161 protein-coding genes, 4 tRNA genes and 5 pseudogenes (1 of these 170 cut by a window edge) are annotated in these 230,686 nt (G+C 37.9%); 73 read left to right on the top strand and 97 right to left on the bottom strand.

Annotation, left to right across the window (positions count from 1 at the left end; all coding sequences use genetic code 11):
* Positions 1-138, top strand: partial view of a translational GTPase TypA gene (gene typA, locus AYT27_RS00885; RefSeq protein ID WP_011180122.1) — the 3' end only. The gene continues 1,689 nt to the left of window position 1, outside the view; the window shows 138 of its 1,827 coding nt (coding positions 1,690-1,827); its start codon lies off the left edge, out of view; its stop codon occupies positions 136-138.
* A gap of 66 nt (positions 139-204) precedes the next feature.
* Positions 205-735, top strand: a complete 531-nt coding sequence (gene ppa / locus AYT27_RS00880; protein ID WP_011180121.1) for an inorganic diphosphatase — start codon at positions 205-207, stop codon at positions 733-735.
* A 463-nt stretch (positions 736-1,198) separates the two neighbouring features.
* On the opposite strand, the gene AYT27_RS00875 is transcribed toward ppa, so the two are convergent.
* From AYT27_RS00875 to AYT27_RS00760, 23 genes and pseudogenes are all read right to left on the bottom strand, one after another.
* The gene (locus AYT27_RS00875; RefSeq protein ID WP_011180120.1) at positions 1,199-1,534 is read right to left on the bottom strand and encodes a DUF167 family protein; all 336 of its coding nucleotides are present in this window, start codon (positions 1,532-1,534) and stop codon (positions 1,199-1,201) included.
* A 30-nt stretch (positions 1,535-1,564) separates the two neighbouring features.
* A complete protein-coding gene (locus AYT27_RS00870; RefSeq protein ID WP_011180119.1) occupies positions 1,565-1,852 on the bottom strand; it encodes a YggT family protein in 288 nt (95 codons plus the stop codon).
* 329 nt (positions 1,853-2,181) lie between these two features.
* The gene (locus AYT27_RS00865; protein ID WP_011180118.1) at positions 2,182-2,742 is read right to left on the bottom strand and encodes an invasion associated locus B family protein; all 561 of its coding nucleotides are present in this window, start codon (positions 2,740-2,742) and stop codon (positions 2,182-2,184) included.
* A gap of 139 nt (positions 2,743-2,881) precedes the next feature.
* Positions 2,882-3,403 carry an RNA pyrophosphohydrolase gene (locus tag AYT27_RS00860; protein ID WP_011180117.1) on the bottom strand — a complete coding sequence of 174 codons (522 nt, stop codon included), beginning with the start codon at positions 3,401-3,403 and terminating at the stop codon, positions 2,882-2,884.
* Positions 3,404-3,443: 40 nt separating this feature from the next.
* A complete protein-coding gene (locus tag AYT27_RS00855) occupies positions 3,444-4,754 on the bottom strand; it encodes a S41 family peptidase (RefSeq protein WP_011180116.1) in 1,311 nt (436 codons plus the stop codon).
* A complete protein-coding gene (locus AYT27_RS00850; RefSeq protein WP_011180115.1) occupies positions 4,744-6,024 on the bottom strand; it encodes a murein hydrolase activator EnvC family protein in 1,281 nt (426 codons plus the stop codon). The genes AYT27_RS00855 and AYT27_RS00850 overlap by 11 nt, the downstream gene beginning before the upstream one ends.
* Before the next feature lie 96 nt (positions 6,025-6,120).
* On the bottom strand, positions 6,121-6,603 hold the full coding sequence (rlmH, locus tag AYT27_RS00845; protein ID WP_011180114.1) for a 23S rRNA (pseudouridine(1915)-N(3))-methyltransferase RlmH: 483 nt from the start codon (positions 6,601-6,603) through the stop codon (positions 6,121-6,123).
* Between the two features lies 1 nt (position 6,604).
* The gene (gene rsfS, locus AYT27_RS00840) at positions 6,605-7,048 is read right to left on the bottom strand and encodes a ribosome silencing factor (protein WP_034447546.1); all 444 of its coding nucleotides are present in this window, start codon (positions 7,046-7,048) and stop codon (positions 6,605-6,607) included.
* A gap of 333 nt (positions 7,049-7,381) precedes the next feature.
* On the bottom strand, positions 7,382-7,975 hold the full coding sequence (locus AYT27_RS00835) for a nicotinate-nucleotide adenylyltransferase (protein ID WP_011180112.1): 594 nt from the start codon (positions 7,973-7,975) through the stop codon (positions 7,382-7,384).
* A gap of 29 nt (positions 7,976-8,004) precedes the next feature.
* Entirely contained in the window at positions 8,005-9,261 is a 1,257-nt protein-coding gene (locus AYT27_RS00830) for a glutamate-5-semialdehyde dehydrogenase (protein WP_034447547.1), read from the bottom strand.
* Positions 9,262-9,310: 49 nt separating this feature from the next.
* On the bottom strand, positions 9,311-10,450 hold the full coding sequence (proB, locus tag AYT27_RS00825) for a glutamate 5-kinase (protein ID WP_011180110.1): 1,140 nt from the start codon (positions 10,448-10,450) through the stop codon (positions 9,311-9,313).
* A gap of 5 nt (positions 10,451-10,455) precedes the next feature.
* Entirely contained in the window at positions 10,456-11,478 is a 1,023-nt protein-coding gene (gene obgE, locus AYT27_RS00820; protein ID WP_011180109.1) for a GTPase ObgE, read from the bottom strand.
* A 972-nt stretch (positions 11,479-12,450) separates the two neighbouring features.
* Entirely contained in the window at positions 12,451-13,194 is a 744-nt protein-coding gene (locus tag AYT27_RS00810; RefSeq protein WP_011180108.1) for an RlmE family RNA methyltransferase, read from the bottom strand.
* A 33-nt stretch (positions 13,195-13,227) separates the two neighbouring features.
* The gene (locus AYT27_RS00805; RefSeq protein WP_011180107.1) at positions 13,228-14,538 is read right to left on the bottom strand and encodes a Ppx/GppA phosphatase family protein; all 1,311 of its coding nucleotides are present in this window, start codon (positions 14,536-14,538) and stop codon (positions 13,228-13,230) included.
* A gap of 912 nt (positions 14,539-15,450) precedes the next feature.
* Positions 15,451-16,044 (bottom strand): invasion associated locus B family protein, encoded by a 594-nt coding sequence (locus AYT27_RS00800; RefSeq protein ID WP_173361571.1) that lies wholly within the window; start codon positions 16,042-16,044, stop codon positions 15,451-15,453.
* Complete coding sequence (locus AYT27_RS00795; RefSeq protein ID WP_011180105.1) at positions 16,041-16,244, bottom strand: YadA-like family protein; 204 nt, start codon at positions 16,242-16,244, stop codon at positions 16,041-16,043. Before AYT27_RS00795 ends, AYT27_RS00800 begins: the two co-directional genes overlap by 4 nt.
* Complete coding sequence (bapA, locus tag AYT27_RS08740) at positions 16,199-25,309, bottom strand: trimeric autotransporter adhesin BapA (protein WP_011180104.1); 9,111 nt, start codon at positions 25,307-25,309, stop codon at positions 16,199-16,201. The genes AYT27_RS00795 and bapA overlap by 46 nt, the downstream gene beginning before the upstream one ends.
* Positions 25,310-26,065: 756 nt before the next feature.
* Positions 26,066-26,593 (bottom strand): annotated as a pseudogene (locus AYT27_RS00780) (YadA-like family protein); the annotation flags it as partial.
* Between the two features lie 5 nt (positions 26,594-26,598).
* Entirely contained in the window at positions 26,599-26,730 is a 132-nt protein-coding gene (locus AYT27_RS09540; protein WP_263283918.1) for a hypothetical protein, read from the bottom strand.
* 100 nt (positions 26,731-26,830) lie between these two features.
* Positions 26,831-27,157, bottom strand: a complete 327-nt coding sequence (locus tag AYT27_RS00775) for a hypothetical protein (RefSeq protein ID WP_143244294.1) — start codon at positions 27,155-27,157, stop codon at positions 26,831-26,833.
* A 1,373-nt stretch (positions 27,158-28,530) separates the two neighbouring features.
* Complete coding sequence (locus AYT27_RS00770; RefSeq protein ID WP_011180102.1) at positions 28,531-33,711, bottom strand: Vomp family autotransporter; 5,181 nt, start codon at positions 33,709-33,711, stop codon at positions 28,531-28,533.
* A 700-nt stretch (positions 33,712-34,411) separates the two neighbouring features.
* The gene (locus AYT27_RS00765) at positions 34,412-34,606 is read right to left on the bottom strand and encodes a hypothetical protein (protein ID WP_034447559.1); all 195 of its coding nucleotides are present in this window, start codon (positions 34,604-34,606) and stop codon (positions 34,412-34,414) included.
* A gap of 241 nt (positions 34,607-34,847) precedes the next feature.
* Complete coding sequence (locus tag AYT27_RS00760) at positions 34,848-35,390, bottom strand: helix-turn-helix domain-containing protein (protein ID WP_011180101.1); 543 nt, start codon at positions 35,388-35,390, stop codon at positions 34,848-34,850.
* Between the two features lie 146 nt (positions 35,391-35,536).
* On the opposite strand from AYT27_RS00760, the gene AYT27_RS00755 reads away from it, so the two are divergent.
* Positions 35,537-35,836: a helix-turn-helix domain-containing protein gene (locus AYT27_RS00755; RefSeq protein WP_011180100.1), complete on the top strand. Its 300-nt coding sequence runs from the start codon at positions 35,537-35,539 to the stop codon at positions 35,834-35,836.
* Between the two features lie 255 nt (positions 35,837-36,091).
* Here the strand turns inward: AYT27_RS00755 and AYT27_RS00750 are convergent, their stop codons facing one another.
* Complete coding sequence (locus AYT27_RS00750; protein ID WP_011180099.1) at positions 36,092-36,595, bottom strand: helix-turn-helix domain-containing protein; 504 nt, start codon at positions 36,593-36,595, stop codon at positions 36,092-36,094.
* A gap of 145 nt (positions 36,596-36,740) precedes the next feature.
* Between AYT27_RS00750 and AYT27_RS00745 the strand changes: the two genes are divergently transcribed.
* The 3 genes from AYT27_RS00745 to AYT27_RS00735 all read left to right on the top strand — a co-directional run bounded on the left by AYT27_RS00745 (position 36,741) and on the right by AYT27_RS00735 (position 37,844).
* Positions 36,741-37,034: a helix-turn-helix domain-containing protein gene (locus AYT27_RS00745; protein ID WP_011180098.1), complete on the top strand. Its 294-nt coding sequence runs from the start codon at positions 36,741-36,743 to the stop codon at positions 37,032-37,034.
* An 89-nt stretch (positions 37,035-37,123) separates the two neighbouring features.
* Positions 37,124-37,582: a hypothetical protein gene (locus AYT27_RS00740; RefSeq protein WP_244393743.1), complete on the top strand. Its 459-nt coding sequence runs from the start codon at positions 37,124-37,126 to the stop codon at positions 37,580-37,582.
* Positions 37,563-37,844, top strand: coding sequence for a hypothetical protein (locus AYT27_RS00735; protein WP_011180096.1), 282 nt, complete (start codon positions 37,563-37,565; stop codon positions 37,842-37,844). Before AYT27_RS00740 ends, AYT27_RS00735 begins: the two co-directional genes overlap by 20 nt.
* An 881-nt stretch (positions 37,845-38,725) precedes the next feature.
* On the opposite strand, the gene AYT27_RS09095 is transcribed toward AYT27_RS00735, so the two are convergent.
* The 6 genes from AYT27_RS09095 to rplU all read right to left on the bottom strand — a co-directional run bounded on the left by AYT27_RS09095 (position 38,726) and on the right by rplU (position 46,146).
* The gene (locus tag AYT27_RS09095; RefSeq protein ID WP_223396417.1) at positions 38,726-39,205 is read right to left on the bottom strand and encodes an MFS transporter; all 480 of its coding nucleotides are present in this window, start codon (positions 39,203-39,205) and stop codon (positions 38,726-38,728) included.
* Positions 39,206-40,928: 1,723 nt separating this feature from the next.
* Positions 40,929-41,018 (bottom strand) — tRNA-Ser (locus AYT27_RS00715).
* A 443-nt stretch (positions 41,019-41,461) separates the two neighbouring features.
* Complete coding sequence (gene ptsP / locus AYT27_RS00710; protein WP_011180095.1) at positions 41,462-43,966, bottom strand: phosphoenolpyruvate--protein phosphotransferase; 2,505 nt, start codon at positions 43,964-43,966, stop codon at positions 41,462-41,464.
* Positions 43,967-44,894: 928 nt separating this feature from the next.
* A complete protein-coding gene (locus AYT27_RS08735; RefSeq protein WP_155245602.1) occupies positions 44,895-45,065 on the bottom strand; it encodes a hypothetical protein in 171 nt (56 codons plus the stop codon).
* A 320-nt stretch (positions 45,066-45,385) separates the two neighbouring features.
* A complete protein-coding gene (gene rpmA / locus AYT27_RS00705) occupies positions 45,386-45,655 on the bottom strand; it encodes a 50S ribosomal protein L27 (protein ID WP_011180094.1) in 270 nt (89 codons plus the stop codon).
* Between the two features lie 14 nt (positions 45,656-45,669).
* Positions 45,670-46,146: a 50S ribosomal protein L21 gene (gene rplU, locus AYT27_RS00700; RefSeq protein WP_011180093.1), complete on the bottom strand. Its 477-nt coding sequence runs from the start codon at positions 46,144-46,146 to the stop codon at positions 45,670-45,672.
* Between the two features lie 287 nt (positions 46,147-46,433).
* On the opposite strand from rplU, the gene AYT27_RS00695 reads away from it, so the two are divergent.
* Positions 46,434-46,523, top strand: a tRNA-Ser gene (locus AYT27_RS00695).
* 35 nt (positions 46,524-46,558) lie between these two features.
* Here the strand turns inward: AYT27_RS00695 and pgi are convergent.
* From pgi to AYT27_RS00675, 3 genes are all read right to left on the bottom strand, one after another.
* A complete protein-coding gene (gene pgi, locus AYT27_RS00690) occupies positions 46,559-48,223 on the bottom strand; it encodes a glucose-6-phosphate isomerase (protein ID WP_034447566.1) in 1,665 nt (554 codons plus the stop codon).
* Between the two features lie 197 nt (positions 48,224-48,420).
* Positions 48,421-51,555 carry an efflux RND transporter permease subunit gene (locus tag AYT27_RS00680; protein WP_011180091.1) on the bottom strand — a complete coding sequence of 1,045 codons (3,135 nt, stop codon included), beginning with the start codon at positions 51,553-51,555 and terminating at the stop codon, positions 48,421-48,423.
* Positions 51,552-52,694, bottom strand: a complete 1,143-nt coding sequence (locus AYT27_RS00675; RefSeq protein ID WP_011180090.1) for an efflux RND transporter periplasmic adaptor subunit — start codon at positions 52,692-52,694, stop codon at positions 51,552-51,554. The genes AYT27_RS00680 and AYT27_RS00675 overlap by 4 nt, the downstream gene beginning before the upstream one ends.
* A gap of 382 nt (positions 52,695-53,076) precedes the next feature.
* On the opposite strand from AYT27_RS00675, the gene AYT27_RS00670 reads away from it, so the two are divergent.
* A tRNA-Arg gene (locus AYT27_RS00670) sits at positions 53,077-53,153 on the top strand.
* Between the two features lie 626 nt (positions 53,154-53,779).
* Positions 53,780-54,918, top strand: a pseudogene (locus tag AYT27_RS00665) (formate--tetrahydrofolate ligase); the annotation flags it as partial.
* On the opposite strand, the pseudogene AYT27_RS00660 reads toward AYT27_RS00665, so the two are convergent.
* Positions 54,805-55,217, bottom strand: a pseudogene (locus tag AYT27_RS00660) (formate--tetrahydrofolate ligase); the annotation flags it as partial. The pseudogenes AYT27_RS00665 and AYT27_RS00660 overlap by 114 nt on opposite strands.
* Positions 55,218-55,220: 3 nt before the next feature.
* Here AYT27_RS00660 and AYT27_RS09050 point away from each other — a divergent pair.
* From AYT27_RS09050 to AYT27_RS00650, 3 genes and pseudogenes are all read left to right on the top strand, one after another.
* A pseudogene (locus tag AYT27_RS09050) lies at positions 55,221-55,469 on the top strand (formate--tetrahydrofolate ligase); the annotation flags it as partial.
* A 211-nt stretch (positions 55,470-55,680) separates the two neighbouring features.
* Positions 55,681-55,914 carry a 30S ribosomal protein S21 gene (gene rpsU, locus AYT27_RS00655; protein WP_011180089.1) on the top strand — a complete coding sequence of 78 codons (234 nt, stop codon included), beginning with the start codon at positions 55,681-55,683 and terminating at the stop codon, positions 55,912-55,914.
* Positions 55,915-57,092: 1,178 nt separating this feature from the next.
* Entirely contained in the window at positions 57,093-57,653 is a 561-nt protein-coding gene (locus tag AYT27_RS00650; RefSeq protein WP_011180088.1) for an SH3 domain-containing protein, read from the top strand.
* Between the two features lie 55 nt (positions 57,654-57,708).
* Here AYT27_RS00650 and irrA read toward each other — a convergent pair whose 3' ends face one another.
* Positions 57,709-58,212 carry an iron response transcriptional regulator IrrA gene (irrA, locus tag AYT27_RS00645; RefSeq protein ID WP_011180087.1) on the bottom strand — a complete coding sequence of 168 codons (504 nt, stop codon included), beginning with the start codon at positions 58,210-58,212 and terminating at the stop codon, positions 57,709-57,711.
* A 232-nt stretch (positions 58,213-58,444) separates the two neighbouring features.
* Here irrA and fabA point away from each other — a divergent pair, with 232 nt between their 5' ends.
* The 3 genes from fabA to fabI are packed head-to-tail and all read left to right on the top strand — an operon-like array spanning position 58,445 to position 61,099.
* The gene (gene fabA / locus AYT27_RS00640) at positions 58,445-58,954 is read left to right on the top strand and encodes a 3-hydroxyacyl-[acyl-carrier-protein] dehydratase FabA (protein ID WP_011180086.1); all 510 of its coding nucleotides are present in this window, start codon (positions 58,445-58,447) and stop codon (positions 58,952-58,954) included.
* A 57-nt stretch (positions 58,955-59,011) separates the two neighbouring features.
* Entirely contained in the window at positions 59,012-60,232 is a 1,221-nt protein-coding gene (gene fabB / locus AYT27_RS00635; RefSeq protein WP_011180085.1) for a beta-ketoacyl-ACP synthase I, read from the top strand.
* A gap of 48 nt (positions 60,233-60,280) precedes the next feature.
* A complete protein-coding gene (gene fabI / locus AYT27_RS00630; RefSeq protein ID WP_011180084.1) occupies positions 60,281-61,099 on the top strand; it encodes an enoyl-ACP reductase FabI in 819 nt (272 codons plus the stop codon).
* Between the two features lie 282 nt (positions 61,100-61,381).
* Here the strand turns inward: fabI and gpsA are convergent, their stop codons facing one another.
* The 11 genes from gpsA to acnA all read right to left on the bottom strand — a co-directional run bounded on the left by gpsA (position 61,382) and on the right by acnA (position 75,798).
* Positions 61,382-62,404: an NAD(P)H-dependent glycerol-3-phosphate dehydrogenase gene (gpsA, locus tag AYT27_RS00625; RefSeq protein ID WP_011180083.1), complete on the bottom strand. Its 1,023-nt coding sequence runs from the start codon at positions 62,402-62,404 to the stop codon at positions 61,382-61,384.
* Positions 62,405-62,842: 438 nt separating this feature from the next.
* On the bottom strand, positions 62,843-63,529 hold the full coding sequence (gene cyoD, locus AYT27_RS00620; RefSeq protein ID WP_011180082.1) for a cytochrome o ubiquinol oxidase subunit IV: 687 nt from the start codon (positions 63,527-63,529) through the stop codon (positions 62,843-62,845).
* The gene (locus AYT27_RS00615; protein ID WP_011180081.1) at positions 63,529-64,194 is read right to left on the bottom strand and encodes a cytochrome (ubi)quinol oxidase subunit III; all 666 of its coding nucleotides are present in this window, start codon (positions 64,192-64,194) and stop codon (positions 63,529-63,531) included. The genes cyoD and AYT27_RS00615 overlap by 1 nt, the downstream gene beginning before the upstream one ends.
* Positions 64,191-66,209: a cytochrome o ubiquinol oxidase subunit I gene (cyoB, locus tag AYT27_RS00610; RefSeq protein WP_011180080.1), complete on the bottom strand. Its 2,019-nt coding sequence runs from the start codon at positions 66,207-66,209 to the stop codon at positions 64,191-64,193. The genes AYT27_RS00615 and cyoB overlap by 4 nt, the downstream gene beginning before the upstream one ends.
* Before the next feature lie 74 nt (positions 66,210-66,283).
* Entirely contained in the window at positions 66,284-67,255 is a 972-nt protein-coding gene (cyoA, locus tag AYT27_RS00605; protein ID WP_011180079.1) for a ubiquinol oxidase subunit II, read from the bottom strand.
* Between the two features lie 123 nt (positions 67,256-67,378).
* Positions 67,379-67,825 (bottom strand): type II 3-dehydroquinate dehydratase, encoded by a 447-nt coding sequence (gene aroQ / locus AYT27_RS00600; RefSeq protein WP_011180078.1) that lies wholly within the window; start codon positions 67,823-67,825, stop codon positions 67,379-67,381.
* A 47-nt stretch (positions 67,826-67,872) separates the two neighbouring features.
* Entirely contained in the window at positions 67,873-69,006 is a 1,134-nt protein-coding gene (gene recF / locus AYT27_RS00595; protein WP_011180077.1) for a DNA replication/repair protein RecF, read from the bottom strand.
* A 20-nt stretch (positions 69,007-69,026) separates the two neighbouring features.
* A complete protein-coding gene (gene dnaN, locus AYT27_RS00590) occupies positions 69,027-70,148 on the bottom strand; it encodes a DNA polymerase III subunit beta (RefSeq protein WP_011180076.1) in 1,122 nt (373 codons plus the stop codon).
* A 196-nt stretch (positions 70,149-70,344) separates the two neighbouring features.
* Complete coding sequence (gene dnaA / locus AYT27_RS00585; protein ID WP_011180075.1) at positions 70,345-71,916, bottom strand: chromosomal replication initiator protein DnaA; 1,572 nt, start codon at positions 71,914-71,916, stop codon at positions 70,345-70,347.
* A 704-nt stretch (positions 71,917-72,620) separates the two neighbouring features.
* Positions 72,621-72,887: a 30S ribosomal protein S20 gene (gene rpsT / locus AYT27_RS00580; protein WP_011180074.1), complete on the bottom strand. Its 267-nt coding sequence runs from the start codon at positions 72,885-72,887 to the stop codon at positions 72,621-72,623.
* 223 nt (positions 72,888-73,110) lie between these two features.
* Positions 73,111-75,798, bottom strand: coding sequence for an aconitate hydratase AcnA (gene acnA, locus AYT27_RS00575; protein WP_011180073.1), 2,688 nt, complete (start codon positions 75,796-75,798; stop codon positions 73,111-73,113).
* 301 nt (positions 75,799-76,099) lie between these two features.
* Between acnA and ccmA the strand changes: the two genes are divergently transcribed.
* The 5 genes from ccmA to AYT27_RS00550 are packed head-to-tail and all read left to right on the top strand — an operon-like array spanning position 76,100 to position 79,076.
* Positions 76,100-76,726 (top strand): heme ABC exporter ATP-binding protein CcmA, encoded by a 627-nt coding sequence (gene ccmA / locus AYT27_RS00570; RefSeq protein WP_011180072.1) that lies wholly within the window; start codon positions 76,100-76,102, stop codon positions 76,724-76,726.
* Positions 76,723-77,388: a heme exporter protein CcmB gene (gene ccmB / locus AYT27_RS00565; RefSeq protein WP_011180071.1), complete on the top strand. Its 666-nt coding sequence runs from the start codon at positions 76,723-76,725 to the stop codon at positions 77,386-77,388. Before ccmA ends, ccmB begins: the two co-directional genes overlap by 4 nt.
* Positions 77,389-77,434: 46 nt before the next feature.
* Positions 77,435-78,190 carry a heme ABC transporter permease gene (locus AYT27_RS00560; RefSeq protein WP_011180070.1) on the top strand — a complete coding sequence of 252 codons (756 nt, stop codon included), beginning with the start codon at positions 77,435-77,437 and terminating at the stop codon, positions 78,188-78,190.
* Positions 78,191-78,202: 12 nt separating this feature from the next.
* Positions 78,203-78,454 (top strand): hypothetical protein, encoded by a 252-nt coding sequence (locus AYT27_RS09090; protein ID WP_011180069.1) that lies wholly within the window; start codon positions 78,203-78,205, stop codon positions 78,452-78,454.
* Positions 78,429-79,076, top strand: coding sequence for a DsbE family thiol:disulfide interchange protein (locus AYT27_RS00550; protein WP_011180068.1), 648 nt, complete (start codon positions 78,429-78,431; stop codon positions 79,074-79,076). Before AYT27_RS09090 ends, AYT27_RS00550 begins: the two co-directional genes overlap by 26 nt.
* A gap of 860 nt (positions 79,077-79,936) precedes the next feature.
* Here the strand turns inward: AYT27_RS00550 and AYT27_RS00545 are convergent.
* On the bottom strand, positions 79,937-80,470 hold the full coding sequence (locus AYT27_RS00545; RefSeq protein WP_011180067.1) for a GcrA family cell cycle regulator: 534 nt from the start codon (positions 80,468-80,470) through the stop codon (positions 79,937-79,939).
* Between the two features lie 479 nt (positions 80,471-80,949).
* Between AYT27_RS00545 and AYT27_RS00540 the strand changes: the two genes are divergently transcribed.
* Positions 80,950-82,155 (top strand): aspartate aminotransferase family protein, encoded by a 1,206-nt coding sequence (locus AYT27_RS00540; protein ID WP_011180066.1) that lies wholly within the window; start codon positions 80,950-80,952, stop codon positions 82,153-82,155.
* A 981-nt stretch (positions 82,156-83,136) separates the two neighbouring features.
* Positions 83,137-84,147: an Hsp33 family molecular chaperone gene (locus tag AYT27_RS00535; RefSeq protein WP_011180065.1), complete on the top strand. Its 1,011-nt coding sequence runs from the start codon at positions 83,137-83,139 to the stop codon at positions 84,145-84,147.
* Positions 84,148-86,070: 1,923 nt separating this feature from the next.
* Here AYT27_RS00535 and AYT27_RS00530 read toward each other — a convergent pair.
* Together AYT27_RS00530 and AYT27_RS00525 are read right to left on the bottom strand one after the other, a co-directional pair.
* Complete coding sequence (locus AYT27_RS00530; RefSeq protein ID WP_011180064.1) at positions 86,071-86,691, bottom strand: Smr/MutS family protein; 621 nt, start codon at positions 86,689-86,691, stop codon at positions 86,071-86,073.
* A gap of 62 nt (positions 86,692-86,753) precedes the next feature.
* Positions 86,754-87,446 carry a Tim44/TimA family putative adaptor protein gene (locus tag AYT27_RS00525; protein WP_011180063.1) on the bottom strand — a complete coding sequence of 231 codons (693 nt, stop codon included), beginning with the start codon at positions 87,444-87,446 and terminating at the stop codon, positions 86,754-86,756.
* Between the two features lie 183 nt (positions 87,447-87,629).
* Here AYT27_RS00525 and AYT27_RS00520 point away from each other — a divergent pair, with 183 nt between their 5' ends.
* Together AYT27_RS00520 and secB are read left to right on the top strand one after the other, a co-directional pair.
* Positions 87,630-88,136, top strand: a complete 507-nt coding sequence (locus AYT27_RS00520) for an FxsA family protein (RefSeq protein WP_011180062.1) — start codon at positions 87,630-87,632, stop codon at positions 88,134-88,136.
* Between the two features lie 145 nt (positions 88,137-88,281).
* Positions 88,282-88,758: a protein-export chaperone SecB gene (secB, locus tag AYT27_RS00515; protein ID WP_011180061.1), complete on the top strand. Its 477-nt coding sequence runs from the start codon at positions 88,282-88,284 to the stop codon at positions 88,756-88,758.
* A gap of 50 nt (positions 88,759-88,808) precedes the next feature.
* On the opposite strand, the gene AYT27_RS00510 is transcribed toward secB, so the two are convergent.
* Entirely contained in the window at positions 88,809-91,106 is a 2,298-nt protein-coding gene (locus tag AYT27_RS00510; RefSeq protein WP_011180060.1) for an NADP-dependent malic enzyme, read from the bottom strand.
* A gap of 209 nt (positions 91,107-91,315) precedes the next feature.
* Here AYT27_RS00510 and mutS point away from each other — a divergent pair, with 209 nt between their 5' ends.
* Positions 91,316-94,060: a DNA mismatch repair protein MutS gene (gene mutS / locus AYT27_RS00505; RefSeq protein ID WP_011180059.1), complete on the top strand. Its 2,745-nt coding sequence runs from the start codon at positions 91,316-91,318 to the stop codon at positions 94,058-94,060.
* A 2,278-nt stretch (positions 94,061-96,338) separates the two neighbouring features.
* On the opposite strand, the gene ilvD is transcribed toward mutS, so the two are convergent.
* The 3 genes from ilvD to AYT27_RS00480 all read right to left on the bottom strand — a co-directional run bounded on the left by ilvD (position 96,339) and on the right by AYT27_RS00480 (position 99,612).
* Positions 96,339-98,177, bottom strand: a complete 1,839-nt coding sequence (ilvD, locus tag AYT27_RS00495) for a dihydroxy-acid dehydratase (protein WP_011180058.1) — start codon at positions 98,175-98,177, stop codon at positions 96,339-96,341.
* Positions 98,178-99,039: 862 nt separating this feature from the next.
* Positions 99,040-99,115 (bottom strand) — tRNA-Ala (locus AYT27_RS00485).
* Positions 99,116-99,231: 116 nt separating this feature from the next.
* Complete coding sequence (locus tag AYT27_RS00480; protein WP_011180057.1) at positions 99,232-99,612, bottom strand: TIGR02300 family protein; 381 nt, start codon at positions 99,610-99,612, stop codon at positions 99,232-99,234.
* Positions 99,613-99,798: 186 nt separating this feature from the next.
* Here AYT27_RS00480 and aroA point away from each other — a divergent pair, with 186 nt between their 5' ends.
* The 5 genes from aroA (at position 99,799) to pncB (ending at position 113,798) form a co-directional block, all read left to right on the top strand.
* The gene (gene aroA, locus AYT27_RS00475; RefSeq protein ID WP_011180056.1) at positions 99,799-101,127 is read left to right on the top strand and encodes a 3-phosphoshikimate 1-carboxyvinyltransferase; all 1,329 of its coding nucleotides are present in this window, start codon (positions 99,799-99,801) and stop codon (positions 101,125-101,127) included.
* A complete protein-coding gene (gene cmk, locus AYT27_RS00470; protein ID WP_011180055.1) occupies positions 101,124-101,771 on the top strand; it encodes a (d)CMP kinase in 648 nt (215 codons plus the stop codon). The genes aroA and cmk overlap by 4 nt, the downstream gene beginning before the upstream one ends.
* 132 nt (positions 101,772-101,903) lie before the next feature.
* Positions 101,904-103,604: a 30S ribosomal protein S1 gene (gene rpsA / locus AYT27_RS00465; protein WP_011180054.1), complete on the top strand. Its 1,701-nt coding sequence runs from the start codon at positions 101,904-101,906 to the stop codon at positions 103,602-103,604.
* 194 nt (positions 103,605-103,798) lie between these two features.
* Positions 103,799-112,363, top strand: coding sequence for a GH36-type glycosyl hydrolase domain-containing protein (locus AYT27_RS00460; protein ID WP_011180053.1), 8,565 nt, complete (start codon positions 103,799-103,801; stop codon positions 112,361-112,363).
* 130 nt (positions 112,364-112,493) lie between these two features.
* Positions 112,494-113,798: a nicotinate phosphoribosyltransferase gene (gene pncB, locus AYT27_RS00455; protein WP_011180052.1), complete on the top strand. Its 1,305-nt coding sequence runs from the start codon at positions 112,494-112,496 to the stop codon at positions 113,796-113,798.
* Positions 113,799-113,933: 135 nt separating this feature from the next.
* Here the strand turns inward: pncB and AYT27_RS09535 are convergent, their stop codons facing one another.
* The 11 genes from AYT27_RS09535 to nth all read right to left on the bottom strand — a co-directional run bounded on the left by AYT27_RS09535 (position 113,934) and on the right by nth (position 124,592).
* Positions 113,934-114,056 (bottom strand): hypothetical protein, encoded by a 123-nt coding sequence (locus AYT27_RS09535; RefSeq protein ID WP_263283917.1) that lies wholly within the window; start codon positions 114,054-114,056, stop codon positions 113,934-113,936.
* A gap of 813 nt (positions 114,057-114,869) precedes the next feature.
* Positions 114,870-115,253 (bottom strand): YbaN family protein, encoded by a 384-nt coding sequence (locus tag AYT27_RS00445; protein WP_011180051.1) that lies wholly within the window; start codon positions 115,251-115,253, stop codon positions 114,870-114,872.
* Between the two features lie 397 nt (positions 115,254-115,650).
* On the bottom strand, positions 115,651-116,556 hold the full coding sequence (locus AYT27_RS00440; RefSeq protein ID WP_011180050.1) for a metal ABC transporter permease: 906 nt from the start codon (positions 116,554-116,556) through the stop codon (positions 115,651-115,653).
* A gap of 7 nt (positions 116,557-116,563) precedes the next feature.
* Positions 116,564-117,418, bottom strand: a complete 855-nt coding sequence (locus AYT27_RS00435) for a metal ABC transporter permease (RefSeq protein ID WP_034447584.1) — start codon at positions 117,416-117,418, stop codon at positions 116,564-116,566.
* A complete protein-coding gene (locus AYT27_RS00430) occupies positions 117,415-118,245 on the bottom strand; it encodes a manganese/iron ABC transporter ATP-binding protein (RefSeq protein WP_011180048.1) in 831 nt (276 codons plus the stop codon). The genes AYT27_RS00435 and AYT27_RS00430 overlap by 4 nt, the downstream gene beginning before the upstream one ends.
* The gene (locus AYT27_RS00425) at positions 118,242-119,150 is read right to left on the bottom strand and encodes a metal ABC transporter substrate-binding protein (protein WP_011180047.1); all 909 of its coding nucleotides are present in this window, start codon (positions 119,148-119,150) and stop codon (positions 118,242-118,244) included. The genes AYT27_RS00430 and AYT27_RS00425 overlap by 4 nt, the downstream gene beginning before the upstream one ends.
* Positions 119,151-119,439: 289 nt before the next feature.
* Positions 119,440-121,854, bottom strand: a complete 2,415-nt coding sequence (pheT, locus tag AYT27_RS00420; protein ID WP_011180046.1) for a phenylalanine--tRNA ligase subunit beta — start codon at positions 121,852-121,854, stop codon at positions 119,440-119,442.
* Positions 121,855-121,885: 31 nt separating this feature from the next.
* Entirely contained in the window at positions 121,886-122,971 is a 1,086-nt protein-coding gene (pheS, locus tag AYT27_RS00415) for a phenylalanine--tRNA ligase subunit alpha (protein ID WP_011180045.1), read from the bottom strand.
* Between the two features lie 93 nt (positions 122,972-123,064).
* Positions 123,065-123,466, bottom strand: coding sequence for a 50S ribosomal protein L20 (gene rplT, locus AYT27_RS00410; RefSeq protein WP_011180044.1), 402 nt, complete (start codon positions 123,464-123,466; stop codon positions 123,065-123,067).
* A 33-nt stretch (positions 123,467-123,499) separates the two neighbouring features.
* Positions 123,500-123,703, bottom strand: coding sequence for a 50S ribosomal protein L35 (gene rpmI / locus AYT27_RS00405; protein ID WP_011180043.1), 204 nt, complete (start codon positions 123,701-123,703; stop codon positions 123,500-123,502).
* A 148-nt stretch (positions 123,704-123,851) separates the two neighbouring features.
* Positions 123,852-124,592, bottom strand: coding sequence for an endonuclease III (gene nth / locus AYT27_RS00400; protein WP_011180042.1), 741 nt, complete (start codon positions 124,590-124,592; stop codon positions 123,852-123,854).
* A gap of 108 nt (positions 124,593-124,700) precedes the next feature.
* Here nth and AYT27_RS00395 point away from each other — a divergent pair, with 108 nt between their 5' ends.
* Positions 124,701-125,129: an Hsp20 family protein gene (locus tag AYT27_RS00395; RefSeq protein WP_011180041.1), complete on the top strand. Its 429-nt coding sequence runs from the start codon at positions 124,701-124,703 to the stop codon at positions 125,127-125,129.
* Between the two features lie 19 nt (positions 125,130-125,148).
* On the top strand, positions 125,149-125,400 hold the full coding sequence (locus AYT27_RS00390; protein WP_011180040.1) for a BQ00720 family protein: 252 nt from the start codon (positions 125,149-125,151) through the stop codon (positions 125,398-125,400).
* A 775-nt stretch (positions 125,401-126,175) separates the two neighbouring features.
* Here the strand turns inward: AYT27_RS00390 and AYT27_RS00385 are convergent.
* Both AYT27_RS00385 and AYT27_RS00380 read right to left on the bottom strand, forming a co-directional pair.
* On the bottom strand, positions 126,176-126,763 hold the full coding sequence (locus AYT27_RS00385) for a transglycosylase SLT domain-containing protein (RefSeq protein ID WP_011180039.1): 588 nt from the start codon (positions 126,761-126,763) through the stop codon (positions 126,176-126,178).
* A gap of 108 nt (positions 126,764-126,871) precedes the next feature.
* Positions 126,872-128,056, bottom strand: a complete 1,185-nt coding sequence (locus AYT27_RS00380; RefSeq protein ID WP_011180038.1) for a DNA recombination protein RmuC — start codon at positions 128,054-128,056, stop codon at positions 126,872-126,874.
* A 91-nt stretch (positions 128,057-128,147) separates the two neighbouring features.
* Between AYT27_RS00380 and def the strand changes: the two genes are divergently transcribed.
* From def to truA, 3 genes are read left to right on the top strand one after another with little or no spacing between them, the layout of a single operon-like run.
* Positions 128,148-128,678 carry a peptide deformylase gene (gene def / locus AYT27_RS00375; protein WP_011180037.1) on the top strand — a complete coding sequence of 177 codons (531 nt, stop codon included), beginning with the start codon at positions 128,148-128,150 and terminating at the stop codon, positions 128,676-128,678.
* Positions 128,678-129,613: a methionyl-tRNA formyltransferase gene (fmt, locus tag AYT27_RS00370; RefSeq protein ID WP_011180036.1), complete on the top strand. Its 936-nt coding sequence runs from the start codon at positions 128,678-128,680 to the stop codon at positions 129,611-129,613. Before def ends, fmt begins: the two co-directional genes overlap by 1 nt.
* A gap of 1 nt (position 129,614) precedes the next feature.
* Positions 129,615-130,358, top strand: coding sequence for a tRNA pseudouridine(38-40) synthase TruA (gene truA, locus AYT27_RS00365; protein WP_011180035.1), 744 nt, complete (start codon positions 129,615-129,617; stop codon positions 130,356-130,358).
* Between the two features lie 32 nt (positions 130,359-130,390).
* Here truA and AYT27_RS00360 read toward each other — a convergent pair whose 3' ends face one another.
* Positions 130,391-131,254 (bottom strand): LOG family protein, encoded by an 864-nt coding sequence (locus AYT27_RS00360; RefSeq protein ID WP_011180034.1) that lies wholly within the window; start codon positions 131,252-131,254, stop codon positions 130,391-130,393.
* Positions 131,255-131,361: 107 nt separating this feature from the next.
* On the opposite strand from AYT27_RS00360, the gene dapD reads away from it, so the two are divergent.
* The gene (dapD, locus tag AYT27_RS00355) at positions 131,362-132,210 is read left to right on the top strand and encodes a 2,3,4,5-tetrahydropyridine-2,6-dicarboxylate N-succinyltransferase (protein ID WP_011180033.1); all 849 of its coding nucleotides are present in this window, start codon (positions 131,362-131,364) and stop codon (positions 132,208-132,210) included.
* Between the two features lie 75 nt (positions 132,211-132,285).
* Here dapD and lepA read toward each other — a convergent pair whose 3' ends face one another.
* From lepA to dnaK, 6 genes are all read right to left on the bottom strand, one after another.
* Positions 132,286-134,091: a translation elongation factor 4 gene (gene lepA, locus AYT27_RS00350; RefSeq protein WP_011180032.1), complete on the bottom strand. Its 1,806-nt coding sequence runs from the start codon at positions 134,089-134,091 to the stop codon at positions 132,286-132,288.
* Positions 134,092-134,668: 577 nt separating this feature from the next.
* On the bottom strand, positions 134,669-135,577 hold the full coding sequence (locus tag AYT27_RS00345) for a DMT family transporter (RefSeq protein WP_034447589.1): 909 nt from the start codon (positions 135,575-135,577) through the stop codon (positions 134,669-134,671).
* A 34-nt stretch (positions 135,578-135,611) separates the two neighbouring features.
* Positions 135,612-136,517, bottom strand: a complete 906-nt coding sequence (argB, locus tag AYT27_RS00340) for an acetylglutamate kinase (protein ID WP_011180030.1) — start codon at positions 136,515-136,517, stop codon at positions 135,612-135,614.
* A gap of 1,618 nt (positions 136,518-138,135) precedes the next feature.
* Positions 138,136-138,336: a hypothetical protein gene (locus tag AYT27_RS09080; protein ID WP_223396414.1), complete on the bottom strand. Its 201-nt coding sequence runs from the start codon at positions 138,334-138,336 to the stop codon at positions 138,136-138,138.
* A gap of 1,322 nt (positions 138,337-139,658) precedes the next feature.
* Positions 139,659-140,804, bottom strand: a complete 1,146-nt coding sequence (gene dnaJ / locus AYT27_RS00330; protein ID WP_011180029.1) for a molecular chaperone DnaJ — start codon at positions 140,802-140,804, stop codon at positions 139,659-139,661.
* Between the two features lie 158 nt (positions 140,805-140,962).
* A complete protein-coding gene (dnaK, locus tag AYT27_RS00325) occupies positions 140,963-142,855 on the bottom strand; it encodes a molecular chaperone DnaK (protein WP_011180028.1) in 1,893 nt (630 codons plus the stop codon).
* An 859-nt stretch (positions 142,856-143,714) separates the two neighbouring features.
* Between dnaK and AYT27_RS00320 the strand changes: the two genes are divergently transcribed.
* Positions 143,715-144,275, top strand: a complete 561-nt coding sequence (locus AYT27_RS00320) for a copper chaperone PCu(A)C (RefSeq protein ID WP_011180027.1) — start codon at positions 143,715-143,717, stop codon at positions 144,273-144,275.
* 128 nt (positions 144,276-144,403) lie between these two features.
* Here AYT27_RS00320 and lysM read toward each other — a convergent pair whose 3' ends face one another.
* Positions 144,404-144,859 (bottom strand): peptidoglycan-binding protein LysM, encoded by a 456-nt coding sequence (lysM, locus tag AYT27_RS00315; RefSeq protein WP_011180026.1) that lies wholly within the window; start codon positions 144,857-144,859, stop codon positions 144,404-144,406.
* Between the two features lie 440 nt (positions 144,860-145,299).
* On the opposite strand from lysM, the gene AYT27_RS00310 reads away from it, so the two are divergent.
* From AYT27_RS00310 to thpR, 6 genes are all read left to right on the top strand, one after another.
* Entirely contained in the window at positions 145,300-146,022 is a 723-nt protein-coding gene (locus AYT27_RS00310) for a response regulator transcription factor (protein WP_011180025.1), read from the top strand.
* Positions 146,023-146,061: 39 nt separating this feature from the next.
* Entirely contained in the window at positions 146,062-147,846 is a 1,785-nt protein-coding gene (locus tag AYT27_RS00305; protein ID WP_011180024.1) for a sensor histidine kinase, read from the top strand.
* A 23-nt stretch (positions 147,847-147,869) separates the two neighbouring features.
* A complete protein-coding gene (locus AYT27_RS00300; protein WP_011180023.1) occupies positions 147,870-148,334 on the top strand; it encodes an HPr kinase/phosphatase C-terminal domain-containing protein in 465 nt (154 codons plus the stop codon).
* Between the two features lie 127 nt (positions 148,335-148,461).
* Positions 148,462-148,860: a PTS sugar transporter subunit IIA gene (locus AYT27_RS00295; RefSeq protein WP_011180022.1), complete on the top strand. Its 399-nt coding sequence runs from the start codon at positions 148,462-148,464 to the stop codon at positions 148,858-148,860.
* A 15-nt stretch (positions 148,861-148,875) separates the two neighbouring features.
* Positions 148,876-149,175, top strand: coding sequence for an HPr family phosphocarrier protein (locus AYT27_RS00290; RefSeq protein WP_034447596.1), 300 nt, complete (start codon positions 148,876-148,878; stop codon positions 149,173-149,175).
* A gap of 593 nt (positions 149,176-149,768) precedes the next feature.
* Entirely contained in the window at positions 149,769-150,308 is a 540-nt protein-coding gene (thpR, locus tag AYT27_RS00285) for an RNA 2',3'-cyclic phosphodiesterase (RefSeq protein WP_011180020.1), read from the top strand.
* A gap of 127 nt (positions 150,309-150,435) precedes the next feature.
* Here the strand turns inward: thpR and grpE are convergent, their stop codons facing one another.
* Both grpE and hrcA read right to left on the bottom strand, forming a co-directional pair.
* Positions 150,436-151,098 carry a nucleotide exchange factor GrpE gene (gene grpE, locus AYT27_RS00280; RefSeq protein WP_011180019.1) on the bottom strand — a complete coding sequence of 221 codons (663 nt, stop codon included), beginning with the start codon at positions 151,096-151,098 and terminating at the stop codon, positions 150,436-150,438.
* A 135-nt stretch (positions 151,099-151,233) separates the two neighbouring features.
* Entirely contained in the window at positions 151,234-152,304 is a 1,071-nt protein-coding gene (gene hrcA, locus AYT27_RS00275) for a heat-inducible transcriptional repressor HrcA (protein WP_011180018.1), read from the bottom strand.
* A gap of 310 nt (positions 152,305-152,614) precedes the next feature.
* Between hrcA and rdgB the strand changes: the two genes are divergently transcribed.
* Both rdgB and hemW read left to right on the top strand, forming a co-directional pair.
* On the top strand, positions 152,615-153,262 hold the full coding sequence (gene rdgB, locus AYT27_RS00270; RefSeq protein WP_011180017.1) for an RdgB/HAM1 family non-canonical purine NTP pyrophosphatase: 648 nt from the start codon (positions 152,615-152,617) through the stop codon (positions 153,260-153,262).
* Entirely contained in the window at positions 153,259-154,458 is a 1,200-nt protein-coding gene (hemW, locus tag AYT27_RS00265) for a radical SAM family heme chaperone HemW (RefSeq protein ID WP_011180016.1), read from the top strand. Before rdgB ends, hemW begins: the two co-directional genes overlap by 4 nt.
* Positions 154,459-154,655: 197 nt before the next feature.
* Here the strand turns inward: hemW and dapE are convergent, their stop codons facing one another.
* From dapE to AYT27_RS00250, 3 genes are all read right to left on the bottom strand, one after another.
* The gene (dapE, locus tag AYT27_RS00260; protein ID WP_011180015.1) at positions 154,656-155,828 is read right to left on the bottom strand and encodes a succinyl-diaminopimelate desuccinylase; all 1,173 of its coding nucleotides are present in this window, start codon (positions 155,826-155,828) and stop codon (positions 154,656-154,658) included.
* Positions 155,829-156,050: 222 nt separating this feature from the next.
* Positions 156,051-156,797: a M48 family metallopeptidase gene (locus AYT27_RS00255; protein ID WP_011180014.1), complete on the bottom strand. Its 747-nt coding sequence runs from the start codon at positions 156,795-156,797 to the stop codon at positions 156,051-156,053.
* Positions 156,798-156,833: 36 nt separating this feature from the next.
* Complete coding sequence (locus AYT27_RS00250; protein WP_011180013.1) at positions 156,834-157,613, bottom strand: alpha/beta hydrolase; 780 nt, start codon at positions 157,611-157,613, stop codon at positions 156,834-156,836.
* A 193-nt stretch (positions 157,614-157,806) separates the two neighbouring features.
* On the opposite strand from AYT27_RS00250, the gene infC reads away from it, so the two are divergent.
* The 3 genes from infC (at position 157,807) to AYT27_RS09075 (ending at position 161,820) form a co-directional block, all read left to right on the top strand.
* Complete coding sequence (gene infC, locus AYT27_RS00245; protein ID WP_011180012.1) at positions 157,807-158,325, top strand: translation initiation factor IF-3; 519 nt, start codon at positions 157,807-157,809, stop codon at positions 158,323-158,325.
* A 222-nt stretch (positions 158,326-158,547) separates the two neighbouring features.
* Positions 158,548-160,314: an ABC transporter ATP-binding protein gene (locus AYT27_RS00240; RefSeq protein WP_011180011.1), complete on the top strand. Its 1,767-nt coding sequence runs from the start codon at positions 158,548-158,550 to the stop codon at positions 160,312-160,314.
* A 1,353-nt stretch (positions 160,315-161,667) separates the two neighbouring features.
* Positions 161,668-161,820 carry a hypothetical protein gene (locus tag AYT27_RS09075; protein ID WP_223396410.1) on the top strand — a complete coding sequence of 51 codons (153 nt, stop codon included), beginning with the start codon at positions 161,668-161,670 and terminating at the stop codon, positions 161,818-161,820.
* A 741-nt stretch (positions 161,821-162,561) separates the two neighbouring features.
* Here the strand turns inward: AYT27_RS09075 and AYT27_RS00230 are convergent.
* A complete protein-coding gene (locus AYT27_RS00230; RefSeq protein WP_011180010.1) occupies positions 162,562-167,208 on the bottom strand; it encodes a translocation/assembly module TamB domain-containing protein in 4,647 nt (1,548 codons plus the stop codon).
* Complete coding sequence (locus AYT27_RS00225) at positions 167,208-169,169, bottom strand: autotransporter assembly complex protein TamA (RefSeq protein ID WP_011180009.1); 1,962 nt, start codon at positions 169,167-169,169, stop codon at positions 167,208-167,210. Before AYT27_RS00225 ends, AYT27_RS00230 begins: the two co-directional genes overlap by 1 nt.
* 433 nt (positions 169,170-169,602) lie before the next feature.
* Between AYT27_RS00225 and AYT27_RS00220 the strand changes: the two genes are divergently transcribed.
* Positions 169,603-171,135: a YifB family Mg chelatase-like AAA ATPase gene (locus tag AYT27_RS00220; protein ID WP_011180008.1), complete on the top strand. Its 1,533-nt coding sequence runs from the start codon at positions 169,603-169,605 to the stop codon at positions 171,133-171,135.
* Positions 171,136-171,146: 11 nt separating this feature from the next.
* Here AYT27_RS00220 and AYT27_RS00215 read toward each other — a convergent pair whose 3' ends face one another.
* Entirely contained in the window at positions 171,147-172,016 is an 870-nt protein-coding gene (locus AYT27_RS00215; RefSeq protein ID WP_011180007.1) for a transporter substrate-binding domain-containing protein, read from the bottom strand.
* Between the two features lie 1,846 nt (positions 172,017-173,862).
* On the opposite strand from AYT27_RS00215, the gene AYT27_RS08725 reads away from it, so the two are divergent.
* The 15 genes and pseudogenes from AYT27_RS08725 (at position 173,863) to trxA (ending at position 203,170) form a co-directional block, all read left to right on the top strand.
* The gene (locus AYT27_RS08725) at positions 173,863-174,015 is read left to right on the top strand and encodes a hypothetical protein (RefSeq protein WP_155245613.1); all 153 of its coding nucleotides are present in this window, start codon (positions 173,863-173,865) and stop codon (positions 174,013-174,015) included.
* 786 nt (positions 174,016-174,801) lie between these two features.
* Positions 174,802-177,234 (top strand): DNA topoisomerase (ATP-hydrolyzing) subunit B, encoded by a 2,433-nt coding sequence (gene gyrB, locus AYT27_RS00205; protein ID WP_011180006.1) that lies wholly within the window; start codon positions 174,802-174,804, stop codon positions 177,232-177,234.
* A 116-nt stretch (positions 177,235-177,350) separates the two neighbouring features.
* A complete protein-coding gene (gene ubiE, locus AYT27_RS00200) occupies positions 177,351-178,133 on the top strand; it encodes a bifunctional demethylmenaquinone methyltransferase/2-methoxy-6-polyprenyl-1,4-benzoquinol methylase UbiE (protein WP_011180005.1) in 783 nt (260 codons plus the stop codon).
* Positions 178,134-178,136: 3 nt separating this feature from the next.
* Positions 178,137-179,723 carry a 2-polyprenylphenol 6-hydroxylase gene (gene ubiB, locus AYT27_RS00195; protein ID WP_011180004.1) on the top strand — a complete coding sequence of 529 codons (1,587 nt, stop codon included), beginning with the start codon at positions 178,137-178,139 and terminating at the stop codon, positions 179,721-179,723.
* 70 nt (positions 179,724-179,793) lie between these two features.
* Entirely contained in the window at positions 179,794-181,206 is a 1,413-nt protein-coding gene (coaBC, locus tag AYT27_RS00190) for a bifunctional phosphopantothenoylcysteine decarboxylase/phosphopantothenate--cysteine ligase CoaBC (protein WP_011180003.1), read from the top strand.
* 1,133 nt (positions 181,207-182,339) lie between these two features.
* Positions 182,340-183,059, top strand: coding sequence for a sulfate transporter family protein (locus AYT27_RS00185; RefSeq protein ID WP_011180002.1), 720 nt, complete (start codon positions 182,340-182,342; stop codon positions 183,057-183,059).
* A gap of 1,010 nt (positions 183,060-184,069) precedes the next feature.
* Positions 184,070-184,990 (top strand): acetyl-CoA carboxylase, carboxyltransferase subunit beta, encoded by a 921-nt coding sequence (gene accD, locus AYT27_RS00175; protein ID WP_011180001.1) that lies wholly within the window; start codon positions 184,070-184,072, stop codon positions 184,988-184,990.
* A 3-nt stretch (positions 184,991-184,993) separates the two neighbouring features.
* Positions 184,994-186,313, top strand: coding sequence for a bifunctional folylpolyglutamate synthase/dihydrofolate synthase (locus AYT27_RS00170; protein WP_011180000.1), 1,320 nt, complete (start codon positions 184,994-184,996; stop codon positions 186,311-186,313).
* A gap of 43 nt (positions 186,314-186,356) precedes the next feature.
* A complete protein-coding gene (locus AYT27_RS00165) occupies positions 186,357-187,355 on the top strand; it encodes a complex I NDUFA9 subunit family protein (protein ID WP_034447615.1) in 999 nt (332 codons plus the stop codon).
* A gap of 1,502 nt (positions 187,356-188,857) precedes the next feature.
* On the top strand, positions 188,858-190,255 hold the full coding sequence (gene ahcY, locus AYT27_RS00160) for an adenosylhomocysteinase (protein WP_011179998.1): 1,398 nt from the start codon (positions 188,858-188,860) through the stop codon (positions 190,253-190,255).
* Between the two features lie 37 nt (positions 190,256-190,292).
* On the top strand, positions 190,293-192,758 hold the full coding sequence (locus tag AYT27_RS00155; RefSeq protein ID WP_011179997.1) for a sensor histidine kinase: 2,466 nt from the start codon (positions 190,293-190,295) through the stop codon (positions 192,756-192,758).
* 54 nt (positions 192,759-192,812) lie between these two features.
* Positions 192,813-194,290: pseudogene (tsaE, locus tag AYT27_RS09070) on the top strand (tRNA (adenosine(37)-N6)-threonylcarbamoyltransferase complex ATPase subunit type 1 TsaE).
* 1,859 nt (positions 194,291-196,149) lie between these two features.
* A complete protein-coding gene (gene addB / locus AYT27_RS00135) occupies positions 196,150-199,272 on the top strand; it encodes a double-strand break repair protein AddB (protein WP_011179996.1) in 3,123 nt (1,040 codons plus the stop codon).
* On the top strand, positions 199,269-202,751 hold the full coding sequence (addA, locus tag AYT27_RS00130) for a double-strand break repair helicase AddA (RefSeq protein ID WP_011179995.1): 3,483 nt from the start codon (positions 199,269-199,271) through the stop codon (positions 202,749-202,751). Before addB ends, addA begins: the two co-directional genes overlap by 4 nt.
* Positions 202,752-202,846: 95 nt before the next feature.
* On the top strand, positions 202,847-203,170 hold the full coding sequence (gene trxA / locus AYT27_RS00125) for a thioredoxin (RefSeq protein WP_011179994.1): 324 nt from the start codon (positions 202,847-202,849) through the stop codon (positions 203,168-203,170).
* Positions 203,171-203,269: 99 nt separating this feature from the next.
* Here trxA and AYT27_RS00120 read toward each other — a convergent pair whose 3' ends face one another.
* Together AYT27_RS00120 and AYT27_RS00115 are read right to left on the bottom strand one after the other, a co-directional pair.
* Complete coding sequence (locus AYT27_RS00120) at positions 203,270-204,847, bottom strand: peptide chain release factor 3 (RefSeq protein ID WP_011179993.1); 1,578 nt, start codon at positions 204,845-204,847, stop codon at positions 203,270-203,272.
* On the bottom strand, positions 204,847-206,508 hold the full coding sequence (locus AYT27_RS00115) for a lysine--tRNA ligase (RefSeq protein ID WP_011179992.1): 1,662 nt from the start codon (positions 206,506-206,508) through the stop codon (positions 204,847-204,849). The genes AYT27_RS00120 and AYT27_RS00115 overlap by 1 nt, the downstream gene beginning before the upstream one ends.
* Before the next feature lie 2,097 nt (positions 206,509-208,605).
* Here AYT27_RS00115 and AYT27_RS00110 point away from each other — a divergent pair.
* Positions 208,606-209,244, top strand: coding sequence for a LysE family translocator (locus tag AYT27_RS00110; RefSeq protein WP_011179991.1), 639 nt, complete (start codon positions 208,606-208,608; stop codon positions 209,242-209,244).
* Between the two features lie 4 nt (positions 209,245-209,248).
* Here the strand turns inward: AYT27_RS00110 and rlmN are convergent, their stop codons facing one another.
* The 7 genes from rlmN to lptC form a co-directional block, all read right to left on the bottom strand.
* Complete coding sequence (gene rlmN / locus AYT27_RS00105) at positions 209,249-210,475, bottom strand: 23S rRNA (adenine(2503)-C(2))-methyltransferase RlmN (protein ID WP_011179990.1); 1,227 nt, start codon at positions 210,473-210,475, stop codon at positions 209,249-209,251.
* 40 nt (positions 210,476-210,515) lie between these two features.
* On the bottom strand, positions 210,516-211,025 hold the full coding sequence (locus AYT27_RS00100) for an invasion associated locus B family protein (RefSeq protein WP_011179989.1): 510 nt from the start codon (positions 211,023-211,025) through the stop codon (positions 210,516-210,518).
* 1,009 nt (positions 211,026-212,034) lie between these two features.
* The gene (gene ptsN / locus AYT27_RS00095; RefSeq protein ID WP_011179988.1) at positions 212,035-212,499 is read right to left on the bottom strand and encodes a PTS IIA-like nitrogen regulatory protein PtsN; all 465 of its coding nucleotides are present in this window, start codon (positions 212,497-212,499) and stop codon (positions 212,035-212,037) included.
* Positions 212,500-213,331: 832 nt separating this feature from the next.
* The gene (locus AYT27_RS00090; RefSeq protein ID WP_034447628.1) at positions 213,332-213,523 is read right to left on the bottom strand and encodes a hypothetical protein; all 192 of its coding nucleotides are present in this window, start codon (positions 213,521-213,523) and stop codon (positions 213,332-213,334) included.
* Between the two features lie 217 nt (positions 213,524-213,740).
* On the bottom strand, positions 213,741-214,535 hold the full coding sequence (gene lptB, locus AYT27_RS00085) for an LPS export ABC transporter ATP-binding protein (RefSeq protein ID WP_011179987.1): 795 nt from the start codon (positions 214,533-214,535) through the stop codon (positions 213,741-213,743).
* Positions 214,536-214,541: 6 nt separating this feature from the next.
* Positions 214,542-215,150: an LptA/OstA family protein gene (locus AYT27_RS00080; protein ID WP_034447630.1), complete on the bottom strand. Its 609-nt coding sequence runs from the start codon at positions 215,148-215,150 to the stop codon at positions 214,542-214,544.
* Positions 215,151-215,231: 81 nt separating this feature from the next.
* Positions 215,232-215,882 carry an LPS export ABC transporter periplasmic protein LptC gene (lptC, locus tag AYT27_RS00075; RefSeq protein ID WP_011179985.1) on the bottom strand — a complete coding sequence of 217 codons (651 nt, stop codon included), beginning with the start codon at positions 215,880-215,882 and terminating at the stop codon, positions 215,232-215,234.
* Positions 215,883-216,073: 191 nt separating this feature from the next.
* On the opposite strand from lptC, the gene ihfB reads away from it, so the two are divergent.
* From ihfB to AYT27_RS00035, 8 genes are all read left to right on the top strand, one after another.
* Positions 216,074-216,352, top strand: a complete 279-nt coding sequence (ihfB, locus tag AYT27_RS00070) for an integration host factor subunit beta (RefSeq protein WP_011179984.1) — start codon at positions 216,074-216,076, stop codon at positions 216,350-216,352.
* A gap of 8 nt (positions 216,353-216,360) precedes the next feature.
* Positions 216,361-216,657 (top strand): LapA family protein, encoded by a 297-nt coding sequence (locus AYT27_RS00065; RefSeq protein ID WP_011179983.1) that lies wholly within the window; start codon positions 216,361-216,363, stop codon positions 216,655-216,657.
* 167 nt (positions 216,658-216,824) lie between these two features.
* A complete protein-coding gene (locus AYT27_RS00060; protein ID WP_011179982.1) occupies positions 216,825-217,757 on the top strand; it encodes a class I SAM-dependent methyltransferase in 933 nt (310 codons plus the stop codon).
* Positions 217,758-217,759: 2 nt separating this feature from the next.
* A complete protein-coding gene (locus tag AYT27_RS00055; protein WP_034447634.1) occupies positions 217,760-218,608 on the top strand; it encodes a TrmH family RNA methyltransferase in 849 nt (282 codons plus the stop codon).
* On the top strand, positions 218,605-219,096 hold the full coding sequence (lspA, locus tag AYT27_RS00050) for a signal peptidase II (protein ID WP_011179980.1): 492 nt from the start codon (positions 218,605-218,607) through the stop codon (positions 219,094-219,096). Before AYT27_RS00055 ends, lspA begins: the two co-directional genes overlap by 4 nt.
* Positions 219,097-219,630: 534 nt before the next feature.
* Positions 219,631-221,472 carry an MFS transporter gene (locus AYT27_RS00045; RefSeq protein ID WP_011179979.1) on the top strand — a complete coding sequence of 614 codons (1,842 nt, stop codon included), beginning with the start codon at positions 219,631-219,633 and terminating at the stop codon, positions 221,470-221,472.
* 614 nt (positions 221,473-222,086) lie between these two features.
* A complete protein-coding gene (locus AYT27_RS00040; RefSeq protein ID WP_011179978.1) occupies positions 222,087-222,860 on the top strand; it encodes a Bax inhibitor-1/YccA family protein in 774 nt (257 codons plus the stop codon).
* 112 nt (positions 222,861-222,972) lie between these two features.
* A complete protein-coding gene (locus AYT27_RS00035) occupies positions 222,973-223,833 on the top strand; it encodes an endonuclease/exonuclease/phosphatase family protein (protein ID WP_034447638.1) in 861 nt (286 codons plus the stop codon).
* A 15-nt stretch (positions 223,834-223,848) separates the two neighbouring features.
* Here the strand turns inward: AYT27_RS00035 and polA are convergent, their stop codons facing one another.
* From polA to AYT27_RS00005, 6 genes are all read right to left on the bottom strand, one after another.
* Positions 223,849-226,755 carry a DNA polymerase I gene (gene polA / locus AYT27_RS00030; RefSeq protein WP_011179976.1) on the bottom strand — a complete coding sequence of 969 codons (2,907 nt, stop codon included), beginning with the start codon at positions 226,753-226,755 and terminating at the stop codon, positions 223,849-223,851.
* Positions 226,756-227,083: 328 nt separating this feature from the next.
* Positions 227,084-227,791 (bottom strand): DNA polymerase III subunit epsilon, encoded by a 708-nt coding sequence (gene dnaQ / locus AYT27_RS00025; RefSeq protein ID WP_011179975.1) that lies wholly within the window; start codon positions 227,789-227,791, stop codon positions 227,084-227,086.
* A 4-nt stretch (positions 227,792-227,795) separates the two neighbouring features.
* On the bottom strand, positions 227,796-228,383 hold the full coding sequence (gene coaE / locus AYT27_RS00020) for a dephospho-CoA kinase (RefSeq protein ID WP_011179974.1): 588 nt from the start codon (positions 228,381-228,383) through the stop codon (positions 227,796-227,798).
* Entirely contained in the window at positions 228,380-229,261 is an 882-nt protein-coding gene (locus tag AYT27_RS00015) for a shikimate dehydrogenase (protein WP_011179973.1), read from the bottom strand. The genes coaE and AYT27_RS00015 overlap by 4 nt, the downstream gene beginning before the upstream one ends.
* A complete protein-coding gene (locus tag AYT27_RS00010; protein ID WP_011179972.1) occupies positions 229,254-229,850 on the bottom strand; it encodes a Maf family nucleotide pyrophosphatase in 597 nt (198 codons plus the stop codon). Before AYT27_RS00010 ends, AYT27_RS00015 begins: the two co-directional genes overlap by 8 nt.
* 11 nt (positions 229,851-229,861) lie before the next feature.
* Positions 229,862-230,686 carry a pyruvate, water dikinase regulatory protein gene (locus AYT27_RS00005; protein ID WP_011179971.1) on the bottom strand — a complete coding sequence of 275 codons (825 nt, stop codon included), beginning with the start codon at positions 230,684-230,686 and terminating at the stop codon, positions 229,862-229,864.

The raw sequence follows: 230,686 nt of genomic DNA, 5'->3' as shown, positions 1-230,686 counted from the left end.
TTAGAACGTGCTCTATCGTGGATACAAGATGATGAACTTGTAGAAGTAACTCCTAAAAATATTCGTCTACGCAAACTCTATCTAGATCCCAATGAACGAAAACGTTTTGAAAAAACACGCTCATCACTTTCAAACTAATTTCAGAACTTCATTGATCAAATGTTTTATTGTATCTAGTTTAATTATTCCGGAAAGGATATTTACATGAATATTAAAGAGATAGCCGTTGGTAAAAATCCACCAGAAGATGTCAATGTCATCGTTGAAGTCTCTCTTGGTGGACAACCAATAAAATATGAAATGGACAAAAAATCGGGCGCATTATTCGTTGATCGTTTTCTTTATACCTCGATGGTTTATCCAGGAAATTACGGTTTTGTTCCACATACTCTTTCAGAAGATGGTGATCCCATTGATGTTCTGATCTGTAATACACGTCCACTTCTTCCTGGCTGTGTTATTAATGTTTACCCGATCGGTGCTCTGATTATGGAAGATGACGGTGGTAAAGATGAAAAAATTATTGCCATCCCTACTCCCAAATTAACACAACGATATAATAATATTCATGACTATACAGATCTTCCTGAAATTACACTTAAGCAAATTGAGCATTTCTTTGAACATTATAAAGATCTGGAACCTGGAAAATGGGCAAAAATTGAAGGTTGGCGTGATAAAAGTTTTGCACATGAATTGATTAAGCAAGCGATTGAGCGTAATAAAGAATTATAGCTTTTTCAGAAAAATCTAAGCCTGTTTTTGAGCAGGCTTTCATCTTTTCTTTAATATGATCAACCCATCACGCAAAATAGAATGTCATTGTCTTGCACATTCACGTGCCTATTTTAAAGAGACCCTCTCTTAATGCTCTTCCAAACCCATTTCACGACAACGTTCGTGAAGGGTATAGTGATAAAGCCATTGAGCACATCTTTACGCTTATGAAGCGTGCAAACAGATAGCATCATTCTTTTTGCCAACTCAAAATTTTGCAATAGCCTTCACATTGAAGCGATTCATAAGGGGTATCTTTATTCCTTTGTTAAGTGGTTTTTATCCACACGCTAATACCATACTTATGAAATACAAGCGAATGATTTTGATTGATTTACTATAAGAGAGTTAGGGATGAGAAAATCTTACGATATTCTGAGCTCTTATTCAATTATGAATAATAATGAATTATCTTTATAAATCAACAAGATAACTTATTTTTTGTAACGGCATGGTCTTCTAAAGCTCGTAATATTTCTTTCAATTTTTCTAAATATCCCGAAAAATAAAGCTGTTTGTAGCGCGATGTTCCACCACTTTTAAGAGAAATATAAGAAGATGGAATTTTCCATTGTTTTGCCAAAAATTTAATGAGTGCTTTATTTGCTTTTCCATTTTCAGGAATAGCACGAAGACGTATGACCAAATGCCGCTTTCCATCATTTTTGCATTCAATCCCCATTATTTTGTCACCTGAAGCCTTGGGAATTATATATACAAATAGAATGATATTATTTGTATCAACTTGATGAAACATTTTAGTTCACCTAATGTAGTATTTCTAGAATTACATACCCGCATAAACGTACCACATAAAGTTACGAATAAAATAAATAATTAGGAACACTACAATAGGTGAAATATCAACTGCTCCAAAATTTGGTAAAAACTGCCGTATAGGCGCCAAAACCGGCTCCGTAACGCGATACAAAAATCTCCCTACCAAAAAAACAAATCGATTGCGCGTATTCACAATGTTAAATGCATAAAGCCAAGAAAAAATTACATTTGCTATTAAAATATCAATATAAATATTGAAAATCAGGTCAATTACCTGAAGCAAAGCATAAACCATTCTTTATCTCTCTTTCAATCAAAGAAACAGAAGATTGTATATAGAGCATTTATTACAATAAACCTATTTATCAGTGATTTTATACTCCAATGCTTCTTTTTCCATGGACAGAAAATTAAAACATTCCAAATCTTTATCTCTCTATTATAATAATGATGAAACCTTAAAAACAACTGATCAAAACAGAAGTAAAAACGAACAATTTAAGAATCAGCAAAAAACTTTAAACATCTCTTTTATACAACCTTGCCGCTTTAGTTTAAGCCTATTGTAAAAAAAGCTTAAACTAAAAACGGCCTTAAAAGGCCGCCTTTGTTTTATTTTTGAGATTATTTCTGCAAAGCAATCAAACGATTAAGTGCATTGCTAAACCCATTTAGCTGAACAAATAAATCATTTAAAGGAGGTTCTCCTGGGGCAGCAATTGTCATAGCTAACTTCAAATGTTTCCCAGCACGTAAAGCTGCTACATAATTTTTATCAAAAACTATTGGAACAATACAACCTGCTGGCACACAAGTCCGAATACCGGTCTCAATAACAGCCTTTCCTTCATCGACTTGTAAACGAACAGGCTTAGAAACCAAAATGCCAAAAGGAACCGTTAAATTACCCGATACAACACCATCAGCATTAAGCACGACGCTCATAGCCACAACAACACGATTCTGGTCATTTACCTCTTGACGGTGCATAAAACAAACTTTTTTTCCCTCTTGTATACCGCAATTAATGCTCCACAAACCATAGGTTTCAGTCAAAGAAGAAGCACCATTTGGCAATGTAGCTACTGTATCTTTCGTAGTAGTGGACTTTGAATTTGATGCAAATGCTACAGAAGAAATACTCAAGAGAGTAAAAAATATAAATAAATTAAATAACTTTTTCATTTTATATTCCAGTTCTTTAAATAAAAGAAAATTACGTTTATTATTTCTTGAACGTTATGCATAATATTAATAATAGAATGTATCTTTACGCATAATATAAAGCATCTTACTAAAAAAGCTTTCCATAAGTGTATAGCCTTTATAATCCTTTAAAGCTACCTCGAAATTCGTTAACAATTTTCATATAAACATGCTTTTTAAAAGAAATAACGATCGAAGGGAGAGTTTCCAGATCGACCCATTTCCACTGATCAAATTCTGCTTTATGACCATCTGGAGGCGGATTAATTTTAATTTCAGAGAGCTCTCCCGTAAATTGAAAAGCAAACCATTTTTGTATTTGTCCACGATATTTACTTCCTAATACGCTTCCAACAATTTCTTGTGGAAAATCATAATGAAACCAATACTTTGCTTCCTTGATCAACTCTATAGATCGGATCCCTGTTTCCTCGTAGAGTTCACGACGTGCTGCATCTAGTGGCTCTTCATTTTCATCAATCCCTCCTTGAGGAAGCTGCCAACGATGATATATCTTAGTATCTTCGTGAATACACACCATTAAACGGCGCCCAACCCAAACTTTACCTTCATGATTAAAGACAAGGATTCCGACAGATCTCCTATAAGGAAGAGTCGTTAAATTAACAACTGCATCCATTAATTATCCCTCAAAAAGTATAAGCTGTACATATCCCTTTTCACTTTAAAATATCTTTATTGGGATCTGGTGGAAATGCTGCATTTGCCATTTCACCCCGCAACAGCTTATAAGCCTCATTCAACTGAGCATCCTCCTTAGGGTCTCTTGGAACAAAAGCAGCTGAACCAGATCCTTTATTGTTCTCTCGTTCCCCTTTAATATGTCCTTTTAACTCAGATTCACCAAGCTTTACATCATAGCCTTTATATTTTTCAGGGAGTGGTTGCTCTACAATAATATCAGGTGTGATTCCCGTTCCTTGAATTGAAGTACCAGCTGGTGTGTAATAAAGTGCTGTTGTCAAACGTAAAGCACCATTTTCACCCAAAGGAATAATTGTTTGAACAGATCCCTTACCAAAAGATTGCGTGCCTAAAATTGTAGCACGACGATGATCTTGTAAGGCACCTGCGACAATTTCAGAAGCACTTGCCGAACCACCATTAATAAGTACAATCAAGGGCTTTCCCTTGATGATATCCCCTGGCTTAGCATCAAATCTCGTCACATCATTCTTTCTGCGCCCACGAGTCGATACAATTTCACCTTTATTGAGAAAAGCACCAGAAACACTAACCGCCTGATCTAACAGTCCACCAGGATTAAGTCGCAAATCAAGAACATACCCTTTCAGCTTATCTTGAGGAATTTTAGATTGAATATCTTTAATTGCTGCCTGAAGATTGCCAAAAGTCTGCTCAGAAAATTGGATGAGTCTTAAATACCCAATGTCACCCTCAACACGATATTTCACCGCCTTCACTTTGATGATATCACGAACAACCTTAATTTCAAGCGGTTTATCAATACCGGAACGAATAATTGTCAACGTAATTGGTGTTCCAGGAGCGCCCCGCATTTTATTCACAGCTTCGTTCAATGTTTGACCATTTGTCTGTACACCATCAATTTTCGAAATGAGATCCCCTGCCAAAATACCTGCTTTTGAAGCAGGTGTATCATCCATCGGAGAAACAACTTTAATTAAGTTTTTCTCCATGGTCACCTCAATACCAAGTCCTCCGAATTCCCCTTTTGTAGAATCCCGCATTTCCTTGGCTTCTTGAGCGTTCATATAAGATGAATGTGGGTCAAGCGATGTGAGCATACCATTGATAGCATTTTCAATAAGCTTTTTATCATCGGGAACCGTCACGTATTGCATACGGACTCGTTCAAAAACATCGCCAAATATGGCAAGCTGTTTATAAACGTCACCCTCATTATTGGCAGCAACAGACTGCACCATAATCATTGAACAGGCGCCGAGAAATACCCCAGCGACCAAAAGAATAACTTTACGAATCATTTCGGTTCCTTTTTGTTTTTTCAGTCCGCCACCAAGGAGTTGGATTCACAGGTTTCCCATGTTTTCTAAACTCAATGTAAAGCATTGGAGCAGTTTTTCCTATATCCAATGCGACACTGTTTGCAATAAATTGCATCCCCATCGTACCAAGAGGCTCACCTGAAAGAACAAATTGCCCCTGCGTTACATTAATTTTTGACATCCCAGTAAGAACGATATGGTAACCATTGCCAACATTAAGAATAATTAACTGTCCGTAAGAACGAAATGGTCCAGCAAAAGCAACAAGAGCATCAGCAGGTGCTACAATAATAGCTTCTGCTTCTGTTTCAATCATTTCCCCAAAGCGCGTAATCTGCGAACTATTCTTTACGTGCTGAATATTTTTTCCTAAAACAGGAAAAAGTAAAGAACCTTTTCGGTTTTCAAAATTAGACTGCTCTAGCAATTGTAATGTTTTTTGCATCTGTACTGATACATCAGAATTAAGTTGTGACTGGCGGTCAAGCTCTAAAATCAATTCTTCTAAAGACTGCGCTTTTTTAACAAGAGCACTATTTTTTTGTTGCTGCTCTGTAAGTTCTTCTTCCGATCTTTTTTGTAATTTGGCTTTTTTATCTAATAAAAGCTCTAAATGCTTTCGCTGCTCTGCTTGATTTTGCATTTTAGTCTTTAGAGCCGCATATTCCACAGTAATTGCATTGCTCAAATTCGTCAACTCCTTAAGGCTCTCTGTTAAAGCCTGTGTTTTCTCTTGCATCTGAGGCACAACAGCCCCTAATAAAACAGAACTTCGCACAGAAGCTAATACATCTTCAGGCCGCACTACAAGAGCAGGAGGTGGCTTCAACCCCATACGTTCTAGGATGGAAAGAACTTCTGCAAATTCAGTGCGACGACTTTTTAAACTTTGATGAACTTGTTTCCGCTTCTTTAGCATTTCTTTAAGCTTTTCTTCCCTTTCAGAAATATCATTTGCTACTGCACGTTCTTCTTTAGCAGCTTTTATGAGTGCATCGCTCAAAGCGCGCTGATCTTTTTTTAAACGCTCAACTTGCCGAGAAAGAAAAGCAACACGCTCACGCGAAAGTGAAATACTTTGGCGAATTTCTCCCAGCGTTTTACGTGCTTCTGCACTCCTTACTGTATCTTCGGCATGCGATACAGACAAGAAAAAAAACATACTCAAGAACAGCACAACAAATATTGCGCATTCCTCATATAAACATTGCATCTTTCTATGAAGAAGCTTTTTCATTTGCCTAACCATTCAGCCTCATCGCATAAACTAGAGATGCTTTAAATGGTGTCAGCTAAAACAATATTAATAAATATACAAATAAGTGCTAAAAATTGCACAAAAATTTTAAAAACGATGATACGGATGATTGCTAGCAATCGTTACAGCACGATAAAGCTGTTCTGTAAGAAGTATACGCGCAATTTGATGTGGCCACGTCATAAAACCAAAAGACAAAAGAAAATCAGCGCGATTCCTTATCTGCTCATTATGCCCATCAGGCCCCCCCAAAGCAATGATAACATCACGAACACCTTCATCACGATAAAACCCTAACTGTTCAGCAAAAGCAAATGATGAAACTGTCTTCCCTCGTTCATCCAACACGATTAATCGACATTTTTCAGGTAAAAATTCAATAAGTCTTCTTCCCTCTTCTTCCATGCGCTGACAAGCTGTCGGAGCACGACTTTCTGATATCTCCTGGAGTATTTTAAAATGAAAGCCCACAGCGCTACAACTCTTAGAAAAACGATCCAAATAATGATGAACTAATGCTTGTTCCGCTCCCTTTTTCATGCGACCAACAGCAAAAATAGAAACGTGCATATCAATGATCTCCGAAGAGAGCTAACTTTGTATTGTTTAAATCCGGAGTAAGCCACATCTTTTCTAAATTATAAAAGAGCCGAATTTCTGGACGAAAAAGATGAATGATAATATCACCTGTATCAATCAACACCCAATTCCCTTCAGTAAGTCCTTCTACACTTGCTCGACCATAGCCACTGTCCTTCCACGTCCGTAACAAGTGGTCAGCAACAGAAGATACATGACGTTGTGAATGTGCTGAAGCTATAACCATGTAATCAGCTAAAGATGACTTGCCCTGAATATCGATAGAGACAATATCTTCTGCTTTTGTATCCTCTAAGCTCTTGAGAATAACATTGAGACCATCATTGACAGAAAAGATTTTTTTTTCTGCAAGAGGGACAATACTGCAAGAGTATTTTTGTGAAATATTTTCCAGACTCATATCCTTTCTTATCATTTAGAGTATAAAAAAGAAGAACCATTCTCAAAAGAGAAGCACAATTTTTTGACCTCCTCCTCGTTCTTTAGGAATAACACTCTTATCCTCCAATCTGTCATCAGATTAGCTTCTCTTAAGTTCGCCCTACCTCCTTAAAATCTTGCGTGTTTCACGTCACAGATTCATCCAAAGAGTCCTACCCTAAATATTTCGTTTTACTTTATTCTTCTACACTTAATTGATGCAAAAGAAAATTGAAATCAGAAATGAACGCCATTGTATTTTTGTATGCATCAATATGCCTTTATCACCTTGAAAGATAATATTTTTATGACACTATAGATAAAGTATTCAAAAAAAAGCATTCTCCTTTAAACGAAGATTTGTTGAAGATTGAAAAGACAAAGCTCCATGCAAATAAATCCAAGCCGGCGGTTTCATAAAAGGTAATCGTATACTTTCTCTTTCATCTAAACGAAAAGAACGGTAAATGTGCGCCATAGAAGAAGACAGGGCTGACATGTGCACCAAAGGACGATCAATAATCGCAATCGGAAGCATAGATATGATATCATGCCACCGATACCAATGATGAATCGTTGCCAAACTATCTGCACCCATAATCCATACAAAATGTACTCTTCGGTAATGCGCAAGAATATGAGAAATCGTTTCTACTGATACTTTGCTGCCTATAGCCTGTTCAAAACCTGTTACACGAATCTTTGGATCGTCAATAAGTTCAAGACTTAAGCGCATTCTCTTTTCTAAAGGTGGTAAATGTGTACAATCTTTTAAAGGGTTCCCCGGAGTTACCATCCACCATAATTGATTAAGACGCAAACGTCGAATTGCAGTTTTTGCAACGAGAAGATGCCCTTCATGCGGTGGATTAAAGGACCCGCCAAAAAGACCAACAATATTGGATCTTTCAACATATGGCATACGATTTTTCCATAGAAGAAATGGCTGTTTCAAGGTCTAACCTGTCCATTTCCTTTAATATGGTACTGAAATGACGTCAGTTGTTCAACACCTATGGGACCACGCGCATGCATTTTTCCTGTTGCAATACCAATTTCTGCCCCAAAACCAAATTCACCTCCATCAGCAAATTGTGTGGATGCATTATGCAATAAAATGGCTGAATCCAAATGATTAAAAAATTTCTCCACAATTTCCATATCCTCAGCAATAATCGATTCAGTATGTCCTGATGAATAACGTTTGATATGAGCAATGGCTCCCTCAACACTTTCAACCGTCTTAACAGACACAATCGCATCAAGATATTCGTGCGACCAATCTTCTTCAAAGGCTAATTTGGCGTCTGGCATAAGAAAAACAATATCTTCTGTTGCGCGGATTTCACACCCTTTTTTCTGTAAAGCAGTCAAAATAGGAAGAAACTTTTCTAATGCCTGGCGATCAATAAGAACTGTCTCAACAGCACTACATATACCTGTGCGTCGCAACTTTGCATTCAAAACAATATTACGTGCCATATCTAAATCTGCTGACTGATCAATATAAATATGACAGAGCCCCTCTAAATGCGCAAAAATCGGAACACGGGCATCAACCTGAATACGCGCAACAAGATTTTTACCACCACGAGGCACAATTACATCAATGGCTCCATCTAATCCCTTAAGCATTTCTCCAACGGCACCACGATCTTTCGTTGCAACCATTTGAATAGCATCTTTAGGAAAACCTGCTTTCTTCAATCCTTTTACCAACGCACAATGAAGTGCATGCGCAGAGTGAAAACTATCCGAACCACCACGTAAAATTGCAGCATTTCCAGCTTTTAAGCACAAAGTACTCGCATCAATAGTAACATTTGGCCGACTCTCATAAATAATACCAATTACACCAAGAGGTGTACGAACACGGCTGATATGAAGCCCATTTGGACGTGTCCATTCATCCATCACTTGTCCAACAGGATCAGGCAAACAAGCAACTTGGCGAACACTGTCTATGATTGTACACAAACGCACTTCATTTAACTTAAGCCGATCAACCATCGCTACTGTCAAATTATTCTGAGTAGCGTTCAATAAATCTTGATGATTAGCGCGTAAAATTTCATCTGAATGAGCCTCTAGACTCAAAGCTATCATTTCTAACGCTTTATTCTTTTGTTCAGAAGACATAACTGCCAACACTGTGGCAGCACGACGCGCTTTTCGCCCCATGTCCTTCATCTGTTCTTCTAAAGTCATAGTATTATCCACTCTGCAAAAAAATAAACCAAGGTAAGAGATAACTTTTTTAAGCAGAATCGGTCAAGCAGCGTAAAACCATATCATTACGATGCACCATAGCAGAACGCGCTTCATACCCTAGGATAGATTCAATTTCTTCGCTTTTACGCCCCATAATGCGTACAGATTCATCTTTGCCATAACTCACAAGTCCACGAGCAATTTCAACGCCATTTGTATCAACAATCGCAACCGTATCTCCACGATTGAATCTTCCCTCAATCGCTACGACTCCCGCAGCTAATAAGGATTTTCCAGATTCAAGAGCCTTAACCGCTCCTTGATCAATCATTAAAATACCAGAGGGATCTAAATGACCAGAAATCCAAGTTTTCCAAGCATTAACAGGCTTTTCACCGGCAGCAAAAAAACTTCCGCGTTCCCCTCTGTCAATCGCCGCAAGAGGATTCATACGCTTCCCTGAAGTAATAATCATAGCCGTTCCAGCAGAATTTGCTATTTTTCCAGCATCAAGCTTAGTCTTCATTCCTCCACGAGACAGCTCTGAATGAGCAACATCTGCCATTTTTTCGATATCACTCGTAATTGATGCAATAAAAGGAATAAACTCTGCCGTTGGATCACGATGGGGAGATTTGGTATAAAGACCATCAATATCTGATAAAAGTATCAAAAGATCTGCCCCCATCATCGTTGCTACACGTGCTGCTAAACGATCATTATCACCATAGCGAATTTCACTTGTGGCAACAGTATCATTTTCATTAATAACGGGTACCGCTCCAAAACGTAAAAGCACATTAATCGTAGCGCGCGCATTGAGATAACGCCGTCGTTCTTCCGTATCGAAGAGAGTGAGCAAAATCTGACCCGTTTTTAATCCATATTGCGCAAGCGTATCACTATAGGTTTTAGCCAACTCAATTTGCCCCAAAGCAGCACAAGCCTGACTCTCTTCCAATTTCAAAGCCCCCTTAGGAAGACGAAGCAATGTTCTTCCTAAAGCAATAGCCCCTGAAGAAACCAATAAAATCTCAACGCCTTTTTGATGCAAGTTGGCAACATCACTTATTAAACTTTTAAGCCATTCAGCGCGTAAACCTGTCTGAGGATCAACCAAAAGCGCAGATCCAATTTTGATCACAATGCGTTTATAATGTACAAGCTTTTGCAATCCAACTGCCATCTCAATCAATCCTGCTCTTCTCGAACTACATCCTTTTTGCGCGCCATTTCAATAATATGTGCACCAGCACGTAATAAATTTTCTAAACCTTCCCGACTAACCGCAGAAAACATCATCACAGACTTGCCCGTTACTTTTTGCAAAAATTCTTGTTTAGCTTTACGCTCCTCGATAGTGAGAGTATCTATTTGACTTAAAGCTATAATTTCAGTCTTATCATTCAGATTGTTTCCATATGCCTTCAATTCATTACGCACAATCTGGTATGCTTTTACCACGTCTTCTTCTTGAGCAGAAATCAAATGAAATAAAACACGACAACGTTCTACATGCCCTAAAAAACGGTCTCCAATCCCCACGCCTTCATGTGCTCCTTCAATGAGTCCAGGAATATCAGCTAACACAAATTCACGAGCATCAATACGCGCAACACCAAGGTGAGGATAGAGAGTCGTAAAAGGATAATCCGCAACTTTTGGCTTTGCTGCCGTCACGGAAGCTAAAAAAGTTGACTTTCCAGCATTCGGCAAACCAATAATCCCCGCATCAGCGATTAACTTCAAACGAAGCCAAAGTGTGCGCTCTTCTCCAGACAAACCCGGATTAGCACGGCGAGGTGCCCGATTTGTAGATGTCGTAAAATGAAGATTCCCAAAACCGCCATTTCCTCCTTTTGCAAGACGATAACGTTGTCCAACTTCCGTTAAATCACAGATTAATGTCGTATTATCTTCTTCAAAAATTTGCGTCCCTACCGGTACTTTAAGGATAATATCATCACCCTTTTGACCGGTCATATTACGTCCCTTGCCATGCCCCCCTGTTTTTGCTCTAAAATGCTGCTGGTAGCGATAATCAATCAGCGTATTCAACCCATCAACAACAAGTGCCCAAACATCACCCCCGCGCCCTCCATCGCCTCCATCTGGCCCACCAAATTCTATAAATTTTTCACGACGAAATGATATCGCACCTGCTCCCCCATTACCAGAACGAATATAAACTTTAGCTTGATCAAGAAATTTCATTGGAAATGCTCACCGAGGAATCAATCCCTCTACCTGTATAGGTAATATATTCATTTTACCAGTTTTTCATCATTTAAGAAAGAAAAACTATAAAAAATATCACTGACAACTGTTTGAAAAAATCCTCGCCTTTAGAGAAAAGAGGATAAAAAAAACTAAAGTCATAATATTATAACTAATACTCTTACAAAATAATAGGAATATTGGTGATCGACTAGAGTTAATTTTATGGATAAAAAACTATTCCAAGGAAGATAAGCCAAGTCATGGATGGATTTGTTTCCTCTACCGCACTTTAAGAAGCATAATAATTTTGGAAAGAAATAGATTACAATGACACAAAATGCGATACTATCAGCGGCAAGGAATCTAAATGGAATGAACAAAAAATATGACTCACAGTTTTGGTAAAAGCAGTATTGCAATAGGTTCTGAATATAATGAAAAGCGTAAGAAGGACTATACAACTGCCAAGGGTGTCACTAAGCCCCACTTCAATCGAAATATGAAAAAACTAATCATTATAAATGCTTTGCGAGAAGTTCCCTCATATCTGTATATAGATCTTATCGTCTTAATACTAATTTTCCTTAGAAAGGCAATGCAAAAATCATAAATGAGCCTTTGCTGATAGTCTCTCAATAAATCAAAACAAGTCTGCTTTAGTAAGCATTTTTAGGAAATATAGTGACTTTAAAATACTCAGAAAAACGTTTTATAGTAGCAGCCCTTAGAAGGAAAAGGCAAAATATTAAATTGTTGATTTTTTGAAAAAGTAAAATTTATAATAAGACAAAGCTTGTATTCAGTTAATAAGGCATGCAAGGGTACCTGATTATGCCCTACTACCATAGGGGACACAAATGTTTTTACAGTGGATTTATGTGCCCTTTTAGAGTCTACTTCACTTAAAATTATTTAAATTGTCGAACAATATTCGGTCACTTCAATATGTCATTAAACTTAAACTTTCTAAAAAAGAAAAAGTTGCTCTTTTCTTTCTGTTTTTGCTTTAAATTCGAGCGCTAGAAGATAAAGCTCTACTGATTCCGACCGGCTTGCAGGTGGTTTAACATGATGGACTGTCTTAAAGTTCTGTTTTAATGTCGTGAGAAGGGTATTTTCTGCCCCTCCTTGAAAAGCCTTTGCTAAAAAATGCCCCCCAGGCTTGAGAACTGAAAGAGCAAAATCAGCAGCAACTTCACATAAATAAATCGTCCTTAAATGATCCGTCTGACGATGGCCTGTTGTTGGTGCGGCCATATCAGAAAGTACTACATCCGGCTTTGTCCCTAAAGCATCAATTAATTTCTGCGGTGCATCTGAATGTAAAAAATCCATTTCCAGCATCACAACCCCAGGTAATGGGTCAACATGTAAATAATCAATACCAACCACACTAGGCTTTTCATCACTCGACCCTACAATACACCCTGATACCTGACACCATCCCCCCGGTGCAGCTCCCAGATCAATAATCTTTTGACCTTTTTTGAGAAACTTATAGCGTTGATTAATTTCGATAAGTTTATAAGCCGCACGCGAACGATAACCATCCACTTTCGACTGATGCACATAAGGATCATTCAAATGCCTCTCTAACCATCTCCGCGACGAGGCTGTGATAGTCCCTGCTTTTTTCTTTACACGCTGATATAATTTATGTGATCCTGACCCTCCATATCCACCAGCCGTTTTTTTTGTCGTTTTTTTCATAGCTTTTCGTTGTCTCCATATTCAGATAACTTGCTAACGCTTGAAGCTTCTCCTTTTCTTATAGTGGCGCCATACACCATCGTTTAACATCAGGTCTATTAAAATCCCTTCTCTCAAACCACGATCAGCAACTCTCAAACGTTGACTAGGCCAAACTTCTCGAATAACGTCTAAAATTGCACAACCGGCTAAAATTAAATCCGCTCTCTCTCGCCCAATACAAGGATTGGTTCCACGTTTTTTTACGTCCCATGATAATAAGCGCTGCATCATAAGAGTAATGTCCGCATCATTCATCCAAATGCCATCAATTTTCTTCCGGTCGTAACGCTCTAAATTAAGGTGCATTCCTGCTAAAGCAGTAATCGTTCCTGAAGTTCCTAAAAGATGAAACTTAGAGCCCTGCGCTAAAATTCCCAATTTATAACGATCTGAAAAATTATTTAAAAAACCCCGCACATAGCTTTTCATCTTTTCAAAATCATTTAAACTAATATCACTCCCTCCAAAACGTTCAGCAAGTGTAACAACACCAACAGGAAGAGAAGTCCAAGCCGTAATCTGTTCAGCTAAACGCAAAGAACGCTTTTGGGAAACATCAAGAAGCACAATTTCCGATGAGCCTCCTCCAATATCAAAAAGTACAATTGCATCAGTATTCGGCTCAATAAGCGTACCACACCCTGAAACAGCAAAACGTGCCTCTGTTTCCCGATCAACAATTTCCAATTTAAGACCAGTCTCATCCAAAACGCGTTGAATAAAATGTCTACCATTTTTTGCCGAACGACAAGCTTCTGTTGCAACCAATCGATAACGCTTAATATGCCTTTGTTTTAACTTTAAATGACAAATTTTTAATGCTTCAATCGCACGGTCCATAGCTTGTGTATTAAGAAAACCGTTATTTACCAATCCCTCTCCTAATCGTACGATACGTGAAAAAGCATCAACAACTTGAAAATACCCCGGTTCACTAGGAGATGCGATAAGAAGACGACAATTATTTGTTCCCAAATCAAGAGCCGCATAAAGAGGTAAGGATTTTGATTGAGAGAAACGTGGAAAAAAAGAAGTTTTTTGATTTTTTGTTTTTTTGACACCTCCAATCGCTCGGCCTCGGAAATTACAAGCTGTATTTGATTGAATAAGTGATTGTTTCTGTTTCCAACGTCTTTTTCTCTGTTTTTTCTTTATATCAACAGAAATAGAACATGCCTCTATTTGTAAAAACGTAGAATGATTATTTTGCTTGCTACCATGGTGACCAGACAATTGCTCTGTTTTGGTATCGCGCACTCTTCCTTGCTTTGACTCTTTTAAACCATAATCTAATGGGGTCATTTCTTCTTATCCCTTAAGCGTGTTCCCCCATAAACAAATGCGAGAACTCTCCCTCTGCTCATTACTAGAGCTAAAGTAACAATGCAGCATCAAATTACCACTCTCTAAAAAAATATTATTATTTTCTATTATCAAGTTTTTCCATGGTAGCATCACTCAAGTTTCTGAAAAACACATTGATTATTGAAAAAACAAAAATTTTCCGCAACAGCATATTTCTCTTTATAAATTTGAAATTATCAATTAATCGTTTATGCTGATATTTATTTTATAGCCTTCTATCTCTCTTGTATAATTCTTATTAAGTGTGTTTCTAAGAAACTCCCTTGTAAAAAACGATTGGTAATATATTTAAATTAGATAATAAGAAAAAAGATTTTAAAGCATTTTCTTTGAAATCGCTCTCATTTAGAAAAAATGAACTTATAATTCTAAGGATTTTACCATAGTTAAATTTTGTATTCGTATCATAAAAGCATTATAAGATTATTGCTATGAATTATGATAGCATCATCAAAATTACTGCAGTACTTCAAATAATATCTCTTACTATTGAATAATATTTTCCTAAAACTACGTACGAGATTTTACAAAAAGCTGATCTCTTTTTCGTCCAAAAAAGCCAATATTATTTTTTATTGTATTTAGTTTTAAACTGGTTTTTCTCAGTAAATTTTTAATGGTAACGACTAACAGCACTCACTCTATAAGCTCTGTGAAAAAACTCGCTGTGATTTTCTATTGCAGAAAAACAACTTACGGTAAACTCTACATTTGTAAAATGTGCTCTCGTTTGAATAAACTATCTCTCTACCATATTGATCTAATTACTTATGGTATTTTTCATTTAGATCTGAAAATGCAATGCAACAATTATGCCAAAATAATCCTACTAAAAGCAGTCTAAATAGTCTATCGTTGCAAAGAATAAACTGCTGCACTTAACCCTTTAAATGGCACAGTAAAAGAAAATATCTTTCCCTCTTTAACCTTATAGGAAATACGTACTTCTTTGTTCTGCTCTATTTGTTTACTCAGAACTGGTCCTACAGGCGACTGTGCCAAGCAGATTTCTTCATTACATTGCTTATAATGAATGAGAACAGGTTTTTTTACGCTTTCCACAAACATGCGAATAGGAACATTTGTATCAGCATTTGGCAATGTTCGAAAGAGCATTACTGCTTGACCATTTTTCGTAGAAACAAGAGACCAACTGAAAATAGTATTGCCTTCCTTATCATGGACAGTTTGCGTCACATTACATATGCCTTGCTTAAGCTTTTGTTTTTCATCACAAATTAAAGTCCAATAATAAAACTGCATAATGATTCGACGTGTTTCACCAGCTGCTCCATTAGGAATAGATAAGTGCGGTGGATGCACCGTATAAACACTATTATTTTCGTCAGCAAAACTTTCTCCCTTGCCTAATAAGGCAAGGAAGAACAGAATATTTATCAAAATACTTCGTTTTTCTATCATGATATCAGTTTTTTTTATCATTTCAGCCTCAAAGTAATCCCTGCGCCTACTCCCCAGTGACCTCCAGCATTCGTGATAGATAAATTAGAACGAATATTTCCATCTTCAGATGTATAACCAGCACCAACAGCAAATGCAGACTGACTACGCCATATGCCCGTACCAAATGAAAGACTTAAAGATCCCGGTATATCATAGTAACGTAAGTTAGATACCGCCAAACCAATAGCTGCGCCTGTCTTGCTTCTTTACGGACATCCTCAACAGCGTAACTTAAAGCCTCAAACTTCATATCTGTATAAGCTTTAGCCTCATTAACACCATTATTGACGACATCATTGAAGCGTTCATCCGTATATTTCTTCGCATCTTCAAGCACTATCTTCATCTGTTTCTCAGTATAATCACGCAACTGACCTCCATTGACTGCCTGCTTAGAGCCTTCTTTAATGTCACCATCCGCTACATTGTCTATCAATACTGGATCACTTTCACTCCCACCAACTAATTTGATTACATTCGTTTTCTTGCCAGTACTATCTTTCTCATACTTAACAGCACTATCTGCTACTGTAGCAATATCTTGTACCTTCTTCTCAATATTCTTTACATCCTTCTCAACCGCTTCAACTTTCTCATTCGTATTCCATAGTTGACTTCCATTAACGGCTTCTTTCGATTTTTCGGATACGTCACCATTCTCTACATGCGTGAGCTTACTGTCCACACCATTATGACGAGCGTCATAACCTCCCTCTGTCTCATTCCAATTTAAACTGTTCGACGAAACATTCTGGCCAGCAGTAACAACATTATTAATACGCTCGTTCATACCTGCAAGACTTTTGTTAACTCCTTCAAACGCAGCCGCTACATTATCATAGCTCTCCTTCTCACCAGAACTACCATCACTCTTGAACTGCGAAACTTGGAATTTGGGAGCTATCCATTGCCCATCTTTATAGCCAGCATTACCGCCAAAATAGGTCAATAACTGCTCGTTCAAAGAATAAAGCTGAGAACCATTGATTGCATCACGTGAATCCTTAGCAATATTACCTGCAGCGACATTATGAAGGGCAACAGCTGCAGAATCTTCACCTTTACCCAAAGTTACACTCGCATAATTAATGGTGCCAGTTTCATCTTTATTCTTATCATAATGAATAACCGCTGAATCATCAGACTGGAGATGATTAATCTGTTTGGCAATCTCACTTTTTATATTGGTGAAAGACGTACCAACTCCAGTCAAAGCTTCCGCTACATTCTGATAAGTTTGCTCTTCTTCCTTGCCTTCACCGTTAACTGTTTTAACCTTAAAGGTAGGTGCGGTCCATTCACCATTCTCATATTTAGCGTTACCACCTAAATAGGTCGCAAGCATGTTGCTCATTGAATAAAGCTGACCACCAGTAACGGCATCCGTGGAACCTTTCGAAACATTACCATCTAACAGATACGTAATCTTGCTATTTTCTTGTATCGCTTTAGATGCACCTTTTTCTAACTTGCTCTTTTCATGACGCGCCACAAAGGCATTGGCTTCATCGCTCCATAATAAGGAATCGCCTTTTACCTGTTGCGTAACATTCGTTATGCTTTGAGTAAGTTCATTAAACTTATTCGTTACATTATTATTGACATTCTTGATGTTCGTATCAAGACCCGCAAAGGCTGAACCTATATCTTTAAACTCACTCTGTTGTACATCACCCTTTGCATCAATATTCGACAACTTATAAGTTGGGCCGGTAAAAGCACCATCTTTAAAAGCTGCATCTCCACCCAAGAATTTTGCAACATCCTCACCGATTGTATGAATCTGTCCACCATTGATGGCATCACGTGAATCCTTGGAAATACTACCATCGGCGACATTATGAAGGGTAACAGCTGCAGAATCTTTACCTTTACCCAAGGTTACACTCGCATAATTAATGGTACCAGTTTCATCTTTATTCTTATCATAATGAACAACCGCTGAATCATCAGACTGGAGATGATTAATCTGTTTAGTAATTTCATTTTTCACATTCGTGAAAGACGTACCAACTCCAGTCAAAGCTTCCGCTACATTCTGATACGTCTGCTCTTCTTCCTTGCCATCTTCCTTAACTGTTTTAACCTTAAAGCTAGGTGCAGTCCATTGGCCATTCTCGTACTTAGCACCGCCGCCAAAATAGGTCGCAAGTTGCTCGTTAAGAGAATAGAGTTGACCACCGGTAACGGCATCGGTTGAGCCAGACGCAATATTTCCATCTAATAAATGTGTAATCTTACTCTTTGTCTTTGCGCTATCCTTACCATGATCAGCAACAAACGCGTTATCTTCATTGCTCCACAATAAAGCATCACCTTTTACCTGTTGCGTAACTTTACCGACTGCTTCTGTTAATTTATCTTCTACTTTCTTGATATTGGTATCAAGTTGCCCTTTGTTAACAGCTTCATTATTGTTTACTGCTTCCTTTACACCAGAAATGGTCCGAGCTTCACCACTCTTATTAGCAATATTGATTGCACTGCCTTCTATTTCTTTACCAATGGTGATGAGATTCGTAGCGAGATCTCTCTTAACAAGACTATCACCTTTTACATTGATAATCTCATTATCAATCTGTTTAGTAATCTCACTTTTTATATTGGTGAAAGACGTACCAACTCCTTCAAAAGCTGCTGCTACATTATGATACGTCTGCTCTTCTTCCTTGCCTTCACCGTTAACTGTTTTAACCTTAAAGGTAGGTGCGGTCCATTCACCATTCTCGTACTTAGCACCGCCGCCAAAATAGGTCGCAAGTTGCTCGTTCAGAGAATAAAGCTGACCACCGGTAACGGCATCCGTGGAACCTTTCGAAATATCACCATCTAACAGATACGTAATCTTGCTATTTTCTTGTGTCGCTTTAGATACGCCTTTTTCTAACTTACTCTTTTCATGACGCGCCACAAAGGCATTAGCTTCATCGCTCCATAATAAAGTATCACCTTGAACTTGTTGTGTAACATTCGTTATGTTTTGAGTAAGTTCATTAAACTTATTCGTTACATTATTATTAACTTTACTGATATTGGCATCAAGCTGGCCTTTATTAACTGCTTCATTATCGTTTACCGCTTCCTTTACACCAGAAAGAGTCCGATCTAAACCATCACGATTTGCAAAATCAACTTTCAAACCACCTCTTTCTTTACCAAGCGTAATAATACCAAGATTATCTTGCTTCACAAGACTATCGCCTTCTACTTTCGTAATTGCGTTATTAACTTGATTGGTAATTTCATTAGTAATTTTATTCTGAACATTCGTGAAAGACGTACCAACTCCAGTCAAAGCTTCCGCTACATTCTGATAAGTCTGCTCTTCTTCCTTGCCATCTCCGTTAACTGTTTTAACCTTAAAGGTAGGTGCAGTCCATTGGCCATTCTCGTACTTAGCACCGCCGCCAAAATAGGTCGCAAGTTGCTCGTTCAGAGAATAAAGCTGACCACCGGTAACGGCATCGGTTGAGCCAGACGCAATATTTCCATCTAATAAATGTGTAATCTTGCTCTTTGTCTTTGCGCTATCCTTACCATGATCAGCAACAAACGCGTTATCTTCATTGCTCCACAATAAAGCATCACCTTTTACCTGTTGCGTAACTTTACCGACTGCTTCTGTTAATTTATCTTCTACTTTCTTGATATTGGTATCAAGCTGCCCTTTGTTAACAGCTTCATTATCTTTTACTGCTTCCTTTACACCAGAAAGAGTCCGGTCAGCTTTAGAAACGCTTGCTATATTGATTTCAGTACCCGCTACTTCTTTACCAATGGTGATAAGATTCGTGGCGAGATCTTTCTTAACAAGACTATCACCTTTTACATTGCTAATCTCATTATTAATCTGTTTAGTAATCTCACTTTTTATATTGGTGAAAGACGTACCAACTCCTTCAAAAGCTGCTGCTACATTATGATACGTCTGCTCTTCTTCCTTGCCTTCACCGTTAACTGTTTTAACCTTAAAGGTAGGTGCAGTCCATTGGCCATTCTCGTACTTAGCATCGCCACCAAAATAGGTCGCAAGTTGCTCGTTCAGAGAATAAAGCTGACCACCGGTAACGGCATCCGTGGAACCTTTCGAAATATCACCATCTAACAGATACGTAATCTTGCTATTTTCTTGTGTCGCTTTAGATACGCCTTTTTCTAACTTACTCTTTTCATGACGCGCCACAAAGGCATTAGCTTCATCGCTCCATAATAAGGCATCGCCTTTTACCTGTTGCGTAACATTCGTTATGTTTTGAGTAAGTTCATTAAACTTATTCGTTACATTATTATTAACTTTACTGATATCGGCATCAAGCTGGCCTTTATTAACTGCTTCATTATCGTTTACCGCTTCCTTTACACCAGAAAGAGTCCGATCTAAACCATCACGATTTGCAAAATCAACTTTCAAACCACCTCTTTCTTTACCAAGCGTAATAATACCAAGATTATCTTGCTTCACAAGACTATCGCCTTCTACTTTCGTAATTGCGTTATTAACTTGATTGGTAATTTCATTAGTAATTTTATTCTGAACATTCATGAAAGACGCACCAACTCCAGTCAAAGCTTCCGCTACATTCTGATAAGTCTGCTCTTCTTCCTTGCCTTCACCGTTAACTGTTTTAACCTTAAAGGTAGGTGCAGTCCATTGGCCATTCTCGTACTTAGCACCGCCGCCAAAATAGGTCGCAAGTTGCTCGTTCAGAGAATAGAGTTGACCACCGGTAACGGCATCGGTTGAGCCAGACGCAATATTTCCATCTAATAAATGTGTAATCTTGCTCTTTGTCTTTGCACTATCCTTACCATGATCAGCAACAAACGCGTTATCTTCATTGCTCCACAATAAAGCATCACCTTTCACCTGTTGCGTAACTTTACCGACTGCTTCTGTTAATTTATCTTCTACTTTCTTGATATTGGTATCAAGCTGCCCTTTGTTAACAGCTTCATTATCTTTTACTGCTTCCTTAACACCAGAAAGAGTCCGGTCAGCTTTAGAAACGCTTGCTATATTGATTTCAGTACCTGCTACTTCTTTACCAATGGTGATAAGATTCGTGGCGAGATCTTTCTTAACAAGACTATCACCTGTTACACTGCTAATCTCATTAGCAATCTGTTTAGTAATCTCACTCTTTATATTTGTGAAAGACGTACCAACTCCAGTCAAAGCTTCCGCTACATTCTGATACGTCTTCTCTTCTTCCTCACCATCTTCCTTAACTGTCTTGACTTTAAAAATAGGAGCGGTCCATTGGCCATTCTCGTACTTAGCACCGCCGCCAAAATAGGTCGCAAGTTGCTCGTTCAGAGAATAAATTTGGCTACCATTGATGGCATCACGTGAATCCTTGGAAATACTACCATCAGCAACATTATGAAGGGTAACAGCTGCAGAATCTTTACCTTTACCCAAGGTTACACTCGCATAATTAATGCCACCAGTTTCATCTTTATTCTTATCATAATGAACAACCGCTGAATCATCAGACTGGAGATGATTAATCTGTTTAGTAATTTCATTTTTCACATTCGTGAAAGACGTACCAACTCCAGTCAAAGCTTCCGCTACATTCTGATAAGTCTTCTCTTCTTCCTTACCATCTTCCTTAACTGTTTTAACCTTAAAGGTAGGTGCAGTCCATTCACCATCCTCATATTTAGCGTTACCACCTAAATAAGATGCAATCTTATCACCTAATGAATAAAGCTGTTTACCTGTAATAGCATCCGTGGAATCTTTCGAAACATCACCATCTAACAGATACGTAATCTTGCTGTTTTCTTGTGTCGCTTTAGATGCACCTTTTCCTAACTTGCTCTTTTCATGACGCGCCACAAAGGCATTGGCTTCATCGCTCCATAATAAGGCATCGCCTTTTACCTGTTGCGTAACATTCGTTATGTTTTGAGTAAGTTCATTAAACTTATTCGTTACATTATTATTGACATTCTTGATGTTCGTATCAAGACCCGCAAAGGCTGAACCTATATCTTTAAACTCACTCTGTTGTACATCACCCTTTGCATCAATATTCGACAACTTATAAGTTGGGCCGGTAAAAGCACCGTTGTTAAAGCTTGCTGCTCCACCCAAGAATTTTGCAACATCCTCACCGATTGTATGAATCTGTCCGCCATTGATGGCATCATGTGAATCCTTGGAAATACTACCATCAGCGACATTATGAAGGGCAACAGGGGTCTTATCTTTACCTCCCAACGTCACGCTCGTATAATTAATGCCACCAGTTTCATCTGTCTTTTTATCATAATGAACAACTGCTGAATCTTCGGACTGGAGACTGTCAGAAAGATGCTTCAAACCTTTATCAAGCTGCCCTTTGTTAACAGCTTCATTATCTTTTACTGCTTCCTTAACACCAGAAAGAGTCCGGTCAGCTTTAGAAACGCTTGCTATATTGATTTCAGTACCTGCTACTTCTTTACCAATGGTGATAAGATTCGTATCGAGATCTTTCTTAACAAGACTATCACCTGTTACATTGCTAATCTCATTAGCAATCTGTTTAGTAATCTCACTTTTTATATTGGTGAAAGACGTACCAACTCCAGTCAAAGCTTCCGCTACATTCTGATACGTCTTCTCTTCTTCCTCACCATCTTCCTTAACTGTCTTGACTGTAAAAGTTGGAGCAGTCCATTTGCCTTCCTTATTATAACCAGCACCGCCACCAAAATAGGTCGCAAGTTGCTCGTTCAGAGAATAAATTTGGCTACCATTGATTGCATCATGTGAATCCTTAGCAATATTACCTGCAGCGACATTATGAAGGGTAACAGCTGCAGAATCTTTACCTTTACCCAAGGTTACACTCGCATAATTAATACTGCCGTTTTTATCATCTTTATCATAATGAACAACCGCTGAATCATCAGACTGGAGATGATTAATCTGTTTAGTAATTTCATTTTTCACATTCGTGAAAGACGTACCAACTCCTTCAAAAGCCGCTGCTACATTATGATACGTCTGCTCTTCTTCCTTACCATCTTCCTTAACTGTTTTAACCTTAAAGGTAGGTGCAGTCCATTCACCATTCTCATATTTAGCGTTACCACCTAAATAAGATGCAATCTTATCACCTAATGAATAAAGCTGTTTACCTGTAATAGCATCCGTGGAATCTTTCGAAACATCACCATCTAACAGATACGTAATCTTGCTGTTTTCTTGTGTCGCTTTAGATGCGCCTTTTTCTAACTTACTCTTTTCATGACGCGCCACAAAGGCATTAGCTTCATCGCTCCATAATAAGGCATCGCCTTCCACTTTAGTAATCGCATTATTAACTTGTTCAGTCACTTTATTCTGAACATTGGTGATGGAACTTCCAACTCCAGCCAAGGCATCCGCTACATTCTGATACGTCTTCTCTTCTTCCTTGCCTTCACCGGTAACAGTTTTAACTTTAAATGTCGGAGCAGTCCATTCACCATCTTCATATTTGGCATCACCTCCAAAAGTCTTAGCTATATTCGTGGCTGCTGTTTGGAGATTATCTGATACAGTTTTCACATTTTGATTTGTAGTAAATAGCTGTGAACCGGTGATAGCTTCACTCGAGTCTTTTGAGATGTCACCCTCCTTTATGCCCATGAGAGTACGCTTATCACTTTTGTTATTAGCAATATTGATTGTATCGCCATCTGTATCCTTACCAATGGTAAGGTATTTTGTATCGCTATCCTGTTTCACAAAGCCACTGGCTGCTACTTGTTCTTTGACTTCTGTTTCAATTTTCTTCAGTTGTCCAAAGTTTACTGCATCGTTCGCATCAGTACCCTCTGCTACGCCTGTAATTTTTTGACTACCAGCATTAATACCTGAAGCGGTGATTTGTGGTCCGTTTGCAATAAATAAACCTGTTTCATTTAAAGTAACACCGTCTAATTTTATGCTCTTTAACGTGAGATCCCTAGCGACATCAAAGGTTACATTATTCTTTTTTCCATCTTTTGCAATTTTGAGATTTTTACTTCCAGATGACAAATCTAATGCACCACCTGAACTAACAACTGTATTATTGTCATTATTAACAGTAAGATTCCAACCTCCTTTTTCTGATATCATTCCCCTTAATGCTTTTAGCTGTGCAACATTTACTGCATCAGTGTCTTCAGTACCAGCTGCAACTCCTATAATTTGTCGCGTTAAGCCTTCTTTACGATTACCAACACTAACAGCACCTACAGAGCTTTTCCATACAAAACTAACGTTTTTCGATGGCTCATCCTCCACAGGATCATAACCTCTAACGCCAGCATCAACATCAGCAACAGAATAAGAACCCAAGGCAACACTTTTCAAGAGAAGAGCACGGGATTTAGCACCAATAGCAACTGCATAGTGCTGAAAACCAACAGAATCAGAACCTATAGAAATCGCTTTCAGACCCTGCGCTACAGCTGAACCGATCTTATTATCACTGCCCTGTTTTAAGCCACCACCTATCGCAATAGATTCTTCACCGTAAGCGTTGGCCCGCGTCCCTATAGCAACACTACGAGCACCAGCTGCCTTTGAGAGTCCACCCAAAGAAACTCCAGCCTCTCCCGTCGCTTCTGACCCTACACCAATAGCAACACTTACCCTTCCACTTGCAAGTGCAGCAACACCAAAAGCTTGCGACCCCCCAGTAAGTGCAGTTGCATTTGCACCAAATGCAACTGAATAATTCCCCTGCGCAGAAGAACCACAACCAGTTGCAAAAGAATATATACCATAAGCCTCAGGCAAGATATTTTTATCACCGTCAGTCGACTTCCCTCCCATATAACCCGAACCTTTGCTTGTTAGCCCATCACCAGTCCAAACTTGTTGCTCTGAACTCTGACTATAAGGAGAAGTAGCATTATTCATTAATTTTTGTTTGACAAATCTCTCATATTCTTCTTCTACACTTATTGGAATCCCATTACGTACAGTAGAATTGCCTCCACGACCAAGAACATAATCCGCACCGCAAAAATCATCATCACCAGAGAGAACAATACTACCATGGCTACCTTTAGAGTAATTTACACCTGGAGAGTTTTGACTCAGATTCTTTGCTCCTGTAAGCGCAAGATTCGAAGCCAATACAGGAGATGCACCCAATAAGAACATAACTGTTACAGTTTCCAATGAGAGCTTCATTAACAAAGATAAACGTCGAGAAATAGGCGAAGCATATAAATTATATTGTCTCTTTGATGTGACAGATAATTTTTTCATAATAAATTCTCCAATGAAAAAAATTACAAAGCACATCCAAAACATAAAAAAGACACATTTTAGTATTACCTACTCCCTTGTAATGAGGATTGAAATAAGGAGGGTGATCAAATTGGGAGCGTGTTGAGTCTTTATTTTTATTTTGTGTGTACTTTCTGTAATGAAATCTAGATGCGAAAGCTTGGTAGGAAGCGTGTAAATGGCGCATTTGGATTGTAAGAGGGGTTGATTGGCTGTTTTTGTTGTGTACTTAAAAAAGAATTTTTCTGTTTTAAATATTAAGACGTTTTACGTTAGGGTGGTGTTGTTTAAATAATATTTTAATCATTCTTTTATTGCTATGTGTTTTATTAAAAAGTTTTTTCATTAAGGAGCATCTTTTCTTAATAATAAGAGAATCTGAAGAATATTTAAAAGAAATCTGTCTGTTTAGTTGATTTCTGTTACGAGTGTTTCTTTATATTGAGTGTGATGCGGTATGTAAATTTGCTTTTAGAGTGGCGTTTCGTCTTTTACGCATTACTTCATCCCCTTTTGAAGTCTAATTAAAATGAGTATTACTAATATACCTTTTGTATCACTATCCGCTATTGAGTAAAATAGCAAGCTAAAATTTTTAGTTCATAATAAAAACAGTACTTTTTGTGAACAATACGATTCCTTTTCAAAAAAAACAACACACTTCTATAAAAGCTTACACTCTGTAAATTCAGTAAAAAATAGATTAACTGCTTATAAAAAAGCTATTTAATCTTATCAATTCAGCTTTATTCTTAAGCCAGCTCCTATGTCCCAATGACTATCAGCACTCGTGATAGATAAATTAGAACGAATATTGCCATCTTCAGATGTATAACCAACACCAATAGCAAATGCAGACTGATTACGCCATATACCCGTACCAAATGAAAGACTTAAAGATCCCGGTATATCATAGTAACGTAAGTTGGACACTGCCAAACCCATAGCTACCGCCTGTCTTGCTGCTTTCCGAACATCCTCAACCACGTAGCTTAACGTTTCAAACTTCATATCCGTATAAGATTTCGCTTCATTAACTCCATTGCTTACTCTATCCTTGACCTGCTCATCCGTATATTTCTTCGCATCATCAAGCACTATCTTCATCTGTTGCTCAGTATAATCACGCAACTGACCTCCATTGACTGCCTGCTTAGAGTCTGCTTCAATTTTACCATCTGCTACATTGTCTATCAATACTGGCTCACTTTCACTCCCACCTACTAACGTGACCTTATTCGTTTTCTTACCATCAGCATCTCTTCGTTTTAAAACACCTCTGCCTTAGAGCCAATAACAACACTGCCAACGACTTTTGCATTAACATTATTACCAAAAATGACACTGTTTCTCGATACATTACGTTGCATTTTTGAGAATGAATCACTGGTATTAGACACATTAATAATCCCTTGTATCTTCATCATTTTGTTTAAGCTGTTGAGGAGACAAATTATTTCGAATAAACAACTGCAGACTGATGATAGATTGTTTCTTTTTTTACTTTATACATACCGCTCTTTTCGATCGGTTACTGCCATCTGCTATAAGAGTATTTACAACAAAATTATCACCGCTCACATCAAAAAGGGTTCTGATTAAAAAATTTGCATAGTCGTTCAAAGTATTAACTTCTGGTGCCAGTGCCATATTCAGCATTGCTACATACTTATCTTTTTGTACATCAAGAGTCCCCAAACAACCGATAGAAGCATCATAAACAGAGATAACATTTTGGGAATAAACTACAGCAACGCTCTTTATATTTGTAGAAACTCCTTCTCTTGAATCAAGATTTTTTGAAAAAATAGGAGAAATACTCGACAAAAGTGCAGCTATTGAAGACAATGACAGAATTCTAATAAAAGTAAAATGAAAGAATTTTAAATCATTCCCTACTAATTTTATATATATTTTTTTTCATAACAAATTTCCCAATGAAAAAAATTTTAATATAAACACAAAAGACATATTTAAGTGCTTGGTGAATTCTTAAATGTAGTTTTTTCTAACATATCAAAAATTTAGAACGTAATTAAAAAGGTAAAAATTTTATATTTTTAAATGTTAAAGTAAGTGTGTTTTGCTTTTCTTAAGGAAAGGGGATTTGTACTTTTGTGTATTTGTTAAAATTTGCTTAATTCTTAACTTATTGGTTATTTTTTTGCAAATGGAATACTATTTTCTTAGTTTTTAATTCATCACTTTTTATTTAGAGAGTCAGTACTAGAATTTTAAAAGGGTATTCTCTTTTTTTAGCAAAGTGCTAAAGAAAGATGTTTTTATGAGTGAAATAAGTCAATATTATAAGACTGGTGGTTTTTCCTGAAAATACACAATGGGGCATTATTGTTAATCCCTAAATCCTATGCTTATGCCTTATTTCTTTCCTGAACTATTAAAATTAGAATGCGTATTGCTGTTTTAACGAGTATCACCAATAACACGTGCATGTTTGAGTGAACTACATGTAACTATTAAATGCAGCCTTAACTTTTCCAGTAAGTAAAAAAAACTTTATTACCTTTATTGCCCTCCTTCAAGCGCCAAAATACCAGAGAATCGTGTTTCGTCATCAACACTATAATTTTGCATTGCCTTCAGCATATAATGAACACTCAATTGTTATTATTTGATGTTGGCTCTTATTTGTTTGTAAACATAGATGTACTTACACTCTTTCCTCCCATAATCCCAACAAAACTTCCAAGAGCAATACTCAACAAGATTATAGCAACTGCTAAACCTATGAAAATACCATCATAAAAGACAAACAATAACACGAAAATTTAAATTATTGTTAGCGAATGTAGCATATCATTTTTATCATCTCTTTAGTAAAGAAATAAAAATATATTTAAAAACATATTTTTCTCCACCAGAGGGTTGGTAGTAAATTTACAATTTTATGGAGAGTAAAGGAGAACTGATTTTTTCTATCTACAAAATACTCAAAGCTGCTTAGCATTAAAATTTTAAAGCAGAAAATAATGAACGTGTAATTTATTAAAAAATTGTATTTCTTATAAATTTCGTTTTCTTTAATGAGAATATAGGTTTTTTCTGTTTTTTAGACCCTTATTTATAATTATATATTTTTAAAATTACATATGCGTATTTTTTACAGACATAAAAATAATCCACCCCTGCCTCATAAAACAAGGGTGAATGAAATTTTTACTCAAGTGTTTTGTTTATTATCAGTTCAGTGTCATATTGAATCCCGCACCTATACCCCAATGCCCACCAGAAGTAGTGATAGATAGATTCGATCGAATAGATCCACTCTCAGATGTATAACCAGCACCAAAGGCAAATGCAGATTGACTACGCCATAAGCCGCTACCAAATCCAACACTTAATTTTCCAGGTGTATCATTGTAGCGTAAGTTGGATACTGCTAAACCAATAGCTGCTGCCTGTCTTGCTTCTTTTCGCACATTTTCTATGCTATAATTTAAAGCCTCAAACTTCATATTGGTATAGTTATTAGCACGTTCAACGGCATCGTCAATCGCATCGATAACGATATTGTTCACCCGTTGATCTGTGTAGTGCTTTGATTCATCAAGAACGATTTTCATTTGTTCTTTGGTGTAATCATGGAGCTGCCCACCATTTACAGCTTCTTTCGAACCTTTTTCAATTTTACCATCAGCTACATTATCAATCATAACAGGCTCACTCGGATCGCCACCTTTCAAAGTGATTTTATTGGTTTTTTGACCTTTTTCATCTCTGTCATATCGAACAGCATCCTCAGCAATGTTGTTAACCTTATTATCAATAGTATCAACTTTGTTTTCAATGTTGATAACCGTGTCACCAATATCGGCAATCGTATTGGAAATGTTATCAACTTTTTTGTCGATAATCTTAACATGATTTTCAACATCCGTAACACGATTTTCAACCTTTGTAACACGCTCATTGGTTTTCCAAAGTTGTCCACCATTCACTGCGTCTTTAGAACCTTCTGCAATTTTACCATCGACTACATTGATAATCTTACTTGGTTGACCATTGCGACCAGCATCATAAGCATTTTTATCCTTATTCCACTTTAAAGCATCTGAATCGACCTTATTGATGACATCATCAATACGGTTATTAATATTTGACATGCCGCTATTAATACCATCAAAAGCCTCAGCAACTGTATTATAGCTATTCTTAACAATTCGACCATTCGCGTCAACTTGAACAATCTCAAAACTAGGCGCCGTCCATTTGCCATTCTCATACTTAGCACCACCGCCAAAATAAGCAGCAAGCTTGTTGCTCATGACATAAAGCTGATTACCCGTAATAGCATCCGTGGAACCTTTAGAAATGTTACCATCCAAAAGAGACTTAAGTTTGCTCTTCGTTTTCTTTCCATCTTTTTCATGAAGTGCAACAAACGCCTGCTCATCTTCGCTCCAAAGTAAGGCATCTTTAGAAATACCTTTTATACTTTTATCAAGTTGGTCTTTGTTAACAGCTTCATCACCATTCTCCGCCGCTTTCACACCAGAAATAGTACGTCCTAAACCGCCAACGCCTGCAACACTAATTTTAGTTCCAGCTGTTTTGGCACCAATGGTGATAACACCTGAAATTCCTTCTTGTTGTACAAGGTTATTTTCCTTCATTTCAATAATCTTATCATCAAGATTTTTAATGGAAATATTTACACCAGTGAAAGCAGAACCAACATCACGGTATGTTTCACCACTAATAACATAGGTCGGTGCTAAACCATCAAGTACATTTGCACCACCACCAAAATAATTCGATATATTCTCATGTACATCATTTAAAGTATTAATGAGATTAGAAACAGTTTGATTAGTAGTGAAGAGCTGTGAACCATTTACAGCTTCAGTTGAATTTTCTTTAAGCTCTGCTGCCTTCACACCGGAAATTGTTCGATCACTGCCGTTACTATTGGCAATACTGATTTTTGTACCACCTTTTTGCGCACCAATAGTGATCAGATTCTGCCCATCAACCCATTTAACAAGACTATTGCTTGTCACACTGTTAATCTGATTATGAATATCTGTGATAGAAGCATCAATCTCATTAAAAGCAGATCCAACATCATTATATTTATTATTCTGAATAATATAAGTTGGAGCCTTACCAGCAATCACGTCTGCACCACCGCCAAAATATTTTGATATATCTTTATGTACACCATTTAAAGTCTCAATGAGATTAGCAACTGTTTGATTGGTCTTAAAGAGTTGCGAACCATTTATGGCATCTGTTGAGTTAACATCAATATCGCCATCCTTCAAAAACGTAATCTTGCTGTTTGTTTTACGCCCTTCTCCATGAAGTGCAACAAAAGCTTTTTCCTCATCACTCCACAGTAAAGCATCTTTAGAAAAATCAGCAAATTTCTGATCAAATTTATTATCTACATATGTTAGACGACTATTTACATTTTTGACATTCGCATCAAGCCCTGTCAAAGCATCACCAACATTTTCAAAGACTTTCTGTTCTATACTACCATCCGCAGAAACAAAGGATAAATTATATCTTGGACCTACAAAAGTGCCATTTTCAAATGCTGCATCTCCACCAAAATATTTCGCAACATCTCCAGATATTTTGTTAATTTGGCTACCATTGATTGCATCTTTTGAATCCTCACCGAGGCCACCATCAGCAACACCAGAAATAACTCGATTTTGATTGTTAATATTTGCAATATTAATTTTGGTGCCTTCTTTTTCCTTACCAACAGTGATAAGCTGCTCCTCTTCATCCCATTTAACGAGGCTATTTCCGGCTATCTGATTTTTTACTTCGTTCAACTGTGCAACATTTACTGCATCATTCTCATTAGTACCCTTTTGTACTCCTGTAATTTTTGTATTGGCAGCATTAATGCCACCCTTGGTCATATTTGGACCATCCTTGATCATGAAACCGGCATTACTCATGCTGCTCAGCCCCGTTTCTACACGACCAACTTTAATATATTCACTTAAATCAAAGGATACTTTATTGTCCCTGCTTTTGACAATTTTTATATTTGTGTTCTCACTTTCATTATTATCATCCTCTTTCTGCTTAACTGCAAAAAGATCCACTGTACTTCCAGCCTTAACATTTATAGTATCTGTACCATTGACAGAAAGCTTCCAACCTCCTGCTTCCGATATCAATTCTCTCACCTCATTCAGCTGGGCAACATTCACTGCATCTGTATTGTCAGTCCCCTTTTCAACCTCTGTAATCTTTTTCTTACCAGCAGAAATACCATCAATAGTTATCCTTGGTCCCTTATCACCATCAAACAAAAAGCCATCATCACTCATCTTGCTTCTGCCTGCGGTAACACTCGTCACTGTAATATTATCAGCTAAATCAAATGTTACATTGCGGTCATTATCTCCTACAATCTTGATATTCTGGCTACCTTCTTTGCCAGCTGACTGTAAGTTCACTGTATCGTTTTGTCCAATAGATATACCATTTCCACCATTAACAGAAAGCTGCCAATGCGTTGTAGCAGCATCTCTTATCTCTTTCAGCTGTTTATAATTCACTGCATCAGCATCTTTAGTCCCCTCTGCTACTCCTGTAATCTGCTTGCCCCCAGCATGAATACCTCCTTTTGTTACCCTTGGACCATCTTTAATCATTAAACCTGCGTTACTTAAAGAGGTTATTCCTGTTTCTACACGATTCACTTTAATATAGTCATTTAAGTCAAAAGATACTTTATTGTTTTCGTCTTTCACAATTCTAATGTTTGCATTATCAGTGTCGCTGCCATCATCATCTTTATGCTTAACGGCAAAAAGATCCACTGTGCTGTTTGCCTTAACATCTGTAGTATCCGCACCATTCACAGAAAGCTTCCAACCGCCTCCTTTAATTCCTGATGTAAATTCCTTCAGCTGCTTGAAATTCACTGCATCAGTATCATCTTCTCCGGCTTTCACTCCTGTGATTACTTTATCGCCAGCATCAATACCATCCACAGTTATTTTGGCCCCATTAGCAAATATAAAGCCATCCTCACTCATAGAGTTTTGACCTGTTGTGACGCTCGTTAACTTAAGATTATCATTCAAAGTGAATTCAATTTTATGCTTATTATCTACAGTATTTTTTGCAATCGTTAAGTTATCTTTTCCTGCGTCACTATTTTTCACTGAAAAATCTACTGTATCGCTTGGATTAACATTTGTAGGATCTGTATCGTTAGCAGAAATTTTCCAAGCCCCTGCTACCACATCTTTCATAGCTCTTAATTGTGCTACATTCACAGCATCAGTATCGTTAGTACCAGCAGCAACCCCTGTAATTTGCCGAGTTATCTGCCCATTAACATCACCAACACTAAAAGCCCCTGCAGTACTTTTCCATGCTATACTACTATCTGTTATCGGAGCATTTGCTGCAGGATCGTAACCAAAAACACCCTTTTCAACACGAGAGACAGATGCCCCACCTACCGCAACACCATCCTTGACAAGTGCCTGTGCATTTGCACCAATAGCAACAGTATCATCCATTTTAGCGTAAGTATGTGTACCTATAGCAATTGCATTTTCAGCCTCTGCTATTACTCTTCTGTTAGGATCTTCTTCGGTTCTGTCAGAATTCCTACTACCTATCGCAATAGATCCCGAAGCTTTAGCTTCAGCTTCTAAACCTATAGCAATTGCATAATTTTTTTCTGCTTTTGTCTTTGTTCCTAAAGCAATACTACTTTTACCAGAAGCGGTTGCAAGTCCACCAATAGCAACCGCAGAATCCCCTGATGCTTCTGAACTAACACCCATGGCAACACTTGCTTTTCCGCTTGCAAGTGCAGAAACACCAAAAGCTTGTGCTCCACCAGCCTTTGTAGTTGCACCAGCACCAAATGCTGTTGAATAATTCCCTGTTGCCGCAGCTCCACAACCGGTTACAAAAGAATAAACACCATAAGCTTCAGGCATAATATTTGGAGATCCTCCAGTGTTTGTTCCCATATAAGCACCTTCTGGGGTTAAAATACCCTCACTTTGCCAGGTAACCTTTTTAGTGGTCGTGCCATAAGGATGACGACCGTTGTTATCTGCTTGGTTATTGATGAAATTTTCATACTGTTGTTCTGCAGTTATTTTATTATTAAGACTCTCCTGTTGCTTACCCCCACGACCAACAACATTATCCACACCACAAAAGTCATCATCACCAGCAAAAACAATACTGCCATGACTACCAAATTGATACGATACACTGGCAGCACCTGTACTCTCAATAACCCCGCCTCTTATCGCAAGATTAGCAGCGAAAACAGGAGAGACACTCGATAAAAGCGCTGCCATTGCTGTTCCCAATGAGACAGCTTTAGCCCAATTTTGTGTTGAATATAATTTTTTCATAAGAACCTCCTCCAACAGAGTCCAATAGCATCACAAGGCGCAAAAACTCTCATGGCAAAACCCCTGTTCGCGCACCCCAAAAACCAACAAATAAAGATAAAATCTATCCCCCCGTGATACCGATATTCACTACGGCATCATCCTAAAGTCTCTGCAAAAACATTGAATCTAGAAAAGTCCCCAACCCTTTTAGCTAGAGGGATTCAAGCTAAAAAATAAAGCAAAACACAAGCTTTAAGAATATTACATAATCTCCATCCAAAAAATCGTGATTCATTTCATAACAAAAATAGCTTCATGAAAGAGCAATTCTATCTTTCAGATAAAGCGCACAATAAAAATGGCAAGAGTATGAAAAATAATTTTTCATAAATTTGCAAAAATACTTTCCAATAAATCTAAAGAGAGGTATTTTATGATAACTGTTCTTATAAACATAAACTTATAAATTTTTTAAAATTCTTACACAATGTAAAAAAGAATGCTTATCATGATAAAAACATTATTCACTATAAAATAACATGCTTATAATACAATATGTTCTTTTTGTAGGAAGCTTTACCAACATAATTCAGCGATTTCTAAAGAAAAATTTCGCTCTTTTAATTCCATGCTCTTCATGAAAAAGATAAAAGTTCTATAAAATTTCTTTTGTCCTGCTCTACCTTTATGTCTTTTGAACTTCATTCATCTATGGCAATCAAATTGCTGCCATAATCATTTTCATTGCTGTATGGATTTTATAGAACACCACTAAACGAAAAAGAGCTATTTTTAATTCTTTCCCCCAATAACCAGTTATATTTTCAGTGTTATCAGTATCATTTTCTTCATCCAAAGAATGTTTCAGGATTCGTGCTATAAATATCATCTTTTTTTGAAAAAAATTTTCCATTTATTAGCTTGTACACAAGCCGCAACTCTTTTTATAAACGGCTTTATCTTCATCAAGGATGAAATTTCTCTCGTAAATTAATATTAAAGGAAATTATATGAAAAATGCTTTAGAAACATTTTCTATAGACAGACTACACTCTTTCTGGATTTTCTATACGAATAAAATAAGATACTCCCCCTAAATGATATGTTATAGACTCTTGACTTAGCACGCAGACATTATAAAAAATATGTACTTCTCAATCTGAGCTGTTAGCAGTATTCCCTGGGATTGCTCGGTGTGCTTTTTCAACTTCGATTTGACGTTTTAAATGAAGTTTTAAAAGAGGCAAAGTTGCCTCAACTTCTTCCATATCGTTAATGTTGTGAATAAGCTCTTGCAACTTTCCATAAAGCCCTGCCGCTAATTCTGCTACATCTTCAGGAGGAAGTGTTATTTTTGCATCATGATAAGTCGTATAAGCCAAATGACCAAGCCGTTTCATAAGACCAGCAGGAATCGCCTGCGGTTTAAAACCCGCTGCTTTCGCCTTCGCCATGTCTGTAAACATCTCCCCATTGCCAGTTACAAGCCAATCTAAGGAAACACCACAAATTTCTTGGTATTTAGAGAGAGCAGAAGCGGTAGGTTCACTTACACCAGTTTCATAAGTTCCTATGGAACCAGCAGTTACACCAAGATGTTCAGCAAACTGTTTACGCTCCGTAAAACCAAGTATGCGCCGCACTTCACGAAAACGTTTTGCTAGTTCAGTTTTAGGTTCTGTTTCCGGACGTGCCAAAAAAACCACTCCAAAATCAATATAATTGTTGACTAAATAATTATATTGATTTATTCCTATATTAACGCCCGTTAAAATGGGCGGTCATTCACACATAACCCCACAAAATGGATGTTACAGCATCCGTTTAAGCAGGAGCGAAATTTATGACAATCACACAAAAAGAGGATCGCCATAGTGTCTTAGCCAAGCTATGCCACCGTAATATAACTTTGACAAAGCGCATTGAAACTTACCAAATAGTCTCATCCACTGTCAAAAACATTTGGACACACCCCAACGAAAAAACTAAACATGCCCTTGCCAATTTGAGTGGTTTGCATGCTAAGCCAATTTTTGTCGATTGCTATTTTGAAAGTTGCAATCGCATTTCCAAACTAGCAAAACACCTACTCCCGTTTCTCTCACCCTATTGCGCAATAACGTCGCTTGAATCTCGTTTCTAAGATATGCATACTAAACGCATTTCCTATAATTTTTTAATTACATAAGCTAAAAGGTTTATCAATATCTAAAAATCAATACAAAACCAGTATAGTTTAAGCTTTTGTAGTAAGTAGAAAAGGATTGGATAAAATATGCGATAATTTATTATTTTTATAGTCTTTTTATTACTCAATGCATTGTTCTTAAAATTGGAATTTTATAGCAGAAAAGATTTTTATTTTAGAAGGGCATTAATCCATGTCCTCTGTGGTCGCTCAGTGTGCTTTTTCAGCTTCAACTTGACGTTTTAAATGAAGTTTTAAAAGAGGCAAAGTTGCCTCAACTTCTTCCATATCGTTGATGTTGTAAATAAGCTCTTGCAACTTTCCATAAAGCCCTGCTGCTAATTCTGCTACATCCTCAGGAGGAAGTGTTATTTTTGCATCACGATAAGTGGTATAAGCCAAATGGCCAAGCCGTTTCATAAGACCAGCAGGAATCGCCTGCGGTTTAAAACCTGCTGCTTTCGCCTTCGCCATATCTGTAAACATCTCACCATTGCCAGTTATAAACCAGTTCAAGTTGACTTTTAATTGCTGTGATAGAGCAGTCAAAAACTCCACGTTTGGAAAAGTGGTACCTCTCTCAGCGTGGTCGTAAATTGCCTTATTAATACCTAAACGAGTAGCTATTTGATCTCGATGAAGCTGTAAGCTTTTTCGTATCAAACGTAACCGCTTTGCTTGTTCTGTTTTTGGTTCAATTTCTTTTTTTGCCAAATTGCATAATAATGCAAATATTGTGTTGAAACGCTACAATTTTTGCACTAAACCTCTTGTTACTGCCCGTTAAGATGGACTGTTATTTAAAAATAACCCCACAAAAATGGATGTTACAGCATCCGTTTAATCAGGAGCGAAATTTATGACAATCACACAAAAAGGGGATCACCATAGTATCTTAGCCAAGCTACGCCACCGTAATATAATCTTGGCAAAACTCGAAAAAGCTTACAAAATACCGTCATCCAATATTAAAAATATTTGGACACAGCTTAACGAAAAAATTGAACACACCATTGCCGACTTTATCCGGTTGCTCGCTAAGCAGATGTTTATCAATCGCTACCTCAAAAGCTGCATTCGCATTTCTAAAGCAGAAAAAAAGCGTGATACGGTTTCCCTTGTTCACCACCTATTCTACAATAATGCCGCTTAAACCTCATTGCAAGAATATGCAAAGCATTTCCCATAGTTTTTTAATTACATAAAATAAAAAATTTATCAATGTCTAAAAGTCAATACAAAATGAGTAAGATAACTTATGCTTCGGGAAAAATGAGACCACCATCTCTTATTCAAAAGCTGAACGTTTACAAGCCATTTCTGCTTATTGTTGATATCAATAGTACAAATTTTGCTTTGGTTGGCAATGGTGAGATCTTAGGACATTTGTTTTATCGTCAAAATAGTCCATCTTATACACAAATTAAAAGCCGTTTGGTAATATATCCTAAATGCTGTAAACTCTATAGTGAAGATATTGCCATACCTCTTCATGATTGGAAAATTGAAAATCTTGGTGCAATAAAGCTTCTGACAAAACATAATAGTTTAAAAACTGGTACCTTGCACCAAATTGACAAAACTATGATGTTAGTATACATGGCAGCTTTTGGTGAGGACAGTGGGGTAAGATCTAAAATATCAAAGCCGCATGGAAAAACTGCAACGTGGAGGAATCAGCATGACCTCTTTATGCAATAAAGAATTATCCGATACACTTGTTGGTCTTTATGACGATTATAAACGTGGTTTTGACATTGGAGAAGAGCTTAAATTGTGCGTGGATTTGGCTTTAACTCTTGAACTAGAATTGAGTATTCACCGCTTAAGCGAAACAGATACCGTTTTAAAAAAAGAAATTATACAAACCTTGCAAAATCGCAGAAACTCTCATTCCAATGAAGATGAGACAATTGATGAAACTGGCACAATTATTCAGATGGATTTTAAAGAACGCAATTAATAGAATATAGAGGCTATCTAAGGCAAGATTGCCTCATTGCTTTACGTTCTGTTTTGCTTAAACATGAAACTCAAGAATTTTTAAAAATTTTAAAGCGCTGTATTATTGGCTCCTCATAATAATAAGATTAATCGAAGAAGCATATCAACGTTTTTGAATCATTTATTAAAAAACGACGAACATTTTATAGCTTACATAAAATTTAGCTTTATTCGTTAAAAGCTCCAACCTTAGTATTCACCCATCTCCCCCCCTTTAAAAGCAAAATATGAAAGACATCATAAATGTTTGTAAAATGACGTAATACTTAAATACAATTTACTGTTTTTCATTTTTGTAAAATAAAACGATGAGCACTCCAACATCGCAATAATACTTTGAAAAAAGTATAGAGACTGAGATAAGATACCATTGCTATCTCTTGCCATAAAGAAATAGACTTCAACGATAAAGCATCCAGAGATACCATTAAAACTCGCCTGCAATCTTCCTTGATATTCAGGATCTCAAGAGAGTTTTAATAAAGAAATTGAAAGAGCCCAGCTCAACAATCCAAATCCAATCATAAAATAAACAGGAAAAACAATGAGGGTATATGTATTGATAGATAGAATGACAAGACCCATAGCCATAATAGCTAATAAAAGTGCCAATGTTTTCTTGAGCAAACTGTACAAAAAAGTGACGAAAGAAGCGCACCAATAAATACACCCGTTGAATAAAGCGCTTTGAACATTGCAAAGGTCCTGCTATCTGCGTTCAAGAGCCCTTGTGTATAACAGGGATTGTCATCATAAGATTCATAATAATCATCTGTCTTATATAAGGCATCAAAAGAACCGGATTCTGTTCAATATAACGAAATGATGATATATAATTTTCTACCAGTTTTGCTGGTTTTGACTTTCAGATCCTCGGATTTTAAGTACCTTCATCGCAAAGTTAAAAAAACCAGAAATAATAAAGAATATGCCGTCTATCAGAAGGGTTCCTTTTGTTCCTGCATAGACAAGTGTAAATCCACTTAACCCAATACCTATAATAATGCTAAGTTCATAAACCATATCGATTGTCGCATTTGCATTGACCATATGTTCTCTCGATATAATAGTTTGAATTAAAAAAATAGCTAATGGCATATAAAAAGAGATAAAAACACCTAAAAGAGCAGATAAGAACATCAATTCAATTTTTATGCCAAACTGCCAAAATATTACCCACTCCACGATCATTAAATCTCTGACAAGATTTGAAATAACAATTTGCATTTTACGATTTTCTTTACCCGCCAATACGCTAAAAACAGAGAAAAGTGCTATTCTCGAAGAGAGCAACCCATTATTCAAATTGGAAGCGAACATAAATTACTCCCTCGAATAAATATTCTTTGGTATAGAGTTTAACCTGTTTTAAAAATTTTCTATCTTAAATTATTAAATTTAAGAAAATGAAATCCCCTATTTTGTCATAGCATGACTCATTTTTTATGAAAATAAGGGTATTTTAGGCATAATGTAGAAGAGTTTTAAGATACTGAAAGTTCATAAATGTTGCTATTCTCATGGGGAGTTGATGCTTCAATCGTGGATGCAATATGGCACCGTTGAAATCAATTTTTTGGTCATAAAAAAAGGTAACAGGCGTAAATCAAATATCAAATAAAGCTTATAGATCTAACGCAGTATTTGTGTCGTTGTTATATATGTCAAAAAGAGATTCTGACTGCTGTGTCAGAAGGAAAGAGACTTTTCTCCTTCATCCCTCAGAGGCAAGAGAGTATTAAATCCCCAAAAAGGAGCCGTTATTTCCTCTACCCTTAAGCTTAGTTTCCGCACTAAAATATGCTTGAGCATATCTCATATATTCTCGTTTTTATATCGCCATGCTTAGCGTAAAAAATGAAGATATTTTTATCATGACAGATATTGATAACTTTTCCAGTATTTTAAATCCTCCAGTCCCAAGTCTTTCAAAAAAAGCAAGTTGCAATTTAATGAGAGCCAGTTTTCCAATGAGAATATTAAGATATTCAATGAACTATTTTTTCAGAGCATCTAAATTATTATGATCACATATCTAGCACTTCCAATTTGGAGTCTAAACTAACACATAAAGGAGAACACACCGCGCATAGGCTTTTTATATTAATCAACGGTACATTTTATTCATAGCTAAAACAAAACTTATCTACATGGTATCGTATCTGATTATGGATTAAAGAAACAGAGGACGTGCCATCCATGATGATAAATCATTCATCTATATCTGATAAAAGTTGATATATTTCATAAACTTTTTCAATAAAAGAGAGTTTTTCTGCGTATCTTAAGCTTAAAATATCCCTTTTTTCAACCTTCCATAATAACGACAGACGGTAAATGAAGGTAAAATGTGTTATTTAAGTCTTGGAATAAATTGACTTAATTTTACCACACTTTCAATAGCAAGACCCCAAGCATAGAAATAAACAAGACTAGATAAACATATCTATCGCTGATTAATCAACTTTGCGATGACGTTAAAGAGGATTTGATAATTTCAAATGTATGTTTTCGTCTATCTGTCGCGGCTAAAAGCGCTAAAAGCAATGAATTAATGTGTTTTCCATTATCTCAATAATTTTTAACCTCTGGATTATTCTATACCAATAGCTGAGTTGAAAACTTTGTATTATATGTTTTTTTCTGCGTACTGGCGGAAAATCTCTTTTATTTGCGTTGTTTTGCCCTCCCATCAAACCCACATAAGGCAATAAAAGAACCAGAAAAATTTCTTTAGAGACCACATGGAATTATAAACATTTTTATTAGGATACATTTTATCTATTATACTATCCATCATTTAAATAATTTTATGTCCATAATCTCTTTTTCTTTTAGACATAAGGTATTTTCAAAGATTCGTCTCCAAACACCAAAAGCACGGCATCAAAAACACCAAACTCTTTGAAAAATAAATTTGATACAAAACTTTCTGACAAACCATAGCTGTTGATTCATATTCAGGATAGGCAAAAATAAATTAAGTGAATCACAGGATAAAAAATCCCCAAGCTTATTTATAAGACATTTATTTTATTGAAAATGGCGGAGAGAGAGGGATTCGAACCCTCGATATGGTTTCCCATATACACGCGTTCCAGGCGTGCGCCTTCAACCACTCGGCCACCTCTCCAGATTTTTGCACTATACTCAGAAAGAAATAACGTGCAAGTCCAAACTATACACTCAAAATCCAAAAAACAACTTCATTTACCAAAATAAAATGTGATACTCGTTGAATAACAAGCATATCCTCTTTTTTAAAAAGAAACTTTTCCGTGGATAGACCCCTAAAATACAATAACTGGATTATCATAAATCAACATTTTCATGTTCATTCGCATACCGTCTCACTCAACTTTTCTTCAAAAACAAAGGATTAAAATCACTAAAAACCTGTTACCGCTGATTATATTCAATAATCAATTGAATAAGCAGCTACATTAACCTCTTGTTGCACAACATTAAACACGTTTTACAGGAATAATAAACTTCATTCCAACAAAAGTGATTTATAATGTGACTGCTTAAAAAATTGCAAGATTGACTCGCTCTTCTCCCCTTAAAGCTCTTGTATCACCTTACATCATTGCTAAGAGCACGTACAGCTCGCGCAGTTTCGCACTGTAATGCTTTTTTTGCTAAAACTTTCATATCTTCAAAACTATGCGCCTGCAAACACGCTTTTACTGAAGAAATATCACAGGATATCATAGAAAGTTCATGAATCCCTAATCCAGTTAAAATCATCGCTGCAAAAGGATCTCCAGCCATACCGCCACATACACTAACCCAACATCTATGTTTTGCTGCACCTTGGATAGTATGGTAAATCATACGCAAAACCGCTGGATCAAGACTATCAGCTTCAGACACAAGGTAAGGATTTTGTCGATCAACAGCCATAGTATACTGTGTTAAATCGTTGGTTCCAATCGAGAAAAAATCAACATGGGCACTCAAAACATCTGCCATAATGGCAGCAGCTGGAACTTCAATCATAATACCAAATTTCAATTTTGGTGCACCAATATCGTTGCGAATTTCTTCTGCAATCTTCTTCATAGCAACAATCTCTGAAACAGACATAACCATTGGAAACAGAATCCATAGATCACCTCCCTCTTTTGCTGCACGATAGAGAGCACGCAACTGAGGAACCAAAAGATCACGTCGACGTAACAAAAGCCGTGTTCCTCGAACACCTAAAAAGGGATTGTCCTCTTTAGATAAATGTAAATGTTGAACCTGTTTATCCCCTCCAATATCGAGCGCACGAATAATTAATGGCTTATCTCCCACAGCTGCAGTCATCGCTCGATATACATTAAATTGTGCATCCTCATCCGGAATGTGTGGACTCTCTAAAAACAAAAACTCTGTACGCATAAGTCCAATACCTTCGGCCCCCAAATTAAGTGCAACAGGAACTTGATTTGCATAATTGACATTAGCCATGATACGAATCCTTTGACCATCTGTCGTTTGCACTGGTAATCTACATACGCATATCCCATTGTCGCGCTTTTTCACGACAATGCTTATTCGTTTTTCAGCTTCTTTAACATCTTCAGAAGTAGGATCAGGATAAATGAACCCATTATCACCATCAATGATGGCCTGAATATCAGGCTCAATTGCCAAAACATCCACACCCGCAGCAACAACCATTGGAATACTAAGAGTGCGTGCCAGAATAGCTGTATGAGACAGTGGACCTCCCCATGCTGTTGCCAAACCTTGCACTTTTGTACAATCAAGCTGCGCTACATCAGAAGGAGACAAATCATCTGTAACAAGTATAACACCACGCGGAATATCATTTAAAAAGAATGATCTATACGATGGATTGATTTCGCCTAAAACACGACGACCAACATCAACTAAATTAACAGCGCGTGCCGCTAACAAGGGATTATCTACCTTAGAAAACATACCTGCAAACTGTCGAACCGCTTTATCCCAAGACCAAGCTACACCATGACCTTCTGCCATAAAACGACAAACTTGAGCTATCAGATTTTCATCTTCCAACAAAACCATTTGTGCGGAAAAAATCGCAGCAGAATCCGCTCCCACACGTACAGTGATATCATTAATAATTGATGCCATTTTTTGTTTTGTTTTTGTAAGAGCATTTTCAAGACATGCCTTACCACTTGCAAAACTAATTGGCTGATCCGTTATAGAAATATCATCATGCCTTAAAATAAAAATCTTTCCAAGAGCGAGCCCTGGACTTGCTCCAACACCAGAAATACCTTTCTGCATAGAGCGCGGATACCAACCATGAAAAGCCTTGGTTTGAGCTTCCGTTTCTCTCATCACACATTTTTCACTTATGCTCACTTTCTTTACAACAGAAATTGCTTCTTTCAGAAGTTGTACACCTTCTGAAGCATCCGTCGAAAAAATCAGAACATCACCATTTTTTGCTCCTAATTGCAATAAACCAACCAAATTTTTCATTTCAACGGTATACTGACCATGGCGAACTCTGATAGAGCCCTGCGCTTTTTTTGCAAAGTCAACCCAAAGAGAAGCTGGTCGCGCATGAAGACCACTTGGATAATCTAAAGTCCATTCCTGACGCACCGAAAGATCACCAATAAATGCCCTTTCCCTCTTTGTATCCTGACTAAACAGCATTGTAACAATCTGCTGTTTATCTGCAGTTGTTGAAAGTTCTTCAAGCCGTTCCTTATCAAATAAAAGAAGCGTCAATTTTTTGCAAATCTCTCTATAGCAATCCTGACACGCCGCAATAGCAATCACCAAACGTGCTTTATTTCCATCACACCAATCAACACCCGCAGGAATCTGTATAACAGCAACTGCATCCCTGATAATTAAATCACGATTTTCAACCATTCCATGAGGGATTGCTATACCATTCCCAAGCCAAGTATTCGTTACTGCTTCACGTTTGAGCATGCTTGCTAGATAAGATTTGTCAACTGCACCAACCTGCACAAGCAGTTCAGCCGCAGCATGAATTGCATCATTTTTATGATCAAAAGCAGCTGCAAGTTTTACAGATTTTGTAGACAAGATCTCACTCTCGTTAAAACCTCTATTCATTACTTCTGCTTCCTCACATCTCATCCTGAATTTAGACTGCCTCACATTTAAGCATAAACGTTTCTGATAAATTTCATTCCAAAGCCGCATTTCCCACAATATAAAAACAATTACGCGAATTTCTTTTGTTTTAAAGAACATAACTGTTTCAAAATATATAACTAAGTGAAGCGTTTAAACATCCTAAACGTGATCCATCAAATGATGAGATAGAGTCATCCACCAAGTGGCTTAAAACCATTACAGGCAAATCTGCTCCCTACTCTTTACTTCAAAAAGACAAACGCCCCATCCAACTCACTAAAAAGCCACTTTGAAAAAATACCTTTACTCTCCCAAATTATCCAACATAACTTGTCATTATTCCTCCTATCAAAAAGCAAAATAAGCCAATTACTTAAAACTTTAGCTTGCATTTTAACTTCCTCTCCCCAAACTCAGTAACCCGCTCTTACTTTTCTGTGACTCACTACATAATCACAAATTGCTATAAGCAACCCACCATCTTTAGATTCTGCATAGCTAAATATCGCATGACACAAAACTCTCAAGATACAATTTTGACAACATTGTAGGCTTTCTTTTCTCAAATAAATTATTGCAACCGCAAGATTCACTCTGCACATCCGCAAAAGTACATAAACCAACAAAAAATATTCTCTCCCACTTATAATCAAGCAGAGCTCCACACATAATCTGAATTTCTAGGGACTTTGACAAACAAGATAAATAAAACACTTAAATAAAAAGCATTTTGCCTTAAATCAATTTTTGCTCTTATGTCGGTAGATTCTGTTTTCATAACGCTTTAAAATATATAGATCAAAAAATACTCTTACTTTAGCTGATCGTACATAGGTCATTTCGGTATATTCAAACTAAATCCCCTTAATAAGACAACTTCTCTCTCAATTTATTAAAAAATCTTTCAATGCACATCACCGCTCAAAACAGCTTTGCCTCCTCCTCTTCTAAACTCTAAACGGATAGCCTTAATACCCATGACAGTCCAAAGAAATTTATGACCACCCCAGAAGCCAAAAAGCTCGTTTATTTTCACCAAAATAGCAGTGAAAATCCCCCCCTCCTTGAATGTCACGATAACTCTCCGAAAATAAGTTTCCAGAAACTTTTTTCACACCTAAAGAGTAGAGAAAAATTTCCACATCACGTCATACATCAACTCTCAGCCCCCTCCTTCATCACATTATTACTTTCAATACAAAGGAAACACGACAGCCATTTTTTCGTTATTTAAAAAAATATTTTTCCAGATTCTATTTTGTTATTTCCTTCAAATATTACCCATTTTGGATTATATCATAGAATGCAAAAAAGGAAAGGCAGCATCCTGCCTTTCCTTCTCATGTTGAAGATTTCAAAACCGAAATCTCAGCTTATTGCAAAGAATATTACCGCTTACTCTACAGTCTCCACCACAGGAATAACGGAAACATACGAACGGTTATTCGCCTTCCTTTGAAAAGAAACCATTCCTTTTGACAACGCAAAAAGAGTATGATCTTTCCCAATACCAACGTTGTCACCAGGATGCCAGCGCGTACCACGCTGGCGAACGATAATATTTCCAGCGATAACAGCTTCACCACCAAATTTTTTAACGCCAAGACGTTTGGATTCTGAATCGCGACCATTACGCGAAGAACCACCAGCTTTTTTATGTGCCATGGACGTTCTCTCCTTTAATCTTCTTTACTATTTGATGCTACAGCAGCTTGCTTCTGTGGTGCTGATTTTTTTGCAGCTTTTTTAACAGAAGCAGCTGATTTTGTCTCCTGTGTTGTTGCTTTTAATACAGCTGCTTCTTCTTTAATTGATTTAGCAACTGCTTTTTTAGGCTTTAAACCACCCGTTAAAATTTCTAAAATACGAAGTGTCGTCACTTCTTGGCGATGACCACGTGTGCGTTTTGAATTTTGACGACGGCGCTTCTTAAATGCGATAACCTTACGTGCACGCGCCTGCTCTATAATCTCAGCCGTAACCAAAGCATCTCTAACAACAGGTGCACCAATAATCGCATTATCCTCTTGCCCAGCCATTAATATGTCATTGAATTCAACAACATCACCGGCATTTCCAATAATTTTTTCAACTCTCACCACCTGGTTAGCAACAACGCGGTATTGTTTACCACCAGTTTTAATGACTGCGAACATTTTTTATCCTTCCGTTCATTCCAGCTCTTATTTTGATTTCTACCTTATTAATAAGAAAAATAGGCTGCTTTTTATCAGTCGTTATAGATTACAAAGAGAGATACATTCTCCCAAACACAAACACGCGCAGATACCTCCACGCTTGCATTTTGAGCATATATGATAGAATTTCTGTCCTCTGTCAATAAAATCCCACAAAAAAACAAAAAAGGGTTGTACTTAAAGCAATTGAAGTTTATCTACCCGTCATATACTCAAATAGTGCGAACCTTGTTGTACTTTTATACGGAGAGATGGCTGAGTGGTTGAAAGCACCGCACTCGAAATGCGGCATAGGGGTAACTCTATCGGGGGTTCAAATCCCTCTCTCTCCGCCAAAGTATCAGTTAAAACAGTATTTATCAAAATATCTTTATTCCCCACGTCTCGCCTGGATATGGGCCAACAAACCTAATGTTGAACTATCGCGGTTATTCGTTTTGTTTTCTCCGCGAAGAATTGGTAACAATTCATTTGCCAATTCTTTACCAAGCTCAACGCCCCATTGATCAAATGAATTAATATTCATCAAAATACCTTCGACAAAAATACGATGCTCATAAAGTGCAATGAGACGACCAAGTGCAAAAGGTGTCAACAAATCCTGAACCAGCATCATATTGGGACGGTTTCCCGCAAAGCTTTTATGAAGTGCTAAATTCTCACTCTCACGCTCATCAATTCCACTTTTTAAGAGCATACGCCTTGCATCTTCGACACTCCGTCCCTTCATAAGAGCTTTTGATTGCGCTAAACAATTTGCTACCAACATATCATACATAGGATGTAAATTTTGCTCATGCCCTTTTATAAATAAAATAAATTCTACAGGAATAACATCTGTCCCTTGATGCAAAAGCTGAAAAAAAGCATGTTGCCCATTTGTCCCTGAATCACCCCAAACAACCGGACCACTTGAAAAAGTTAATGTTTTTCCATCCAAAGAAACCTGCTTACCATTTGATTCCATATCAAGCTGTTGCAAATAAGCTGGAAAGCGCGCTAAACGCTGTGCATAAGGAATGACAGCACGTGATGCATAACCACAAACAACACGATGCCAAAACCCTAAAAGAGCAAATCGAATAGGAATATTTTTACGCAAAGGTGCAGTTTTAAAATGTCGATCCATATGCTGAGCACCTTCGAGAAATTGGCGAAAGTTCTGCCCTCCTATTGCTAACATAACCACAAGGCCAATGGCTGACCAAATCGAATAACGCCCCCCAACCCAATCCCAAAACCTAAAAGTTCTCGAAGAATCTATGCCAAATTCTGCCACCTTATCAAGCGCACTTGAAACAGCAATAAAATGCTTGCAAACAGCTTCTTTCCCTAAATGTGACATAATCCATTGACGTGCAACTTGAGCATTTGCAATTGTTTCAGCCGTTGTAAAAGTTTTAGAAGCAATAACAAACAGCGTCGTTGCCGGATTCAAAACAGAAAGAGTATCAGAAATATGGGCGCTGTCAGCATTAGAAACAAAATGACAATTTGGACCATCATGATAAGGTTTTAAAGCATATGTGACCATTGCAGGCCCAAGATCAGAACCACCAATACCAATGTTCACAATATCAATTATTTTCTCACCGCTGTTTCCCTTATAGCTACCATCGCGGACCATATCAGAAAATCTTTCCATATCAGCAAGAACACCCTGAATATCATGAACAAGATCAGTTCCATCTAACATGAAAACTTCGTCAGCAGGCAAACGTAGTGCAATATGAAGAACCGAGCGCTTTTCAGTTGTATTAATGGCTTTCCCTGAAAACATTGCATCACGCCTGCCTAACACATCTGCTGCAACAGCCAAATCATCTAGGAGTTGCAATGTTTTAAATGTTACGCCACATTTCGAAAAATCGAAAAGGAAATCATCAAGGTTTAAGGAAAAATTAGAAAAGCGTTGTTCATCCTCTATAAAATGCCGACGAATATCATAGACCCCGTCTTTTATGGCGTGCCTTCTTAAAGCTTGCAAAGCTGCTTCAAAAGCTTTTTCATTTCTAATTGACAAGCTATCTCCCATGGACTTATACCGCATGGTTATTGAAAACGCAATCTACGCACAAATAATAATAAAACAGAGAATTTTTCCTTTATTGCAACCAATTTTTATACCTCACGAAAACAATGAAGTGGTGTAAAAAGTGAAAATATAAAACCCGAAAACGACATTTTAAAAACGAAAATAAAAAAATTATCAAATATTCCCTACAAGATAAATCATTCAGCTTGGTTGAGTTCTCTTCTTAAGCGTAGTGCTTCTTCTGATTTTGATCTCACAAAACGGCCAAGAAAGAGATAAACAACCGGTGTGACATAAAGCGTAAAAATAGTTGCTAAACCCAAACCGCCAACAATAACCCAACCTAAAGCTATACGTGCTTCTGCACCAGCTCCTTTGGCTAAAACCAAAGGAATTCCTCCTAAGATGGCACAAATCATCGTCATACAAACTGGACGAAAACGAATATTCGCTGCTTCTTCTATAGCTTCACACACGCTTTTACCTTTATCACGTAACTGATCTGCAAATTCAACAATAAGAATACCATTTTTAGCCATAACTCCAATCAACAAAATTAAACCAATTTGACTGTAAATATTAAGACTCACTCCACTTAAAAGCATAGAAATTACAGCACAACCAATCCCTAATGGTACAGTAGCCATAATAATAAACCCTGAAACAAAACTTTCAAACTGTGCTGCCAAGACCAATAGAATAATCACAAAGGCAATTCCAAAAACAATCATAAAATTGGAAGATGTTTCACCAAGTGTAGCGGCTTCTCCCAAAGGAACAATGTAATTTCCCTCTAACAACAACGGAGCAGCGATTTTCTGTACAGTCTGATAAGCGCTCCCTAAAACGACACCTGGAGCAAGATTTGTGCTTAAAACAACAGCACTCATGCGTTTCTCTCGTTTTAATTGAGGCGCAATAGCTTTTTCATGTAAGCTCGCAATAACCGATAAAGGAACATATTGATTGTCTTTAGTTTTTAAAAAAATATTTTCTAAATCATGAGGATTATTAATAGGATTCTTACGTGATGTCAGTTTAACATCATAAGAATGGTCATCCACATAAACGGAACCAATTTTTTTCCCATCTAACATTGTTTGTAATGTATTGCCCAAATTGATGATATCAACTCCTAAATCAGAGGCTTTTTCTCGATTAATTTCAATAAAAAATTGTGGTTGTGTTGTATCAACAGTAAGCCGTGGGCGAATAAAATGCGGATCAGCTTGCAAAGCATTCACAAGCTTCTCAGCAATTGGCTGTAATTTTGTATAATCATTTCCAAGAATTGCAAATTGTAATCCTTGACCAGTTCCTCTAACGCCTAAAGAATTTCCTTGCACAGCAAACACAAAAACTGCTGGAAACTGTCCAACCTTTGCGTTAACATCTTCCACGATCTCTTGTTGACTACGCAAACGCTTGTCCCAAGATGAAAGCAACAAAACCAAAAAAGCGGTATTGGTCGAACCACCAATGCCAGCGATAGAGTAACTGTTAATAATTTCTCCAGAATCACGTAACGGTTGTAAACTCGTTTCAATTTGCTCCACCTGTTCATTCAGATATTGTGTCGAAATACCCTGTGGTCCATTAATGACCAAAAAGATAAGAGCTCTGTCTTCTGCTGGCGTCAATTCCTGTTGTAATTTCGTATAGCCTCCAAAACAAAGACCAGCAAAAATAAGTGAAGCAAAAATAACCGTCCAAGGTCTTCCCAAACATTTATGTAGACTATAATGATATCCTTTTCTAAAAAAAGAGCCTAATTTATACAAAAAAGTAAAATGATACGCTCCTTTTCCATTGCTCTCAGCATGTCCTTTGAGAAAACGTGAAGCCAACATAGGACAAAGTGTTAAAGCAACAAACGAAGAAAGCAGAATAGAAATTGCTAACACAAAACCAAATTCTCTAAAAAGTGCTCCAACTTGCCCGGGAAGAAAAGAAATAGGTACAAAAACGGCAACTAAAGTCAATGTTGTTGCTAAAACAGCAAAAAACACTTCTCGTGTTCCCAACACCGCCGCTGCCCGAGAACCAAATCCCATATTGCGCCACCGAACAATATTCTCAAGAACAACAATCGCGTCATCCACCACAAGCCCTGTTGCCAAAACAAGTCCTAAAAATGTGAGAATATTCAATGAAAACCCTACAAGGTAAATGGCAGCAATTGTTCCAATTAAAGCAACAGGAATAGATAAGGCAGGAATAAGCGTTACACGAATATCTCTCAGAAAAAGAAAAATAACCAAAATAACACTGAGAACCGCAATGACCAATGCAACCTCGACCTCATGAAGTGCGCCCTTAATAAAAATAGCATCATCGCTAATAATACTCATATGCACAGAAGAAGGAATAACAGTTTTGAGACGATCGACAACCGCTCGAACACCTTGAGAAATATTAAGGGTATTGGATTGCGCTTTACGCACAATCCCCAACCCAATTCCTGTCTTTCCATTGATACGAAGAATAACTGTTTCTAAATCAGGAGATAAAGTAACATGCGCAACATCACCAAGACGCACATGAGGTTTTAAAACAACTTGTTCAAAAGCTTCCGATGTTGTTAAACGCGCAGTCGCACGGACAACTAAAGTTTGTTTAGAATTGCGCAATGACCCCACCGGTACATCCGTTGTCATATCAGCAAGAACACGTGAAATATCCGCCACGGTCAACCCATAGCTAGCAAGTTTTGCTTGATCAACATCAATCTGAAAAATCTTCGTGCGCGCACTATCAACCTGTACATCACCAACACCATCAACGGCAGAAAGCGCATCAACAATTTGATCGTCTACGATCATTGTTAAATCATCAATACTCATCGTTGGTGACGTCACAACCAAATACATCATCGCAGCAGCATTTGAATCTGCTTTAATAATCAAAGGTGAATCCGCGTTTTTGGGTAAAGAATAAGTAATGCGAGAGAGTGCATCACGAATATCAGATGCTGCAACATTCAAATCAATACCGACATTAAAATGAATCTCCACACGTGAACGGCCAAAAGAAGAAGTTGAAGAAATCGTTTTAACACCTGAAACGCGAGAAACGGCATCTTCTATAATTCTTGTAACTTCACGATCTATTGTTTCCGCTGATGCTCCAGCAAAAGCTGTCATAATTGTTATCACTGGAGTATCAACATCCGGAAGTTCTCGTACATCAACATTCAGCCATGCAGCAAACCCTGCGATTATAATCATAGCATTTAAAACAAAGGTAAAAACCGGTCTGCGAATAAATAAGCCAATTATACCATCTTGTTCTTCCTGCACCCTAAGCTGCTTTGTATTCAATTCTTGACTCATTGTACATCCTGCTCAGGAAGTGATAATAATTGCTGTTGACGGGCTTTTGAATCATCAATTGTTACCTGACTTCCTGGATAAAGCATCTGTACTCCCTTAATGACAATTTGATCACCACTTTTCAGGGCTGCTTTCACAAACACTTGATCTGCTTTATGCTGAATAATTGATACTGGAATGGGTTCTACCTTCCCATCTCTCACACGCCAAACAAATGATCCTTTGCTGTTCCATTGAACCGCAAGAGGATTAACAACAGGAAGCAAATCACCATAAAATTGCAACGCAACAGAAAAAGACATACCAGACATAAGTGTATCTTTTTCATTCTTGATTTCAATCTGAACGTGAAGTGTGCGGCTTTCTGGATTAATGACATTATCAATCGCATAAATATGACCAACAAAAGTTTTATCCGGCTGTGCCATTAATGTCGCAGTCACTTCATCTCCTTTATGAATATGCGATGCGTACCGTTCAGGAACCCATATATCGACTAAAATACGTTCTCTATTTTCAACACGACCTATTACAGTATTAAGAGCTACAGCATTGCCCTCATCAATGGGTAAAATGCCAACAGTCCCGCTAATCGGCGTACGAATTGTTCGCCGATCAAGATCTAATTCAGCATTACGCAAAGCTAAATTCGCATTATCCAACTCTAAACGTGCGTTAATTTCTTGAACTTCTGTTGCTGTCTTGCTAGCACGTAATTTAAGAATACGTGAAAGTGTTGATGCACTATTATCACGTTGTACTTTTGCTTTTGCAGCAGCTATTTCTTCCTTTTTAGAATCAAGCTTTGCAATGACATCACCCACTTGTACTTTTGTGCCAGCCGATACAAAAAACTTATTAATAACACCTGATGACCAAGGAGTTAACTCCACCGAAGCAAAGGCTTGCCCACTCCCAAGAACATTCAACCGTTTATGAAAATCTTGAATTTTTACAAGATCAACAACAACATTTGTTGGCGGCCTTCCCATGGAAACTTTTGAAAGTTTATGCGATGCATTTGTTGTTTTATCCACTAATGGAATGAATTGTTCCGAACTCTGTTTCCTTGCCCAATAAGTAACCATCAAAATGACAACGAAAAACATTAGTAGAAAGATTTTTTTTGAAAACTCCATACATTTATCCTTACTGTTTCATGAATATGCAAATTCGTCTGAAACAGTCTTCAACAGTAATATCCGAGTTTTATACAAAAACCGAATTGCAGGTAGCGCACCTTATCTCTCACCGTAAACACATATCTCATCTTTGTTTGAACTATCTTTCGTAGATTAAAACGTCAAGTTAACTATCGTTCATATTGATTTATCCCGTTAACACAATAAAAAATAACCATGCAAAAATACAACTAGAACTGCAAATAACACTTTAGCCTTTTTAAAAAGGTATCATCTACAAAGAGATAAAATTTTTATTTTCACCAAGTTTCACTTGCAATTCCTCAATGAAACGATTAGGAACCCTTTGTCCTTACATTAAGATAAAAAATTAAAATGTGCACCCGTAGCTCAGCTGGATAGAGCACCAGACTACGAATCTGGGGGTCAGGAGTTCGAATCTCTTCGGGTGCGCCATTCTTAAATTTCTTTTTTTCTTCAGTATGTTATTGAGATTAGTGAACAATAATCCCCTTATTGAACCACCTTTTACCCATGCGCTTAATGGTGTTATCACATAGCAGAACATCTGCTCTTTGATTGCGAATCAGGATTTCTTTGTGGATATTTTTTAAACGCTCTGGATGCCTGACGTGTTTTCACTCACCAAAAATGGAGATTTTTGAAAATCTTTTTATCTTTTAAAATTCAAAATCAAATATTCTGTCCTTTTTTGAAGACTCTGCAACATTTTAACCAAGTTCTTTTCCACAAAACTCTAAGATATAGAAAATCTGGATAGAATATACTCTTGGAAGAATGAAAAAGCGTTGCACAGCACTCTCATGAAAAGTTTAACACATCTGAAAAGAGATTTTTCTGAATCTCTTATTTCTTTTTAAAGCTTTTCAGAACGAAAAACGTAGCGATTCCTTTTTCTAAAAAACTATAAAATTTCTTCTTGTTCCATTTTAGCATTCCTTCTTATACAATATGTCATTGATCTTTATGATGTTTTTTGCCTCTATATGCTATGGTTTCTCTTGTCTGATTATAGTACACATTCTTAATGCCAACAAAAGCCACACTTAAAGAATTTTTTCATGCCTAAAACAGATATTGAAATTGCTCGCACTGCTCAAAAACAACACATAACTAAAATTGCGCAAAAAATTGATATTGCACATGAAAATCTCATTCCTTATGGACGTGATAAAGCTAAGATTTCTTCTGCACCTATAAAATCGCTTATATAAAATCGCTTAGTAAAAATCCCGATGGTAATATCCTCATTACGGCTATCAATCCAACACCTATCGGAGAAGAAAAAACAACAACCATTGGTCTTAATGATGCTCTCAATCTCATTGGAAAAAAAACCATAGCCTTCTTGAGAGAACCATCTTTAGATCCCTGTTTTTGTATAAAAGGTGGTACTGCTGAAGGTGGTTATACCTAATTCGTATTAATGGATGACCTTAATTTGCATTTTACCGGCGATTTTCACGCCATTACAGCTGCTCATAATCTTCTCGCGGCAATGATCAATAATCATATTTACTGGGGCAACACTCTATATTGATTCACGCCGCATTGTTTGGAAATGAGTCTTTGATATGAATGACCGTGCATTACGCAATATCGTTATTTCATTGGGCGGGAGTAACCAACGGATTTCGACGTCAAACAGGTTTTGATATTATTGTTGTATCAAAAATTATAGCCATCTTTTGTCTCGTTGAAAATCTAGAAAATCTTACGCAAAGACTTAAAAAAAGTTATTGTTGCGTATCGGTATGATAAAATGCTCTTAAAAGCTGCTGATCTCATTGCAGAAAGTGCAATGACAATTCTGCTCAAAAATGCTATGCAATCTAATCTCGTACAAACAATTGAAAATAACCCTGTCCTTATTCACGGAGAACCTTGCGCCAACATTGCTCATAGCTTTAATCCAGTTATTGCAACAAAAACTGCCTTAAAACTCACCGATTATGTTATTACAGAAGCAGAATTTGGAGCCAATCTTGGAATAGAGAAATTCTTCAACATTAAATGTCGACAAACAGGTCTTGTACCAGATGATACAGTGATTGTCGCAACAATTCGCTCATTAAAAATAAATGTCTTCTTTTTCCCAACATTCATGTTGTTTGAGAATAGGGACTGGAGTGATGGCTCCACATCCGCCATAGAAATTTTTTATAATACAATTAATTTTCTGAACGAGAGGAAGATCATCTTGATACAAAACTTTAAAATGGGCATCTTTTCTTCAATTAAGATAATAAACTCTTGTGCAAGTTCTATGACGCCTTTTCCGCCTTGTTTCCAATGTTTGCAAAAAACAGCCTTGTGTCCAGTTGTTGCAACTATTTTCTGTAGCATACTTATTTCAGTATCGCTATTGGTACCAAAATGATTGATAGCTACAACACAAGAGATATCGTAGTGCTGCATGTTTTTTTAATGTCGTAAAAAATTGGCTGCTCCCTTTTGTAAAGTGGTGACTTTCTCTTCTTTGAGATTGTTTTTATCAATCAAGGTTACGGTACATACCCTATTTTTATGGCAAAATACCCTATTCCTTTTCTTCTGATCCCACTCAATATGGTTGTTCCTGTTGATTTTGAAATTCCTGTACGTAAAGTTCGTCTTTTGGCAGGTCAGGGCTTTATGTCATCATCTGCTGAAATGTCATGACTATGTCTGGTTTATCGCATTACCCCATTGCTGAAAATAATGTATCTTGACTACAACGATCAGATACAAGGCTTTTACATAAGCTCGTAATTGTGAACTCAATCATCCATTATCAAAAGCACCTTAGAGTAAAAAGATGAGAATTTTAAAAAGCGCTATAGACAAATACCTTCTTTATGTGATATAGGCCTATACGTTGTGCGTAAGGTATACGTGTGATACGTTTCCTTTTAGATCTATTTTTAAAAGGAACTGGATTCTTTCCTATTATTTGTGACACTAAAATAAAGCAGGATAAATAGTGCAAGTACTCGTTCGTGATAATAATGTTGATCAAGCTCTACGTGCTCTGAAAAAAAAGATGCAGCGTGAAGGCATTTTCCGTGAAATGAAAATGCGTGGTTACTATGAAAAACCATCAGAGAAACGTGCTCGTGAGAAAGCTGAAGCTGTTCGTCGTACGCGTAAACTTGCCCGTAAGCGTGCACAAAGGGAAGGTCTCATTAGTAACGGCCGAGGTTCTCCCCTGAAATAATGTGCCTTTGTTGGTGTGTTATAAAACTCCTTTATTAGTGATAATAAAATAGCGAGAGAGCTTGTCTGTACTCTTGTTGTGAATTGGATTTTTTCCCACCTCGTTTGTATTGTCTAGGGACGTCTATTGTATCTGTTATCTGCGATAATGGGTGATTTTTTCCTATATGGTGTATTGGATGTGTTTGTCTTTTCGCCATTCTAAGTAATAAGAGTAATCTATCGTTTGAAATTATTTAAGGGCATCTATTGCTACAAACGGTATATAGTGCATTGTAAAGGGTTTTTTGTTGGCTATTAAACAATTTTTTCTTTGCTTGCCGCCTCTGTGATGATTTTCTTATCTGAAAACATCAAATATCTTTCAGCGTTCCTGATCATAAAAAACAAAAAAATACATTGTTCTCATAATATGCAATTGTATCCATAAAGGAGGTTAGCTACGCGATTTCTGTTCACCCCTTATTAAATGAAGCGATAGAATTCTATAATTTCGGGTGTTTCATAATGATCCAAAATTAATGCGTGCTCGTGCAACTCAATCTGTTTGCTTAGCGTACAGTATTACCAAATTAAATAAGATCATTTTAACCTACATGATCAAACTAAAAAGTCTGTAAAAAGCTTCGATGCTAAAGACTTTCATTTTTACATTGATGAATATTAGAAGTTAACTTTTATCTATATTGCCCCCCTTAATGTACGCATGCTTGTGCATTTAAACGATTCATTAATCATTTGTTATATCCATTATAAAATTGCTTTTCAAAGCACACGCTAATCTCTTTATTGACCTATTATTGAACAATCTTTTCGATTCATAATACAAGCATAGTCGTATTCCCGTTTCACAAATAAACCACGTAGAGAAACGCAAGACTTTACTCCCATCTTTCATACAAAACTGATATAGCGCTGCAAGGCACTTAACCTTTTCAATATTTGTCTCCAGCATACGATCCATGTGAACGGAATATTCATTTACGGAATGTATTCTATAAACAGAGTGACCGTTAAGAAATTCCAATTTTTTCTTATTTATCGTGTTATTCTCGTAAAAATTTTCTGTTTGTTTAGATCTCTTTAACTACCGATATGTCATAGCTTTTATTAGCTCTCAATCCTATCTTCCAGGTCTTAAATTGCCGATATAAAAACGAAGACATAAAGGTTTTAAGTGTGCAACATTCTCGTTGGTTTCGATTTTTACTGCTCGCATCATGTTTCTTAATGGCAGAAGTCTTTGTGTTCAGTTCACTTGATTTTTTACACGCACAAACACTGAATCAAAATCTAGGACCAAGTGGTTTACCACTCCCGCGATTTGCTTCAATTAAGCCCACCCGCGTTAATGTGCGTGTCGGACCAGGAAGCGATTATGCTATCATCTTTACCTACAAAAAGCAGGGTTTGCCTATTGAAATCATCCAAGAATACGATCAATGGCGCAAAATTCGTGATGCCGAAGGCGATGAAGGCTGGGTTTATCAATCGCTTTTATCAGGAAAGCGGACCGCTATAACTATTCCATGGCAAAAAGATAAGACAAAAAGGCTGATACTCCGCAAAAGCCCAGCAGACAACGCAGAAGTTGTAGCAGAAGTCGAACCTAATGTTATTGGTAATATTCGCCACTGCAACGGATACTGGTGCGAACTAAACATTAATAATATCCGTGGATGGGTTTATCAATCACAGTTATGGGGAATCTATCCTGATGAAAAAATTAACAGTTGGTGAATCTTTAAACAAACTCAGTTTAATTTTTATCTCTTTTTGAATTCTCCCCATCCTTTCATCCGATCAATTTTTTTGGTTTTAACCGAACTATTAAATCCACATGGGAAATTTCCATATCCTCTGGTGGTTGCGGCAAATTTCCAATAATAGGAGCTTCTTCCAAATTGCACGGAATATCAAGTATACGATTTTCGCCTTCTATATAAAAATGGTAGTGATCAGATGTATTGGTATCAAACCAAGTTTTAGAACCTTCTACGGCAATAATCCGTAACAACCCCGCTTCTGTAAATTGATGAAGCGTATTGTAAACAGTTGCTAAAGACACAGGAACTCCTAATCTAATTGCTTCTTCATAGAGCTCTTCAGCAGCAATGTGACGGTTGCCTTGCGAAAAAATCATATTAGCAAGCTCTAGCCGCTGGCGTGTTGGCCGTAAACCATTTTGACGCAAATGCTTTTCTAACATAGATATGGAATAACACCTTACAACTTTCCCACAATCTTTTGTAGACTGTTCTTCTTCATTAAAACCTAAATTATCTGTATTTACTAACATGTTACAAACCACAATGTACTTTTGTTCCAGTCAAATTAAAACATAAAAAAATGGGGACAGTATAGTATAATTTTTTATTCCATTTTAAATCACTACCCATACAGGATACATAAAAAAGGGCTGCTGTCATTAAAAATTAATATAAAATCATTTCCCTCTCCTTAAAATTTGCTCTAAAAGTAGGTCGGGGAAAAGCGCAGAAGAAAAATATACGTAAATAAATGGAGTAACAATGGCTGAACAAAAGTCTCGCTACACTTATGAAGAGCTTCTAAGCTGCGCTCGCGGCGAAATGTTTGGTAAGGGTAATGCACAATTACCAGCACCACCAATGTTGATGATCCATCGAATCACTGAAATCAATGAAACTGGCGGTGAATACAATAAAGGGATGCTTCGCGCCGAATTTGACATTACTCCAGACCTATGGTTCTTTAATTGTCACTTTATAGGCGATCCCGTCATGCCAGGGTGTCTTGGTCTGGATGGCATGTGGCAATTAACAGGTTTTTTTCTCGGTTGGTTAGGCGAACCAGGAAAAGGGAGGGCTATATCAACAGGCGAAGTGAAATTATCAGGTATGGTAACACCACAAACCCAACTTCTTGAATATGGAATAGATTTTAAGCGTATTCGACGTGGAAATTTGGTCTTGGGAATAGCCGATGGATGGGTGAAAGCAGATGGAGAAAGCATTTATAAAGCGAGTGATTTACGCGTTGCTCTCTTCAAAGAAGACTAAAAATTATTTCCATAAGAGGGTATATTTTATTATTCTGTATGAAACAAGGAGGTATGAATGCGTCGAGTTGTTGTAACCGGAATGGGAATTGTCTCCGCGATTGGGAATAACCCAGGAACCGTTTTAACCAGTTTATATGAAGCAAAATCCGGGATTTCTTACGCACCTCAGTATGCTAAATTAGGCTTCCGTAGTAGAGTTTACGGTAAACCTGATATTAATATAGAAGAACTTGTTGATAGACGTGCTCTGCGTTTTCATGGACGCGGAACGGCATGGAATCATATCGCCATGGATCAAGCAATTGCTGATGCGGGTTTAGAGCCCCATGAAGTATCCAATGAACACACAGGGATTATTATGGGCTCTGGAGGAGCTTCAACGCAGTCAATCGTTGAAGCTGCTGACATTACACGTCAAAAAAGTCCAAAGCGTGTTGGCCCCTTTGTCGTACCTAAAGCAATGAGTTCTACAGCATCCGCAACACTTGCAACTTTTTTTAAAATTAAAGGAGTGAACTATTCAATCTCTTCTGCTTGTGCTACCTCTAATCATTGTATTGGAAATGCCTATGAGATGATACAATATGGCAAACAGGATCGCATTTTTGCTGGTGGCTGCGAAGATCTGGATTGGACATTATCTGTTTTGTTTGATGCCATGGGTGCTATGTCCAGCAAATATAATGACGTACCAGAAAAAGCTTCTCGTGCTTATGATGCTCATCGGGATGGATTTGTTATTGCAGGTGGAGCTGGCGTTTTGGTTCTTGAAGAACTAGAATGCGCTAAAGCACGTGGTGCAAAAATCTATGGAGAAATTGTTGGTTATGGTGCGACATCTGATGGGCATGATATGGTTGCTCCATCAGGAGAAGGAGCAGAGCGGTGCATGCGCATGGCACTTGCAACCGTGAAAAATAAAATTGATTACATTAATCCTCATGCAACAGCAACGCCTGTTGGGGATCCTCCTGAAATAGAAGCAATTCGTCGTATCTTTGGAGCAGGTGATCAATGTCCACCAATTTCCGCCACAAAATCTCTGACTGGTCATTCCTTGGGAGCAGCAGGTGTTCAAGAAGCAATCTATACACTGTTAATGATGAATCATAATTTTATTTGCGAAAGTGCCCATATTGAAGAGCTTGATCCAGCTTTTGCCGATATGCCAATTGTTCGTGAACGCCGTGATCATCAACAACTTAATACTGTCTTGTCAAATACCTTTGGCTTTGGCGGTACCAATGCAACGCTCGTTTTCCAACGTTATGGATAAATAGGAACTCTTAGCTGATTAAAAAAGTACGGTCTTACGGAGAATAATATGAAAGGTTTGATGGAGGGCAAACGTGGCCTTATTATGGGGGTTGCAAATGACCATTCAATTGCTTGGGGCATTGCATGTCAACTTGCAAAAGCAGGAGCTGAATTAGCATTTACCTATCAAGGAGAGGCTTTTGGAAAACGTGTTCAACCATTAGCAGAAAAAATCGGCTGCAAATTAGTACTTGAGTGTGACGTTGAAAAAATTGAAAATGTTGACCGCGTCTTTAAACGTCTTGAAAAAGAATGGAAAACTATAGACTTTGTTGTTCATGCTATTGGTTTTTCAGACAAGACCCAACTAAAAGGACGTTATGTTGATGTGACAACACGTGAAAACTTTAAGCGTACAATGGTTATTTCAGCTTATTCCTTTACTGAAATTGCTCAGCGTGCGGGTAAACTTATGCCTAATGGAGGTACACTTTTAACACTCACTTATGGCGCTTCACAGCAAGTTGTCCCTAATTATAATATCATGGGTGTTGCTAAAGCTGCTTTAGAAGCTATGGTGCGCTATTTAGCGGCCGACTTTGGTCCTCAAAATATCCGTGTTAATGCAATTTCAGCCGGTCCTATTAGGACATTAGCTGGCAATGGCATTGCAGCTGCACGAGCAATTTTTTCGTATCAACGTCGAAATGCACCCCTACGCCGTAATGTAAACATTAATGAAATCGGAAAATCTGCTCTTTACCTGCTTTCTGATTTATCTTCAGGGGTTACTGGTGAAATTCATTATGTTGATTCAGGTTATAACATCATGTCTATGCCAACCCTTGAAGAATTAAAACAAAGTGAAGAAGCTCAAGAAGAGTAATTATTCCGTAATCCTTTTAAAATAGAAAATGATTACTTGTATACTGTTTTAGAATTATACTGGGCTCTTTCTCTTAGGTAAATGATACATATAGTGTGATATTTTTTTCAAATATATGACTTAAATAATGATAAAAATTTTCATGTTTAGATTATATGGCAAAACATGCTGGCTCTTATAAGCTTCCAGTTTGATAAAGCTTACCGTCTTATAAAATAATCAATGTAATCTCTTCTCAGTTTTTTTCATGTTATGGCCATATCCTTCATAGATTTAAATAATTTAAAAGCGTACTGTATCATACATCTCATCTTTGAGTTGACGGCTTAGTAATGCATTGGCCGCTTCGGATACACTTTTACCACAATAGAGCACGTGGTAAATTTGCTCTGTAATTGGCATTTCTACCCTGATACGTTGTGCTAGCATATGAACTTCTTTAGTATTTAAGTAACCTTCAACAATTTGATCAATCTGTTTTTTCGCTTCTTCTATATCCACTCCTTGACCAAGCAGCATTCCAAAACGGCGGTTGCGCGACTGATTATCAGTACATGTCAAAACCAGATCACCTAAACCTGTCATTCCCATAAATGTTGAAAGCTCAGCACCCATAGCAATGCCTAAGCGACTAATTTCAGCTAATCCTCGCGTGATGAGAGCTATTCGCGCATTTGCTCCAAATCCCATACCATCTGATATTCCTGCACCAATAGCAATGACATTTTTGACTGCTCCGCCTAATTGAACACCGATCATATCTGAATTTTTATAAACTCTAAAGCTTTTATCAAAATGAAAAAGTTGCTGTAGTTCTTCACTAAATTCAGTATCAGAAGCTGCTATCGTAATTGCTGTAGGCAAGCCAATAGCAAGCTCCTTAGCAAAAGTTGGTCCAGAAAAAACAGCTAAAGGGATTTTATCACCTAGAATTTCGCGAGCAACTTCTTGTAGGAGACGTCCAGTACCATGCTCCAAACCTTTCGTTGCCCAAATAATCCGTGAATGTTGATCCAAGTAAGGTCGAATATTGTACAATACCTGATGAAATACATGGCTTGGAACAGCGATTAATATATTGCGGCTTGCCTTTATTGCAGTTTCAAGCGAATCTTCAGGGCATAAATTATCAGGAAATTGAACATCGGGTAAAAATGCTTGGTTACAACGATATTCCTGTAATTCCCTGATATGCTGAGGATTATATCCCCATAGAAGAACATGATGGCCATTACGAGCAAGCACAATGGCTAATGCAGTACCATAAGAACCGGCACCAATAATTGTCATTGAAACCGCATGCATTAAATTTCCTAATGATTTCTCAAATCTTTGGTTTAATTGTATGTTATTTTTGCAAAAATCTTCAAATAAAAGACTTTCATATCAATTAACTCGCTCTGAAACATCCGTTCTTTATGACTTTACTTTAACATACTATAAACGACTTTTTAAATACTCTCATTCTCTCTGTACTGAATTGTGCAAACACTCCTGCTTGTATATTTATAAAATGATTGTTCTTTTGAAACCCAATAAGGCTTTATTAAATCATCTATAGATTTCTTTATTTAAAATAAAAATATACTCAAAATTGTGACGATAAAACCCAAAATGGCCACTCAACCGTTAGCTTCGCATAAGCATCTACACAGTACAAAAACTTTACAGATCTGATGATATAGTACGGGCATCTCTGCCCAGCAACCACCCAATCTTTACAATAATCTACCCGCTAGGCACTTATTCCATGGGCATTTCAGCGCCTGGTGCAAGCTCTACAGGTGTCTGTACAGCGGGCGCTTGCCCTAAAGGTATCTCAGAGCCTGGTACAGGCTCTATGGGTGTCTGCACAGCAGGCGCTTGTTCTAAAGGTATCTCAGAGCCTGGTATAGGCTCTATGGGTGTCTGCACAGTGGGCGCTTGCCCTAAAGGCATCTCAGAGCCTGGTACAGGCTCTACAGGTATCTGCACAGCGGGCGCTTTCTGTGCTGATATGTCTTTACCTGATAAATGCTTTTCTATTTCTTGTATATCTGATAATTGCTCCGACACCGAAGGATTCGTTCCTCCTGATATTTCCGGCTCAACAACACGTCCTGAACCACCCATCATATTATAATTCAAATGTGAAATAGCCCACCAAGTACCCCCAATAATAACAAAAACACAGATGGCCGCAAACCACAAAGCGCTTAAATTCCATTTTGCATCCGGACCAGAATTCAAATGCAAAAAGAAAATAATCTGCACTATAATCTGAATAATTGCCATCCCAATAAGGTACACAACTTTTGTGCTAATTGCCCAACTGTCCATCATTCCATACATCACAGGAATAAAAGAACCTAAAGTGAAAAATACAGCCAGAATAAAGCCAACTAAATAGGAACTAGTACTGGGATTATGTGTTTCGTTATGCATGCTCATTACAATGCTCCTAAAAGATAAACCATTGTGAAAACACCAACCCACACAATATCGAGTAAATGCCAGAAAATTGAAAGACATGCCAAACGTGTTTTATTATCCTGATCTAAGCCACAATGATGGATATGAAAAAACATCACTATCATCCAGAGAAGACCAGCACTTACATGAAGACCGTGCGTACCAACCAAAGCAAAAAATGCTGACCAATAAGCTGATAAAACTTCTTTTCCAAAAAGCTGTAAACCTGTTGCAGGATCAATACCAGCATAAGCACCAGGATCGTAATAGAATACCTCTTTCAAAAGTTCATGAAATTCGTAAATTTCCATTCCAATAAAGAACAATCCAAGCACAAAGGTAATAGTCATCCATAAACGCACACCACCGATATTACCTTTATGCGCTTGAATCATTACAAACCCATAAGTAATTGATGAAAGCAACAAGATGGCGGTTTCAACCAAAACAAAGTTTAAATCAATAAACTCATTGCCCGCTTTTCCTCCGCCATAAGAAGCAGAAAAAACAGCAAAACTTGAAAAAAGTGTCGAGAATAGGATCAAATCTGAAAGAATATAAACCCAAAAACCAAATGTCATTATCGAGCTACTGTCGTGATGATGCTCATCAACGTGAGCATTATCCATTGTCGTCGCACTCATACTGTTACTCCCTGCTCTTTCAGAACAGCTGTAAAAGCATCCTCAGTTTTTTGTACTTCTTCAGCTGAAATGTAGTAACCATGGTGATCACCCGTTAACGAATGACACACAATTGTTGCAATAAAACCAATAAACCCAATCACAACAAGCCACCAAATATGCCAAACAAGCGCAAAACCAAGGACTAATGAGAAGAACCCCGCAATAATTCCAGCTGAGGTATTTGATGGCATATGGATTTTTGAAAACCCATTTATCTGACGTTGATAACCATTCTTCTTCATATTCCAATAAGCATCGTCAGATTGCACCTTTGGAATCACTGCAAAATTATAAGAAGGAGGTGGTGAAGAGGTAAACCACTCAAGCGTACGTGCGTCACCCCAAGAATCATTTAATGTTACCGGTAAACGTCCCTTATGCTTAATACCATACCAGATTGCCAAAACAACTTGTAGCACAAAACAAAGGATACCAAGCAAGATAATAAAAGCGCCCAGTGCAGCAATCATAAACATCGGCTGCCAACTAGGTTCCATGTAATGTTGGAGACGACGCGTTGCACCCATTAAACCAAGTGCATAGACTGGAAAAAAAGCAAGATGAAAACCAATAAACCAACACCAAAAAGATGCAATACCTAGTGCCCGATTTGGTTTATAACCAAAAACTTTTGGAAACCAAAAAGCAAGCCCAGCTAAATAAGCAAAAACGACCCCCCCAATAATTGTATGATGGAAATGAGCTACCAAAAACAGCGAATTATGAAATTGCCAGTCAGCAGGTACAATAGACATCAAAACACCCGTTAATCCACCCCCAACGAATGTAAAGATCATTCCCATGCACCAAAGCATAGGAGGCTCAAAGCGAATTCGACCTTTATACATAGTCAACAACCAATTAAAGACTTTTACACCTGTTGGAACGGCAATGATCATCGTTGCGATACCAAAGAAAGTATTCACAGCTTCACCTCCACCCATTGTGAAGAAATGATGACCCCAAACAAGAAGCGAAAGAATTAAAATAACCAACATTGCCCATACCATTGACGTATGACCAAAAAGGCGTTTTGAAGAGAACGTTGACACAACTTCCGAAACAATCCCAAAAGCAGGAACAACTAAAACATAAACTTCAGGATGACCAAAAATCCAAACATAGTTAATCCATACCATGGGATTTCCACCACCAACATTGGTAAAAAAATTCATGCCCAAATAACGATCACACGCCAAGAGTGCGAATGCTACAGCTAAGACAGGATAAATAACTAAAATAAGGACATTGCTAACGAAAGCGCTCCAACAAAAAACGGGCATTCTCATCATCGTCATTCCAGGAGCACGCATTTTAATAATAGTTGCAACAAAATTGATTGCTCCCATCGTCGTTGCAATACCAGAAAGTTGAAGTGACCACAAATAATAGTCTACACCTGTATCTGGACTCCCTTGCAACTCTGAAAAAGGTGGATACATCAGCCAACCACCACGACCAAAATTACCAACACCTAATGATATATTAATCAATATTGCCCCGGCAGCAGTAATCCAAAAACCTAAATTATTTGCAAAGGGAAAAGCAACATCGCGGGCGCCAATTTGAAGTGGTATAAGATAATTGAAAAGACCAAATAAAATAGGCGTAGCCATGAAAAAAATCATAATAACGCCATGGGCCGAAAAAATCTGATCAAAATGCTCTGGTGGCAAATATCCCGCCGTTTCACTCCCAAGCGCAAAAGCCTGATGTGTTCGCATCATAATCGCATCAGCAAAACCACGAACAAGCATGATAATCCCAAGAATGATATACATAATACCGATACGTTTATGGTCGACTGTTGTGATCCAATTTCGCCACAAAACTCCCCACCATCCCAATATTGTCAAAGCAAGAACAACAATTAGACCACCTAAAACAATCGCAATACATGTGTACAAAACAATCGGTTCATGTGTAAGCGCATGAAAAGCACCTGCCGTAGGATCTGTAAGTCTTCCAAACATTTCTCAACCTATAAAAATGAAACCCCAGTTTTAAAAAACCTTCCTTTTAAAAAGACTTTTTCTCGATCGATACTCTAAATAACATCAGCATCAAAAACTGAACATAGTGCTCCCCACAGTGTCTGAGCCGCAGCACGCTTCATTAAGTCTTCATTACATACCGTATTTTCATCAACACATCGATTAACAACCCGGTAGTAAAGCCGCTTCTCGACAGGTGCAAAATAACGCACTTCAGCATCTTTTTCCTTTGCAGTACTATCTCCCATACGAGGTGCAATAGTAAGCTGCCGATAAGAGGCTCGATCAAGTATTTGACCATTAGCCCGAACTTTAGCAATCCACTTGTCAAAATCCTGCGAAGATACAGAATGCCATTTAAACCGCATACCTGCAAAACCATCGCCACTGTAATTTGCCGAACTTCCTTTGAATATTCCTTGCTCTTCCGCTACCAAATGCAATTTAGCATTCATCTGTGGCATAGCATAAAGAACCGTGCCAAGCTTTGGCACCCAAAAGGCATTAACAGAATTCTCTGATGTCAACTGCAACAAAACCTGACGACCTTTAGGTGCATAAATTTCATTGATCGATGCAACACCATATCCCGGATAAATAAAGAGCCATTTCCAATCAAGAGCTACAACGTCAACTTGTAAAGGCTTCTCTTCACCAACAACATCCACAGGAAGAGAATTCGTAGGCTCAAGCTTATAGGTGTAATAAGCTGTTAATAAACCTAAAATCGTTACAATAACAATTGGAATACCCCACATAAATGCTTCAATTTTATTGGAATGCCCCCAATCAGGTAAATAATCTGCCGCTGTATTCGAAGCACGATACTTGATAGCTAGAAATACTACGCTTACCATTACCGGAATGACAACGCAAAGCATAACAAGCACACAAACAGTAATCAAAATAAGCTGTTGGCGCGCAACGTATCCCGAAGGTTGAAGAACATCAATTTTACAACCAGAAATAAGTAGCAGACCACCTAAAACTGCAAGTATTTCTAATTGTCTAACAAAGTTTTTCATCTTCACCTACCCCCGTCATACACACTGGAAGTTGCAATAAAAACAGTGATAATATCTTACTTATTCGAAAAATAATTATCAAGTAAATTCAATGCCCATATTCCTCTTATCCAACATTGCTTTTTATTTATTACGATTAAATCGCTTAACAATATATTCAAGTGCAAGCCAATATCCATCACCCCCACAGCCAGCAATGACAGCATCCACAGCCGCAGACGTATAAGAATGGTGACGGAAAGCTTCACGGTGATAAATATGAGACAAATGAACCTCTACTTTTGTCCCCGTAAACATCTTTAATGCATCAAGAATTGCAACAGAAGTATGACTATAAGCAGCGGGGTTTATGATCAATCCTGCACTTACTCCAATCGCCTCCTGTATCCACTCTACCAATTGTCCCTCATAGTTGCTTTGATAAAAGTGTATTCTTACGCCAAGCCTTGTTGCACATTCCTTGCAAAATTGTTCAATATCTTTTAAAGTCTCCGTGCCATAAATTTCCGGTTCACGTTTACCGAGAAAATTTAAATTAGGACCATTTAAAATCGTTATAATCATAGACATAATCGCTTCTTCTTGATTATCACCTTAAAAAAACTTTCAGCATGTTTTTACTGTAACAAAGTTCCATCCTTAATCGCAAAAAATTCTGCTCTCCCTTTCAAGGCGTTAAATAAAATGGGATCTGTTCCTGTCATAAATGTTTGCCCCCCTAAATCATCAAGAATATCAAATAAAGCAGCACGCCGATGAGAATCAAGATGCGCAACTATTTCATCAAGAAGGAGAATAGGTGTCCTCTCTGACATCAGACCTGTTAAACGCGCATGACATAAAACCAAACCTGTCAGCAAAGCTTTCTGTTCACCTGTCGAACAAGACGCTGCTGCCATATTTTTATCAGCATAAAAAACCTGCAAATCTGTGCGATGTGGTCCTTCTAATGTCCGCCCAGCAGCACGATCTATCGCACGATTATGCTGTAACCGATCACAAAATTGTTCTTCAACCTCAACCGCTGATATTTTACTCAGAGCTGCTTCTAAAAAACCATCAATTTGCAAAAAAGCCCGTGGAAAAGGCAGCTGAGATGGCGTTCGTGCAAGCATGTCATTTAAAAGCCGAATAACATCGATACGTGCCGCAGAAATAGCCGTCGCCAATTCTGCCATCTGTTTTTCTAAAGCATCAAACCAAGCACAATCTTCATTTCCATCCAAAAACAAACGATTGCGTGCACGCATAACTCTATCATAATCTGCTATGCGGCGACTATGCAAAGGATCAATTGCCAAAACCATACGATCCAAAAAACGACGACGCTCTAGTGAAGAACCTGTGAAAAGCCCATCCATAGAAGGAGTTAAAATACTCATATGACAATAATCTGTTAAGCAATCACCTGTCTCATTCACACCATTAATATGTACTTTTCGACTGTTATCACTCATTTCTAAAGCTGTACCAATATTCACTTCACCATAAAGAGCACATTCAAGACGCGCAAATACAACAAACCCTTCACCTCCACCATTTGCAAAGCTAACATCAGAATAAGCAGCACGCCGTAAACCACGACCAGGAGAAAGAAAAGATAACGCTTCTAAAAGATTCGTCTTACCAGAACCATTATGGCCAGTAAAAACCACATGCTGACCTGAAAAACGAATATTAAAGGAAAAATAATTGCGATAACGCAAAAGCTTTAGCTGCCTCACTGCCACTTTGTGCACATGACCAGCCATGCATTGCAAAACAATAGCCCCTAAACACGAATAGGCATCAGCACATAAAGCGCATCTGCAACACCATTATTTCTAATCAGAGCTGGAGCTCCAGCTTCTGCCAGCATAAAAACCATCTCATCACTCGAAAGTTGTCCAGCAATATCCAAAAGATAACGCGAATTAAACCCTATCTCAAGTGGATCAGATGTGTAAGTCACCGCTAATTGATCTTCTGCGCTTCCCGAATCAGGATTATGAACAATAAGCTTTAATTGCCCTTGCTCAATTGTTAACTTCACTGCACGCCCGCGATCACTTGAAATCGTAGAAACACGATCAACTGCAGAAGAAAAATCCTGTCTGTTGACAATTAATTTTTTATCATTTCCAAGCGGGATAACACGTTGATACTCTGGGAATGTTCCATCAATCAACTTGGAGGTAAAAACCACAGAACCTATAGAAAAACGAATTTTTGTTTCTGAAAGTTCTACACAAACATCCTCATCAACTTCTTCAGAAAGAAGCTTTTGCAACTCTCCTACAGTTTTACGAGGAACAATGACACCAGGCATACCTTCAACCCCTGAAGGAGCTTCCATATCAACTTGCGCTAAACGATGACCATCTGTTGCCACTAAACGCAGCTTGAGAACACCATCATCAATAACATGAAAATAAATCCCATTAAGGTAATAACGGGTCTCTTCAGTAGAAATAGCAAATTGCGTACAATCAAGCAAATGCTTCAAGCCTGACGTCGATAAAGAAAAACGGTAACCGAACTGTCCTGGAAGAGATTCTGGAAAATCTACTTTGGGAAGGCACTGAAGCTGAAAATTAGCACAACCAGAAACAACAGACATCGTACTCGCCTGATTCATATCAACTGATAATACAATTTCACTGCCATCAGGAAGCTTGCGAACTATGTCATACAACAAATGGGCTGGAACAGTTATTGCTCCCTCTTGCTTTATATTGGCCACAAAAGATTCTGTAACCTCTAAATCAAGGTCTGTCGCTTTTAATTGCACACCGTTCTTGTCCGCATCAATTAACACATTCGATAAAATGGGAACAGTATTACGACGCTCAACCACACGGTGAACACGACCAAGAGACTTGAGAAGCTGATTACGATCAACTGTAATACGCATAAAAATCCCCATTATAATTCATACAGAATTATAGAAATTCTCAAATTAAAAATAACAGACCCACTTGAAAGAATCATTTATTGGACTTTATTCAACCTCTCTTAAAATGGCAAGTGACTCTTGTATAAGCAAAAATAGCCCCCTCTTATTAATCCCTCTGCAATACTTTCGATAAACAGAGGGAAAGTTATAAACGCTATGCAGCCTGCTCTCCAATTAACCGTTTAAGCAATTCAAGTTCTTTGGCTAATGTCTGATCATCACAAACCAAATCTTCAATTTTACGGACAGCATGTAAAACTGTCGTATGATCACGTCCTCCAAAACGACGCCCAATTTCTGGCAACGAACGAGGCGTTAACATTTTTGCCAAATACATCGCAACTTGTCGCGGCTTTACGACTGTACGCGTCCGACGATTAGATAATAAATCTTGCTTAGAAACATTATAATGGCGAGCAACCGCGCGCTGAATTTCTTCAATTCGAATACGCTTAGATTCACCTGAACGTGTCAAATGACCCAAAAATTCATCAATCCTTTCCAAAGACAAATCAGATTCGAAAGACTGACGAAACAACAACTGATTAAAGGCTCCTTCAATATCACGCCCTGAACCCAAAATCGTTTTAGCAATATACTGCAAAACCTCATCTGAAATTACAATCATGTTGTCATCTTGTTGCGCCACCTTTAACCGTTGGCGCAACATTTCCAAACGCATTTCATAATCTGGTGCTTCAATTTCAAGAGCAACACCCCCTTGAAGTCGAGACCGAACCCGAAGATCTAGGGATTCCAACTCTGATGGTGGACGATCTGCAGCAACAACAACTTGTTTTGCACTATCAAGCAGCATGTTGAGCAAATGACAAAATTCGTTCTGTATCGACTTTCCTTGCAAAAATTGCATATCATCAATAATCAAAAGATCAATATCACGAAGCTGTTCTTTAAAAGAAAGAGCATCATTATCACGAATAGCGGTCGCAAAACGCCACATAAAATATTCAGCGGTCAAATAAATAACTCGTGCAGGCTTTAAACGCTTCAATGCAGCAGCCGCAATGGCCTGAAGCAAATGTGTTTTTCCTAAACCAACAGACGCATGAATAAAAAGAGGATTAAAGCGCAAAGCACTTTTATGCCCCTCTGCAATGGAACGCGCTGCAGCTAATGCAACACGGTTAGAAGATCCCTCAACAAAACTTTCAAAAGTATAGCGAGAATCAAGAGGGGAACCAAAAATCCCTGCTTCAACACCTCTTACTGAATGTTCTGTATAATTCTCAAGAAAAGACGAAGCTGTCTTCTCTTCAAGAACAACAGGAGCTGCATTCTTACCACAAACGACAGCTTTTGAAACGCGCTTCATACCTCGAACAATCACTTCAACACGAAGAATCGCTGAATTCTCCTGTTTCCATAAATTGGTTAAAAGAGAACCATAGTGATTATTAATCCAAGAACGCAAAAATGCTGTAGGAACAGAGAGCTTTACAAGATTACGGCTATATTCTGCAAGCTTTAAACGACCAAACCAACTGGTATAAGCCTCGATACCAACCTGCGCCTTTAATTGTGCCATAACACGTGCAAAAGCCGCTGCACCCTCCTCTTCTGAAATAACCGGATGCTCTAAAGAAGCATTTCCAACAACTTTACTATCTACATCCGTCATATTAGCCTTTATTATTCTCTCTGCCGACAGGATATCCACCGAAACCCTTTTAAAGGAGCTAGCTTTAGAGTTCAATTTATCCACCATCTTTCATCCCGATAAAAACAAAAACTTTGTCTCGCCAAACAGCTAAAATCAACTTAGCAAAGGCAAAACGCCCTACCCCAAATAAGATTATCATCCCGCCCCCTAGGATAATCTCATCACAACCCCACTAATAAAGATGACCAATAAGACTTACTTGCATTCATGATATGATCCATTCTTCTAAAATGAAAAACACACCAGTCAAGAAAACTAAAAAAACCGTCAGACAACCTATCTAATACGAGAGCCCACAACAGCCTAAATCAAAGTCTTACATTCAACATAACACGAGATAATGCGGCTGATATGACCCCTGTTTGTTTTTTATCTCGAAAAGAACCATACAAAACACCAGAGGTAAAATGCAAGAGGTCAAAATAAAATCAAAAACTCCTACAAACCGTTATAAACCTGCTGATAATAAACAAAGAATGAGAAAAATAATTGATTCAATTCACTTTTTTTTCTCTAAATTTACCAATAATAAAGAATCTCTTCAGATTAAAAAAAAAAAATAAAAAAGCTTGACAAAAAAGACTCTGTAAAAATCCACACAGCTTGTGGATAACCATATAATTTCTACAAATCTTCTCTAGCTTTCTATGGAGAATCATCAAATATCTCTTCTCTTAATAAAGAGTAGTAATAAAAAAACCAGCATCCATAGAGAATGCTGGTATGATTTTCGAAAAAATAAAAAAAGCTTAAACGCTCAGTGCCTTCAAACGTTTTGCTAAACGCGATACTTTTCGTGCTGCAGCATTTTTATGAAAGACCCCTTTGGAAACTGCACGCATAATCTCAGGTTCAAAATTCTTAAATGCCACTTCCGCAGAGGCTCTATCGCCACCAGCCAAAGCATCATCAAACTTACGCATGAAGGTACGAACACGTGAACGGCGAGCTCGATTAACCTGCGTACGCGCAGCAACCTTTCGCACCGCTTTTTGAGCCGAAGGTGTATTCGCCATAAATACCTCTCTCTTACTCATCGGTAGGAATGCACAACGGATATCTCTACCAACATAAACACATCTAAATTAAATTATAAAGTTGCCGATAACTGGCCAGTTTATAACGCAATTCTACAGCCAACGTCAATCGAATTCTCAAAAATGGACACAAAAAATGAAAACAAACTCCTTGACGCCCAACTAAAGATTTTGAAGACACTCCTAAACAAACAAATGCGATTTAAACTGCCAGATTACGCAAAACATATTGCAAAATACCACCGTGATGCAGATAGTCCAATTCATCTTCAGTATCGACACGGCATAATAATGGAACAGTTTTTACCGTTCCATCAGAAAAAGTAATTGTGGCGACAATCTTTTGACGAGGTTTTAAATTATGAATCCCTTCAATCGTTACCTTTTCATCTCCTTTTAAGCCCAAAGACTGCCAGCTTTCACCCTCTTCAAACACAAAGGGAACAATTCCCATACCAACAAGATTAGAACGATGAATCCGCTCAAAAGACTGAGCAATAACTGCTTTTACACCAAGAAGATTGGTGCCCTTAGCCGCCCAATCACGAGATGATCCATTACCATATTCAATACCAGCAAAAACAACAAGCGGAATACCTTCCCGTTTATATGCCATTGCTGCATCGTAAATCGCTTGTTCTGTCCCTGATGGATAATGAACTGTATAGCCTCCTTCACGACCATTTTCTCCTAGCATGAAGTTACGAATACGAATATTTGCAAAGGTTCCACGCATCATAACTTCATGGTTCCCACGACGCGTTCCATATTGGTTAAAATCAGCTACTTTAACACCATGATTAGTCAAATATTTTCCAGCAGGAGAATCAACCTTAATGGAACCAGCAGGAGAAATATGATCCGTTGTGATTTTATCACCAAACAAACCTAAGATTCGTGCGTTTTTAATGTCTGACAAGGCATCAGGAACTTTCCGCATATTATCGAAATAAGGTGGATTACGCACATATGTTGATTGCTCATCCCAGGAATAGGTAGCCTCCGTAGGAACTCGAACTTTTTGCCAATTTTCATCTCCCTTAAAAACATCTGCGTATTTTTCAGTAAAAATCTTACGTGTGACATTCTTTTCGATAAACTCCTGTATTTCTTTAGAAGTTGGCCAAATATCTCTTAAATAAACTGGCTGACCGTCTGAACCTTCGCCAAGAGGCTCCTTGGTTAAATCTTTACGTACTGTTCCAGCCAGAGCATGTGCAACAACCAAAGGTGGTGAAGCTAAATAATTCGCCTGCACATCAGGTGAAACACGGCCTTCAAAATTACGATTTCCTGAAAGAACCGCAGCTGCGATGAGACCATTATCATTAATCGCTTTAGAAATAGATGGGTATAAAGGACCAGAATTCCCAATACATGTCGTGCAACCAAACCCTACTAAGTTAAATCCTAGTACATCCAAATCTTTTTGCAGACCTGAATTGTGAAGATAGGCTGCCACAACTTGCGAACCAGGCGCAAGAGAAGTCTTAACCCATGGTTTACTCTTGAGACCTTTCGCCACAGCATTACGCGCCAAAAGACCTGCTGCAATAAGAACACTCGGATTTGATGTATTTGTACAGGAAGTAATTGCAGCAATGACCACATCGCCATGTCGAAGCGTGTATTTCTCTCCCTCAACACGATAACGGTCATCTTGACCAAAAGCCTTCTTATAATCCTCAACCAATGCTTTTTCAAAACCCTGCCCAACAGTTTCCAACGCAATACGTCCCTCAGGACGTTTAGGACCAGCCATAGAAGGCACAACGCTTCCCATATCTAATTCAATTGTATCACTAAAAACCGGATCGGTTCCCATTTCGTCATGCCACATCCCTTGTGCTTTGGCATAAGCTTCCACTAACGCGATCCGATTTTCATTGCGTCCTGTCATATTAAGATAACGCACTGTTTCCCTATCAATTGGGAAAAAACCACATGTTGCCCCATATTCAGGTGCCATATTTGCAATTGTCGCCCGATCAGCAAGCGTCATGTGCTCCAGACCAGGACCAAAAAACTCAACAAATTTACCGACAACACCCTTTTTACGTAAAATTTGTGTCACCATCAAAACTAGATCAGTAGCCGTTACACCTTCTTTAAGTTTACCGGTTAAATGGAAACCAATCACTTCAGGCAACAACATAGAAACGGGCTGACCTAACATTGCCGCTTCTGCTTCAATACCACCGACCCCCCAACCCAAAACACCCAAACCATTCACCATAGTTGTATGAGAATCAGTTCCTACACAGGTATCAGGATAAACCGTCTGATATTTTTCATCACCCTTCATCCACACGCACTGTGCTAAATATTCTAGGTTAACTTGATGACAAATCCCTGTTCCTGGAGGAACAACGCGAAAATTTTGAAAAGCTTGCTGCCCCCACTTAAGGAAACGATAGCGTTCACTATTACGTTCATACTCATGCTCAACATTTTCTTTAAATGCCATAGGATTACCAAAAGCATCAACGATAATTGAGTGATCAATGATAAGATCAACAGGAATGAGAGGATTGATTTTTTCAGCATTTCCTCCAAGTTTGACCATAGCGTCGCGCATCGCAGACAAGTCAACAACTGCAGGAACACCAGTAAAATCTTGCATAAGAACACGCGCAGGACGATAAGCAATTTCTGCACCAGCACTACCCTTGTCTTTTAGCCATTTTGCAACGTTTAAAATATCCTCTTTATTAACTGTGCGGCCATCTTCAAACCGTAATAAATTTTCAAGAATAACTTTCATCGAAAACGGCAAATGAGAAATGCCTTTAAGTCCATTTTTCTCTGCTTCAATCAAACTATAATAAGTATATTCTTTACCACTCACATCTAAAGTTCTGCGACAATTAAAGCTATCAATTTGAGTCATGACTGCTCACCCTCATACTACAAAACACCTAATTTCCTGGAATGAACAACACAAACTACGAGTTAAGGTCGAAGCTTGAGCGCAGACGCAATTACCTCCGCTATCCATTTCTCCCCCTTCACCTTCCCATCGGCAAACTCGGAAATCAGCGTCAAAAACCATTCTACACCAGATATTGATGTAACACATCGTTTATAGAACTATTTCTAGAACTATTCTAGGTACAATTATATAAAATAACGTGTTTTTTATCCTATAATGCAATAAAGATTATAGAAATAAAGGTAAAATAGGTAATCACATGGTGTTATCGGGCAAAGATTTGACAGCTTACAGAAACGAAGATGTTCTGTTCCAAGGTCTTTCTTTTTGTTTATTCCCACAACAACTTATGACAATCACAGGACCAAATGGGATTGGGAAATCTACATTACTCAGAATCATTGCTGGGCTATTTAAAGCTGCTGAAGGTCATGTAAGTCTTAAAGACCAGGAACAAATATATCCTGTAGCAACAGCATGTCATTATCTTGGACCTCAAAATGCTATGAAACCTTTCTTATCGGTCATCGACAACTTGCAATTTTGGTCAGCATTTTATGGGCAACCTCTACACTCTCCACACGAAGTCCTTGCAGATATTGGTCTTTCTGATCTTGAACACGTACCCTTTAACGTTCTATCAACCGGGCAAAAAAGGCGTATAGCTATTGCCCGCCTTTTACTATCTTACCGTCCTGTTTGGATTTTAGATGAACCAATATCGGGAATTGATAGCTACGCCCAAACTCTCCTTACCAATATTTTCCAGTACCATCTCAACCAAGGTGGTATGATTATCGCTGCAACCCATAGTCCTCTCGGCATTCCAGAAAACCATAAAATTACCTTGGAAAAATTTTTACCTCCCCAGGAGAAAATACAATGAAAGCACTGTTCTGGCGTGATCTTAAATTAACCTTAGCACCACAAGCTTCCTCGTTAAAAGGGCTTTTGTTTTTCATTGCTATTATTATGATAATCCCCTTCGCCATTGGGCCAAATCCTAAAGTTCTTTCACAAATAGGTCCAGGTATATTATGGCTGGGAGCTCTTCTCGCAGGACTTCTTAATCTCAATAAGCTTTTTCAAACCGATCATGATGATGGAAATCTTGACCAATTCATCCTTTCTGGACAAAGACAAAGTTTTACACTGATCGTATTAACCAAATGCCTTGCCCATTGGGTAGGAACTATGCTTCCTCTTATTTTTGCCACTCCTTTTTTAGCATTCATGCTCCATTTAGATGCAATAATAACTTTTACAACAATACTCACTCTCTTATGTGGAACACCAGCTATTATTTTTATTGGCGCTATCGGAGCTGCTCTTGCAACATCATTGTTGCATAGTACTCTTCTCATTTTTATCATAATCTTACCGTGGATTATTCCAATCATGATTTTTGGCGTTTCCGCTGCTACAGCTCCAACAAACCCAAATGTCTCTTTTCTCACTTCTTTGACTCTTCTTATCGGTTTTTCACTTCTTTTGAGTCTTTTTAGCTCCTTTATTGCAGCTATAACACTCAAACTTTTATCAGAATAATAAAAGATGATTGCTGCACAACAAAACTCTGCCTATTATAAATTTCATGAATGAAACATTTCACACACATAAAATGAACACGCTTCCTGCAAGTTTTACCCGTTTCATGAAAATAAGCAGTGCCGTTTTGCCTTGGTTAATCGGTATAACATTGTGTCTTCTTATCTTAGGATTTATTTTGATTATATATTCTCCTGATGACTATCAACAGGGGATCACCGTCAAGATTATGTACATTCATGCACCATTCGCTTGGCTTTCTACATGTTGTTACATCATAATAAGTGCTGCTGCTTTAGGAAGCCTGATTTGGAAGTATCATCTTGCTGATGTGACACTCAAATGTGGCGCACCCATTGGAGCAATTTTTACAGCCTTGGCCCTAGTGACAGGTGCACTTTGGGGACGTCCTACATGGGGAACATGGTGGGTATGGGATGCACGGTTAACATCAGTTTTGATCCTGCTTTTTATCTACCTTGCCATTGTCATGCTTGCTCGCGCTTTTAATAACCAAGCAAAAGCTGCACGCGCTACCGCAATTCTGACACTCGTTGGACTTGTAAATATTCCCATTATTAAATTTTCCGTCAATTGGTGGAATACACTTCATCAATCAGCATCACTTTTACGTGCAGGAGGCCCAACAATTGAACGTGCTATGTTATGGCCCCTTATAACAATGCTATTGTGTTTTAGCTTTATGTTTATTTCGCTTTATTTGATGGCTATGCGTAACGAAATCAATAGTCGTCATATCCAAATACTTCAGATCAAAAAAGCCCGTCGTGCACAACACTAGGACTCGTTAATCATGTTCGACTTCCATAACATGCACAGTGGATTTTTAGGAAATCTCTCTCAGCAAATTGATTTTTTCCTTGGTACTCTTCATCACAAACAAATTGTTATTCTGAGTTACATTTTTTCTGCAATCTCTCTGCTGTGTTTTATTGGATACATTTTTTGCAAGACTTTATACCAAAAAAAAATCCTACAACAGCTGAACAAAAAAGAGCTGTTTCGGAAAGAAAAATATCATGAAAATCACCCCTCCAAAACCTGAAAAAAATATATCTTTGCCTCTCTTCTTTGATCTTGTGGGACCATTTGTGTTTTTTCTCCTTCTTCTTATGTTTTTATTCTACTTTATGCAGAGCAAACACCCCAATGATACTTCTCTTCTCCCAAACACATTGGCTGAAAAACTGGCCCCAAAAATAAGTCTTCCTCTCTTTGATAATGAAAATTATCTCCTTAATTCAGATCAATTTAAAGGGCGCGTAACATTGATCAATTTTTGGGGTTCTTGGTGCCCATCTTGTCGCGAGGAACATCCTCTTCTTATGAAGATTGCGCAAGATCAACGTTTTGACCTTATTGGTATTAATTATAAAGATAATAAAGAAAATGCTCAACGCTTTCTGAATAATTTTGGTAATCCTTTTAAATTTATTGGCTTTGATGTTTCAGGGTACACGGCTATTAATTGGGGAGTCTATGGACCACCAGAAACCTTCCTTCTGAATAAAGAAAACATCATTATTGCTAAACATGTCGGTCCTTTAACATGGCAGATTTATCAGAAAAAAATTCTACCCAAAATCGAAAAAGCAATTATGACAGAAGAAATCTTAAAAAACAAAAGATTGATTTATAAAGATAATTTATCTTCTTCCCAATATTGAATGAGAAAGCACCAAATACAGAAAGTCTTTCTCATTCCAGCTTTCTCTTATGGTAAATCATAAAAAATTTTGCTTGTACATCACAAGAGAAGCGAAATTTGAATAAAAACGGTTAAAAAAAAGACTCAATATGCCTTTCATAAACAGTCTCAATGCAAAAAAATCATACATTGAAAGCTAGCAAAGAAAATAATGATACTGAATTGCACCTTTATAAGCATAGAAATGAGAGCTCCTTAGATATCGCTTTATAATATTCACAGACGATAAAGGACTTGAGAGCAGGAAAACATATCTCTTTAAAATCAGCGCAATGGATAAAGAGCAAAATAGCATTCTATCCTTTATGAGGGAATTATTCCTTTAAGACACACGGAAAATAAAAATGTTAGTCTCTATACAATTTCATTTTCATGATTTAAAGGATATTGTCGTAGATTTTTTTGAAAGTCACAAAACTCAACTAAAAAGGGGCGATGAAGAGAACAATGGTTTACGCCTTTATAGAGTATATCCTCTAATTCTTTAAATTTCATTTGTTTAGCAGCATTTCGCACGCAATAAAATATTACCGGTCATTGCGCAATCAAAACACCAGTTAGAACAACACCGCCTCTTATTATTCAATAACACGAAAAAATAAAACTTGAATGAGTTTCTCGGAAGGGAAAATTTCTACATTCCTTAAGGCATAACCTTTGCACTTTTCTTTCTCATAGCAGATAATCTATTAATGCATTTTTTTAAAAGAAAGATTTTTGGTGATCTATACCCCCAGTTAATGGTCTTATGCCCTAAAACATTTAAGCTGACATTTAATAATAAGGATATAGAATACAACGTAGATTATATTACAAATATTATATTCTTATCCGCCGTCTTTCAGAGATTGGCTGAAATGCTATTTTAGCATGAAAGGCACAATAAGGACTATTCTCACCAGAATCGGCACCACAAAAATGAAAATCTGGTGATAAAGGATCCCCAACTGGCCACCTACATGTATTTTCACTCAATTGCAAAAGATTAAGCTGACGTGATATAGGTACAACCACATTTGATTTTTCGGGCAAATCAACTTCTGTCACATCCTCCACTACAACATCCACCTTTAAAGCTGTCGCTCCAACACTGCAAGAAGCAGTATTTGTCGGTAATACTGTCGATGGTGTGCGACGCATCCGCACAGGCGATGAACTGACCCCAACAAGTGCCTTTTGTACACGCCCCCCCCCCTGTGCTGTTTTACCACGTCCCGGTAGTTTTAATCGGTGCACTTTACCAATCACTGCATTCCTACTAACACCACCTAACTGAGCTGCAATCTGACTTGCGCTTAGCCCCTCACTCCAAAACTTCTTAAGAAGTTCAACGCGTTCACATGTCCAACCCATATCAGCACTCCATTCTGATTACCTCATTGAGAGGTACTCATTTGCATCTTCAAATGTTTCAATCATTTTTTCAATGGACCTAATGAAAAAATTTTATACTTTACCTGAGCACAAAAAATTTCACTCAACCTGCGGAATTTACAAACCAAAACACAATTTTGCCTGCTGATTTAAACTACAATATGGACTGACTCTATGACAAGTGCCTTTCCTTCTTGAAGAGTTTATTTAAAATGTTTTCCCCAACTTGCGAATCAATCATAGATCAAATTATCGTTTTTGCTTAAGATTTCTTTCCATAGATGCTTCTTTGTAAAACCTTCATTGACTTTTTGCCAATCGGTGCAATGATCACAACCTGTGAGCGTGGTATCACCATAAATCACTAATGATACTGTATCCAAAGGTGCAACGTATTTTGTTTGCAGCGTTGTTTTGTTTGTTGTATCGCAGAGCTCGAGAAATAAAGGAAATTAACGATGAATAGCACCACTATACAGCCACTTTATGAGTGCTTTGCTCGACGTAATTTGCATTTTGAACAAGGGAATGCTGTATGGCTTATTTCCGATAAAGGAGAGCGTTATCTTGATTTCACGTCTGGCATTGCTGTCAATGTATTAGGATATGCACATCCAAAATTGATTGATACTCTCAAAAGACAAGCTGAAAAACTTTGGCATGTTTCCAATCTTTTTCAATCACCTGAACAAGAAGCTCTCGCCGCGCAGCTTTGCGTAAATAGTTTTGCTGATAAGGTTTTTTTCTGTAATTCCGGTGCTGAAGCAGTGGAATGCGCATTTAAAACTGCTCGTCACTACCATTATGCCTCTGGCCATCCAACACGCTTTGAAATTATTACTTTTGAAGATGCATTTCATGGGCGCACACTTGCAACGCTTGCTGCTACAGGACAAGAAAAATATTTGCAAGGTTTTGGACCAAAAGCTGACGGATTTATTCAAATTCCTTTATGTGATGAAATCGCTTTGCGTAATGCTATCAATAAAAATACTGCTGCCATCCTTATTGAACCCATTCAGGGAGAAGGAGGAATACGAACGGTATCTCATGAATATTTAAGGCTTTTGCGCAAAATATGCGATGAGAATGGTCTGTTATTAATTTTGGATGAAATCCAAACAGGTATTGGACGAACAGGAAAGCTTTTTGCTTATGAATGGAGTGGTATTACACCTGATATTCTTACTCTCGCAAAAGGACTGGGTGGCGGTTTTCCTTTAGGAGCTTGTCTTGCAACAGAAAAAGCTGCAAAAAGTATGACACCAGGAACCCACGGATCAACATTTGGAGGCAATCTTCTTGGGATGGCTGTAGGCAAAACTGTTCTTGATATTATATTAGAACCTGGTCTTCTCGACCATGTTCAGCAAATGGGATATAAGCTAAAAAGCGGACTTTCAAATATTCTAAATGACTATCCTGACATTATCTGTGCAATTAACGGGGTAGGACTTATGTTGGGCATTCAGTGCGTGGTTCCCTCTCAGGTTGTCGTTAGTGCATTGGAAAGTGAATATCTTTTGAGTGTTAGTGCCAACAACAACGTTGTGCGCTTCTTGCCTCCCCTTATTATCAAGGAAGAAGAGGTAAACGAAAGTCTACATCGTATTGAAAAAGCAATTGCTTCTCTTTCCCAAACAAACAAAAAACAACTCGTATAATCTCATAACACATAAGCTTCTCGCTATTGCATAGATTTATCTTCTTCATCTCCTTTAAACTAGGGAGCATATTCTTATCAACTATGGAAAATGCTCAAAAAAAACTTCAAAGTCTTAGAAAATTCAAAAGCTTTTGCTCGTAAATACTCGCAATAATTTCTAAAAACTATTCACGCGCATATATTTTATCTCACATGAGTATGTGTCACTTGAGAGAAAAATGATCGTATAAACGTAATTGGTTAAAAACGCAGCTCAAATATAGTGAAAATATCACTAATAAGTACATCTCTTATCACTGTTTATGCATATCATCCTATAGCATACAAAGTGCAAACTATCACAGACTATTCGAATTGCTATAATATACTGCAAACTTCCACCTTAAATAGTTTTATAAATGACTCCTATCTTTGCTAGATTTTATGAAATATCTTAATCTCAAGAACACTATAAACCCGTTTCCAACGAAATATTGTTTGGATGAGAGATGAAAACAATGTTCCCCATTCCTCGTTCAAAACAGCAGCTCTCTTTAACCTTCATTTTCATCTTACCACACGAGAGGTAATAAATCATAGCCAAAAGATGTTAACGAAGCAGATAAAGGTGTGGAATCAATATCCTACTTACAAATCATCCTCCAAAAACTGCCGAAGATGTTGATTGCTTTACAACTAATATATGTGTTTCTTAAAACAAAATCTCTTGTGCTTATAATCAATCACCCTCTCAATTTTTTCAATCAATAAAATCTAAAAAAATACTAAACCCAATAGCTACTTCATATACTATTTTTTTGCTAATCGTAGTGAAAACGTCAATCATTTGTGTTCAAGATGAAATGCTTTCTGTTTTTTGATGAAGCTGAAAGCTGAAAATTGTCTTCATGCCCAAAAAACAATTCTTGTATGATGTTTACAAGATGCATTTTTCTCTCCACAATAGTCTGCAAAAATAAATCCTATAAAAGGCAAAAATATGAGCGAAGAACGCGAACAAGCCAAAGATGAAGCCTCTCTCAACAACATCTACTTGAGTGAAGATGATACTGTTATTCCCTTTCAAATCGAAGAACTTGATATTCGTGGACGTGCTGTACAATTTGGAAAAGCTTTAGATTCTATTCTCACAAGACATCAATATCCTGAACCGGTTTCTTACCTTCTAGCAGAGGCTTTAGTTTTAACTGTTCTGCTTGGAAGCTCCTTAAAACTTAAAGGAAAATTTATTTTACAAACCCATTCCAATGGACCAATTAATATGTTGGTGTGTGATTTTTCTCCCCCTTTCAGTCTACGCGGGTACGCTCGTTTTGATGAAGAAAAACTGAAACAAGCAATAGCCAATAATCAAATATCTTCCGAAACACTTCTAGGAAAAGGTACTTTAGCCTTCACCATCCGCCAAGGCGCCCATACACAAGACTATCAGGGAATAGTTGCATTAGAAGGATCAAATTTACAAGAAGCTACCCGTGCCTATTTTGACCAATCGGAACAAATTCTCACCGATATCCGTTTAGCAGTCGCTATATTGATTAACCGCGACCAAAAAGGAAAGCAGCAGAAAAGCTGGCGAGCAGGAGGTATTTTGACTCAACTTTTGCCCCAAGCATCATCTCATCATAAAATATATGAACCCAATAAAAAACCACAAGAAACGAAAACTCGTGCTCAACTTGAAAATCAATGGAAAGAAGCTAAAGCACTAACGTCGACAATTGAAAGTACAGAATTAACAGATCCTCAAATCGGCAGTAAGCGGCTTTTATTCCGTCTTTTCCACGAACAAGGTGTTAGAGTTTTTAATCCTATTTCTCTTGTAGATCAATGCTCCTGTTCGCGCGAAAAAATTAAAGAAATACTGGAAGGTTTTCCCCCTGAAGAACGCAATCAAATGGTTAAAGATAAATATATTTCTGTCACATGTGAATTTTGCTCAACAACTTATCGTTTTAAACCGCTAGAATTTCCTGAAAATAAAACGTGATAAATATTCTTCACAAATAAGTACTTACTAAATAAATAAGTACATATTAATTACAACTAAAGCCCATTTATTATGTCTTGAAAACCTAAAAACAGAAAGCATCAACCTTGCAAACATGTTGTGTAGCTTGCTCTTTTAGTACAAAACATTGATTTATGAAAACAATTCACCATTTCATCGATTGAATGCGCGTTCCAATACCCTAAGATTTTTTTCTTTCAAATTTTTGCATTTAAAATCAGAAAAAACATTCGCTTGCATCTCACAAACAGAGTTATCGTGATGTAAAAACTACTTCAGAAAAGAGTAAAAATACCTCTTATGAACAGCCTCAATGCAAAAACCTTTACAACATTGAGAGCTGGTAAATAGAATGATGAGGCCGGCGTGAAACTTCATAAGCGTAAAGAAATGGTAATGTACAACGGCTTTCACGATATACCATTCACGGGCACTTACTTGAAATAGGCTTAGGAGTTTAAGAAGACCAACAATGTGGATAAAAGCCGTCTTAGAAAAGACTCAATATGCCCCTCATGAACCATCTCAGTACAAGAACCTTTTACAATATCGGGAGCGGTAAATAAAATGATGGGAGTGACTTACCCCCTCATAAGTGTAAGAATGTGGGGTATTCAATGGATCTTACGTTATACTCTTCACACCCACCGTGAGATAGACTTGAAATCAATGAGAGATGTCTTTTAAAAAGTAAGTGCGTGAATGAGCAAAACGACGGTGTTCTGTTTTCCTTGAAGGACTAGTCGCATAAAGAATACGATAAGCAAAAATGTGAAGAGTTGCATAATTTCCATTACTTAAAAGATATTGTTATGGAAGCTTTTGAAAGTAAAACTGAATTTAAATAGGGTAGGAAAGATGAAAATTGTTTTTTACCTTTACAGCTTCATATTCTTCCCAATGAGGCTATTTACCCGTTTGAGAGATTACCCAAAACAGAAATATGCCATACTCTTAATCTGACATAACTCAAGTTTTATGTAAGGCAATGAAATGTCTTATATATTTTCTTCAAACATGCGGCTGCATTAGGATTGGAGATTAGTTGACATGCAAACTAAAAGCACATGCTTTATTAGAGTTAACCGCTCTTTCATTGCCTCCATAATCATACGCCTTTTCAAATCAAAACGCATTCCATACACTGTTATACAAATAGATTACTCTTAAAAACAGGCTCTATTCTCTCTGACAATATCTTTACCCATAGCATATCAGCGAGTATTGATGTCTTAACAGGAACAAACTTCTCAGCCCTCTTTTGATAATTACAGTAACATATTGTTTTTTAATTATAAAAAAACAGATTCCTATTGAATTAAATCCTTGAATATAGTTATTTTATCTTTAAGAATTAAAAAATCGTTTTCGCGCGTTACAACAGAGCGAAACGTATAAATAAAATATGGAGGACAAAACTAAATATAGCTCTATGAATCAACACTCTTAATGTAAGAGCCGTTGCAATATCGAAGGCAATATAATAGCCGATCTATTTACTTCATAAACATAAGCGTGGTAGTGACAAACCTTCATGACAACGTGTACTCTTAATAAAAAATAGTATGATTTAATAATGCAACTGCCGATAATATTCACCAATCTCAATGTAATGCTATGCTAACCTAAATAATCAAGAATCAAGACAACAGATGCTTAATCGCTAGAGAAAAATCAAAGCCTACAAAAAAATCGTTAGTCCTTTGATATTCTTTATTTTCACAAATGTTTTTCAGCAATAATGGTCATTCAACTCTCTTATAAAACCACAAAATCAGAATGCCTGTCCGTAAAAATTGAAAGCAATAATGTAAACATCCATAATAAAATTTCGCATGCTCACATTCCTTTATGGACTGAAAATACGATAGCTGATGAAACCAATATCAAACCTAAAGCAGCCTAAACAACATCATACCCTTTCCCGGGTAGAAAACGGCGCAATCGAACATAAAGTGCACCATCACCACCATGTTGACGAGCAGCTTGCTCAAAGGCATGAACATAATATCGAAAAGCCGGTGTTGACAACCAGTGAGGAACAGACTGATACAAAACACCATTACTCCCCGGTGACCGGCCCTTTCCTGTGATCACAAGCACATAACGCAATCCATTCTGTTGAGATGATTGTAGAAATTTTTTCAAGAAAAAATAAGCTTCTTCCTGCATACAACCGTGAAGATCAAGACGAGCTTCAATAGAATAATGACCTTTGGCAATTTTACGATGGACAACACGATCAAAAAAATGAATCTTATGCGTTTGTGCAATCGCCTTCTTTTCTCTTTTAACCTCTGTTAATTTCTGTTGGTTTGCCTGAGACAATGGGAGAATTTGTGTTATGTACTGTTTCTTATTGTTGATCTTCACCGCATCTTTAGAAACATTTACGACCTCTTTTGCAAAAGAAGAATAGCGCTTCTTATGAAGCGGTATTATTGTACAACATACCTTCTCCCAGAGAAAGCGGTCCTGTGAAACCAACGGATCCCTTTCTGTTCTCCATTCATCCGTAGACATTTCAATCTTCAATCTCTCAATAAATCAATTTTATTTATATGATTTTATAGACAAAAAATATTTTAATCTTCATCTTCTGTTGCAAAAAGCTTCCAGTTTGGATCTGTTGATAAGCTATTGCGAACAAAAGTCCAAATATCTCTAATTTCTACAATAGTATCAGGATCACCATCTATACGTTCTCCCTGCTCATTGTAAGTCGCAGAAATCATTTCACTGACAATACGTATAGTCAAAAATTCTTCCTTTTCTTGCATCGCTGCTGCAACAAATTCGATTTTATTAATTCCGACAAAAGTAAACTGAACTCTCTCATTGTTTTTTTCGCGTTGTTCAATGGCAGCATCAAAGCTTTCAAAAACATCCTGAGAAAGCAATCTCCTCAGTTGATTACGATCCCCTTTAGCAAAAGCTGTTACAATCATTTCATAAGCAACTTGAGCTCCCTTTATAAAAAATTGAGGAGAAAAATGAGGATCATTCTGGTGAAGTGCTCGTAAACCTTTATTTAGTTCACTTCCTTCTGGTGCAATTGCATCAATTTCGCTAAAATCATTTTTTTGCGAATTAACTTGATGAGATAATGAAGCATTATTATCAGCCGTTTCTGTTTCAATCTGTTTTTTAGAACGACTCGAATAAGGATCAAAAGGAGGCTTTTCAAAACCAATCCGTTTTCCTAATACATTACGAAGTTGCATGAAAACAACAACCATAATAACAAGAGCTAAGACAAGTACGATGTCAAATTCCATGGGCACTGTCAATCTCCAAAACTAAAATGATCTACAATAAACATTGCAGTCAATATCATTTATCAATAAATATGTAAAATAGGGAATCTTGCATTTAAGTGCCTTTATAGATTCTTGTTTAAGTTTTAAAAGAAGTTTTCTTCAATAATTTTCTGTTTCAAACCTTGAAAAGGGAATTTTCATGTGATCAAATCTTACCCTATAAATCCTCGCTTTTTTATCATTTTTACCCTTGGTATTTTCCTTGTTGAAATCGCTGGTTTTATCTTTGTTGGAAAAGAAATTGGAATTTTAGCAACTTTGAGTTTGATCATTTTAACGACAATAGCTGGAAGCATTTTGTTAAGAATTCAAGGGGGAAGCCTTTTAAAAAATCTACAACGTGAACTTCTTCAAGGGCAAACATTAGAGCATTATATCATAAATGATGGCTGTATCATTATTGGCGCAATTTTGCTTATTCTTCCTGGTTTTGTGAGCGATATTTTGGGAATATTACTCCTTATTAAACCAGTCCGTGGTATTGCCTGGTATTTACTTTCATCACTTAGAAATAAAATGAATAAACATAATAAAAACAGTACTAAGACCCAAAATGAGTCTGAGGAAATAATCGATCTGAAAGCAGAAGACTACCAAATCCGCAATACCACAGAATCTTCATGGCGTAAAAATGATAATAATCATTGAAAAGACGCAAAAATCTGTAACGACTAAAAAATAAAAAAATAATCAAAAAAGTAGAGCATTTCTTGCAACCTTCTGCAAGGCGTGATAACCAGCCTTGTCTTTAGATCTAAAATAGAAATACATATATTATGATGAGGTTAGTAATATGGCTGAAAGTGAAATTAACAACAATGATGGAGAACCCGTTTTTGCTGTATTAACTCAATATTTAAAAGATCTTTCATTTGAGAACCCAAGTGCCCCTCGCTCACTACGTCCACGTGAAAAAGCACCACAAATTGATATCAATATTAATGTCAATGCTAATCCAATTGGCGATGACAATTATGATGTTGTTTTATCACTCTCAGTTAAAGCTAGTGATGATAGTGAAACATTATTTCATGTAGAATTGATTTACGGTGGCGTTTTCCATATCAAAAACATTCCTCAAGAGCATGTTATGCCACTTGTTTTTATTGAATGCCCCCGTCTTTTGTTTCCATTTGCTCGGCAAATTATCTCTGACGCTACTCAAAATGGTGGTTTTCCACCTTTGTGGATTGATCCAATTGATTTTGCAGCTCTCTTTCAAAAGCGTGTTGCTGAAGAACAAAAAAACAGCCAAACACTCTCATCTTAAAAATTTATTTTTTATCAAAAAGGCCTTGAAATATCAGAGGCCTTTATTTTTTATAACTTTTCTGCATGGTAAGCGGCTAGGGTTGCGATATTGACAACATCCGTATCACTGCCACTAAATGGTACAATTTGAACAGATCTTTCCAGTCCAATCAAAATAGGACCAATAATGGTTGCTTCACCAAGCTCTTGCAACATTTTACTTGCTATAGAAGACGCATGATATCCAGGCATCACCAAAATGTTAGCAGGTTCCGTTAATCCCATAAAGGGATATTGCTGCATCAATTTCACATTAAGCGCTACATCAGCACTTATTTCTCCATCAAATTCAAAATCAGCCCTGCGTTCACGCAAAATATTAACGGCATCTTGAATATGGCGCGTAACCTGTCCTTTCATATAACCAAAAGTAGAAAATGCCACAAATGCCACCCGTGGTTGATACCCCAATCCACGAACAAAAGAAGCTGTCTGTTCGGCTATATGCGCAAATTCTTCGGCGTTAGGATTCTCATAAACAGCTGTATCGGCAATAAACACAGTTCGTCCACGACAAATGGCCATTGAAATACCAATTAACCGTTCTCGCGGTTTTTCATCAATCACCCGACGAATATCAATCAACGCTGTTTCATAATTGCGTGTAACCCCTGTAACCATTGCATCAGCATCCCCTAATGCCACCATACAAGCAGCAAAATAATTGCGATCATTGTTGATGCGACGATGACAATCACGCAACAGCCAACCTTGACGCTGCATTTTTTTATAAAGATAATTCGCGTAAGCATCCAAACGACAAGAGAGCTTGGCGTTCATAACAGAAATGCCTTCACGCTCAAGATCAATTCCAGCAATAGCAGCATTCTCTCTCACTTGTTCTTCACGACCAATCAAAATCGCCTGTCCTAATTTTTGATGGACATAGGAAACAGCTGCTCGCATTACCTGCTCTTCTTCACCTTCGGCAAAGACAATTTGTTTTGGTGACTGACGAACGTGATTATAAACACCACGCATCATGGAAGAAATGGGATCACGTCTCGCATTCAAATCACGCTCATAAGCTTCTAAATCATCAATGTGCCTTTGCGCAACACCGCTTTTCATTGCCGCTTTTGCCACCGCAATTGAAACAACAGTAAACAAACGCGGATCAAAAGGAACAGGGATGATATAATTCGGACCAAATTTCAAGCGCTTTCCACGATAAGCTTCGGCAACGCTATCAGGTACTTCTTCGTGAGCCAAATCCGCAATAGCTCTTGCAGCAGCAATCTTCATATCTTCATTAATAACTGTCGCACGCACATCAAGCGCACCACGAAATATATAAGGAAAACAAAGAACATTATTAATCTGATTTGGATAATCGGAACGACCTGTTGCGATAATAGCATCCTTACGCACTTGCATCACTTCTTCCGGCGTAATTTCTGGATCAGGATTAGCCATAGCAAAAATAATCGGACGAGGTGCCATCGATTTTACCATTTCAGGGGTAATCGCACCTTTAGCAGAAACCCCAAAAAACACATCGGCACCTTCCATCGCTTCAGCAAGCGTGCGTTTATCTGTTCGAACAGCATGAACAGATTTCCACTGATTCATCCCCTCTTTGCGCCCCTCATAAACAACACCTTTTGTATCACATAAAATGATATTTTCAGATCGAAATCCCATCGCCTTAATCAACTCAATACAAGCAATTCCCGCAGAACCAGCACCATTACAAACTAACCGCGTATTTTCCATATCGCGCCCTGTTAAATACAAGGCATTGAGTACTCCAGCAGCCACAATGATTGCTGTACCATGTTGATCATCATGAAAAACGGGTATATTCATGACCTCGCGTAAGCGACTTTCAATCATAAAACATTCTGGTGCTTTAATATCTTCCAGATTGATGCCGCCAAAAGAGGGCTCTAAATGACGAACCAGATTGATAAAATTTTCCGGATCATTCGTATCAATTTCCAGATCAATAGAATCAATATCCGCAAAGCGCTTAAAAAGTACTGCTTTACCTTCCATCACCGGTTTAGACGCTAGTGCACCTAAATTTCCTAAACCCAAGATAGCGGTTCCATTTGATATTACAGCAACAAGGTTGCCCTTTGTCGTATAATCGTAAGCCAATTCTGGATTTTGAGCAATCGCTTTAACCGGAACAGCAACACCTGGCGAATAAGCAAGTGCTAAATCATACTGTGTTGCCATAGACTTTGTTGCAACAATTTCAAGCTTTCCAGGACGACCACGACTATGAAAGTCTAGAGCTTCTCGCTCACTGATATTATAAACCGTTTGGTGTGTTTTCTGATCTTGCTCATTCTTTTTCATCTCACTTAAGCTTTCCCAAAAACAGTATAAATTTTGCTCGATAATGCGTGTAATTATCCAACTTTACAATTTGATTCAGATGCTAGAAATCGCTATGCTTGCTTTAACAGACCTAATCATGCGTTTCAATTCACAGATAATGAAGATAAACATTGAAGTAAATAAAAAAGGGTATCAAAGCCTCACTTGAAGGAAACGAGCGCGTAAAAATGGATAATAAAACTGATAATAAAAACAATTTAACCCCACAATCGGCTCCCTCATCTGCTCCACATAAAGAACGCCTCACACCTATGATGGAGCAATATATCGAAATCAAAGCAGTTAATAGCGATTGCCTTCTGTTTTACCGTATGGGTGATTTCTATGAATTATTTTTTAATGATGCAATTGAAGCTGCTCAAGTTTTAGGAATTACGCTCACAACACGCGGGAAACATTTAGGTGAAGATATTCCTATGTGTGGTGTTCCAGTTCATACTGCGGATGATTATTTACAAAAATTGATCTCCTGTGGTTATCGTGTTGCTGTTTGTGAACAGACAGAAGATCCAGCAGAAGCTAAAAAACGGGGATCAAAATCAATTGTTCGGCGTGATGTTGTGCGCCTTGTGACACCTGGAACCCTAACAGAAGAAAAACTCCTCGACCCAACGCGCGCAAACTATCTGATGACACTTGCCCGCATCAAAACCAGCGATGGAGAGGAATTTGCCCTTTCCTGGATTGATATTTCAACAGGCATATTTCGTGTCACAGAAAGTCGACTCGAAAAACTTTTAGCAGACATTATGCGCGTGGATCCACAAGAAATCATTGTGGCTGATTCCTTTTTCCACGATAAATCTCATAAATCACTTTTTAATGTTCTAGACTGTATCGTTTCGCCTCAACACGCTAGTCTCTTTGATGTCATCACTGCTGAACGCGACATTTGCAGTTATTTTAAACTCTCAACCCTTGAAGGCATTGCTGATTATTCACGTCCCGAACTATCGGCAATTGCCGCAGCTATTCGTTATATCGAAAAAACACAAATCACGCATCGCCCTCCTCTCATGCGTCCTGAGCGCCAAAATGAAAGTGCTACCCTTTTCATTGATGCCGCAACGAGGTTGAGTCTTGAGCTTGTACGGACCACATCGGGACAACGGGATGGAAGCTTACTAAAGGCCATTGATCGCACCGTAACAGGAGGGGGGTCACGCCTTCTCCTCGATCGCCTCATTGCACCTCTTACCACGCCTTCAGCTATTGATAAACGTCTGGATTCGATTGCCTTTTTTCTGCGCAATACATCTCTTGCAGAAGACATAAAGCTCATCTTAAAAGGGGGACCAGATATGCCACGTGCTGTCTCACGTTTGGCTCTTGGCCGAGGAGGACCACGTGATATGGCTTCAATTCAGCGCGGTTTTGAAATTATTCGTGAACTTCACCAGCTTCTTAGCAATGAATTGCTTCCTCAAGAAATTAGTGATGTACAACAGATTTTCTCACATTTACCTACTGCTTTACATTTGCGTTTAGAACAAGCATTAGCCGATGATCTGCCCCTGCTTAAACGAGACGGTGGTTTTATTCGCCCTCATTATCATAAAGAGCTCGATGAAATGCGCACTTTGCGTGATGAATCTCGCCGTGTTATCGCTGAACTTCAAGCACAATATGCTCAAGAAACAGATATTAAAACACTCAAAATCAAGCATAACAATATCCTAGGCTACTTCATTGAAGTAACCAACTTACAGGCAACCGCTCTCACCAATACTCCACAAGCAAAAGCACGTTTTATTCATCGACAAACAATGGCAAATGCTATGCGCTTTACCACAACAGAACTTGCTGAACTTGAAAGCCGTATTGCTCATGCAGCCAACCATGCATTGACGCTTGAATTGGAAATCTTTGACACTCTTGTTCATGAAATTACTGAACAAGTTGATTTCATTCGTAAAGCTGCTGAATCACTTGCTGTTTTGGATGTTTCTGTTGCTTTAGCGCATTTGGCTGAAGAACAAGGATATTGTCGCCCTAAAATTGATCAGTCTCTTACCTTTTGTATTACCGCAGGGCGCCATCCCGTCGTAGAACAAGCACTCCGAAAGCAAGCAGCAGAACCCTTTGTTGCTAATAACTGCGACCTCTCTTTGCAAGAAAATCACCAATATGCAGCGATATGGCTTTTAACAGGTCCTAATATGGGAGGAAAATCAACTTTTTTACGGCAAAATGCTCTCATCGCCATTATGGCGCAAATGGGATCCTTTGTTCCAGCTACCTCAGCCCATATTGGCGTTGTTGATCGCTTATTTAGTCGTGTTGGTGCTTCTGATGATCTTGCACGAGGGCGTTCAACTTTTATGATGGAAATGGTAGAAACAGCAACGATTCTTAATCATGCTACTCAGCATTCCCTTGTTATTCTTGATGAAATCGGACGAGGAACGTCGACTTTTGATGGGCTTTCAATTGCCTGGGCAACCGTTGAATATCTTCATGAAGTTAACCATTGTCGTGCTATTCTCGCCACACATTTTCATGAAATGACAGCACTCACAGAAAAACTTGATCGTCTTCATAATGTAACCATGAAAGTCAAAAATTGGGATGGTGATGTGATTTTTCTTCACGAAGTCACGCCGGGAGCTGCGGACCGATCCTACGGCGTACAAGTTGCAAAACTTGCTGGACTTCCCAAGGCAGTTATTACACGTGCTACAGACGTTCTACAGCAATTAGAACAAGGTGAAATGGCGGGAAAAGGACATAAATTAATTGATGACTTACCGCTTTTTTCCCTTAAAACAACATCTTCCCTCAATGAAGACACAAACAAATATTCTATGCTCCATGAAGCTTTTAAAAATATCCATCCTGACGAACTCTCTCCTAAGCAAGCTTTAGAAGCCCTTTATCACCTTAAACAACTTGAAAAAAATAATCCCTTATAACAAATCAAACCAAGAGCTCTTTTTTGATCACTCCTAAATTTGTGCCTTAAATTAAGATGCGAGAATAAAAGTAGAGTAGTGGTCCTGTTCCTTTGTAAAGAACAGGAATGTAACTAGGAAGAAGTATTTCATCAATAAAGTGCATAGACTGACAAAATTTTATTATTTATAGAGAAGAATCTTTCAAAGGTGAAATGGCAGAAAAAGGCCATAAATTAATTAATGATTTACCGCTCTTTTTTCTTTAATGTAACATCTCCATCAATGAAGAAACAAACATTGTGTGCTCCGTGAAGCTTTTTAGAATATCCATCCTGAAAAACTCTCTTCTAAGCAAACTTTAGAAGTGCTTTCTCGACTTAAACAAAATGCATGTGAAGGCTTAACATCTTCTCTGTCATTTTGGTGAAAGCATTCATGTTAATTTAAAATGATATAACTTCCTCTTCTCCTCAAACAAATAAGATAGGATCTATAGCAAAGAGCATAATATCCCTAAACGTTATTAAATCCTTGTATCAAGAAGCAATCTGATATCCGATCTTAGAAGAACTAATCAAAGACTATGGACCACAATAGTAAAGCTGTAGACAGCAATATCAATTTTATTTAGACTCATCCCTTCATTGCAAATTATAGATTGTGTTGTGGGCTATAAATAAGGTTACTATGAGATGGAAGCGTTGAGAAGATACAAGTAAGATTTTACCCTAGAAAACTCATGTTGAAGTGGATGCTTTGGATCAATCTTTACGTTTTTTTTCTCACTCCAAAGAATTAGGATCTCTTAATCAAACACTTCAACTTTTTGAAAATTTTTAAAATACAAAAAAGTTATTGCTAATAAAGATTATGCTTCAGAAAATCAAAAAAAAGCGTAAGAAAGACAATTGCATTTTTTTCCCACCTTTCCACTCAAATAGAAAAATACCGCATAACAATAATGAACCTTTATAAAATATTACCTTATTGAAGATTTTTTCAATAAACTAAAGCACCTTAGACGTATTTCATAGTGATTAGATAAAAAGCTTCTTCTTTTACGGGATTCCTGATTTATATTTTAAGCGTCCTCTGGATTAGAGAATTAGAAGGATAAAACCAAGAATACTGACTATTTGCCATTATTATTATTGCTTTTTACCTCAATGTATCTTGATCAATATAATGCCATGAAGGAAAAGCTTGCGCAGAATACTTCTTCAGATCAATTCTTGGCTATTATACAAAAAAGATTGATAAACACCCTACTATTTTCACGGTTAGCTACCTTTTGCAAAATTTCTATAAAGAACGGTGAACTCTCCACCTTGCAAACAAGCACGTTTAATATTGTGGATCACATCTTTTTCACAATTAAGATCAACTGTATTGTAGAATAAACTGACAAAAATCTATCCCTGTTGGAAGACCATCTGGTGCCACACGATAAAATTCATGAACAGTTGGTTCATACATCTACTTTGCAGCCTATCGATAGAAAGCTTCTTTCATTGTTGTTATATGAACTGTATAAGTAGAAAAATCAGTCTCACTGCATCTCATTCCCATAAAAGTTCCATAATACCACCAATGCAATAAAGCCCATTCCTATGATATTGTCTCAAAAAGTACAAGCTTGCACAAAACTGAAAAATAGTTTGAAAGGTGATTAATATCCGTCAAAGGTAAACTCTATCTCATCTTTTTGCGATACTGCTCAAAAACGAAATCCATAGAAGCCCACACATCACATTTATCATGACTTGACATATCCTGTTAAGCTCATTGAACAATCCATTTGAAATATCAAGGCATATAATATATTGATTTACAATAATAATTTATCATTTTTCAACTTGAATGACAACGCCGAATATCGTAAGATTCTCTCATATTAAATCAGTTAAAATTACTTGCTTACCCATCATAAGCGGGGCTGTCGTGTGAATAAAAACACTTAAAAGAAAGAGATAAAAATACCTCTTATGAACTGTCTCAAGTGCCAAAGGCTGATGCAACATTTTGAGCTGGAAAATAGAATGATGGTGCCGGTTTGTTCCTTTATAAGCGTAAAGAGGGTAGTGCTCAATGGCTTTTACGCTATATGCCATTCACGGGTGCCGTCGCAAAATGGGCTTAGGTGCCTGCCTTAAGAGATATTTCTTTAAAACAAGCACATAAATCTACAATCCAATGTATTTTGTTTTGCATTGAGGGGCGTAACCCTATTAAAGAACGCAAAAGACTCAAAAATCCCTAAAAAACTGTTTTTCACAAAATGAATTCTTCATTTAAATCAAATATTACGCACAGCACCTTTTGCAGCAGAAGTCGTCATAGCTGCATATGCCTTAAGAGCCTTTGAAACCTTACGCTTACGTTTCTCAGTCGGTTGCCAAGCTGCTTTTCCTTTTGCTTCCATTTTGACACGACGATGCATCAGCTCATCATCCTCAACTAACATATGAATGGTACGATTAGGAATATCAATTTCTATGATATCTCCCTCTTCCACTAGAGCAATTGCTCCTCCTTCAGCAGCTTCTGGAGAAACATGTCCGATAGAAAGCCCCGAAGTCCCCCCCGAAAAACGGCCGTCTGTTATAAGTGCACATACCTTTCCTAATCCTTTGGATTTAAGATAGCTCGTAGGATAGAGCATTTCTTGCATTCCAGGTCCACCACGTGGACCTTCATAACGGATTAAAACAATATCGCCTGATTGAATTGTATCATTCAAAATCGCTGAAACAGCTGAATCTTGGCTTTCAAAAATTCTTGCTGGACCTTTAAATGTTAAAATTGATTGGTCAACGCCTGCTGTTTTTACAATACAGCCATCTTTCGCAAGATTTCCATATAGAACAGCCAAGCCTCCATCTTGCGAATAAGCATGTTCTTTATCGCGGATAATACCTTTTTCACGATCAAGATCAAGGCTATCATAACGACGAGATTGACTAAACGCTGTCTGGGTTGAAATACCCCCTGGAGCTGCACGATAAAATTCATGAGTCTTTGGTTCATTGGTTCGTTTCACATCCCAGCGGCATAGAGCTTCTTTCATCGTTTTTGCATGAACCGTGTAAGCAGAGGTATCAATGAGTCCAACCGCATCTAATTCACCTAAAAGGCCCATAATACCACCAGCACGGTGAACATCTTCCATATGCACATTCGCAACAGCAGGTGCAACCTTACATAAAACAGGAACACGGCGTGAAAGGCGATCAATCTCTGTCATGGTAAAATCTACCTCACCCTCTTGTGCTGCCGCTAAAAGATGAAGTACTGTATTGGTTGATCCCCCCATGGAAATATCTACAGTCATTGCATTTTCAAAAGCTTTGCGTGAAGCGATCGAGCGCGGTAAAACTGTCTCATCGCCTTTCTCATAATAACGCTTAACCAACGTGACAATCTGTCGTCCAGCTTCTTCAAAAAGCATCTGACGATCTGCATGCGTTGCTAACATTGATCCATTTCCGGGAAGAGAAAGCCCTAATGCCTCTGTTAAACAATTCATAGAATTAGCGGTAAACATTCCTGAACAAGAACCACATGTAGGACAAGCAGCACGCTCCATCTCAGCAACTTCTTCCTCTGAGTTATTTTCAGCAGCCGCAGCAACCATAGCATCAACAAGGTCGACAGTTAGATCTTGATCTTTCCATTTAATCTTACCTGCCTCCATAGGACCGCCTGAAACAAAAATTGTTGGAATATTCAAACGTAAAGACGCCATTAACATACCAGGCGTAATCTTGTCACAATTGGAAATACAGACAAGCGCATCCGCACAATGGGCATTGATCATATATTCAACAGAATCAGCAATGATTTCACGTGAAGGTAAAGAATAAAGCATTCCATCATGCCCCATAGCGATTCCATCATCTATAGCAATCGTGTTAAACTCCTTCGCAATACCGCCAGAAGCCACTATCTGTTGTGCCACTAGTTGCCCAAGATCTTTTAAATGGACATGCCCTGGTACAAATTGTGTAAAAGAATTCGCAATTGCAATAATGGGTTTACCAAAATCAGACTCTTTCATCCCTGTTGCACGCCAAAGACTGCGAGCTCCTGCCATATTACGCCCATGAGTCGATATTCTTGACCGGTAAGAAGGCATTATTTTTTTCCCCTCAAATAATTTTATTGTTCCTGTTGTGCTGTAATCTAATTCTAAAAACAAGAGTCCATCACCATGAGAAATAAAAAAAGCCTCATCTAAGCCCCATTTGACAGCAATTGTTTATAATTCAATCAATTCTTCTTAAAACAAGTGTTCTTTGGATCATTCATAGAAACCGATAAGAGCTACCTCTTAGTTTTACAAAAAATCTTTATATTTAAGCAAAAATGTTAGAACAGGTGCTCACTTGAATTATTGGAATAATCGTTGATTCTTATCGTATGAAAATAATCTTTATTGATTATACTGCTTATCCAGATACTCTTTTTTCTAAATATCATGTCATAAATGATAAAGAGCGCACTTTTTTCGTGTGCATTACAAAAGAACATCAACCTGCTTTTTTACTTTCATAACGACAAAATTCTATAAATCTTGTAAACTCATAAACAATACATCGTGACAAATAGTCGTCACAAGCTAATACTATCATTCTCTTTGCTAGCTCCTCATATGTGATTACTCTTGCACTAAGACGGTTCATAAAAGGCATTTGTATTTCTTTCTTAAATGTTTTTTTCCAGATGCCAGTTTCTTTTGTGACGTGCAAGCGAATGTTTTTTCCTGATTCTGAATGCAAGAGTTTGAAATGAGAACATTTTACGGCATTAGGAACGCTCATTCAACATACAAAATGATGAATTATCTTTATAAATCAAAATTCTGCTGTGATACAGCGCATTATGAAATCATTAAAAAATAAAAGGAGAAATGACTCTTGTAGCAATTACTATGGATAGTATAGCGCCTCTCAAACAAAGTATAAAATAGCTTCTCTCTTAAGCCAAATAGGCCTTTTTGGTGGAGCTAAGCGGGATCGAACCGCTGACCTCTTGCATGCCATGCAAGCGCTCTCCCAGCTGAGCTATAGCCCCACATAAAGACAGACTCTTCATCGATTGTAAATAATCTTAGGGAGTTTTCTAGAACGAGAAAAATCGAAGATCAAGAAGAATTTGTATTCTATGAAAAGAATGCTCTTTCACTTTTCTTAAGAATCATCATCCTTAGAAACACCTCCTCCGAGAATATCGGTAACGTCATCGTCTTCGTCATCTTCATCGTGAGATAAAAACGTGTCATCATCATCACCCAGATCCACATCACTATCTTCCAAATCAGGAAGATCATCATCTTTAGGATCGTCACCATCATCTTCCAAAAGCATAAAAGCAGATTTTTCAAGCGCTGTATCAAGCTCTTCAGTATCAACTTCTTCTTCACTATTTGCTTCAGCTGCCGCAACCTCAAAATAAGAACGCGGATAAGAAATTCCTGTATAAGGCGACACAATAGGGTCGCGATTAAGATCATAAAACTTCTTTCCCGTTTCTGGATCAACACGCTTAGTTCCAAGTTCTTGTTTTGCCATGAACCGTGCCTCTTTAAGTTAATTATAGTTCTATTAAAAATAAATTTTATGGTGCTTAATCGAAAAATAATGTCTTTGTCAAAGATAAATACATCGTTTCATATGGATTTCCTCATGACGCCTTTCAAAGCATGTGCTAAAGAGTACTTTATTTAATAAAAAACAGGAGAATTAAATAGAACTTCTATGCAAAAAACAATACCCATGACCGCTTACAAATCTACTCGTCTTTCTGGTATAATTAAAATACCAGGAGATAAATCAATCTCCCATCGATCCCTTATATTGGGAGGATTAGCAAGTGGTGAAACACATATCCATGGAATACTTGAAAGCGACGATGTTTTCAATACAGCTGCTGCCATGCAAGCTCTGGGCGCCTGTATTATTAAAAAAGATGATCTCTGGATTATTCGAGGAACCGGAAATGGCTGCTTGTTAGCCGCACAAAAACCTTTAGATTTCGGAAATGCGGGAACAGGTGCACGCCTGGTTATGGGAATGGTTGGACCTTACCATATGAAAACGACCTTTATTGGTGATGCCTCTCTTTCCAAACGCCCAATGGCACGTATTCTTGATCCACTGCAATTAATGGGTGTGGAAATTGAAGCAACCCATGGCAACTATCTCCCTTTAACACTTTATGGTCCGAAAATGACTAACCCAATTTGCTACCGTATTCCTGTGGCTTCTGCTCAAGTTAAATCAGCAATCTTACTTGCTGGTCTCAATACCGCCGGTACTACAACTGTTATCGAACCGATTCTCACACGAGATCACACGGAAAAAATGTTAAAAGCGTTCGGTGCTAAACTTGAAATAGAAAAAAATGCAGAAGGAACGCGTTTTATTCATCTAAATGGTCACCCACACCTGACTGGACAAACAATTCATATTCCAGGTGATCCCTCTTCTGCAGCTTTTCCTATTGTCGCAGCTCTTCTCATAGAAGACTCTGATATCACTATTGAAAATGTTCTTATTAACAACTCTCGAATGGGGCTTATCGAAACATTATGGGAAATGGGCGCTCAAATTGAGCTTTTGAACCAACGCCAAACAGGTGGAGAAGATGTTGCCAACCTACGGGTTAAATCATCAGTACTAAAAGGTGTAACTGTACCCAAAGAACGTGCCCCATCAATGATTGATGAATATCCCGCTTTGGCAGTAGCAGCAGCCTTTGCTGAAGGCAAAACAGTTATGCTAGGAATTGAAGAATTGCGCGTTAAAGAATCAGATCGATTGTCTGTACTTGCTCAAGGACTTAAAATTAACCACGTAGACTGTGAAGAAGGTCAAGATTTTCTCATTGTTCATGGAAAAGGCTCCGCCAAAGGATTGGGTGGAGGACATGTCACTACACATCTTGATCATCGAATTGCCATGTCCTTTCTTATCTTTGGACTGGTCTCAGAAAAACCTGTTACCATTGATGATAAACGAATGATTGCTACCAGCTTTCCAGAATTTATCCCTTTTATACAACAACTTGGGGGAAAAATCTCTTGAAACCTTTCGTGATTGCAATTGATGGACCAGCAGCTTCAGGAAAAGGGACGTTAGCACGAAAAATTGCTACGCACTACCATCTTCACTATCTCGATACTGGGCTTACTTATCGCGGTGTGGCTCATGCACTTCTGCAACAAAAATTGGCTCTCGATGATGAAAAAAATGCACTTGTCTACGCTAGAGAACTTGATTTTAATACTTTAAACCCAGCTCTTCTTTCTTCTCATGAACTTGGTAATGCCGCTTCAAAAATAGCAATCATACCAACTGTACGCGAAACTCTTGTTGCAAAACAACGGAACTTTGCTAAAATTTTACCCGGCAGTGTGCTTGATGGTCGAGATATTGGCACCATCGTTTGCCCCGATGCCGATGTTAAGCTTTATGTTCTAGCCAATGTTCAAATACGTGCAAAGCGTCGTTATCAAGAAATTTTGAAAAAAGGAGCTCAAGCAGACTATCACGAAATCCTTGTTAATCTTGAACAACGTGACAGTCGCGATATAACCCGTAAACAAAGCCCGCTAAAACAAGCGAAAGACGCCTACTTGCTTGATACGTCAGAATTGAGTATAGAGGCAACATTTACAGTTGCATGCGCTCTTATTGATCCGATCATAAAAGCGCGTATAATTGGATGAAGTCGTCAGAGTGATTTCCGGCCAAGCGCTAATTTTCTTCCTGTATTAAGGAAAAAGCTAGGAGATTACTTCTTATCAACACTAACCTAGCGCTTATACCTTTTAAAGTTAAGGTATGTATCAGGAGTTCTTATGTCACAATACAATCCTACAACAGCGGATTTCGAAGCTCTTTTAATGCAATCTTTCCAAACCAATGATCTTAATGAAGGATCCGTTGTTAAAGGTCGTGTCATTGCAATCGAAAAAGACATGGCTATTATTGATGCTGGACTTAAAGTCGAAGGACGTATCCCACTCAAAGAATTTGGAGCTAAAGGAAAAGATGGTTCCTTGCAAATTGGTGATGAAGTGGAAGTCTATATTGAACGCATTGAAAATGCAATGGGGGAAGCTGTTCTGTCCCGTGAAAAAGCACGGCGCGAAGAAAGCTGGATCCGTTTAGAAGAAAAATTCAATGCCGGTGCACGCGTCGATGGCGTTATCTTTAGCCAAGTAAAAGGAGGCTTTACAGTCGACCTTGATGGTGCGGTTGCTTTCCTTCCTCGCAGTCAAGTTGATATTCGTCCCATTCGCGATGTTTCGCCTCTCATGCATAATTCACAATCCTTTGAAATTTTGAAAATGGATCGTCGTCGTGGCAATATTGTTGTCTCACGTCGTACCGTCTTAGAGGAAAGCAGAGCCGAACAGCGTTCAGAAATCGTACAAAATCTTGAAGAAAACCAAATCGTTGAAGGTGTGGTTAAAAATATCACCGATTATGGTGCCTTTGTGGATCTTGGTGGAATCGATGGTCTCTTACATGTCACAGATATGGCTTGGCGGCGTGTGAACCATCCATCTGAAATCCTTACCATTGGTCAAACGATTAAAGTCCAAATTATTCGTATCAATCAAGATACACACCGTATCTCTCTTGGCATGAAACAGCTTGAAAGTGATCCTTGGGAAAGCATCAGTGCAAGGTATCCGGTTGGTAAAAAAATCACTGGTGCTGTTACCAACATTACTGATTACGGTGGTTTTGTTGAAATCGAACCAGGAATTGAAGGGTTAATCCACGTTTCTGAAATGAGTTGGACAAAGAAAAACGTTCACCCTGGAAAAATTTTGTCTACATCACAAGAAGTGGAAGTGGTTATTCTGGAAATTGATCCTTCTAAACGGCGTATTTCTTTGGGCTTAAAGCAAACATTTGAAAATCCATGGGTCGCTTTTGCTAATAAATTTCCTGTAAATTCGCAAATTGAAGGAGAAGTTAAAAACAAAACCGAATTTGGTCTCTTTATTGGTCTTGAAGGCGATGTTGACGGTATGGTCCACCTCTCTGATCTTGATTGGAACCGTCCTGGTGAACAAGTTATTGATACTTACAATAAAGGTGACATCGTTAAAGCTGTGGTCCTTGATGTTGACATTGAAAAAGAGCGTATCTCTCTTGGAATCAAGCAACTTTCCAGCGATAAAGTTGGAGAAGCAGCAGCCTCTGGCGAACTTCGTAAAGGTGCTGTTGTAACATGTGAAGTGACCGCAGTGAATGACAATGGCATTGATGTAAAATTGACTGACCACAATCTTGAAACAACCATTCGCCGTACTGACTTAGCACGTGATCGTGATGAGCAACGCCCAGAACGTTTCTCGATTGGACAAAGAGTTGATGCACGCATTACCGCATTTGATAAAAAAACACGTAAACTTTCAGTCTCTATCAAAGCTTTAGAAATTGCCGAAGAAAAAGAAGCTGTTGCACAATATGGTTCTACAGATTCAGGTGCTTCCCTTGGCGATATTCTCGGTGCGGCTTTGAAAAAACAAGAACAAGATTAATATGATTGAATAGATTACATTAAGGTCGCCTTTTTCTCTAGCGGCCTTTTTTTATTTTTCAATGCAAACACCTGATTGCATTTTCAATTGTCTAGTTGAAAAATTATAAATATTTCATACAAATCTTATTATGGGAATAGAAATACCGACATCCTCTTGAATAAAACGGCATAATTAAATCACAATAAAATATTATGGTGCCTATACTCTCTTTCATGAAGTGCTTTTTTTCTCAAAAAACGATACGCTGCTGTCTTACTGAAACCAATTCTCCTATTCGTTTAACTTACAAATCGCAGGACGAACTCTATACATTAGGCTATGCTATAGCCTCTGGCGAAACGCTTCTAATCCCTGAATATGAAAAAAGTAAGCATTTTCAAAAGCGTTTGAATGAAAATGCCAAACTTATTCTCCATGCCTTTCAGAACAGCGATATTGCTGCTCGAAATGATGAAACTCTTGCACCATCTGCTCAATGGCTCATCGATAATCATTATACCATTGATAAAACCATACAACAATTACGGCGCAACTTACCTAAATCTTTCATAAAACAACTACCTCTTTATAAACAAAAGACAGGAATGCCCCGTATTTTTGCTTTAGCTTGGCTTTATATTGCACATACAGACAGCGGATTTTCACAAGAAACACTGACAGCTACCATCAATGGGTTTCAAAAATTTTGTGCCCTAAAAATTGGCGAATTATGGGCCCTTCCTTCTGTCATACAAATGCTTTTAATTGAAAATGTACGTCGTCTTTCATTGCGTATTGAACAAACACGGCATATGCGCCATATTGCTCATCAAGTCGCTGATAAAATTTCTCTTACGGAAAATGAACCAAAATTACATGCTCTTTTGACTTTCTATGAAACACTCACTGCTGATTCAACTTTTGCAGCTCATTTATTCTATCGGCTACGGAGTGCATCTTTCGATGCAACAACAGCATTAACTTGGCTTGAAAAGCAATTACATAGCCAAGGCAGTAGCCTAGAAATTGTAAAAGCCAATGAACATGCCCGCCAAGCAGCAGATGGTATAACCATGGGCAATATTATCCGTGCCCTTAAAGCCATTGATGATGTTGATTGGACAGTATGGTTTGAAACTGTCAGTATTGTAGACTCCATTTTGCGTGAAAAGAGTGATTTTTCCGAAATTGATTCTCACTCACGTAATATCTATCGACAAGTCATCGAAAAAATTGCACGCTTTTCGCCTCTTAATGAGTCAGAAATTGCACGCAAAGCTGTAAAAATGGTGCATTCCTCCTCTCAAGATACTTCTCATCATAACAATTCCTCTGTTGGATGGTATCTAGTCGATGATGGGCGTTATGCCTTTGAAAAAGTTTGTAGTTATACTCCACCTCTGCATATCAAGTGGCAAGAATATTTTTGTTGCGCAAAGATAAGAATCATTGCACTTCCTGTCTCTCTTTTAACGCTTGCTCTTTTGCTTGCGATCTACGCTCTCTTACAAAGGTCCGGCATAGCTCCATGGATGCCTCTTTTCTTTACCACATTAGCACTTTTTCCTGCTATGGATGCTGCTTTTGCTTTTTTCAACACTGTCGTTTCGTGGTTTATCCCCTCAAAACAACTTATTGGTTATGAATATAAAGAGGGTATTCCGAAACATGCACGTACAATAGTTGTTGTGCCTACTCTCATTACATCACGCAATTATATTGACGAGCAAGTGCACAATCTTGAAGTCCATTATCTTTCCAACCCAAAAGGCGCCATTCATTTCGCTCTCCTCACAGACTGGGTAGATGCTCCCTTTGAACAAACGCAAGATGATCTTAACTTGTTGCATTATGCGCAAAAAAGTATCGATGAACTCAATCGCCGTTATCACCGTGATAATCTCCCCGTCTTTTTCCTTTTACACCGCCGGCGCCTCTATAACCCTAGCGAAAAATGCTGGATGGGATGGGAACGCAAACGTGGTAAGCTTCATGAACTCAATCTGTTATTAAGAGGTGATCAAAACACCAGCTTTTATCCCCCAAATCCACATCTTCCCATAGATTGTCGTTTTGTAATGACCCTGGATGCAGATACACGCCTTACTCCTGAAAGTGTCACAAAACTTGTTGGAAAGCTTAACCATCCGCTTAATCAGCCGATTTTCGACCCACAAAATGGGAAGATTGTAAAAGGCTATAGCATTTTGCAACCCCGTATTACACCGTCTCTTACAACAGGAAAAGAAACATCAATTCTGCAACGGGTGTTTTCTACCAATCGTGGCATTGATCCTTATGTCTTTGCTGTTTCTGATACCTATCAAGATCTTTTGGGAGAAGGAACTTTTGTCGGAAAAGGCCTTTATAACATTGATGCCTTTGAAAAAGCACTCAATGGCAAAATTAAAGAAAATACCGTTCTCAGTCATGATCTGTTGGAAGGAGGATATGCCCGTACAGCTTTAGTAAGTAATGTAGAAGTGATTGAGGATTATCCAATAGCCTATAAGGTTGATGTTGCGCGCTATCATCGTTGGACTCGCGGTGATTGGCAACTCCTCCCTTATCTCTTTTCTTGCTGTCGAATTAGCGCCATTACACGTTGGAAAATCCAAGACAATCTGCGCCGTTCTCTTACACCACTTATGTGGTTGATTGCAGCAATTGCAGGATGGTCTTTTTTACCGTTAAAGAGTGCAATCATTTGGCAAATATTCTTGCTGTTTAGCCTCTTTATCTCACCAATTTTAGGTGTATTACAAACGCTTGTTCCCTCCCATATTGATTATTCTTTGCGCGGGAAACTCCAATCAATTATGAACAAAACTACCCTTACGGGTGCAAATATATTTCTTAAAACAACATTTCTTGCCCATTCAACTTATTTTATGACTGATGCGATTATCCGCACGCTCTATCGTATGACAATTTCAAAAAAACACTTGCTTGAATGGAAAACCTCCGCCGCAACAAAATCAATCTCCAATAGTTTTGGTTTCTATGTCCTTACAATGTGGCCAGCATCGCTTATTAGTATTCTTTCTCTCGCATTACTTCTCTTTTCTCATGCTCCCACAAGCTTGATTGCTTTACCTTTTGGGCTTGCATGGTTTCTTTCGCCCTTGATTGCATGGTTTGTCAGTCAACCTTTAACGTTTCCAGATACTCTTAATGTATCTTCTGAAGATAAAAAAACACTACGATCTATTGCACGACGGACATGGCTTTATTATGCAACCTTTGTCAATGCACAAAGCAATTATTTGCCCCCTGATAATTTCCAAGAAGATCCTAAGCCTTTGGTTGCACAACGCACATCCCCTACAAATATTGGGCTTTATCTTCTTTCTGTTATTGCTGCGCGTGACTTTGGTTGGATTAGTTGTAAAGAAACCATTACACGCATTGAATATACATTAAACTCTCTTGCAAAAATGGAAAAATTCCGTGGGCATCTTTATAATTGGTATGCAACAGATACCCTTAAACCTCTCTTGCCTACTTATGTCTCAACTGTTGATTCAGGAAATCTCGCCGGACATTTGATGACACTTGCTTCAGCTTTAAGAGAATGGGCTGAAAAACCCTATGTTTTTCTTCAAAATCATCGAGAAGGCTTATCTGATGTTCATGCTATTCTTGCCGAAATTTTCAAAGAAATTCCCGATAATCAACCTATTTTACGCTCCTTACGTCAACAAATCGAAGAGTGCATCACCAATTTTGATCACTGTGTTAATGCTTTCGTAGAAAAATCAAACATCACCTCTTCTTCTATTACGAACCTCTCACTTATCGCTCACGATATTGTGCAGTTAATAGATGAACTTCATCAAAAAATTCAAACGACAGAATCCGCTCAAACACTCTCCTGGGCCAAATGTCTTGTAGAAACCTGTGAAGCGCATCATCACGATGCCAGCAATGACTATAACACCGAACAACTCTGTAAAAAATTAAACACTTTAGCCGTAAATGCTCGAAAAATAGCCCTTGATATGGAATTTGATTTCTTAGAGCATCCTGAACGGCATCTCTTGTCCATTGGATATAATGTTCAAGAAAATAAACTTGATGAAAATTGTTATGACCTGCTCGCTTCAGAAGCGCGTCTCGCAAGCTTTTTTGCCATCGCAAAAGGAGACATAAAATGTAAACATTGGTTTCATCTTGGTCGACTTCTTATCCCAATTGGTTGGAGAGGAGCCCTCTTATCATGGTCTGGCTCTATGTTCGAATATCTCATGCCGTCTCTTGTTATGCATGAACCTTTAGGGTCTCTCCTCGATCAAACCAATCGATTGATTATTCATCACCAAATACAATACGCTCGTCAACGAAAATTACCATGGGGTATTTCAGAAGCTGCATTTAACGCCCGCGATCACTTAATGAATTACCAATACGCCAGTTTTGGTGTTCCACGCCTCGGACTCCAACGTGGACTCTCACGCAATGTTGTTATTGCCCCCTACGCTAGCCTTTTAGCAGCGCAGTATACACCTGCACAAGCCGTAAACAATTTAAAACGATTGCGTAACTTTGGAGCTTTAGGAACATACGGTTATTATGACTCTGTTGACTTTACTCCTTCACGCATAAAGACAGGAGAAAAATATGCCGTTGTGCGCAATTATTATGCACACCATCATGGTATGTCCATTCTTGCTATTAACAATGTGATTTTCCAAGGGCGGATGCGTGATCACTTTCATCGTGATCCAGCTATTGAAGCAGTACAATTGTTATTACAGGAAAGAGCACCGCACCAAATTCCCATCATTCATACCAAAGTCGTTAACCCTGTACACAATAACTCTCGAGAATTTGATGACGCCCCTTTGCGCATGATCACTAACCCACTGCTCAAACCACGCGCAACTTTGCTTTTATCTCATGGTTTTTATTCCATAATGTTGACGGCCAATGGTTCCGGTTACAGCCGTTGGCACGATTATGCAATTACCCGCTTTATTCCTGATCCTACAGAAGATCAACAAGGCACTTTATTCTTCCTCCGTAATACGGATAATGGACGTTGGTGGTCTGTTACTGGTGAACCAACACGTGTTGTTGAAGAAGAAGCTGTCAGCATTTTTACAGATGAAAAAGCTGAATATAGGAAAATGGTTGACGATATTCAATCGACACTTGAATGTGTTGTTATTTCTGAAGGGTGCGGTGAAGGTAGACGTATTAAACTTATTAATACAACAAATAAAGACCGTCTTATTGAAGTTACCTCTTACGGTGAATTGGCACTCGCAACAATGGATGCTGACCAGGCTCATCCTGCTTTTTCACGTATGTTTATAGAAACAGAAATTGCTGAACAAGGAAAAACTATTTTTGCTAAAAGGCGCAAACGCTCACCTAATGATCCTGAAATTCACGTTGCCCATTTTGTTACCGGTACAATGGATAACATCCAAGAAACAGAAGCCGAAACGGATCGCTCCCTGTTTATTGGTCGAGGACGATCTCTGCATCGACCCGCTGCATTTGATCGTAATGCCTGCTTTAGCAACAGTCAAGGTTGCGTTCTTGATCCAATAATTTCAATTCGATGCCGTATAAAAATTCCGGCACATGAAAAAGCAGAACTTATTTTTTGGACTTTTGCTGCCAATGCAAAAGAAACACTGCATAATCATATTAAACATTATCAACAACCCAATATGTTTCAACAGGAACTTTCAATGGCATGGACACGCTCACAAGTCTCACTGTATCAGAGTGGTATCCAGCTTAGAGAAGCGATGACCTATCAAAAATATGCAACGCCTCTTCTCTATCCCGACCCGATATGGCGTCTTTCTCCAAAAAATTTAGCAAAAACTCTTGGTAAACAATCTGATCTTTGGCCTATGTCCATTTCAGGAGACCTTCCAATCTGTCTTCTCAGATTAGATAATGAAGGAGATATAACTGTCCTGCGTGAGCTGCTTAAAGCGCACGAATATTGGCGTATGCGTGGACTCCTTGTTGATCTGGTCATTCTCAACGAACAAGCCTTTTCTTATATACAAGATACAAAACGCGCTATTGAATGGGTGTGTGAATCCTACCGTCATCACATTCATGAAACTGATGAACGTCAACATATTTTCATACTTCAACGTGATCAAATGAATGAACAAAGCTTTAAGGTGCTTCTTGCCTCAGCCCGTATCATCCTTCATGCTCAAAATGGGTCTTTATCTGAACAGCTCAAACGACTTAATGAGAGTCATTTTGATCTCGTCACACGGAATAGTCATCAAGGATCTCATGATAAACTAAACGACAAAAGAAGACAAATATCAACACAAACTGAACAAAGCCTCTTCGTTTCTATTGGTCTTATCAGTCAACAAAAATCATCCACTCTTCCCATTAATGGAAAAGATTTACAATATTGGAATGGCTATGGCGGTTTTAACCACAATAATAACTATGTGATACGTCTTCATGGACAAACCACTACACCACATCCATGGATTAATGTGATCGCAAACAAAAGCTTTGGCTTCCATGTCTCCGCTGAAGGTGCACTCTTTACTTGGGCCAATAACAGCCGCGATTATCAATTAACCCCTTGGACAAATGATCCGGTTTCTAACCGTCCAGGGGAAGCACTTTATATCGTTGACCGCCTATCTTTAAAACGTTTCTCACCAATTTCTGCTGTAGAATGCAACGAAAGTGTTGTCTATGAGTCTTGCCATGGTTTTGGATTCTCAACCTTTAAATCTCAACACTCAGAAATTACCTTAGAACTCACCCATACACTCGATCAAAAAAAACCTATTCGCCTTTCACGTCTTATCCTCAAAAATGAAGGGAAAAAATCACGAAGCTTACGCCTTTATAATTATGTTGAATGGGTCTTAGGCAATATCCGAACAAAATATGCACCTTTTCTTCTTCCCTTTTATGATTCCAAACGTGGTGCACATTTTATTCAAAATCCCTATCACCTCGAAAAATCTCAACAAGTGGCATTTTTATCAGCATCCGAAATACCAACCAGTACCACTACTGATCGTAACGAGTTTATCGGTTTAACAGGAACAGTTACACATCCACATGCACTCCGTAAAGCTGATGCGCTTTCCAATAGGATTGAAGCAGGATGTGATCCTTGTTCAGCACTCGCCTACGATATTGATCTGTTACCAGGACAAACAAAAGAAATAATCTTCTATCTTGGCTGTGCTGAAAATAGGCAAGAAGCTGAAAAACTACTCGATCAAGTCCGTACAAATGATTTTGAAATTTTGCTCACAAAACAAAAACAACAATGGAGTGATTTCGTTTCTCCATTCCAAGTAAAAACACCTGATCCCTCTTTTGATATTATGGTCAATCATTGGCTGCCTTATCAAATCTATGCATGCCGCATGATGGCACGTACAGCTTTTTATCAAGCTAGTGGTGCATTTGGCTTCCGTGATCAGCTACAAGACAGTCTATCTTTATTATTATTGCAACCACAACTGGCACGTGAACATTTGTTAAATGCCGCAGCCCATCAATTTCCTGAAGGGGATGTACAGCACTGGTGGTTGCCTGATACCAATGCCGGTGTTCGCACACATATTTCTGATGACATTGTATGGCTTGCATATGCAACAGCTCTTTATGTCAACACTACAGGCGACTACGAATTTCTTGATACTACAATTGCTTTTATTGAAGGAGCTGTTCTCCCTGTAGAACAAAACGATGCTTATTTTAGGCCCACACAATCCTCAAAGGTTGCAACAATTTATGAACATTGTGCTTTGGCTTTAGATCTTGCCATCAGACGCTCTGGACAACATGGACTCCCCCTTATTTTAGGAGGTGATTGGAACGATGGTATGAATTTGCTAGGTGTGCAAGGAAAAGGTGAAAGTATTTGGTTAGGATGGTTTCTTGGCACCACATTACAAGCATTTATTCCCCTTGCACAAAAATATCGTGACAACATCCGTGTGAAAACATGGAATGCATATCTTAAACGTTTGAAAAAATCCCTAGAAGAAAACGGTTGGGATGGTGCTTGGTATCGACGTGGTTATTTTGATGATGGAACGCCCCTTGGCTCTAAAATAAATGATGAATGCAAAATTGATACCATTGCTCAATCTTGGGCTGTTATTTCTCAAATGGCTTCGCCTGAACGCCAAAAACAAGCAATGGCATCAATGCTTGAATACCTATGTGATAAAAAAAGCGGTCTTCTACGTCTTTTCTGGCCGCCTTTTGATAAAACAACTCTCGAACCCGGTTATATAAAAGGATATCCTCCGGGGATTCGAGAAAATGGGGGGCAATATACGCATGGTGCTATTTGGAGTATTTTAGCGCTTGCTGAAATGGGTGAAAATGATAAAGCTTATGCTTTGTTTTCTATGATAAATCCCATTACCCATGGAAAAAACCCTGAAATTTATCGTGTTGAACCTTATGTTATGGCTGCAGATATCTACGCTATTGAACCACGCCGTGGACAAGGCGGTTGGACATGGTATACAGGTTCTGCTGGTTGGTTCTACCGTACCGCAATAGAAGCTATTTTGGGGATTAAGCGTCAAGCTGACCAACTATTTTTACATCCACATTTGCCTTCCTCATGGCCCAAATATGAAGCAAAAATGAAATTTCATGACGCTTTTTATACCATTACAGTGAAATGGGGAAACACAAACATGCTCTATATCAATGGAAGAGAATATTCAGATATCTATAAGGGAATAAAATTAAAAAAAATAGGTAAACATGAAATTATATGCACTCTTAAATCTTAGAAATAGAAAAAATCACAGACTTTTTTTACTCTTGCTCAAAAACTTAGAGTTGTTATAGTCCTTGCAATTTCTATATTGGTGGTGTTGATGCACAAATTTTAGATTTTAAAAAACTGAAAGAAAAAGGGTTATGAATCATCCAGACATTGCGAGACGCGTTTACAATCATACCTGGAAACTTGACCCCATTATTCGTTCACTGCTCGATACCGATTTTTATAAACTTCTTATGGTACAGATGATTTGGGGGCTTTATCCCAATGTAAACGTTACTTTCTCCCTCATCAACCGTAGCAAAACAATACGTCTTGCTGATGATATTGATGAAATGGAATTGCGTGCACAACTTGATCACGCCCTTAATTTACGCTTTACCAAAAAAGAAATGATTTGGCTTGCTGGTAATACATTTTATGGACGTAAACAAATTTTCGAACCAGATTTTCTTCAGTGGCTTGAGAATTTTCAACTTCCAGAATATGAACTCACACGTAAAGATGGCCAATATATCCTTCATTTCCATGGTCCGTGGACCCATAGCTCCATGTGGGAAATCCCTGCCCTTTCTATTATAAGTGAATTACGTTCACGTGCTGCTATGAAAAAACTAGATCGCTTCACTCTTGATGTACTTTATGCGCGTGCTAAAGCAAAAATGTGGAGTAAAGTCGAAAGACTCAAAAAACTGCCTAATATTAAAATATCTGACTTTGGTACAAGACGTCGCCATTCTTTTTTATGGCAACGTTGGTGCGTTGAAGCATTAAAAGAAGGAATTGGCAATTCTTTTACCGGAACGTCTAATGTCCTTCTCGCCATGGATACAGATTTAGAAGCTCTTGGTACCAATGCACATGAATTGCCTATGGTCATAGCCGCTCTCACCAATAATGATAATGAATTGCGCAAAGCACCTTATCAAGTTTTACAAGATTGGAATCGTTATTATGGTGGAAATCTTCTCATTGTTTTGCCAGATACCTTCGGTACAGAAGCATTTTTACGCAATGCACCAGATTGGGTGGCTGATTGGACAGGTTTCAGACCTGACAGTGCTCCTCCTCTCGAGGGCGGCGAACGCATTATTCAATGGTGGAGAGAAAAAGGAAAAGACCCTCGTGAAAAGTTATTGATTTTCTCCGATGCACTAGACATAGATACAATTGAAAAAACCTATCATCATTTTCACGGTAAAGTGCGCATGAGTTTTGGATGGGGAACAGACCTTACTAATGATTTCGTCGGCTGTTCTCCACAAGAAACTGCAACTTTTGATGCTCTTTCCCTTGTTTGTAAAGTTACCCATGCCAATGGTCGGCCAGCCGTAAAACTTTCAGATAATCCTGAAAAAACCATCGGTAATCCGCAAGAAATACAACGTTATCTCAATTTTTTTGGTAATGAAAACCGTGTTGCTAAACCTATCAAAACATAACAATGCTTTTTTAGTTTAACATTTTTTCTTTATGCATATTTTTAAAGATAAGCAGAGAGATTCTTTACAATACAGTAAAAAGGAAACTTCCAGTACAGGATGCTTTTTTTGCAATAAAAGCAAAAAATTATCCACTCACCCTCGAAGACCAGCATACCATTCTGCAATATGCTGCTCATCTGCAAATTTTCTGCGATTATTAGCTCCTAACATCATCCGTCCATGAATGCTATAATGCAAGCCATTGAACATCATCATCTTCATTTCTACACAGTAACAAACCGGCACTATTATTATATTTGTCAACTCCCAATGTTGTACTGCTCTTACATTGAAATGATTTATGAAAGGCATATTTAAACCTTTCCTAAATGATTTTTATCTACATAACTGCCCTGCTTGTTACATGTAAATGAACAGTTCTTTTGATTCATAGAGGATTTGGAATTAAAAAATCTTACTGTATTCGAGGGATTTTCACACAAGTTGTAAACTAATGAACTGTCTTTATCAATTAATCGCTTACTTGAAGGGGTGATCATTATTGCATCACAATTTAAAGCGCTCTTCTGAACAAAAGATGATAACGTAGGAGTTTGCTTTTACAAAGTTGCCAATTTTTTCTACTTATTTTTTGAATTCTCTTAAATCTTTTTGTGAAAAATATTCAAAATTCTTGTAAATATACAAACAATTTTACAGTTAAATGGATTAAAAGACTTGATTGTAAAGCTCTTTCGTTAAGAAATTTCTGCTTTCTTCACGAGTATTGCTATTTTTATGATCTAAAGCATATGCTCAATGATTTTTTCTTCTCTTACAAATAAAACAAATTTTTTAATTACTATCGAAAAAAGATAAAAATGCTGTGGGTATCTCTAATTTTTAGCTATATCTACAAATGTTCTGCCCTGATCACTGCAGAATTTATAGAAGATGTTAGATATATGCACCCTAAATGTAGGCGCTCTCTTGAAATTCGATGGACAAAATTCTCTCTCAGTAATTCTAATGAACAAAAAAGGTAAAAAATATTTAGCTAATGAAAAATAAAGTCTTTTACTTCTGTCATTATGAAGGACGTGTAACAATATAAACAGCAATTAACAGTAAAATAGTAGCAACCAATAAAGCGAACCACAAAGCAGGGTGTATCATCACCAAAAATGATAAAAAGCCACCTACCATACTCACCACTGCAAAAGCTTTAATAAACGTTGAGATAGCCCTCTTTTCTTCCCATTGTTTAATAGGTGGACCAAAAACGCGGTGATTATTCAGCCAATGATGAAAACGTGGTGATGAACGCGCAAAACACCATGAAGCGATTAATAAAAAAGGCATTGTCGGCATAATAGGTAATACTATACCTATAACACCCAATACAATCATTACCCAACCCACTATAGAAGTGCAAATACGCAAAGGGTGAGACATCTTAAAATATTTTTTCATCCCTCTAGCATTATTTTCCTCTATAAAAGTCCATTATATATCCTGCTACTTTTCACATGCTTTAGCCCACAACTATTCTACTGTACCATTTCATCTTTAAGAGCATTTTTTATGATCAATTTTTGTAAATAACAGAATAGGCTACGCTATATGATGATCATTTTAAAATTTTCAAGCAATCAAAAAAATTTTAAATCCTAAAATAAAAAAAAGGCTGCAGAATAAATCAATGCAGCCTCTTAATTACGAATGCAGTTTTTTGGGGGGGAGAATACACACTGCATTCATCTGCTAGATATTAGGAGGAAAATGACCTAGCAACTCCTTATCTATTTAAAACCCGTATGAGAGACAACACATAAAAATGCATGGCTGATATGCATAACCTTTTGCACGCTCAAATTTCTTGAACTGTCACTCGACGGAAGAAAATCCACATGAAAATAGCGATAAAAATCAGTGTTAAAATCAATACAATTGTAGAAGCAGAATCAGAACCGATAAATAAGCTTAGATAAATTCCTAAAAAACCAGAAAGACCTGCAACAAGTATAGCGATCACCAACATAAAAGAAAACCGCTTCGTGATAAGATAAGCAATTGCTCCTGGCGCTATCAATAAAGAAATAACAAGAACAATTCCAACAGCCTTCAAAGCTGCAACAATCGTGAGAGAAATCATCGTCAAAAGAGTATAGTGGAGTACCGCTATCCTCAATCCCATTGCACGACCTTGAACTAAATCAAAAATATACAACATGAAATCGCGCCATTTTGCGCCCAGAATAAAGGTGACAATAGCAGAAATGATCGCCGTCTGCGTAATATCAAGCCAGTTAACCCCCAAGAGATTACCAAATAGAATATGGTTCAAATCTAAGCTACTATAAATAGCCGTAGCCAAAACCAGCCCTAATCCAAACATTGATGAAAAAACAACACCCATCACCGTATCTTGTTTGATACGGCTATTGCCTCCTAAAAAACCTGTTGCGAGTGCACAAACCATACCCGCGACAAAAGCACCGCAAGTAATCAAAGTCATTGTAATATTCTCTGAACGCATATGCTGAAACCAAGCAAAAGGAAAAGAAGTCAAAAATGCTATTACCCACGGTGTTGTCATATAACCAATAACAACACCAGGGAAAACTGCATGGGAAATTGCATCGCCTAAAAGCGCCCATCCTTTCAAAATAAGAAAACAAGAAAGCATCGCCATTGGAACAGAAAGGATCATGACGATAAGCATGCCCTTAAGCATAAAAGAAAATTGAAAAGGAAGAAGTAATTGATCAACCATGATAACATCAAACCTTTTTTGCCGCATTTATACGTAAACGCGCAGCAATAAATCCATGTTTAGGAGCAAAAATAAAAGCTAAAATAAACAGAAATGCTTGAAAAAGCACAACAACACCACCAGTTTGCGCATTCAAAAAATAACTTACATAAACACCTAATACGCTTGTGAATGTCCCAATCATAACTGCAATAACTAAAATACTCACAAAACGGTCACTTAAAAGATAAGCTGTTGCTCCTGGCGTTACGACAAGACAAATGACTAAGAAAGCTCCAACTGTTTGCAGTGCAGCAACAGTACATGCAGCAAGCAATGTGAAAAAAAGAATCTTTAAAAACTTTACGTTTAATCCAATAGCGCGAGCGTGTGTTTCATCAAATAAAGAAACAAGAAGATCTTTCCATTTCAAAAGTAATATAAGCAAAGAAAAAAAACCAATAAAAGCCAATTGTATAATATCTGATGAACTGACTGCTAAAATATTTCCCAAAACAATCGTATCAATATTAACAGCCATTGGCTTTAATGATTTGAGAAACAAGCCAAAAGCAAAAAAGGAAGAAAAAATGAGACCAATAATGGTATCTTCTTTCAGCTTTGTTCGATGGTTAAAAAAGAGCATTGCTGCTGCAGCGAGTCCACCAGAAAAAAAAGCTCCAAGCGAAAAAGGTAATCCTAAAAGATATGCCCCTGCTACACCAGGAACAATTGAATGAGAAAGCGCATCACCAATTAACGACCAACCTTTTAACATTAAAAAAGCAGAAAGAAAGGCACAAACACATCCAACTAACCCGGAAACCCACATCGCATTAACCATATATTGATAGCTCAACGGTTCAAGTAACCAAGACATTATGCAACATGCTCCACTCTTTCAATATTCTCAAGAAATGCAGACTGTTTTCCTCTTGTAAAAACGTCATCTTTTTTTTTGCCTTGAAGATTAAAAATATGATGGTGCAAAGCGCCACCAAAAGTTTTCTCAAGATTTTCCTTTGTAAAGACGGTTTCAGTTAAGCCAGAAGCCAAAACCGTTCCCTTTATTAAAACTGTATGATCACAAAATTCACGAACAGAGCCCAAATTGTGGGTAGAAACTAAGATCACAGCCCCTTCTTTACGAAGGTCTTGCAACAAAGCAATAATTTTATCTTCTGTTGTGACATCAACTCCTGTAAATGGTTCATCTAACAAAATAGCTTTTGCCTGCTGTGCAAGAGCGCGTGCTAGAAAAACACGCTTCTTCTGCCCACCAGAAAGTTCACCAATTTGACGCTTAGCAAATGCCAGCATATCGACGCGTTCTAATGCAACACGCACAGCTTCATAATCGCGTGCCCGTGCATAACGAAAGAAATTCATATGACCATACCGTCCCATCAAAACGACATCTTCAACAAGGACAGGAAAATTCCAATCAACATCCTCACTCTGGGGAACATAAGCAATAAGATTTTTTTTCAAAGCCGTATCAACCGGCAAATCAAACATGCGAATTTTTCCTTTTGATGGCCGTACAAACCCCATAATTGCTTTAAATAGCGTTGACTTACCTGATCCATTAACGCCAACTAATGCCGTAATAGAACCTGTTGGGCTTTCAAAATTGACTTCCCGTAAAGCAGTATGTCCATTACGATATGTTACCGTTACGCCTTGGGCAAATATTCCAGATCCTATCATTGGCCTTTTACTCCCTCTAATAAGGCAGCGCTAATACGCCCACTTGTGACACGTAATAAATCAATATAGGTTGGTACCTCACCATTTTTCTCACTCAGCGAGTCAACATAAAGAACACCGCCATATTTAGCCCCTGTTTCTCTCGCAACTTGTTTAGCAGGAGCAGGAGAAATAGTGCTTTCAGAAAAAACTGCATGGATATTGTATTTGCGAACCATATCAATAACATGCTTAACTTGTTGTGGTGTTCCTTGCTGATCAGCATTAATGGGCCATAAATAAAGTTCTTTCAGATCAAAATCACGCGCCAAATAGCTAAATGCGCCTTCACTAGTTACAAGCCAACGCTTGTCTTGCGGCACCGCTTCTAATTCTGTTTTAATCGGATCAATTGTTGAGCGAATCTTTTGTTTATAAATTTCAGCATTTTCTTTATAAATAGGAGCATGTTCAGGATCGTATTTTACAAAAGCGTCACGAATATTATCAACGTAAATCAATGCTGAAGTCGGAGACATCCATGCATGAGGATTAGGTTTTCCACTGAAAGGTCCTTCACCAATTTTAATCGGTACAATACCTTTTGAAACAACGACACTTGGAACATCCTTGATATTTTGAAAAAACTTTTCAAACCAAAGTTCCAACTCTAATCCATTCCACAAAATAAGATTTGCTCCTTGTGCGCGCATAAGATCACGAGGAGTTGGTTGATATTCGTGAATTTCAGCACCTGGTTTTGTGATTGATTCAACATCCGCAACATCACCTGCTACATTGCGCGCCATATCAGCAATGATTGTGAAAGTTGTAACAGCTTTAAATTTTCCAGCACACAAAGCAAAATCGGATGTAAAAAAAATAGCACTTGCCCATATTATGATAAAAAACGTTTTTACGTTCATTGATCCTCTCTTTCCTTCATATGCTCTCTCTTTATTGCTAATGATTTGCATTATCATTTAGCAATAACAGTTATTTTTTACCTTTGCAATGAAGGATCTTTACAAAAGGACAACTTTTTAAGTGATTTTAAAATAGTCTTTTTCGCCTTGAAAAAGACTAATATTTAAAGAGAATCTCTTTAGTATGAAGGTCCTTTCAAAAAACTCCACAGCTCTTGAATGTCTGAAAATAAGGGAGCACTTCTCGGAGTGCTCCTATTTGGTGAATATTTATAGATGAGAAAAAGATTCAACAGCGCAAACTTGCACCCGTCATCCTAGTGACATTTTCTACCAGTTTCAAGGCAAGCTCTTCTATATCTTCATCAGTGAGAGTCCGTTCAATGGGTTGAAGAGCAACTTCAATCGCAACAGATTTTTTCTCTTCACCAAGGCTTAAATCTTCAAAAACATCAAAAACCTGTACCGAATGAATAAGCTTTTTATCCGCTCCACTGGCAGCACGAACAATCAGAGAAGAGTCAACCATTTTATCAACGACAAATGCAAAATCACGCCGCACCATTTGAAGCGATGATAATTTCAAAGGAGAACGGCTTTTTGTTGCTTTCTTCTTTGGCTCTGGAATCCGATCGAGAAAAATTTCAAAACCGCATAAAGGACCACTGATATCTAATTTCTCCAATGTAGCAGGATGAAAAACACCAAAAAAACCAAGAATAATCTTTGATCCAAGCTTTATAACCCCTGAACGACCAGGATGATACCAATCAGGTGCTCCCACTTCAATTTGAACTTTGCCACTCTCTAGACCGCATGCTTCTAAAACAGCCAATGCATCTGCTTTGGCATCAAAAACATCAACCGCTCTTGCATTCCCATTCCAAAATCGCCCTGCCCCTCCAAACTGCTCTGTTCCACGGCGAATACCACCGGCAACACGGTGTTGCTTATCAGGAGTATCGTCTTCGTAGATGTTGGAAACTTCAAATAAAGCAAAATCTGGAAAACCACGGTCAGCATTGCGCTGTGCAGCCACCAACAAACCAGGCAAAAGAGAGGGACGCATAACGGACATATCAGCAGAAATGGGATTTACTAATTTAAGCTGTGCTTGACCACCTCCAAAGGCCAGCGCCTGTTTTTCAGAAATAAAAGACCAAGTCACAGTTTCTCTCATACCACGCCCCGCTAAGGCGAAACGTGTAATACGTGAACGAAGTTGCGAAACTGTTAAAACTGGATCTTTGACCTCCATAAAACTTTCTAACGGTATCGGCTTAATTTTATCCAGCCCATAAATTCTCATTACCTCTTCCACCAAATCCGCTTTACCGACAATATCAGGACGCCATGTTGGTACTTTAACCACAACCACATTTCCTTGACCTTCACTATCAAATCCTAGCTGTGTCAAAATAGTCATGGTTTGTTCATGTTCTATTTCCAAATATGTTAAACGTTTAATTTCAGAAAGTGGAAAAGTGATCTGTCTGATTTCTGGCTGCTGATAACCCACAATCTTCATCTTTGAACCTTCACCACCACAAAGACGTAGGACCAACTCTGTTGCAATCTCAAGCCCTGTTTCCATAAAAGCCGGATCCACACCCCGTTCAAACCTATAACGGGCATCACTGATAAGTCCTAATGCACGCCCTGTCTGCGCAATACTCTGCGCATCCCAAAGTGCCGACTCAATAATAACGCGACGCGTCGTCTCATCACAGCTCGTTCTTTCACCACCCATAATACCGGCAATCGAAACAACACCCTCTTCATCTGCAATAACACAATCTTTAACACCTAAATTATAGACTTTTCCGTTAAGCGCCTGAAGCTGTTCACCTTCACGACCACAACGTACACGCAAATTACCTTTAATCTTATCGGCATCAAAAACATGCAGCGGACGACCAAGATCAAAACTGATGTAATTGGTTATATCAACCAACGCATTAATTGGTCTCAAACCAATGGCGTTCAAACGTTGTTGCATCCATTGTGGCGATGCATTATTTTGAACATTGCGAACTTCACACCAAGCAAACCCCAAACATAACAACGCGCTTTGCGAAAAATCTAAAGAAACATCAAGCGATGTTTCAAAGGTAGTACCCAATTGTGGCAAGGATAGTTCTTTTAACCGACCAATTCCAGTCGCAGCAAGATCACGGGCAATACCGCGAACCCCTGTGCAATCAGAACGATTGGGCGTCAAACCGATATCAATCACCGGATCATCTAAACCTGCATAAACTGCAAAGGAAGCTCCAATAGGCACATCTTCTGGAAGCTCGATAATTCCATCATGCTCATTTGATAATTCAAGCTCGGCCCACGAACACATCATCCCAAAACTTTCAATACCACGGATTTTGCCTACCGATAGCGTCACATCAAGTCCTGGTACATAAGTCCCTGGTAAAGCAAGAACACCAACAAGTCCAGCACGTGCATTTGGTGCCCCGCAAATAACTTGTACAGGTTTATCAGCCCCTGTATCTACCGATAAAATCTGTAGTTTATCTGCATCAGGATGTTTTATTGCCGTTAAAACTTTTGCAATCACAAAACCTTTTAAATAAGAACGATCATCAACATGATCAACCTCAAGACCAATAGCCGTTAGTTTATCACAAATTTCATCCAAAGATGCATCTGTCTCTAAGTGATCTTTCAACCAAGACAATGTAAATTTCATTTTAAAACCTCACAGGAAAACTATGACAAGATCACACATTTCTTAAACCAGGAAAAAAAGCATGCATGTCAAAGCAACGAAAGCCATAATGATCTAACCAACGCAGATCAGCATCAAAAAAAGCTCGCAAATCAGGCATACCGTATTTCAACATAGCAATGCGATCTATGCCCATTCCCCATGCAAAACCCTGATACTCATCAGGATCTAAACCAACATTCTTTAAGACATGAGGATGAACCATTCCGCATCCTAAGATTTCCAGCCAATCCTGTCCTTCCCCAAATTTCACTTCTGAACCAGAACGATCACATTGAATATCTACTTCCATGGAGGGTTCAGTGAAAGGGAAAAAAGAGGGGCGAAAACGCATCTTTACAGAGGAAACTTCAAAAAAGGCTTTACAAAAAGTCTCATGAAGCCACATCATATGTGCAATAGTAGAGGTTTTATCAATCACAAGACCCTCTACCTGATGAAACATGGGTGAATGTGTTGCATCCGAATCCATACGATACGTTTTTCCAGGAATAATGATACGTATCGGTGCTTTCTGCTTTTCCATTGTGCGAATTTGTACAGGCGATGTATGGGTGCGCAATAATTTCCGCTCTCCCGTTTTATTAACATCAAAAAAGAAGGTATCATGCATTTCACGTGCTGGATGACCTTCAGGAAAATTCAATGCCGTAAAATTATAATAATCTGTTTCAATATCTGGTCCTTCTGCAAGAGAAAAACCCATCTTCATATAAATAGCTATAATTTCTTCAATCACTTGTGAAATCGGATGAATACGCCCCCGTTCTATCGGTGAAGAACGCACAGGCAAAGTGATATCCACTGTTTCACGAGTAAGGCATGCATCCATTGCTTGACGCCTCAGAAAATCACGCTTTTGCGTCCATAGTTCTAAAACGCGATTTTTTAATCCGTTAAGAACTGGACCAACTTTCTGGCGCTCGCTAGCACTCATCTTTCCTAATGCTTTTAACTTTTCAGAGATGCTGCCTTTTTTGCCTAACGCTGCAATACGCACAGCTTCAAGTGCCTGTTCATCACCAGCCATCTCTAAGGCTAAACAAATTTCTTGTTCAAGACGCTCAATATCGCTCATATCTTTGCCTATTTTTTGAATAAAAAAAACCCGCACTAGCCTAACCAGTACGGGATCCCGAATAAATGAATGCTTTAAGAGAACGCGACTGGCTTACTTGACAGCGCCTTCAAAAGCATTAGGCGTTGTATCTTTCAAATATTCCAAAGCTTTCTTTGCAGAAGCTACTAAAGCAGAAAATGCCGCTGACTCATGAATTGCTATGTCTGAAAGAACCTTACGATCAATCTCAATACCAGCCTTTGATAAACCATCAATAAAGCGTCCATAAGTTAAACCTTCTGCACGGACAGCTGCATTGATTCTCTGAATCCATAAAGCACGGAAAGTACGTTTCCTATTTTTACGATCACGATAAGCATACTGCTTTGAACGATCAACCGCCGCCTTAGCTGCACGGATGGTATTTTTACGACGACCGTAAAAACCTTCAGCCTGTTTAAGAACTTTTTTGTGCTTAGCGTGCGCTGTAACACCTCTTTTTACACGTGCCATGTAATACTCTCCTAAAAATCAAAAGCGTCAGGTTTACAAACCATTTGGCAAATAATGCTGAATAACTTTTTTAGCATCTTGCTCACTCAAAACCATTGTTCCACGAGCATCGCGAATAAATTTATTCGAACGTTTAATCATGCCATGCCGTTTACCTGCAGCTGCCACTTTAACTTTACCTGACGCAGTGATTTTAAACCGCTTCTTAGCGGACGATTTGGTCTTCATCTTGGGCATTTTGCTACTCCATACATTATTCATAAGCGAATCTTTTTATTCAAACGGACCAAAGCTTGAATAAGCATTTAAACAGCCACGGCATGCCCTGCCGGGCGGTTCCAACAATGTTTTCATAAGGCAGTATCAACAAAATAGCAAGTCCATATCAAAAAAAAATTGGAGCTCCATTCCCCTGAACTTCAACCAAAGGTGCTGGAATTGCATTTGTTTTGATTGCTGCTTTACAGAGATCAGCAATGATGCACCGCGTACATTGTGCTTTACGCGCTTGACAAATATAACGCCCATGTAAAACGAGCCAATGATGTGCATAACGAAGATACCGGAACGGTATAATCTTTAACAACTTTTCTTCGACAATCTCTGGTGTTTTGCCGGGCGCTAAACCAAGACGGTTCCCAAGGCGCAAAATATGCGTGTCCACCGCCAATGTAGGCCAACCAAAAGCAACATTCAAAACAACATTAGCTGTTTTACGCCCCACACCAGGAAGTGCCATAAGTGCCTCACGATTATCAGGTACTTGACCACCATAGTGATCAATTAAAAAGCTGCAAAGCGCGTAAATATTGCGCGCTTTTGCACGCCAAAGACCAACTGTACGAATATGGCGTGCAATTTCTTCTTCTCCTAAAGCAACCATTTTTTCCGGTTGATCTGCGAGGCGAAATAATTCTTTTGTCACTTTATTAACACTTGCATCTGTCGCTTGTGCTGAGAGAACAACTGCAATTAAAAGAGTAAAAACATTTGTATAGATAAGATCACTTTTAGGAGTCGGGCGTTGAATAGAAAAACGGCGAAATATTTCTTCAATTTCGTCTTCGCTATACAATATTCCAGCAACTTTTTTTTCTTTTGACAATTTTATTGTTTTATGAGTCATTGAACTCTCTCATCTTTTCTCTTGAAGTTACCAATTACACTCGCCATATGAGAAGGATGGAACAAACGCTTTATTTAGAGTATAGCCGCTTTAAAGAGGACATTCACAATGACACATGTGACGCCTTTCTCCAATCCTTTTCTCTTAGGATTTGAAACAATAGAAAAAACATTGCGACGTATTGGTAAAGCTGATGAAACTTATCCCGCTTATAATATTGAGCGTTTACACAAAAATGATGATGCAAGCCATATACGCATAACTTTGGCTGTTGCTGGCTTTAAAGTCAATAATCTCAATATCTTGCTCGATGACAACCAATTGATTATTCATGGTAAACAAACAGACAGTCAAAACCACCAATATCTATATCGTGGTATAGCTGCACGTCAATTCCAACGTACTTTTGTTCTTGTCGAAGGAATGCACGTTACAAATGCCGAGTTGAAAAATGGTCTTTTATCAATTAACTTATACCAGCCAAAAACAAAAAAACAAATGAAGCAAATTCCAATCAAAGTAAGTAATAAGAGTTAAGGTATAAAGGAATAATGAAATGGGAGAGCATAAACAAAACTTGTCGTTGCAAGATATGACCCATTCTGATACGGGGCAGATTGCTTATTTAAAAAAGGTTTGTACAGATGATCTGGCTAAAAATTTTCCAGATCTTCCGCCAATGACCCCTGGTATTACAGTATGGGCTCTGTTTGGTGAAACAGGTTATCCAATCATTTTATCCGATGAGCGCTCTATTGCTCTTGCAGGAGCCAATGAGCATGAGCTACAAATTGTAACTTTGCACTAGGTTGCTTTACGAAAAATATTGGGTATTTTATAAGATCTGCTGATCTTTCATGAGAAAGTATAGCGATAAGTCTGTTTATGGATAAATTGGAAGCAAATCATTCCAATTTTAGGGGTATCGTAATTGTTTTTAATCAAAAAGTACGGTTGTATTTAACTTCACCCTGTCCGTTTAGATTATCAATCTTTCTAAGTGATGATAACTGCTCTTTGTTTCTTTTTGTACTCTGCCGTTTGGCTTTTATAAAAAGAGAGAAAAAACAAAGCTTTTCTGATTAGTGGTCTTTCATGTATTTTATTAGCAAGCTTTATATTGAACTTTTTACCTTGTGATATCGTATCTCCGTTTTAACAAAGGTTTTGATAAAAAAATCCTCTCCCTCGTGTTATTAAAATGCATTGAAAGAGTCTTTTGTCATAGAGGTATTTAATTCGTATAACAATTAAGTCAAGCTGTTAATTTATAATGACAATTTATCGTTTTGAATATTGAATGAGAAATCCAAATATTGTAAAATTCCTTCATTTCAAACCTGTTCATAGTGAATCAATCAAAATCATTTGTTTGCATGTCAGAAATAGAATTAGTGTGTGGATAACAACTCTTCAAAGAAGGAAAATGCCTTTTATGCACCGTCTTAATGCAACGTTTTTTTGCAATATTTGGAACTGTTTCTCTAAAACTACATTTGCTTATTCAGGTTATAAGAAATTCTGCACTTAAGTCAATTTGAAAACCAATTTAATTCCTACTTCAAATATTTTTATAATCCTCCTTAACGCCGTCCACATGCCTTTAATTGCTGGTCATAGTGTCTAGACATAATTGCCATACGCTGTGCCGCTTGTGCAAGTGTACCAGGTACATATCCTTTACTACGCGCATAAGCACTATGACCCATATGATAATTTAAATAAAGGCTATACGCATCATCAAACCTCACACCATTGCGTTGAACACTCTGGCGATGATACCAAGCAACAAAATCAGCGGCATCTGCAAAATTAGTACGCCATGCAAAAGATCTTCCCGTAGAGCGAAGATACATTGCCCATGTACTGTCAAGTGCTTGAGAATAACCATATGCTGTCGACGGACGCTTCCATGGAATAAAACCAAGTAGTTTTTTGCGCGCAGGACGTGCATTGTGACGAAAGTTTGATTCCATCTTAATGGTTGCAAGAATAATAGGTATAGGAATCCCATAGCGTATTTCTGCTCTTTTAGAAGCCTTTCCCCAATTATCAAAAAAACCATCTTTTTGCGCTAAAATGGCGCAAGCATTGTTTGTATAAATCGGGGAGGTTGTTGTACATCCCCCTAGCAGAAACACCAATACCCCTAAAAACAAAAGGTGTCGCATTTCCTCTGTTTCTCTCCTTAGGAAATAAAACGCGCACTATGGATACTAAAAAATTATTACCAATCCATAAAGGATATGAACATACTTATGATGACTAAGAAATTTGTTTTACTCCTCATCAACCAAACGCAATGTTTGCGATTGAGCAGATGTTTTTATTTCCATTGGCTCAGAATTATTATCTTTTAATTGAAAAGTTTCAATACGGTTAGCTCGTTTCATAATTTTGGAAGATGAGATTAAAATCCCTTCTATATCCTCTCCTGCTTTGTAAAAATGCTTCTGTAATGCGCGAATACGTGTATCCATTCGTCCAAAATCTTCCATCAATTTTGCTACTTCTGACTGAATCAAATGCGCTTGTTCACGCATCCGTGCATCTTTCATAATGGTTTGTACAACCTGAATAGAGAGCATCAACAAAGACGGAGATACAATAATTATATGTGCTCGATTAGCTTTTTGTACCAACGATTCAAAATCCTCATAGATCGTTGCAAAAATCGATTCCGATGGCACAAAAAGAAAAGCTGTGTCATGTGTTTCTCCAGAAATTAAATATTTTTGCGCAATATCACGAATATGAACTTCCATATCGGTACGAAATTGGCGTTCTGCTTCTTGACGTTCTTGTGCTGATGTTGCTTTACGCATAGCATTCCAAGCTTCTAGAGGAAATTTAGCATCAACAACCAAAGAAGGTGCCTTATTCGGCATGTGGATGAGACAATCTGGCCGCTTTCCATTAGAGAGCACAGCTTGAAAAATATAAGCATTCGCTGGTAGGGCATCAGCAATAATTGCTTCCATCCGCCCTTGACCAAAAGTACCACGCGTTTGCTTATTGCTTAAAATTGCCTGCAACTGAACAACCTGTCCCGCAAGTGATTGAATATTATTTTGTGCTGCATCAATGACCGCTAAACGCTCTTGCAAACGATTCAAATTTTCATAAGTCGATTTGGTCTGTACCTGAAGAGTTTGCCCTAAATTGGCTGTCATCCCATTGAGTTGCTCACTGAGTGACTTATTTAATTCCGCCTGTCTTTGACCAAAAATTTCTGCCATCGTTTGCATCCGTCCTTGCATTTCAGCCTGTGTTTTTAGCAATGTAGCCATTTGCATTTGTACTTCACGAGAACGCTCAGCAGTTTCACTTTCCCAAAGCGCCTTTTTCCGATAAGAATGCATCAGCATAAAAAATACCAAGCAAACGAATATAAGCAAAAGCAGAGCGCTCAGTTTAACAAAAGACTCATCAGCGAGTATAAAAGAAAAAAACGAATCAAACATAAAAAGTAATATAACGCTCTTACCGTAAAAAAGCGTAAGAATCTGCCATTCAATATTGACCCATAACAAACCATTGATTAATCTGTGCCTCATGCCAATGAGACCTTTAGTTATTGTACCTGATCCGATTTTACGGGAAATATCCAAACCTGTTGAGTATATTGATTCAGCTGTTCAAAAACTCGCTGATGATATGCTGGAAACTATGTATCACGCCCAAGGCGTTGGCCTTGCCGCCATTCAGATTGGCATACCCCTACGTATGTTGGTTTTAGATGTCTCGCGAAATGATGAACAGAAAAATCCTCTAGTTATTATCAACCCTGAAGTCTTATGGCTTTCAGATGAGCGTAATATTTACAAAGAGGGCTGTCTTTCTATTCCAGAATATTTTGCAGAAGTCGAACGCCCCAAACGCCTCTGTGTTCGCTATCAAAATCGTGAAGGAAAACAAACAGAAATTGAGGCAGATGATCTCCTCGCTACTTGCTTACAGCACGAAATCGATCATTTAAACGGTCGCCTTTTTATTGATTATCTTTCAAAGATCAAACGCGATATGGTGATACGAAAATTTAAAAAACGTGCAAAAGAAAAAAACACACAGGAAGCAGTTTTGTAATGGTATTACGGTTAAGTTTTATGGGGACACCTGATTTTTCTGTTCCCATTTTACAGGCTTTATTGGACGCTGGTCATGATATTGCAGCTGTTTATAGCCAACCTCCTCGCCCTGCAGGACGGCGTGGCCTTAAATTGATCCCCTCACCTGTACAAAATCTAGCAAAAGCAAAATCTATTCCTGTCTTTACACCTCAAACACTCAAAACAGCAGAACAACAAACCAAATTTACAGAACTTGCTGTTGATGTTGCCATTGTTGTTGCCTATGGACTCCTCTTACCGAAAACCATTCTTGAAACACCCCGTTTTGGTTGTTTCAATGCCCATGCTTCACTCTTACCACGCTGGCGTGGTGCTGCACCTATTCAGCGTGCTATTATGGCTGGTGATAAGGAAACAGGGATGACGATTATGAAAATGGATGAAGGACTTGATACAGGGCCTATCGCTCTCTCTTGTGCCATTCCCATTACTGATAACACCACTACTAATGAACTTGCACATAAGCTTTCACATATAGGTGCAGATCTTATGATAGAAATGCTATCGGCTCTTGAAAAAGGGCAACTTAAACTTACCGCACAATCAGGAGAAAACATAACTTATGCCTCAAAAATAAAAAAAGAAGAAACACGCATTGATTGGACAAAACCTGCAGAATTTATTCACAGATATATCCGCGCTCTTTCTCCTTTTCCTGGTTGCTGGTGCAACATGAATATCGCCGGTCGAGAAGAACGTGTCAAAATTCTTGGAAGTCGCCTAACGACACGTCCTTCTCTTGAAATTGGTCGAATAGAGAAAGGACCAGATTCTTTACTTATCCATTGCGGACAAGGGTGTCTTGAAGTAACCTATTTGCAAAGATCTGGTGGTAAAGTTCTTGAGTGTGCGACCTTTTTGCAAGGTGCTCATATTTCTGCTGTTTTTTAATATGCCACGTTTTAAACTCACTCTTGAATATGATGGCTCAAATTATGCCGGCTGGCAGCGCCAAGCAGAACTTCGTACTATACAGAGTGCTCTTGAACAGGCACTTTTTCATTTTAGTGGGCAACAATTGACCATTACGACAGCTGGTAGAACTGATGCTGGTGTACATGCTACCGGACAAGTTGCACATGTTGATTTTGAAAAAAATTGGCGTACACATACTGTACGCGATGCGCTTAATGCGCATTTGCAAAAACAGGGAGACAATATTGCAATCTTGCATGTACAAAACGTCCCCGATAGTTTTGATGCACGATTTTCCGCAATCAAACGCCATTATCTTTTTAAAATTCTCAATCGCCGCTCTCCACCAGCCCTAAACACTAAACGCGTATGGTGGATACCAAAACCCCTTAATGCGCAAGCCATGCATGAAGCTGCCCAAAAACTTGTAGGGAAACATGATTTTACCACCTTTCGTTCAGCACATTGTCAAGCAAAAAGTCCTATTCGCACCCTTGAACGTCTCGATGTTCAAAGAGAGGGAGAAGAGATCTTCCTCTATGCACAAGCGCGCTCCTTTCTTCATCATCAAATTCGTTCATTTGCAGGAAGCCTCATGGAAGTTGGTATTGGACGCTGGACAACACAAGATCTTGAAGCAGCTCTTCATGCCAAAGATCGCACACGTTGTGGTATGGTCGCGCCACCTTCAGGACTTTATTTGACCAAGGTGGAATATTAAAAACTGTTTAAAAATTACATCCTTCAAAACGATTAAGGAAGCTTATAAAAGCAACGAATTTCTTCAAAAGCTTGTGCTGCTGCGTCAACAAATTTCACCAAATCAACATCGGAGGGAGAAATTGTACCCTGCGCTGACAAATAATCAAAATTGATCACATTGTCCCAAAACTCTTTGCCAAAGAGTAAAATCGGAACCCGTTTCATACGTCCCGTCTGTATTAGAGTTAATGTTTCAAACAACTCATCTAGAGTACCAAATCCTCCAGGGAAAATAGCCAATGCCTTTGCCCGCATGAGAAAATGCATTTTGCGTATCCCTAAATAATGAAAATTAAAACATAAATGCGGAGTCACATAAGAATTAGGTTCTTGTTCATGCGGTAAAACAACATTTAAACCAACCGTTGGTGCACCAACATCAACAGCACCTCGACTCCCCGCTTCCATTATCCCTGGCCCTCCCCCTGTGACAACCACAAATTCACGATACTCGGTCGTAGCAGAATAGCATGAACATAAACGTGCAAATTCCCTTGCTTCATCATAATAATGTGACATAGCATGCAAATTCTTCTTTTGTGTTTCATTTTTTGCTGCCCACGCTTCTTTTCCAGGTTTTGGAATACGCGCACCACCAAATAAAACGACTGTTGATTGAATATCACATTCTTGAAGCGTCATTTCTGGCTTTAAAAACTCAAGACCAATACGTTGTGAACGTAGTTCAGGACGCATCATAAATTCTTGATCGATATAAGCCAAACGATAAGTAGGCGAACGCATTTGTGCTGAATTAGAAAACTTTTTTACTTGTTGTAGGGAATCCTTCGCTTGGAGAAGTGGTGTCCAATGTTTTTGTTCTTCTTCTGTTTTTTCTGTATAATCTTTTTTCATACACCTATCCTGCTTCCTTATCGTTTTATTGACTGAATACATTTCTTCGCGTAGGTCATAAAGCAATAAATCCTGAAGCTTTCAACTTGTTTAACGGAACTCTGGTTATGACTGATCTCACACAACTTGAAATGATTATTGAAAAAGCATTTGACGACCGCAACTCTATCAATACAACCACTAAGGGTGAAATTCTTGAGAGTGTCGAACATGCGTTAAACCTTCTTGATAAAGGTGAAGTCCGTGTTGTAAAACGTCAAAAAAATGGAAAATGGCACGTTCATCAATGGTTGAAAAAAGCCGTTCTTCTTTCTTTTCGGCTCAATCCTATGCAAATTATGACCGGTGGAGTAAATGGAACATCTTGGTGGGATAAAGTCCCTTCAAAATTTTCTCATTGGCAAGAAGCTGACTTTAAAAAAGCGGATTTCCGTTCCGTTCCTGGAGCGATTGTACGCCATTCTGCTTATATTGCACCCAATGTTATTCTGATGCCATCCTTTGTCAACCTTGGTGCTTTTGTTGATGAAGGAACAATGGTCGATACATGGGCCACTGTTGGTTCTTGTGCACAAATTGGCAAACATGTTCATCTTTCTGGTGGTGTTGGTATTGGAGGTGTTTTAGAACCACTGCAAGCAAACCCAACGATTATTGAAGATCATTGTTTTATTGGTGCACGATCTGAAGTCGTTGAAGGCTGTATTATTCGTGAAGGCTCTGTTTTAGGAATGGGAGTCTTTATTGGAAAATCTACAAAAATTATTGACCGTACAACAGGTGAAATTTTTATAGGCGAAGTCCCTCCCTATTCTGTCGTTGTTCCAGGTTCTCTTCCCGGAAAACCACTCCCAAACGGTGAAATAGGCCCTAATCTTTATTGTGCTGTTATCGTGAAACGCGTTGACCAAAAAACACGAGAAAAAACATCTATTAATGATCTTTTGCGTGACTAAAGTTTACTCTTCAAAAATCTTTGCTAATCAATAAAATACAAAGCAATCAATAAGGGGGGATACTCCCTTATTTCATTATTTATTCATTTTGAGCGCTTGAATAAAAGCTGACTGTGGTATCTCTACTTTTCCAAATTGGCGCATTCGCTTCTTGCCTTCTTTTTGCTTTTCTAAAAGTTTGCGCTTACGCGTGACATCACCCCCATAACATTTAGCCGTTACATCTTTGCGTAAAGCACGAATAGTTTCGCGTGCAATGATTTTACCACCAATCGCTGCTTGAATTGGAATCTGAAACATATGCTGAGGAATAAGGTCTTTCAGTTTTTCACACAGTGAACGCCCACGCTTTTCCGCAATAGTGCGGTGCACAAGCATCGACAATGCATCTATAGACTCTCCATTCACCAAAATAGACATTTTCACTAAATCACCCTCCGTATAATCCCTCATCTGATAATCGAAAGATGCATAACCCTTTGAGATTGATTTTAAACGATCATAAAAATCAAAAACCACTTCATTCAGCGGCAAATCATATGTCACCATCGCACGCGTCCCAACATAGGATAAACTAACCTGTATTCCACGACGTTCTTGGCAAAGTTCTAAAACTGATCCAAGATAGTTATCAGGAGTCATTATTGTGGCCCGAATCCATGGTTCTTCAATAGAAGAAATTTTAACAATATCAGGCATATCCGCTGGATTATGAAGTTCTTTGACAGAACCATCATGCATATTCATACGATAAACAACCGAAGGTGCTGTTGCAATTAAATCCAAATTAAACTCGCGTTCTAATCTCTCTTGAATAATTTCAAGATGAAGAAGTCCTAAAAAGCCACAACGAAAGCCAAACCCCAAAGCCGCTGATGTTTCAACTTCAAAAGAAAAACTGGCATCATTTAAGCGCAACTTACCCATAGCTGCACGTAAATCGTCAAAATCAGCGGCATCAATGGGGAAAAGTCCACAAAAAACAACTGGTTGCGCTGGCTTAAAACCAGGTAACGCTTCTTCACAAGGACAGCGCTCTTCCGTAATGGTATCACCAACTCGCGTATCAGCAACTTCTTTGATAGAGGCCGTTATAAAACCAATCTCCCCAGGTCCTAATTCATCAACCTGAATCATTTTTGGAGTAAAAACTCCAACGCGTTCAACTGGATATTTTGCCCCAGTCCCCATCATCCGAATGATCTGACCTTTTTTCAATATACCATCAATTACCCGTACCAAAACGATGACACCAAGATATGCATCATACCAGCTATCAACCAACATCGCCTTTAAAGGCTTGTTAACATCTCCAGTACGCGGAGATGGTAATTGTGTAACAATTGCTTCTAAAACATCAGAAACACCTAAACCTGTTTTTGCCGATATTTCCACGGCTTCAGAAGTATCGATACCGATTACATCTTCAATTTGTTCTTTAACGCGCTCAGGTTCTGCTGCTGGAAGATCAACCTTATTGAGTACAACAACCAATTCATGAGAATTATCAATAGCTTGATAAACATTTGCCAACGTCTGCGCCTCTACACCTTGGCTCGCATCTACCACCAATAGCGAACCTTCACACGCTGCGAGTGAGCGTGAAACTTCATAAGCAAAATCCACATGACCAGGCGTATCAATAAGATTTAAAATATAGGTCTCACCATTCTTTGCTTTATAGTGTAAGCGTACCGTTTGTGCCTTAATTGTAATTCCACGTTCGCGCTCAATATCCATGGAATCAAGCACTTGCTCTTTCATCTCACGTGTCTCAAGCCCTCCTGTCATTTGAATCAAACGATCAGCTAAAGTCGACTTTCCATGATCGATATGCGCCACAATGGAAAAATTACGGATATAATTACGATCTACTGTCATACGGGCGATTTAGCAAAGAATAGCACAAAACGCAAAGACCAATTGTGCTCTTTTGAAAACCTTTCAAAAAAATATAAACGAAAAGAGCTTCTCAAAACACAACTCCTCATATCCTAACAAATGAGGATTTTGTTTACTAAACTCAATAAAAACGATTGAAAGGGTACCCAAATACTCTTAACTCTTGCATATCTGTTGGTCTTATCCATCCATATGTTCGTATAATATCAAAAATGCCCATAGAACTTAAACTTGAGATAAAATTCGCAAGAAGCATTTTTTCTCTTCGTACATAACGATCCACTTTTTATCAATCTTACAAAATAAAAAAACTCATATCAGAACAAGTGACCTTTGCCACTATCAAAACTTTATAAATATGCTCTCTTGTACAATGTCTTTAAAAAAGTTCATTGTTTTTAAAGAATTTTATTCTAAAAGATTCCTTTGCCTCTTTCCTTAAAAGTGAAAAAGCATCAGTAATCTGCTTCGTTTCATTGAAGAAACAGAAAGAATGAAATCTCTTCACGTGGAATATCACGAAATAAAATCAAAATAAGAGAGGGAAAAAAGTTAATCACTTTTTTAAATTATTTTTCTTTTTCCGCCATTGTGAAGGTTGTAATTCAGCCACAACGATCCCAATCAGAATAAGTGCCCCTCCCAATAAAGCTAAAGGGGATAAATGCTCACCAGCTAAACGCCCAACAATACCAGCCCAGACAGGTTCACCTGCATAAATGAGTGTTGCACGCGTAGGTGAAATAGACTTTTGTGCCCAATTCATAGCTAATTGAATGATAGCACTCATCAATGCCAATCCTATACCGATATTCAGCCACACCCATGAAAATGGAGGTATGCTCTCCCCTATAAAAGGCATACAAAAAAATGAAAAAAGACCACTAAAAAATAGCTGTATAATCGTTACACGCCGGCTATCAACCTTGTGGGCAAAAATTCCAATGAGTATAACTTCTCCCGCAATTGCTAAAGCGCCTAACAAAGTTAGAATTTCACCTTTTGAAAAATCAAAACTTCCAGACTTTTTGCCAGAAATAAGGATAAGCCCAATAAAAGCGAAAATAATACCAAGCCAACAAGCTAAACGAGGTGGCTTTTTAAAAACAATCCATTGCAATATTGGAACTATCGGAACATAAAGCGCCGTAATAAAAGCCGACTGACTACTAATAATCGTTTGCAGCCCCGTTGCTTGTAAAGCGTAACCCAAAAACATTCCCAAACCAATAGCCATTCCAGCAAATATTTCATAAACGGTTATACCTTTCAGAGAGCGCCAAAAAATTGCCCCACAGATAAGCGATGCAACCATAAAACGAAATCCAACAAAAAAGAGAGGCCCGCTATAGCGTACCGCGATGTGAATCACTAAAAATGTAATGCCCCACAATATTGTGGCAGCAAATAATGCCAACTCTTGCTTGTTTAATAAAGGACGTTTCAACTGTTTTGTATTATTCATGAAAGGCTTCATCCTCCAGTTTATTCTGTACGCTTTACGAAACGATAAGCGTTCCAGCTCCCTGTTCAGTAAACAGTTCTAGTAAGACAGAATGGGGAGTTCTGCCATTTAAAATGACAACAGCTTCCACCCCATTTTGAAGAGCCTTCATACAAGTTTCTACTTTTGGAATCATACCACCTGAAATTGTTTCATTTTTGATGAGGTTTTCAGCTTCAGAGATTGTCAATTCCTTTAAAAGTTTACCCTTTTTATCCAATACACCAGGAACATCAGTCAAAAACAAAAGGCGTTTAGCCTCTAAGGCACCGGCAATGGCCCCAGCAAAAATATCAGCATTAATATTATAGGTTTTGCCATCGCGACCTGGAGCTACAGGAGCAAGAACTGGAATCATTTCAGAACATGCCAAAAGATCCAATAATGTGCGATCAACTTCAACAGGTTCACCGACAAATCCCAAATCCAAAACACGCTCAATATGCGAATCAGGATCAATCACAGTTTTATAAGCTTTTTCGGCAAAAACCATATTGCCATCCTTGCCACACAATCCTATTGCCCATTCACCTTCAGCGTTTATGAGAGCGACTATTTCTTTGTTTATGGAACCCGCTAAAACCATTTCAACTACTTCCACGATCCGTTCATCGGTTACGCGTAAACCGTTTTCAAACCGCGACTCAATCCCCATTTTCATCAAAATTTCAGCAATTTGAGGACCTCCACCATGGACTACAACAGGGTTAATACCTGATTGCTTCAACAGAGCAATATCACGTGCAAACGCCCGTCCCAAAGCAGGATCACCCATAGCATGACCGCCATATTTTACAACGACCGTTTCATTTTCATATTTTTGCATATAAGGTAAAGCAGACGACAAAAATGCTGCTTGTTTTTCAAAAACATCTGCAACACCATTTTCAACATCATCCATTAAAAGAGTCTCCTCATTAACTTTTTACCATCTCTTAGTGAAATTCAAGAAAAGTGAAAACAAATTTACTCTATCCATCCCCCCGAAAATCGTCGATTGTTCTTTAAATTACCACCCAAAGACATAACGCAATGAAATAAAGGCATCTTTCTTAAAAAAATTGACATGGAAAAATTAAAAAATAGATGTACAAAATGCCATTATTTTATGACCTTATGTCTAAAACTCGAGAGTAGAATTTAGAAGAATCTTTAAATTATACCTGTATATTCAAATTATTGAGCTTACCTTATCGTAGGATCTTTAACAATAATATATAAAACTATTGTTTTCATTCTATGAAAACAATAGTTTTATAATAGTGAATTTCATTGCCATATTGCCAATACAAAAAATGACTAAGTCGTAAATATCCCTCAATTAGATTCCCTTTTGATCTAAAAATTCATCTTTTTCTACTCATAAAAATCAGAAAATATCACTTAAATAATCACCGCCATGTATGCTATAAAAATAATAATCTATTGATTTATAAGGATAATTTATCATCTTCTAACTTGAATGAGAGCACAAAATACAGTAAGATTCTCTTATGATAAATCAAATAGAAATCATTTATTACTACATCATAAAAAGGACTAGCGTGTGGAGAAACCTGTTTTAGAACAAAGTAAATATAGCTCTTATAAACCGTCTTACATACACAAACAATTGCAAAATTGGGAGCTGATAAATATATGAAAGTATCTTGTTTATATCTTCATAAGCGTAAAAATGGTGCCGTCCTATAGGACTTATATTATACCATTTACGAGCATCGTCATGAGATGAATGGAGCTAGAATTTAATTAAAATGTTTCTTTAAAGAAAATTTGCATATAAATACTTTAATAGCATGCTGTTCTACGTGACGGCTATAACATTATTAAAAAACGCGATAAATAAAAGTGTGAGAAAACGCGCAATCTCCATTATTAAAAAAGATATTGCTTTAAATGCTTTTCAAAAGCGTAAAATAGAACCAAAGGAATATGGTAAAGTTGGAAGCTGATTTCTATATTACGACTTCATATTCTTCCAAAATTAAACTGTATACCTATTTCAGAATTGATCCAAACAAATATTCGTAATATTGTCATCCCAATCTGATACTTAAAAGCTTTCATAACAAAGAAAACACTAAACTATCTTAATGTTTGTCTTAAAATATACAACTATCTTAGAGCGAAATGTTGTTTATAGAAAATAGCTAAAGACACGCAAAAATCTGTTGTAGTATCACGCTCCTTTCATACCCCACGCAGGGATTGTCCATATATTATCCATCAATCTGATCTTAATAGATATAACGTATAGGATATGTACAAATACCTGTAAGAATAAGCAGACGCAGAGCCAGTTGTGTTATACTTGTTGTTTTGCAAAGTGTTTTATAAAAAGCCGGAATGTCTCTCCAATCCATAGTGGGTATGTTTTTAAATTTATGGTGTTGTTTTAGCAATAAAGCCTTTGTCTTTTCTATTGCTTGTAACGTAAAATCTAAACTCAGCGTAACCGCGTGTTTTAGACTGAGATTAAGAAATATTAGTGCTTTACAAGCTGTATTAGCTTTTGCATACTAAATTAAGGCGAGAATATTGTTTATATCTGTTTGTGTAATCTCTGAAAAGAAGATACAGCCTAATTTAGGAAGAATACGAAGTTTTAAATATGGAAACCAGCTTCCAACTTTACCATATTCCTTTGGTTCTATTTTACGCTTTTGAAAAGCATTTAAAGCAATATCTTTTTTAATAATGGAGATTGCGCATTTTCTCACTCTCTTGTTTCTTACCTTATTTAATGAAGTTACTCATCTTCACACAATATATATGCTATTGTGTTGCCAATTCATGCACTTGTTTTAAAGAGATATCCTTCTATACACCTAAGCCCATTTCATGACGACGCCCGTAAATGGTATAATCGAAAATCTATTAAGCACTACCATATTTACGCTTAGTGCAAGTTAACACCACATTCTCTTTGCCAACTTCCAACATCACGACGACTCTTGCATAGAGACGATTCATAAGGAGAATTTTCGATATTCATAGCTTTTATTCAAGTTGCAAAACAATGAATTATCCTTATCAATCAATGTATTACCTATCGCATGCGCTTTATGGAAAAACAGCGCTACAAAGTACACACACATGTCGGTTCTCAATTGGAGAGAGGTCCTAGCTTTTTATAAAACACTGCGCAAAATAACAGAATCACATCAAAAAAATATAGTAAAATCACATTGTCCAGTGCCAAAAATAAATGTTTTTTACTATACAAAATATAGATAAGCTTTAATCGTAAAATCGCTTTTGCAAATAAAAATATCCAACAAGAAAATTGTTATTTTTGTTATCTTAAAGCACTACACATAATTCGTTAATTTATAGCCATCCATCCTCAGAAGATAAGAATAAAGATTTAGAATATCATCACAACCTTGAAGCCATAAAATATTAGTATTCGTTCATGTCCTCTCACATAAACAGAATTGACTGCAACTAATCAATAAGGCACAGCTTCGATTACTTGAATTCCATTCTCTAAAAAATATTTGAATAAATGACAGTGGCTTACGTACATTCGTATGAAAAATATCTCTAAAATTTGATATAAATATACCCTGAAAGTATCCAAAATATTTCACTAAACTTCTACAGTACGCGTGAATTTTGCTTATTCTAACCCGTTAAGCCTTTTCTTCAAGCAAGCGACTTTACAGTTTGTATTTAAACAACAGCTTGATTGCAAAAATCAGAAAAATAGGATTTTTAGGAAAAAAATCAAAAAAAATTTCACATATCTAAAGTATCGTTAAAAGTGACATTGGAAAAATCGCCAGTATAGCTAATTTATTGTCCATGGATAAGTTCCTGTTCACATCTCATAGTACTCAACCCAACACTTGCCCTTAGAGATATGAAATGAAACATAAAAACGAACCCCCAATAGGAATTTATTCTCTATCAATCATTAGAAATTCTTCTCTCTTCAAGCAAAAAGAATGTTATCCCTTCCAAAGATTGTGATGCAATAGAAAATTTAATTAAAGTAATCGTTAAAGGATGCTCTCCCTCCATTCATTCTGATGGACACTCACTCATTTTTACCAGAAATATTCTCAAAAAACTCTTTCATCCGTGAAAAAAAACCATGTGATTGTGGTGAATTTTCGTGATTTGAAAGCTTTTCAAATTTTTGTAACAATTCACGTTGCTCTTGCGTCAATTTCTGCGGTGTTTCAATAGTGATATGAATATAAAGATCACCTCTCACTTGTTGACGGCGTAACATAGGCATTCCTTTGCCTTTCAGGCGGAATTGACGTCCATTTTGTGTCCCTTCTGGAATCTTAACACGTGCTTTGATACCATCAAGGTCGGAAACTTCAAATTCTCCTCCCAAAGCAGCTGTCACCATTGAAATAGGAACTCGACAATGAAGATCTGCCCCCTCTCGTTGAAAAAATTCATGCGGTTTAACAGAAAGAAAAATATAAAGATCACCGCTAGGACCACCACGAATACCAGCATCTCCCTCACCAGACAGACGAATACGCGTACTATCTTCTATACCAGCTGGGATATTTACACTCAATGAACGATTTTTTTCTACCCGTCTCGTTCCCTGGCATTTTGGACATGGATCTTTAATAGTTTCGCCACGTCCATGACATACAGGACATGTTCTCTCAATGGAAAAGAAACCTTGTGCAGCACGTACACGACCAGCCCCATGACAAGTCCCACAAGTTTGTGGTTTAGAGCCCTTTTTTGCACCTGATCCTTCACAAGCATCGCACACAACAGAGCTAGGAATATTAATTTGCGCGGTTTTTCCTGAAAATGCCTCTTCCAAGGTCACTTCCATATTATAACTTAAATCTGCGCCACGCTCACGGCCATCACTGCGTTTACGGTGCCCACCCCCCATAATTTCGCCAAAAAAATCTTCAAAAATGTCAGCAAATCCACCAGCAGAAAAACCGCTAAAGGGACTTCCTCCCCCGTTATTGTTATTTTCAAAAGCCGCATGACCGAAGCGGTCGTAAGCTGCCCGCTTTTGAGGATCTTTAAGAACTTCATAAGCTTCGCCAATTTCTTTGAATTTCCGTTCTGCCTCTTTATCCCCTGCATTGCGATCAGGATGATATTGCATCGCCAGCTTACGAAAAGCAGACTTCAGTTTTTTATCATCACATTCGCGAGTCACGCCAAGAATTTCATAATAATCGACCTTCATCATGTATTCCTGATAAGTTTTTGTTATCCATCTTTATGGATAAGATTTGCTTTCAATTTATATTTTTAGCGATAAAGTTGCAACTGATCTCAAATAATAAAGCCCACCCCTCTATTTCAAAGGCTGGGTTTATTACCTGAACAACACAGTTTCTACACTTATTTCTTCTTGTCATTAATTTCTTCAAAATCAGCATCAACAACATCATCACTCTTTGTATCTGTTTCTGTGTTTGGTGTTGCTGCTTGTGAAGCTTCATACATAGCCTGTCCGAGCTTCATACTAACTTCTGCTAATTTCTGCATTTTCGCTTTTACTTCTTCAGTATCAGTACTATCAAGTACAGACTTCAAGTCCGATATTGCAGTTTCAATTTGTTCTTTCTCTTCAGTTGATACCTTATCACCATATTCCGTAAGTGACTTTTCAGTTGAATGAATAAGAGCTTCTGCTTGATTTCTAGCTTCAACACCTTCACGACGCTTTTTGTCTTCAGCCGCATGCTCTTCTGCATCCTTTACCATTTTTTCAATGTCAGCATCACTTAGACCACCTGATGCCTGAATACGAATTTGATGTTCTTTACCAGTTCCTTTATCCTTGGCCGAAACATTGACAATACCATTCGCATCAATATCAAAAGTAACCTCAATCTGAGGCACACCACGTGGTGCTGGTGGAATACCAACAAGATCAAATTGACCCAATAACTTATTATCATTAGCCATTTCGCGTTCACCTTGGAACACACGAATAGTCACAGCATTTTGATTATCATCAGCGGTTGAAAAAACTTGTGATTTTTTAGTTGGAATAGTGGTATTGCGTTCAATGAGACGTGTGAAAACTCCACCCAAAGTTTCAATGCCCAAAGATAAAGGCGTGACATCCAAGAGCAACACATCTTTTACATCGCCCTGTAAGACACCTCCTTGAATAGCTGCACCCATCGCCACAACTTCATCCGGATTAACGCCTTTGTGTGGATCCTTGCCGAAGAAGCTCTGCACAACTTCCTGAATCTTTGGCATACGCGTCATACCACCCACTAAAACAACTTCGTCAATCTCACCCGCTTTCAGTCCTGCATCTTTCAATGCTGCTTTACAAGGCTCAACAGTGCGCTTCACTAAATCATCAACGAGAGATTCAAATTTTGCTCGAGTCAACTTCATCGTTAAGTGCTTAGGACCAGATTGATCTGCTGTAATAAAGGGTAAATTGATTTCTGTTTGCTGTGAAGAAGAAAGCTCAATCTTTGCTTTTTCTGCTGCTTCTTTTAAACGCTGCAAAGCTAGTTTATCATTTTTCAGATCAATCCCTTGTTCTTTCTTGAATTCATCTGCAAAATAACCAACCAAGCGCATGTCAAAGTCTTCACCACCTAAAAACGTATCTCCATTGGTTGACTTAACTTCAAAAACACCATCTCCAATTTCAAGCACAGAAATATCGAATGTACCACCACCAAGGTCGTAAACAGCTATCGTTTTTCCGTCTTTTTTATCCAAACCATACGCTAAAGCAGCAGCTGTAGGCTCATTGATAATCCGCAAAACCTCAAGTCCTGCAATTTTACCCGCATCTTTGGTAGCCTGACGTTGTGCATCATTAAAATAAGCAGGAACCGTAATAACCGCTTGCTCAACTTTTTCACCAAGATAAGATTCGGCAGTTTCTTTCATCTTTTGCAAAATCATAGCTGAAATTTGCGAAGGAGAATATTTCTTACCCGCTTCTTCAACCCATGCATCACCATTGTCGCCTTTAACAATTTTATAAGGCACAAGAGCTTTATCTTTTTCAACCATTGGGTCATCAAAACGGCGCCCAATTAAACGTTTAACTGCAAAAATCGTCCCTTCGGGGTTCGTTACCGCTTGCCGCTTAGCAGGTTGCCCAACAAGTCGCTCTCCTCCATCAGTAAAGGCAACAACAGAAGGTGTCGTCCGCGCTCCTTCTGAATTTTCAATAACCTTTGCGTTTTTGCCATCCATAACAGCAACACAAGAGTTAGTCGTTCCTAAATCAATACCTATTACTTTTGCCATACTATAATCTCCATTCAGCAAGCTACCTCAAACCTTCATTAAGCATCTCTCTAAGACAGCTCCTTAATCAATTACACTCAAAGTCTGAACTCACCTCAAGTTATATTAATAAACTGCAAGCCCTAACACGTCTTGCTGCTTCGTATATAAGAACAGGCTCTTATTGCTACAAGAGAATAATGAGAGAAACATTCCTAAAATAAAACTTTTCTTTTAAAATAGGCATGCAAACGCCATATTTATCGAATATTCGCATATTATAGTATATCTTTCCTGTAATTCTCGTGAATATATTAGCCTAAAAAAGATCATGCGTGCATGTCTGCCTTATTCTTTTATCACCAGAGATACTCAGGTGAAAAATTTTTAAGAATATTGTTCAAACACGATAGATTCATGCTATGAATATCATAGTCTTCCTTAGCTAAACTTCTCATGAACGTTATATTCTCACACAATCAAAGAAGGCAATATTTCTTCTAGTGAAGACTTATAGAATCAAATGTAACCTTTTTAAATACTAAGAAGATATTATCTGTCAATCTACTCTCAATAGCCATGCTTTTAACCACTTAATCGTTCATTGCTGTTTAAAAGCCATATTTTGAATACACTCAACATGCCCTTCTTCTTGACTGGCATACTTCTTCAATTTGCAAATATATTAAGAATGTTCCTTTCGCCTTTAACTGCACTTTTATTTAAAGCCTTATTGCCCTGCTCCAAAACTTAAAAGCCCCCATGTTTCCTATTCTCACATTCAGATTAGTATAACCCTCATAATTCTTTCTTTTATTTTGAACAAAATTTCTGCTAGAAATAGACATAAAGTGAATTTCACATTAAGGAGGGTAAATAAATGATAACATTTATCGTCGAGCAAATGAAAGATCTCATACTTCAAATTTCAGCTTTCGTACAATATCTACTCAAAAAAGTTATCAAAAATGTGGTATGGGTTCTTCTTCTTGCTTCCATAGCCCACCCCCACCCTGCAATTGCTCAACAATATAAAGTTGGAGAGATAGAAATCCTTCATCCTTGGACACGCGCAACACCCAGAGGCATAAAAGTGGGCAGCGGCTATCTCTATATCATTAATCATAGCAATACCCCAGATCGTTTGGTTTCTGTTTCAACCAACGGAGTACAAACAACAGAAATCCACTCCATGGCAGTTGTTAACGATATTATGAAAATGGAAAAAATGCACAATGGCATTGAAATCCCAGGAAATGGGGAAATTACCCTTAAGCCTGGGGGTGATCATATTATGTTCATGGGGCTTTCACAACCATTCAAGCTAGGCGACAAAATTAGTGCAACATTAACATTTGAAAAAGCGGGAACAGTTGATGTTGAATTCTCTGTAAATGCTACGGTAGACAGATTACCTTCCAAAACAGCTCCTACGCCTTAAATTTTTTCCTCACCATTCAAGGCACATTTCAATATGAAAATGAGAAGTATGAAAAAATTTTCATACTTCTCATTTTTTAATGCCGTAAATATGCTATGAAGAAATAAAAATTTATCCTCTGTCCTACATTAAGCACGGTCAATTTCAGGAATACGTAAAACTTGTCCAGGATAAATTTTATCAGGAGATTTTAGCATTGGCTTATTAGCTTCAAAAATAAATGTATTTTTATCACCTTGCCCTTTTCCATAAACTTCTTCAGCAATTTTCCAAAGATTATCACCAGATTTAACCTCATAAAAACGAGAAGCTTTCATACATGCAGTATCTGCAACCTTTAATTGGCCAATATCAACAGAAGAGATACCCTGCGCATTGCCCACAACTAAAAGTGCTTTTTCAAGTGTTTCCCTATCTGGAACTTCACCACTCAAAACAACTTTACCATTTTCAACCTGGATATTCACTTTTTCTGTGCCAAGTTGAAAATTATCGAACGCAGTTTTAAAATCTTTTTCTGTTGGCTCAGAATCTCCAATACCAAGTTTTTCACCAACCGTTTTAATAAAATTAAAAAAACCCATTATCGCCTCCTTTCGTGCAACACGTGCAAATTTTTGCAAATATATCACCACACTCTTTTCTCTGCTTTTAAAACAGATAGGGAAATTTTTTAAACTTCAACGTTTAAAAGTGAACCTGTTGCATTCTCCTCCTGTTTAATTCTGGTACAGAAACAACCACAAATTTTGATCAAAAAACGGCTCCTTAAAAATTTATCCTCCGAAAAGGGATCTTAATGTGTGCAAAAGCGTTATAAAATTGCAGAGATAAAACAATCTTTTATCGTAAAGGTGAAAAGTTTTTTACTCAGCTACAATTTGTATCGTATCAGCTAAAGTTTGTATCATATTTGTTTTGCAAAAAAAATGTGAACTCCCATATAAATACCTTAGGTTAAATAGCGTAAATAATTTGCTAACATGGCAATAAAAAACACGGCAATAGAAAGGTCTAAAAAGTCATGAAAGATAATCCAACAATCACACAAACGATTGTACTTGTTGATGATGACCGCAATATTTTGACATCGTTATCTTTTGCGCTTGAAACAGAAGGCTACCGAGTTGAAAGCTATACAGATGGAGCATCTGCTCTCAAAGGTTTAACACTCCACCCCCCACATTTAGCTATTTTCGATATTAAAATGCCCCGAATGGATGGGATGGAACTTTTGCGCCGTTTACGTCAAAAGTCTGATATTCCAGTTATTTTTCTTACCTCTAAGGATGATGAAATTGATGAACTGTTTGGTCTTAAAATGGGAGCAGACGATTTTATTACCAAACCTTTTTCTCAACGTCTTCTCATTGAGCGGGTGAAAGCTATTTTGCGCCGTGCAAGTACTCGTAATCAACCGCTTACAACAGGAGCTTCACCCACCTCTTCTCTTAAACGCGGAGATCTTGTGATGGACCAAGAACGTCACACCTGTACATGGAAAGATAAACCTGTTATCCTAACCGTTACAGAATTCTTGATTCTACAAACCTTAGCACAAAGACCAGGAGTGGTGAAAAGTCGTGATGCTTTGATGGATGCAGCCTATAGTGATCAAGTCTATGTAGATGACCGCACTATCGATAGTCACATTAAACGTCTGCGTAAAAAGTTTAAACAAGTGGATGATGATTTTGCAATGATTGAAACACTTTACGGTGTAGGTTATCGATTCCACGAGGTATAATGCTATTTTGTCGCAGAAATTTGAACGGCAATCAAATCGATGACAAAAAATACTCAACTGGAAACCCTGCAAAAAATAACACCAAATGGTCTTCCCTCATCTCCCTTTTCTATACTTTCCGATTTGCGCTTTCGGACACAACGTCTTCTCAGACAATTGCTTTTTTCCAGTCTTACACGCCGTATTGTCATCTTAAATCTTGCTGCCCTTGCTATTCTGGTTACAGGCATTTTATATCTTAATCAATTTCGTGACGGTTTAATTGAAGCGAAAATCAAAAGCTTATGTATCCAAGGAAAAATTATCGCTGGAGCCATTGCTGCTTCTGCAACAGTAGATACAAATTCTATTCTCATTGATCCCCAAAAGCTTTTAGAATTACAAGCTGGAGAAAGCGTTACACCTGCACCTCAATCAACAGACTCTTGGGACTTTCCCATTAATCCTGAACAAGTTGCTCCTCTTTTACGACGCCTCATCACACCTAAAACGACAAGGGCACGTATCTATGATCGTGATGCTACTTTGCTTCTTGATTCACGCGTTCTTTATTCTAGTGGTGAAGTTTTCAGCTATGATTTACCCCCACTTAAAACTGAAAAAAAACTGTGGGAGCGCCTCTATTCATGGTTTTCAAATGCACTTTATGGCAATGGTCTTGCCATCGATAGGGAGCAAGCAAAAAAACGGGGTATTGTTCATCCAGAAGTTTACCGAGCTCTTAATGGATCACTTGCAACCGCTAAACGACGCAACAGACAAGGTCAATTAATCGTTTCTGTCGCCGTGCCTGTTCAACGCTATCGAGCTGTGGTAGGTGCGCTTCTTCTTTCAACCACCGGTTCGGATATTGATGACATTGTAAAAGGTGAAAGACTGGTTATTTTTAAAGTTTTTGCCGTCGTAGGCAGCGTGCTTTTGGTACTTTCTCTCTTTTTAGCCCATACGATTGCGCATCCATTGAGTAAATTATCTGCCTCCGCCAATCGTGTGCGCAATGGCAATAATAAGCGTGTTGAAATTCCCGATTTTTCAATGCGCGAAGATGAAATTGGTCATCTTTCAACCTCTATTCGTGACATGACCAATGCCCTTTATATGCGTATTGAAGCCATTGAGCGCTTTGCTGCTGATGTAAGCCACGAATTAAAAAATCCGCTTACCTCACTGCGTAGTGCTGTTGAAACCCTTCCTTTGGCTAAAAATGAAGAAGCACAGGAACAATTGATTGAAATTATTCAACATGATGTGCGTCGTCTTGACCGTTTGATTACTGATATTTCTGATGCATCGCGACTTGATGCAGAACTTGCTCGTGAAACGGCGCAAATTGTTGATGTAACACTACTTTTGGAAAGCCTTGTTCATGCTGTTCAGGAAGTGTACCGTAATAGGCAAAACATTGATATAAGCCTTAATATTATCCCACGTCCTCATGGAAAACCTTACCTTGTATTGGGACATGAACTCCGTTTAGGGCAAGTAATTTCCAATCTCATTGAAAATGCACGTTCTTTCATTCCCCATGATAACGGCAAAATTTGTATAACTATGAAAAGTAATGCTGCAAATCTTGTCTTAATTATTGAAGATAATGGCCCTGGTATTCGCTCAGAAAATATTGAACGCATTTTTGAACGCTTTTATACTGATCGACCAAGCGAAGATACATTTGGACAAAACTCAGGACTCGGTCTTTCTATTAGTCGACAAATCATTGAGGCTCATAATGGGACAATTACAGCAGAAAATATTGTTGACCCCGAACTTGAAAATAGTAAAACTGGCGCACGTTTTATTATTGTCCTTCCCTTCGCTCGATAAACCCTTTACCCAAAGTAAAAGGCATGAAAACAAAAAATAAAATACTCCATGCAAATTGCCTCCAATTGGGAGGAAAAGGTCTGCTGATTATAGGTCCATCTGGTTCAGGAAAATCAACTCTCACACTCTCCTTGCTCGACCGTGCTGGATGGTCAAAACGTGAAGCAAAACTTATCAGTGATGATTATACAATGCTGCGTGTGGAAAATGGAAAACTTCAAGGATCCACTCCAGAAGGTTTACAGGGTGGTATCGAAATTCGTGGAGTCGGACTTTATACGATAGAGTTTGAAAAACAAACAACCATCGATTGTGTCATTCTTCTCGGTCCTGAATATGAGCGCTTTTCCACAAATCAGACTTTCAAATTTGCAGATCTACACATTCCTCTTTTAAAACTCCCTAGCCTCCATGAAGCAGATTGTACAGCCATTTGCCAAGCTATTGAGGCATTCTTTTTTAGAAAAGTATGGTTGAAATCTGTCTAATTTTTTTCGAATAAAGAAAAAATCATACTTTTTGCCTTTTTTTTGCAAATTTTTCTTGGCAACAAAACAAAGCTTTGTAAAATGTTTTTCTCATCATATCTCTTTACTTAACAGGAGTTTTTATAAAATGATTGGACTCGTGCTTGTAACGCACGGGGAGCTGGCTGTTGAATTTCTGCATGCTGTAGAACATGTTGTTGGAACACAAGAAAAATTCGCAACAATATGCATCTATCCTGATGATGACATAGATCAACGCCGAGGCGATATTATAGCCGCAGTCTCCTCTACAGATACAAATCATGGCGTAATCATATTAACAGACGTGTTCGGTGGAACACCATCAAATATCGCTATTCCTGCCATTGAAAAAGGACGTGTTGAAATGATTGCGGGAGTTAATTTACCCATGCTTATTAAACTGATTTCTATTCGCCAATGTCCTGATATTTCATTATCAGAAGCTTTAAGAATAGCGCAAGAAGCGGGGCGTAAATATATTAATGTACCAAGTATGACCTTATAACAGATAATTAAACTCATGCTTTCCAAAGATCCTCTACCACCATCTATACTCAGTCGCCATTTCAATATCTGTAATAAACGTGGGTTGCACGCACGTGCTTCTGCAAAATTTGTCCAAATTGTTGACAATTTCAACGCCATCGTTGAAGTTGAAAAGGATGGACAAACCGTTGGGGGCTCATCAATTATGGGACTTATGATGTTAGCAGCTTCATCGGGTTGTAATCTCACTATCCGCGTTTGGGGACCAGAAGCAAGTGATGCGCTCGATGCTCTTGAAAAACTCATAAATAATAAATTTGGAGAAGAGAACTAGAGCTTTACACAAAAAAAGTATGATCATCTCTAAAAATAAAAAGAGACTTTTCCTCATCATTATTTTTATCGGATTTCTCGTTTTCTCTTAAGTCCTATCAACATTCATATTCGTTATGAATTGGCGTTATAATTACCATGGGAAAAAGTGCTTTTAGCGGTTGTGTTGTGCATAATATTTCTGCGTGTGCTCCTCTTTCCCATCGATATTTAACCAGTTTGAATACTCGTTGAGCCTTATGAAGGTCATTACGCTTAAACATTCATAGAGATAAAAATATTAAAGTCGCTTTGAATCTCCTTTTAAAAAAGATAAAGACGATCTCATAATCAAAAATCTGTTAGTTTTCCTTATTAGCTGTATTTGTGACGCTAATAACGAAAGCACAAGCGATCTTCTCAATGCATATCTTTGCGATGGAATTCATGCAAATGTGGCGTTTATTGGAATTATAATCATTCTCTTAGATTCATAATTACGCACGCCATTTTTTGGCTTTTCTTTTTCTATACCATTACACTATTGGTAGTGCTATATTAATCTTCAACTTCTCAACCATTACGCTTCAGTGGCATCTTTTTTTAAGGAAAACTATGTATCGTCTTTTTAGTGCCCTTCAGATTCCTCAAAAAACAACTCAAGAACTCATATCGCTGCAAAATGGCTTACCAAAAGCACAATGGATTAACCCACAAAACTTTCATATCACTTTGTCTTTTTTTGGTGAGATTGAAAGCTTACTCGCAGATGAACTGATACGTGCCTTTGACACAATAAAGCTTCCTCCTTTTGTCCTACACATAAAGAGTTTTGAAATTTTTAGTTCAGAAAATACGCCACATTCTCTTGTTGTCCGTATTGAGCCTTGTGAAACTCTCAACCTTTTACACAAAAAGATGCAGTGTATTCGCAATCACCTAAGATTACCTCCTGATGAAAGACAATTTACTCCGCATATCACTCTTGCTAGGCTGCTCGATATTCAACCTGAAGATCTTTCTTACTATCTGTCTTCTCGAAGTAATTTTTCGTTCCCCCCCTTTGAGGTAAACAATTTTGTTTTATTGTTATCGCCCTCTCCCTCAAGCAATGCTCCTTATATCGTAAAAGGAAGCTGGAGACTTCAAGGGTAAAAGGGCGTTCTTCCACCCTTTAGAACTCTCTTTTATAAAACGCCTCTTTATAAAACGCCTCACGAAAGTGGAAAAGTTACATATGTTGCCATATTTTGAGGTCAGAAGAAATCGTTATTGATGTTTTTTAATCCGAATCACTTTCAACAGAGATATCTTTCGCACCTCCTTTTGCGACACCCACGATAGCTGGACGCAAAACACGTTCACCGATAATGTAACCAGCCTGAACAACTTGCTGAACGGTGTTATCTGGAACATCAGAGTTAGGAATTTCAAACATCGCTTGATGAAAGTGAGGATCAAATTTTTGCCCCTCTGGATGAATTTTTTGTACCCCATGGCGTTCTAGTGCTGCTATCATTGCACGCTCTGTCATTTCAACACCCTCAGCTAATGTTTTTAAACCAGCATCATTCTCCTTTGCTCCTTCTGGAATAGCATCCAAAGCACGATTGAGATTATCAGAAACAGATAACATGTCCCGTGCAAAATTAGCAATTGAATAAGCTTTCGCATCAGCCACATCACGCGCAGTACGGCGTCGAAGGTTTTCCATATCTGCAGCAAGACGTAAAAGCTGATCTTTCAATTCTTTATTTTCATCTTGCAAAGCAGCCAAGGGATCAACCAATGCCTCTCCTCCTCCTTTAACGTCTGCATCAGCTTCTGCTGCATGCGCTTTTAAAAACTTATCGGCAGCTTGTTTAAGTGCATCGCGATCAGATGGATTTTTCAAATCGCAATTTTCAAATGAAGCGTCAGTAAATTTGTTTTTTTCATCAGACATAAAAATTCCATTCCTTCATAAGATTTGTTATTCTCGATATCGAAATTTTACAGACAAAAATCAAGGGCTATTTATGCATCTTAATGCTACGTAACTAAAATAAGCGTTTATCGTAAAAATATTCATTTGGTTACTTTAACGCAACAACTGTGACACAAGTTGAGCCGTATAATCAACCATAGGCACGATTCTTGCATAATTAAGCCGTGTTGGTCCAATAACTCCTAAAGCACCAATGACTTTTTGTTGTGAATCACGATAAGGTGCTACAACTAAAGAAGACCCAGAAAGTGAAAACAACTTATTTTCTGAACCAATAAAGATACGAACTCCCGAACCTTCATCCGTTAAATCGAGCAACTGAGCCATACTTTCACGCGTTTCAAGGTCATCAAACAAATGTCGTAACCGCTTTAAATCTTCTTCTGCCTTTACATCTTCAAGCAAATTACTCCGCCCACGAACAATAAGACGGATTTTATGATCAGCACCTTCGCCTCCCCAAAGAGCTAACCCTGTTTCAACAAGATGATGAGACAAATGATCAAGTGCAGCCCGTGTTTCTGAGCATAAACGTGCAATTTCCTCTTTAGCTTCACTCAATGTAAGCCCCTGAATATGCGCATTAAGAAAATTTGTTGCCTCCGTCAATTGTGCATGGGTAACACCTTCTGGTAAATGAACAATACGATTTTCAACCCCACCTTGTTGAGTCACTAAAACAGCAAGAGCGTGCTCCCCATCAAGGCGTACAAATTCAATATGCTTTAATGTCCCTTCGTGTTTTGTCGCGAGAACGAGCCCTGCTCCACGTGAAAGATCTGAAAGAACTTGGCTCGCTTGAACAAGAAAATGTTCAACTGATTGTGCATGACCTGCTTCCTTGACTTGAGCTTCAATATTCTCCCGCTCCTCATTTGGCAAATCACCCGCTTCCATAAACGCATCAACAAAAAAACGTAACCCTGACTGTGTTGGCATTCGCCCGGCAGATACATGAGGTGCATAAATCAAACCAAGATGTTCAAGATCACTCATCACATTGCGAATCGTCGCAGGTGATAATGTCTGCCGCAAAAGCCGTGAAAGATTTCGTGATCCTACAGGCCCTCCATCATTAAGATAAGCCTCCACAATATGGCGAAAAATATCTCGCGAACGTTCATCAAGATATTTTAGTTCATCATCAATAAGTTTGTGCTTCATCACAATTAATTCACTACTTTAAAAACACTCTCTTTTTATATAAATTTTGCCAAGGTTTGGTCAAATGGTCTAAAGCAGTGTAAAAGTATAATACATATTTATGCTATCATCAAAAAGAAAGATACTTTGTATATGCCTTTGCAATAATTGTCCTCATCAAACATAGAAGATTTCATTTGAACGAAATATTAATAAAAATGCAAAAAAAATTATATCTCGTAAAATCTGGCAGAACTCATATTATATGTTCGTTTAAACTGATTTTTAGTCCAGAAAATAACACCCTCCTTTCATTTTTAGAGAGACGTATATGAGAAGCATAGCAAACAAAAAGCTCGTCATTGCTACACATAATATTGGCAAATTGCAGGAAATTACCACCTTGGTTGCTCCCTTTGGTTTAACAATACAATCAGCCAAAGAGCTCGGATTACCTGAACCAAAAGAAACAGGAACAACATTTGAAGAAAATGCTTATATCAAAGCCTTTGCAGCTGCAAAAAATACAGGACTTCCTGCCCTCTCTGATGATTCAGGATTAGAAGTGGATGCACTGAATGGTGCACCAGGTGTTTATACCGCTGATCTCGCTCTTCAATCCGATGGTACACGCGACTTTTTAAAAGCTATGCAAAAAATAGAAGAGAAACTCCAAAAAATCGGAGCACATAAAAAAAGCCAACGAAAATGCCGGTTTATATCGGTTATATGCATTGCATGGCCCGATGCTCATGCAGATTATTTCCACGGACGTGTTGAAGGGTCATTCATTTGGCCACCACGTGGAGATAAGGGTTTTGGCTTTGATCCCGTTTTTTTACCAGATGGATATAAAAATACCTTTGGTGAAATGACAACGGAGCAAAAACATGGTTGGAAACTCAATGATCAAACACCGCTCTCTCATCGTGCATGTGCCTTCAAACTTTTAGCAGAAAACCTTTTAAAACTCTCATGAATGAACCTTTTGGCATCTACATCCATTGGCCCTTTTGCGCTGCCAAATGTCCTTATTGTGACTTTAATTCGCATGTTCGCCTTCATGGTGTTGATCAACCACGTTTCGTAACCGCCTTTGAACGTGAAATAGAAACACAATATCATAAAATAGGTCCACGTTGTATTAAGAGTATTTTTATTGGTGGGGGAACCCCATCGCTTATGACACCTCAAACTGTTGATGCCTTGTTGCAGATATTGGCAAGAACGTGGAACATCGATGATAAAGCTGAAATTACAATGGAAGCGAACCCATCCAGTGTAGAAGCAGAGCGTTTTCGTGGATACCGTGTAGCAGGGGTGAACCGCTTGTCTCTTGGTGTACAAGCACTCAATGACAAAGCACTACGACAACTTGGACGTCTCCATGATGTCAAACAAGCTCTCCATGCTATTGCTTTAGCACGGAAAATTTTCCCCCGTTTATCCTTTGATCTTATCTATGCCCGCCCCGGACAAACACTCGAACAATGGAAATGTGAACTTTTTCAAGCCATTGATTTAGCAGCAGACCATCTTTCTCTTTACCAACTAACTATCGAAGAAGGAACAGCATTTAAACGGCTCCATGCCGCAGGAAGACTGTTTCTCCCCGAATCAGAACTTGCAGCAGATCTCTATCAACTCACACAAGAAATAACCGCACTACACGGGCTTCCAGCTTATGAAATCTCCAATCATGCAATTTCTGGTGCGGAATCAGTGCATAATCTTCTCTATTGGCGTTATCACGAATATGCGGGTTTTGGTCCAGGAGCTCATGGACGCTTTATTGAGCACTCACAAAATCATTCTTCTGCCTCTTCAAAAGCAGATCCTTCTCAAATCGAAAACCGTGAACGTTCTGTCACAATCAATGAAAAATATCCAGAACATTGGCTCGAATTGGTAGAAAAGACAGGACATGGCTGTATTGAGACAGAACAATTGACGACAGAACAACAAGCAAACGAAATGCTCCTTATGGGTTTGCGTCTTTGCGAAGGTTTGGATCTTATACGCTACAAAAGCTTAAGCTCTAAAAACTTGCCCATGGAAAAACTTATCGATTTACAACAACAAGGGCTGGTAGAAATGGTAGAAAACCAACGCTTAAAAGCGACAAACAAAGGACGCATTCTGCTTGACTATATTATCAATCAATTGGCACACTAAAATCTTGATGGTTTCAACCTGTCACCTTTTGTTACATTAGTTGTGAGAGAACAATCACATACCCTTTTTCGACAGAATTACGCCTTATCTTTTCCATTCATTCGAGCCAATGTTCTGGATATTTTTCATTGATTGTGACAGAACGTTCACGGTTTTCGATTTGAGAAGGATCTGCTTTTGAAAAAACACGCGTGTGTTTACGCAAAGAAATCAACAATGAAACATTCATAAATAGAAGTGAGAGTTTCCATTGCATCAACAGTGACACACTCATCCACCATATGCATCGTCTGTCCAGGTAACCCAAATTCAATCACTGGACAATAATCTTTAATAAAACGCGCATCCGATGTGCCACCTGAAGTTGAGCATTCTGGTATATTCCCTGTCACACTTTTGATCGCATTTGATAATGTGTTAATGAGTTTATCATTTTTAGTCAAAAAAACATCCCCTAAACTTGGAATCCACTCAAGCTGATAATAAGGGTATTGACCGTTATTGTTTTTCGATTGCACTAAAGCAAGACGGTTTTCAATTTCTGCCATAAGCATTTCTTTTGTCCAAAGATCATTGTAACGTATGTTAAAATGGACCGTTGCCTGCGCTGGAATAACATTCATCGCGGGGTTGCCTGTATCAATTGCTGTTAATTCCAAATTACTGGGTTGAAAATTCTCTGTCCCTTCATCTAAAGTCGTTTGTATCAATGATTGTATAAGCTTACTTGCTAAAGGCAATGGATTAGCTGCCCGCTCAGGAAAAGCAACATGACCTTGGCGCCCCTTAACGGTCATGATACCAGAAATTGATCCTCGGCGTCCAATCTTGATTACATCACCAACAGTTTTTACGCTCGTTGGTTCTCCTACAAGAGCTGCTGTCCATTTTTCGCCTTTTTGTTCTGCCCATTTGAGAAGTTTAACTGTACCATTCAATGCAGGACCTTCTTCGTCACCGGTAATCAAAAGGCTTACCCTTCCTTTAATGGTGCGTTTCTCAAGAACTCGAGCAAATGCCGCAACAAAACAAGCAATCCCGCCCTTCATATCGACAGCACCCCGCCCGTATAATTTCCCCTGATCTATGACACCCTCAAAAGGAGGGTACTTCCAGTTTTCCAAATCACCTGGTGGCACGACATCCGTATGACCAGCAAACATAAGATGCGGGCCCTCTTTTCCCATTTTTGCATAAAGATTTTCAACATCCTCTGTATTTTTATCGGCAAAAATAGGACGCTCAACATGAAACCCCATCTTTGTTAAAAATTGTTCCAAAGTTGATAAAGCACCCGCTTCATGAGGCGTAACAGAAGGACAACGAATAAGTGCCTGTAATATCTGAAGTGGATCTGTAAGAACAGGCATAAGCGCTCTTCCAATCTAAATTGAGAGTTATAAAATTAGAGTTATTAAGCTGAATTACAAAAAAGATAAAGCAAAAACATTGAAGACACTCAGCAAACCAAGCAGGGGAAGACAATTGTGCTGAGAGCTTCAATGGTTCCTTCATCATACGTGACGAAGCATACAGATAACGGTGTTTTTAACAAAAAGTTCCATTCATTATTGGCTTCTTCAAGGTTTTTTTCATATCTCCAACCTATATGAATGAAAATTGACTGCCTGCAACATATGACCATTTTCCTTCAACCAAGTGCGATATGCTTCACTTTTTGGGCAAAGTTTTTCACAAAGAGCCCAAAATTTTGGTCCGTGATTCATTTCAATAAGATGAGCGACCTCATGGGCAACAACATATTCAATAACTTCTTGTGGCGCCATAACAAGACGCCAAGAAAAAGAAAGGTTACCATGTATTGAACAGGAACCCCAACGACTCTTGGTATCTTTATAACAAATTGATTTCACTTTACGCTCTACTTTACGTGCATAGCATTTCACCAATGGCGTTATAATGAGTGCAGCCTGCTTTTTTAAAACATCAGCAATGCGTCTTGGCAGGTATTCTAATTGCCCATAAACAACAATTTTGGGCTCTTGTCGTACATCCCCTGCAACGATTTCTGTTATTCCGCGTCCTTCTTTACGCTGTATGGTATGTGGAATACCCAATAAAGGAATCTTTGTACCCTCTTTGAGATAAGAATTTGCGTGAGCAATTTGCACGCGAGCAAGGCGCGCTTCAATCCAAGATTGGTGCTTTGCAATAAAACCTTGAATCGAATAGAGGTTTATTGCCGGTGGCGTTGTTACACAAATTTCCCGACCCCTCGCATCAATACGTAATATAAGACGACGTGCGTACTTATTTTCGCGTACCCTTATCGGCACAATGCGATCAGAGAAAATAAAATGCTGTTCATAAATGGTCATACATTATATCTTTATCATCAATGAATTATTTGGTCCTTATCCTGCATTAATTCGGTCAATCAATATGCTTAACACTGTTTCAAGACACTCTAAATCCTGTGGACGCGAAAAACGGTGATCTGCATCACGAACGAGTGTCAACGTTACATCATGTAAAGGCAAATGATTCATTAAAGTCAATGTATGTTGATAGGGTATCTTATCATCCTCCATTCCTTGTAGAATATGAATAGGACAACCAATATCAAGACATCCTTTCATAACACAGTTGTCTCGTCCATCTTCAATCAACCCTTTTGTAAAAGGCATCGGCTCCTCATCACCAACTGCAGGTCGTTCAATATACCCTTTTTCTTCCAAAATTTTCCATTCCTCCAGGCCCAATTTTGGTTCCACTAATGTTTGCGTAAAATCAGGAGCTGGCGCAACCAACACCATGCCAGCAAGCCTTTTATTTTTCTGGGCTAACATCATAGCAAGCTTCAATGCAATCCACCCGCCCATAGAAGAACCAATCAAAATTTGTGGCCCTTCACAATAGGTCTCAAAAATCGCTAAACTCTCCTTAACCCAACGTGAAATTGTTCCTTGAAAAAAATCACCTTCAGATTCTCCATGACCAGAGTAATCAAAACGTAAACAGGACAAGTCATTCTTTTGCGCAAAATTATCAACCAACATCGCTTTGCTTCCTAACATATCGGATTGATAACCAGAAAGCCAAACCAAACCAGGAAAGCAATGGCCTTTGCGATGCCGAACTGCAAGAGCAGTATTTTCAAACGAAAAAAATTGACAAGGAATATTTTGATCCATTATTCTCTTCCTCCATAAAATATTTTCTCTTCATAAAAGAAAAATTTCTATCCTCTAAATTATCTCCCAAAATCATAAATCAAATAATGAAAAAGCATGAATTCTAGTTGTTTTTCTGTGTATAATTGTATATTAAATTGTATTGTAGGTGAATCAAAATTAAGGAGCGTAAACCATTCGCAAACCATTTAAAATGACACATACCCCAAAAGATGGGCCACGTGCAAATCAAGATATTCGGGTTCCTCGCGTTCAACTTATTAATGATGAGGGGCAACATCAAGGAGTGGTTACAATACAAGAAGCTCTTGCTATGGCTGCAGAAGTCGGCCTTGATTTGGTTGAAATTGTACCAAATGCAGAACCTCCTGTGTGTAAAATTATCGATTTGGGCAAATTGAAATATCAGACCCAAAAAAAAGCGGCTGAAACACGTAAAAAACAAAAAGTCATTGAGATTAAAGAAATTAAGATGCGTCCAAATGTTGATGTTCATGATTATGGAGTCAAGCTCAAGGCTATTCATCGTTTTATTGGTAATGGCGATAAAGTAAAGATTACTTTGCGTTTTCGTGGACGTGAAATGGCACACCAAGATCTTGGATTAAAGCTTCTTCAGCGAGTTAAAGAAGATACAAGTGAAATTGCTAAAATCGAATCTGAGCCAAAACTCGAAGGTCGTCAAATGATGATGGTGATAGCAGCTAAATAATTTTTCATGGGAGTAATATAGAGAATACAACTCATCTAGAGTTGGTTTAGGAATATGATTTAAAAGTGCCACGTAAGGCAGGTGGTGCTTTTAAGGGTTTGATTGTTTTCCACCAATCCTTCTATTTAAGAGAATACCCTTTTTATCAATTTAAAGACTCAACGTCTTTAATAAGAATGCTTCGATCTTGCATAAAACAACGGTAGAATATAGAAGCGCTTCATGGTTAAAAAACAAATTTCTACTTTTGATAAACATCTTATCATCCGTCTTTTGCGAGAAAATTTTCATAAACACGCACGTTGGTATAGTGCAGCTATTTTTTCAATGATCATTATTTCCTGTACAACGGCAGCGAGTGCATGGATCATGCGTGACGTTGTTAATTATATTATTGATGCGCAAAATTTTGGTATGATCATTGTAATTTCTATCATCATTGCTTTCATTTTTATTCTTAAAGGAATTGCAACTTTTGCTCAGACTTATTTTTTGAACAAAGCAGGTAATAGTATCGTTGCTGAACAACAGCGTAAAATTTACGCACGCATGATGGAACAAAGTGTCTCTTTTTATCACAATAACACTTCATCTGATCTTCTTGTACGTGTCACCCACAACGCTACAGCAGTGCGTAATATCATTGATATAATTATTACAACTTTTGTGCGTGACTTGCTTTCTGTTAGTGGCCTGTTGCTTGTCATGTTCATTCAAAACTTTACGTTAATCACTCTTACTTTAATAGTAGGACCACTCGCCTTTTTAGGGGTTCGAATGGCTTTAAAACGTGTTCGCCGTCTAGTGGAAAAAGAACTTCTCTCACTTGGTGAAATTATCAAAATTGTGCAGGAAAGTACCATTGGTATTCGAGTTATTAAGGCTTTTTCATTAGAAGAACTAATGAGAAAACGTATGAACAAAGCCATTTGTAATGTTGAAAAACAAGCAAACAATATTGCGACACTTCAAGCCATTACCAACCCAATTATGGAAACACTCACTGGTGTCGCCATTGCAGGTATTATCTGTTTTTCTGGTTACCTCGCAACCCAACGTGCAGGCGTTCAAGGTGAATTCATGTCCTTCATTGTTGCTTTACTTCTCGCTTATGAACCCGCAAAAAGACTAGCAAATGTACGTGTTAAAATTGAATCTGGCTTGGTTAATATCCGTACAATGTTTGAAGTACTTGACCATCCCCTTACGGTTATAGAACATGAAAAAGCTAAAGATTTGCATAAAACTCAAGGAGCTATCCGTTTCGAAGACGTATCGTTTGCATATACCGATAACCAAATGGTGTTAAAGGACGTTAATCTAGAAATAGAACCCGGAAAAATGACAGCATTGGTGGGACCATCTGGTTCAGGAAAATCAACCTTTATCAACCTTATTATGCGTCTTTATGACCCTACAAAGGGACGCATATTGATTAATAATCAAGACATTCGCTATACTACATTTCGCTCCTTGAGAAATCTAATGACTTATGTAGGACAGGATACTTTTCTCTTTCAAGGAACCGTTAAATATAATATCGGGCTAGGAAAAGAAGGTGCTAGCGACGACGACATTATAAAAGCAGCAAAAACAGCTAATGCTCACGACTTCATTATGGATCTACCAAATGGCTATGATACACAGGTCGGTGATAATGGTTGTAATCTCTCAGGAGGACAAAAACAACGACTCGCTATCGCTAGAGCAATGCTCCATGATAGTGAAATCCTGATTCTTGATGAAGCAACAAGTGCTTTAGATTCGCACACGGAAGCACAAATCAGTGAATCCCTTTATCATCTTACCAAAGGGCGCACAACTATTATCATTGCTCATCGCCTTTCAACAATTGCTCGCGCTCATAAAATTGTTGTCATAAAAAATGGTGAACTCATTGAACAAGGTACACAAAAAGAATTGCTGGCAAAAGAACACAGTTTTTACAAAAAACTTCATAATATACAATTTAAAAAGCAAAAGTCCTAGTTTTTAAACATTTAAGTAAAATTTAAGATAAAAAGTGGAGAGATGATTATATTCCTTTGTAAAGAATAGGAATATAACTAGAAAAGAATATTATATCACATACAGCGATTGATAAAAGTTTGACGATTTATTGAAAATACGTTTTTAGGATTTTCATAAGAATTGGAAATTTTACCCGTTATTTCCTTGAAAAAATTCACCTCATTTGAAAGCAAAGACTCAACAGTGAGAGTTTACCCTTTTCTTAAGCAAGGAGCCCATTTTAAAACGTTCAACATCAAATTCTGAAAGAGTTACCAAGGACCGTGATGCTGAATCAATGCTACTTTTGTCCCTGCTTGTCCCCATGCTGCTGATTATAAATTATGCTATAAACTAAAGATAAACTCGGCATGAAAGGAAGTATCAGGAAGAAATAAAGAAGGATTTATCACGAAATTCCTTGTTGTAATTGATGCTGTGGATAAAGTCTTGCAATTTTATTCTCATATCGAAGAATTGGAATGATATTTCTAAAACACTTTAATCTCTTGAAAAGTTTGAAAATACATATGTTATCATTGATAAAGACTATGATCCTGATGCGTGAAAAAAACGAATGAGGAGCAAAACAGTATTCCTATCCTATTAATCAAAAATGTTACATATTGATTTATAAAGATAATTCATCGCTTTGCAATTTGAATGAGAACTCCGAATATCCTAAGATCTTCTCATCTCAAACACTCTCATCGTGAATCACTCAAAACCATTCTCTTGCATGTTACAAAAAGGGGGCGGGGCGGCGTGCGGATAAAAACAACTTAAAAAAATAAAAATGCCCCTTATGAACCATCTTAAGTACCAAGGCCTGTCACAACATTTTGCGCTAACCAAGAGAATAACAGTGCCGACTTACTCCTTCATAAGCATAAAGAGGGTAGTGCACAACGGATTTCCCATTATATCCTTCACAAAAAACGCCGTCATCATCGTGAAAGGAGCTTAGGTGTGCTGGATGTCTCTTTAAAACAAGTGTGTGAATGAAATACAGAATGATGTCCTGTTTTACATTGAGGCATATGACCCTATTAAGAACATGAGAAACAAAAATGTGAGGCAATGCGCACTCTCCATTATTGAAAAGATATTACTCCTCAATGCTTTTGAAAGCCGTAAGCCGAATTAAAGGGTGATGATAAGGCTGGAAGTTGGTTTCTATTTGTACAACTTCATATTCTTCCCCAATGAGGCTGTTGCCTTTTCAGAGATTATACAAATAGATATACGCAATGTTCTTCCGATCTGCATACAAAAGCTGCAACAGCAGAGAAAGCACTAAACTGCCTTAATCTTTATCTCAAACACGCTGCTGTGCTAGGTTTAGATATTGATTTACAAAAAAAAGAAAAAGCACGAGCTTTACTAAGAAAACAAGGTGATAAAACCACTAATAGACCAGCTATGGATTGGAGAGATATTCCGGCTCTTTATCAGACACTGAGTAAAACGATAAAAATGACATAACTGGCTTTGCATCTTCTTATCCTTACAAGTGTTCGTACAAATCCTTTGTACCATATTCATAAATCAGATTGACGGCGCTATACAAACTAACCCTATTGAGAATATGAAAGGAAGGCGTGACACTATAATAGAAAATACTGTGTAACTATAATGAGCTATTTTTACTAAAAACGTTGCTTTATCAAATGCTTCTTTTATCAAATACAATTTTATAAAGATAATTTATCGTTTTGTAATTTGAATGAGTGCTCGGAAGATTGTAAGATTCTTTTATTTTAAATCTTTGCATTCAAATTCAAAAAAATTTTGCATATCACAAATAAGATCAACGTTTGAATAAAAACCATTTGAGAAAAGAGTATTAATATAAAATCAGTTGGAATGTTTGGAAATGTAGAATGATAGTACTGGCTTATACTTTACATAAGTTAAGATAGTCCTGCTCCATGTATTTCGCGTTCTATTATTGATAATAGTATTGTGAAATGAGATTGAGAGTAACAAGAGACGTTAAAACAAGTTCAGGCATGAATAGCATAATGGTTTGTTGTTTTTTGTAAAAAGCATTTTCATTAAAGAACACAATAAACAAAAAATCAAATATTTCAGGAATATCTTTTCGTGATTCGATAAAAAGTCCCCTTCTTTTATAAGATTTCTAGTCTATTATTTCAATCATTCTCTCACTGAGAGCGTTAGATATATAAAACTTAAGTCATTGGAGTTTCAAAACTTTAATCCTCAATAGTCTCTCTCATAGAATAGACCAATACTAGAGTCTTTTTCATTCCCTATGGCGCCTTTCGCTTTAAGATGGCGAGAAATATCTAAATTAATTGTTCCCTTCGTCTTTCCATTCGATCCTGCTTCAAATCCTAAATAAATGTTATTGTGTATATAGCGCCCAATGCGTAAGCCCGTGTTACCCTTTTCATCAATGATAACATCAAGATCGTCAAGACCAATTTTAGCCCGTAGAGTATTCAACAAGGATGTATTAGAAGCACCAGCAAGATCAGCTGCCGCTGCCGCAAGCTGGGCAATCTGAAATGGTGATAATTCATTAAGAGAGCGATTAAAAATCAAGCGTGCCAAAATCTCATCTTGTGGCAAATTTGGTTGTGAAGAAAAATTAATCTCAAGATTATCAATCGTTCCACTGACGGTTACAGTGAAACGAATATCACCACTATTCTTGTTTGCTACAAAATAAACCGTAGGATTAAGATTACCGCTAAAACTCGCTTGTCCTTGATCAAAACTAAGACGCTGTGAAAGAATATCAAAACGTCCACGAATCATTCTAAACTCACCAACTGGATGCACATCATTTAATGGACCGACTATATTAATGCGTCCTCCCAGTTCAGTATCTAATCCTCGTCCACGTACAAAAAACTGATTGCGTGCAGTAAGACGCATATTTGACAGTATCACAGAAGAGGATTCTTGAGATTCTACTCGATTTTTGTTGGTGTTCTCAACATCAGCACGTTCAAGTGTTTTTTTAATCGATTTGGTTAAGTTTTTATTTTTAATATCAAGAAACTTTGCGTTTTGAAAATGATCAGGAACTAAAACTTCAGCTTTTTCAACTGTGATATCACCACCAATAACGAGACCATCTCCAAAATGACCCGTCATAGTTATCTTACCTGACAACGTTGCAAGAATCATTGAGCCATCGTTATAATTGGCGTTATTAAGATGAAGGACCAAATCTGGTTGCAGATTATTAGAAATACGACCTGAAGCAGAAATTGATCCTCCCTCAGACGAAACAGCTAAAGCTTTCTCTAGAAGAATATGATCGCCATTTAGTTTTCCTTCAACGGTTATATTATTCAATCCTAAATTTGTTTGTGAATCAAAAAAACTACCATTGACTATAGAAAAACTTCCTACCAATTGCGGATTAAGTAATTCACCATTAATCGTTGCATCAACTCTGGTCATGCCTGTTATATGCGCACCACGTTTTGCTAATAATAAATCAACAAAAGCAAGAGGCATTGCCCCTTTAACATTCAATTTGACAGCTGAACCATTAAGAGAAACAGGTCCATTTATGGAGAGATCTAATCCTTTATCTCCGGTCGCTATCATACGCTCAATATGAAAAGTCGATTTTTTGTAAGAACCACGAGCATTCATATTGATCAACAGAGGTCCTTTATGCGTCATAGCAGTTAAGCTTTGACTAGCAAGCTCAAAAGAAGCAGATGGATCCTTCATTGTTCCAGCAATATCGATCCTACCTACCACGGCTCCTCCAAGTGCTTGCCCTTCAATAAAACTATTCATCAAACGTGCAGGCAAATCTTGCAAATTAACGTGGAGATCAAGCTTATTTTTATCTAAAGATATACGACCCTGTGCTTGTGCTTGTACCCCCTCTCCTGTTAAATTTGCATTCAAAGTAAGGTTCTGATCTACTGTTTTACCTTTAGCAGAAAGAACAAAAGGCATTATTTTTTTATTTTGAAAAGCAAGTGTTGTCAGTTCTTCACCTTTTAGATCATAAGTTACATCAGGCTTTTGAAAACTACCACGAATCGTAATCTGCCCTGTTACAGTACCAGCTACTCCAAGGTTGGATTTCCATAGATTAACTAAAGCAGCAGGGAACGCATTCATTGTAAGGTGCAGATTAAGGGAATCTTGAATATTTCCCGCAAGAATAATTTTACCTCCATTAATTGCAATTCCTAATTCATCAATTGTCATTCCCTCTTTATCGAAAATAATTGTAGCCGATTTAGGCAGTGTCGCATGAAGATTGTGTTGTTTAACATCTATAGTTTTAATCTGCACTTCTCGTTGTATGCCGTCTGGAAGTTCTACCGTAACCATGCTGCCAGAAAGCTGCGCATTTGTATTATTAGGGAACATTGCTTGAACAGTAAAAACTGTTTGTCCATTCTTGCCATTGGCATGAGCATGTAAACGATTAATCATCATCACAGGCGTTTGAATATGCTCGGCATTGATCAAACCCTCAAACTGGATCATGCCAAAAGGATCAAAGACGTCTCCTTTTACTGTCAACTTTTTAATTTTATTCTTTGCAAAGCTTAAATGGTCAATATGCGCTTTTAGATTGGCCTTTTGTCTGCCATTTTCTTCATCAAAAATAAAATCCCCCTTTAATTTTCCATTGCCTTCCTGCAAAAACAATGCGGAAAGCAATAAAATATCATCAGCATCAATATGCAAAGCTCCTTTCATAAAGCCTGCTGCTTGAGACAAATCACCCATTATTTTTGTGCTTCCCACTTTCATATCGATATCTTCAAATTTTCGAATCTGATGAGAATCCTTAAAAGAAGCAGACAAATACAATGGTTTATTAGAAAAAGTTCCTTCACCCTTTACAGAACCAGTAAAAGACGTAACCGGTGATGTATTATCCACCAGTGTTTTCATAGTGAGTGTTGTGTTTTGCAGCTTCTTCCCTACTAAAAATGCTTCAGCAACATGAGCATGTGTATCAAGTTTTATAAGGTGATCGTGTCCTCTCGCAGTACTTTTGATTGTGAGAGTACCGTTCATTCTCGGATCCAAACAGGCAAGATCAGATATTTGAGCATAGAGGTCCATTTTAGCCCTTTCACTTGAAAAATATCCATTAGCCTTTATGTTTGCGTATTGACTTTTCAAATTCAAATGACGCAAAATCAGATTTGTTGTATCATAAGCAGCACCACCTAAAAGAGTAAAATTTCCTTTGAATAAACGATCAAAAGATTCAACGCCTATTTTCGTATTATCAGCCATCCCTGATAATTCAAGATCAAAAACGCCACTTATTAAACCAATCATTCCTTTGGCTTTAATATCTGCGCTACCAGAGAGTGATTGTTCACTCAATAGATTAAAAGAAGCAAGCGTTTGCGCTTTTAAACCAAGATTGCCTTTAAAAACAAAATGATCCATTTTCCCTTTTAACCAAGCAGAAAACCCCTGACCCGTAATACTAAAATCATGTATCAAAACTGGTTTTCTAGAAACAATATCCGTATCTATATGCACACGAACTGTTTGTCCAAGATCTTCCCCCAATGTGCTCTTATTTTTTTTAACCCCTTGAAGAGTTCCTTTAACCTGAATACCAACATGACGAGAGGCTGCATCATCAAGATTTTCGCTCACCCCCCCCATATCAAAAATGGCATCACGAATATGAATATTTTTATTGTTTAAATGATGTATAACAAGCCGCCCATTCCAGGAATGTTGTCCTTCTCGGCCATAGTCAATGTTCAAAGCAATATTATCGGCATGCTTTGGCATTTCTGATACTGATAAACGAGCAGATTCATTTTTTTTATCAAGAGCCATTTTGCCATCAACAAAAAGCCGCCGCAAAAATCCATCTGCTGTTATTTCAGCATTAGCTACAACATTCATTGATTCATTCTGAATAACCATATGATCAAGGTAAGTTATACCTTCTTTTATTACCCTCGCTTTAACTTTTAACGTTAGATCAGATTCGAAGAAGCTCTGATATTGAGGAGACATTAAAGGGCCAAGTTTGCCCACCAGTTTCGTAGAAAAACCGTGTCCTTCTGCAATACTTGTAAAAATAACATTGCCATCTAAAACAGGATATTGATCAGCTTCCAAATAAAGTCTGACAACCAAATCATCAAAAGTACCTTCGCCTTTCATTGCCAGATTTAATGCAGGACGCTTTTCAAATTTAAAAACATTCGCCAAGATACCATTTTGCGGTTCATCCGCAGAAATATCAATTTTAGCCGTACGATTGCTATCGGATATCTTCGTTAGGACAGAAAAAGATCCAGGTGCATCTAAACGCTGAGCTGCTATATCAACATCAAAGTCACCATTCGCCAAGGTTAGATTTCCTTTTAAGGAAATATCAGCAGGAAAACCAAAAAGGTCTTTTTCAAATGCCACATGCTGAACTGCAAGCGTATCAATAGAAATGGCAAAGGGCAATGTTGGTAAAGAAAAATTCCCTGCCTCAAGAGAAGAAACAAAAGAAGAGTTTTCCTGCGGTTTGCGTAAAAACGTAACCTGATCCATCGAAAGCTGGTTAATACTCATCCGCCCCCTTAGCAAAGCTAAGCGGTTCCAATCCATCTTAGCATTAGTAATTCTAAGCCAGACACCCTTCTTATCACTGATGGTAATAGCATCAATAGATGTTTGAGACGACAATGCCCCTTGCATATTATGGAAACGAACTTGACGATTAGGTGCTGAAAGTTTACGCTCAATCAAAGAGACAAACCATGAATGATCCTCCCCTGTCGCTTGGTTAGAGAGTGAATTTCCTTTCTGCGTAAAGACAAGAGTGCTTAGCGAAAAAAACAAAAATCCAAAAAAGAAAGCCGATAAACGCATAATTTTTTTCATTAAAACGCTTGCCCTATACCCACATAAAAACCAATACGAGGATCACCTTTCTCGCGCTTAAGAGGAAATGCTAGATCAATACGTAAAGGACCAAGATTTGTCATATAGCGGCCTCCAATACCGGTTCCCCATTTCATTTTTTTAGAAAAATCAAAACGCGCTTTGTCCCCTACAATACCTCCATCAAGAAAACTGACAACCCCTATCTTATCATTTAAAGAAAAACGTAACTCTGCTGATCCCTCAAAAAGTGTCCGCCCGCCAACAACAGCATCATTGTCTGTTTTAATACCAATATTGCGATAAGCATAACCGCGAACAGAGCCACCACCACCAGCAAAAAAAAGCGTATCCGAAGGTATTTGTGCTGTATCACTCCCAACAATTGTACCAAGCTTTGCTCGCGCTGCAAAAATAAAACGCTCTTTTTCATCCAGCGCCCAATAAGAACGACCTTCTAAAGTCATTTTTGACACACAATTGCTAAAGCGCATTTCATAAAAAGGTTCAAGAAGCACTTCACCATATAAACCTTTTGTTGCATTGAACTTATTATTACGACTATCGTAAATTAAACCAAACGGTAACCCTATTGTTGTAAAGTCACGGTTCCCAAAATAGATATCGCGTGAATAACCCTTAGAAACTTCTACAGCAATCTGTCCCGATAGATTATTATTAAAAATATGCGTTATACCCAACCTTCCTCTAATGGCTTTTGTTGTATAATTTTCTAGGACATCTTGCTGAACTTTCAATTCTGCTCTAAAGTCTGTATCAGGAGTGAGTATACCAGGCTTTATAAACGTGCTGCCTAAAAGATAATTAAAACTTTTAAAATCATACGACTGATTCTTGTTGCCACCAACACCATTTATTTTCGTCTCAATTTTAAGACGTTCCGCATGACCAAAAAGATTTTTATGCATCCAATACGCTTCAAAACCAGCACCATCTAATGTAGAATAGCTCCCACCAGCACCAAAACGACGTGGCTTACGCTCCTGTACAACAAGTGTAAGGGGCAAACTCCCATTAGGATTAATTGTCTCAGCTTCATGTATATTCACAGCACGAAAAACATCAAGCCGTACAAGTCGTTCATTCGCTTTAGTAACAGCCTCAGAATCATATCTCTGACCTAGCTTTAGTCCTGTCATCCATGCGATATAAGCTGAATCTACAGCTGGTTTTTTACTAACATTACGCACACTTAAAGGACCATAATAAGCTTGGCGTCCAGGATCAACAGTAATCTGCGCATCAATGAGACGCGCAACGTGATCCGCAACAACTTCACTCTTGATAACTTTAGCTTTCGCATACCCTTGTCGACGCCATCCTTCAATCGCCCATTGTTCTGTTTTAAGAATAGTTTCAGATTTAGCAACAAACCCAACTTTATAACCCAATTCTTCAACTGTGGGCATTTTATTGCTTTTATCTTTCACGAAGGGAGCAACTTTATCGATACCTGCAACACTAAAAACATATTGTGGACCGGCATCAATGGTAATAACAATCTTGGATTGTTTTGGCAATTGAGTCACCGGACTCAAATCAGCGGCTTCTAAACCGTTAATCTTAATACTAATAACACCACCATAGTATCCCTCAGCATAAAGAGCAGAGAGAATTGCTCGATAATCTGAACGCGCTTTAGCCAATAAGCCAGAAGAACTCGATAAGGCTTTATCTCGATCAATGACAAGAGAAGACACAGCCTTTACTATTTTAACACCTTCTGATGAAGCACCCGGTGATGCAACAACATCAACGTTATAAAATTTCTCTGCACCATCAACATTAGAAGAGGAGTTTATTTTCTTATGACCAAAAAGAGGTATACCGAACAACTCAAATGCTGCAAGTGACTTTGGAAAAGCTAAAACCAAGCAGAAACCTATCAATACACTACGCGTGGTCCCTGATTTAAGAAAAACTCCTGTCTGATATACCATCAAATCAGATACCTTCAATACACTTTAAATCATTCTTTTATAAATAACACCGAACAAAAAAGATAAATATATCTGTTGGGAATATTCTAACTTTTGCTCACAGCATATTTCATACGATTATGTACATAAAATAACACTCTTTGCTTGCGATGCATAAAGCTACTTCCCTCTTATATTCACAAAATCCTACACTACCGTACAACAAAAATAGCCTCTATCTCTTTTTCCTAACATATTCATTTAGCGTATTATCAATGTTTTATTGAGCCGCATGTTATCATGGTTAAATTTTTGCAAAACACTCCCCATAATTGCACCATAAGCCTGCAATATATATGTAGACCTCTTCTCACAAAAGACTATACGGACACTTCTTGATTTTTATGTGCAGATATGATTGTCTCGCTCAAATCACAAGTTGGGGAGAAAACTGATGATCGCGTGTGTTACAACGGTTGCTTTTCGTGGTCTAGAAGCAGTACCTGTTGATGTACAGGTTATGATTTCCTCTGGTAAAATAGGCATGGCTATTGTTGGATTGCCAGATAAAGCAATCGCAGAAAGTCGTGAACGTGTTCAAGCAGCCTTTCATGCTTGCGGACTTTCTATGCCCAATAAACGGGTCACTATTAATCTTGCGCCTGCTGATCTCCCTAAAGAGGGATCACATTATGATTTGCCAATCGCCGTAGGCTTAATGCTCGCTATGGGACTTCTTCCTCCTGACGTAGAACAAGACTACATCATTTTAGGCGAATTATCACTGGATGGTTCACTTACAGCAGTTAATGGTGTTTTACCAGCAGCGATGACAGCTTTATCATGCGATAAAGGACTTATTTGTCCCTATCAATGTGGACCTGAAGCGGCATGGGCAAATGCAGAAATGAATATTCTCGCACCCGAAACGCTTCTTACCATGGTCAATCATTTTAAAGGAACACAAATTCAAAAACGTCCACAACCACGCCAATATACCATCCAAAATGAGCTTCCAGATCTTTGCGAAATTAAAGGACAAAAAACAGCTAAACGTGCATTAGAAGTTTGCGCAGCTGGGCGGCATAACCTTTTATTTGTCGGTCCTCCTGGTGCCGGAAAGTCTATGTTAGCACAACGCTTACCTTCCATTTTGCCACCTCTTGATAGCCGTGAACTCTTAGATGTTTCTCTGATTGCTTCTATTACGGGAGAAACCATACAGAATACCATTTCACTTCACTGCCCCTTTCGCGCTCCGCATCATTCTGCTTCCATGGCTGCAATGATCGGTGGTGGACTTAAAGCACGACCGGGAGAAGTCTCGCTTGCACATAATGGTGTCTTATTTCTTGACGAATTACCGGAATTTTCTCCACAGGTCCTCGATTCTCTTCGTCAACCTTTAGAAAGCGGAGAATGTGTTATCGCCCGCGCTAACCACCATATCAGCTATCCTGCCCGTATCCAACTCATTGCCGCGATGAACCCTTGTCGATGTGGCATGGCAGGCGAAAAAAATCATGTTTGCGCAAAAGGAATACGCTGTCAAATCGATTATCAATCCCGTATTTCTGGTCCTTTGCTCGACCGAATTGATTTACGAATTGATGTCCCTGCTTTAACAGCTATGGATCTTATGCAACCAGAACAATCAGAAAAAAGCTGCGCTGTTGCAAAACGCGTCGCACGGTGTCGTACCATTCAAACCAAACGCTTTACTAAACTAGGGCTTGATCATATTCGCACTAACGGTGATTGCCCAGCCAAAATTATCGAACAAATTGCTATTCCTGATAAAAATGCGGCTACACTCTTACGGGATGTGAGCGAAAAGATGCACCTTTCTGCACGCGCCTATCATCGTATTCTCAAAGTTGCACGCACCATTGCTGATCTCGACGAAGCAGACTATCTCTCACGCCATCATCTCGCGGAAGCCATTTCTTATCGATTGGGCACTGAAAGATTAACAGCTCTTACCTAAAAAAGCACGCTTCAATAAAAACTGATTGGAAAATAACGTAGATAAAGTTCTGTAAGCTTACCATCATCCTCTAGAGATTTCAGAGCATAATTGAGTATATCAACCAATTGCTCGTTCTTCTTTGCAACAGCAAGTTGCATTCCTCGCCCTAATAACTGTGGAGCCATATAGGCTCCGCCAACAAAATAGCAACAATCAGCGGATTTTGGATCATTTAGCCATAAAGATAAAGCAAATCCATCATCAAAAATAAGATCAATCTTATGATCTTGTAGCGCTTTATAGAGCTCCGCCCTGTTTTTAAATCCTTGCCATTTAGCTTCAGGAAAATAACTACGAAACAGTTTTTCATGCGCACTTTCGGACAAAATACCACTGTTTAAATGTGTCAGCTTATCACTTATTGGCTCATCGAAATTCATAAATCGAGAGGCAACAAATCGAGCCGGAAAACGTAAATAAGATCCTGTAAAAACAAGATCTTGGTGCGTTTTAATTGTTTCTTTTAAACCTGCAATAATCACTTCTGCGTTACCATTTTTAACATGATCTATGAGTTTTTCCCAAGGAACAACTTCTACCTCACAGAGTTTTTTAAGGTTTAATTTTGAACAAATAGCACGCAATAAATCAATATTATAACCTGCAAGGTGTCCTGTTTTGTCAAGAAAGTTAAAGGGAGGAAAATCAACAGTTGTTACAAAACGCAAGCGAATTATACCCGATATGTCAGGTTGTACCAAACGTTCATGTGAATTAAAAAAAGAGGGCAATTTTCCAGCCGTTTCAGCCTCTGCAAAAGAGGAAAGCAAAAATCCCCATGCTATAAAGAGGATTTCAATGAAAGCATTAAATCTATTAATAGTTTTTTTTATTTTCAAAATCTTGTTTCCCGTTTTGCAAAGCTAAAATGCAACTTTTTTCAATCATAATATCTAACGCACTTAACTAAAATATCAGGCACTTTAATCAATTAAAATGCTCAGTATTTTTTGAAACTTTTACAAAATTTAACAGTTTGCCTTTATTTTTCAAAAATATATTGGGAACTTTAGAATTTTTGGGAAATATCAAAAACTTTAGTTCCAAACTCCCCAAACAAACGCACAAAGAAAACCATTGTGAGGAAAGCGATTTTTTTAGCACAAACGGAAAACGCTAAATTCTATGCACCTTTGTTAAGATTTGAAAGTGAAGAGATGAGAACTTTTTATTTATAAATAACAGGCGTATTATCAGAGAAAATCCCTATATCAAGTATAAAAATTACCAAAGGATTTAACATTTATTGAAGATAAATTGTACTAATGCACGTGAAAACTGAAAACCTTCCCCTTTATTTTTTGAAAACGCTCATGGCGTTTTAAAAGCTAGAATTCAAAGATGAGAGCTTTTCTTTATTCTCAGTAATGTTGCGTTCATGCATCCATGGAATGGGCATAACATCAATCGATAAGCGTTATAGATACTGGTGTCAGAAAGAGAATACTCGGTTTTAGAAGTGCTTTCTAAAGACTATGAATTATGATGGTGGTTTTGAAGATCAATACCACTTTTGTCTAAATTATCCCTATACGGCTGACTATAAAGATCATCATGAGAGAAAAATATTGAACAAACCAAGATTTGACTGGGAAGAATCATGCTGAGGTGGATAGCTTTGGTCGATCTTTATCTTCTCATGGCTTGGGGCACTGGTACGCTATTATTCAAATATCTCAGCTTGTTAAAGCAAATAAAATAGACAAGTTATATGGCTGATAAAATTTATATTCAGTTGCACCAAGAGAACAGGTTAGGACACAAAACTGCATCTTTTTATTTTCTTCCCATTCAATTTAAGAAAACAGTGCACAATAAGCATGAAACATCTTTACAAATACAGTCCTCTTATCGAAGAATTCTTCGATAAACTAGAAATTTTAGACATATTTTCTCGTGATTTGATAAAAACCTTCTTTTTTACGCCACGGCTGGTTTATACTCCAATTATCCTGTGGCTTAGAAAATAGGAAAAACACTGATTTATAAAGATAATTCATCGCTTTGCAATTTGAATGAGAACTCCGAATATCCTAAGATCTTCTCATCTCAAACACTCTCATCGTGAATCACTCAAAACCATTCTCTTGCATGTTACAAAAAGGGGGCGAAGCGGCGTGCGGATAAAAACAACTTAAAAAAATAAAAATGCCCCTTATGAACCATCTTAAGTACCAAGGGCTGTCACAACATTTTGCGCTAACCAAGAGAATAACAGTGCCGACTTACTCCTTCATAAGCATAAAGAGGGTAGTGCACAACGGATTTCCCATTATATCCTTCACAAAAAACGCCGTCATCATCGTGAAAGGAGCTTAGGTGTGCTGGATGTCTCTTTAAAACAAGTGTGTGAATGAAATACAGAATGATGTCCTGTTTTACGTTGAGGCATATGACCCTATTAAGAACATGAGAAACAAAAATGTGAGGCAATGCGCACTCTCCATTATTGAATAAGATATTACTCTTCAATGCTTTTGAAAGCCGTAAGCCGAATTAAAGGGTGATGATAAGGCTGGGAGCTGGTTTCTATCTGTACAACTTCATATTCTTCCCCAATGAGGCTGTTGCCTTTTCAGAGATTATACAAATAGATATACGCAATGTTCTTCCGATCTGCATACAAAAGCTGCAACAGCAGAGAAAGCACTAAACTGCCTTAATCTTTATCTCAAACACGCTGCTGTGCTAGGTTTAGATATTGATTTACAAAAAAAAGAAAAAGCACGAGCTTTACTAAGAAAACAAGGTGATAAAACCACTAATAGACCAGCTATGGATTGGAGAGATATTCCGGCTTTTTATCAGACACTGAGTAAAACGATAACAATGACATAACTGGCTTTGCATCTTCTTATCCTTACAAGTGTTCGTACAAATCCTTTGTACCATATTCATAAAATCAGATTGACGGCGCTATACAAACTAACCCTATTGAGAATAAGATGCATATCATTAGCAAAAACGGAGAATAAAAAAAATCTCTGTATTTTTGGCATATCGTTCATTTTATTTTTTTCAATATCTTTTCTGAATTAAAAACATTTCTGATGCTTTTCTTCTAAACAAACTCAAATTTTGTTCTTAAAAACACATTCTAATTCTTCTTTTTATACAAACAAAAAGCTGTACACATTTTTGGCATCACCACACAATTTTCTCAAACCTTCTATGTGCGAAAAAAATATGATGTAAGGATACATTGTCAGTTTTTAGGCAATTTAAAATTATAAGCAAAAAAATTGATTTCGTTAGCTTGCTATACATTTCTTACTCATCATAAAGACGCAATAACACTTTACTGTTTGTCTAAATGCTTCACTGTAACTATCCTATCCTCAAATATTAATAATCCGTAGAGATAAATTTCATTAAACTCTCTGCGCCTCTTTTTACATCTAAAAACGCAACCTAACAGGATAATATCGTTTACGTATGAAAAATCGTTCTAAGTAATTGTGTAATATGGATAGCTTCTACCTATTCTATACCGACAGATGTTGAATATAGATCTGATATACGGTAAACGTTTAATGTGGTTATTCCATAAATAACTGGCAAAAATATTAAGCTCTGAAACAGCTGATGAAATATCGCAAATTAAATACAGGAATGGATTAACTTATGAGTGATGAAATAACCTCACAAATGGAGGGTGACGACTATGGTGCCGCTTCTATCAAAGTTCTCAAAGGTCTCGATGCTGTACGTAAACGTCCTGGTATGTATATCGGCGATACAGATGATGGCTCAGGCTTGCATCATATGGTCTATGAGGTTGTAGACAACGCTATTGATGAAGCCTTAGCAGGTCATGCTACTCTTGTAAACGTGACACTTCATGCTGATGGCTCTTGTTCTGTTCGTGATAATGGACGCGGAATCCCTACCGATATTCATCCAACAGAAGGTGTTTCAGCAGCTGAGGTTATCATGACCCAACTTCATGCCGGCGGAAAGTTTGATCAAAATTCTTACAAAGTTTCGGGAGGATTACATGGCGTTGGCGTTTCTGTTGTGAATGCACTCTCAGTTTGGTTGCAACTGCGAATCAGGCGCAATGGCAAAATCCATGAAATGTCATTTACTCATGGAGTTGCCGATGCTCCACTAAAAATTGTCGGTGATTGCGGCAAAGAAAGCGGATCAGAGATCAGGTTTTTACCAAGTTCTGAAACCTTTACCATGGTTGAATTTGATTTCGAAACCTTGGAACGTCGTTTACGGGAATTGGCTTTTTTGAATTCTGGTGTGCATATCCTTCTTGTCGATCAACGCCATGCCGACATCAAATCCGTTGAATTGCATTATGAGGGTGGATTAACTGAATTTGTCAAATATATTGACCAATCGAAAAAAGCGCTCCTCGATCATCCTATTTATATTACAAGTGAAAAAGATGGGATGAACGTTGAGGTTGCTTTATGGTGGAATGATTCCTATCATGAAAAAGTCCTGTGTTTTACCAATAATATCCCTCAGCGTGATGGGGGAACCCATTTGGTGGGTTTCCGCAGTGCTCTTACACGCCAAATTAATGGTTATGCTGAATCTTCAGGCATTGTAAAAAAGGAAAAAGTAAACCTCACCGGTGATGACTGCCGCGAAGGACTCACTGCTATTCTTTCCGTTAAAGTTCCCGATCCAAAATTTTCTTCGCAAACAAAAGATAAATTGGTTTCCTCTGAAGTGCGGCCTATTGTTGAAAATTTGGTGAATGAAGGTCTCTCTGCATGGCTAGAAGAACATCCTAATGAAGCAAAAATTGTTACAAGTAAAGTAGTGGAGGCTGCGGCTGCTCGTGAGGCTGCGCGCAAAGCACGTGAACTCACAAGACGAAAAGGAGCCCTCGATATCACCTCTTTGCCTGGAAAACTCGCCGATTGTCAAGAACGTGATCCAGCAAAATCGGAGATCTTCATCGTTGAGGGAGATTCTGCTGGTGGTTCAGCAAAAAGTGGGCGCTCACGCCAAAATCAAGCAATTTTGCCTCTGCGTGGTAAAATTCTCAATGTCGAACGAGCGCGTTTCGACCGGATGCTCTCATCTGACATGATTGGAACACTCATCACTGCTCTTGGAACATCCATTGGTAAAGATGAATTCTCACCAGATAAATTACGCTACCATAAAATCATCATTATGACCGATGCTGACGTTGATGGTGCGCATATACGCACTCTGCTCCTTACTTTCTTTTTTAGACAAATGCCTGAATTGATTGAGCGTGGACACCTTTATATCGCTCAACCGCCTCTTTATAAAGTAACACGGGGGAAGTCTTTTCAATATATCAAAAATGAAGCAGCGTTCGAAGAATTTTTGATCGATACTGGACTAGAAGAAACAACATTAGAACTCTCAACAGGAGAAGTTCGTGCAGGTGCTGATTTGCGCCAACTTGCCGAAGATGCTCGCGTGTTACGCCAACTTTTAAATGGTCTTCATACGCGCTATAATCGCAATATTGTTGAGCAAGCAGCAATTGTTGGGGCTTTTAATCCTGAGGCTTTTGCAACACCAGAAAAAGCCAAAAAAACAGCTGATAATGTAGCAAGTCGCCTCGATTTGATTGCCGATGATATGGAACGCGGGTGGAATGGTGAGTTCACACCAAATGGGGATTTGTATTGTGAACGCATTTTACGCGGGGTTAAAGATGTCATTACCCTTGATGCAGGACTTATAAATTCAGTTGATGCACGCCAAATTGATCGTATTTCTCAAAATCTTATGGAAACATATAGTTCTCCCCCTCTCTTGCATCGTAAAGATAAATCAGAACGTATTTTGGGACCTATGAGTCTCTTAGAAAGCATTTTTACAAATGGTAAAAAAGGCATCACGCTTCAACGTTATAAAGGTCTTGGAGAAATGAATGCTGAACAGCTTTGGGAAACAACGCTTAATCCTGATGCGCGCGCTCTTTTACAAGTTAAAATCAATGATGCAACTGATGCAGATTCGCTCTTTTCCCGTTTGATGGGTGATGAAGTTGAACCACGGCGGGCTTTTATTCAAGATAATGCCTTAAGTGTTGCTAATCTTGATATCTAAAGGTACTCTTTTTCTAGCTGTATAAACGTCGTGGTTTTATAGAGGGCTTTTGCATATTTGAACATTCCTTCTACACTTCATTTACGACAAAAGAAAAAATAAGGAAGGTCACGCATATGACAGCTGAAACAGAACGTATAGGAGTCAAAGGAGGTATGGAATATTCTTTTGGCTTTACAAAAATTGATGAAGCGCAAAAGCAATCCATGGTTGATGGTGTCTTTCACTCTGTCGCTGAAAACTATGATAAGATGAATGACATTTTGTCTCTTGGATTACACCGTATGTGGAAAAACTCCATGGTCGCATGGCTTTCTCCACCAGCAGTTTTTCATTGGAAAGTTTTGGATGTAGCTGGGGGTACTGGTGATATCGCTTTTCGCATTCTTAACGCTTCACGCCAAAAAGCCCATGCTACAGTGCTTGATATTAATGGTTCGATGCTTAGCGTTGGAAAAAAACGCGCAGAAAAAAATGGTCTTGCCCCTCTGATTGACTTTGTTGAAGCAAATGCAGAACATTTGCCTTTTGAAGACCAAAGTTTTGATGCTTATACTATTGCCTTTGGAATTCGCAATGTCCCTCATATTGATCAAGCTCTTAGGGAAGCTTTTCGTGTTTTAAAACCGGGAGGGCGTTTTTTATGTTTAGAATTTTCAAATGTTGAGATGCCTCTACTTGATAAAATTTACGATCTTTGGTCTTTTCATGCTATCCCTAAGCTTGGTCAACTCATTGCAAATGATGGTGATGCTTATCGTTATTTGGTTGAATCTATTCGCAAATTTCCTAAGCAAGATGATTTTGCCCATATGATCAATCATGTAGGTTTTTCGCGAGTATCATACCGCAACCTCACGGGTGCAATCGCAGCGCTGCATTCAGCCTGGAAGATTTAAAAAATGGTGCAAATTTCCACTTACTTTCAATTAATACGTACTGGATGGGTTTTAGCACGTGAAGGCGTTTTGAGTGCTTTGCCTCACGATGATCTTCAAGGATTTCCAGCATTATGCCACCGTATCGCAAGTATGTTAGCGCGGCGTAAAACGAAAAAAAAGCGACGATCTGAAAAACTTTCCTATGCCATCAATAGGCTCGGCCCTTCTTACATAAAACTTGGTCAATTTCTTGCTACCAGACCCGATATTGTAGGACGTGATATTGCGGAAGATTTAGCACAACTACAAGATCGTGTTCAAACATTTTCCTGTACGGCTGCCATTGATCAAATTGAAAGTTCGCTTGGTCGCTCTATCAATGATTTATTCGCAAACTTTTATCCCCCTATTGCAGCCGCTTCTATTGCTCAAGTTCATCCAGCTGAATACTACGATGAAGTAGGCCATAAAAAAAAATGTGCTGTTAAGGTCATTCGCCCTAATATCAGAACGCGTTTTGCAAAAGACCTTAGAAGCTTTTACCTTATTGCCCATTTACAGGAACGTTATATACCAGCTGCTCGACGTCTGCGTCCTGTTTGTGTCGTTGATACTTTGGCACAAACCACACGAATTGAAATGGACTTGCGATTAGAAGCAGCGGCCATATCAGAAATGGCTGAAAATATTCAACATGATACAGGCTTTCGGGTACCAAAAATTGATTGGGAACGAACAGGACGTAATGTTCTCACAATGGAATGGATTGATGGTATAAGAATATCCGAAATTTCTGCTCTCAAAGAAGCAGGGTTTGATTTGCAAGCACTTGCAATTACACTTATTCAATCTTTCCTTCGTCATACATTACGTGATGGTTTTTTTCACGCTGATATGCATCCTGGCAATTTATTTGTAGACCCACAAGGATGTATTGTTGCTGTCGATTTAGGAATTACAGGACGACTTGGTAAAAAAGAAAAGCATTTCCTTGCTGAAATTCTCTATGGCTTTATTACTCGCGATTACCATCGGGTAGCACGTGCTCATTTTGAAGCAGGATATGTACCTCCACACCACAATATTGAGAGTTTTGCTCAAGCCAATCGCGCAATTGGTGAACCAATTCACGGACAATCAGCGCAAAGCATTTCTATGGCTAAGTTACTTACACTGTTATTTGAAGTCACTGAATTATTTGACATGCAAACGCGACCTGAACTTTTATTACTCCAAAAAACTATGGTTGTCGTGGAAGGTGTTGCTCGCAACTTAGATCCCAATTTTAATATGTGGAAAGCTTCTGAACCCGTTGTTAAAGAATGGATTAGCAAAAATTTAGGGCCCGTGGGAATAGCAAAAGACTTTAGTGAAGGAGCGCAGGCACTTTTTTCGCTAGTGCGTAACACACCACAGTTGATACAAAATTTCCAACGTATGGAAGAAGACCTCAATCAAATGATAAAAACAGGATTTAATCTTTCTCCCACTACCCTCAAAAAACTTGCGGTCGAACAAAGTCGCTCTAATCGTTATGGCCGTTATAGCCTTTTCATCATTGCGCTTTGTTGTATTTGTCTGACTTTTTACCTTTTTCATTTTTTTTAATCTGTTGAATATACTCAAAAAATATTTATAATGAAATCATTGCAATCATTTTGTTTTTTGAGTGTATTTTATGGCCAGTCTTACCATCCGCAATCTTCCAGCTAAAGTTAAAGAAATTTTGCGTATACGCGCTGCGCAAAATGGTGTTTCTATGGAAGAAGAAGCGCGCCGTCTTTTAAGTAATTTCACAACCCCAACGATATCATCATCTCAAGCAAGCCCCGTAGAAATGCAATCACTGCAATCAAAATCCATCCTCCTTATTATTGGTGGGAGTATTGCTGCCTATAAAGCGCTTGATTTGATTCGCCGTTTGCAAGAACGGGGAGCACGCTTAAATATTATTATGACAAAAGCAGCACAAAAATTTATTACCCCTTTAGCAGCTGAAGCGCTGAGTGGTCGTACTGTGTATAGCGATTTATTTTCACGCGAAGAAGAACATGATATTGGACATATCCGACTAGCACGGGATGCTGATTTGATTATTTTAGCACCAGCCACTGCCAATCGTATTGCAAAAATAGCAACCGGTAGAGGAGAAGATCTAGCTGATTGTGTACTGTTAGCGGCACGTTGTCCACTCTTGATTGCACCGGCTATGAATCCAGCCATGTGGACACATCCAACAACTGTTCGCAATGTCGCACAACTATGCGCAGATGGCGTTCATATAGTCGGACCAGAAATCGGCAAAATGGCTGAGCGCAATGAATCAGGTCTAGGGCGCCTGAGCGAACCCTTAACCATTATAGCTGCAGCAGAAGCCCTTTTGAATATAACAGAAAGACCACTTTCTGGTCGCCATTTCATTGTTACCTCTGGCCCTACTCATGAACCCATTGATCCCGTGCGTTATCTTGCTAATCGCTCTTCGGGTAAACAAGGCCACGCTATTGCAAAGGCTTTAGCTAACTTGGGCGCCAAAATAACGCTTATTTGTGGACCAGTAGATCTTGCAGATCCACCACAAGTGAAAACTATTCATGTTGAAACAGCATGTCAGATGTTACAAACTGTGCAAGCAACATTGCCCGCTGATGGAGCAATTTTTGTTGCCGCCGTTTGTGACTGGCGCAGCCAAACACCATCTCTCCAAAAAATCAAAAAGAGTGCTCATAAAACCCCCCCATCCTTACAGATGGTCAAAAACCCTGATATTTTAGCAACAATTGGTCATGCTTCAAACCGCCCTCCACTTGTCATTGGTTTCGCGGCTGAAACCTGTGATCTCATTGCTAATGCGCAAAAGAAATGTGTTGAAAAAGGAGCCAATTTTATTCTTGCGAATAACATTACTCTCCCTGATGGTAAAAATGTTATGGGAGCAGACACAAATCAAGTTTACCTTGTTAGCAGAGAAAACATCGAACAGTGGCCGCATATGAGTAAACAACAAATAGCACAAAAATTAGCAAGCCTTGTTGTCTCATTTTTCTGTCCTTCTTCTGCTGCTCATTCAAATGAACAAAGAACTCTTTAATCTTAAAAGTTTTTCAGATAACTTGATATTACTCACAAAACACAACAAAAAATGAGACGTAATTTTATTTCATAAAATTACATGGGAAATATCTGCATTACCAACTCCATTAATTTCATGATAGTGCTTGCGAGAAAAGAATCCCAATGCGCTCTCTTCCAAAAGTTGGTTGCATTCAGAGCCTAAAAAAGCGCATAAATTACTCTCAAGCTCAATAGAATTTACTCTATAAGATATATGTTATCATAATAGTTTTTTACCTAACAGTTATTATCACTCAGTCATTTTTAGCACACTTCATCCCAAAATGACAAAGATGCTAGAATTAAGAATATTGAAAAGAATTTTGCCCAAAAGAACTTTCTCGCTCTTCCTTATTCTCAAAAGACAGAAGTTGGTAATCATGCTGCAAGCTGATTTCAGACGAGTATATTTTGGTGTTTTCCCTTTCAAAAGGCATCTCCAGCAATATCTTTTAAATAATGGTGATTACGCATTGCCTTACGCTTTTTTTCACGTTCTTTAGGGGGGCAAACCCTTCACACAAAGCAGAACACCATTGATTGCACATTTACGTGCTTATTTTAAAGAAGCATCTCTCAGCACGCCATTCCCTCTTTCACGATGGCATCTGTGATAGATATAATGGTAAAGCCATTGTGCATCTCCATCTTTACATTTATTGAGCGTGCAACCTTTCACCATCCTCCTCTTTGTCAACTCAAAATGTTGCGAGAGCCCTTGCATTGAGAGGATTTATAAGGAGCATTCTTACTCCTTTCTTGAAAAATTTTTACCCAAACACCACCCTTACTTGTGATGTGCAAGCAAATGATTTTGATTGATGCACTCTGAGAAAATTTTATAATATCCAGCGTTCTCATTCAAGTTGTAAAAAGATAAATTATCCTTATAAATCAATGTGATGATTTTACAATACCCGTGCTCTTCACTTGAATCAGTTCTATACACATATTTTACTCTGCTTTTCCATAATGAAAGAATCCTCCTTCTCTGTAAAACAATACCTTATTCATCCCTTCATCAAGTTAACGCATGTTAAAGCGCAATAGTTTACATCCCCTCCTCATCTATCTCTTGTCTTTTTACTGTTCTTTTCTTATTTATTATTTATGATTTTTACTGCTGCGTATCGCGCCCTACAGCGCCTCTTAACTCCAGAATATCGCATAATGATATTGAAAGCATTAGGGCTTACTTTTATTGTGCTCTTCATTATATGGTTGTTTGTACGTCAACTTTTTATGTCCTATTTTGCAGTTTGGATTGCTCATTTTTTTCCTGTTTTATCAAATTGGAGAGGATTGTTAGAACTGAGCATACTAATTATTTTTAATTTAGGTTTAGCTTTACTTATGGCTTTTTTAATTGCTCCAATTACAGCTATGATTGGAAGCTTTTTTATTGATTCTGCTGCTGAAATTATTGAAAAAGAAGATTATCCAAACCAGCCTATTGGAAGCACCTTGTCACTTGGACGATCTCTTATTCTCTCTTTAAAATTTGTTACTTTAAGCCTTCTTGGTAATGCCATCGCTTTTATTTTGTTTTTCGTGCCCGGTATCAATTTAATTGCCTTTTATATTATTAATGGCTACTTGCTTGGCTGTGAATACTTTATGTTTGCTGCATACCGGTTCCGATCCGAACGAGAAGCGCGTGCTTTTTTACATGTTCACTCCATGACAATTTTTGGCGCAGGATTGTTGATCGCGTTTTTTGTTTCGATCCCGCTTCTTAATTTAGCAACACCACTTTTCGCAGCAGCCCTTATGACACACTTACATAAAATGCTTTCCCAAAAGACATCATATGCATCACACTCAGTATAATGAAATGCATTTATAAAATCTTCAATACAATGGTTTTCTACTTTGTGTGAAGGGTTTGCCCCCCTAAAGAACGTGAAAAAAAGCGTAAGGCATTTTTTTAACCACAACACATTGATTTACAATAATGAATCATCGTTTTTCAATTTGAATTAGAACCCCGAATAAGATTCTCTCATCACAAACCCTTTCATAGTGAATCACTCAAAATTACTTTCTTTCATGCCACGAGCAGGGTTGGCGTATGGGTAAAAACTACTTAAAAGAGGAAAAATGCCCTTTATGAACCATCTCAATGCAAGGGCTATCGCAACATTGGAAGCTGGCAAATAGAATGGTGGTGCTGACTTGCTGCTTCATAAGCGTAAAGATAGCGGTGTACAAAAGCTTTACTGTTATACCATTTACGAGCGCTGTTGTGAAATGGTCTTGAATACCTTGAGAGATGTTTTTTTAAAAAAACGCGTGAATCGATAAAGCGTACAAGTAAAAGTAAACATAAAATAAGTTTGGTCCTTTAAAAAATCGTTTACCTCTTATCACCAGAGAAAATCTTTGAAAAAAATCTTGCTCCTGTACTGGCATTTCGCTAATATCATGTTACCCTCTCCATTGTTTTTATCAACTCTTTAGCCTTATTGATGTTTATCTTTATAAGGTTTTTTTGTTTCAATCTCGTCTCACTGGTGTTAAAAGTCTACTGAATACTGGTTTTCTCTCAGAAACAAATGAAGCATTTACCGACCAACGCCAACAATGAGACTTAAATCAAAGCAAAAGAGCAAATCATGTTTGTTCTTAAAATCACTGATAGATTTTTTTTATGAGAAAGAATTTTATGCAAATTACCATGATAATATTTAGAGACAAAAAATAGTGCAGTTAAAACTATACATGTACTGAAAATATTAAATGGATTTGTTTATTTAGCTGGCAAAGCGAATTGACCATTCAATCTTATATTTTCTTGAATCGTGCAAAAAATGTATAACATTTAAAGAGAGGCTACAAAGATGAACTGGATTACAAATTATGTTCGTCCTAAAATCAATTCCATACTGGGACGCCGTGAAATTCCAGAAAATCTGTGGATCAAAGATCCTACCAGTGGTGAGATGGTCTTCCATAAAGATCTAGAAGTTAATCAATATGTAATCCCTAGTTCTGGTTATCACATGCGCATCAGCGCCAAAAACCGTCTTACACATTTTTTTGATGATGGTGTTTATACACCTCTTGAAAATCCAAAAGTTGTAATAGACCCATTAAAGTTTCGCGATGAAAAACGTTATATTGACCGGCTAAAAGATTATCGTTCCAAACTTGGTATTGATGATAATATTTTAAGTGCACGCGGTACTATTGAAGGCTTACCGATTATAGCCACTGTTCAAGACTTCGCCTTTATGGGAGGATCACTTGGTATGGCTTCAGGAGAAGCAATCATAAAAGCTTTTGATACTGCCATTGCCGAAAAATGCCCTTTAGTCCTTTTTTCTGCTTCTGGCGGTGCACGCATGCAAGAAGGAACACTCTCCTTGATGCAAATGCCCCGTACAACTGTAGCTATCGAAATGCTAAAAGAAGCAAAACTTCCCTACATCGTAGTTCTTACCAATCCAACCACCGGTGGAGTTACTGCTTCTTATGCCATGCTTGGCGATATTCACATTGCCGAACCTGGTGCTATGATTGGTTTTGCGGGACCACGTGTCATTCAACAAACCATACGCGAAACCTTACCAGAAGGTTTTCAAAGTAGTGAATATCTGCTCAAACATGGCATGATTGATATGGTTGTATCACGTTTAGAAATGAAAACTACCATTGCACGACTTTTACGTTTGATGATGAAATATCCCCCTGTTGTTAATCCTTCCAATACATCTTCGACCAATTCTCAGGCATCGCTTTCTAAAGCAGAAGCTGCTTAAACTATGAAAAAAAACCACGTGCAAAGGATAATCGATGATTTACTGAAAAACTATCCTAAAAAATTTGATCTTTCTTTAGAGCGTATCCTTCGTCTTTTAGAAAGCCTTGATAATCCTCATTTAAAGCTTGCACCTGTTATTCATATTGCTGGCACAAATGGTAAAGGATCTGCTTCAGCTATTTGTCGTGCTCTTTTGGAAAGCGCAGGCTACCGCGTTCATGTCTATAGCTCACCTCATCTGGTTAATTGGAATGAACGCTGCCGAATCGGTCAAAGAGAAGGTGGGAAACTTGTCACAGAAGAACAATTGGCTGAAACAATTCAGCAAGTTGTCAAGGCGAACGGTCAAAAATTAATTACTGTTTTTGAAATTTTTACTGCTGCTGCCTTTATACTGTTTAGCACACATCCAGCTGATGTCGTGATTTTAGAGGTTGGTTTAGGAGGACGTTTTGATGCTACAAATGTGATTAAAAAGCCAGCTGTATCCCTTATTATGCCCATTGATTATGATCATGAGACCTTTCTTGGAAACACAATTTCACAAATCGCTTTTCAAAAAGGGGGAATTATCAAATCGGGAGTTCCTGTGGTTATCAGTAAACAAGATCATGATGAAACCCTTTCTACTTTAATAACCCTTACTGATAAAAATAAAGCACCTTATTTTCTGTTTGATCAAGATTATCAAAGTTATACAGAACACGGACGTATGGTCTTTCAAAACAATCAAGGTCTCATGGATCTTCCATTGCCTAACCTGATTGGAGCGCATCAAATTGCCAATACCGGAGCTTCCCTTGAAGCAATTTATCAAGCAGGTTTTCAACTTTCAGAAAAAACAATAAGTCACGCGCTGCAAAATATTTACTGGCCAGCACGAATGCAACATCTTACCCATGGAAATTTGGTTGATCAGATGTCTCCTGGTATTGATTTATGGTTAGATGGCGGTCACAATCCCGCTGCTGCAAAAATTGTTGCAGCAGAACTTACGAAATGGAAACAAAAATCAAACCGTCCTATTATTATGATTGTTGGTATGCTCAATACCAAGGATGCTGTCAGTTATTTTCGTCCTTTAACAAACCTTGTCGATACAGTTTATACGATCCCGTTGATCAATAACAACGCAGGTATTTGTCCAACGATTTTAGCTGAAGCAGCTAGAAAAGTAGGACTTCCTGCTAACCCGCAAGCCCATTTCCAAGAAGCCTTACAGAGAATTAACGCAGAGCATAAAGAGGTAATTGTCCTGATAGGCGGGTCCCTTTATCTTGCCGGTGATATTTTACGTGACAACAAAACACCACCATGTTAGAAATTGATTATTCATAGAGCTTTGAAAGATAGACCTTTTGATCATGCAACTTGATTGTGCACTTTATCAACATCCTAAACTTATTACCGTTTTCGGCGGCTCTGGTTTTGTAGGACGACATGTCGTTGAAGCTTTAACTAAGCGGGGTTATCGGGTTCGTATTGCCGTTCGTTCTCCGCAAAAAGCTTATTACATGCTCCAAATAGGAGAAGTAGGACAAACCCAAATGCTTAGAACTGATATCAAGTGTCGCGCTTCTGTTGCACGCGCATTGCTTGGTTCAGATGGTGCAGTATTTCTTCCTGGTAGTTTAGCACAAGCAAATCAACCGAACTTTCAAAAGACACAAATTGAGGGTGCACAAAACGTTTCCGAATTAACAGCAGAAGCTGGTATTCCTCTCATTTATATGTCAGCGCTTGTCGCCAATAAAAATGCTTCTTTTTTGTATGCACGCGTTAAATCCATGAGTGAAGAAATCATTCATAACGAGCATCCTCAAGCAATTATTATGCGCCCATCCATCATCTTTGGACCAGAAGATTGTTTCTTTAATAACTTGGCAAATTTGTCGTGTTTTCTACCGATCATACCCCTTTTTGGCGGTGGGCAAAGTAAATTGCAGCCTGTATATGTTGGTGATGTCGCTGAATTTATTGTACGCGCTCTAGAAGGACAAGTTATCTCTGGAAAAAGTTATGATCTTGGGGGTCCACAGATTATCACATTTCAAAATGTCCTTGAATATATATTAAAAATTATTCATCGTAAAAAAACAATTCTCTCTATGCCTCTTTCTGCCGGCTTATTTATTGGAGGTCTTTTGGGAACTATTGGTAAATTGCCTCTCGCGCCAACACTAGTAACAGCTAGTCAAATACGTTTTCTGCAAATAGATAACATTGTTTCTCAAGAAGCTATAGAAAATGGCTACACTTTAGAAGGAGTAGGAATTACCCCTAAAGCAATGGCGGCACTCTTGCCAAGCTATCTCTGGCGATTTCGTCCACATGGTCAATTTTCCCGAAATTTACCAGCTTAGCCCATATTTTCCCAGCAGCTTGTGTCTGTGCAACGCATTTTCCCAATCAGAGAACACTTAAACTAGAGACCAGAAAGTTTCTATAAAAGAAGCTTTTTATAAAACCATTAGCAGATATACCCGAAATGGTTCAATTTATTGAAAAAGCTTTCGATAAAATGGCGCTTTTATAAAGATGTTCACCATTATTTTGCACTGTTTTCTTAGTGGAACTGGAAGAAAAGATACAGATGCAATTTTGCTACCTCACTCTTTTTATCAGTGTTTCTGAAGCATAACCTTTGTCAGCAATACTTCCCGTATTCTTACCTTCATCAAAAAGATGAAATATCTAAATAAAAGCATTCCAGTTCTCTGTTATCAAGAAAAAAATTTAAAGCTTGGCTCAACACATCCATAACAGCATGACTCTTTAGAGCCAATTCTTGGTTTGCTTTTTGCCAATGCGGACTTTCTTAGATGACTTATTCTGCTAAAGCTCACAATGCAATTTATAGTTTGTAGCATAAGAGTAAATCTGGACAAAGAGGATATAAACCCTTACAGTTGCATGATATCAAATTATTGATTTATAAGAATAATTTATCTTTTTGTATGTTGAATGAGAGACCCGAATATCCTAAGATTTTTTCATCTCAAACCTTCACATAGTGAATCATTCAAAATCACTTACTTGCACGCACAAGCGGTACTGATAAAAATGCTTCTCATAAATCGTCTTAATGCAAATGCTGGCGCAATTTTTAAGCTGGCAAATAGAGCCAGCTTGCACCTTTAAGCATAAAAATGGTGAAACCAATAGCTACACCACAGAGTTGAGTCTAAGGGAGAACTCTTGGCATTACGTTTTCGCTTTTAAAATAAAATGAACACCTTCAATAAAACGATAAGAAAAAGTCTTAATGCTTCCATGCATCTGAGAAACTTATTAATCTATACATAAATTGCTTTGCCGATCCCTGCATTTTATTGATGAACTGTTTCCCCTTGGTAACACGTCTTTATTGACAAATGAACCATTCCCCCTACGCTATCTTTAGTCTCAAATTTTAACCTACGGCATGAAAGCTAGCGCATCTTCTTTTTTACTGAATTCATTTCTCATTTATAAAAGAAAATGGATAAGCGTGTTGATAAAATTTATACATCTGGCTTTTTTGCAACGTGCGGAAGCAAATAAAGATATCCTGTCTCATCCCAAGACAGAAGAAGAATTTTTCTTCAAACAAATCCAAAAAAGAACCTTATAAAAAAATTCTCTTTGTCATCTCACTCTTCTCTTCATTCAAAAACTAACAAATGTCGACAACTTTTGTCCACACTATAGAAATTTTCAGCATCCTCTCAGTCACATTATCACTCACTTGTAAATACATGTCTGTGGTAAAGATTTATGGAAACCGAATAAAGACTTTTTCCCAGAAAGAAGTGTTCCTATTAACTTGCATTTTTTTTTAATTTCTCCTACCGTTTTGCAAAAATTAATTTTGAAGGAATAAAGAATGACAGCTCAAGATTATGTTGTCAAAGATATCGCACTTGCTGCTTATGGTCGTAAAGAACTGGATATTGCTGAAACGGAAATGCCCGGTTTGATGGCTTGTCGTGAGGAATTTTCTTCCAGCCAACCTTTGCGCGGAGCACGTATTTCTGGTTCATTGCACATGACCATTCAAACAGCTGTTTTGATTGAAACGCTCAAAGCAATTGGAGCCAATGTCCGGTGGAGTTCTAGCAATATTTTCTCTACGCAAGATCACGCTGCAGCAGCTATTGCAGCCACTGGTACTCCTGTTTTTGCGGTTAAGGGTGAAACACTTGAAGAATATTGGACTTATATAGATGCTATTTTCCAATGGCCTGATGGTAATCCCTCCAATCTTATCTTAGATGATGGAGCGGATGCTACAAACTATATTTTGATGGGAAGCCGTGCAGAAACAAATAAAGATATTCTGTCTCATCCCAAGACAGAAGAAGAGGAACTTTTCTTCAAACAAATCCAAAGGCGTATGGAGGCTACACCAGGGTTTTTCACACGCCAGCGCGCAGCAATCAAAGGTATAAGTGAAGAAACCACAACGGGTGTACACCGCCTTCATCAATTACAAAAGGAAGGGCTTCTGCCTTTTCCTGCTATTAATATCAATGATAGCGTCACTAAATCAAAATTTGATAATAAATATGGATGTAGAGAATCATTAGTAGACGGTATCAGACGCGCAACAGACGTTATGATCGCTGGTAAAACAGCTATTGTTTGCGGTTATGGTGATGTGGGTAAAGGATCAGCAGCCTCTCTTTCAGGTGCTGGAGCTCGTGTTAAAGTAACAGAAATTGACCCCATTTGTGCCCTTCAAGCAGCTATGGATGGCTATGAAGTTGTTAATTTAGATGATGCAGCTTCCAGCGCTGATATTATTATCACAACAACGGGTAATAAAGATATTGTCCGTTTAGATCATATGCGGAAAGTCAAAGACATGTGTATTCTTGGAAATATTGGCCATTTTGATAATGAAATCCAAGTCGCAGCCTTGCAAAATTTACCATGGACGAATATTAAACCACAAGTCGATATGATCACCTTTCCCGATGGAAAACGCATCATTTTGCTTTCTGAAGGGCGTTTACTTAATCTCGGTAATGCCACGGGGCACCCTTCTTTTGTTATGTCGGCTTCATTTACCAATCAAGTTTTAGCGCAAATTGAACTCTTTACTCGTTCAGGACACTACAAAAATGAAGTGACTGTTTTGCCAAAATACCTTGATGAAAAAGTTGCCCGCCTTCACCTTGATCAGCTAGGAATAAAATTAACCACTTTATCACAAGAACAAGCTGCCTATATTGGAGTTACTCCACAAGGACCTTATAAACCAGACCATTATCGTTATTAAATGTTTCCTTGGGATAAAAGAAAAAGGAAAACGCATCGTGCTCAGCTTCGGTGACTATAACTCCAAAGAAAAAGCTCAAAAAATGATCCGAATCTGTACTCATATTTTTTGCTTTCTTTTTCTTTTTTTTCCAACATGTGCTGCTGCTCAGTTATTGGAAACATATCTACCGTCTACCTTTACTTTGCCAGATGGTCCATGGCTTCTCTTAGCGCTCTGCGGAGGAATCTCTTGTGCCTCACTTTTCACGTGTATGGCCGTTATTATGCGTGCGAAAAAAACGTTACAAAAGCCTCTGCAGACATTTCAAACAGATCTTTCTGAAAAACTTAAATATTATGAATGGCTTCTGGAAGAAACCGGACAGTATCTTCTTATTTGGGAAAACCCAACGGCTTTACCTCGTGTGGTTGGCAACATTCCAACATTGCAAAAAGTGGGAATTCATCAACAAGATTTTCAGCGTTTCGAATTCTGGCTTGAAGAAAATTCTCTGCGGGAACTTGATTACGCATTAAAGCAATTACGTTACAAGTCTCATCCTTTTGAACTTTCTCTTTTCACCAAGAATAATATGCTGTTGCATGTTACAGGCGTTATTGCTGGAACAGTAGCCATTGCACGCTTTCAAGACATCTCACTACAACAAAGCGAAAATGCTCGTTTACAGAAAAATATTGCAAGAATCCTTACCGAACTGAGAATGCAGCGTAACCTTCTCGATGTTATTCAAGAACCAGTCTGGATAAAAGATAGTGAAGGAAAAATTTGCTTTATCAACCGCGCCTTTAGAGAAATAACAGGCTTTCGAGAAGGCAGTAACGAAGTAGTTGACCTTTTCAATGAAACAACACAACGCAAAACAGATGAAACAGAAACCGTTTTTCAAGAGCACGTTCATACGGTCCTTGATGGAGAACGGCACCGCTTTCATCTCACACGGATTACAACAGCCGAAGGGATGGCGGCTTTTGCCCGTGATGATAGTGCATATGAAAATCTTGCCAATGAACTAAGACGTGTTTTTCAAAACCATTGTGAAACACTTGATCAAATTTCAACAGCTGTAGCTGTTTTCGATAGCAATCAAAAATTAAAATTCTGCAACCATGCCTTTAAAATTTTATGGCCCTTAGAGAATTCCTTTCTAGAAAGTGAACCAAGCCATACATTGTTTCTTGAACGTTTGCGTGAAAAAGGGCTCATTGGTGAACACCCGGATTGGCGCACTTGGAAAGAAGAACTTTTAAAAGCTTACCGGCAAACGGAATCAAATCAACAAATTTGGAATCTTCCAGATGGGCGCACAGTGCGTGTCATTTCTAGTCCTCACCCACAAGGAGGTGTCACTTGGCTTTACGAAAATCTCACAGAAAAAATTGATCTTGAACAGCGCTATAATACACTCATTAAAATACAAGGCGAAACACTTGATAAACTTTCAGAAGGAGTGGTGGTCTTTGGCACTGATGGATGCCTTCGTTTATCAAATCCTGCTTTATCAAAATTATGGTCTCTACCCTATAATTTATTGGTAGAAGGCACCCATATTACACAATTACAAAGTTATTGTTCACCCCTAACTTTGAGACAAGAATGGGACTGGTTCACCAAATTTATTACCGGTTTTGCTGAAGAACGGGATACATATTCAGGTCGTATGGACCTCAAAAATGGCATGATCATTGATTACACATTGGTCCCGCTTCCTAATGGAGAGACCATGCTTACTTTCGTGAATGTTACGGACACTGTTCATGTCGCGCGTGCTCTTCAAGAGAAAAATGAAGCTTTGGAAAGTGCTGATCGTTTGCGGAATGAATTTGTCCAACATGTTTCCTATGAATTGCGTACACCCCTCACCAATATTATTGGATTTTCCGATATTTTACGCGATCAAATTTTTGGTCCTATCAATGAACGCCAACAGGAATATCTTGGACACATTCATTCAGAATCAGGCTCTCTTTTGAATATTGTGAATGATATTCTTGACCTTGCAACCCTTGATGCTGGTATTATGGAGCTGGACATAAAACCGGTTAATATTGCCGATGCTATGGTGCAAGCAGTAGCACGTGTGGAAGAGCGTCTTAATGGACGCCATATTACGCTTTTACAACAAATTTCTCCTTCCTTAAACTTTATTTCTGTAGATGCAACACGTTTGCACCAAATCTTTGTGAATGTCCTCAGCAATGCTATTAATTTTGCAACGGAAGCAAGCACCATTGAATTTTGTGCCGAAGAAAAAGATGATGACATCGTTTTCAGTGTTCACAATGAGGGATCCGATATTCCAGAAGATATCCTTGATCGCATTTTTAAACGCTTTTCTTCCCATTCACATCATGGTGGGCGTGCGGGAGCAGGTCTTGGCCTTTCTCTTGTCAAAAGCTTTGTTGAGCTCCACGGAGGGCGCGTTGAAATTTTCACCGGTACAGGACAAGGAACAACAGTTAAATGCTTCTTTCCAATTTCCAAAGAAGATAAAGTTTTTTAGTCTTATCCTTTATTATGATAAAAACTCTTTCTCATTCACTTCATGGAAATCTTAATGAATTTTAGTTTTTTTCTTGAAAATGAAGAAGCAACCAAGCTTTTTGCGCAAGATTTAGCCCTTGCTTTAAAACCCGGAGATCTTGTGACGCTGCAAGGTGATCTTGGAACAGGAAAATCAACCATCGCACGGACAATTATCCACACACTTGCTAAAGACAATACTCTGGATGTTCCAAGCCCTACTTTTACTCTTGCTCAAAGTTATCAACTTGCGCAATTTGAAATTATTCATGCTGATCTTTATCGCCTTTCTACCACAGAAGAAATCGATGAATTAGGACTTTACGAAGCACGTCAGCAAAGTATTTTACTCGTAGAATGGCCAGAAAAAAGTGCAGATCTTTTAGGGCAGGTTACCTTTGCACTGACTTTACAATATGAAGGTTGTGGGCGTCTTGTAACTCTTACATCAGCACAACATTCTAGTGAGTGTCTACAGCGGTCTTTTGAAATTCGTAGTTTTTAACAACCCATGGACGAGGTCACGTTTATCGTCATCTTTTGACTGTTGATGCTTTCGCACGCACTTATGAAATTTTGCATAATGGGCAAAATCAAGAAATTCTTATGGATACGCCAACCATGTAAAGGAAAAAAATATAGATTCTTCTTATGTAACAATGGCACAGCTTGCAAAAGATATTCGTCAATTTGTCGGGATTAATCAACTCATTTTAGACAATGGATTTTCTGCTCCTCATATTTTTGTCGAAGATTTTGAAAAAGGTCTTTTAATTTTTGAAGATTTAGGATGTGAAGGACTTTTAGATAAAAGTGGTAATCCCTTAGAAGAGCGTTACATCGCTTGTAGCGAATTGCTCGCTTCATTTCACCAAAAGTCATAGCCTCACGAAATGCAATTTGCAACATTTTTGCTGCAAATTCCCTCTATGATCGCCAAGCATTACAATCAGAACTCTCCTTATTGCTAGACTGGTATGTGCCCTTTCAAACACAAAAAACGTAGATCAACAACAGCGTAAAGCTTTTTTCACCTGTTGGCAGCCCTATCTCGATAGACTTACCCAAGGAGAAAATACCTTTGTTATGCGTAATTATCATTCACCCAATATTCTTTGGCGCACACAGAAAGAAGGATTTGCCCGTATTGGTCTGATTGATTTTCAAGATGGCTTAATAGGTCGAACAGCCTATGATCTCGTCTCTTTAGCACAAGATGCACGTGTGTTTATTTCCCCAACACGCGAAGCAAAAATTCTCGACGCCTATTGCAATGCACGTCACCAAGCATCACGACCTTTCAAGGAAAGTGAATTTCGTAAACTTTACGCATTTGCAGGCACCCAACGCGCTTCGAAAATTTTAGGGATTTTTGCACGTCTCTATGGACGCGATGGAAAGTCATCTTATCTTCAATATCTCCTTCATGTGCAAGATTATCTTGCCCGCAATCTCTCACACCCAATGCTTGCGCCTTTACAAAGTTTTTATCAAAAAATAGGGCTCCTTTAGAGAGACATCTCTTAATGCTCACAAACCTATATCACGACGGCGTTCGTAAAGGGTATAACAAGCCATTGTGCACCACACCTTCTTATACGCAAGCCAGCACCGTCTCATTCTCTTTGCCAGCTCAAAATGTTGCAACAGCTTTTATATTGAAACGGTTCATAAGGGGCATTTTTATTCCTTGTCTTTATTCATTTTTACCCACACGTCAATCTCGCTTATGATATAAAAAAATGATTTTGAGTGATTCACTCTAAGAGAATTTGAGATGAGGGAATCTTATAAGATTTGGGGCTTTCATTCATGTGGCAAAAAAATGAATTATCCTTATAAATCAATATGATGCCTTTCAAAAGCATAATAGATAGCTTCATCCCTAATTTTTGCAAAACACTCTCCACCAAAGCACTTCATTTTCGCTGCACAACTGAGATGCTGTGCATTAAGTTAAGGTGTGAGAAAAAGGTGGAGTGACTGATAACATCCCATTTGATCAAAAATCGATGCGTTACTGGAGAAATGCATTTCATTAATAAAGTGTAGAGATTGGAAAAAGATTTATCGTTTATGGAAGAAAACTTCTGGAATGTGCGTGAGGATTGAAAAGCTTACACAGTCCTTTTGTTGAAGACGTTCACGCCGTTTTAAAAAACAGCACTCAAGAATGAATGCTTCTCCTTACCCTCAAGCAAAAAATGTATCATTCATGTCGCAGCCATCCATCGATAAATATTTTGTATCCTGGTATCGAAAGGATCTCATATTGGGCTTTGGTAACCCTTTTGTAAGCAAGATGAATTATAATGAATGAAGCTGTGAAAATCAATCTACCCTTTGTCCAAGTTCATCTCTTTGCTTGCAAACTATATAGATTGCGCGGCGAAATATAGAGAAGATCAACATGAAAGAAAAGCCTTTGCAAGAAGCAGAATAAGGATTTACACTGAAGCATGATGCGGTCGTGAATATTTTGAACCAAGATTTACGTTGTTTTCTTAACGACAGAAAATTGTAATGATGTTATCTAAGCAGCTTAGCTATCTTGAACGGAGTGAAAATACACAAATTATTACTAATAAAGGTTATACTTCAGAGCTAGGACGCAAAAGGATGAGGAAACAAAATAGCATCGTTGTCCTTTCTGCCTACTTAAACAAGCAAAAAACGTAGAATGATGATGAACATTTTTACAAAGAACATTACCCTTTCACAGACTTCTTTAAATGTATTTTCTAAAAATCCGATAAATAAAGAACTTCTTTTATAAAATTGCAGGTCTAGGTTTCAATCGCCTTTTCGATTAGAGCATAAAGGTGTATATAACCTAGAGAATACACATATCTCTGCTTCCATTTTCTTTTCCTAAATCTTTTATGAGTTTGCAAAACTGGCTATTTAAGTCTCGCAATGTTATGGAACGACTTTTTTGTAAACGGTGCCTTATGCAACGAGCATTTTTTTATACCGTATGAATAGCAGCATAAAGTCCTTGTTTATTCTGTTCACTCACTGCCAACATAAGTGCGAATGCAAAGCCTTTGAAAACTTTAAAGATGCTAATTTATGTTGCCTGTTCAAGCTTAACAATGGACTGGGAATTAACTCTTGGTTAGACAGTATCAGAGAGATATCTTTAATATTTTTGCACGATGACTCAAGTCATATAATGTTGCTCCAGTAGTTATTTTTTTAAAACTTTAGATAGCATAGAGGGTTCAATATTTTTTCAGAAATCAAAGTCAAAAATCTCCTGTCCAGATGCAGCTTTTCAGTTTTGTTCCTTCATAAAAATTGTATACAAGTAGGAGTGATGCAAATAATCAATAAGATGGAATTTTTCCATACAGCTCAAATGAGATCACATGACCTATAAGCCACGTGTCTTTTCTATTTCTTCGGGAACTGCCTTTTTACCGCATTTTGTTGATGCATTGCTCTCTAGTGCTCTTATTGATGACTTTGCACCAAATGGCGATATACAAACGGCCCTTGCAGATACCCTTATTTATGTACCAACACGCCGTGCTGCTCGGGCTTTGCGTACAGCCTTTGTTGAAAAAAGCGATACAAAATCAACCTTCTTGCCAACCATTCGTGCTTTAGGAGATGTGGATGAGGATAGCTTCCTTTTTGGTGAAAATCATAACAACATTCTCAATCCTCCCATTGAAGAAAGTGAACGCCTCCTACTTTTAGCGCGTCTCATTCGTCCTTGGCGCGAAAATTTACCTGATCACTTGCGCACCATGTTTGGTACAGAAGACGTGCTTATTCCTGCTCATACTGCTGATGCAATTTGGCTTGCTCAAGATTTAGCACATTTGATGGATGAAATGGAAACAGAAGCAACAGATTGGTCAAAACTTAAAGAAATTGCTCCCGATATGGTCGCCGAATGGTGGCAAATAACGCTCGATTTTCTCACCATTGTTACACAAAGCTGGCCGCAAATCTTAAAAGAAAGAGGGCGGAGTAATCCAGCTGAATGGCGTAATCAAGTACTCAAAATGCATGCTGAGACTTTATGGCGAACACAACCTAACAAACCTATACTTGCAGCTGGTGTATCAGGTTCTATTCCCGCAGTCTCTCATCTTTTAAAGGTCATTGCTTCTCTGCCAAAAGGAGCTGTTGTTCTTCCTGGACTTGATCTTCATATGGATGAAGAACAATGGGAGGCATTAGGTACTATCAACGAAAAAAAAACAATTTGTAATGTTTTCGATCGTACAGCAAATGCTTTTAGCCATCCTCAATATCATTTCAAAAAACTTCTCTCTCTCATCGGATGTCAACGCATTCATGTGCGCGAAATTGGTCAACAAAGCGCAATAAAGAAAAAGCGTACGGCTCTTTTATCAGAAGCATTGCGACCAGCCTCTACAACAGAACGCTGGGTACAAATTGTCCGCGATGATTATGAAAATCTCTGTGAAAATTGGTCATTCATTGAAGCTATAAACGAACGCGAAGAAGCGCTTGCTATTGCTGTTGCTTTACGCAATGCTATTGAAGAACCTCAAAAAACCGCAGCTCTTATTACAAATGACCGTAATCTAGCACGCCGTGTTGCAGCTGAATTACAACGTTTTGGAATTGAAGCAAATGATTCAGGCGGAATACCTCTTGCACAAACACTCCCTGCAACTTTGTTACGGCTCCTTTTAGAAAATGTCTTTCAGTCTGGTGATCCAATTGCTTTTCTTTCCCTTCTCAAACATCCGCTCACAACACTAGGACAAAACCGCCATCGCTTACGCGAAATGGCAGAAAATTTTGAACTCTTTGTTCTTCGAGGGAATACGAGCTGTATTAATCTTTGTGAATGTGACAAATTTTTTGAAACATGGACAGAAATATATTCCCATAAGATTTCTGAAACTAACGTTATTGATCAACAAAACTGTGAAGAAGCACGTCTGCTTTGTCATCTTTTAGTCAAAGCTGTCGAACCTTTAGCATCTCTCATGAAACAAAAGAAGGAATGTACCGTCAATGAAGCCATGGTAGCAACAGTTGAAGTGTTTGAAAACTTTGGGCGTGATGAAAACAATTCTCTTGCCCATCTTTATCAACATGAAGCAGGACAAACTCTCTTAACTTTTTTGCGTGAATTGGTGAGTGATCAATCAGGATTAAAATTTCAACTTTGCGAATGGCTCGCTATATTTTCAGCCCTTATAGCAACTCGCTCCGTTACACCCTCTCCTGGAGGACATCCGCGTTTGTTCATTTGGGGAACCTTAGAATCACGTTTACAAACCGTTGATACTGTGGTTATTGGTGGTCTTAATGAAGGATCATGGCCTATTACAACCCGTAATGATGCTTTTTTATCACGACCAATGAAAATTATGTTAACTCTTGAACCACCAGAAAAGCGTATTGGCCTTTCTGCCCATGACTTTCAATGGGCTATGGGAATGAATAAAGTGGTGATGAGCCGAGCACTACGCGTTAATCATGCTCCTTCACTTCCTTCACGCTGGTTACAACGCTTAGAAACGGTTATAGGAAAACAGGTTTGGAAACAAATCCGTGCACGAGGTGAAATATTTCTTCATTGGACAAAAATGCTTGATCATACAAATATCATTGCCGGTGCGAAACGTCCTTATCCTGTCCCACCCCTTGATGCGCGTCCTCGCCATTTTTCCGTCACTGAAATCGCAACGTTGCGCTATGACCCTTATGCCATTTATGCCAAAAAAATCTTGCGGCTGAAACCGCTTAAAGCTCTCATCCATGCCCCTGGTGCTTCTGAACGCGGAATACTTTATCACGCTATTTTTTCTGCTTTTTGTACAAAAGTAAAAAATCCAAATTCTGCGAATGTCCTCGATGTACTCCTCAATATCGGGCGTGAAGAATTTAATAAATTCAATTTGCCACTCGATATTGAAGCAATCTGGTGGAACAATTTTGAAAATCTTGCTCCATTTTTTCTCCAATGGGAACAAAGTTTAGGTCCTCGAAAACGATATGCCGAAGTAGTATCGCAAAAAATACCTATAGGCACCACAGGTTTAACTCTTTCGGGACGTGCTGATCGTATTGATGTATTGCCAGGAAAAATGGTTGAAATTATCGATTTTAAAACCAGCACCCCACCTTCATCAAAACAAGTGCGCGATTTATTATTTCCACAATTGGCATTGGAAGCAGCTTTGCTTATGCAAGGTGCTTTTACAGATTTTCAAGATCTTACCCCTGTAAATTTGTCTTACATCCCCCTCAATGGAAAAGGCAAAATTATTCCCCAATCAATTTTTTTAAAGAAAGACACAAAAGATCATCAAAGCGCCATGGATCTTGGTGAAAAAGCATGGAAACATCTTATCGCATTAATGGATTATTATCAAAATCCACAACAGGGTTACCTTTCACACGCCGTCCCCATAACAAAACGATATGAAGGTGACTATGACCATTTGGCACGCTTATGGGAATGGTCAAGCGGTTTTCAGAAAGCAGATCAATCATGACTCTTTTTTCTATTCCTGAAGCAGCCCTTGATGCACAAGCAACGGCAACACATCCAAAAACAAATGTATGGGTTTCTGCAAATGCAGGATCTGGAAAAACCCATGTTTTAAGCGAACGTGTTATTCGTTTGCTTTTAAATGGTACCCCTCCAGCACGTATTTTATGCCTTACTTATACAAAAGCCGCTGCCGCCGTTATGCAATCGCGAATTTTTCGCACACTTTCCAGTTGGAATGAACTAGACGATACACAGCTGCAACAAACTTTATCGCAACTTGAAAATAAACCCATCACTGCGCAAAAACTCACCTATGCGCGTCAACTCTTTGCTCGTGCCTTAGAGACTCCAGGGGGCTTAAAAATTCAAACGATTCATGCATTTTGTGAATCTCTCTTGCATCACTTTATGCTAGAAGCCAATATTGCTGGACATTTCGAACTGGTCGACGATATCAGTCGAAAAAAACTACTCCAAGAAGCACGCCGCCAGCTTTTGGAGCATGAAAGTGCACAGTCTGCTTTAAAACAGTTGCTTAAAGTTATCAGTGAGCACACTTTTAACCAATTACTGTATGAAGCAACTGAAAAACAACATAAACTGTCTGATTTTTTGACTTCTGTTCTTTCTGAAAACGGAGAAAAAAAACTGCATGCGCTCTTTCAGTTAGCGCCTGATGACACAAATGAACAGTTGTTAGAAAAAATTCAACAGACTGCTCGCCTGCCTCTTTATGCTCTTACCCATTGTCAAACCTATGGTAATAAGAGCCTCAAAGAAATGATTGCGAAATTTTCTCAATTAGAAGAGGCCTGTGATGAGGAAAACATCATCGATATTATTTCCAATATTTATTTTAAAATGAAAGGCGAACCACGTAATTTTTCACGCCTATCTTGTAAAAAATCAGATGAAATTTGGCCCTTTATTCAACAAACGATTGAAGACAAACAAAGCAAGCTTTCTCTTCTTTTAGAAAAATATCAATGCTCAAAAATTGCCACACTTAATAAAGCTGCTTTTCAGCTTTGTGCCAGATATCTTAAAATCTACGCAAATCTCAAAAAAGCCAATGGGTTTTTAGATTTTAACGACCTCATTGAACGCACACTCCATTTGTTAAAGCGTCAAGGTGCAAGCCAATGGGTGCACTATAAACTTGATAATGGTCTTGATCATATTTTGCTTGATGAAGCGCAAGATACAAACCCTGAGCAATGGCAAATTATTCAACTTTTGGCACAAGAATTTTTTACAGGTCATAGTCAACGCACAAATATACGCACTCTTTTTGCTGTTGGAGATGAAAAACAATCCATCTATTCTTTTCAAGGCGCTGCTCCGGAAAACTTTGCCGAAAACGGACGAATGATTCAAAAAAAAGTACAGCAGGTGAATCAGAAATTTGAAAAAATACAACTTAATTATTCTTTTCGTTCTACACCGGATGTCCTTAAAAGCGTTGATCTCGTCTTTGAAAAACCCGAAAATTATAAAGGGCTTTCAGCAGAAAATACAAAGACAGTGCACGAAGCTATTCGTGCTCATAGCCCAGGAGAGGTTATTTTATGGGATGCCATTTCCAAAGAAAAAAGTGAATTTCCTGATGCGTGGCATTTAAGCGTTGATCATTTAGACACACCTGAAACACGTTTGGCAGAAAAAATTGCTGAAACCATTGCCAACTGGTTACACAACGGAGAAATGCTTCCAGCAAAAGGACGCCTCATGCGTGCCAGTGACATTATGGTCTTGGTGCGTAAACGTGATCACTTTGTTTCTGCCCTTTCTCGTGCCCTTAAATTACGCAATATTCCCATCGCTGGTGCTGATCGTTTACAACTCACCAAACATATGAGTGTGCGTGATTTAATGGCGCTGGCACGGTTTGTTTTGCAACCAAAAGATGATCTTTCTCTTGCTTGTGTTTTAAAAAGTCCACTTTTTTCGCTTAGCGAAGAGGAACTTTATCAACTTGCAGCGCACCGTACAGGCTCTCTTTGGCAAAGTCTCTGTATGCATGCCTCGCATGTCTCATCACACGCATCTTTTAGAGATGCTTTCGAAAATTTGAATCATTATCGCACTCTTGTGGATAAAATACCGGTTTTCGAATTCTATAGCTATATTTTAAACAATGATAAAGGACGACAAAAAATCCTTGCTCGCTTAGGATCTGAAGCAAATGATGTGCTTGATGCTTTTATGGATTATACACTCACTCTTCAAAAAACGGGTTTACCAGGATTGCAAGCTTTTTTGGAAACATTAAGCGCAAACGATCCAGAAATTAAACGAGAATTTGATCAAAACCATGAAGAAGTTCGTATCATGACTGTACATGCCGCAAAAGGGCTAGAGGCTTCTGTTGTGTTTCTGGTTGATCCAGGAAGTGCTATTTGGCACTCTCAACATGCACCTCATTTGCTTAAAACTCCTTCAAGTCATCCACAATGGAGTGACCAACAAGCGTTTATTTGGCGCCCCAATGAAAAATTTGATACAAAACTCTCTCAACAAGCACTGTCATACTTAAAAGAACGCGCTGAAGAAGAATATAGACGCCTTCTCTATGTAGGAATGACACGCGCTGAAGATCGATTGTTTGTTTGCGGATATAGCGGTGAGAAAACCTCCCCTCATACGTGGCTACAATTGGTAAAGAACGCTCTCAAACCGCATGCGTTTGTTATAGATGGTCCAGCAGAAGATATTGCAGCTTGGCGTTATTGTATTACAGCTTCTTCTTATGCCCCTATAAAGCAAGAAGTACCTTGTGCTGAGTACCAAACACTCCCATCTTTGCCCACTTTTTTCTCCCATAAAGTCCCCGAAGAACCAGCTCTACCCAAACCGTTGAGGCCCTCTGTTGCTAGCCTTTCTATTGAAGCTGATACTGAAATTTCTTCTAATCTAAAATATCTTAGCCTCTCACCTGTCTTAGGAGAAACAAATATCAATAGAGCTTTTTCCATTGAATATGGTAATATTGTTCACCGATTGCTGCAACATTTACCCAATTGTCCCGCTCAAAAACGTCGCGATTATGCCCAATACTATCTCAATACTAAAGCTTCTCATTGGCAGGAAACACAAAAAGAAAAAGCTCTTTGTCATGTTTGGCAAATTTTAGATCATTCCTCTCTCAAACCCCTCTTCTCTGATCATTCGCGTGCTGAAGTCTCCTTAATGGGTATTGTAAAAATTCGTGGAAAAGAGCAAGCAATTTCCGGACAAATTGACCGTCTCTACATCACAGAAAACAGCATCATCTTTGCGGATTTTAAAACGGGAGCCCCACCAGAAGACGAAGCCGCTATTGCACCACACTACTTGTTGCAAATGGCTCTTTACCGAAAATTGCTGCAAGCTATTCATCCCGATAAAGATATTCAAGCTCTTCTTGTCTACAGTAAAGAAGTGAAAGTTTTTAAACTTCCTCCGAAAAAACTTGATGCGCTTCTTGATGAAATTGCTTGATAAGCTGAGAAAAGCTTTTTCTATTTATCTTTGCAATAACTTGATATGAAGCGTTATCGTACCAATCTATAGAAATGAGTATAAAGGATAAATCAATGAGCTGTATAAAAGTTGATAAGAGCAATTTTGAAAGTGAAGTTTTGACTTCTTCTACCCCTGTTGTGGTTGATTTTTGGGCAGAATGGTGTGGTCCTTGTAAAATGATTGCTCCGATTTTAGATGAAATTTCAATGGAAATGCAAAATCAAGTCAAAATTGCCAAAGTGAATATTGATGAAAATCCGGAACTGGCTACCCAATATGGAGTGCGCTCAATTCCTACCTTATTGATGTTCAAAGATGGAAATATTGCATCAAATATGGTTGGCGCTGCTTCTAAAGGACGTGTTTCTGAATGGATTAAAGAGGGGCTTCGTTAAGCTCGCTCATAGTGATTTTTCTAAAAAGGAGAGAGGTTTTGCCTCTCCTCCTTGCTTGCTCTTTATTCAAGACAATTTTTTCACAAAAAAGATATCTGTTTATTCAGAACGTATCTGATAATCCTTAAAAGCCGCAAATTTTATCTTCGGCGCTCGTTCTGCTTCATAGTTCAATGAAAAATGGTTTTCTGCTAAAAAAACTGGATCACCTTCTAGGTCATGAGCAATGGCAGAATAGTGATTGGTGAGAAATTTTTGCATTTCATCTTTACTTTGTGCTGAAATCCAACGGCATATATTAAAGCGTGCTGGTTCAAAACTCACCGGCAACCCGTATTCTATCTTAAGTCGTTCCTTTAAAACATCAATCTGCAAAGCACCAATCACACCTATGAGAGAAGGAGAACCATCATCAGGAATAAATAATTGCACGACCCCTTCTTCAGCCATTTGGTGCAAAGCTTCTTTCAGTTTTTTTGCTTTCATCGGATCACCTAAACAAACACGACGTAAAATTTCTGGTGCAAAATTAGGCACTCCCTTAAAAAGGATATTTTCTCCTTCTGTCAAGGTATCACCAATACGCAACGTTCCATGATTAGGAATCCCTACAATATCACCGGCATAGGCTTGATCAGCAATTTGGCGTGAACGCGCAAAGAAAAATTGTGGTGCCGAAAGTGTCATCGATTTTCCTGTTCGTACCAACTTTGTCTTCATGCCACGTTCAAGCGTTCCCGAACACACCCGAAAAAATGCAATACGATCACGGTGATTAGGGTCCATATTCGCTTGAATTTTAAATACAAACCCCGTCATTTGAGATTCCGTGGCTCTTACAGTACGTTGATCTGCACCTTGATCACGAGGACTTGGACCAAAAGCAACCAATGCATTGATCAAATCACGAACACCAAAATTTCTTAAAGCTGAACCGAAATAAACCGGTGTCATATGTCCTTCTTGAAAAGCTTGAAAATCAAAGTTTTTGCAGGCACTTCGCGCAAGCTCTACGCCTTCTATAAAAGATAAGCGTTCATTTTCAGGAAGCAAGTTTACCACTTCATCCGGCCCCGAAACCGCTTGTTGTGTCACCTCATCATCTTTTTGACGAAAACGATTATGATGAAGATCAAATGTTCCAACAAAATCTTTACCTGTACCAATCGGCCAAGTTATTGGTGCAGTATCAAGAGCAAGTTTTTCTTCAATTTCATCTAAAAGTTCTATAGGATCACGTGCCTCACGATCCATTTTGTTGACAAAAGTAACAATAGGAATATCCCGCATCCGACATACTTCAAACAATTTCAGTGTCCTAGGTTCAATTCCGCGTGCACCATCTAACACCATGATAGCACTATCAACAGCTGTGAGAGTGCGATAGGTATCATCAGCAAAATCTTCATGGCCTGGAGTATCTAGCAAATTAAAGATATGATCTTCATATTCAAATGTCATCACCGATGTCACAACCGAAATACCACGGTCCCGTTCAATATGCATCCAATCAGAACGGGTTTGAATACGATCTTTTTTTGCTTTTACCTCACCAGCAAGCTGAATAGCTCCACCAAATAACAAAAGCTTTTCCGTTAGTGTTGTTTTTCCCGCATCTGGATGTGCTATAATCGCAAATGTGCGACGTCGCTTTACTTCTTGCGCTCTCTTTTCCATTATTCCCCCATAGGTCGCGCCAGAGCTTCAGCAATCAGTGCCCGCATTTCATTAATTCCATACAAAGCAATAAATGACCCTAATCTTGGTCCCCTCTCCTGCCCTAAAAGCACTTCATAGAGCATTTGAAAAAAAACATTTGAAACCCCTGGCCCCCCTTCAGGACTCTTTTTGTTATGATCTTGATAACGTTCCGTTAAACGTGCAACATCAAGAAGCGCATTTTGAATCGTGTTTCCATCGGCAGTTTCCGGCAAACTGGCTAATTTTGCATCAATTTGCGCTAATGTTGCCCGCTCACTGTCATCTGCTGCTCGAAATTTTTTATTTGGTTTAACAAAAACATCAAAATATTTAATAGCAAATTGCACCAACTGATCAAGTTCCGGATAAGTTTGTGCATTGGCTTCCTTAGCATAACGAGAAATAAAACCCCAAAGAACCTCTTTATTTTCTGCATTTGAAGCACTGACCAAATTTAAAAGCATGGCAAAGGATACAGGTAAATCACCCTGTGGAGGACAACCATTATGAATATGCCATACAGGATTGTTAAGTCGATCTTGCCATTTTTGGCGACCATAAGCTGAAAGATGCGCATAATATTCATCAACGGCTTTTGGAATAACATCAAAATAAAGTCGTTTTGCTGTTTTGGGCTTTGCAAACATATAAAGCCCAAGACTTTCTGTGGGAGCATATGTTAACCACTCATCAATGGTTAAGCCATTTCCTTTGGATTTGGAAATTTTCTGCCCCATCTCATCTAAAAACAGCTCATAGTTAAATCCTTCTGGTGGCTTTCCACCAAGTACTTTGCAAATTTTAGAAGAAAGATTTGTGGAATCTATAAGATCTTTTCCCGCCATTTCATAATCAACACCAAGCGCTGTCCAGCGCATTGCCCAATCTACCTTCCATTGACATTTAACTTTTCCCCCTGTCACCTCCGTTTCAATGGTTTCTCCTGTTTCAGGTTCAATATAGGTGACAGTACCTTTTTCAACATTACGAGCAATCATCGGCACCTGTAAAACTTTGCCAGAAAATGGAGAAATCGGTAAAAAAAGTGAATAGGTAGCACGCCGTTCTTCACCCAATGTTGGCAAAACAATTGCCATCACCTTGTCATAACAGTCAAGTATTTTTAAGAGTGTTTCATCAAAACGACCGGAACTATAATAATCGGTAGCACTGGCAAATTCATAATCAAAACCAAAACGATCAAGAAAAGCGCGCAAACGCGCATTATTCGCCGCTCCAAAAGAAGGATACATATCGCCAAAAGGATCTGGTATGCGGCTAAGCGGTTGACCAAGATAGCTTTCCACCTTCTCACGATCTGGTACATTATCAGGAACCTTGCGCAAACCATCCATATCATCAGAAAAACAAAGCAGTTTTGTTTTCACTTTATTCTCAGTAAGAATCTGAAATGCATGACGCACCATGGTTGTACGTGCTACTTCCCCAAAAGTGCCAATATGCGGTAAACCAGAAGGTCCATAGCCTGTTTCAAATATTACACGCTCTGGATAACCTGTTTTTTCATACCGTTTGATAATCTTACGTGCTTCTTCAAATGGCCAAGCTCTCGATTGAACAGCTGCATTTTTTAATTCTGGCGTAAGGCTAAGGGCGTCACTCTGATCACGCATCATCATCTTTATCCTAAAAAAATAAACTCTTTAATGGTATGGTGTATGGTTCTTGAATTTATTCGTCAATAATAGCAAGCAAAAAGCTATCAAAAATCCTCTTATTATAGCTCTTGTTATGACAAGTCTCTGCACTATTCTTTCCATTTTATGCTCTTTTTTTTACATCAATGAAGTACAAATATCATGAACGTAATTTACTCATTTTTATTATTGATGTTTTAATTACTATTATTATAGGTTTTACCTATTACACTTATCAGCAAGAAAAAAAATCTTCTAGCATTGAACTAAAAATTGGACAGCTAAACTATTTACCAACATCAATAAGTTAGAAAAATGACAAAACTGAACGTCTTATACAAAATCATCTCTTTAATTATACTGTAAGGATGATTTTATAAGATTGTTTATTTGAATTCTGGCAAATGTGCTGCCAATATGTGCAAAGGCGAGAAATTTAATTTCATAAAACTGGTTGCATCTTTTTGATCATAAGTATCTTTATTATCCTTAAAGGTTACAAATTTAGTGGTGTAAAGTGACTATTTGCTTTGGCACCCTTCAGCCATCACATTACCCTTATAAAGTTTTAATGTAATTTTGCCTGTAACATTTTCCTTGTATAAATCAAGAGCTGCCTGCAACATTTTGCGCTCAGATAAAAACTAAAAGCTATAATAAATGGTTTTGCTTAACTTAAAAGCCATGGTGCACCACCATCTTTACACTTATGAAGGAGCGAACCGGCACCATCATTCTCTTTACCAGCTCAAAATGTTGTGGCAACCCTTGCATTGAGACGGTTCATAAGAGGCCTTTTTAATTCTCTCTTTTTACTGGTTTATATGCACACCACCCCCGCTTGTAACGTGCAAGTAAGTGATTTTAATTGATTCAAATAAGAATATTTGAAATAAGAGAATCTTAAGATATTTGGGACTTTCATTCAAGTTGCAAAACTATGAGTTATATTTATCAATCAATGCATTGTGCCTACTGGAGCATTCATTCATCTTTCAAATGCACCTCTCCCTTATCCAATACTAAAGATTCCATTACACGATAAGCCGTCAAAAGAATTATTCCTTTTAAGTCTCATAAATAAAGCGCAACTTTATGACGATAAAACAATTTCTAACCAAATCTAAACGGCCAATACTGTTCTGTCTATAATCGATTCAGTGTAGAAAATAAATTCGTAGGAGAGAGACTTTTCCACTGATCAAAATAGAACATCACCAATGGTGATTATGATCATTTGATATGGGATAGCTTCCAGCTAAAGAGTTTGTATATCTAACACATTCAAGAGCAGGAAATGCGGGATCTTCCAAAATTTTTTTTCTGAAGATAAATAAAACAAATTTGTATCAACCGAAAAAGACGCCTCGCTTTACTTAGCTTCTTCCCTCGGAATTTGAAGTGCATGCGCAAAACTCATCAAATCCGTCAAACTTCGAAAAAACCTATTACGCCATGAAGCAAAATTTTGATATTAGGATTCTGTGCATAAGCGAAAAGCTTAAAATTCTCTTGTTCATTACCATTTCCTGTCGCCCCATCGGCAATAACAAAAACATCTGCTCCCGTTTCCTTGGCAATTTTTAAGGCAATTTGAAAAAAGCGGACAAGCAGACGTCCTCAAAAGGTAGATCAATTCACAAGCTGCATTCGCTCGAAACATCAGAAAAATAAAATCGTGCATAGATTCTTCACGCAAACCTACACTCTATATTCCTTTAATACCCAGCATTTCAGCTTTACAAAACGCACGCACTAAATCTTTCCTCTGCTCTAAATTAAGATGTACTACAATTTCAGTGCCTTGCTCGTTTTGCAAACATTTAAGAACGGTTGTCGTATACGAAAACCCTCTAAATAAGCCCAAAATAATTTTTTTTACATTTTTTATCTTAAAAACTTTATATTATTAGCTTTTTTTATTGTTACTCAAAAATCACAGCTATACAAATCATGACAACAAATTTCCTTTAAGCAGTATTTAAAAGATGCAAAAAAAAATGAAAACGAGTAAAAAAACATTTATATAAAAGATGCAAATTATGAACATCTTTTTTAAGAATTAAAGAGGTTTACATGTCATTTCTTCCTGAATGGCACATTATTATACAATTTTCCTTAGCATCATTGGTTCTGGCCCTCATTCCAGGACCTGATATTATGCTATCAGTAGGACGTACTATTGTACAAAATAAAAAAGCTGGAATTATGTGTGCTTGTGGAAGTGCAACGGGTTTTGCTATTCAGGTCGTTGCTGTAGCTCTTGGCCTATCAGTACTTATTTTTACCTCGCCACGCATTTTTTTTGTTCTCAAAATTGTGGGAGCCTTTTACCTTTTGTGGCTTGCTATTCAAACGTTGTATAAACCTTCAACATTATCTTTCAAAAAAACATCCCCAAAAAACCAAAGCCTCAAACGTAATTATTTTACTGCTATTGTAATTAATCTCTTAAACCCTAAAGTCCTTCTTTTTAACATGACTTTCTTACCACAATTTATTAATGCAAATGACCCTATGGTCACACAAAAACTCCTTATTTTAGGTCTTTCTTATATTCCTATTTCTTTTCCTATTAACATTTCTATAGTTTTTATGGCTCATAAATTCTCTAAAGGAATAAAACAAAACCCTTCTTATCTTCGTTTTCTTGACTGGCTTATCTCAGGCATTTTCACCAGTTTTGCTCTCAGTATCCTTATTGATGAATATTGAATTATTAACTATTAACTATATGTTCCAAATGCAAACGTTCAGACTTTCGTAACCGTTCTGAAGCAGATTTAAGTTGACCACATGCCGCTAAAATATCCCGTCCACGGGGTATGCGGATAGGTGAAGCATAGCCTGCTTGATTAACCACATCAGCAAAACGCTCGATTTGTTCCCAATCAGAACATTGATAATTACTCCCCGGCCATGGATTAAAAGGGATCAAGTTTATCTTCGCAGGAATACCTTTCAGTAACTGCACCAACCGCTTGGCGTCATCCAAACTGTCGTTTACATCTTTTAGCATTACATATTCAAATGTAATTCGCTTAGCATTGGAAAGACCAGGATATTGACGGCAAGCATCCATTAACAGTGCAAGTGGGTATTTCTTATTGATTGGAACAAGCATATCTCGTAACGTATCATTCACAGCATGGAGTGAAATTGCCAACATAACCCCTATTTCTTCTCCGGTTCGGATCATTCCAGGAACAACTCCACTGGTTGAAAGGGTAATCCGACGTTTCGATAAAGAAAGTCCATTCCCATCAGAAGCGATTAATAAAGCTTTTTTCACCGCTTCAAAATTATAAAGTGGTTCTCCCATCCCCATCATAACAATATTGGTGATTTTGCGTCCTTCCACTGGAACAATTGCACCATCAGGGGTATTCCTATCAGGAAAATCACCCAAACAATCACGCGCAACCAATAATTGCGCCAAAATTTCTTCCGCTGTGAGATTGCGAACAAGTACCTGCGTTCCCGTATAACAAAAAGAACAAGTTAAAGTACACCCTACTTGCGATGAAAGACATAAAGTGCCACGCCCTTCTTCAGGAATATAAACAGTTTCAATTTCAACAGGCCTTCCAGCACCGCGTGGTGGAAAACGTAAAAGCCATTTACGCGTACCATCTTTTGATATTTGTTCTCCAGCAATTTCCGGGCGCGCAATAGAAAAATGTTTTTTAAATATTTCCTGCATCGGTTTAGAAATATTGAGCATTTCATCAAAATTTGAAACACCACGTACATAAAGCCAATGCCAAAGTTGACGTACGCGCATACGCGTTTGACGTTCTGGAATACCTATTGCCTTTAAAGCTTCCGCCATTTCATCCTGCGATAAGCCAATTAAAGAGAGTTTAGATCTCTCTTTCACGATAATATTATCTGACTCTCGTACAGGACATGTACCAATTGGTCTAAGATCATATGAAACGGCCATTTTCTTCAATTTATATCGCTATTTTAGAGTTACAGAGACCTTAATGGCATTTTTGTGCCGCATTTAATGCAGCGGTTACACCTTTTAAGGAATAAATATAAGTCGTATGCGTTCCCCGTTTTGAGAATGCACTCACTTTCATATTTTTTCCAGCACGCATAGCAGAAACAAGCTGCTTTTCTAGTGCTGGTGATGCTAACCAAGCCGACGAATCCTTAGTAAAAAAATCAAAATCTTTACTTCCAATGGTTACGGTAACTCTTGACCCTTCTTTAAGTGGATAACCTGCCATGAATTGAGGTTCAAACGAAAGAGGTGAATGAGAACGTTTAGTAACTAAAAAGAAATTATCGCCATGCTTAACCGTCGTTGGAAGTGACTCTAAAGGCATAGACAATACGTAGCAAATTGTTTTTTGGGGCGATTTATAAGAATAGGCTCCCCATGCCTCAAATTGATCCAGACGGTTTGGCGCTTGTGCACATGTTGCTCCAGCAGAAATAAAAACCATTACAAATGCAGCAATAAATTTTTTTTTAAACATCTTCATTTAACTCACTTCTTTAGTCTCTAATAAGATTCTCTTTTATTGAAAAAACTCAACAAACGAAATATTTTCGCACTAATCAGAACAGATTTTTACCTCTAATTGTGATCTTTTACTTGTTACTAAAACATGAATTTTTTGTTTAATAACCAGATAAAAAAATAACAATTTGATTTTATTTCATCTCCCAATCCCTAATTTCGTTTTGTATAAAAACTACCTCTTTAAGAAATAAAATTTTGAAATAAAGTATAAACATACCATCACTTTGTTAAGAAACAAACTACGCTCTTCTATGCAAGTAACTTATTGCAAAATCTTAAAAAAGTACCCTTTAAAGAACACTCCCAATTTTACAACCTTTTGAATATTATCAATAAACTCAACAACCCCCGATGCATTTGCGCTCATAAAAATCATAAAATGGTCTCTCTTTTCTTCAAATTAACGCGTTTATGTTCCTATTCAATATCGTTTAAAATTGCTTTTCACAATCTTAAAACCCTTTTGCAAGAAATTACCCAACATATCAGCCTATTGATCATAAAACACAGAGCATATAATTCTTGCCCCAATCACCGCATATCATTTTACCTCATTTAAAACCTTTTTCTCTTACCACCGTATGCCTTAACCTCTTTAATTGTCAGTTTCTGAAAACCAGTAATCTAAATCGATTTAACTATACTATTTCAATATACTAGAGAATATTCACTCTCTTACACAAAACATACTCAAACCCTACCCTCTTGGCCTATGCAAAAATTTCATCACGGACGAATACTCCAAGCAAAATAACCTCAGAGTATATTAATAGATGCTTTGCACGTGAAACATAATAAAAGTTAGTGATCGCTCTTATCTCCTGCTCTTTAAACCTAGGATTGCCTTGAGAACAATTTTTACAAAACACCTGATGTGATCAGTGTTCTTAGCTCTTTAAGTGCAGATTCTCCCATTTTCTAACCTGTTTTGTGCATTCTCCGCAATGTCGTTTACGTCACACCAACTTTCAAGCTGCGTTGGATGTGGAATTCTGAATCAATAAAGCATAAAGCGCATTGGCATCATGAGTATTGCGCAATTTTTGAACAACATCAGAACAACGCAAAACGCGCGCAATCTGTGACAATGCTTTTAAATGATCGGCACCAGCATTTTCAGGCGCCAAAAGGAGAAAAACAAGATCAATAGGCTCATCATCAAGAGCTTCAAAATCAACCGGACTTTCAAGACGTGCAAAAATACCAATGATTCGATTAATATTAGGCAGTTTTCCATGAGGAATCGCAATACCACCACCCAAACCCGTTGAACCTAGTTTTTCACGTTGCAAAACAATATCAAAAACCACACGCTCATTAAGACCTGTCAATCCAGCAGCTTTTTCGGCTAAAATTTGTAGAACTTGTTTCTTCGAATTCGCCTTAAGAGCCGGGATAATAGCTTCAGGTGCAATTAACTCACTCAAATTCATATTTTAATTTTCCTTTTGCACGCTCAAATGCTCACCCAAAAACCCGTTAATGGTATGGATATTTAAAGTTTTCTGTCACTTTTTTGCACCATCAGATATGAATTTATTTTTCAATTTATAACGGGTAATGGTTTAATTCATCTCATCATTCACTATCAGCATAATGATAAATAGTCTTCAGCTCCTCATTAACAGCATCAGAAAACAAGGAAATGAGGTTGCCCATAAAATAATTTCCCTACCTTACGGAACAAAGGTCTCCGTTCACAAATTTGATTTTCTAGACATAAGAGTTGATATAAAATCTTCATCGGATTTTCCTTTTCCTTTTAAGGGCTCCCATAAGGTGATAAACATACTGAGATAAAATAGCATTTTACTTTGATGATGACTGTATACGCTCAGATGTTAAGGACGATAACGATCTAAACAGATTTTCATACATTTAGCGGATATTAAAAAGGCACGTATATCTGATCTGATATATACAGTCGTGCACGAACTTTTAAATACGCAAGGCAAACCAACAAAACACCACAAACCCTATTTGACAACCGTAATATGTAAAACCCATGGTGCTACCATCAAAATATCTAAAACAGCATCATTAATGCGTTGTTTGATTCGACGGAGAGGAGAAAAGTATTATGAATACTTATATACCTTCCAACAACACGCGTGTTGCCTTCTTTATCATTCATTATGAGGTTAATCTAGCGATATCTTTTCTATGGTGCCATTAAAAGCAAACAAAACCGATAAAACAACGAGACCACCTCATCTTGATGAGCTTTTTTCATTTACCCAACAAAAATTTAGTTTAAGATTACAATTATAAAAAAATTTGGCATAAATTAAGGAGTTTTTCAGCAACAACCTGTTCAACACAATCACCATAGAAGATTTTATTGCGTAACCCAACTAAAAGACATTCATCCTCCTCTTGCTTCCAAAACCAGACCTTCTTATTTGAAGTTCTTAATAACATTTCTAAAGTTTCTGCAATCTGGTCAATAATTGTCATTAGTTATACGAGAAAAATGTATAGAAAAAATAAACTCTCATTCAACCCTGTGAAAAAGATTTGATTGTTTGAATACATGGGTATAGTGGTTGTGTACACTATGATTTCATCTTAAATGGATTGAGCTTTTTGAGCGTAAGTAAAAATGTAGAGAAATCGTCACGCAAATTGCTACAGGTGATAAAGACGTTTTTGATGAAAAGTAAAAGCTGTAAAATCAGAGAGAAAATTGATTTCCTAAATAAATTCTGCGCACATCAGCGTCGTTGATAATATCATTAGGACAACCATGAACCAAAACTTGTCCCGCGTGAATGATATAAGCACGATCGACAAGCCCTAATGTCTCACGCACATTATGATCCGTTATCAAAACACCAATCCCACGCCTAGTTAAATAACGAATAAGCTGCTGAATATCAAAAATAGCAATAGGATCTATTCCTGCAAATGGTTCATCAAGTAACATAAAATTGGGGCGAGAAGCTAAAGCACGTGCAATTTCAAGTCGTCGACGCTCGCCACCTGATAAAGAAAGAGCAGGCATCTTGCGTAAATGGTCAATTTTAAATTCATGCAAAAGGGCATCCAAATCTTCACGTCGTTTAAGCCGGTCTTTTTCTACTACTTCCAAAACAGCTTTAATATTTTTTTCTACTGAAAGACCACGAAAAATCGATGCTTCCTGAGGAAGATATCCAATACCTAAACGAGCACGTCGATACATTGGTAGATGCGTGATATCAAATCCATCAATTTTAATGGACCCACCATCCGATTTAATAAGACCTGTAACCATATAAAAACAAGTCGTTTTTCCTGCACCATTGGGACCTAAAATGCCAACAGCCTCTCCGGTACGAATGCCGAAAGAAACATCATTAATAACCTGTCTTCCACGGTAAAATTTAACCAAATGGCTGGCAATTAAGGTTCCTTTTAAGCGTTTCCTTAAAGCCTCACTTGCAAAATTATGTCCGTCCGCTTGTTTTTTTCTTTTGATTCCAAACATGAAATCTTAATGGCTATTCTTTTGACTTTGTTTAAAAATGATAGAAACGCGACCCTTTTTTTCAGACGTCTTACAACCTTCTAAAAAAGCCTTTCCACTTTTCATATCTGCTGTTAGTTTGCATCCAGTTGCCACATTATCACCATTGGTTAATACGACATTCTTTCCTGTCAAGCTCATCATTTTTGACTTTCCATCATAAACGCCTTTATCACCCGTAGCAATTTGCGTAGCAATTTTTATATAAACCTTTCCTAAAGCTTCCATTTTCTTAATACCCGTCGAACCGAACCAAGTCGACAATGCTGTTTTTGTATTTCCTTGATTCTTATCAGCTTCTTTACGCGTCTTATCGTAGTAAACAACTAATTTTGCTGTCCGCAGAAGATGCTCTCCTTGAATCACTGAAACATCACCATTAAAAAGCGCTATCCCTTCTTTATCACGTATTTCTAAAGAATTGGCATAAAGTTCCACCGGTTCTTTGTCATCTGATAAATGAATTCCAAAATGGGCCACTTCAGCATATCCAGAAACGGCTCCAAGTCCTAACATTCCTAAGCTCAAAGCCAGAGTGATACCCATCCATTTTTTGTATGATCTCCTCGGCTTCATCTTATTACTCTCAATTTTTTCTCACACAGATACATATTTTTCTTTTATCAAAGAAAACTAAAGATTCGTATTGATATGATCTTATTGCTTGTCAAACACTAAATGGACTCCACCATGAAAATACATTTCTTGCCCTTTTTCTCGGATTTGCAAAGCATTTGCTGCAAGATGCAAACCTGCACGCCGAATATTCACGCGTTTATCTGTGTTTAATTGCCCCTCAGATAAATTAATATCTGCTGCCATAAACTGGGCAATCATTCCGTCATTTGTTGTAATCCTAAATGGCTTATCTAATTGCAAACAACCATTCATATTATCGTAATTTCCTCCCTGCGCATCAAGAAAAACACGTCTTTGTTTGCCTAAAAACGCCTCAGCTGTAATGTTTTGTAGCCCAATCACTCCAGAACGTGTATGATCTTGAAAGGCCTTCTCCGCTTTGAGCCAATAAGGTTCATGAGAACGTGTGTAACCTTCTAATTTTGGATTGAGCATCGTCAACTTCATCATCTCACTCTCTTCATCCTTCGAAATTACAGGATCAAAAGCAACAGGAACAAAGAAAAATGTAAACCAACAAAAAACCAGCGCTGTAGTCAATGCACAGAGAGGTAACAAAAATTTTAAGATGCTAATACTACGCGAATGACGGGATGCTTTTTTAAAAGCATCCCCAAAAGACAACTCCTCACTTGTTGAAAAAATTTTAGAATGATCCTGTAAGGACATATTATCCTAATCTCTTAAATATTCGGTGTTTTTCGATTTGTATAACTCTTATAAGATGTATTTTCAAATTTTGTTTCTTGCAATTCGTTTTTTCTTGGTTTTATTTTGCTTTCACCCATTTATATATGTAATGTATATGTGTGAATTATAATATTGTAAAAAAATCTTTTTTGTATGGAAGAGAGGTTATTTTGGTTAAATCAGAGCTTGTGCAAATTATTGCCCGTCATAACCCACATCTTTTTCAACGAGATGTGGAAAATATTGTGAACGCTATTTTTGAAGAAATTTCAACAGCACTCGTCAATGGCAATCGCGTTGAACTTCGCGGTTTTGGAGCTTTTTCTGTCAAAAGCCGCTCAGCCCGCAATGGTCGTAATCCACGTACAGGTGAAGCCGTTATGGTTGAAGAAAAATGGATTCCTTTCTTCAAAACAGGGAAAGATTTGCGTGATCGGCTTAATCAATGAGTAAATTTATGACAACCAAACGTATCATTTTAGCAATTGTTTTGGTAACTATAACAGTTCTCTTAATTGCTTTCATCATTGCTAACCGTCAAATAGTCACATTGACTCTTGACCCTTTTCGAATAAACTCTGAGAATTTTACTTATCAAGCTCCTCTCTTTATATGGCTCTTTATTTTTTTCGGTGTTGGTATTTTACTAAGTAGCATAATTCATTGGTTTACATGCCGTAAATACAAAAAAGCTCTTAAAGAAAGTAAAGCAGAGCTTGAGAAATTAAAAATATCGATCGCTGATATGGTATAAAGGGAATTTGCTGAAATCTTTCCCGTGTTGTGTTTAGTACATCCTCAAAAGTAAGTTTTCTCTCTTTTCTTATAAATGTTTAATCGACTTTAGATCTTTGTATTATTATAGAAGTTTAAGAGCCTTTTAACATAATTTTTTTCAAGAGCTGTATCGTGAAACCGAATATGCTTGCGCAGTGCTTTCAACCAAATTCTAGCGGTATATATCCGCAAGAAAAGTTGCCTCTTATTTTAGAAACAGGTGTGAGTCCAGATTATGCTCTCATCGATTCTGGTAATGGGAAAAAATTGGAACGTTATGGGGCTTACCGTATTATTCGACCAGAAGGTCAAGCATTATGGAAACCAGCTTTATCAGAAAAACATTGGGCTAATGTTGATGCCATTTTTACAGGAAACCGGGATGAAGAAGGAGTTGGTCGTTGGTATTTTCCCAAAAAACCACTTGATGAAACATGGCCACTTTCTTGGAATGGGCTGTCCTTTCTAGGGCGTTTTACTTCTTTTCGTCACGTGGGTGTTTTTCCTGAACAAGATGCTCATTGGCGCTTTATGGAAAAACAAATTGTTAATGCTACACGTCCTATTAAATTGCTCAATCTTTTTGGCTATACAGGTATTGCCTCTTTGATTAGTGCACGTGCGGGTGCAAATGTAACGCATGTTGACGCTTCTAAAAAAGCCATTGCTTGGGCAAAAGCTAATCAAGAAAAAGCAGGATTATCAGATCGCTCTATTCGCTGGATCTGCGATGATGCCGTAAAATTTGTTGAACGCGAACTACGTCGTCAAAAAACTTATGATATGATTCTTCTTGATCCTCCTGCATATGGACGTGGACCTCATGGCGAAATCTGGCAACTGTTTGATCACTTACCCGCAATGATCACAAACTGTCGTAAGCTTTTATCCGATGAACCTCTTGCCGTCGTACTCACAGCCTATTCTATCCGTGCTTCTTTCTATGCACTTCACACTCTCATGCGTGATGAATTTATAAATCTTGGTGGTACAGTCGAATCAGGAGAACTGATCTTGCGTGAAAAAACCACCGGACGCGCTCTTTCTACTTCTCTTTTTAGCCGCTGGATTGCTTGAACATGTGTATGCCTAAAACCGGTAAGGTTAAAGAAATTACCTCTCTTAGCAATCCTATCATTAAAGACCTTAAGGCACTTAGCCAGAAAAAAAACCGTAATCGAGAAGGCCTTTTCATGGCAGAAGGGCTTAAATTAGTGATTGATGCTCTCAACCTTGGCTGGAAAATACAAACACTCATTTTTTCTAAAAGCAAAATCAGTAACACTGCTATTGAAAACACCGCTGCACATACTGTAGCCAATGGTGGTCTTGTCATTAAAGCCTCACAAAAGGTCATGGAATCTATCGCACGACGAGATAATCCACAAACAGTTATTGGTATTTTTAAACAACAGTGGCAATCACTTGAAATGATAACAGGACAGGCAGAAGATGTTTATGTCGCACTTGATCGAGTACGTGATCCAGGAAATCTTGGTACCATCATCCGTACTGCTGATGCTGTAGGAGCTAAAGGTGTTATTTTGATCGGCGAAACAACAGATCCTTTTTCACCTGAAACAGTCCGTGCAACAATGGGATCAATTTTCTCCGTACCACTTTATCGTTTTGATGAAAGCGCCTTTTTAAACTGGTCTACACACTTTAAAGGCATGATCGTTGGCACTCATTTAAAGGGATCTATTGATTATCGTACAATTGATTTCAAAAATGGTCCTGTTATCCTTTTAATGGGAAATGAAAAACAAGGTTTACCAGATATTCTTGCAAATTGTTGTGATAAACTAGCACGCATTCCACAAAGTGGACGTGCTGATTCTCTTAATCTCGCAGTAGCAACAGCTATCATGCTTTATGAAATTCGCCGTTCTTATTTAACATTGGAACCACGTAAGGCTGCACTATGACACGCAAATCATTTCCTTTTTTTCTTCTTGGTTTAATTCTTACAGTAGGGATTGATCAAGCAGTTAAATACTGGGTTATGCACAATATACCCCTCGGAACAGAGACCCCGCTTTTACCTTTTCTTTCTCTCTACCATGTACGCAATTCTGGTATCGCATTTTCTTTTTTTTCTTCTTTTTCTCATTGGGGACTTATTTTCCTCACACTCATCATTCTTATTTTCCTTTTATGGTTATGGAAAAATACCCAATACAATAAATCTCTAACACGTTTCGGTTTTACCCTTATTATTGGTGGTGCAATCGGTAATCTTATTGACCGAATCTGTTTCTATTATGTTATTGATTATATACTCTTTTATATTAATGATGTCTTTTATTTTGCCGTTTTCAATCTTGCAGATACTTTTATCACACTTGGTGTTATTGCAATCATTATTGAAGAATTGCTTAGCTGGATTAAAAGAAAGAGTACTTTTTCTGAATAAGAATATATTTCCTTCCGAAAGCGCTTCTTTTCTATAATAGAATCAAAAGAGAGCGATATATTATCAGTTTTTATTCATAAATTTCGATTTAGAAGAATTTTTAACCCTTTTGCCTCTAAAAGCTAATATCTTTATGTTTCTCCCTTTCAATTTCTCCATGAAGTTATAGAGATTCAATATCAAGACTTATTTTGATGCGTCATTCTTTCATCATTTTAGTAATTCACTACTATCAACCGCTCTCTCGCCAAATGTACTTAAAAATTATCATGTCCCCGCTATTTTATGTTCTGATATTTACCCTAAAAGACGTCACACATTTTAAAATTGAACTGTGGATAGTATACACAAAGCTGCCATCAATTCTAACAGTATTTTTTTGCTTTTTCCATCTGTTTATATTCCTTCATTCAGACAGGAAAGACAGTCCTTTATTGACTTGAAATAAAAAAAACATATTCTTTTTTTCTCTTTTTCTTGGAAATATGCTGTTTCTTTTACAGAGTATATAACTAAACGATAAGGAGAAGAAAGATGAATGAAAAAAATTCTGCTCCTCCGAAAAAGTTTCTAAGTGCAGATGATCGTTCTTTTTTATTAAGTTCGCGCGCTTTTGCACCTCTGTTTTGGTGCCAATTTTTTTCTGCTTTTAATGACAACTTTGTTAAAAATACTTTAGTTTTTCTCATTATCACATGTAGTGCTTTAGAATATCAACCAAGCCTTATTAGCTTAACAAATGGTGTTTTTTCACTTCCTTATCTTTTATTTTCTGCAACAGGAGGCCAATTAGCTGACTGTTTTAGTAAAGCAAAAATTGCTCGCTTGATTAAATTTTTTACTCTCTTTATTGCTTTAGCAACCGCGGGCTCTCTCTTTTTATCTTCCATTACTTTGCTTATGTTCTGTTTATTTCTTTTTAGTTCTGCTTCAGCGCTTTTTGGACCCATTAAGTATGCGACATTACCAGACCATATGGCAAAATCTCACTTACCACGTGCCAATGCATGGATAGAAACAGCAACCTTTATTGCTATTTTATTGGGAACATTATGGGCTGGACTCAGTTTCGATTTTCAAAATGAACTTCAAATTATTCCAGCACTCGTTATAATTATCTCAGCTATACTTTCGTGGGCCACAAGTTGTTTTATGCCAGAAAACATTCCTGCACAATCGGACCTTATTGTTGACTGTAACATCATACGTGCCACCAAATCTATTCTCAAATGCTGTATCCAAGAAAAACGCTTACTGATTGTAAGCCTTATAGTTTCTTGGTTTTGGTTTATAGCTGCCACACTCTTATCTATCATTCCAATACTCATGGCTTTTTTTAATTACCTTCCCAATGGAACTATCATGTTTTTAATATTGTTTTCCATTTTCGGTGCTCTTGGATCTGCAATAGCGGCTTGGCTTTCAGCGGAACGAATTAACTTATTACTAGCGGCTATAGGAACTTTTGTCTTTGGCCTTGTTTGCATAGACTTAAGTATTATTTTTAATGGTCTTGATCCTGAATTAAAAGCTGAAAAGTTTATTGATTTCTTTTCTCACTCAAAATTATTGCGTATGATATTTGATTTCGCCTTGGCAGCAACTTCAAGTACTTTTCTTGTTGTTCCTGGATTTTCTGCACTGCAAGCCTGGGCTAAACCTCATAAACGCGCACGTGTTATTGCTGCCAATAACATTCTCAACTCTGCTATTATGGTTATGGGAGCAGGTATTATCACTTTTATCCAATATCTTGGTACTTCAGTTGATAAAATAGTTCTTATTCTTGGTATTAGCTCTTTAATAACTGCAATCGTTCTACTAAAATATTTGCCTACCAATCCTCTCCACGATTTTATTTTTATTTTTTTTCGCATATTTTTTCGTTTAGAAATCAAAGGAATAGAAAATTTTTCCAAAGTTGAAAAATCCTCCATTTTAGCTTTTAACCATGTATCCTTTCTCAGTACTTTTCTGGCTCTAACTATTTGCGAAATAATAAACTTGCGCAATCCAATTATTGTCATTGACGTTCATACTGCAAAACTTTGGTGGATGCGTCCCTTTATTAAATACATAAATGTTTTTCCTATTGATCTCACAAAATCGTTCAAAAATCGCCATTTTATAAACACCATAATACAAAAGAAACCTCTTATTGTTTTTCTAGAAAAAAATATCTCTGTTACAAAAGACTTTATAAAAGTTTATGAAAAGAGTGCTGCGATTATTGATAAAGCAAAAGTGGTTCCTATTAAAATTTATGGTTTTGAAAACTCTTTTTTTTCAAGTTTTTCTAACATTCACACACGCCGTAAACTTTTTCCTAAAATAACAGCTGTCATCCATGAACCTGTTGATTTTAATATGATATAAATCTAAAAAGTTCTATCCATCACTAACTTACTGGAAAAGAGTTGTCTCCGTATCATGTTTCATATCATCTTTTGAATTTTAGTGTTAAAGTGATACACTCAACCAAAAATTCGTTAAAGTTTCTAGCAATCATAGGATGTGTACAAAAAATTATTGAAGATTTTCTTATAGATCCTATAAGTTATAGATTTATATTCTTAACTCTTTAGAAGTTCATTTTGGCTCTAAAAGACTCTGTACTTATCCTAAAAATTATGAGAGCTTAGCTAACTATCAACAAAGTTATGCAAAAATAATCTGATATTTGCACCTTAAACGAATATCACTGAAATAACCTCTCCAGCTTTTTTAAAATTTACTACTAAAAAGATTTAATGCCCTTGATCACAATCCCCTCTTCTTCATTTTCATTACCAATTTGTAAGTTTTCCTTTTAACAAAAGTCTCTTGTAATTTTGAAATAAATCTCCATAATAAAGGGAGGTAAGCTGGAATTCCGCCAGCAGCACCTGGGGTCGTTTCTGCTTGTTAAATAAAAGCTTATAGAAACTAAAAGGTAGAGATCCTTTCTAACCCCAATATCTGACGGAACATATGCTAAAGGACTTTATATTATGGCTGATTTCAAAAATTCACGTCCGGCGTCACTCTTTCATGCCGATGCATCAATTGATCAAGGATTGCGCAGCTATATGCTGGGTGTCTATAATACAATGGCCATTGGTTTGCTTATTACAGCTGCGGCCGCTTATGCAGTTGCATCATTAGCAACGACAACGGAAATGAGCCAGGCAGCCGCTCAAATCAGTAGCAGTGTTTATTTAACTTCATTTGGAGTAACATTTTATACATCGCCATTCTCTTACATTATTATGTTTGCACCACTTGTGGCGGTATTATTTCTTAGTTTCAAAATCAATACTTTGAGTACAAGTACAGCCCGTAGCCTCTTTTTTGGTTATGCTGCCCTCGTTGGGCTTTCATTGTCCTCGATCATTCTGCGTTATACAACAGAAAGTATCGTACAAACCTTTGTTATTAGTGCTGCAACTTTTGGTGCTCTTTCACTTTATGGTTACACAACAAAGCGTGATCTCACAGCGATGGGTTCATTCTTTTTTATCGGTTTGGTTGGCTTGATGCTTTCTATGATTGTGAATATCTTTCTCGGATCAAGTGCTTTGCAATTCGCTATCTCTGTGATTGGCGTCTTTATCTTTGCTGGTCTCACAGCTTATGATACGCAAAACATTAAATTGATGTATTATGAAGGAGATGCAAATGACACCCAAGGACGTAAGATTATTATGGGTGCGTTAAATCTTTACCTTGATTTCATTAATATGTTTGTCTTCTTGCTGCAATTTCTTGGTTCGAACCGTGATTGATTGTAGCTATCATTTCTCAATTAAAAAACCTTGTTTCTTAAAGGAAACAAGGTTTTTTAGTTTTTGATGCAAGCCTATACCCTTCACTACCTTGGCATACACACTTCACAAAATGACAAAAAAGCTTCATAAGCAAAAATTTTTCCAATTTGCAGCATTTATCCAAAAAAAGTTCGATAGTCCCCTTTTTAAGGCCATCCGTAAACGGTCTTGTCATTGGTCAGATATATCCAATCATAATGATAATTATGATCTTACCGTCGCTTCCTATAATGTCCATAAGTGCATAGGTGTTGATAAAGTTTTTAATCCTACTCGAATTGTACAGGTTATTACTGAACTGCAAGTTGACATTCTTGCCCTTCAAGAAGCAGATAAACGTTTTGGTGAACGGATTGGTTTGATTGACCTTCAACTGTTAAAAGCCGAAACAGGTCTGATTCCGGTGCCTTTGAACACTATGTCACCTCATGGTCATGGTTGGCATGGTAATGCTCTTTTTTTACGAAAAGGACATGTATGCGATACTTTACAAATCACGCTGCCCGGTATTGAACCGCGTGGTGCGGTGATTGCAGATCTTGAAATGGAAGTAGGTCCTATTCGTGTTATTGCCGCTCACTTTGGATTATTACGCCATTCTCGCAATCAGCAAACAAAAATGCTCCTCTCACTGCTGCAAAAACGCCCTCTTATGCCTACACTGCTTATTGGGGATTTTAATGAATGGCGGATTGGAAAAGGTTCATCTTTAAACCATTTTGCACCCTATTTTGATAGCACAGTTGGAACCGTACCAAGCTTTCCTTCTCGTTTCCCCCTTCTGGCTCTTGATAGAATTCTTGCTTTCCCTCATCAACTAGTGATACGTATTGAAAATCATCATTCACCGCTTGCACGCATTGCCTCAGATCATTTGCCTATCAAAGCTTATCTTGATCTTTCTCATGCAATGGCTACTCTTAAAAAATAAAATAAATGAAAAAGGCTAATGTGCTTCATCCCAATTTTGAGCGACCATTACTTTTACTTCAAGTGGCACAGACAAAGATAAAACCGGCATTGTAGCGTTTTCCATAACTTTTTTAACAACAGCCATGGTTTTTTTACTCTCCTCTTCTGGTACCTCAAAAACCAATTCATCATGCACTTGTAATAACATTTTAGCTGACAGTTTTTCTTTTTCCAAAGCATCTTCCATTTGAATCATAGCACGGCGAATAATATCCGCAGCTGATCCTTGAATTGGTGCATTGATAGCAGCTCGTTCATTAAAGGAACGAACTTGTGGACTAGCTGCTTTTATTTCCGGATAATGAATACGACGTCCAAAAATTGTTTCTACATAACCATTTTGGCGTGCAAAGGTTTTTGTCGTTTCTATATAATCCTTAATTCCCGGAAATCTCTCAAAATAAAGCTGAATATAACGCCCCGCTTCTTGCCGTGAAAGACCTAATTGATTGGCTAATCCAAAAGCTGAAATACCATAAATAATGCCAAAATTAATCGCCTTCGCGCGTCGTCTTATATCTGACGGCATCCCTTCTATTGCTACTCCAAATATTTGCGATGCAGTAATAGCGTGAATATCCTGCCCCCTAGAAAAAGCTTCTTTGAGTGCTGTAATGTTAGCAATATGCGCAAGAATGCGTAATTCAATTTGGCTATAATCAGCCGATAGCAGTACATGCCGTTTTGGAGCAACAAAAGCTGTTCGTATTTTACGTCCTTCAGCGGTTCGCACTGGAATGTTTTGCAAGTTTGGTTCTGATGACGATAACCGTCCCGTTGATGTTATTGCTAAAGAATAATTCGTATGAACACGCCCCGTCTTTGGTAAAATATAAGATGGCAAAGCATCTGTATAGGTAGATTTTAGTTTTGCAAGTTGACGCCAATCAATAATTTTACGCGGTAAAATATGGCCTTCAGCAGCCAATTCCTCCAAGGTTTGTGCAGAGGTTGACCATTGTCCACCCTTCGTTTTAGCACCTCCAGGTAATCCCATTTTTCCAAAAAGGATATCACCTAATTGTTTTGGCGAAGCAAGATTAAATTTCTCACCAGACAGCTGATAAATTTCTTCTTCTAGAATAAAAGCAGCCTGCGCCAATTCTCCTGAAAGACGCAATAAAATCTGTCTATCAACAAGAATCCCGCGTTCTTCCATTCTTGCAAGGACCTCTATCAGTGGTCGATCAAGGCGCTCATAAATTCTTGTCATTCCCTGCGCTACAAGTTGTGGTTTTAAAACTTGCCATAAACGAAGCGTTATATCAGCATCCTCCGCAGCATAAAGGGTTGCTTGTTTCAAATCCACCTCTGCAAAAGACGTGATCTTTTTTCCGTTATGTGTTAGATCCTTGTAGGCAATCGGTTTATGACCAAGCCAACGTTCAGACAAAGCATTCATATTATGTGTTAAAGTTCCAGCTTCTAAAGCATACGATAAAAGCATTGTGTCATCAAAACAATGTATCACTATGCCGTATTGTTTCATCACTAACCAATCATACTTTATATTCTGACCAATTTTTAAAACCGCTTGATCTTCTAATATCGGCTTTAAAAGCGTCAAAGCCTTCTGTGTTTCAATTTGTGAAACAATGCGCCCGCCCTTCAAAAGATCATTTTCCCCTTCAACATGTTCAAGGGGTACATAGGCTGCTTTTTCCGGTTGTAATGCCAACGAAAAACCAACAAGTTTTGCTTGTATGGGATCAAGAGAGGTTGTTTCGGTATCAAAAGCGAAAAAGCCTTGCTCTTGTGCTTGTGATAACCACTCTTTCAAAGTTTTTTCATCAAAAATGGTTGTATAGGTATCTCTTGTAATTTTCTGGCTTAAAGCTTGATCTTGACGTTTTTGTGCTAACCGTTGTGGGGAGTTTTCAGAAAAATCATGAAGAGATTCTCTCTCAGCTCTTTTAAAATTAGAATCACGTTCATATCCAGATTTTTCCCATTCAACATCTATATCAAGTACATCAATAACTGCTGCATCACATGCTGTTGCCTCTGCTACACGACGCGTTAATGTGGCAAATTCCATAGCTTTAAGAAAAGCGATTAAGCGCGGTCCATCTTGGGGTTCTAAAATAAAATCATCTAAATCATTCTCTATAGGTACATCTGTTTTAAGTTGAACCAATTCACGAGAAATTTTTGCCTGTTCACTATAAGCTTGAATATTTTCACGTCGTTTTGTTTGTTTAACCTCTGTCACATGCTGTAATAAAAGATCAAGAGAGCCAAATTGATTGAGCAATTGCGCTGCAATTTTGGGACCAATACCTGGAATACCTGGTACATTATCTGTTGGATCTCCAGTTAAAGCTTGTAAGTCAACCATTTTTTCAGGTGCAACACCCCATTTTTCTATAACTTCAGAAATACCGATATGTCTGTCTTTCATCCCATCATATAAAGACACATGTGTATTTACCAATTGCATCAAATCTTTATCAGAAGAAATAATCGTTGTTTTTGCTCCAACCTTTGTTGCCAATTGTGCATAGGTAGCAATTAAATCATCCGCTTCAAATCCTTCCTTTTCGATACATGGCAAATTAAAAGCCTTTGTTGCCTGACGTATGAGAGAAAATTGAGGAATAAGATCTTCAGGAGGCATCACGCGATTGGCTTTATATTGTGGATAAATTTGCTTGCGAAAAGTATCCGATGAATAGTCAAAAACAACAGCAAAATGGGTTGGAACAATGCCAGTAGCTGTATTACGGGCGTCACAGAGAAGTTTCCATAGCATGTTACAATAACCAGCTACAGCTCCTACAGGGAGTCCATCCTTTTTGCGCTTTAAAGGCGGTAAAGCATAGTAAGCACGAAAAACATAACCTGATCCATCAACCAAAAAAAGATGATCTGTTGCTTTCATGACAGTTTCATTTCTCCATTTCAGCTAAAAAACAATTTACTCTTATATATTTTTATATTTTTTTTCATTCTTATTTTTAAATTTATCAAAACGCCTCTAAAAAGCCATTTTTTCTTTTCATAAAGCATGAAGTCGTTACACTTTATAGTTAGTACCTAGAGCTTTTCTTTGCTGTTACAGGATATAATAGCTTTCATTTTGCTCCTCCTATGATAGCTAAGGTACTATGTAACGACGGGGTCGTTGTGGTGTTCCCCTCCCCACAACGACCATATTTTTTTAGGTATCTTGTTATTTTTCGTTTTTTAACGAACTTTTTAGAAAAAAATTATTGAGGAATTTTAAAAGAATTCCACAAAGCCTTTTCACCCATTTTTTTAACAAAATCAGCATGCATAGTTTTTTCTTGTACACTTAGCCGTGGAGAAAGGTTTTGTGGACGGATTTTAACTGCTGAGAAAGCATTCTTGTCATTCTCGCTCTCTTCATGAACACTTCCATTGTTTCCAAAAACCAATACGCCCTGCTTTCCACCAATGAGCTCGATATAAATATCGGCAAGAATTTCCGCGTCAAGCAAAGCACCATGAAAAACACGATGACTATTATCAATGCCAAAACGTTTGCACAAAACATCAAGAGAATTAGGCGCCATAGGAAATTTGCGCCGTGCCATAGCCAATGTATCAAGAATATTGTCAACACTGATAAGTGGTTTATTTGCTCGTGCTAATTCTGCATTAAGAAAACCAATATCAAAACTTGCATTATGGGCAATCATTGTTGCACCATTGATAAACTCTAAAAATTCATCGGCAATATCACTAAAGCTTTTTTCATTCTTTAAACGTTCATTGGTCAATCCATGAACTGCTACAACTTCATCAGGAATAATAACGCCTTGTGGATTCAAATAAACGTGGAATCGGCGTCCTGTAAGATAACGATCAACCATTTCTACACAGCCGATTTCTATTATACGGTCTTTTTCTTTATCTAAACCTGTTGTTTCTGTATCAAAAATAATTTCACGCATTATTTTAATTCTTTAGCAAACTTTTTATCACAAAAAGAACTTGTTCACGGGTGTTTTCTAAATCTTTTCCTGTATCAATAATAAAGTCAGCACGTGCTCGTTTTTTTTCATCAGACATTTGCCTCCCATTGATAAAAGCAAATTTTTTTTCACTCATATTTTGGCGAATCATCGCACGCTCTTTTTGTATTGCCAATGGAGCAGAAACAACAACCACACTATCTACACGTTTTTCACCTTTCGTTTCAAGAAGAAGTGGAATATCAAGAACAACTAATTTTTCTCCCTGTTGACGCGCTGTATCAATGAATTTTTTTTCTTTTTCTTGAACCAAAGGATGTATTATTTTTTCTAAAGTTTGTAATTTTTCATTATCGTTGATCAAAATTTCAGAAAGTTTTTGGCGATTTACTTTACCATTTTCAAAAACGCCAGGGAATTTATATTCTATGAGAGATAAAGTTGGTTCACTCTTATAAAGTTTGTAAACTGCCTCATCAGCACTAAAAACGGAAATACCCGCTTGTCTGAAAAAATCAGCAACTGTTGATTTTCCCATAGCAATTGATCCGGTTAGCCCTATGATTTTCATCCTCTCTTTTCACCCATATCCTGTAAAATTGTCGCCCGTAATGCCTTTGTCACCCGTGGTCTTATTCCAAACCATCGTTCAAACCCTAAAACAGCCTGATGTAAAAGCATTCCTAGTCCATCAACTGTTCTTAGACCGTGTGCTTTTGCTCGTTGTAAGAAAGGGGTTACCAAAGGCGTATAAACAATATCTGTTACTAACGCTGTTGTCTTCGTTTTATGAAAATCACAAAAAAAAGAAGTACTTTCTTTCTCATTTGAGTTTATCATGCCTACAGAAGTCGTATTGACAATTAAATCAGCCTGATAAAGTATTTCATGCGCCTTATACCAATCACAAACTTCAACCGGTTTTCCAAAATGCTCAGCTAAACTCTCTGCCCGTTGTTTTGTACGATTAACTAAACAAATACGCTCAAATCCTCGTTTTTTTAAAGCATAGAGAATAGCGCGTGCAGCACCACCGGCACCAAAAACAAGAGCTGTTTCCCCCATCCAATCAGGAGCAGAATCATCAAGGTTAGCACTAAAACCATAAGCATCACTGTTTGTGCCACAAAGTTTATCTCCTTCATACCACAGTGTATTAACAGCACCAATCATCGTTGCTACATCATCTTTATAATTTGCCAAATGAAAGGCTTCCTGTTTATGAGGTAAAGTGACATTGCCTCCACAAAATCCTCTCCTTTTTAGAGATGTTAAAAAATCTCTAAATTCTTCAGATGTTACTTCCTGTGCTAAATATTCACCCTGTAAATCATATTGTTTAAGCCAAAAATTGTGAATTTTTGGCGATTTTGAATGATGAATAGGAGTACCAACAACAAACGCACGTGGAATTTTTTTTTTTTCGCGCTTTATTGTTAAATTAACCATCAATGACCTCAAAGTGACGCAACTTTATTAATAAAGGTAATAAAGGTAACCCAATAATAGTAAAAAAATCTCCTTCAATTTTTTCAAAAAGGTGGATACCTTCTCCTTCAATTTGATACACGCCCACACTGTTTAAAATATCCGTCTCTACACGAGCAAGATAACGCTCAATGAATTCTGATGACAGAGGACGTACTGACATATGAGCACTAAAAGCTTCAACCCAAATTTCTTGGCCATTCTGAAATAAAGCTACTGCACTATGAAGAGAATGAATCTTTCCTGACAAAATGCACAAACGTTGATGTGCTTCTTCTATACTTTTAACTTTATGAAAGACTTGACCTTCTAAATCAAGTATTTGATCACACCCAATAACTAAGGCCTCAGGAAAACGCTCAGAAACATTTTTTGCTTTTGCACTTGCAAGAAAACAACTCAGTTCTTTAGGATTTTTTGTTTTTCCTGTTTTTTCTACTTCTCTTTCATCAAAAGAAGCTCCTTTAACGAAGAAATTTAAACCTGCTTTTTTTAACAATTGTGCACGATAAGAACTAAGAGATGCTAATATTAAAGTCTCTGCTAACATAGATTTTTCTTTCATTTTCCTTCACGAAATCGCGACAAAAGTTCAAATATTTCCGCAGCAGTTTCTTCAATAGAGCGTCTTGTAACATCAATAACAGGCCAGCTAAAACGTTCACAAATACGTTTTGCATAAGTTAACTCTTCAGATATATTGATTCTATCCGTATAACTTTCAAGAGAAAAATCATCACCCAAATTTCGATTTTGACGAATATGTGAAATTCGTTCAACTGATGCAATTAAGCCTATAATCAGAGCATTTTTTGCTCCTAAAAGAGTGTCTGGCAAATTAATGCCTGGAATAAGAGGAACATTGGCAGTTTTAATTCCACGATTTGCTAAATAAATACTAGTTGGTGTTTTAGAAGTTCTTGAAATTCCAACAAGAATTACATCTGCATCCGAGAGGCTATTAGGAGACTGACCATCATCATGTTCTATTGTAAAATCCAACGCCTCAATACGGCGAAAGTAATCTGCATTAAGACCATGTTGTGCACTGACACGTAAATTTGTAGGTATTCCAAGGTAAGATTTAAAAGCATTCAAAACAGGATGGAGTATATCAATACAGGGAATTTCTATTTTTTCACATCTTTTTCTAAGAAGAATTTTAATTTTTTTGTCAATGATTGTGTAAAGAACTATCCCAGGCTCTTGTTGTATCTCATCAAGAGCTCTCTGCAACTGTGTTTTGTTACGAATCATCGGATAGATATGTTCTGTTGCCTGACTCATCGTGTATTGTGATGCTACAGCTCTTCCAACAGATATTAATGTTTCTCCCGTTGCATCAGAAAGCATGTGTAAATGAAAGGATTTTTTTTCTCTCTTCAC

It is taken from the genome of Bartonella henselae str. Houston-1 (genome assembly GCF_000046705.1).
Lineage (GTDB): Bacteria > Pseudomonadota > Alphaproteobacteria > Rhizobiales > Rhizobiaceae > Bartonella > Bartonella henselae.
Note: the sequence above shows the minus strand (reverse complement) of the source record. Positions and strands in the feature narration are given on the sequence as shown.

Excerpts from the sequence above, each read along its gene's own strand:
- ppa (WP_011180121.1), top strand. The coding sequence starts at position 205 with ATGAATATTAAAGAGATAGCCGTTGGTAAAAATCCACCAGAAGATGTC.
- AYT27_RS00875 (WP_011180120.1), bottom strand. The coding sequence starts at position 1,534 with ATGTTTCATCAAGTTGATACAAATAATATCATTCTATTTGTATATATA.
- AYT27_RS00870 (WP_011180119.1), bottom strand. The coding sequence starts at position 1,852 with ATGGTTTATGCTTTGCTTCAGGTAATTGACCTGATTTTCAATATTTAT.
- AYT27_RS00865 (WP_011180118.1), bottom strand. The coding sequence starts at position 2,742 with ATGAAAAAGTTATTTAATTTATTTATATTTTTTACTCTCTTGAGTATT.
- AYT27_RS00860 (WP_011180117.1), bottom strand. The coding sequence starts at position 3,403 with ATGGATGCAGTTGTTAATTTAACGACTCTTCCTTATAGGAGATCTGTC.
- AYT27_RS00855 (WP_011180116.1), bottom strand. The coding sequence starts at position 4,754 with ATGATTCGTAAAGTTATTCTTTTGGTCGCTGGGGTATTTCTCGGCGCC.
- AYT27_RS00850 (WP_011180115.1), bottom strand. The coding sequence starts at position 6,024 with ATGGTTAGGCAAATGAAAAAGCTTCTTCATAGAAAGATGCAATGTTTA.
- rlmH (WP_011180114.1), bottom strand. The coding sequence starts at position 6,603 with ATGCACGTTTCTATTTTTGCTGTTGGTCGCATGAAAAAGGGAGCGGAA.
- rsfS (WP_034447546.1), bottom strand. The coding sequence starts at position 7,048 with ATGATAAGAAAGGATATGAGTCTGGAAAATATTTCACAAAAATACTCT.
- AYT27_RS00835 (WP_011180112.1), bottom strand. The coding sequence starts at position 7,975 with ATGCCATATGTTGAAAGATCCAATATTGTTGGTCTTTTTGGCGGGTCC.
- AYT27_RS00830 (WP_034447547.1), bottom strand. The coding sequence starts at position 9,261 with ATGACTTTAGAAGAACAGATGAAGGACATGGGGCGAAAAGCGCGTCGT.
- proB (WP_011180110.1), bottom strand. The coding sequence starts at position 10,450 with ATGGCAGTTGGATTGCAAAAGCTTGTACATTATAAACGCATTGTGATC.
- obgE (WP_011180109.1), bottom strand. The coding sequence starts at position 11,478 with ATGAAATTTCTTGATCAAGCTAAAGTTTATATTCGTTCTGGTAATGGG.
- AYT27_RS00810 (WP_011180108.1), bottom strand. The coding sequence starts at position 13,194 with ATGAAAAAAACGACAAAAAAAACGGCTGGTGGATATGGAGGGTCAGGA.
- AYT27_RS00805 (WP_011180107.1), bottom strand. The coding sequence starts at position 14,538 with ATGACCCCATTAGATTATGGTTTAAAAGAGTCAAAGCAAGGAAGAGTG.
- AYT27_RS00800 (WP_173361571.1), bottom strand. The coding sequence starts at position 16,044 with ATGATAAAAAAAACTGATATCATGATAGAAAAACGAAGTATTTTGATA.
- bapA (WP_011180104.1), bottom strand. The coding sequence starts at position 25,309 with ATGAAAAAATTATCTGTCACATCAAAGAGACAATATAATTTATATGCT.
- AYT27_RS00770 (WP_011180102.1), bottom strand. The coding sequence starts at position 33,711 with ATGAAAAAATTATATTCAACACAAAATTGGGCTAAAGCTGTCTCATTG.
- AYT27_RS00765 (WP_034447559.1), bottom strand. The coding sequence starts at position 34,606 with ATGGAAAATTTTTTTCAAAAAAAGATGATATTTATAGCACGAATCCTG.
- AYT27_RS00755 (WP_011180100.1), top strand. The coding sequence starts at position 35,537 with ATGACAATCACACAAAAAGAGGATCGCCATAGTGTCTTAGCCAAGCTA.
- AYT27_RS00745 (WP_011180098.1), top strand. The coding sequence starts at position 36,741 with ATGACAATCACACAAAAAGGGGATCACCATAGTATCTTAGCCAAGCTA.
- AYT27_RS00740 (WP_244393743.1), top strand. The coding sequence starts at position 37,124 with ATGAGTAAGATAACTTATGCTTCGGGAAAAATGAGACCACCATCTCTT.
- AYT27_RS00735 (WP_011180096.1), top strand. The coding sequence starts at position 37,563 with ATGACCTCTTTATGCAATAAAGAATTATCCGATACACTTGTTGGTCTT.
- AYT27_RS09095 (WP_223396417.1), bottom strand. The coding sequence starts at position 39,205 with ATGTTCGCTTCCAATTTGAATAATGGGTTGCTCTCTTCGAGAATAGCA.
- ptsP (WP_011180095.1), bottom strand. The coding sequence starts at position 43,966 with ATGAATAGAGGTTTTAACGAGAGTGAGATCTTGTCTACAAAATCTGTA.
- rpmA (WP_011180094.1), bottom strand. The coding sequence starts at position 45,655 with ATGGCACATAAAAAAGCTGGTGGTTCTTCGCGTAATGGTCGCGATTCA.
- rplU (WP_011180093.1), bottom strand. The coding sequence starts at position 46,146 with ATGTTCGCAGTCATTAAAACTGGTGGTAAACAATACCGCGTTGTTGCT.
- pgi (WP_034447566.1), bottom strand. The coding sequence starts at position 48,223 with ATGGGAGATAGCTTGTCAATTAGAAATGAAAAAGCTTTTGAAGCAGCT.
- AYT27_RS00680 (WP_011180091.1), bottom strand. The coding sequence starts at position 51,555 with ATGAGTCAAGAATTGAATACAAAGCAGCTTAGGGTGCAGGAAGAACAA.
- AYT27_RS00675 (WP_011180090.1), bottom strand. The coding sequence starts at position 52,694 with ATGGAGTTTTCAAAAAAAATCTTTCTACTAATGTTTTTCGTTGTCATT.
- irrA (WP_011180087.1), bottom strand. The coding sequence starts at position 58,212 with ATGTTAGTAAATACAGATAATTTAGGTTTTAATGAAGAAGAACAGTCT.
- fabA (WP_011180086.1), top strand. The coding sequence starts at position 58,445 with ATGGCTGAACAAAAGTCTCGCTACACTTATGAAGAGCTTCTAAGCTGC.
- fabB (WP_011180085.1), top strand. The coding sequence starts at position 59,012 with ATGCGTCGAGTTGTTGTAACCGGAATGGGAATTGTCTCCGCGATTGGG.
- fabI (WP_011180084.1), top strand. The coding sequence starts at position 60,281 with ATGAAAGGTTTGATGGAGGGCAAACGTGGCCTTATTATGGGGGTTGCA.
- gpsA (WP_011180083.1), bottom strand. The coding sequence starts at position 62,404 with ATGCATGCGGTTTCAATGACAATTATTGGTGCCGGTTCTTATGGTACT.
- cyoD (WP_011180082.1), bottom strand. The coding sequence starts at position 63,529 with ATGAGCATGCATAACGAAACACATAATCCCAGTACTAGTTCCTATTTA.
- AYT27_RS00615 (WP_011180081.1), bottom strand. The coding sequence starts at position 64,194 with ATGAGTGCGACGACAATGGATAATGCTCACGTTGATGAGCATCATCAC.
- cyoB (WP_011180080.1), bottom strand. The coding sequence starts at position 66,209 with ATGTTTGGAAGACTTACAGATCCTACGGCAGGTGCTTTTCATGCGCTT.
- cyoA (WP_011180079.1), bottom strand. The coding sequence starts at position 67,255 with ATGAAAAACTTTGTTAGACAATTAGAAATACTTGCAGTTTTAGGTGGT.
- aroQ (WP_011180078.1), bottom strand. The coding sequence starts at position 67,825 with ATGTCTATGATTATAACGATTTTAAATGGTCCTAATTTAAATTTTCTC.
- recF (WP_011180077.1), bottom strand. The coding sequence starts at position 69,006 with ATGGCTGGTCATGTGCACAAAGTGGCAGTGAGGCAGCTAAAGCTTTTG.
- dnaN (WP_011180076.1), bottom strand. The coding sequence starts at position 70,148 with ATGCGTATTACAGTTGATCGTAATCAGCTTCTCAAGTCTCTTGGTCGT.
- dnaA (WP_011180075.1), bottom strand. The coding sequence starts at position 71,916 with ATGGTGGATAAATTGAACTCTAAAGCTAGCTCCTTTAAAAGGGTTTCG.
- rpsT (WP_011180074.1), bottom strand. The coding sequence starts at position 72,887 with ATGGCGAATACACCTTCGGCTCAAAAAGCGGTGCGAAAGGTTGCTGCG.
- acnA (WP_011180073.1), bottom strand. The coding sequence starts at position 75,798 with ATGACTCAAATTGATAGCTTTAATTGTCGCAGAACTTTAGATGTGAGT.
- ccmA (WP_011180072.1), top strand. The coding sequence starts at position 76,100 with ATGGTGTTATCGGGCAAAGATTTGACAGCTTACAGAAACGAAGATGTT.
- ccmB (WP_011180071.1), top strand. The coding sequence starts at position 76,723 with ATGAAAGCACTGTTCTGGCGTGATCTTAAATTAACCTTAGCACCACAA.
- AYT27_RS00560 (WP_011180070.1), top strand. The coding sequence starts at position 77,435 with ATGAATGAAACATTTCACACACATAAAATGAACACGCTTCCTGCAAGT.
- AYT27_RS09090 (WP_011180069.1), top strand. The coding sequence starts at position 78,203 with ATGTTCGACTTCCATAACATGCACAGTGGATTTTTAGGAAATCTCTCT.
- AYT27_RS00550 (WP_011180068.1), top strand. The coding sequence starts at position 78,429 with ATGAAAATCACCCCTCCAAAACCTGAAAAAAATATATCTTTGCCTCTC.
- AYT27_RS00545 (WP_011180067.1), bottom strand. The coding sequence starts at position 80,470 with ATGGGTTGGACATGTGAACGCGTTGAACTTCTTAAGAAGTTTTGGAGT.
- AYT27_RS00540 (WP_011180066.1), top strand. The coding sequence starts at position 80,950 with ATGAATAGCACCACTATACAGCCACTTTATGAGTGCTTTGCTCGACGT.
- AYT27_RS00535 (WP_011180065.1), top strand. The coding sequence starts at position 83,137 with ATGAGCGAAGAACGCGAACAAGCCAAAGATGAAGCCTCTCTCAACAAC.
- AYT27_RS00530 (WP_011180064.1), bottom strand. The coding sequence starts at position 86,691 with ATGTCTACGGATGAATGGAGAACAGAAAGGGATCCGTTGGTTTCACAG.
- AYT27_RS00525 (WP_011180063.1), bottom strand. The coding sequence starts at position 87,446 with ATGGAATTTGACATCGTACTTGTCTTAGCTCTTGTTATTATGGTTGTT.
- secB (WP_011180061.1), top strand. The coding sequence starts at position 88,282 with ATGGCTGAAAGTGAAATTAACAACAATGATGGAGAACCCGTTTTTGCT.
- AYT27_RS00510 (WP_011180060.1), bottom strand. The coding sequence starts at position 91,106 with ATGAAAAAGAATGAGCAAGATCAGAAAACACACCAAACGGTTTATAAT.
- mutS (WP_011180059.1), top strand. The coding sequence starts at position 91,316 with ATGGATAATAAAACTGATAATAAAAACAATTTAACCCCACAATCGGCT.
- ilvD (WP_011180058.1), bottom strand. The coding sequence starts at position 98,177 with ATGCCTTCTTACCGGTCAAGAATATCGACTCATGGGCGTAATATGGCA.
- AYT27_RS00480 (WP_011180057.1), bottom strand. The coding sequence starts at position 99,612 with ATGGCAAAACAAGAACTTGGAACTAAGCGTGTTGATCCAGAAACGGGA.
- aroA (WP_011180056.1), top strand. The coding sequence starts at position 99,799 with ATGCAAAAAACAATACCCATGACCGCTTACAAATCTACTCGTCTTTCT.
- rpsA (WP_011180054.1), top strand. The coding sequence starts at position 101,904 with ATGTCACAATACAATCCTACAACAGCGGATTTCGAAGCTCTTTTAATG.
- AYT27_RS00460 (WP_011180053.1), top strand. The coding sequence starts at position 103,799 with ATGGTGCCTATACTCTCTTTCATGAAGTGCTTTTTTTCTCAAAAAACG.
- pncB (WP_011180052.1), top strand. The coding sequence starts at position 112,494 with ATGAATCATCCAGACATTGCGAGACGCGTTTACAATCATACCTGGAAA.
- AYT27_RS09535 (WP_263283917.1), bottom strand. The coding sequence starts at position 114,056 with ATGATGATGTTCAATGGCTTGCATTATAGCATTCATGGACGGATGATG.
- AYT27_RS00445 (WP_011180051.1), bottom strand. The coding sequence starts at position 115,253 with ATGAAAAAATATTTTAAGATGTCTCACCCTTTGCGTATTTGCACTTCT.
- AYT27_RS00440 (WP_011180050.1), bottom strand. The coding sequence starts at position 116,556 with ATGGTTGATCAATTACTTCTTCCTTTTCAATTTTCTTTTATGCTTAAG.
- AYT27_RS00430 (WP_011180048.1), bottom strand. The coding sequence starts at position 118,245 with ATGATAGGATCTGGAATATTTGCCCAAGGCGTAACGGTAACATATCGT.
- AYT27_RS00425 (WP_011180047.1), bottom strand. The coding sequence starts at position 119,150 with ATGAACGTAAAAACGTTTTTTATCATAATATGGGCAAGTGCTATTTTT.
- pheT (WP_011180046.1), bottom strand. The coding sequence starts at position 121,854 with ATGAAATTTACATTGTCTTGGTTGAAAGATCACTTAGAGACAGATGCA.
- pheS (WP_011180045.1), bottom strand. The coding sequence starts at position 122,971 with ATGAGCGATATTGAGCGTCTTGAACAAGAAATTTGTTTAGCCTTAGAG.
- rplT (WP_011180044.1), bottom strand. The coding sequence starts at position 123,466 with ATGGCACGTGTAAAAAGAGGTGTTACAGCGCACGCTAAGCACAAAAAA.
- rpmI (WP_011180043.1), bottom strand. The coding sequence starts at position 123,703 with ATGCCCAAGATGAAGACCAAATCGTCCGCTAAGAAGCGGTTTAAAATC.
- nth (WP_011180042.1), bottom strand. The coding sequence starts at position 124,592 with ATGACTCATAAAACAATAAAATTGTCAAAAGAAAAAAAAGTTGCTGGA.
- AYT27_RS00395 (WP_011180041.1), top strand. The coding sequence starts at position 124,701 with ATGACACATGTGACGCCTTTCTCCAATCCTTTTCTCTTAGGATTTGAA.
- AYT27_RS00390 (WP_011180040.1), top strand. The coding sequence starts at position 125,149 with ATGGGAGAGCATAAACAAAACTTGTCGTTGCAAGATATGACCCATTCT.
- AYT27_RS00385 (WP_011180039.1), bottom strand. The coding sequence starts at position 126,763 with ATGCGACACCTTTTGTTTTTAGGGGTATTGGTGTTTCTGCTAGGGGGA.
- AYT27_RS00380 (WP_011180038.1), bottom strand. The coding sequence starts at position 128,056 with ATGTTTGATTCGTTTTTTTCTTTTATACTCGCTGATGAGTCTTTTGTT.
- def (WP_011180037.1), top strand. The coding sequence starts at position 128,148 with ATGCCAATGAGACCTTTAGTTATTGTACCTGATCCGATTTTACGGGAA.
- fmt (WP_011180036.1), top strand. The coding sequence starts at position 128,678 with ATGGTATTACGGTTAAGTTTTATGGGGACACCTGATTTTTCTGTTCCC.
- truA (WP_011180035.1), top strand. The coding sequence starts at position 129,615 with ATGCCACGTTTTAAACTCACTCTTGAATATGATGGCTCAAATTATGCC.
- AYT27_RS00360 (WP_011180034.1), bottom strand. The coding sequence starts at position 131,254 with ATGAAAAAAGATTATACAGAAAAAACAGAAGAAGAACAAAAACATTGG.
- dapD (WP_011180033.1), top strand. The coding sequence starts at position 131,362 with ATGACTGATCTCACACAACTTGAAATGATTATTGAAAAAGCATTTGAC.
- lepA (WP_011180032.1), bottom strand. The coding sequence starts at position 134,091 with ATGACAGTAGATCGTAATTATATCCGTAATTTTTCCATTGTGGCGCAT.
- AYT27_RS00345 (WP_034447589.1), bottom strand. The coding sequence starts at position 135,577 with ATGAATAATACAAAACAGTTGAAACGTCCTTTATTAAACAAGCAAGAG.
- argB (WP_011180030.1), bottom strand. The coding sequence starts at position 136,517 with ATGGATGATGTTGAAAATGGTGTTGCAGATGTTTTTGAAAAACAAGCA.
- dnaJ (WP_011180029.1), bottom strand. The coding sequence starts at position 140,804 with ATGAAGGTCGATTATTATGAAATTCTTGGCGTGACTCGCGAATGTGAT.
- dnaK (WP_011180028.1), bottom strand. The coding sequence starts at position 142,855 with ATGGCAAAAGTAATAGGTATTGATTTAGGAACGACTAACTCTTGTGTT.
- AYT27_RS00320 (WP_011180027.1), top strand. The coding sequence starts at position 143,715 with ATGATAACATTTATCGTCGAGCAAATGAAAGATCTCATACTTCAAATT.
- lysM (WP_011180026.1), bottom strand. The coding sequence starts at position 144,859 with ATGGGTTTTTTTAATTTTATTAAAACGGTTGGTGAAAAACTTGGTATT.
- AYT27_RS00310 (WP_011180025.1), top strand. The coding sequence starts at position 145,300 with ATGAAAGATAATCCAACAATCACACAAACGATTGTACTTGTTGATGAT.
- AYT27_RS00305 (WP_011180024.1), top strand. The coding sequence starts at position 146,062 with ATGACAAAAAATACTCAACTGGAAACCCTGCAAAAAATAACACCAAAT.
- AYT27_RS00300 (WP_011180023.1), top strand. The coding sequence starts at position 147,870 with ATGAAAACAAAAAATAAAATACTCCATGCAAATTGCCTCCAATTGGGA.
- AYT27_RS00295 (WP_011180022.1), top strand. The coding sequence starts at position 148,462 with ATGATTGGACTCGTGCTTGTAACGCACGGGGAGCTGGCTGTTGAATTT.
- AYT27_RS00290 (WP_034447596.1), top strand. The coding sequence starts at position 148,876 with ATGCTTTCCAAAGATCCTCTACCACCATCTATACTCAGTCGCCATTTC.
- thpR (WP_011180020.1), top strand. The coding sequence starts at position 149,769 with ATGTATCGTCTTTTTAGTGCCCTTCAGATTCCTCAAAAAACAACTCAA.
- grpE (WP_011180019.1), bottom strand. The coding sequence starts at position 151,098 with ATGTCTGATGAAAAAAACAAATTTACTGACGCTTCATTTGAAAATTGC.
- hrcA (WP_011180018.1), bottom strand. The coding sequence starts at position 152,304 with ATGAAGCACAAACTTATTGATGATGAACTAAAATATCTTGATGAACGT.
- rdgB (WP_011180017.1), top strand. The coding sequence starts at position 152,615 with ATGAGAAGCATAGCAAACAAAAAGCTCGTCATTGCTACACATAATATT.
- hemW (WP_011180016.1), top strand. The coding sequence starts at position 153,259 with ATGAATGAACCTTTTGGCATCTACATCCATTGGCCCTTTTGCGCTGCC.
- dapE (WP_011180015.1), bottom strand. The coding sequence starts at position 155,828 with ATGCCTGTTCTTACAGATCCACTTCAGATATTACAGGCACTTATTCGT.
- AYT27_RS00255 (WP_011180014.1), bottom strand. The coding sequence starts at position 156,797 with ATGACCATTTATGAACAGCATTTTATTTTCTCTGATCGCATTGTGCCG.
- AYT27_RS00250 (WP_011180013.1), bottom strand. The coding sequence starts at position 157,613 with ATGGATCAAAATATTCCTTGTCAATTTTTTTCGTTTGAAAATACTGCT.
- infC (WP_011180012.1), top strand. The coding sequence starts at position 157,807 with ATGACACATACCCCAAAAGATGGGCCACGTGCAAATCAAGATATTCGG.
- AYT27_RS00240 (WP_011180011.1), top strand. The coding sequence starts at position 158,548 with ATGGTTAAAAAACAAATTTCTACTTTTGATAAACATCTTATCATCCGT.
- AYT27_RS00230 (WP_011180010.1), bottom strand. The coding sequence starts at position 167,208 with ATGAAAAAAATTATGCGTTTATCGGCTTTCTTTTTTGGATTTTTGTTT.
- AYT27_RS00225 (WP_011180009.1), bottom strand. The coding sequence starts at position 169,169 with ATGGTATATCAGACAGGAGTTTTTCTTAAATCAGGGACCACGCGTAGT.
- AYT27_RS00220 (WP_011180008.1), top strand. The coding sequence starts at position 169,603 with ATGATCGCGTGTGTTACAACGGTTGCTTTTCGTGGTCTAGAAGCAGTA.
- gyrB (WP_011180006.1), top strand. The coding sequence starts at position 174,802 with ATGAGTGATGAAATAACCTCACAAATGGAGGGTGACGACTATGGTGCC.
- ubiE (WP_011180005.1), top strand. The coding sequence starts at position 177,351 with ATGACAGCTGAAACAGAACGTATAGGAGTCAAAGGAGGTATGGAATAT.
- ubiB (WP_011180004.1), top strand. The coding sequence starts at position 178,137 with ATGGTGCAAATTTCCACTTACTTTCAATTAATACGTACTGGATGGGTT.
- coaBC (WP_011180003.1), top strand. The coding sequence starts at position 179,794 with ATGGCCAGTCTTACCATCCGCAATCTTCCAGCTAAAGTTAAAGAAATT.
- AYT27_RS00185 (WP_011180002.1), top strand. The coding sequence starts at position 182,340 with ATGATTTTTACTGCTGCGTATCGCGCCCTACAGCGCCTCTTAACTCCA.
- accD (WP_011180001.1), top strand. The coding sequence starts at position 184,070 with ATGAACTGGATTACAAATTATGTTCGTCCTAAAATCAATTCCATACTG.
- AYT27_RS00170 (WP_011180000.1), top strand. The coding sequence starts at position 184,994 with ATGAAAAAAAACCACGTGCAAAGGATAATCGATGATTTACTGAAAAAC.
- AYT27_RS00165 (WP_034447615.1), top strand. The coding sequence starts at position 186,357 with ATGCAACTTGATTGTGCACTTTATCAACATCCTAAACTTATTACCGTT.
- ahcY (WP_011179998.1), top strand. The coding sequence starts at position 188,858 with ATGACAGCTCAAGATTATGTTGTCAAAGATATCGCACTTGCTGCTTAT.
- addB (WP_011179996.1), top strand. The coding sequence starts at position 196,150 with ATGACCTATAAGCCACGTGTCTTTTCTATTTCTTCGGGAACTGCCTTT.
- addA (WP_011179995.1), top strand. The coding sequence starts at position 199,269 with ATGACTCTTTTTTCTATTCCTGAAGCAGCCCTTGATGCACAAGCAACG.
- trxA (WP_011179994.1), top strand. The coding sequence starts at position 202,847 with ATGAGCTGTATAAAAGTTGATAAGAGCAATTTTGAAAGTGAAGTTTTG.
- AYT27_RS00120 (WP_011179993.1), bottom strand. The coding sequence starts at position 204,847 with ATGGAAAAGAGAGCGCAAGAAGTAAAGCGACGTCGCACATTTGCGATT.
- AYT27_RS00115 (WP_011179992.1), bottom strand. The coding sequence starts at position 206,508 with ATGATGCGTGATCAGAGTGACGCCCTTAGCCTTACGCCAGAATTAAAA.
- AYT27_RS00110 (WP_011179991.1), top strand. The coding sequence starts at position 208,606 with ATGTCATTTCTTCCTGAATGGCACATTATTATACAATTTTCCTTAGCA.
- rlmN (WP_011179990.1), bottom strand. The coding sequence starts at position 210,475 with ATGGCCGTTTCATATGATCTTAGACCAATTGGTACATGTCCTGTACGA.
- AYT27_RS00100 (WP_011179989.1), bottom strand. The coding sequence starts at position 211,025 with ATGAAGATGTTTAAAAAAAAATTTATTGCTGCATTTGTAATGGTTTTT.
- ptsN (WP_011179988.1), bottom strand. The coding sequence starts at position 212,499 with ATGAATTTGAGTGAGTTAATTGCACCTGAAGCTATTATCCCGGCTCTT.
- AYT27_RS00090 (WP_034447628.1), bottom strand. The coding sequence starts at position 213,523 with ATGACAATTATTGACCAGATTGCAGAAACTTTAGAAATGTTATTAAGA.
- lptB (WP_011179987.1), bottom strand. The coding sequence starts at position 214,535 with ATGTTTGGAATCAAAAGAAAAAAACAAGCGGACGGACATAATTTTGCA.
- AYT27_RS00080 (WP_034447630.1), bottom strand. The coding sequence starts at position 215,150 with ATGAAGCCGAGGAGATCATACAAAAAATGGATGGGTATCACTCTGGCT.
- lptC (WP_011179985.1), bottom strand. The coding sequence starts at position 215,882 with ATGTCCTTACAGGATCATTCTAAAATTTTTTCAACAAGTGAGGAGTTG.
- AYT27_RS00065 (WP_011179983.1), top strand. The coding sequence starts at position 216,361 with ATGACAACCAAACGTATCATTTTAGCAATTGTTTTGGTAACTATAACA.
- AYT27_RS00060 (WP_011179982.1), top strand. The coding sequence starts at position 216,825 with ATGCTTGCGCAGTGCTTTCAACCAAATTCTAGCGGTATATATCCGCAA.
- AYT27_RS00055 (WP_034447634.1), top strand. The coding sequence starts at position 217,760 with ATGTGTATGCCTAAAACCGGTAAGGTTAAAGAAATTACCTCTCTTAGC.
- lspA (WP_011179980.1), top strand. The coding sequence starts at position 218,605 with ATGACACGCAAATCATTTCCTTTTTTTCTTCTTGGTTTAATTCTTACA.
- AYT27_RS00045 (WP_011179979.1), top strand. The coding sequence starts at position 219,631 with ATGAATGAAAAAAATTCTGCTCCTCCGAAAAAGTTTCTAAGTGCAGAT.
- AYT27_RS00040 (WP_011179978.1), top strand. The coding sequence starts at position 222,087 with ATGGCTGATTTCAAAAATTCACGTCCGGCGTCACTCTTTCATGCCGAT.
- AYT27_RS00035 (WP_034447638.1), top strand. The coding sequence starts at position 222,973 with ATGACAAAAAAGCTTCATAAGCAAAAATTTTTCCAATTTGCAGCATTT.
- polA (WP_011179976.1), bottom strand. The coding sequence starts at position 226,755 with ATGAAAGCAACAGATCATCTTTTTTTGGTTGATGGATCAGGTTATGTT.
- dnaQ (WP_011179975.1), bottom strand. The coding sequence starts at position 227,791 with ATGCGTGAAATTATTTTTGATACAGAAACAACAGGTTTAGATAAAGAA.
- coaE (WP_011179974.1), bottom strand. The coding sequence starts at position 228,383 with ATGAAAATCATAGGGCTAACCGGATCAATTGCTATGGGAAAATCAACA.
- AYT27_RS00015 (WP_011179973.1), bottom strand. The coding sequence starts at position 229,261 with ATGGTTAATTTAACAATAAAGCGCGAAAAAAAAAAAATTCCACGTGCG.
- AYT27_RS00010 (WP_011179972.1), bottom strand. The coding sequence starts at position 229,850 with ATGTTAGCAGAGACTTTAATATTAGCATCTCTTAGTTCTTATCGTGCA.